We start from the raw sequence: 230,686 nt of genomic DNA on the forward strand, positions 1-230,686 counted from the left end.
GACGAATCGGCTTCTAAACCGATGATGAATGTAAAATATAAGGTAACGTGGATGCGGCTTCGTGATTCGGAGCCGTTTCTTTGTGCTTTATGAAGGAGATCAAGGTTAAATTCTTGTCAGACGGGCAGAATGGGTGTCTATGAAATGGGTTAAATACAGTTGAAGAGAAAATCGTTGGCTGTGTAAAATAAGATGGTATATGCTTGCGGGAAGGCTTAAATCCGTTACAGGCTAGGACATCTTCACATTTGATGATATGATAGAATATAAAGGCTTTGGAATCAGATGGAATTCCTTATGCATAGATATAGATATGGATGAAGATTCGGGCAGGATTAACGGACGTGGGTGATCATGTAAAATGTTCCCCGGTTGTGGACGCTCGCAAGAAGAAAGAAAATGGGGTCGTTCAGACTCATGGATAATGTGGAATAGGTGGCGTATGAGATGAAAAAGGCTCGCTTAATATATAATCCGACCTCAGGCCGGGAAGAAATGAAGAAACGTCTGGCTGATGTTTTGCAGCGTTTGGATCAAGGCGGAATTGAAGCTTCAGTACATGCAACAACGGGTGAGGGAGATGCAACCCGGGAAGCAGAGCTCGCGATTGAACGTGGGTATGACATGATTATTGCGGCTGGCGGCGACGGTACGCTGTACGAAGTCATCAACGGCATGGCCGAGCGGGAGAACCGTCCGCCGCTGGGTGTATTCCCTTTGGGAACAACGAATGATTTTGCGCGTGCACTCGGGATCCCGAGACAGTGGGAAGATTACGTGGATCTGGTCATTAAGCAGCAGACGCGTCCGCTCGATCTGGGTAAGGCGAATGATAAATATTTCATTAATATCGCTGGCGGCGGCTCGTTGACGGAGCTGACGTATGAGGTGCCAAGCCGTCTGAAAACGATGATTGGGCAGCTCGCCTATTATATGAAGGGTATTGAGAAGATGGCCAGCCTGTCTCCGCAGGAGCTGATTATCCGCGCGGCAGGCCAAGAAGAGATTCATGACGAATTCATGCTGTTCCTGATCGCCAATACGAATTCCGTCGGGGGCTTCGAGAAGCTTGCACCAGGGGCAACGATAGACGACGGAATGTTCGATGTCATCGGTGTGCGCAAATGTAATCTGGCCGACATGATCCGCCTCGTTACACTCGCACTGCGCGGGGAACATCTGAATGATAAAAAGGTGCTTCATTTCCAGACGGATTATATGGAAGTGACATCGCCGGGATACGTACAGTTGAACCTGGATGGGGAGCTTGGCGGCACATTGCCTGCGACGTTCCAGAACCTCCAGCATCACCTGCTGCTGTATCGTTAAGAGAATAGGTGGTGGCGCGGTGGCAGTGCGTTTTTCCAGTTGCCGTCCGCGTGGGGATCACGTATAATCTCAGGGTGAAATTGAAAAGATGAAGTAGAATGAACTCCCCATGCGTGGGGTGATATATAAGAAGAAAGAAGTGAATGTACGTTGTCTAATACGAACCGCAGCGGTCGTGGAAAAAACCGCCGGAATTCGGCTGCCTCTCAGGGGCAAGGGAATGCAATGGCATCCCGTCAGCCAGGTAAATCATCACGTCAGCAAGGGAAAGAGGTGCGGCCACAAGGCGCATCTCTTTCTGCCGTTCGTCCGAAGGGACGTGGACGTGAATCCGCACCAATCGAAGGACTTCCGGTCAGCAAAAACGAAGAGACCGTCATCGACATCATTGGCATGAACCATGACGGTGAAGGTGTAGGCCGTGCGAATGGATACACGCTCTTCGTACAAGGTGCGCTCCCGGGTGAAACTGTCCGCGTACGCGTGATGAAGACCAAGAAGCAGTATGGCTATGCCAAGCTGCTGGAGATCGTGAAGGCGAGCCCGGATCGTGTATCTGCGCCGTGTCCGATCTATGATCAGTGCGGCGGCTGCCAGATCCAGCATATGAGCTATGCCGGACAGCTTGCGTGGAAGCGCCAGCTGGTGGTCGATAATTTGCAGCGGATCGGGAAGCTGAACGTGATGGTGGAGGATGCAGACGCTCAGGGTGATAAAGAGAACCAGAATAGACTGGCTGAAGAGAATGTGGATCAGGCAGCTGAACCAGCTATTTCCGAAGAACAAGGGAACGGCAGCAATCGTATTCGTCTTCGGCTGGAAGGTGTCATGAACGAAGAAGCTGCTGCGCAAGGTATTCGTGTGCTGCCTACCATGGGTATGGACGAGCCGTGGCGCTACCGCAACAAGGCACAGGTGCCTATTGGCGTGACCGAAGGCGGCCTGGTGGGTGGATTTTATGCCAAAGGAAGTCATCGGATCATCGACATGGAGACCTGCCTTATTCAGCATGAGCATAACGACGAAGTGGTAGCGAAGGTGAAGGAGATCGGCAGCCATCTCGGGATCAGTGCATACAACGAAGAGACAGGCCGCGGCCTGCTGCGTCATGTGGTCGTGAAGAAGGCTTTCCGCACAGGTGAGATGATGCTTGTTCTGGTCACCAATGGCCGGGATATCCCGCATAAGGATGAATGGATTGGCAGTATTCGTGAAGCGATCCCGCATGTGGCGAGCATCTGTCAGAACGTGAACAAGAAACAGACCAACGTCATCTTCGGCGACGAAACCCGCGTCCTGTGGGGCCGTGACGTGATCTACGATTATATCGGGGATGTGCAGTTTGCCATATCTCCGCGTTCATTCTATCAGGTGAATCCGGTGCAGACGGAAGTGCTGTACGGGAAGACGGTAGAATACGCTGGGCTGAGCGGCAAAGAGACGGTTATTGATGCCTATTGCGGCATCGGAACGATCTCTCTCTTCCTCGCGCAGCATGCGGATCAGGTATACGGGGTAGAGATTGTGCCCGAAGCGATCGAAGACGCTCGCAGCAATGCGATGCTGAACGAGATGAAGAACGTGAAGTTCGAAGTCGGTGCATCGGAAGATGTCATCCCGCGTTGGAAAGAGCAAGGCATCGAAGCCGACGTTATCGTTGTCGATCCGCCGCGTAAAGGCTGTGATCCACGTTTGCTCGATACGATCCTGGAGATGAAGCCGGAGCGCGTGGTCTACGTGAGCTGTAATCCAAGCACCTTGGCACGTGATCTGCGTGTGCTGGAGGATGGCGGTTATCGGACGGTTGAGGTAACGCCGGTAGACATGTTCCCGCATACGGTGCATGTGGAGTGTTCAGTGTTACTAAAATGGAAGGGTGCGGAGTAATATCCTACCCTTTTTTTATGCTCCTTTAATCAATGGAGCGACGAAATTGTAACGTATTTGCTTAATGCTTCCATCAACACTGATCTCGATTTTATGAATTAGCGATTGAATGATAGGCTTCAAGATTCGTTCATCATCACTTTCATGCCATAAACGGTTTGAATATAACTGTCAAAGTAAGTGAAGTTTGATTCATCCCAATCCTCATCCTTATATTCATACATTCTAAAGATAAAAATTGAATAAGGTTTTACTGGGATGTATTGAGTTGGGAACCTAATACCCTGCAATAACAAATGCAATGTATTAAATCTTTCCATCGCTTCAGGACTCATAATCGTACCAGTCACCGGGTTCTTTCGATCGATATGGAGGGACAATTCTTTGAAGAACAGACCATATAGGATTTTGGCAGCCCAGTAAAATATTTTGTCCTCATCCAACTGTATAAATGAATTATAACCGCCATCTACGGCTTTCGATATTTCGATTTCAAGTTGAGATAAATGTTCATTGTTGTAAGTATATTACAACAGGAGATTTTTAGCATACGGTAGGGAATCTTCGTCCATTTAATAATGTGATGGTTGATCCCAAAGATTAAATCTGTGCTGTAGCCATTTTGGAAAGATGTGTTCATCTGTGTTTCTTGTCAATTTCTCGCCGCACAAAAAGCAATTGTTTTGGGAAAGGGCATGTCCATTTGAAATCACAACCTTTAAATTAATGTGTTATCCTTCCAACTTTACCACAAGTGGCTCTCCCCATTAACGTGTTGGCTCTATTTTATTAACATCATGGCTCTGACTCATTAACCAAGCGGCTTTGCCGCACTGAAATATTCATTGTACAGAGATCAGTTATGGAATGTAGCGAAGAATTGGTTATTTCATGAGAACATATACTCGCTGACAGGCGTTGTGTCATAGGAGTTTTATGTAATGATGGAAACAACCTGTCGAATAGAGGGATTTTCAGTTAAATTGTGGAATATGTCTTAAGGACTACTTTCAAGGGTCTTGTCATGAGGGAGGAATATTCTTGAACAAAAAGGATATGTCAGAACGCGATATATGTTCCAAATACATAACCCCAGCACTTATTCAATCAGGATGGGACTTACAGAAGCAAATTCGTGAAGAAGTCACATTTACGGATGGACGAATCATTGTTCGTAAGAAGGTAGTTACTCGCGGTGAGAAAAAACGCGCGGATTTTATCCTTTATTATAAAGCTAACATTCCGATTGCCATTATTGAAGCCAAAGACAACAAGCATTCCATTGGCGCAGGGATGCAACAAGCAATCAATTATGGAGATATATTAGATATCCCATTCGTCTATTCCTCGAATGGCGATGGGTTTCTTGAACACGACAGAACAGCAGCATCTGGGGTAGTAGAGCGGGAATTGACAATGTCCCACTTCCCATCACCAGAAGAATTGTGGCAACGTTATAAAATTGTCAAAGATATTGATACAATAACAGAGGAAACGATTATAGAGGACTATTATTTCACGCAAGACTCCAAGAGTCCCCGATATTATCAACGAATCGCAATCAATCGAACCGTTGAAGCCATTGCAAAAGGTCAAGACAGAATCCTTCTTGTCATGGCTACGGGCACTGGAAAAACATATACCGCGTTTCAGATCATCTATCGTTTGTGGAAGTCCAAGTCCAAGAAACGCATTTTATTTCTTGCAGATCGGAACATTCTTGTTGATCAGACCATGACCAACGATTTCGCTCCATTTGGCGACAAAATGACAAAGATCAAGAATCGCAAGATCGATAAGGCGCACGAAATTTATCTTGCTCTGTACCAAGGAATATCTGGCTCAGAGAATTTTCAGAATGCGTACAAGGAGTTCTCCAGAGACTTCTTTGACCTTATCATCATTGATGAGTGTCATCGCGGCAGCGCGAAAGAGGATTCAGCATGGCGGGAGATATTAGATTATTTCTCTGCTGCTACGCATGTTGGTTTAACTGCAACGCCAAAGGAAACGAAGGAAGTTTCAAATTTAAGTTACTTTGGAGAACCGCTGTATACTTATTCGTTAAAGCAAGGTATTGAAGACGGATTCTTAGCACCCTATAAAGTAATTCGAGTGTTGCTTGATAAGGATGTCGAAGGCTTCCGACCAACCAAAGGGCAGCGAGATAAATATGGTCATGAGATTGTAGATCGTGAGTACAACATTAAGGATTATGATAAAAACTTGGTCTTGGAAAAACGAACTCAAGCGGTTGCTAAGATGGTATCGGATTATCTAAAAGTGAACAAAACTCGAATGGCTAAGACGATCTTTTTCTGTGTAGATATCAACCATGCTGAACGTATGCGTCAAGCGCTGGTTAATGAGAATGCGGATTTGGTAGCCAAGAACTCCAAGTACGTGATGCGCATAACAGGCGATAACGAAGAAGGTAAAGCCGAATTGGATAATTTCATTGATCCTAATGAATCTTACCCTGTGCTTGTTACGACAAGTAAGCTCATGACCACTGGTGTTGATGCGAAGACATGCCAGTACATTGTTTTGGATTCCAATATCAATAGCATGATTGAGTTCAAGCAGATTATTGGCCGCGGCACAAGAATTCGAGAAGATTTCGGGAAGCTGTATTTTACGATCATTGATTTTCGTAATGTGACCAAGCTGTTTGCCGATCCTGACTTTGACGGTGATCCTGTTGTTATTATTGATCAGCCGGAAGGAGGAGAAATTCCTCCAGAGGACACGGACGACGGGGACGAACGAACAGGCGACGATGGCTTCGGCGGTGGTACGATTGAAGATCCTCCATTTGGGGGTGGAGAGGTCATCCATGATCCTCCAGCCAAATATTACGTGCAAAATGTGGAAGTGAAAGTGTTAAATCATCGCGTGTATTACTATGATAAGGATGGTAAACTGATCACAGAGTCTTTAATTGACTATACGAAGAAGAATGTGAAGAACGAATACAAGTCGCTCGATGATTTTCTCCAGAAGTGGAATGCAGCGGATAAGAAAGAGGCAGTGATTCATGAGCTTGAAGCCCAAGGAATCTTGCTCGATGAACTGAAAGATGAGGTAGGTAAGGAACTTGATCCATTTGACCTCATTTGTCATGTTGCTTTTGATAAGCCCCCGCTTACAAGGCGTGAGAGAGCGGAGAATGTCAAGAGACGCAATTACTTTGCGAAGTATAGCGATCAAGCAAGAATGGTGTTAGAAGCATTATTGGATAAGTATGCAGATGCAGGAATCGAGAATTTGGAAAGTATGGAAGTGCTAAAGATTCCTGAATTTCAAACTTTCGGTTCTCCAATCGAGATTGTGAAGCGATTTGGCGGGAAACAAGGTTATTTGATAGCGATTAAGGAACTTGGCCAAGTCATTTATTCAGCATAGATGCATTTTAGGAGGAGCAACAAGATGTTAGTATCAGCAATTATTAAATCAGTACAAGATACGATGCGTAAAGATGCGGGCGTTGATGGAGATGCGCAGCGTATATCACAGTTGGTGTGGATGGTTTTTTTAAAGGTATTTGACGCCAAGGAAGAAGAATGGGAATTAATGCGTGATGAGTATCAAGCGATTGTTCCTGAAGGTCTGCGCTGGCGGGATTGGGCCATCAATGATGAAGGCATGACAGGCGATGAGCTATTGGACTTCGTCAATAATAAGTTGTTCAAAGAGCTGAAAGAAATGGAACTAGACGAATATAGCGATTCCAAAGCTTTTATCGTGAAAGCTGTCTTTGAAGATTCCTATAACTACATGAAGTCCGGCACTTTGATGCGCCAGGTAATCAACAAGCTAAACGAGATTGATTTTACAACGCAACAGGATCGTCATATGTTCAATGACATTTACGAGAACATCTTAAAAGACCTTCAGAATGCCGGTAATGCAGGAGAGTATTATACCCCTCGTCCTGTCACACAATTTGTTGTGGATATGATTAGTCCGATGCTTGGCGAGAAGGTACTGGACTTCGCATGTGGTACTGGCGGTTACTTGACCAGTACAATCGAACACTTTAAGAATACAAGACAAATCAAAAGTGTAGAGGATAATCAGATTTTGCAGGAGACGATTATGGGGATTGAGAAGAAGCCGATGCCTCATATGCTTGCGGTCACTAATCTGATTTTACACGACATTGATGCACCTATGATCAAGCATGATAACTCGCTTACAAAAAATGTACGTGAATATCGCCCGATCGATCAGGTGGATGTTATCGTAACGAATCCTCCGTTTGGTGGGATTGAGGAAGACGGGGTTGAGATTAACTTTCCTGAAAAGTTCCGTACGAAAGAAACTGCCGACCTGTTCATGGTACTCCTTATGTATCTTCTTAAAGATGGAGGTCGTGCGGGGATCGTATTACCCGATGGGTTCTTATTTGGTGAAGGCGTAAAGACAGCTATTAAAGAAAAGCTTCTCGAAGAGTTTAATTTGCATACAATTGTAAGATTGCCGAAAGGCGTGTTTGCACCGTATACAGGGATTAATACAAATCTATTGTTTTTTGAGAAAGGCAAGTCAACGGAAGAAGTTTGGTATTTTGAGCATCCATTACCGGCAGTTTATAAGAATTATACCAAGACTAAGCCAATTCGATTGGAAGAATTTAATCTTGAAAAAGAGTGGTGGAGTAATCGGGTTGAAAATGAGTTTGCCTGGAAAGTAAGTGTTGATGAAATAAAAAAGCGAAACTATAACTTGGATTTCAAAAATCTAAATAGAGAAAGTAAAGACATAATTCTTGAAAAAAATGAAATCATTAATAACATGATGCAGAATCAGAAAAGAATATCTGAAATATTGGAGATGCTCATGTCATGATAGATACTAAGTTAAATTTCAATTATGTACCTTTGTCTTTTGTGTCGACGCAAGATGATTTTAAAAGGCAATTGAAGAATACGGTAATAATGAAGTATGTTCTTGATACCTATAACAATCCGAAAAAGTTATCAAAACATCTTATAGACACTAGGTACGGGTTTACAGATTCAGCTAAATCTGAAGGAACACACAAGTTCCTTAGAATATCCGATATAAAAGATGGGAACGTAGACTGGGATGCAGTTCCATATTGTATATGTGAAAATGATACTAACTACTTGTTAAAAGAAAAAGATATATTAATTGCTCGGACAGGCGGGACAACCGGTAAAAGCTTTTTAATGGATAGGATAATATTTCCATCAGTATACGCAAGCTATTTAATTAGATTGAGAGCAAGCTCTGATTTAAATCCACTCTATCTGTATTTATTTCTTAATAGTTATATTTACTGGAATCAGATAGTTGAGTTAAAACAAGGATCAGCGCAGCCTAATGTTAATGCTGAAAAATTAAAAAGCCTTGTATTTCCATATTGTGATCTTGAGATGCAAGAAAAATTAATTGCACTTGCATCGACGAACAACAGCGATCCCAGACTAACCGAAATAGAAGAAAATATTAGACAGCTCGAACTGAAATTAAAATCAATAGAGCAACTCAGTGATCTGTTTCATACCCAAGAATCATTAAGTCAAAATCTTAGGGAATCCATACTCCAAGAAGCTATTCAAGGTAAGCTTGTTCCGCAAGATCCTAATGATACACCTGCAAGTGTCTTTTTAGAGCGGATTAGGGTTGAGAAAGAACAGTTGATTAAAGAGAAGAAAATTAAGAAGGAAAAGCCGTTGCCTAAGATTACGGAAGATGAGATTCCATATGCACTTCCAATTGGCTGGGAATGGGTAAGGTTGGTTTCGATAAGTAGTAAGCTTGGGGCAGGTAGCACTCCTACCGGTGGAAAGAAAGTATACACGGATAACGGTACTATGTTTATTCGTTCACAGAATGTTTGGAATAGCGGGCTGAAAGTTGCTGATATTGCCTATATTTCAGATGAAATTAATAATAAGATGCAGGGTAGCATAGTGAAAGCCAACGATATTTTATTAAATATTACAGGAGCATCAATAGGTAGAAGTTGTGTGCTAGATAAGGATTTTGATACTGCAAATGTAAATCAACATGTCTCAATAATTCGGTTGGTAGAACCAGAAATGAATGCTTTCATACACAAATGTATTATTTCACCTTACATCCAAAAGTTGATAATGGATGTTCAAGTAGGAGTTTCAAGGGAAGGGTTAAGTATGGATAAATTGGGTAGATTCCTTATTCCTATCCCACCGCTAAATGAACAAATACGTATCATAGAAAAAATCGATCAACTTATGGCATTGTGCGATGAGCTTGATAAAAATGTTGATCAATCAAAGCGTGACAGTGAAATGCTTATGCAATCTGTACTGCAAGTAGCATTTAATCAGTCTGAAAATGAAGATAATGTGCTCGAGTTCCCTTCAGCAAACTCTTGTGAAATCGTCGGTGACTGGGAGATAGCTGCTCGTTCAGACGGAGAGATTAACACTGAAACAAAGGTTAAAATTAAAAATAGAGTGACCGAATTACTTGGCAAATCGCAGCAATGATACCCGCTGAAAAAGCACGACAGTTGCTGCGTGATTTCAGTATTACAACAACACCTGCTTTGAATTTTAATCGAATATTTGAACATTTTAATATCATCTATGATGAAATGGATTATGGCAATACAAACTATATGGGAAGCTTAATTCGTGCCGAAGGAAAGACAATCATACTCGTTAATACAGATTTAAAGAATGCCGGAAGAATTAATTTCACAAAAGCACATGAACTTGGACATTTTAGCTTGAATCACAAAGGAAAGCAGTTTGAATGTTCCAGAACCGATATGTTAGATTTTACTAGAAAGCCAATTGAAATAGAGGCGAACGAATTCGCAAAAGAATATCTTCTTCCTGAACAAAAGGTCAAACCCATATCTATGTCAGCACCATTCGATTTTGATACAATCAAAGCAATCAGTAATGAATTCATGGTTTCCAAGCTTGTAGCTGTGTTTCGGATACTCGATTTTCATTTGGGGAATTATGCTGTTATTGGTTCTAAAGATGGTATTATCGCTCATATTGGAATGTCAAAGAGTCTTATTGGAAAAATTAATTTCCTGAAATCAGGTGATTCTATTCATAACAATTCGTTTGCCAATGAATGTCTGATTTCAAGCTTTCGAATGAATGGTTACGCACCTATTGATCCAAAAACTTGGGTTACAAGAAACAAGTCAGGCTCAGCAATTTCATTGAAAGAATATTCAAGAGCAGACAAATCGTCAGGAAGTGTCTTGACTCTTCTCAAAGTGGATTTTTTGTAATCCGTGACTCGTCATAGAAGGGTAACCCGTCTTTAGCAGGAAATGATTAAGAACTCATCTTATTAAGCCGAAGACCTTGTTCTATTTAGGTCCTCGGCTTTCAACATTAAGATAAGACAATTAATTAATTTCCTCTATACAAGCCACAAAGTATGGTGGACAGACAATCATTTGATGGGGGCACATCGTATAAGATTTGTTCCCACCGAACACTCCACACACGTGGAGTCAGTGGCGATCTTGGTCAGGGAGGTTGTAGAAAAGAAATAAACCCCGGCTATTCATAATAAACCTGTGCTAATAATCGAATAAAGACGTTATAAAACTAGGGAAGGGATAGATGGGGAACTGGAAAAAAACAGATCCATCAAGTCTCTTCCCTGTGTTTATATATAACATTTTTCAGATTATAATAAAGTTGTGACAGAAAAAGTTGAGTGAATAATTGGGGAATTATTGTTCTGTAGCACATAGCTGAGATGAAGTAGTGAAATAGACGCTAAAGAATTGTAAAGTTGATGAAAGAAACGAAGTATTCGGAACATTTGCTAAATTAATTTCAAAGGATAAGACATCTACTCCGGATTTGTTGGAGCCTGAGGGGATGTCTCTTTTTGGTATAAAGGGATATAGGGTTTTTCCAAGCCTATAACCGTGAAGTAACAGGAGAGGGGGGTGAATACGATTAGGATTTCATAGGATCAGAAAGACACATAATCAATATAGGGGATCTTATAGGTGCAGGATCTGGTTTTAATGCATAGTAGGATTAAAAGACTTTTGTTTTTTTTGGAAAAGGTGATATTTACCTAAAAAGGTGCAAACGGTATAATATTACTTTAGATCGCAAATGGATTCTTGGGTGGGATGAAAGTACTCTCGGTTGTACATAATTGTAAAATAATCAGTGTGTAAGGAGAAATTGCTTTGAAACTTACTAAGATAAGATATTCATCCGATGAATGTGTTAGACGAATTAATACTATTTGCTTGTCCAATGGAATTGAAGTCGCACAAAGCCGAAAATCCGACCACATTGTATTAAAGTTATCAAGAAAAGAGGAAGATCCAGGTACAGTCCGTGTTTACGATACTAAGAAAGGCCGTACCCTCGACGGATCTTTAAACAACACCGAGATCAATGATTTGGTTCTGGAGCAATTTCAAACCGAGGTCGATGATGCGGAAGATGCTAAGATCGTGCCTAAAACGACCATTTATTATTTGAAAAAAGGTCAAGTTAATGAGGTAGGTCAAGCGATTGAAAAACTTGCACTTAAAAATGAATATAAGTTTAAGGAAAAGGACGATGTTCCGAGCCATATTTCTTATATTATTGAAGTTAAGCACCCTAAATATGATGATAAAGTTACTATTACTCAATTTAAAAAAGATGATGGAAGAAAGTTAATGCTCCAGGGCAGGGGTTGGGAAGTTTGGGATGAGGTTTGCAATTCAATTGATCAATTACTTGACATGCCTGTCGAGGAAATCACAATACGTTTTATGGGTCAAACAAAAGATGTGACCTCGATCGTTACTTCTGATCTTACGTCTCAGGGGGAGGACGCAGTAAAGGAAAGACTAGGTAATGCTCATAGCTTTTTATATGACCACGATAAGAAGCTAGTCATTTCTTCGCAAAGTATGTTGATTGCTGCCGTGGACTATGGTGATTATTACTGTTATGTTGCTCCTTGCTTGAGAGTGATTGAGGGCTATCTAAAAAAAGTGATTGTTGGCCTAGGTTTGTTCACAGAGACACAAATTCAGGCTGTTGATACAAATGGGAAGCCAACCTTCCACTTTGGACTAATTTTTAACGGTCTTCATAACGTAATTCCTACAATGAAGGCTAGGCTTTCTGCGGATCCTAACGAACAGAATAAAAAAGAGACTGCCTTGCTCTTGATTTATACTCAGTACCAAAAAACTAGAAATCCTTTGCAACATGATGGTCCACCTGTTCAAATGACTGTGGACTCTTATGATGATGCAGAAAGTCATATTGATGAAATCTTAGGAATGATCAGGCATACTTATCACGAGATTTTTAATTAGATGAGGAGCACTTATGAACCAAGTTATTAAGGTGACAAAGGAAACGGAATTAATCCTCAATGATTTTTTATCTAACCTATTACCAAGGGATGAGAGAAGTGGCAGTATCAGATGGAAAAACACCGGTGTTGCAATCACCTTGTATTCAACGGGGAAGGTCCTATTTCAAGGGAAAGATGCTACGTATTGGTATGAACAAACCATTAAATTTTTAGGAATTGAGACAATCGCCCAAGATTCTAATTCTATGAAAAAGACCAGCGAAGAAAGTGTTTCTTATTCTGGACAGAACAGAGTTGGGATAGATGAATCGGGTAAAGGGGATTTTTTCGGACCCCTAGTCACGGCAGCTTTTGTTATTAAAAATAATACCCAAGAGAAAAAATTGGAATCCCTGGGGATAAAGGATTCTAAAGTGTTGAATGACAATAAAATAACTGAACTAGCGAATGAGCTGAAAAAGATGGGGACGTATGAAATCATTATGATAAGCCCAGTGAAATACAACCAACTATGGGCTAAGATGGGTAATGTCAACAAGTTGCTGGCTTGGTCACATGCCCGTGCGTTGGAAAATATATTGCTAAAAGAGAACATAGACCTTGCAATATCTGATCAATTCGGTGATGAGTCCTTAATTAGCGATGCGTTACTTGAAAATGGGAAAAGGATCAATCTTGTGCAGATGCATAAAGCAGAATCCGATTTTGCAGTGGCAGCTGCTTCAATATTGGCCAGAGATACCTTCGTTCAAAAACTCAAAGCATTGGAAAAGAAATTGGGGGTTATTTTGCCGAAGGGCGCCTCCGAAAAGGTTATTGAACAGGGAGTACAAATTTATAAAAAGTTTGGTAAGGACAAGTTCTCTGATATTGCAAAAGTACATTTTAAGACATATGATAAGATTATTTCATTTGAATAGCAGCTATGTATCTATATAAGGGAGGGGAGTTTCATGGATAACTCTATGTTTAATATTAACGATCAGTTAAGCACTCTGGAAATGCTTACTCTGTCTTATAGGTATGCCGGGCAACTAGGAGAAGAAGGGAATGGTTTCAGAGTCTTCATGAAATTCCCTTGTCTCCCCAATTATCAAATAAATAATTTTCTCCTTATCGTTACACCAGTAGGTGGGGTGAATCCAAGATCAAAAGCTGTAGAAATATACAATACAATCTTAAACACTGCAATGCAATTTAACATTAATCCAGATAAAATAAAGGTTGTCTTGGATTTATTGGGACTAACGGGTATAGGGAAAGATCATCTATTTGAATGGAGATTTAAAGAAGTGAATGGGCAGATCGAAGAAGAAATAACCACAAAAAAAATTTTTACAGAAGATGATAAGTTGTTTTTGGAAGAATATTACGAAAATTATCTAAGTCTGTTTACCAAGTCATCCCTGAATAACAAGCAGAAGGCTGAAATTGCAGCATATGCATTATCCGAAAAATGTTACGATTCTCACTCAATTGAAAACATAACAAATAATTTTAAGTATGTCCTTAATAAGGCTGTTCACGATAAAATAAGTATAAAATCAGCATTGACAAAAAGGACATGATAAGGTAGTTCCAAAAATTGCAGAGGGACTACCTTATAATATTTCTTAAAAACTAACACTGCAAGGTGTTTTTTTATTTTTATAGAGAGTTTCTAAGAAATGAAAGACGCTGGGAAAGAATTTTCTCAGCGTCTTTTTTGTCGTGTTTGCTCCTTATTCTAAAACCGAATCTTCAGATTTATCTGCCGAGGCCTGATCATCGGACGAAGAGTATGTCCGTATCCGTATAAGACTTTGCATATATATGAAATAATCTAGGATTCACCTTTAATTTGGAGTAAGAATTCTCTTCCATGAAGTGGTATTATCTGGTGAGAAAGGAGGCTGGTTACAGTAAATTATGTAAGCGCTTTACATGGTTTATAAAAAATTTGGTATGGGGGGAAGGCTTCGAATGAGGAAATCATTTAAGCAGGTCGTTTCCGGGTTACTCGCAGTGGCTCTGCTTCTTCCGGGCGGCTTGACGGCTTCGAAAGTTAGTGCAGCAGATCCAGCAGCATCTAATTCACAGATTGTCTATCAGGAGACATTCCAGAATGGTAAGGGCAAAGCAACTCAATCCGGCGGTGCCCAGCTGGAAGCTGTCACAGGTAAGCCATTTGAGGGCAATGATGATGGAGCAGCGCTGAAAGTCAGTAACCGATCCGATAACTGGGATGGCGTGGATCTTGCATTCGCTGATCTTGGTTTGACCGATGGCCAAGAGTATTCTGTAACCGCTTCCGTTTATGTCGATATGGATGTTAATCCATCTGCAGCTGGAAAAGCTGTCTTGGAGGTTGTAACCAATAAGGGCGTTGATGGATCTGAGGCATACACTGGAATTAGCTCTGCTGACTTTATAGCCGGCCAAGGCATTACGCTAACCGCTGATATCTCCGTTAACAGTGTGGACAAGACAGCTCTGCGAATCAAGTCTGATGAAGCGGGTAAGGGTGTCTCTTTCTATATTGGAGATATTACGATTACCCAGGCAGCAGCACCTGTCGAACCCACGGTAGTCCTTAACCAAAGTTTTGAGGACGGCAGTACTGGTGGTTGGGGCAAGCTGGGTTGGGGATCGAGCGGCGATACTGCGGTCGTTGACGACGTAGCCTCCGAAGGTGTGAAGTCTCTGAAGTTCTTCAATCGGGCCGATGAGAAAGCCGTTCCTGCCCTCGTACTTACAGGCAAGATGAAATCCGACCGTAAGTACGATATCTCCCTCAAGGTTAGACTCGGTTCTGGTGAAGGCCAGTTCCATCTGGCTTCCAAGATCGATTCTGAAATCCTAGCGGATGATCAGAAGTATCCTTGGATTATAGGGAACAAACTTGTAACCGCTTCCGAATGGACTCTATTTGAAACCAAAGGCTATGAAGTGCCTTCTAAAACAAATGAGGTCATCATCTATGTTGAACCATCAAATAATACATTAACCTCTGATATTTACATTGACGAAGTCATCATCACCGATGTGACCCCTGGTGAAACCACACCAGAGATTGTGGATAAAACAGGAATCACTGCAGACTTTGAGAGCGGTCTGAATGGATTCAAAGCACGAAATGGCCGTGAAACGGTAGACCTCTCCCAAGAAGCGAATCATACACCTGACGGCAAGCAAAGCTTGCTTGTAACGACTACGGCACAATATGATGCAGCCTTGGTTGATGCTACAGGCAAAATGGCGAAGAATCATGAATATGAGCTGTCTGCATGGGTGAAAATGGCACCAGGCGAGGCGCCTACGACACTTCGTATTAGTGTTCAATATGCGGAGAGTGGCTATGCGAACGTTTCACAAAATGCAACCGTTACAGATCAAGAGTGGGTACACCTAACAGGAAAATATACACTCACGACAACTCCAAGCGTACTCAATGCGTATATTGAAACGGCAAATGACGATGGTGGGAACCGTACCTTCTTCCTGGATGATTTTGCTCTGAAATATGTGGGTCCTGTAACTGCTGCGCCTCCGATTCAAGAAGACCTTCCTGATCTGAAGGAGGTTTACAAGGATGATTTCCTGATCGGCAACATTGTTAATCCGTCGACCTTTGACGAGACCCGGCTCAAGCTGCTGACGAAGCATCACAATGTCGTCACGTTTGAGAATGATATGAAGCCGGATTATGCATACAACGCGGACAGAGAATTTGATTTCACCGCAGAAGATGCCCTTGTCCAAAGAGTACAGGATGCAGGCCTTGATCTGCACGGTCACGTGCTCGTATGGCATGCGCAGTCTCCTACATGGCTGCATACGGCAGCAAACGGCGAACCTTTGAGCCGTGAAGAAGCTCTGAAGAACCTGAGAACACATGTTAAAACAGTCGTTGAACACTTTGGTGACCAGGTTATTTCCTGGGACGTTGTCAACGAAGCCATGAACGATAACCCGGCTAATCCGCAAGACTGGAAGAATGCTTTGCGTAATTCCGGCTGGTTACAGGCCATCGGCCCCGACTTTCTTGAGGAGGCATACCTTGCAGCCAAAGAAGTCATTGACGAGAATGGCTGGGATATCAAGCTTTACTACAATGATTACAACGATGATAACCAAAATAAATCAACAGCGATCTACAGCATGGTGAAAGAGATCAATGAGAATTACGAGAAAGATCACCCTGGCGAGAAACTGATTGATGGCATCGGCATGCAAGCCCACTACAATTTGGGCACGAGATTGGACAATGTGAAGATGTCACTCGAACGTTTTATTTCCTTGGGTGTAGAAGTTAGTGTCACCGAATTGGACATTATGGCAGGCACCAACTCTGCAATCACTGAAAAAGAAGCGATGCAGCAGGCCTATCTGTATGCCTCATTGATGGATCTCTACAAGAAGAACAGCGAGCATATTCCACGTGTGACCTTCTGGGGATTGAATGACAGCACGAGCTGGAGAGCCGAGCAGAATCCAACCTTGTTTGACAAGAATTTTCAAGCCAAAGAGGCCTTCTACGGGGTCGTTGATCCGGAGAAGTATCTGGCAGAACATCCACCCGAAGAGCTTGATTACAAGAAATCAACTGCCCTCTATGGGACACCGTCGCTTGATGGTTCTGTAGACAGCATATGGAGCAAAGCTCCTGAATTGAAGCTGGATACGAAGCAAATGGCGTGGTCCGGTGCAACAGGAACGTCAAGAGTACTGTGGGATGATGACAATCTCTATGTGCTCGTTCAAGTCAGAGATGATCAACTGAACAAGGCCAATCCAAATGTATGGGAGCAGGATTCCGTCGAAGTATTCGTCGATGAAAATAACGGCAAGACGTCCAGCTTCCAGGATGATGATGGACAATACCGAGTGAACTTCGAGAATCTTGCTACCTTTAATCCTGCAGAAATCGCAGCAGGTTTCGAATCCAAAGTCTCTGTTTCCGGTACCAACTACACGGTCGAGATGAAAATTCCATTCAAAAAGGTGAAGCCTGCGAATAATGCCAAGATCGGCTTCGATGCGCAGATTAATGATGCCAAAGACGGCAACAGAATCAGCGTAAACGCATGGAATGATGCATCCGGTCAAGGTTACCAGGATACGTCTGTATTCGGTGAGTTGACGCTCACGGGCAAACCTTCTTCAGGAGGAAACGACGGTGGCGGAAACAACGGTGGAGGCAACAACAGCGGGGGGAACAATGGTGGAAGCAGTGGTGGATCAAATTCCGGGACTACTCCGCAGCCGCAACCACAGCTTCCAGGCAGCGACTCGGCAATTGTGCCAGTAGTTAAAGTCGAAAATGGAACAGCCACAGCAACCATTTCAAGCGACAGCCTGAATAAAGCGATTGAACAGGCTTCCCCAGGTGCAAATGGCAAGAAACAGGTTACCATCGAAGTACCGAAACAGGCGAATGCCCAATCCTATGTGGTGCAGCTGCCAACTTCAAATCTGCAGAGCAATAATAATGTTGAGTTTGTACTTAAGACAGACCATGCAGCACTTCAAATTCCATCCAACATGCTGTCTAACATTACGGAACAAGCGGATCAAGTCTCTATTCAGATTAGAAAGGTCTTGGCAGATCGCTTGGACGCAGAAGTCCGCGCCAAAGTGGGCAGCCGTCCGTTGATCGACCTTAGCATCAAAGCTGGGGACCGCGTGCTGGCCTGGAATAATCCAGCGGCGCCTGTAACGGTATCTGTACCGTACACACCTGCTGGCCAAGAACTTGCCAATGAACATCAACTGGTGATCCTGAATATTGACAGTCAAGGAAAGGCAGCAGTTGTACCGAACGGACGATACGATGCTAAAACCGGATCGGTTGTGTTCAAGACAACGGAATTCAGCACGTATGCCGTAGCCTACGTAACCAAGTCTTTTGCCGATGTACAGCATGTCCTGTGGGCAAAAGAAGCCATTGAAGCAATGGCAGCACGCGATATTATTAAAGGCATTTCGGATGAGAGCTTCGCTCCTGCAGCTTCCATCACGAGAGCTGACTTTATCACCCTGCTGGTGAGAGCCCTTGAATTGAAGGGACCAAGCACGAATACGGCAGCCTTCAGCGATGTACAGCCTACTGCTTATTATGCACAGGCCGTGGCCATTGCCAAGGAGCTGGGGATCGCCTCTGGATTTGAAGACAACACGTTCAAACCAGGCAGCAGCATTTCCCGTCAAGACATGATGGTTCTTACAGTGAAAGCTCTAAAAGCAGCTGGTAAGGCATCTGCCGGCAGCGGGAATCTGGCTCCTTATTCCGATACTGCAAGCATTTCCGCTTACGCGGTGGATAGTGTAACTTCCCTCGTAGAAAGCGGAATCGTTAACGGAAAAGGTGGCAAAATCGCACCAACTGAATCATTGACACGCGCTGAAGCAGCGGTGATTCTGTCCCGCATCTGGAACATGTAAGTGATTGTAAAGACATTTTGAAATAACGAGGCCACTCATTGAAGCTGCTGTCTGTACTTTACAGACGGCAGCTTTTTTCAAATCCCATGGCCCTCTCGATCATGATTGTAATATAGATCGTTAACCAACCGTTTCCATGTGCAGCTCAGCAAAAATCATTCGTTTAGGCGATTGTATGATAGGAGGGAGCCGCTACTCTATGCTGAATATTGTCGATCCAGCACATAGACATCATAAATTTTACTTTTTTCCACTTTGCAATAAAGATGGAATCTGATAGGATAAGTTTATAAATACGATGGTTTTAGTGAGGATTAAAAGGAGGCCGCCTTGCCATGCAAGAACTAACACATCTGGATCAACTTGAGGCTGAAGCGATATACATTATCAGAGAAGTAGCAGCGGAGTGCGAGAAACCGGTCATGTTATATTCCATCGGCAAGGACAGCTCGGTCATGCTGCACTTGGCCCTAAAGGCTTTCTACCCGGAGAAGCCGCCGTTCCCATTCATGCATATCGATACAACCTGGAAGTTTAAGGAAATGATCGAGTTCCGCGACCGAAAGGCGAAGGAATTTGGTATCGAGATGATCGTGCACTCTAATGAAGAGGCTATTCAACAAGGAATCAACCCCTTCGACCATGGTTCCGCATATACCGACATTATGAAAACCACAGCCCTGAAGCAGGGATTGGATAAATACGGATTCACGGTTGCGTTCGGTGGCGGAAGACGTGATGAGGAGAAGTCGCGTGCGAAGGAGCGAATTTTCTCGTTCCGGAACAAGAATCACTCGTGGGACCCGAAGAACCAACGTCCGGAGATGTGGAAGCTGTTCAACACGCGAATCAACAAGGGAGAGAGCATTCGAGTCTTCCCGCTGTCTAACTGGACTGAGAAGGATATCTGGCAATACATTCGTCGGGAGAACATCGACATCGTTCCTCTCTACTCCGCGGACGTAAGACCGATCGTTAATCGTGATGGGCATATCATCATGGTGGATGACGAGCGGATGAAGCTTGAGCCTGGCGAGAAGGTAGAGATGAAGAAGATTCGCTTCCGCACGTTGGGTTGTTACCCACTCACGGGCGGAGTCGAGTCCGATGCTGTTACGCTGGATGAGATCATTGAGGAGACATTGGGTGCGTTATCTTCCGAACGGACCAGTCGGGTTATCGATCAAGAAGCAGCGGGAAGCATGGAACGACGCAAACGGGAGGGCTATTTCTAACATGAAGAGTCTACTAAAATTCATTACCTGCGGAAGTGTGGATGACGGCAAGTCCACGCTGATCGGACATATGCTCTATGAGGCCAAGCTGCTGTTCGCCGATCAAGAACGCGCGCTTGAGCTCGATAGTCGATTGGGAAGCCGAGGCGGCAAGATCGACTACTCGTTGCTCCTCGATGGTTTGCTGGCCGAACGCGAACAAGGGATCACCATCGATGTGGCTTATCGTTATTTTACGACGTCTCATCGTTCCTTCATCGTGGCGGACACACCGGGACACGAAGAGTATACGCGCAACATGGCTGTAGGCGCTTCCTTTGCCGATCTAGCCATCATTCTGGTGGACGCAACCAAAGGCATCATTACCCAAACCAAACGCCATGCCCGGATCTGCGCCCTGATGGGGATTAAGCATCTCGTATTGGCTGTGAACAAGATGGATCTGGTCGGCTTCGATCAGGGGACATTCGAGGCGATCAAGGAAGAGTTCATCCAAACGACGGCCGAATTCCAAATCAAGAGCATTCAGGTCATTCCCGTATCCGCTACGGAAGGGGACAACATCACAACCCAGTCGCCGAATGCTCCCTGGTACGAAGGGTTAGCTTTATTGCCGTATTTGGAAAATATAGATGTTCATACTACCGATGATACAAAGCCTTTCATGATGCCGGTTCAGCGTGTAAGCAGACCGGACCATACGTTCCGTGGGTTTCAGGGCCAGATCGAAGCTGGAAAGATTTCGGTCGGAGACGAACTCATGACTCTGCCAAGTCGGGAGAAAGCAAAGGTTAAGCGGATTTTGGTGACGGACCAAGTTCAGGATTCGGCTTATGCTGGCCAACCGGTTACGATACAACTGGACCGCGAAGTTGATGTTTCGCGGGGCTGCGTGCTCACGGTGGACAATCAAGTGCAAGAAGCTGACAGCTTCGCTTCTACGATCTTGTGGATGGACGATTCCGTCCTGACTCCGGGCAAGCATTATTGGGTTAAGGTCGGAACGAAGACTCTTCCAGGCACTGTAACGGCGATTACTCATAAAATTGACATTAACACGGGCCAGACCGTTCCGGCGGATCAGATTGTTAAGAACGAATTGGCCAAGTGTGAATTCACGCTGTCGGATCAGATCGTCTTCGATTCTTTTGAACACAATAAGAGCATCGGAGGGTTCATCCTCATTGATCGTGTCACCAACATGACGTCCGCTTGCGGAGTCATCGATCAAGCGCTCAAGGGAGACAGCCGATTTGCCACGCTGGATACGGGGATCACGAGAGAGGTTCGCGCCCAGCAGAAAGGACAATCTCCGCTCACGGTCTGGTTTGCTGGCTCGGATACGGTAGCTCTCGCAAAGGAAGTGGAGAAGCGACTAGTGTCATCCGGTTACCATACCATGCTGCTTGAGAGCGTCACTGGAGAAACGCTCCGCGGCACGGCGGAGATGGCAAAGGTGTTGAACGACGCCGGTCTGATCTCACTGGTATCCCATGAGTCTATCAGTGCGGGCGAACTTGAGACAGCCAGAGAGATCATTGGGGGCAAAGGATTCATCGAAGTTAACGCGGATGAGATCGGTGGAATTTCCACCCAGGATGCCGCGAAATCTGTGGTTAAACGAGTCGTGCAATCCATTATCGATCACAGTCCTTCGAATAACTACGACATTTAATAAGCATGTCAGATGCAGCGGTTGCCGATCAGGCAGCCGCTTGTTTGTTTAAGATTAATGAGCAGTTAAAAATCTTGGGAATTCTTATGTAAGAGTCGGTGTAAAAAATATAAAGCACAAGTTTGAAAAAAGTATGATCATGAAACAAAGCAAAAACCGGATTGAGCATAGATCAATCCGGTTTTTGCTGTTTCCATCAAATTACCTATACTCCATCAAACAACGGCAAAATGCACAACGGCACTATATAACATCTTGTTGCGAAGCGGGTCGAACGTCACTTGATGCTGGACCTGCTTCACCCGGAGCAGCAGCGCCTTGTTCATTCCGATTCGGTCTTCAATCGCCCGTTCCAGTTCATTGAAGTCATAAGCCTGCAGGCATTCGACTTTGTCTTTGATCATATCCAGTGAAATTTCCATGTTTGATCCAGGCCACCTTCATGTCACGATTTGCAGGTACAAAAGCCTGCCGAGCTTTAATTGTAGAGGAGCTTGTTCGGTTCGGCAAGAGCAGACAGCGAGAATGATTAGAACGATGGAGGCGGTTTGCTTTCTATACTGGGGGAGACCAAGCGGGAGTTGAGTTAGGTTTTGAGACATGACGAATAAACTCGTGCTGAAAATCAGCTTGAGACGTGATAAAATTAGAGAAAGGACAAATGGAGGATGGGGAGACCCTGATCCAAGTTCCATTGGGTAAATAGCCAAGAGGGGCATCGCCTCTCTTTTTTATGCGAATCCATAGAAAGCAGACTTCTGTTCAGTTAGAATATATTCGTTTGGACGTAGCATTAACATATAATGCTGTTTGAACTACGTTGCGGAAACATGGTATAAGTGAAGATGGTGTAACTGAAGGAGTAGCAGTAACATTCGTACCCAATGGATGAACTAGGGAATGAACAGATATTTACTATTCTCGGGGCCATGTTGGTCCCGGTATATATAGAGGAGTTTTTTAAGATGAAAGACAATTTTTGGCGTGAATTGCCACGACCATTTTTTATATTGGCACCGATGGAAGATGTAACAGATGTTGTGTTTCGCCATGTTGTGAGTGCAGCAGCCAGACCGGATGTATTTTTTACGGAGTTTGCGAATACGGAGAGTTACTGTCACCCGGAGGGGAACAAAAGTGTACGCGGGCGTTTGACGTTTACAGAGGATGAACAGCCCATGGTAGCTCATATTTGGGGAGATAAGCCGGAATTCTTCCGGGAAATGAGTATCGGTATGGCAAAAGAAGGTTTTAAAGGTATCGACATCAACATGGGTTGTCCTGTAGCCAATGTGGCGGAGAACGGGAAGGGCAGCGGGCTGATCTGTCATCCCGAAACGGCTGCGGAAATTATCCAGGCTGCGAAAGCCGGGGGACTGCCTGTAAGTGTAAAAACAAGACTTGGTTTCACTGAAGTAGAAGAATGGCGCGACTGGTTGACCCATATCTTGAAACAAGACATCGTGAATCTCTCGATTCATCTGCGCACAAGAGAAGAAATGAGCAAGGTAGATGCTCACTGGGAACTGATTCCGGAAATTAAAAAACTTCGTGATGAGGTAGCACCTAATACACTGCTTACCATTAATGGAGATATCCCTGATCGTCAGACCGGATTGAAGCTCGCTGAGCAATATGGTGTGGATGGTATTATGATTGGGCGTGGTATCTTCCAGAACCCGTTTGCTTTTGAAAAAGAGCCGAAGGAACACACCAGCGAAGAATTGCTTGGTTTGCTGCGGCTTCATCTGGATCTCTATGATCAATATTCGGCACAGGAGCCGCGTTCGTTCAGCCCGCTGGCGCGCTTCTTCAAAATCTATGTTCGTGGATTCCGCGGGGCAAGTGAACTCAGAAACAGCTTGATGAACGCCAAATCCACAAAGGAAGTGCGCACGCTGCTTGATGAGTTTGGAAGCAAGAATCATGATGAGGTAGAGGAACACGTAAATTAAGGTGCAGGTTGGAGTAACAACAGACTAACATTGGAAAACATGGCCGGCTTGGCTGTGTTTTTTCTTTTGAAGATAACATCATAGAGGATAAGCACTTGTTATTGTATGATGGATGGTAGAGAAGCGGCCAAATGGTGGTTTTGAATATTGAACAAGGGAGAAATCAATGTCCTGGAGTAAATTGAAGCAAAATCTAGAGAGTTTCCTCTGTCCAGCGTTAGTAGGAAGGGTGGAATACCGATCAACCAGTTATCGCTATTCATCTGATCGACCAGGAAACTGTTACCTTGCCGTAGATAAGAAGAACATACTCAATATGAGTGACACAACAACCCCGATTCGGTGGTACCAGACGGAGCAGGAGATCAAGAACGATCCGAATATTGAAATTCCTGTGGATGATGAAGAGATTGAAGCGATTCGAAAAGAGAGCAAAGGAGCCATTCCGGAAGAACGCCTTCATGTTATTGCAAGAAGCAGAAAAATCTCTGTCCTGGCCAAAGAGCTTTTGTCGGCACAGTCATCATTAAGCAAATCGAATTTTACGGTTGCAGCGACTAGGTTTTTATCAAGACCTATAGAGGAAAGCCTGGAGAGTCAGGATATCTTGCTTAACATTCTGGCTTTGGTAGACAGACGCGTTGGCAAAAAGCGAATTTTGAACATGTCCGAGAAGATCAAGTTAAAGCATCCAGCCGTGCAGTATTTTTATGAAATTCGGCGTAGGACGTTGTGAATTAGTTGAGAGTATATGTTTATCGTTTTTATTCTACGCTTGTTAAGTCTTGAATTGAATTCCTCATTCGTCATGTTATAATAAGGGCATGAACAGCTTATAATGCAAAGAGAGCCGTGCGACAACACGACTCTCGGAGCAATAGCCGCTTTTAAGGGCGGTGGGCTTAACAAGAGGATATACGTCAAGTAGACCGCAACCTTTGCTCGGGGGGCGGTCTACTTGTGTTTATTGGACAGCAGCGCTACAATCAGCGAACCGAAGGTAAGCATCAGCATAATCGCTTCAAACACTGTCACAAGGCATCACCTCCCTTCCGGGAGATTAGCCGACCGCCCATATCAGCCTTCCTATTGCTATCCGATTATACCATAATCTTCATTTCTCTCGATAGGTAATCAAAGTAAACAGGTAGCAAAAGATGAATGGTTTTGCTATAGCTTTTAGCTATAACTAGTTATCTTCTTTTGGTTATTCTTCTAACTCCTTTCCGCGTGCTATGATAGCCCTATACAACGAGGGGGTTATTTACATGACTGATAAGTTCCAGATCGTAGGAAGTTTGTTGCGGCCCGAAGAGCTGCTGACATATAAAACGCAAATTGAGCATCGTGATGATATCCAGTATCCTTTCTATGAGAATTTTGAGGGATATGCCGAGTGCGAGACTGCAGCGGTGAAAGAGGTCGTACAAAAGGAAATTGAGCACAACCTGTCGGTTGTTACGGACGGCGAGTTCTCCAAGTCGATGTGGCATCTGGACTTTGTCTGGGGTTTTGATGGAATCGAACGCTATATTGCGGACCACGGTTACTTTTTCCGGGATGTGGACGGAACATCCAAATATGAAACACGCAAAGATATCGGATTGCGCATTACGGGTGAACTGAGCGGGAAGAACCATCACTTCATTCAACTGTTCAAACAGCTGCAGGATACAGCTGGCGATCAGCAAACAAAACTTTGCGTACCGTCACCTTCCCATATCTTCGGAGAGCTGTCCTGGTCGGATAACATCGGCGGTACGGATGCTGTATATCAGAACAAACAGGAGCTCAAAGCGGGTCTCGAGAAGGCATATAAAGAATTTGTAGCGGAATTCGCTGCGGCTGGCGGCAAAATTCTGCAATTCGATGACTGCCTCTGGGAGCTGTTTGCAGACGACAACCCGAACTCTCCGTTTACCGGCGAGCATATTGATCAAGCAGAAGTAGCGGGTCTCGCTACTGAATTTATTGATATTAACAATACCGTAATTGACTTCGGTCATAGCCTGGGCTTGAAAATGTGGACACATAACTGCCGCGGTAACTACGATTCCCGCAACATGGGCGGTGGATCTTATGCGAAAATCGCCAACCTGTTCCTGAAACAGCTGAAATATGACCGTTTCTTCCTGGAGTGGGATGATGATCGTGCAGGTTCAATTGAAGCATTGGAAGTGTTCAAGGACAGACCGGAAACGGAAATTGTTCTCGGCCTGCTATCTTCCAAAACAAGTACACTGGATGATGAAGCACGCGTCATCCGTCTGCTTGACGAAGCATCCAAAATCATTGATAAGGATCGTCTGCTGCTCTCCCATCAATGCGGCTTTGCCTCCTGCGATGGCGGTAACGAGCTGAGCGAGGCTCAGCAATGGGCAAAGATCGACCAAGGTCAACGCATTGCGAAGCAATACTGGAATAACTAAGAACTACGGGGGAATTAACGATACTTCATCGTAGTCTCTAAAATTCAAATACGCATCATCTGAGCTTGAAGGGATGACTCAAGGGGCCAAAATTGCCTCGTGAGTCATCCCTTTTTTGTGTGCATCATTTTTCCTGATCAAACGCAGAAGCCCCGAAAAAGGACCTGAATATGGCTTGTATCTAGCTTAGCTTTTATCAATCATTGATCATTCCGAGAAAGACAATTGCTGTGCATTAACTTCGTCTGAAATGTGGGATTAAAAAGGAGAAGTCCATGCGGATCAAGAAGTTATATTATTCCAGGAATACCCTGTGAAGTATGGTTGTGGAGATGATTTGATCGCTTATAAGAGTTCACTAGAGTTTATTAGAAGCATGAGGGGAGAGAAAATGATGACAGATAACCATGATCTGATAAATAGAGAACAATTGCTTACAGCGCTGGACTCGCTGGGGTATTCGGACAGAATGAAACGGATGGCACTTCTAGGACGCGAGCATATAGGAGATGCGAATTATTCCGCGCTACTTGTATCCTTGCTCGAAAGTGGCACCGCCTATGAGGCACATCTGGCCTTGACGGGTGCGGGTGTAGTGAATGATGCTCGTGCGGTTGTGCTGGCTCTGCAGCATCCCAAGGCAGGAGTTAGGGGCCGGGCGGCTGGACTACTGCCAGAAGTGGTGACGGACCCGAATTTTTCGATTGAAGCCGAAGTCACCCTGATGTCATACCACTGCCGGCGCCAATTGCTACGGAGCATTGTGAATACATATCGTCAGGATTGGGCGGAGCGGCTGCTGCCGATCGTGCTTAACCGCTGGGGAGCACAAGAAGCGGTCTTATTACTGGCTGCATGCAGCGAAGATACGGTACGCAGCAGGCTGCCAGAGCTGGGATATGCATTACAGAATTGGCGGCTCTTAACGAAGTACCACCCCGATCTGGTCGCAGCGTATTTTAAGAATGCCTTGCAGCATGCAACGCACCGGGAGAAGACCCATGTATGGTGGACGCTCTCCTCCGCGATTGAAATATTGAGTTTTTCAAGATCGGCGATCGTGCTGGAATGTGCGCTTACGCTTGGGCCGACCGATACGATTCATCCTGTACTCAAGCAGCAGCTTGGAATTCTAATTCAGGCCAGCGCAGAGGATGTATTCGAACTGCTGACACGTGAGGAGACAAGGGAATATCTTCTGAATCATGGCGTACCGGCAGGTGTTTTGAAAAAAAGAAAATGGTTCACCACAGCCCAGTGGACCACACTGGGTTCATTACTCGCAGATCAGCCTGTGCATCTGGCCAGGGTACTGGATACCCTTGCGCCGTCACATCGCGAAGCGATCTTTGATGCAGCTTATCCAGAAGATGAACGGAAGACGCGCATTTTCCCTACGCTGCTGCTGGATGTACTGCCACACCAGCTGCGTGACAAGGAAGCTGCCCGTATGCTGGAACTGCGTGACATTCGTGATGATCGGGACGCCATGCTCGAAACGACGGCACGCCGTGTCATTGATCATGCACGGGAGAAGCTGGAACAAGCCGTTCAGGTGTCTAATAGCGATGAGCGTGCAGCAGCCTATGCCCACCTCGTTCGAAGCACAGCACTTTCCCGGCGTGGTATGGATGAGACGCTTCGCCTCCTGACTCGAATCAAGAACGATCAGGATCCGGTACGCTTTATGGTCATGGCTCAGCTCTCCAACTGTCCGGCTCCCATGTTCAAGGAAGAGCATATTGACGATCTGACGGTACTGGTTGATAGCGTGATTGAAGCCAGAGACACGTCTTATGGGACAAGGTCCGCAGTGGAGAGACTGGCTTTTGCCATACTGCGTGAACATGCACTAGAGCCGAAAGGCGACCTGTTCAAGTTTGCTCTGAGAACGTTCGGAAGATTGACGATGCGTGACGGACAGTTTGCATTGTACTCGATGGAGTGGGATAGCATACCGAGTTCTGCACTGGAAGCGTTATTCGATGAGGTCTATGCATTTGCTGTAGAAGCGAACAAGCGCGAAAACACGAGCGTGATTCTGCGCATGGCAGACTTGTTCGGAAAAGCCGTAGAGCGGCTGCCGAAGCTCCAGCTTCTGCTGGAAGAACTGCTGCAGGCCAAGACGGTGTCTCCACAGGCAGTCCATTACTGGCTGGCACCCTATAAAACCCGGGATGCAAGGGTTAGAGAATTGCTGGACAGAGACCCATCCTTCATCTCATTCCATGACGTATTCCTGCATCTGCATCTGAAGCGTCAGGAGTGGCTGGACCCGTTTATCTCGGGGGAAATCATCAAAGGCAAGCATTTATCGGGAAAAACAATTTATGTTGTGCCTGCGCATAACGGGTTTCATCGGTGGCTGCCGCGTCAGCAAAAGGCATTCGCCTCACTGCTGGAACGAGTGGCACTCGACGCCAAACGAAGCTTCCATGAACGTGCATCTGCGATGCGCAGCTTGGCTAGCATGCCAGATTATATTTCCGATCAACTGGAAGTCCTATTGCAGGATAAGGAAGTGCATGTTGTGGAGGCGGCTCTGTATGCGTATTCGTTATGGGAAGAGCCCGAGAAGGCACTTCCTGTATTGCTAAACAACCTGGATGGAGACCGGGCCCGGGTTGCCATGTACTCGATTCCAAGATGCATGCGCAGGGTCAGTCCGGTGATGTTGGCGTCCATGCTGTCCGAACTGCTCCATCGGGAGAAATTAAAGATCACGGTCAGAAAAGAGGCCATCCGGCTGCTTGGAGCTTATAAAAGTGAAGAGAGCATGGGGCTTCTCATCCGTGAATACGAGAAACCGAATGTGCACAAGGACGTGATGATCGCCATAGGCCATGCGGCCAGACAATGGTTGGATGACGAACGCAGCTGGGCCATGCTGAGTGCCATGGCTGCTTCCCCGCAGCGTGACATCGCAAGAAGCCTGCTTAACCAGTATTCTGGCGGCATTCCCGTAGAAGCCCGGCCAAGGTATTTGCAATTGATTATCGAGATTGCCGGACATGCCGATCCGGTTGTGGCGAGAGAGGCTTTCCAGGCGATGAGTCTGTGGGTGAATGGAAGTGAAGAGAAGGTAGCAGCTTCGGCCAGCAAAACGATTCTGGATCTGGAGGACAATGCCAGGTGGAAGGCAGCGATGGATACACTCATTGCGGCTTGTCGTGAAGGAAAGGTGAATGATCAGGTCATTGGCGTAAGCACACAATTGGCGGGCACGGAGACAAGAGCCGAATGGAATGCTGCTTCGGAGAGAGACCTCCCGGAACGGCAGCGACTGGTCGCGTTGATAGACAAGCTAATCTCATTGCCTCCACAAGCGAAGCGGGGACTCGTTCCTTTATATACAGGCATGATTGCTGCTCTTCAATCCCAAGAAACCCTGAAACCAGCCGTGATCAAGTTACATTTGGCATTTGTGGAATGGAACGAGGTGAATCAGGCCGCCCTGCAATTGGACCCTGTGATTCAAATGGTGGACAAGCATCCGTATCTATCGGAGGTAGCCTATAGGCAGATTAATCGTGCAGCTAATGCCAGTGAGGCGTATTGGAAACCGGAGGCGATTCTGGATCTGGTGGACCATTTGAAAGGCAGGGAGCTGTTTGCGGCCCAATATCTTGGACTGTCTCTGCTGAAGATTGCGGGAACCGCATTACGGTGGAATCAGGCTTGTGCCGAACGTTTGAGAGCATACCGGAATCATGAGCATGAGGCCATTCGTATGACGGCATTGGATATCTGGACGGTGCTTGAATAGAAAAGTGGTCCGGGACGGATGGTTATATGGATAGATTATTAATAATGAATATCATAAATTAAAATAAATTGAGGCTAATCATTTTCCAGGAGGGGAGCGAGACAGTGCTGCATATAAGTAACTTCAAACTCTCTTCTGCCATTTCCAGCAACCCGAATATCTACCCGGATCATGTGTTTAGGCACATGGCGGGGGAGGTGCTGCTGTTTGACCGAATCACGGTACTCTACGGTAGTAATGGCTCCGGCAAATCTACCTTGCTGAATCTGATCGCGAACAAATTGGGAATGGCGGGCGCTGAGCGAATGTCCACGTATGGACACAGCATCTATGTTCAGCGGTTTATCGAGGGAAGCAGTTATGAACTCGGGCAGGATGAACAGGAGCGTCCCGTATATAAGCTGCCCGAGGGGAGCCGGTACATCAAGTCAGAGGATCTGCTATATGAAATCAAGAAAATACAGCAGGAAAGCGTGCTTCGCGAAGGGCTGCTGCATGAGCAGCTCGTTCAGGGAAAGAGCAAGTCCGAGGTCGAAGAGCTGGAACAGTCGTATGCATTTGAGAAAAAGATGGATATCATTCGCTTCTCGCAGGAGAAGTATTCGAATGGGGAAAGCTCGATGCAATTTTTTGAGGAGCATTTGCTTCCTGGGCAGCTGTATTTATTGGATGAACCGGAAACGTCGCTGTCTCCCGCGAATCAAATCAAGCTGGCTGAACAGATGAACGATCTGGCGCGTTACTTCGATAGTCAATTCATTATTGCCACACATTCTCCCTTTGTTCTGGGCACGCTTCATGCGAAGATCTACAATCTTGATGCCAGCATGCTGCAGACGGCAGAGTGGTATGAACTGGACAATGTACGATTCTTTTACGAATTTTTTCATAAGCATCAACGGCTGTTTAAATGAAGTGGGTTTAACATTCTAGTAAGAGGTATTCCTGATGTCAGGGTACCTCTTTTTGCTATACATTTTATCAGTTAGAGCCATATGGAACTCTTATGCATTCTTCTGCAATCTACTAATTCATTCCAGCTCAAATCTGTGAGGATATTGTCCCACTTGAATTTTGGCCGTATAACATTGAAATAAAAGGCTGACATAGCAATTAATTGCATTGATTTTTATGCAGATAATTGTATAATCTACTTAATTAACGTTAATTAGAATGGAGAAAAGGGGATGACCATGACCACCAGAACGAAGCTGAAGGAAGCCGCGCTGAGATTATTTGGGCAGAAGGGCTACGATGGGACGGCATTATCAGAAATTGCGAAGGAGGTCGGGGTCAAAACACCGGCAATCTACGCCTTTTTTGAGAGCAAGGAAGATCTGTTCATGACGGTCTTTGAAGAATCGATGAGCGCCTACAACGAATATATCCAAGCGATGGCGGAAACCAGCAAAGGGATGAATACGGAGAAAAAACTGCATGCGCTGCTGCTTCGCCAATACGATTTTCACCGAAACAAAACAGAGCTTGCCGTGTTTGCCTTCCGGTATTTGATTTTCCCGCCGGATTTCCTATTGGAAAGAATGCAGGAGGCATTCGGGCGTTTCGATACATTGCTGAGCAGCATTATTGGCGAGATCATGCAGGAAGGTCTGGATCGCGGCGATTTGGCTGCCGTTCCGATGGAGACGCTGGTGGATTCGTTCCTCACCTTGATGGACGGGCTGGGCATGCAATATTACTACTATAAATCGCCGGAGCTGTTCGAACGGAAACTGAAACATGCCTTTGAGATGTTCTGGAGATCCGTCGCAGCTTAGGCAATCAACAAGATTGTACAGAAAGCAGAGGGTGGAACATGAGCAACGATACGAAAATAGAAGATTACGAACGGGAACCCGTACCTCAGCATTTACGAAAATCATGGCTTTCGATGGCATTTGTCTGGATTGCGATCGGAATTGATCTATCTGCCATGTTTCTGGGAGCGCAGCTCGGCGCAGGCATGAGCATTGGTGATTCACTTACTGCAGTCATCGTTGGTTCGGTCATTTTGGGTATTATCGGGGCGTTGTGCGCCTATGTTGGGGCCAAAACAGGCTTGTCCACGGCCATGATTAGCCGGTTTCTGTTCGGGAACAAAGGAGCACTCATTGTCTCCGTCATTCTCGGAATTTCATCGCTGGGCTGGTTCGGCGTACAGGTCGGCTTCTTCGCTTCCAACTTCCAGACGGCGTTAAGCGAGCTGTGGGGTTGGCACTGGTCACTCTGGGTACTGTCGATGATTGGCGGACTGCTCATGATGTCTACGGCGATCTGGGGCTATCGGGCCATTGAGAAATTAAGTGTTTGGTCGGTACCGCTGCTCGTCGTTTTTATTATTTTCGCGCTGGTCTTGGCGCTGAACGGCGAAGGCGGAAGCACGGTCTGGTCACCGTTCGAGGGTGAGGCAGTGCCGATGGGAACGGCGATCTCGCTGGTCATCGGAATCTTTATCCTTGGGACAGCACTGTCCCCTGACATTGCTCGTTGGGCCAAGACACCCAAGCATGCGATTACGGCAGCCTTTGTCGGTTTCTTTGTCGGCAACAGCTTCATGACGATCATTGCCATCTTCTTGTCACGGTCGATGGATTCCGACGATCTGACGGGTATTTTCCTGACGCTCGGACTCGGTATTCCGGCCATTATCGTGCTGACACTGGCACAGTGGACAACCAACACGAACAATTTGTATTCCGCAGGATTGGGTTTCTCCGTCGTATTCAAACGAGTGCCCAAATCCTTCATTACGATCATTGCAGGTTTGATTGCGACAGCACTCGCTTGCTTCGGCATTTATGACCGTTTCATGACGTTCCTCACATATATCACGATGCTTGTTGCACCGCTGGGCGGTATATATACGGCAGAGTATTTGCTGGTGAACAAAAACAGATTCTCGTTTGAAGGGCTGGACAGCAACCGGAGCTGGATTCCTCGCTCCATCGTGGTATGGGTCCTTGCCACATTCTTCGGATTCATGACAACGATGGCTCCGGATGGGCTTGGTTGGTTCCAAGTGACGCAGGTTCCGGCGCTGGACAGCTTCTTGATGGCATTTATCGTACAAGCCATCATAGGCAAATGGGTAGCAAAGAAGGGATGAAAGCATGAACAAGGCAGCAAGATTAACTACACTTGATGAACAAGCTATTGAATATATTGCAATTGGCGCAGCGGTGCTGGGCACAGGCGGCGGGGGTGACCCTCATGTCGGTAAACTGATAGCCATGGAGGCCATCCGCAAGCATGGGCCGGTCCGTATCGTACAACTTGAAGAACTGGATGATGAGGGACTTGTGGTACCGGTATCGATGATTGGTGCACCTACGGTGATGCTGGAGAAAATCCCTTCGGCAGAACAGCTGACCAAGCCGCTGGATCTGATGGAAAGAGAACTGGGCCGCAAAGTGGATGCCGTCATGCCGATCGAGGTCGGTGGCGGCAACTCACTCGTTCCGGTCATTGCGGCGGCGCAGCGCGGAATTCCGCTTGTGGATGCCGATGCAATGGGGCGTGCGTTTCCCGAATCGCAGATGGTTACGTTCCATCTGGAAGGCATCCCGTGCAGTCCGGTAGCGATGGCGGACGAGCGCGGCAATAGCGCGTTGATGCATACGATTGATGGCGTATGGGAAGAGCGCATGGCGCGTGCGCTGACAGTAGAGATGGGTGGTTCTGCTTCCATCTGCGATTATCCGGTATCTGGAGCGCAGGCGAAGCAGAGCGCCATTGGGGGTACGCTAACGCTCGCTTATGAGATCGGGCGGACGCTGTTCGAAGCGAAGCAGGAGAAGCTGAATCCTGTGCATGAACTGCTCACGAAGCTGCATGGACATGCCCTGTTTCATGGCAAGGCCGTGGATATCCGCCGCCGTATGGATGGCGGTTTTACACGCGGCGAAGCGGTATTTGAAGGAACCGGGGAGAACAAGGGAAAGACGATGCGGCTGTTTTTCCAAAATGAGTTCCTGCTCGCTACCGTTGATGAACAACCACTCGCCATTACGCCTGACCTGATCACGCTTTTGGATCAAGATACAGGTATGCCGGTAACGACAGAAAATCTGAAGTATGGTGCCCGGGTGACGGTAGCAGGCTTGCCATGCGATGACAAATGGCGCACACCAAAAGGCATCGAGACGGCGGGGCCGCGGTACTTCGGATATGATTTCGACTATGTGCCGATTGAGACGTTGGTTTTGAAAGGAGGTGCGGCGCAATGACCAAGGGTACGATGACTGAACCAAACACAAACCAGGTTTACCGTATCGGTATTGATGTGGGTGGAACGAATACGGACGCTGCCCTGCTCGATTCCAACTTACACTGCGTGCACAAGGTCAAGGTCCATACGACTGTTGACGTGAACGAAGGCATTGTAGAGGCTGTTCGCCGTCTGCTGCAGGAGAGCGGTGTGAATGGCGCGGACATTCGCTACGCGATGCTTGGCACCACGCACTGCACGAATGCCATCGTGGAACGCAAGCATCTCGGCCGGGTTGGCCTGATTCGTATTGGTGCTCCGGCAACGACAGCCGTTCCCCCGCTTGCTGGCTGGGACGAATCGCTGCGCGCGGCAGTTGGGCCGCATAGCTATATTGCCTCTGGCGGTTATGAGTATGATGGCCGCAAGATCGCAAGTCTGGATGAAGCTGAGATTGCTGAACTGGCCAACCGCATGAAGGGTGAGGTTGAAGCTGTAGCAGTGTGTGGGGTCTTTGCCCCGGTGAACCGCGACCAAGAAAAGCGGGTTGGCGAGATCATCCGCGAAGTGCTGGGTGTTGACATGCCAGTTACCTATTCCAGTGAGATTGGCAGCATCGGACTCCTTGAGCGGGAGAACGCATCTGTGCTGAACGCGGCACTGCTGCAAGTCATTGAGGGTGTCGTGCGCGGCTTCGAAGAAGCGCTGAACGGCTTCGGCATCCATGCGCAGCTGTACATTTGCCAGAACGACGGTACGTTGATGAAAAGCGAATATGCACTCCGTTATCCGATTCTGACGATTGCCTGCGGACCGACGAATTCCATTCGGGGCGCTGCTCACTTGTCCGGGTTGACGGATGCGCTGGTCGTTGACATTGGCGGTACAACAACGGATATTGGTGTGCTTGTGCAAGGTTTCCCGCGCCAGTCGTCGGCTGCGGTGGATATCGGAGGTATTCGTACGAATTTCCGGATGCCGGACATTTTGTCCATTGGCCTCGGCGGTGGAACCATTGTCCGGTTGGATGACGCTGGCGGCGTAACGGTTGGCCCCGACAGCGTTGGTTATGAGCTGACGAAACGGGCCCGCATCTTCGGCGGTGATACGCTGACAACGACGGACGTGGCGGTGAAGCTGGGCCGGGCCGTATGGCCGGGCACCAACGCGGATGCGGTGGACGAAGCCGTATGCCTTAAGGTGGATGCCGTCATGCAGCAGAGCCTGGAGGACGCCATTGACCGGATGAAAACGAGTGCGGATCCAGTCGATGTCATTCTGGTTGGCGGCGGCAGCCTGCTGGTGCCGGAGACACTCGCCGGGGCGAGCCGAATCATCCGGCCAGACAACTATGATGCGGCGAATGCGATCGGGGCTGCGCTGGGAGAGGTTAGCGGCGAGTCGGAGCGCATTTACTCACTGGACGACTGGAAATATGACGACGTCATGCAGGATGCCAAGGAAAGCGCCGTGAACGAGGCGACGGCAGCTGGCGCGAACCCGGAGACGGTACAGATTGTGTCCGTCGAGGACATTCCGATTGCCTATTTGCCAGGCAACGCACTGCTCGTGAAAGTGAAAGCTGCGGGTAAGTTGTAATACCATAAACGATTGCCTTCTATGCTCGAAAGCATTATCTGCTGCATGAGAAGCGTGCCAGAAAGAACCAGAAGGCATTCATCTAACGCTTCCTGGCGCGGAATGATGCATAACAGAATAATATGAAATATGAACTGGTGGTACGGATCAAACTCCGTATCACCTTTTTATTTGAGAGGATAGTTTGCCTAATGAACCGGGATTAAGAAATGCAGGGAAACTGCCATATCAATACTCAAGTGGATAGCGTTCCTTTTTGATATTCCCATAATGCTGCAGGTTCGGGAAAAGGAAAATAAGCACAATGAAGTAAGATGTTTAATTCAAGGAAATGCCCTCGACTCGGGTATCCAAATATGCCACAATAGAGGATCAGGTGCACGGGAGAATGGACCCGCAGGCACAGTAATGCAAGCAGCAAATCGCTAACAAAATAACGCTCAATAATTTATACTAAATAAGCCAGAATATATCGAAGGAGCTGCCGAGTCCGCTATGAACAAAAAAGAAGTTGCCAACATCCGCAAGCAATTCAAGATGGATCACGATCTACTGAATATTTACGATATCCTCAATGTCTATATTACGAAGGAAACGAATGAAGTCTACCACTGGGAGCGCCATCCCTTTGAACTGGTGGACCGGGAGAAGCAGGAGTTATACATGGGGAATTTCAAAAAACTGCTGACCGGCGAACTGGATCAAAAATTGTTCGAATTGAAGTTTCAGGAAGAAGCAGAAGAGCCTGCGCAGGTACTGCTTCATCAAGCACTCGTAACGGGTGATCCGGAAGAATGGCAGGACATGATGCTGCTGCTCGTGGACCGAATGCTGGCGGATGCCAAGTATGAGCGGGACATGGTGGTCACATTTGTTCGGGGACAGTATTATTTGCCGACCAAGGCGAGAAACGATGATGCGGAAGAGAGTGAGAAGAACGAGGTGTTTGCCCATCCGTTTATCTTATGCAGTGTGAACTCCACGGAGAAACAGCGGAAAACTCTCTTGTTCGATTATGTGGAGCGGGAGTTCAAGTACAATGTCATTGTCGATCCGATTATCAAGTTAAGCACGCCGGAGCAAGGATTCCTGTACCCTAGCGTGACAGACAATTATTCCGATGTGAATCGGATTTTGTACTGTACAGGAAAATCGAATTTCCCGGATCCGCATTTTGTCGAACAGGTATTGAATGGAGAAAGATCCGTGACGGCACTGGAAGAGCGAGCGATCTTCGAAGATATCGTCAAGGAAGTGGCTGGGGAAGAGCTCGATTCAGCTACCATTGCACAGGTGTACGAAGAGATTAACCGGGTGATTGAAATCAACGAAGAGACGAAGGAGGAAGAGCCTCCGAAGCTGGATTACAAAGATCTGGAGCGTGTACTGAACGCGAGCGGCGTGGAGGATGTGACCACCGAGAAGGTGGAACGGGCATTCGAAACGATCGTGGACAATAAAAACTATGAGATGAAAGCAACCAGCGTTATGCCGAAGTTCACTTCCAAGTCCATCAAGATCGAAACCAAGGTCGCTACAATTTCGGTTAGCCCGCAGGATTTGAGATACGTCAAGCAGGTGAATTTCCAAGGGAAACGCTGCATCATGATTGAAGTGGACGAAGATGTCGCGATTGAAGGCTTTACGCTGGCGTCAGAGACCCTTATCCAATAAAAAAAAGCACTAACGCAGGCAGGAGATGACTAACGATGAACAGACTGCTTATGATCCTGATTGCGGCCGCAACGATGTTGACGGCTTGCCAATCGAACCAGACGGATGCCGGAAACCCCTCGGGCAGCAACGAACCATCCGCACAGGCCGAAACGGCGCAGCCAAATAACGAACCAACCGAAGAAAGTACAAGCCAGAGCGAGTGGTCTTCGCTTCCCGAATATGACACGATTATTCGAGAAGTTGATTCCCAGGATTATACCTTTCGAACGGTAACCGATAATGAAAATGAACGGATTCTCTTACTCACGAACCAAGATGGTGAGGAGAAATACAAGACCATTTTTATAAAAAATACAAGTCGTCTTAAAATCATTGACATTGATGGAGGCGGACAGCTCTTCAACGATGTTTTGAAAGATAGTTAGAAAATGGAACAGACCGCTATCCCATAATAGGATGGCGGTCCATTGGTTTATTGGTTTCGAGGAAACGTTCTCTGAATCAGGAATTGTAAGCACAGAAGTAGAGAACATATAAGTAAGAGCCCTTTCGTATCTCCGGAAGGGTTATTTTGCTTGAACCTCGTGTTTCCTCAGGCATGAATGGGATTTTACTTAGCAAGTAGCTGAGCGAAATCCTTCTTGAGGCTGATGCTGCAATACATCGCTTGTCGGGTGTTTCTTGTACCGTAAGGTGTAACATGGAGAATAGCGCATCACGGCCAACTGAAAATTCATTGCGAGGAGATGTAAGAGTGAGAACGTTCATCGAGTTCAAGAGGGTAACGAAAGAATACCAAGTTGGGGAAGTCCGAATCAAAGCCCTGGACGGCGCGGAATTTTCCATATCAGAGGGAGAGTTCGTCGTTATTTTGGGTGCAAGCGGTGCCGGTAAAAGTACGATTCTGAATATACTTGGCGGTATGGATACGGCGACTTCCGGACAAGTGACCGTTGGGGATCAGGACATTGCCACATGGGATGAAAAAAAGTTGACGACCTATCGTGGAGAAAAAGTTGGCTTTGTATTTCAGTTTTATAACCTGATCCCGAACTTGAACGCATTGGAAAATGTTGAGTTTGCCACAGAAGTAGGTAAGAATCAGCTGAATGCCGCAGATATTTTACATCAAGTCGGATTGAAGCATCGCATGAAAAACTTTCCTTCCCAGCTCTCTGGAGGTGAACAACAACGAGTTGCGATCGCCAGAGCTGTTGCGAAAAATCCTCTACTCCTGCTCTGCGACGAGCCAACTGGCGCATTGGATTATGTTACAGGCAAATCCGTCCTCAAGCTTCTTCAAGATGTGAACAGGCAAATGAAAAAATGCGTCGTTCTGGTCACTCATAATACGGCAATTGCTCCTATGGCCGACAAAATAATCAGAGTTAAAAGTGGGAAAATCGATAGTGTAATGATAAATGATAATAAACAAAACGTTGAAAGCATTGAATGGTGATGATGATGACGAAATTAGCAGTGAAGCTGCTCAGGGACGTTAAACAATCTTTTGTTCAATTTACAGCCTTGGCATTGGTAATCGCAGTAGGGGCTTTTTTCTATGCAGGACTGAATAGTTATAGCAAGGAGCAGCGTGCTTATGTACAAACTTATTATACAGAGCACAATTTAAGTGATTTGAATGTTTATTACGATCATATTTCCAGTGCAGATGCTGCTCGTTTAAGTGAAGTGGAAGGCATTAATAGAATCGAAGCACGGTACACGACGGATGCAACGCAACATGTTCAAGGTGGCACAACCTCACTGAAAATCCATTCCATTCCCGCAGACAACCACATCAATACATCTACGATTATCGAGGGACACATGCCGTCCAATACAAATGAGATCATCATGGATTCCCATTACGCCCAAGAGCATCATTATCAGGTCGGTGATACGATCCGTATGTTTGCGAATGAAAGAGAGCTTGCGTTTAAGATCAGCGGTTTGGTCGAAAATGTTGAATATGTGAAAAAGAATGCGACACAAGACCATAAAACCTACGGATTTGCTTATGTTGCCGAAGAGGCGATCACCGAAGTATCGAGGACAGGCAGCGTGGTCTATAATGAACTTCTCATTGATGCCACCGAAGGCTATGATGTGGATCAGCTGGGCCTAGTCATCGAAAGGCAATCCAAGGGTCTTTCTTATTTAGATCAACGAAGCAAAGAGCGGTCATTCGGTTACACTCAAATTCATCAAACCATTTATAACAACAGCATGATGAGCAGGGTGATTCCCTTGGTGCTCTTTTTGATCTCTGCCACCATCCTGTTTCTTACGATGTCCAGGACGATTGATTCGCATCGACATCAAATTGGGATTATGAAAGCTCTGGGGATCAAGGACAGAAACATCATGCTTCATTACATGGGATACCCTGTGCTAATAAGTATTGTTGGGTCGATCATGGGATGTATCATTGCAGCTTACGTATTTATTCCTTTGGTGACTGCGTCCAGTTCAACGTCATATTCATTGCCTGGCATCTCTTTTTCGCTTTCATTATTTTCGGTCATACCGCCTATTCTTTTTTCCTGTTTTTTCGGACTCCTGTCCGTTTACTTTAGCGGGAGAAGCGTACTGAAGGAACGTGCAGCTGACGCAATGCGTCCCAAACCACCTCAAAAGATGAAGAAGCTGTTTATCGAACGATTTCCGGGGATCTGGAACCGGACTTCCTACAACCATAAGCTCATTTTGAGAAACCTGTTTTTAAATAAAAGAAAAGCGCTGGCAAGCTCCATAGGCATCATTGCAAGCACCGTATTGTTGATTACTGCATTGGGGACGCAATCTGCCTTGCAAAAAATAGCCAATCAAGTCGAAGAGGTATACACCTATGACTTTAAAGTGGATTATAAGACAGATTCATCGTTGGAAGCATTACAGCTGCCTTCCGGCATCAAACAACGTTTTTTGTTGTCTGCCTTTCCTGTTGAATTCATAAAAGGGAAGGATAAAGAAAACGCAACGTTGATTGTAACAGAAAAAGAAAACCATCTCAGTCGTTTCCATGACGAGAATGGGAATGAAATATCGTTGCAGCACAATGGCGTGCTTGTGCCCCAATCTTATGCCGACCATTACAACATTGCAGAGGGAGATACCATTCAAATCAAGTTCACCAAACCAGGGCTTCACAATCAATCCGTTGATATGAAGGTTATACAAATTTCCTCTCAGTTCAACAATCCTTCCTTTTATATCACGCCAGCCTATTTGAAAAGCTTTAACATTGACTATAGTCCGACCTCGCTTTTAATTGAAGCGAATAACGATGCCGATCTCTCCGACATTCGCAGCTTTTTTGAACAGGATCAGCGTGTGGATTCCATTGCAGACAAGACGGATCTGAAGGAAAATGCCCAGTATATTTTGAAACAAAACCGCTTTATGTTCATCATGTTTGTCATTAGTGCTGTTGTGCTCTCTTTTGGAGCTGTATACACGATATCGTCCATAAATATATACGAACGTAAACGTGAACTTGCGACGCTTAAGGTATTGGGCTATCCCAAAAACAAAATAAACAGGCTCATCTTTGTTGAGAACGTTATACTAACTGCCTTTGCGGTCGTTGTAGCTCTGCCTATGGGAGTTCATTTTTATACCTTAGTCGTACAGGCATTGTCGAGTACCCACCAACAGATTCCAGGTCAGTTAAATCTTATCGTCATGTTGATTGCGGTTCTTCTAGCGTTTGTGCTGACCATTCTGTGCAACTTGCTGCTACGATTAAAAGTTACCAAGATCAATATGATTGAATCGTTAAAAAGTGTAGAATAAAATGGTGAAAAGAAGAGAATACAAGTTCTGATTTACAAGCAGTTGCATGCTCAGAAACGGAATGTGACTGCTTTGTTTATTTTTAAGATCAATATGAAGGAGCGCTGCGTAATGAATTTGGAAGAAGTGATGCAGGAGCTTGAGGCACTTGGCAAGGAGCGCACGAAAAAGATATATATGTCGAATGGTGCACATGAACCACTCTTCGGCGTGGCTACAGGAGCGATGAAGCCGATCGCTCGCAAAATCAAAAAGGATCAGGCGTTGGCCGAGCAGCTGTACGCAACCGGGAATTACGATGCGATGTATTTTGCGGGTGTTATTGCTGATCCAAAAGCAATGACGGAAGCGGATTTCGACCGTTGGATTGAGGACGCATATTTTTACATGATCTCCGATTTCATCGTTGCCGTTACACTATCCGAGACAGATATTGCACAGCAAGTCGCAGATCGGTGGATTGCTAGCGGCGAAGAACTGAAGATGTCGGCAGGCTGGAGCTGTTATTGCTGGCTGCTGGGCAATCGTCCGGACGCTGAGTTCTCCGAGGATAAGCTGAGCGGGATGCTGGAGAACGTGCAGGCCAAGATTCATCAATCTCCCGAGCGCACCCAGTATTCCATGAACAACTTCGTATATACCGTGGCCGTATCCTACGTTCCGCTGCATGATAAGGCTGTCGAAACAGCGAAGGCGATCGGTCCCGTTGAGGTTCAGAAGGACAAGCCCAAGAGCAAATTCCTGAATGCTTCCGATAATATTCAAAATGCCGTAGATAAAAATCGGATTGGTTTCAAACGCAAATATGTAAGGTGTTAAAGGAAAACAATGCACGTATTTTCATCTGGATTCCACTTTACGAAAATACATTATTTTCAAGTAGTTGTTGACAATCCAACAGGTCTAAAATATAGTAAACACATCAGATTAATGTAAATTGTGAATGTTCACATTTTAATCATTGAATGGAAGCTGACTGGTTTATCCAGAGGCTCAGAGGGCAGCGCTAGTCGTTGTCAGCTGAGCCTTTTTTGCTTAGATACCCCAATATAAATTAGAGAGGTGAAGTCAATGGCTGCTGCTGAAAAAATCAGATTTGAGAGTGTCACCAAAACGTTCACGGTCCGCGATCCCAAGCAAAAGGAAGCAACTCAGGCCTTTACAGCTGTAAAAGACCTGGACTTTTCGGTAAGAAAAGGCGAGTTTATCACCATCGTGGGTCCGAGTGGCTGCGGAAAATCAACCTTGCTTGATATGATCAGTGGACTATCCTCACCGACACAGGGCCGCATTTTAATTGATGGCCAACCCATTACTGGCCCAGGGCTTGACCGGGGCATTGTCTTTCAGCAGTACGCTTTATTTCCGTGGAAGACGGCACGTGGCAATATTGAGTTTGGTTTGGAAGCCAAGGGTATTCCGAAGCAGGAGCGTAAGGAGCAAGTGGAGCATTTTCTGTCGCTGGTGGGGCTTACTCACTTCGGAGACCGTTATCCGCATGAGCTATCCGGGGGGATGAAGCAGCGTATAGCGATTGCCAGAAGCCTTGCCTTTAATCCGGATGTCTTATTGATGGATGAGCCCTTTGCTGCATTGGATGCCCAGACGCGTGAATCCCTGCAAAGTGAACTTTTGCGTATTTGGCAGAAGACCCAGAAGACCATCATTTTTATTACGCATGGTATCGATGAGGCGGTTTATCTTGGAGAACGAGTAGTGGTATTGACGCCAGGACCCGGTATGGTGAGACAAATTGTGGATATTCCGCTTCAATCACGATTGGAAGATGCGGATATTCGCTCCCATCCCGACTTCGTGAAAGCTCGCCATGAAGTATGGAGTCTGCTGCATGAACCTGAATACCGCGGTGCTTATATCTAATTGATCAAAGGAGTGTATTCCCATCGAATCTGTAAAGACTGCTCATTCAACCCTACGGCTTGGTAAACGAAGTCCTGCTGCCTTTTCTGGTGTGCTGAAGTTGTTCAAACAGTCGATCGTGTTAATTGCCTTGGTCTTACTATGGGAGATCGCACCAAGGACGGGCTTGGTAGATGCAGCGTTTTTCCCTGCCTTTTCCGAGGTCATCCGGGCATTGTGGAGTTTGATCATTTCAGGTGAACTTTTCACTCACTTTCTGGCAAGCATCGTTCGTTCATTCAGTGGTTTCGCCTTAGCCTTACTTATTGCGATCCCGTTAGGATTACTGATTGGCTGGTATCCATTAGCCAGACAGCTGTTGAATCCCGTGCTGGAATTGTTTCGAAATACGGCTGCATTAGCACTGCTTCCGGTATTCATGCTGCTGCTGGGAATCGGTGAAACCTCCAAGATTGCGATCGTCCTCTTTGCCTGCACATGGCCCATTCTTCTGAATACGATTGCTGCTGTCGGCAGCGTTGATCCTTTGCTGATTAAGGCAGCAAGATCGATGAATATTAAGTCCTTCAGATTGTTCCTCAAGGTTATACTGCCGGCATCGGTTCCCACGATTTTTACGGGGATTCGCATGGCTGGGACAGGGGCTATCCTGGTACTTATAGCTGCCGAAATGGTAGGGGCCAAAGAAGGCTTGGGTTATCTGATTACGTATTCCCAATATAACTTCCAGATTCCTCAGATGTATGCCGGAATATTAACCATCGCCTTACTGGGGTTGTTAATTAATCAAGGCCTCAGCATGCTTGAACGTAAATTTTCCAAATGGAAACAGCAAGTGAATGAATAGTTCTGTTCTGGTATTCCCTCAATATTTTTTTATCATTAATCCTTACTAAATCAATTGAATTAATGAGTTATAAGTAATGAACAAGACATCGTTTGGAGGAGGAGAAGCGAGATGAAAAAAACATTAGGCATTCTTGTACTTGCAGGCTTGGTCAGTGGTGTCCTATCAGGCTGCTCAGATCCCAAGACCTCCGCGAAGAGCGGAGAAGAAGATCAGGTTCTGCAATATCAGTCCTCACCTGGAAGTGTTTCTTTTCCGGAGCTGGCTGCAGATTTGGGCTACTTGGGGGATTTGAAACTGGAATCCATAGGTGACAGCGTTGGGGGACCGGAGAGCATTCAATTAACGGCGACGAAACAAATCGACTTTGGATCAGCTTTTAACGGAGCCATTATCAAATCCTACTCCCAAAACGTAAAAATAAAATCGGTCGTCGGTTCATACGGCAGTGATGAACATACGTACATCGGCGCCTACACCCTTGAGGGGACGCCAATCCAATCGGCCAAAGATTTTATCGGGAAAAAGGTAGGTGTCAATATTCTCGGAGCCCATTTGGAATTTGTCCTCAAAGACTATTTACGACAAGGCAACCTGACGGAAAAAGAAATCGAACAGGTCACGTTGGTGACCGTCCCAAGTTCAAGTGCGGAACAGGTGCTGCGGAATCAACAGATCGACGTGGTGATGTTAAGCGGAATCGGTCGGGACAGGGCTCTGGCAACAGGAGGAATTACCGAAATTTTCAGGGATATCGATGTGTTTGGTAAAGAGTTTACGGCAGGCGACTATTTCTTCAGTGAGGATTACATCCGGGAGAATCCGAATACGGTGAAGCAATTTGTAGACGGGGTTGCCAAAGCCATTGACTGGGCTCAGACCACACCTAGGGAGGAAGTCATCTCGCGGTTCGAGGATATTGTTAATCAGCGGGAACGCAAGGAAACGACGGAAAACCTTAAATACTGGAAGAGTACGGGCATTTCGGAAAAGGGAGGCGTCATTACTCCATCGGAATACGGAACTTGGATCGACTGGCTTGTAGCGAATGGTGAGCTAAAAGAAGGTCAGGTGAAACCGGAAGATTTATATACCAACGAATATAATCCATTTGCTCAATAACCTTTTATATATACCCCAAAATTCAAACACACGTTAACGGAGAGGCAGTACCGGTCTGGAGAAGCGAAGCGTTCGCCTGAAAGCTTTCTGAAAGAAAGCTGCATCGGAAGCATAGGCTTATCACCGGATTTTCCCCTTAGAAAAAGGGAATCAAAAAATCTGGGGATAACAGCGATCGGAAGATGGTACTGCACTTGCAGTGGTCTTGTGTGATAGATAAGTGTGGTTTATATAAAAAGTTTTTAACCAAAATCAGATAAGGGAGTGGTTCGTATGACTAGAAAACAAATGAAACTGGGAGCTTTCATTAATCTGCCGGGACATCATGTAGCAAGCTGGCGTCATCCTTCTTCAGGTGCAGGCCGTGCATTCGATCTGGATTATTTAACGGAGATCGCACAGACTGCTGAACGAGGTAAGTTCGATATGATATTTTTTGCGGATGTCCTGGGTCAGCGGCTTTCCGGTAATGCACACTCCTCATTGAAGCTGGACCCGGTTATCATCATTTCGGCCCTCGCGGCTGTAACGAAAAATATAGGGTTAACGGCCACGCTGACCACGACCTATAACGATCCATACCATGTCGCGCGCAAATTCGCAGCGATTGATCATCTGTCCAAGGGACGGGCTGCCTGGAATGTCGTCACATCCGCCAACGAAGGAGAAGCCCTTCTGTTCGGTAAAGAAAAGCATCTGCAGCATGCACTCCGTTATGAACGTGCTGAGGAATTCGTGGACGTTGTCAAGCAGCTATGGTTGTCCATCGAGGATGAGGCGCTTATCATCGACAAGGAAAATGGCCGATATCTGGATGTAGAGAAGGTACATCCGGTTAACCATGAGGGGGCATGGTTTAAGGTGCAGGGTGCTCTTGATTCCCCAACAACACCGCAAGGGCATCCTGTGATTGTTCAGGCCGGGTCTTCGGAATCTGGCAAAGAGCTGGCAGCGAAGACGGCTGAAGTCATTTTTACAGCTTGGCAAACGCTTGAAGAGGCACAGGTCTTTTATCGGGATGTCAAAGGCCGACTGGCTAAATACGGACGCAAGCCGGATGATCTGAAGATCATGCCTGGCGTGTTCATTACGGTGGCCAAAACAGAAGCAGAAGCCCTGCTGAAGCAGCAGCAGTTAAATAGCTATATCCTGCCTGAAGTGGGATTAGCATATCTGTCTGCTTTTACGAATATTGATCTGTCCGGGTATGATGTCGATGAACCACTTCCGGAGGCAAGCTCCATCGAAGATGAGACCAATCCGCGAATCCGCTATAACATCATTCGCGAAATTGCGAAACGGGAGAACTTGCAATCGATACGTGCTATCTATGAACGAATCGCAGGAGCTCGTGGTCATCGGGAGATTGTCGGGACTCCGGGACAAATTGCGGATCAATTGGAAGAGTGGTTCCTGAACGATGGTGCAGATGGCTTTAATATTATGCCGCCTCATTTCCCGGAGGGCTTCAACGATATCATCGAACTGGTGGTTCCTGAATTGCAGCGGAGGGGATTATTCCGTACCGAATATGAGAGCAGTACCCTTCGAGGGAATCTGGGGCTGTCTGTACCTGCCGTAAAAACACCCGAAAAGGCATTAACCGGTGCGAGCACAGGTGAAATTGTGTAAGGCATTGGCATTAACATAACGCAACCATTCATGGTTGCGTTTTTTGTCGCGCTAATGGAGTGACCTCCATAGGGAGGAGGAAGGAAGCTTATTTTCTCGCCTTTCAAGCTTGGACCTAGACCCAGCCCGTAAACTCCAGTATGGATGCTTTGGCGGATTGCACTTCGGTTTGTGCACCTTTGCGCCACGCTTTGGGGGACTGTCCCATCAGTTTGGAGAAGCAGCGATTGAAGCTGGAAATGGAATGAAAACCGACTTGCTCGGAGATCGACAGAATGGAATGGTCGGTGCTTTTCAACTGCTTGCAGGCCTCTTCAATTCGTGTGCTGTTGATAAATTCGAGAGGAGTCGTTCTCATAATCTCATAAAATTTTCTGCGGAAATGCGTTGTGCTCAAGTGGCACAGATCGGCCAAAAAGTCGATGGTCATGGGGGTCATGTAGTTCTTGGTGATGTGTTCGAGTACGGGGGAGATCACAAGGTCCCCTTTCAAACTATGATCTGTACCCTGTTCTGATAGGGGACGATTCCGGGAATGAATTCGTAGGAGTTCGATATACAGGGACAGCATTAAGCCGTAGGCACTTTCCTGATAGTAGGGATTCTGCTGTCTTAACTCCTCTACGATCGATGTGGCAAGCGTGTACACTTTGGGATGCTGCTCCTTGCTTAGCACACAGTTCATTCCCTGTATTGCCCACAGATTCGGCTCGAAGTCACGGTATGTACCTTTTAATGAATGCGAAAACAGGTCCTCCGGCGAAAAGAAAATATAAGCCCACAAACTGGCTGTACCAGGCGTGCTGTACGTTGTATGAGGAAGATATCGGGGAATGAAGGTCACATCGCCGGCCTGAAAGGGGACGGATTCTCCCTTGATCTCCATAATGCCGCTATCGGAGTAGCAGATGCCAATCTCCAGATGGTTATGGAAATGAAGATGCTCGCTCTTGATATCGGATATTTTCCAGCGTTCACCGCTTAATAGCAGGACGGGAAAATGGATGGGCAGGCTGTAATGACGATATTCAATAACAGGCTTCCTTGTTTTGACCATATGCGATACCCCCATTCATAAATGGTTGAAATTGCGCAGTTTTGTTACGAATATGCTTAGATTGACACCATTTTACTGCGTAGAATGGAATAAGTAAAGCGTTTACAATACGAACGGACACCTCTCAGGGCGCACTTGGGGCGTGTGTCCAGGAGAGGGGAATACCGATGCTTCAAGTGAAATATGACAGGGAAGAGATTTTAAAGGTCATCGATAACGTCACCCAAAAAACATTATCCATGGATCTGACATGGGACTGGCCTTGCGGTGTAGCCTATTACGGTGTAACCAGAGCCTACCAGACGACAGGCAACAAGGAGATTCTGGACAGGCTGGTTCAGTGGGCGGATGAATATATTGAGCTGGGCCTGCCGAGCTGGACGGTAAACACCTGTGCCATGGGCCATATGCTGATTACGTTGTATGAAGAGACAGGGGACCAGAAATATTGGGATATCGCACTGAGCAAAGTGGATTATCTCCAGAATCATGCACTCCGCTTCGGAGACAACGTGCTGCAGCATACCGTATCCGTTGCCAATGACTTTCCGGAACAAGCATGGGCGGATACCTTGTTTATGGCTGCATTTTTCCTGCTGCGCGTAGGCAGCAAGCTGAAGGATGGAGCCATGATTCAGGATGCCCTGAATCAGTATTACTGGCATATCAAATACCTTCAGGACCCAAGCACGGGCTTCTGGTATCACGGATATAACAACGTCAATAAGGACCATATGTCCGGATTTTACTGGGGAAGAGCAAATGCCTGGGGTGCCTACACAATGTCACAGGTGAAACCTCAATTGAAGGACTGGTATTTGTATCCGCAATGCATGGACGTTGAGTGCTCGCTTCGGGACCAACTGGCAGCATTGAAGCTGGTTCAGACGGACAATGGCTTGTGGAGAACGGTGCTGGACGATGAGGAGTCCTATGAAGAAGTATCAGCGTCTTGCGGTATAGCGGCGGCCATGATCAATAACGGCAATCCGCTGCATACCAAGTATGTGCAGAAGGCATTGGACGGTGTACTGAAAAATATCACTGAAGATGGGCGTGTACTGGGCGTATCCGGCGGGACGGCTGTCATGAAGGATCGGGAAGGGTACCGCAAGATCCCCAAAGATTGGATTCAGGGCTGGGGTCAGGGCCTGGCACTCGCTTTTCTGTCCGACATGTTGAGATAGGAGGAGATCCAATTGTCCAAAAAAACAACGGGAGCCTTCACCCTGCCCGGAGAATCGGGTTATGAGGCACTGACACTGGACCTCGCTGAACGGTGGGGTGCTGATGTCATTCGTGACAGTGACGGGACGAAATTGTCGGATGAGATTATCAACGCAGGATACGGCATTTATTCGACGATCTGTATCATCCGGGATCATAATGAGTGGGCATCCCGCAATACGGATAAGCTGCAGCAATGTTTTCTCATAACGAACCCTAAGGTGGCCGTGCAGGATTACCTGTCCATCTATCTGATGGAGGATTTCTTCGCTGAACAATTTAAGGTGAACGATTCCCGGGAAGCGTTCAAGTATTGGCAGGTCTATGACCGGACGACTGGGGAAGAGGTACCGAGAGAACAGTGGAATTACGAACGGGAATCCGGGAATGTGGTCATTACCGGCATTGTTCCGTGGCATAAATACACTGTCAGCTTCATGGTTTACCGAATATGGGAAGAGATTTCGATGTACAACCACACGACGAATGACTGGGACAAAGAGCATCTGATGCAGATCGATCCGATCTATCCGGAAACACAAGCATACCTTCTGAATTGGATGGAAAATTGGTGTCAGGAGCACAAGGAAACGAACGTTGTTCGGTTTACTTCCCTGTTCTATAATTTCGCCTGGATCTGGGGTAGCAGTGAGCGAAATCGCCATCTGTTCTCGGACTGGGGTTCATATGATTTTACGGTAAGTTCAAGAGCGCTTGATCTGTTTGCCAAAAAGGCTGGCTATTCCCTGACGGCTGAGGATTTTGTGAATGGCGGTAAATACCGGGTCAGTCATATCCCTGCGAATCAGCGCAAGCTGGATTGGATGGCATTCATTCATGATTTTGTGATTGAATTCGGCAAAAAGCTGATTGATATTGTACACAAACATGGCAAGCTGGCCTATGTTTTCTACGATGATAGCTGGGTCGGCATGGAGCCTTACAATGACCGCTTCGAAGAATTTGGATTCGACGGCATGATCAAATGTGTATTCTCCGGTTATGAGGCAAGAATGTGTTCGGGTATCAACGTGGATACACATGAAATCCGGCTGCATCCATACCTGTTCCCGGTTGGTTTAGGCGGGCTTCCTACCTTCAAGGAGGGCGGCGACCCTACGTTGGATGCCAAGAAGTATTGGATTAATATCCGGCGTGCTCTGCTCAGAGAACCGATTGATCGAATCGGACTGGGCGGGTATCTTCATCTGGTGGAGCCTTATCCGGATTTTGTGGAATACATCGAGAAGATTGCCAATGAGTTCAGGGAAATGAAGGAGCTTCATCAGGCTGGCATGCCTTATCAGATCAAGACCAAGGTAGCCGTGCTTCATAGCTGGGGCAAACTGAGATCCTGGACGCTGTCCGGGCATTTCCATGAAACGTACATGCATGATCTCATTCACGTCAATGAAGCATTGTCGGGATTACCGGTTGAGGTGCGGTTCATCGATTTTGAAGACATCCGGCAGGGCGTACTGCAAGACTGTGATGTCGTGATCAATGCCGGTTCTGCCGGTTCCGCATGGAGCGGTGGGGAGCACTGGAATGACCATACGTGCGTGGACCTACTGACGAAGTGGGTGTACGAAGGGGGTACGTTTATCGGCATTAATCAACCTTCGGCGATCGAGGGATACGACAGCTTTTTCCGGATGGCGCATATTCTTGGCGTGGATGAAGATACAGGGGCAAGAGTCGTTCACGGGAAATGGTCGTATGAGGTACGAGATGAGCATGGTTTGGTACCGGATGAAGCTAGCATAACGCCGAAGAAAGGCATTTATCTTACGGATGGCACAGCTGAGGTGCTGCATGAAACGGATGGTCACATTACGTTGTCTACGCATGCTTTCGGCAAAGGGAAAGGGATCTATCTTCCCGCATTCGAATTCAACTGGGAGAATACCAGATTGCTGCTGAATCTGATTCGTTATGCAGGCGAGGAGTACGAGGAAACGAAGTATATCCCGGATAACCTGTATACCGAGTGTGCGTATTATCCTGAAAGTAACATAATGGTTGTGATCAACAATAGTGACCAGGTTCAGAAGACAACGATTGATACCAAGTTTGGAAAACAAACGCTGGAATTGGCCCCGTATGATACGGTCATCACAAAAATTAGTGCAACCAATTCGGTATCCTCATAGGATATCTTCTTTATAAAATGTAGTCTTCATAGACCGTTCCCTCAATCAGGGAGCGGTCTATTTGGGCAAAAAAGGAATTCTGCAGATGAATATTTTATAATGTAAATTATACAAGCAAGTAAACCGGATATTTTGTTCCAGAATTAAGATCGTGGGGGTGCAATCAATGATTCGTATGGCTGTCGGCGCGGTCATTCAAAAGGATGATAAACTGCTGTTAGTTCATAAGGTAAAGGGAGCACAGGGGAAAATCAAAGGAACGTGGGATTTCCCAAAAGGCGGGATGGAACCGCAGGACAAGAGCATGGAGGCGGCACTGCTCAGGGAATTAGAAGAAGAAACGGGATCAACAAAATTTACAATTACCAAACCGTTCAAGGACCGAATTGCTTTTCGTTTTGACGCTGTAACGCAGGAGAAATTGGGATTTGAGGGGCAGGAAACGACGATGTTTCTGGTCGAATACGCTGGAGATGGGACGGACCTGAAACCCCAGGATGATGAGATTGATGATATTCGGTGGTTCTCCATAGACGATGTCGCTCAACTGTTATTTCCGGAGGCCCGTGTATTCTTTGAAAGCTACGTTCTGGTGAGAGGAGAAGATTGAGTTGATTGCAGATTTTAGAGTGTTGGCCGAGTTCCTCCAAGGTCATGATGAGGCAGGGGGTTCCATTTCAGAGGAAGACATTCAGGAGCAGGAGCGCCGTCTTGGCAAGTCATTTCCAGCCGCTCTGCGTGAGTACTTTAAGAGGTTTGGGCGGTCACAATATATTACGCAGCAGTGCAATAATCAGTATGAGCCGATGCTTCTGGAGGATATCTTTGTACCAGATTCGGATTTCTTTACAACGGACAAGGCATTTTTGGTCTTTTATCAATGCGAAGAATCGGTGATCTATTGTAGCATACGTTTCAGTGATCTGACGAAGGAAGACCCGCCGGTGTATCTATGTGCCTGGAACCATCCGGATTGGGCGCTGGAGAATGAATCGCTCACCAATTTCCTGGTAAGCAAAGCATTTATTCAGATGGGGGTGGAGGACAGGCTGCCTTATTGGGTGATTTTTGATGAGAACATGTGGGGGTTATCGGATTACCGATCCTATTGGGGATTAAGCGACGGAGCATATGAAATTGCAGAAATGTCATCTCTTCAGGCTTGGCGGATATTTTGTAGGGATCATGTCATTCTTCTATTCGAACTGGCTGTTGGTGAAAACGAGGATGATGTATTAGCCGTATATCTGGCTTCTTTTGACCGGGAGCGTATAGCGAACCTGTTGCATCGTACAACGCAGGACAGACAGCTGCCCGACTACCGATCCAATCTTGGATCGTCGCGGTAATCACTGGTTTGGTCAGTAAGCATCTTGTCGGGCTTCATGATGGAGGAGTTTGCTAAGATACACTTCTTCTTCATTTTACTTCCATAGTTTACCTGCAACCTATATATTAAATGTTAGGAGTAACAGAAATTATTAAATCAAAGGAGCATTAATATGCTTAATTTTAATCAACCCATAGCATTGCGCTCTATTCTAAGCCCGAAATATTTGGAATTCGCTCTAAGAGATCAATATGATATGGGTCAATGGGAAGAATGCTTGTTTTGGCTGCGAGGATTGAATGATACATACCGGGTAAAAACGTCCACGGGCTTGCACATCCTTCGGGTATACCGTGCCGAGATCGGGGAGGAAGAAGTCATCACGGAGTTGTCCGTGCTATCTCAATTGAAAGCAATATTGAATTCTTCCGTGCATGCAGATGTTGGTGATTACATGAAGAAGAAGGATAATCGTGATTACACCGTTCTGGATGCGCCGGAAGGCAAACGCGTGGTCGTGATGTTCCGCTATATTGAAGGGGCCGAGAACAACCTGGAGGATGAGGAGTCCTGTTATGCTTTTGGTCAGTCTGCAGCTGAGCTGCATAAGGCAATGGATCAGGTGGTACTGGAACAGCCCAGATATGAGCTGGATACACGATTTCTGATTGATCAGCCGCTCGCGCGCATTCTGGCATATATCGGAGAGTCGCATGAAGCAGGACCGTTTTTGTATGCGTTTACTGAGGAGTTGAAGAAGCGTATTGCAGCATCTGCCCCTACTCTGGAGTGGGGACTGTGTCATGGCGATATGCATGGCAACAATAATGCCTTTCAGCAGGGAGGCTCGTTTACGCATTATGACCTGGAGTGGACAGCCAAAGGCTGGCGTGCCTACGATCTGGCTCAGGTAAAGGCCAGAAAGAGGCAATCCGGTGAGCAAAAAGCAGCATTATGGAATGCGCTCATGGCAGGTTATCGTTCGATACGAAGCTTCTCTCCAGAGGACGAGCAGGCTGTAGACCTGTTCATTATTGCTCGCAGATTCTGGGTCATGGGTCTGGATGTTGCTTTTATTGAAAATGATATGGGAGCACTCGATTATGGTGACGATTGGCTGAACAGTTTCATCGAGGAGTTTCGAGAAACGGGAATCATATAGTTTCGGAAGATGATGAATTGTCTACACCTATTTTGAATCATCTTAAGCCCCCTCTGATTCAATCAGAGGGGGCTTTTTCATAATATGCTGCCCTGGCGAACGTTAGCTTGAAGATGATGAAGCGGCAGCAGCAGCTGAAGCCGCGGCAGCGGAGGCCATGGCAGCCTGCTGCGCGATGATAATGTTGGTGATGCTGGTAGAGAGCGCCGTGGTCAGCACACCGCTTCGCAGATTCTCAACATGCTGAACAGCCACTAAGGCAGATGAGAATAGAAGCAGCTCCTGTTTGGTGATCGACCATGCCCCGAAGCCCTTTTGATCACGCAGCCAGTCGAACGTTTCTTGCACCTGATCCACCAGTGTGTCTTGGTGGACAGGCAGCAGGGAGAGCACTCCGAGGGAGGATAGGGTATACGTTTTATCCAAGCGGATGCTGCGTTTACGGAACGCCTCCTGTAATGCCAATACACGTGCGCTTGATTCAGGATTGTCGTCTCCAAGGACCAGTACTTGGGTCAATGCCTGCACGCTGTTGCCAGGGGAGAATTCTGGCTTCAGTTCACGATAGAGCTGCTCCATACGGGCTACACCGGATTCCACATCCAGATCGGAGAGAGCCAGCATGGCTGCGAAAATATAGTCATCCTGCCCGGTCAGGAAGCGGTGTTTTGCTTTCATCTGATCGTAAAAAGCTTTGGCACGCTCCACCGTGTACTGAAACTGGTCAGGCGCTGCCTGGGCAGCAATCTGATAGGCGGCCACGGCCAGGAAATCGGAAGGACGAAACTTGATCTGCTTCATCAGATCGTAGACATGCAGGGTATCCGCCAGCTTCGACTCCTGATCCGTGGTAAGGGAGAGCATAGCGGCAATGCTGATAGCCGAATTGCCCCTGAATACGGAAAAGAGGTTTGTATTTTGCTTCATCAGATCATGACTTTGGCGAATGGCCTCGCCATCCGCAGTTTTATTTTCGCCTGCATAGAGAAGTGCCGCCAGGCGATGTATCATCGGATTTTGCCATTTGAACGACTTCTTGATGATCTGTGCGTTGGAAACGAATAATTCGACTCGTGCTGCGTGCTGCTGTTCCATATGCAGACCTCCCGAAATGAGTAGTTGTTACCCCTAGTTTATTAGGAAAATCAAATGGATTAAAGCAAAAATTCCCATGGGGTAGATGAATGACCTTGAGAACGAATTTTTAAATTGATTGCGAGGGTGCTTCTCAAACCAGAAATGCAATATCGTATGTATGATGAAAAAGATGTCCAGTACCCAGAATGTAATCGTCTGATATGAACTGAAGAGCAGGGAGAGGATGACAGTGTATAAGGGCAGGTGCACCCATGTAAAATACCTATAAGCTTTCTCGTCTTCCATCTCTTTCAACACGATAAACAATCTCCACTCGGACCGCCTAATCGCATCCATTTCGTGCAGAAGAAATAGAGACAGGTTGAACAAAAATAAAACCAGCAGCAAGTCAGGCATGTCGTGCCTCCTCTATAAGCATTTATTGAAGATACGGATGGGTAGCGAGATTGTTCCAGTATCCTGTCTGTTAGGTCCATGTTCGATGCGGCTATATTTAAAATACAAAAATGATAAATATTCTTAATAAAAACGCTTCCTTACATTCCTTGTTGTATTTCTGCGGCACATCTCGTACAATTTGGTGAAGCAATTCTGCATTGCGTTAATGTGAACATAGAAATGTAATTCTGACAACACGAAGCTGCACACAAGAAAAGGGGAGAATCGTTTGGAATCGAAGCAACTATCTAGAGGGCTTAAGCCCCGCCACGTTGAGCTGATTGCACTCGGGGGTACAATCGGCGTTGGATTGTTCATGGGATCGGCGAGTACGATCAAATGGGCAGGTCCTTCGGTGCTGCTGGCCTATCTGCTGGCCGGGATCGTTATCTTTTTTGTCATGCGTATTATGGGAGAAATGTTGATTCAGGAGCCTGTCACCGGATCCTTTGCCACATTTGCTCATAAATATATCAGTCCGCTTGCCGGGTTCCTGACCGCCTGGAGTTACTGGTTCCTCTGGGTAACGGTGGGGATGGCGGAAGTTACGGCAATCGGTATCTATGTCGGATACTGGTTTCCGGATATTCCACAATGGCTGCCGGCACTGGCTGGTGTGCTCATTATTGCGGCGGCAAATCTGGCTGCGGTGAAATATTACGGGGAGTTTGAATTCTGGTTCGCCATGATTAAGGTAACAGCCATTGTGTTTATGATCGTGATCGGAACCGGCTTAATCTTCTTCGGTCTGGGGAACGGCGGACAGCCGATCGGATTATCGAATTTGGTGAGTCATGGTGGCTTCTTCCCGGGAGGAATAAAAGGATTCCTGTTTGCTCTATGTATCGTAACGGCTGCCTATCAAGGCGTGGAAATGGTCGGTATTACAGCCGGAGAAGCGGAGAATCCGAAGCAAACGCTGCGTAAAGCGATCAAAAATATCGTGTGGCGTATCCTTATCTTTTATGTAGGGGCTATCTTTGTCATCGTGACACTGTACCCGTGGAATGAAGTGGGGCAGACGGGCAGCCCGTTTGTACTCACATTTGCCAAGGTCGGTATCGTGGCTGCTGCGGGCATTATCAACTTCGTGGTGCTCACAGCTGCGATGTCTGGATGTAATAGCGGAATTTACAGTGCGGGACGTATGTTATATACGCTTGCTGAGAATGGACAGGCACCTGCCTTTTTCAAAAAGCTGTCCAAAGGCGGGGTTCCACGCAACAGCATCGTTATTACGATCTCCCTGCTGCTGATCGGTGTAATATTGAACTACCTGATGCCGGATTCCAAACTGTTCCTGTATATCTACAGTGCAAGTGTCCTTCCTGGGATGGTGCCGTGGTTCGCACTGGCCTTCAGCCAGTTCCGATTCAGAAAGCGTTGGGGTAATGAGATGGGGGAACACAACTTCAAGTCCAAATGGTTCCCCATCAGCAACTACATTATTATTGTGTATCTGATCCTGGTTATCATCGGGATGGCGTTTAACCCGGATACACGCTTGCCCCTGATTGTGGGTGCGACCTTTATGGCCATTGTGGTGATCGGATATTTCATATTCGGTATTGGGAAAAAGCAGCGTGTAGAGGGCGGAGAAGATCGATAGATTATGTTTTAAAACTGTGGTGTGATTTGTTCAGTGGGTGCCCAAAATGCATTTCTTGAGTACATCGAAGAATCTTTAGAGATTCGGTGTCATTCAAGGGTGCATTTTTTGTTTTTTTTGTAAAAATGAGTCGAAATAACAACTTAATTTATTGATCAGTATTAAGGCTTACCTTATAATCAAGGAGATTGAAGAATTTGTAAACATACTGGGGGAGTTTGCTAATGTTAGTAGGAAAAGGCGCAGTGCGTGAGATGTCAAATGATATCGACAAAGTCATCAGAGAAATCGATCAGATCACCCAATCCAAAATTGACCGGGTATCGGATAAAATTGACTCCGAATTGAACTCTTGTGGCCGTGAGCTTTCAAACGCTGCAACGACATTATCTCAGATCAAGCCTCTGATTGACAGATTGGTCGCACAAGTTGGACAAGATGCTCCTGATCATGTACAAGTACTCGTGACATCGATTGCACAAGAAGTAATGTCCAAAGTTATAGCTACTAGCGGCAACATTGACGAAGTTCAGAAGAACATTAAAGATGTAGATAAGTTAACCAACGAAATTGATAGTCTCACGGACGAGATTGACAAGTTGACAGATAAGATTGATGAAATTACCGATAAGTATCAGAAATAGGGAGGATAGGTCTCTATGAGCGATTATACACCACCTGTAGGTCAGCCCAATTACATATCGGGTGGCTGGGGCAACAAACAAGCAAAAGAAACGGCTTTAAAGATAGATCATATTGCAGATAAGGCCAAGTTTGGCATTGAGATGCTGGGTACAGGATTGGATGGAATAGATGCTATTGAAAAAGAATTGATTGAAATCTCCCATGCGCCGCAGCCTCCTACACAAGAGCAGATTAGATCGATGGCTCATCGCCTGGATGCACATCAAAAGCAGCTTCAACTGGCTTTGGACCGAATTAAAGACATGATGACAGATATAGAAAAAGAAACTGATGCTATTCAAAAACCACGTACATCCTGGTAAGAGTAAGTTTACGTTGTTTACTAATTAGAATATGTAGAAAGAGAGGTGGATCTCCCTCTCTTTTTTTATTTGTCTTTTGAGCAGTGTCACCCTCTGAAAAATATCTCTTGAATCTCCTGTTACTGGAGGTTTTAGGATAGGAACTAGAAGAGCTGCTGCGCGATCAATATCAATTCCATTGCGGCAGACAAGGGGATAAGCAAGCAGAGGACATTGTAAACGATCCAGAGGTTTACGCAGCAGCCTCAATTTAAATGCTGCAGCTTCCATAAGGAAATGATCAAGCCCAGTTTAAATTTCACCCATCTCGGTTACAAAGAAAAGAGTGCAACTTTTATGAAACCCAACTATAAATAAATTGAAATTTACACATTCACGAAGAGAGCAGAAATAACCTGGAGAAACGGAGTGTTCGCCTTTATCCCCGGATTTCCCCCTTAATAAAGGGGAGATAAAGAAATCTGGGGATAACAGCGATCGTAAGGTTGTTCTGTGATCGTAGTGACCACCTGTAAATTTACCCAAGGAGGAATTGAACATGGCTAATCAAGACCAGCATACTGTACAAGATCCGACGACACAATATCCGAAGGCAACATCAGAATGGAAACAGCAGCAGGAAGAGCCGGGGCTTCAGCGCGAGATGACACCTGTGCCTGATGCAGGCGAAAAGAGTTATAAAGGCAGCGGACGTCTGACTGGACGCAAAGCTGTAGTAACCGGTGCAGACAGCGGGATTGGCCGCGCGGCGGCTATTGCCTTTGCACGTGAAGGCGCGGATGTTGTGCTGTCTTATCTTCCTGAAGAAGAAGCAGATGCCAAAGAAGTGGTACAGCTGATTGAAGAAGCAGGCCGTAAGGCTGTTGCGATTCCCGGCGACCTGAAGGATGAGAACTATTGTGAGCAGCTCATTGAGTCTGCCGTTAAGGAGCTTGGCGGGATCGATATTCTTGCCAACGTGGCAGGTAAACAGCAGTTTGTGGAACAGATTGCGGATCTGACTACAGAGCAATTCGATGCGACATTCAAAACGAATGTGTACTCCATGTTCTGGCTCTGCAAAGCGGCTGTAAAACATATGAAACCAGGCAGCTCCATCATCAATACGTCGTCCATTCAGGCGTACAGCCCTTCGCCAATCCTGCTGGATTATGCAACGACGAAGGCGGCCATCAACACGTTCAGCAAAGCACTGGCCCAGCAGGTCGGCAGCAAAGGTATCCGCGTGAATGTTGTAGCTCCAGGTCCGGTATGGACACCGCTTCAGGTGGTTGGCGGACAGCCCGTCGAGAAGCTTGCTAGTTTCGGTTCCAATACGCCACTTGGCCGGGCAGGACAACCTGCCGAGATGGCACCTGCCTTTGTATTCCTGGCGAGCCAGGAATCCAGTTACGTGAGCGGTGAGACCCTGAATGCTAACGGTGGTACCGTTAGTCCTTAACAGGAGACCGTAAATTGGTCCCCAATGGATTAGCTTGTTAAGCAAAGAACTCCATTCCCGATATGGGTGATGGAGTTCTTTGTGTTTTGGTTATTATTTTTGTTCCGGATTGGTTTCCAGAATCGTGTAACTGCCCAGCGTTGCCAATTGTGCCGTGTTCAGCAGGGCTTCATCCACCGCAGCAAGTGCTTCGCCTGCCGCTGTCATTAATTCATCGGAGTCAACAGGGGAGGCCAATCTCAGAATAACCCGTTTCTCCCCATTTTTCAGTTCACTCTCCGTCTTCGTTTTATATTCATTGACCGAAGCGACTTCGAGTTCATTTTGCACATAATAGTCATTCGCATCACTTTCACCATGAAACAGTTCGAGTTCGGAATCGATCCAGTAATCTTTATCCGCTATCGTTTCCTGACTTGCAGCCGTCTCATCGTTTGCATTGTATAGGAAGTAGGGAATACCGGAGTTGGTCAGGTTGTTCGTGGCATCTACGTGGAACCATTCATTTCCGATTTTGACCTTGTTCCATGCATGAGGGACACCACTGGATGCTCCCGTTACGACAATGCTGTCCAATCCGGACAGATCGGAGAGCAGCTTGTAGACCGAAGCATAGCTGGCGCATACACCAACCCCTTTGACCAGAATACCGTAGGTGGTGAATGAGTCGTTAAACTGAGCATCCACATTTTTAAAGTTGTTTTGCTCCGCACTTTCCAGTGCCGCATCGTCATACTTCGCATTATCGTTCAGATAATCATAGATGGCTTTTCGTTTCTCATCATCCTTCATGCCATCCTTGATGATGGAAGCAACAACTTCGTTTGCTTTGGCAATAATCTCGCCTTGTTTCTTCTGGATGACATCTGCAGATTCATTGTAATGAATGGAGAGCGTCAATGTACCATAGTTGTATTCGAAACCTTCGACGCCGAGAATCAATGGATTCTGATACATTACTTTCAGGACAACATCCGAGAGTGTCGTGAAATTTTGGGCTTCGGGAAAAGCTTTCAATGAAATTTGATCTTCAGCTGCAATCATGTTTTTGGCCAGCACTTCTTCCAGTGCAGAATCCGCATTGATGAGTTTATCACCTGCAGCTGGTTCAGGAACGGTTTCCTGGTTGCCTTCTTCAACATTCTGCTGTGTGTTCGATTTCTGTTCGTCCACCAGATTGGCTTCTGCCGTTTCAGGGTTAGAGGCAGGTGCTTGTTCAGAACCTTCTTCAGTGGTCGCATCCACTTCAACTTCAGGTGCTGGAACAGCAGTCGTTGCAGACTCTTCAGGCGTAGATTCTGTTGCAGTCTCCGATGCAGGCGCATCATTATTGTTAATGATGGTTGGCACATCAGGTGCAGGCACGTAAGGAGTGTCATTTTTTGGTTCAACCAGTCCGTTACTGGACTCAGCGACCGTTTGTTGATCCAATTTGGCCAAGTCTTCTTTGGTTACAGATTCTATCCGTACGTAGCTCTTAAGAGCGGTTCCTTTGATATGAAAAGGAATGTTCGTTTCGTTGAAATCCGAGATTTCTACATTCGCAGTATCGTAGACAATTGATCCTTGGGAGAAGGAACCATCGATGTGCTCAATACTTGTTGTTTTAGGCAGTTCGTTTGTGTTCTTCAATTTCTTCATATAGAGCTGTTCTTTTAGAGCCATGGGCAACTGGTTAGAGAGAGGAGCAGTAGCCACACCGTTGCTAAAATTCGATTCCTTGTCCCCACTGACAGCAGTGACGTAGTATTCACCCTTCATGCCATGGTTCTGATAGGATGTCGTTAGTTCATTCATGATACCAAGGCCGCCTTTGCCATCCTCATTGAAATCATTGAAGGATGTCTCGGTTGTCGTCGCTACGACCAGCGGATTGCTTCCATTGTAGGCTTTCTCTGCCCCTTGCAGGGGAACATTGTTTGTTTCAAAAATAACCGTTCGATCGGCACGATTATAGATTTTGTACTCTGCTGCGCCCTCTACCTTGTCCCAGGTAAGCGTGAACCGTTTATCCTTGTCGATCTCATACTTAAGATTTGGAACAGGCAGCTCGGATTTTACTGTAAAAGGAATAATCATGGGTTGATCAAGTAGTGTCAATTTCTCAGCATCTGGATTATATTTCAGACGAATGTAATAGATGGGGGCACCACCCCATGTACTTTGTTCTTGTGCTTTCAGCTTCTCTGAGCTTAATACACCCCATCCGAGAGGTTTGATCGAAATGCTATTATCATTGATTTCCGGTATGGCATAGACTTTACTTGCTTCCAGGGCTTTAATATCCGTATGTACACTAATCATGTCACTTGCTTGTAGACGACTGGTTTTTAGGTCAGCCTTAAATGTAAACTGGAATTCTTCGTCTTGAGCTACGTTATACATGGGCATAATCGATGGGCTTGATTCGGAGCCGTATTTTTGCTTCAAACTCAATATGGTAGAGCCTTCTAAAGTTTCTGTGGGATTATTTTCGCTCGGACTGCTCTCCTTGTCATTGCTTTGGCATCCGGCCAGCAGTAGAGTGAGGGCAAACAACATTACGAATAGACGTTTCATGATACACCACTTTCTGGTTTTTCTAGTTCATACACCTGACATTATCATTTATGGTAAAAATCAATCTGAATCCTCTTATCAGCAAAACCTCCTATTAATTACCTAAAGTCTTTTGCTAGTTTATGGTTATATAGTCTCATTGTCAAGGCATGGTAACAGGGATAATAGTCCCGTAGAACAGTAGAACAGATTGATCTCCGACCATGGAATGGATGTTAGAATAAGGGAAGATATAGAACGCTGCGTTTTAGATGTGACAGAAAATCCAATGTAAATGGAGTGGCTTGCAATGACCCCAGAACAGATTGTCAGAGCCTTTTTCGAGGAGGTTCGGTCAGGTCTTAACCTTGATTATGCTGATACATTGATGGCAGAGCAGGTACTAGCACATCAGGTGGTATCCGAAGAGGAAGTGACCGTAAACAGGACACCTTCCGAATATGCGGATCATGTACGAGAGATGATTCAGGCGTACGGTGAATTCTCACTTGAGATACAGGAACTGATCGCACAGGGCGATAAGGTGTATGTGCGCTGGAGACAAGAGGGAATACATATTGGAGAAGTGGACGGATATGCACCAACCCATCGGCCGGTTATTGAAATTGCCAGTGCCGTATATCGCGTGGAAAATGAGCGGATTGCAGAATATTGGATTCAGATTGATAGGCTGGGCATCGAAAAACAATTGGAGCGCAATAAGAGCTGAGAATTCAGCTCTTTTTTGTTAATCGGAGCACCTAATCAGAAGATTTATTTTTAATAGAATGTTTTGCGATATTTATGTGCTGAGCAGATTAATTCACATGAATTTTTGAACATTTATCCGTGACTGTAAGCGTTCCCGTGTTATAATGAATGAAGTTGTATACAAGTTACTAAAACGTTTTCTGTCATTCCAATTTCATAACCGAAAGAGAGGTTCAGTGATGATCAGAGCAACGAACGACAATGAATATTACGAGCTGACCAGTCCGACAAGTATGCCTAAGGCATCCGGATTCCTATGGAACGAAAAGATGATGATCCATATGAATTGCCGCGGATATGCTGTGGCGCAATTCATGCAGCCGGAGCCTGCCAAGTACTCGCATGCACCCAATTTGGAAGCGAAAACCTTTATGCAGCCGGAGCAGCCGTATTATGCGCATCATCCGGGGAGATTTGTCTACATCAAGGATGAAGTAGGCGGAAACATTTTCTCGGCTCCATATGAGCCGGTGCGAAAACAGGCGGACAGCTATACGTTCGCCGTGGGTAAACACGATATTCGCTGGAATGTTGTAAGCGATGGCATTTCCATTGAGATGAGCCTGCGTCTGCCCAAAGCGGATGCCATGGAGCTGTGGCAAGTGAAGGTGAAGAACCTTTCCTCTCATAAACGCAAGCTAAGCATGTATCCGTATTTCACGGTTGGTTATATGTCATGGATGAATCAGTCCGGTGAATATGTGGATGATTTGCAGGGAATCGTCTGCTCGTCCATTACGCCGTATCAGAAGTATCAGGATTATGCCAAAGTCAAAAATTACAGCGACAAGACCTACCTGCTTGCGGATCGCAAGCCTGCTTCATGGGAAGTGAATCATGAGCGTTTCGAGGGCGAGGGCGGCCTTCATGCCCCATCGGCATTGCAGCTGGACACCTTAGAGGGCGGGGATGCAAGGTATGAGACACCTGTCGCTGTCCTTCAGTACAGGTTGGAGCTCGAAGCAGGAGCTGAGCGGGAATACCGGTTTATCTTTGGCCCGGCTCATGATGAGGCAGAGATCGAACGCATCCGGCAGCAGTATTTTATCAAACGGGATCATGAAGGATTGGATGGCTTTGCCTTGGCTGAACAGGAATATGCCGCTTACGTTGCAGAAGGACAGGGAAATATCCAGATCCAGACCCCGGATGACGGATTGAATAATTTTGTAAACCACTGGCTGCCACGCCAAATGTATTACCACGGCAAAACGAACCGTCTGACGACTGATCCGCAGACCCGAAACTATCTGCAGGATAACATGGGCATGAGTTACATTCAGCCTGGGATCGCACGAGATGCCTTCCTGACAGCCCTGGCTCAGCAGCATGCAAGCGGCGCGATGCCGGATGGAATCATTTTGCACCCGGATGCTGAGCTCAAATACATCAACCAGGTTCCTCATACGGACCACTGTATCTGGCTTCCGGTCTGTATGCGTACGTATCTGGATGAGACGAATGATTACAGCATTTTGGAGGAGCAGGTTGCATTTGCCGACAGTGAAGAGAAGGCCTCTGTGCTGGAGCATATGAATCTGGCCATGCGCTGGCTGATTCAGGATCGTGACCATCGCGGCCTCAACTTCATTAATCAGGGCGACTGGTGTGATCCGATGAACATGGTGGGTTATAAGGGTAAAGGGGTATCCGGCTGGCTCACCATTGCAACGGCGTATGCGTTCAAGGTATGGGCGGATATTTCGGAGCAGGCCGGGCATACCGAAACAGCGAAGCAATTCCGTGAGGAAGCAGACCGGACCAATGCTGTAGCGAATGAGTATCTGTGGGATGGCGAATGGTATGCACGCGGAATAACGGATGATAATGTCGTTTTTGGCATCAGCAAGGATCAGGAAGGACGCATCTATATTAATCCTCAGGGTTGGGCGCTGATGAGCGGCGCGGCCGATGAGGAGAAGCGGAAGAAGCTGATCCGGGCAGTGGAGGAGCAGTTAGAGACCCCATATGGTGTGGAGAAGTTAGCACCGTCCTTCACCGCCATGCGGGAAGATGTGGGCCGGGTTACGCAAAAACATCCGGGCAGTGCCGAGAATGGGGCGGTCTACAACCATGCGGCTGCGTTCTACATCTATGCACTGTATTTGGTTGAGGAAAAGGAGAACGCCTATCGGCTCCTTCGCAAAATGATTCCTGGTCCCGATACCGAAGATATCCTCCAGCGGGGGCAGTTACCTGTATTCATCCCCAATTATTATCGCGGAGCCTACAGACAATTTCCACGTACAGCCGGACGTTCCAGCCATCTCTTCAACACGGGTACGGTACCTTGGGTGTATCGCTGCCTGATCGATGGACTGTTCGGATTGCAGGGTCACGCCGAAGGGCTGCTCGTACGCCCGCAATTACCTGCGAATTGGGATAAGGCTTCGGTGACCAGGTTGTTCCGTGGTGCCGAGCTGCAGGTAGAGATGAAACGGGATGCGGCTGTCCGAAAGACCGAAGTGTATGTTAACGGTCAATTGATCGAAGGAGACATGATTAAGGATATCCAGGCTGGCAAGTCATATGAAGTACTGGTCAAGCTTCCTATATCATAAGGAATAGAAAATATGAAATGCCTTTCTTGTTATTTAAGAAAGGCATTTTTTTATTCAAATATTTCAAAGGCTAGATTAAACCGTATGTTGATATTCGATAATTGTGAACCAATGTTCTATAACAATGAAGGTGGCAATTCCATTCGGAGATGATTTGCGGGCAGGATTGCTAAATGGACCTGTTGAATACTCTCCATTGCAAGGGTTTATAGTTATGGAGGGGGTTATGGAGTTGTACGGAGTAGTTGCTCATTTTGACCAGGATACAGAGCTCTATATAAAACAGATTTGGAAAGAATTAAGTGATCATGCAGTTTCCAGGTACGCAGAAGAAGTACAAGATAGACGACCTCATATTACCATAGCAGGTTATGACTCTGACGTAGATATCGACAAATTCATAAGCGATTTTGACTGTTTTTATGAATCTGAAAAACAACTTTCGATCACTCTGAACTCAATAGGGACTTTTTTGAACACAGGAATTGTATTCCTTGCCCCTGTTCCTTCCCAAGAATTTTTAACTTTTCATGCTAAGCATCACCATTTCTTTGAAAAATACCAAATGAATGCTGAGCCTCATTATCTCCCCAATCATTGGATACCTCACTGTACAATAGCAAACCGATTAAATGATGAGAATTTAAAAGAAGCGATGGTTTATTGCACCAAAAGAATTGAAAGACTACGTGCTACTATTAATGAAATATCAGTAATCAAAGCTACATACGAGAATGGCATATGTATAAAATCACCGTCTATACATACGAAATCTCTGCATCTTGTCTAAGTCGCCTCTCAAGACAGCCGCCTTACTCACCAAGGCGGTTGTCTTAGCTCAAAAATCACCATTAGATTGAGGATCAAGTTTCGTGGAATGCCTTAACTCTATACCAATACGAGTAGATTTTCGTATAGCCCAGTTTGGCGTAGAGCTTTATAGCGGGAGCGTTACTGGCTACAACCTGCAGATAGCTCGATGTGGCGCCTTGCTTTTTCCCCCAATGCAAGAGATGTAATATCATCTGTTCAGCGAACCCGCGATTCCGGTATGCGGCATCCGTAATGATATCATACAAGCCGATATAGCCACGCTCGACAACGCCCAGCCCACAGGCAACGACTTGTCCATCGACCGACAGGGAAATGAAACCCGTGCTTGTACGGATGTTGGACAGCATCTGTGTCATTGTTTCCCGCTTCCCTTCCTGTACCTGATTCAATCGGCAAAAGTGATCCAGCCACTCCTGGGTCAACTGCTCATCAATTTGTACCAAAGGGTACTCCGGTTCCTTCAGTGCTTCCAGACTACGCACCTGCATGTTGGTGTGATCTACAATGGAATAACCTCTGTCCTGCAGAAGCTGATCCAAGTGATCCGGCTGGATAAACGGTGTGATTTTGAAAATGGTACTCAACTGGTTGGCAGCATAGATTCGCTCGCACTCATCAATCTTGGCAAATACATCGTGGGTAGAATCATAGATGGGTTGTATGGAGTTGGCACGCTTCGTGTATCCGTTGGCAAAACGTAAAATCCATCCATCATAGAACAAGGTAGACAAGGACTGCCAGTGATTGAGGGATAATTCCTCAATGATTTTTTGTCCATTCTCAGTGATTTGCTTCATACGGTATCCTCCTTTTATATGAGACTGAATTCAATATGTTTTAAATAATAATACATAATAATGAATAATAATACAGTTTTATTTAACAAATATTTATGTGTTGTTTGTGCAGATTACCTTAGGATGATATACAATCGTAATGAATGGATTAAAAAAAGAAGCGGAGCACAACATGCTAACGATTAAACTAAACGAACACATCATTCAATGCCATGTGGTATATGGCAAAGGCAAGAAGGTTTCCATCACAATGGACCTGCCCTACATGGTAACGATTAAGACACCTAATGGCACGAGCAATGAGATGATTCAGCAGCTTGTAGAGCAGCATGGTGAAATCATATTGAAGAAATCGGCGCTAATGCAGCAGGCCCTGGAAGGACCGCAGGCCAAAGACTACGAGGAAGAAGGTAGCGGGAAGTTTTTGTTTCTGGGCAAGGAATATGCACTGCATGAGTTAATTAAGGTTGAAGGGTTGTCCGAGGATGAGCTGCGGGCGAATCTGAAGAAATTTTATTTTGCCGAGTGTAAGAGAGTCATTGGTGAACGCATTGGTCCTTATCAACAGGAGCTGAAGGTCAAGCCAAAGTCCATAGACATTGTGGAATCCCCCACCAAGTGGGGCAGCTGCAGCTGGGACAAAAAACTCACATTTAACTATCGTCTGGCCATGGCACCACCGGAAGTCATTGATTATGTCATTATCCATGAGCTGTGCCATATTCATCATATGAATCATGATCGCTCGTTCTGGCGCCGCGTTGGCAGTATCATGCCGGACTACAAGACGAAGGAAGATTATTTGATGCGCAATGGCCGGGCCATGACGTTGTGAAAAATAAATCCATATCACGAGTCCATGAATCGTGGTGGAAGGAGTTCAGGATGGCTGAGGGTAACCATTATTCTGCACTGGTCGATGAATATATTTCGGGGTTCGCTCCGGATGTACAGGTCAGACTGCAGGTATTAAGACAAATTATTCGTGAAGCTGCTCCGAATGCGGAGGAGAAGATTAGCTATCAGATGCCAACGTATGCGCAGCACGGGAATCTGGTCCATTTTGCCGCATATAAGAATCATATCGGATTCTATCCTGCTCCCAGCGGAATCGAGGCATTCCGGGATGAACTCTCTGTCTACAAAGGCGCTAAAGGGTCGGTGCAGTTCCCCCTGAATCAACCCTTGCCTGAAGAGCTTATCCGCCGGATTGTGGAATTTCGGGTGAAGGAAAATGTGGAGAAGGCCGCGGAGAAGAAACGAAAGAAGTAGCTTATATTAGAGGAATAGATAGACCGCTATCTCTGATGAAGAGGGCGGTCTTTTTTGTGTTTAAAATCATGTTCGTGGGGTCAACGATAGCCGACAGTTCGAATTCAGCGATTTTTCAGTTAGAGCCATTATACTGTTTTCGAATCCTGTACTCGAAAAGGAGTTTTGGCATGTCTAAGGTGATCCATAAGACGCTTTATCTCATTCTTATTTTCTTTGTTGGTTTGTTTATTGTGTCGTCTTTATTCGTTCGGGCGCAGTATAATTATGGCCTTTATGGAGACAATCCGATCCTGGGAACCCAGCAATGGGGCATTTTCCTTCCGGTCATTATCCTGCTTCTGTTAACGGGTATCGGGCTATACCGTTTCTGCCTGAGATTGAACAAGTACAGTCCAAAGGTCGTCATCCCAGTGGTTTTGCTGTGTTCCATGGCGATTCAGATCGCGATTATCTTCGTGTTTCCGAGAGTGCCGACGGATGATTCCCAGACGGTCGTTTCTCTGGCAATGAGCATGCTCTACGATCAGGATTATTCTTCGTTTGAAACGGGTGGATATCTTCACATGTTCCCGTTTAACTTTTCCATCGTGCTCTATTTAAAAACACTGCTGTACCTGTTCCCGGATAACTATCTGGTGATCAAGCTGTTTAATATCCTTTTTTCAACGTTGACCACCTTCATGATTTATCTTATTTATAAGCAGCTGAACCCCAAATCTACGGAACGGGATTACGGCGTTTTGATTTTTGCAGCGACGTACCTGCCTTCCTTATTCTTGAACAACCTGATTTATAACGATGTTATTGCGACGGCATTTCTGACATCCTGTTTATATTTTTTGCTTCGGTTTGTACGCGAAAAATCATGGAAGGCCATCATCTTTGCTGCAATTCTTCTCGCCATCGGAAACTACTTCCGCAGTATCGGCGCCATTGTGCTGATTGCTGCTATCTTGTACATCCTGCTGAACATGCGGAGTATCGGGTTTAAGAAGGTGCTGGGCTCCATCGCCGTACTGGCTGTTTTGTTTAACGTCCCAGGTTGGACCCAGAATGCCGTGCTGCAGTCCACAGGTACGGTAAAAGAACCGGTCGACGAGAATTCGGCCCCCGTCTATATGTGGCTGAACATGGGGATTAACCTCGAACGATTCGGATTCTGGGACAATATGGAGAGCTACCAAATCTATCAGAGACAGGCCAATTACAATAAGGCCGACAGCACAGCACTATTTAAGCAGAAGATTGAATCGAAGCTGTCGGAAGCGAATGCCAGTGAACTGATTCAGATGTATTACAAAAAGATCATATGGACCTGGACTGAAGGGACCTACCAGATGGATCGATACGGAATCGGCAATGAAAGTGCCTCAGGCATGGGAAGAGGAAGAGCAGGCGGAATTGCTGGCTCCTATAGTTACACCAATGGGGTAACGGACCTGTTCCAGGGGGATTCAGTCTATCGAACGGGTGTGCTTTGGGTCGTATATGTGATGAACTTCCTGATGTACTGTTTTATTTTCGTTCGGTTGGTCGGGGGGATTCGTCTTAAACGATATGATGAAGTCTCTCTGATTCTGGTGGTTCTCGGATTTATCGGATTCTATATCCTGTGGGAGATCAAATCGCGCTATATCTATCCGGTATATCCGCTGCTTATCGTGTTGTCCTATTTGGGATTTAAAGACACGTATGAATTGATGTTCCAAAGAAAACTCGGCTGGGGACGGCCATCCCTGGGAAAAAGGTGATCTTATGCGAAAAAATTATTATTTCACATCTGTTCTAATCCTACTGGCAGGCTGTGCTGTTCTGCTTGCCGCCTGTGATGTGATTACAGCCCAAAACATTACGAATACCGGTACTGCACAAGGCATGAATGGCGGGGGAATGATGAATGGTGGCCCAGGCATGAACGGAGGAATGCAGAAAGGCGGAGGCATGAATGACCGAACAGGTGGACCTGATGATATGCGTGGCGCAATGAATGCTGATCTCACAGGCAGGATTGTCTCCACAGACGGAGATACCGTTACTGTAGCATTACTTGAGTTTCAAGGCTTCTCTTCACAGAACTCCAATAATCAAGGTCAGCAGGACGGTGCCCCTGGCAGCGGAAGCAGGGGGATGAATGAAACTGGCGTTGAAATGAAATTAAAGCTGAATGTGGATGTTAGCATCACTCAAGGTATGGAGATGGGAGGACGTGGTAACACCAGTTCAGATGCCAACGGAGCAATTCAGGTATCTGATCTGAAAGAGGGAGATGTCGTCATGGCATGGTATAAGGATAACACGGAGACAGTGGAACGAATGGCAGTTGTCCAGTCTGAATAACGCTTACTTCTATTGCTGCATTGGTATAATGCGGTAATAACTGTTCATGATTGAAATGAAGCTCAACACCAAAAAAACCAGCCGGGATTCGCAAATGGACCCCGTCTGGTTTTGTTTTTGTTATTATTCACTATAATTGCTAACGGCAGTATGCCCGGACTCGACACTGATCCAATACGAATAGTCCTCTCGCACATCGACGTACAGATTCAATGCCTTGGCTTCAAGTTGACCTACAGTCAGAGTGAAATTGCCGTTACGATCTGTCGTGACCTGAGCGGTCTGTATATAATTGACGGATGGCGAAGGGCCGTGAATTTTAATGGGGATGGTTTGGTTGGCATAGGCCTTAAAAGTCCCACGGAGTATCAGTGTTTGATTCGTGGAGTAATCCGCCTGAATGGTTCGATCAGGCAAACCTCCGTTCTTTTCATTCTCGGATGCTTCCGTGATTTTCTGAGGTCTGTGCCATAACTCCAAGCCTTTATCTTTCAGATTCTGCAGGAAAACAACGGCCTCCGCACGAGTCAATGATGTATCTCCTTCGTATCCTTCCACGGTAGGAGCTGTTTTGCCGGACGAGTAGCCCATGTTGAGTAAAAATTGGATGGCCTCATCGTCGCTGGCATAGTTCTTTCCACCAAGACCAGCTACGATCTGTGCAACTTCAGACCGGGTTAGGACATGGTTTCGCAGCTTCGGATTGTTCAGGCTTGCATCAAGACCCAGGTTAAGGGAAGCTGCGTAGGCATAGTAATGATCACTCCAGACACTTCCCTTGATAGCTTGTCCTCTCGCTGCATCGATTTGCTTGATGATATTGGAGTCTGAATACAGCTTGAATAGCATGGACAGGAATTCAGCTTCAGTGACCTGAAGATTGGGTTTGAACGTACCATCATCATATCCGCTGACCATATCCTGCTGAACGGCCCATAGAATCGCATCCTTCGCCCAGTGTGAGCTGATATCCTTAAGTTCGGGGATACCGGTCACAGTGATCGGAACGACGATTTCCTTGCCTTCAAACCGGATGCGAATCTCGTCTTTCCCTGCCTGTACACCATGGATCTTCCCGTCCTTTATGGCCACATGGCCTGAGTTGGTCGAATACGTAACGTTCGACTGTGGAACGAAGGATATCCCATTATCATAAATGGCGGAGATGGAGGGGAGATCCATCCACTCCCCAGTACGAATATGAAGATCCTTTTGCTCCGATGTAATTTGGACGAGCTGAGCTTCCTGTCCAGCTTCGATATGGAAAAAACGCGTCTGATATGAAATCTCTGCTGTGGTTCCATCCTGCTTTTTCAATCCGGTAATCCGAATGTTGAAGGTATCGCCGTCCTTTAACAGCTGTACGTCATCCGGCCGGAAAATGATGGCGTAACCATAGCCATATCCGCTTGTTTCTACATTGAAGTAAGCCTGGTTAAACCAGGTCTTATTCGTGGGATCGACGTTATAATACCCGGAAGGGAAGCCTGTATTTTGGTTCTGTTCGTTAAAGGTCCACGTTCGTTGGTCGGATAATCGGGTCATCTCAACCTGAACTTCAGACTGTGTGGGTTTGGCGAACACATCCCTATTCAGCTGGACCGACCAAGCTTGTGTGCTGCCAAAAGCCTCGATTGGAAAAGCACCCTGATTCGGAAACAGACTGTAATTGAAAGAGGTCCCACCGGTTCTGCTCTGATCAAATACCTGCATGGCACTATAGTAGTTCTCATATGTACTTTCTTCCTGGCGATTGGCGGCGATACCGAAGCCGACACGCTGCAGTTGTGGACTCAAAATCCAGCGCCGGTGACCCACTCGATCGATATTGGAGACATCGGAATCGTTCATATAGGCTTGGATACTCTTGGTAATGATATTGCCTTCGGCACTGCTGGTCATATACAGATTGGAACTGCTGGCAGAGGTATAACCCATTTTATAAAAATCGGTTAGCATATCTGCTGGTTGTTTGGGATAGTGAGTCAGGTATCCCCCAGTGGAAACCACGACAGCACCGTGTTGTGCCTGGCGATTCAAAGCTGGATCAAGAACCAGATCGCCCTGCATGCCCGCAATAAAGCGATAGAAGTTGGCCGCATTCAGACCTTGTGCGAGATACGCATCACTCACCGCACCGGCAGAGTAGGGTGCCTTTACCGAGGGGGCCTCCGTGAACAGCGTAGAATTAGGATCATTCTTCATCCACTCGTTCCACTTCTGAATGATCTCCTGTTCACTTCGTTCCGGGAGCAAGCTGTCGATCTGCTCTGCATGTGCCGCCTGGGCATTCCACATGAGAAACAACAGACACGTTAAAGGTACGGTCAATAATGTGTGCAATAATTTTTTGTGGTGAACCATGCTTTAAAACTCCTTCTGATATCAAATAGGAAGTAAAATACACTCTTGTATATCATCGACATTGTGTACGAATTTGGTTAGATGGACTAGAGAGAATAGAGAAGATTGGAAAAATCAACACAGAAACAACTCAAAAAGCACAGCCACTTCCTATGAAAGAGATGGCTGTGCTTTTTGCATTTTATATATATGGTCAGATCTACTCCAGACTCAGGTCAAAATCAGGTTCACACATGTAATCGATCGGATAGAGATCCTCTCTGGCTGAAATTAATGCACGAAGGTGAAGATAAACATGGTTGGGCTGTACGACCACACCATCCATACGGTAGGGAGCAAGTTCAGCAACGACGAACACGTCTTCCGCGGCGTTACATTTGAAAATGACGTTATTCGGGTTACATACTTCCTCCATGTAGCTGTAAGTCATCACGTGATAGTCTTGCCCGCGCCATTTGGTTTTAATGACTTTATAGGATTGTGTTGCGACAAGATCAATATAGCGTTCCAAGGGAAACGTATGTTCAAATTGCGTGATGTACCCTTTTTTATCGACATCAATTGTGAATTCTACATCGTAGCTTACGTGAAATTCTTCCTTATAGGTTCCCTTCATGATTGTCATAGCATCTAAATGCGATCCAAAGTTAGTGTCTTCTATGTAGGGAATTGCAATGCGTTCAGGATCAACATGATCGGTAATTTGGCTGGTGCTTGAGATCCCTTTTATAAATTTCGATGGCTGAAGATTAATAGAACCAATCATTTTCCCAGCGTATGCAGGGCTGCAGGTTATTCGCATAGTCATCTCCTTTGTTGTTTATTAGTAATTAGACGAAAGGCAGTAGAGAAAGTTTCAACAGAATAAGGAATTCAACTTGAGGACAATTTGAATAAAAAAGTAGCTGCATTTAGTTGGTGCATCCAACTTGTTAATTTCCAAATAAATGAATTAAACATTTTTGATCTTTTATGAGCAAGTTATCGTTAATTGAATTGAGGGGGTGAGGGAGCGTTGGATGATGAAGAGTTGATTCATGAGATTCGCAAAGGCAGCCGGGCTGCAATGGAAGTATTGGTGAAGCGGCATTATCATTCGATATTTACTTATGTGTACCGGAAAACGGGAGACTATCATACCGCTTACGATCTGACCCAAGAGGTATTTGTAAAAATGATGAAGTCACTCGGCAGTTACCGTGATAACGGAAAATTCAGTCACTGGCTGCTGAAAATTGCAGTGAATCATTGCATGGATTATTTTCGCGGACGCGAATTCAAACAGCAAAACAGGGAAAGCGAGTTAACCGAAGAGGCGCTCCCTGCCAGTGAGCATCAGAACGTGTGGAATATCTTCTACAAACGGCTTCAGAATGATCAAGTTAGGCAGGCAGTGTTACGTTTGCCTGAGCAGCAGCGGGACGCGGTTATTTTGAATTATTACAACGGGCTGAAGATCAGGGAAGTCGCCGAGCTGACGGGAACCAACGAATCGACGGTGAAATCACGTATACGCTTGGGGATAGCCAAGTTGAAGGAGATCATTGTGGGAGGTGAGCGGGATGAAACGTACCGAAAACCAAGATAAAAAGAAGCACACCACTGAATTCGAGATGGAAGAATTCAACGAGATTGCCCCTTATCTGGATCAATATGCGGTTGAATTTCCTTCCGAGATGGAGATTGATCAGACGATCCGGACACTGGAGGCATATATGCCTGGACAGGTGGACCAAATGAACGAACATTTACAACCCTCACCAGGGAGGGCGTTTATAGAATTGCTCCAGGTTGTTCGAGGAGAGGTCGCGATTTTTCACAGATCCTACTGGGTAATATGTGCGCTGCTCCTGATCATTGGCTTCTGGTTAGGGGGGCACAGCAAGATCGATCCCTACATGAGCGGGATTGTTATGGTACCTGTTCCTTTTATTCTGGGGCTGCTGGAAGTGTTTAAAGGCCGTGATCAGGGACTGATGGAAATGGAACTCACCTGCAAAATAACATCGCAGCAGCTAATGCTAACCCGCTTGATCGTTGTACTCTCAGCAAATATGGCGTTTGTACTGCTGCTTATGCTAGCCATATCCGGGGGGACTGGTGGTTCCATTTCATGGAGTGTCATTGCTCTCTGGTACGCCCAACTGATGGTTGCTGCAGGAGCTAGTTTGTGGCTGGCCATGCGTGTCCGGGGTGGTACAGCCGTTAGCCTTTTTTTGGTCGGATGGTTCGGACTCATCTGGCTAATATTGAGCGATCCACGATTCATCAGTCTAGTGCATTCGATTCAAACGCCAGTGCTTATCGTGCTTGCCATATGCGGAATCCTGCTGTTGATCAGCCAAATACGCCAGATGTCGCGTAAATATACATCACAAACAGAAAGAGGTTATTCCTTTGATATTGACCATGGATAACGTATCCAAGAAATACAGGAACAAGTGGGCTGTGAAATCATTCTCGCTGGAGCTGTCCAGCGGTGGTGTTTACGGTCTGCTCGGACCGAATGGAGCGGGCAAAACAACGCTGCTTCGCATGCTTGTCGATATCGCCAAGCCAACATCCGGCCAGATTTTGCTGGATGGACAACCGATTGAGCGGATGGGAGATCGCTATCGAAGTCTACTGGGATATATGCCGCAGCGATTCGGATTTTATAACCGTTTCACTGCTCATCGATTTCTCATGTACATGTGTTCGCTCAAAGGGCTGAGTGTACCTCAGGCCGCTGTTCGCGTGCAGGAGACATTACGGATGGTGGATCTGGAACAGCAGGCCCAGCATAAAATCCGTACGTTCTCTGGGGGCATGAGGCAGAGATTGGGTATTGCTCAAGCCTTGCTGAATGATCCGCATATTCTGGTTCTCGACGAACCGACGGCTGGCCTGGATCCCAAGGAGCGTATTCGGTTCCGTAACATTATCGGCGAGCTGGGAAGAGACCGGATTGTTCTGTTATCGACGCATATTATTTCTGACCTGGAGTTTTCGTGTAAGGAAATGATTCTGATGAATAATGGTCAACTGATCACTCGGAACACACCTGAGGAGATCATGAACAGGATACAGGGCAGTGTGTGGAAGGCAACGTTAACGCAGCAGCAGCTTGCTGAGCTGACCTCGCATTTTAAGGTAAGTGGCTTGTCCTATCAGTCAGATGGCATCGTAGCCAGAATCTTGGCCAAAGAGCAGCCTGTACCGCAAGCTGTACCGGAAACTCCTCGTCTCGAAGACGTATACATGCACTATTTTGACGAGGAGGCGACATCGTGATTCGTTTAACCCAATTTGAATTTGTTAAAATCATTACGCGTAAAAGCGTTTATCTGGCACTCGCCGGACTGCTTGTGCTTCTTGCATTATATGCCTGTTTCGGGCATCCCGGGCCGTTGAACGGTACATCATACTATAAGCCCTATGAAGGAGCCATTACGGAGGAGAAGGTTCAGACCGCACGGGATCAGATGCTAGCCGAGGGTTACAGTGACGAAAAGAACCAGACTCGATATGGCGTATTTTATGAAATATCAATGTTCTCCCCGGAATCCACCAAAAACTTCACCCGATATGATGACAGCGGAAATGCCATAGAACGAACCGTAACCGTCTCCGAGATTCATTACAATAAGCCATGGGGCTATCTGTTGGAATACATTGATCAATTTGGAGTGCTCTTCATGATGATCATCATTCTGCTCGGACTGGCACCTGTATTTGCAGAGGAATATGCACGAGGAACCGCAGCATTACTGCGCAGCAGCAAACGGGGGAGAAGCCAAGTTGTATCGGCTAAATTGATGGCCTCCATGCTTTATGTCGTGCTATGCGTCATATTGTTTACAGGAGTCAACCTGTTGATCTACTGGTTAAGATTTGGAAATTTGGCTGGAGCAGATACACCTCTCCAGAGTGTGGGGATGTATTTTCAGGGCTTTTACTATGATTTCTCTCCTTATCGGCTATCTGCGGTTCAGTATTATGGAGTCCAGCTGGTCACTCACTTGGCAGGCAGTCTGGTCTTTGCTTTTGTTGTGTTATGCGTCTCTACGCTCAGTTCAACGTCGTTTGTTGCCATGGTCATTAATGTTGCGATTGTAGGTGTGCCTTATCTGGCATTCGATGTGCTCAACTTCAACCCGGGATGGGCCAAGTGGATTGAGGAGTTTTCATTCAGTACCATGATGCGGGTAACGAGGTTATTTCAAGCACCAGCGAGCTACTCCGTATTTGGATTGGAACTGTCCTATTTGACTATATATATGATTATTATGGCTGTTATTACGATTGGCGTTGTATTTGGCATGTATCGTGCATTCCGTACCCGCGAGGTGTTTTCCTGATCGAAGCCTTCTAGGTGAGATGAATAGATATTCAATTGGGGTCCGCAGACATGCGGGCTTCTTTTATATGAAGGAACAGGATGTGATATTTCCAAACATTGTTCAATTTTGATACATTGGTTATAAACGTTTCGGAGGTATAAGTCATATGGAACATTCGCTCCAGGAGCTCATGCGCAACGCGCGGGCGGAAGAGAATACCTTTTTATACATGCTTCATGAGGAAGCGCGTTTTGATCAGTTGTTATTCTTGAGATATGTGAATAGTATTATGGAACTGACCCGTCTCACTGCGGACCAACCGCTGAATCGGGAAGCAGCGGGGGCCGTCAGCTTCACCTATTCCAAAATCATGGAGTACCTGCAGTGGCATCACTCGGACTCCGATGTCTACGAAATTGAACATTTCCCTTACGTTAATGCCCATCACATCGTGAGCCTTCTCGGCGAGGTGGTTAACGGTTTTTATCAGGGAAATGTCCCGGATGAATCCCATTTCGATGAGCAATTTCCGAACCCGGCCTTCGCCGGCTTGGTGGCGAACGAACAACCAGCGATATTGCAGCTCGGATATTATAAACAAGAAACGAATGTGCACGCCCTCGGCTTCCGTGAGGAGGATGGGACGTACCGGATTGTGTTGAATGAAGAAGACGACAGAGACCTGGTTGATTCCAAATTGAGCCGCCGGGAGGTGGAAGGAACCTATCTCTTCCATGCGCCGGATGCCAGCAGTGCTCACCAATTATTTCATGAATGGGTAATGAGTACTTATGCACCCTACCGTTCTGCACTGAATCGATCATAATCATAATTGCGCCATTAGTTGATTAGGAGGATGAATATGTTATCTAGTAAAGTTATTGAGTTTTGCCAAGGCAAGGGGTGGTGGCATGAAGATGTACCGAATGAGTATGAGGAAGCACTGAAGAAGCTGAATATTGATCTTCAGTCGGATTTTGCGCAGTTTTATCTGCATGCAGATGATGGCCCGACCTTCTATAGCAGACATCAGGAGATCTATCAGATCTGCTGGGTGATGGAGAATACTGTGTATTTGGAAGACATGACGGTGGCCCAGCTCACCCTCGGATTGCCTGAAGCTTACATACCGCTGGATAGCTTTGAAGGGGAGGGAGGATTTTTCTATAATCGGCAAACCGGTGAAGTGGTGCTTGTAGAGCTTGGTGAGTCGATTGAACTTTTCTTGAACGGGGAGAGCCGCCCCGAGTGGCCTGATTTTAATACATTTCTGGAGTGGTACTTCGAACTGAAGGAGGAGAAGGCGATATGAAGGAATTGACATCGGAACATCCCGAACTGGAGAGACAGATTATTGAAACCGTTGAAGCAGGCAATGTGCTGGACGACACGCAGCAGCATGAACAGGCACTGATCTATTATGATCAGGCCTGGGGGATGCTGCCTGAGCCGAAGACCGAATGGGAAATAGCGAGCTGGATTGCATCCTGTCATGCGAATGCACATATGGACTTGGGACAGTATGCGCTGGCGAAGCCCTGGGCGGAATTATCGCTGCAAACGCGAGGATCGGATATTAATACGGGTCCGCTCATTGAGCTGGGCACCGTCTGCATGAGACTGGAACAGCATGACGAGGCGTATTCTTATCTGCATCAGGCCTATGAGTACGGCAAAGAACGCGTATTTCAAGGCAGCTCAAGCGATGTATTGGAGTATTACAAGCAAGAACGTGCTAACCGCCAATAGAACGGATTCTAAATTTTACAAAAAGAAAAGGGTAACCCAAAGTTTGGGTTACCCTTCTTTTATTTTTCAAGATCATACTGGAACGGAGGGGGTAGAAATAATCTGAAGAAGCGAAGCGCTCACCTTTATCACCGGATTTCTTGCTTTAATAAAATTCAAGGAAATCGGGGGATAACAGTGATCGGAAGATTGTTCTACAACTGTAGTGGCATCGTATGATCGTTCACTGACTTAATTGTTCGCCCCGTAAGGGAAGAATTCTTCCACCAGATCCTGTGGCGAGATCGATACAAAGACATGATCCAGTTCCGTCTTGCTGGCAAAATCCATAATGTCCTCGGTGTAATACCTCGGATCGATGACGTAGATTTCGGACACAACCGTGGACAGGAAAGAGATCATCGGCACGGCGAGCGAGTCCTTGATGAACATGACTTTTAGCCCTTTCGGGTTGTCCTTGTTCACCACATGAACGATCCCCTGATTTCCGTACAGATACGTGAAATACTTGTCCGCAGTCAGATCGTACGTGGCTCCCTGCACATTAAGGGGATACGTGGTGAGCAGCGCATCCTCGAAGCGTCCATTAAGTGCAGCTTCGGTCTCACCTGTCTTGAAGTAGAAGGAATAGTTTGTCTTGAACTTCGGATAGATCAGGTCGAAGTCATCTGCACCTGCGAAGTATTTACCAGCCTTGCGGCCCTGCGATCCGATAAAGATGTCTTCGTATGGAATCACATTGTAGTTATGAATGTCTGTGAAATAATGATCCGGGTCCAGCGACTTCGTGTACATGCCGTCCATATGATTCACGAGCTGGCCGAAGGCCCAGAACGCCGTCCTGATTTTCCAGTGATGGTCGGTTGTAAAGAACAGATCCTCCGGCGGAATGCCGCTCTCCAGTAAACCCTCCCGCAGATCAAGGGTATCAATTCCGTCCTGTTTCAGATTGGCTAGGAAGCCGTCTGCAGTCTCATTGTTATAGTTGTACGGAATGCCTTCCGGGAACGTAGTATAGCCACGCACGTATTTGTCCGGGGTCATGACATAGGTCAGCTTCGTTTGTGGATCCAAATGCGCTTCAAGCGCAGCAACCCGGTCGGACAGATTCTTCGTGTACGTTGGCCCGGTGGCAAAATAGGTATAGTGCAGCTTGCCCTCCATGTCTTTGACAACCTCGAAATTGTTCTCCTCTTTTTTCCACATCAGTGATTGCAAGTATCCGTAGGCTTCCACGAATCCAAACTTCTCGAAGACATGATCATTGATGTCCGCATCCAGCTGGTGGATCAGTCCTTTGGTTTCAGAGATATCGTAGTCTCCGGAGGCCAGTGTTTGTTTGATCGGGCCGAAGGACTGAATGATATTGAGAACAGAGAGCGTCACCAGCACAAGAACGAAGAGGAAAGCGGTGATTCTCTTTTTGGCAAGAAAGTTATGCATGCTTGTGTGCCTTCTCTCAGAAATTAAAATAGATAAATGGATTATATGTACCCTTGACCAGATACGATACGCAGACCAGGAACAATAGAATAATCGTCAGCGGATAGACCAGCTCCAGCGGTTTGCGGAAGCGTGCGCCATCAACCATGAGTTTGTTCATCCGAGTGGCAATCGGCATACAGAACAGGATACCCAGAATGAAGAAGAATGCATATTCCTTGAGGAACATCCCTGTTGTATCGCTCCAGAACCCATTGCCGTACAGTCCAAACATATTGCCCAGATAATGACCTGCCTGCAGCAGATCCGGCGACCGGAAGATAACCCACCCAATCACGACAATAAACATGGCGTAGAGATGCCGCAGCGGGATGAAGCGTGTTCCTTTGTCAAAGCTGAAGATTTTCTCCAGCGCGATGAACGCGAAGTTAATTAACCCCCACACGACGAATGTCCACTCCGCACCATGCCATACACCGGTAAGTCCCCAGACAATCAGCAGATTGCGTATCATTTTATCCTTATTGGTAACGCGGGAACCGCCCAGCGGGAAGTATACATATTCCTTGAACCAGGTACCGAGCGAGATATGCCAGCGGCGCCAGAATTCAGTAATGGATCTGGAGATGTACGGATATCGGAAGTTCTCCTCGAACTTGAAGCCGAACATCAATGCGAGACCAATGGCCATGTCGGAATACCCGGAGAAGTCGAAATAAATCTGCAGCGTATAGGCAATCGCCCCAAGCCACGCCAAACTGGAGGACACTTCGGATGTGCCTCCCATGCTGAAGATGTGATCGGCGACAATAGCCATGCTGTTCGATAACAGCACCTTTTTACCCAAGCCCACAATGAACCTGCAGCAGCCTACCGCGAACTTGTCCCAGCTCTCTTTCCGGTTTACCATCTGATCCGCAATCGTGTTATACCGCAGAATCGGTCCGGCAACAAGCTGAGGGAAGAAGGAGATGTACAATGCGACGTAAAAGAGATTTTTCTGTACAGCGCCGTGTCCACGATAGACATCAATGACGTAAGAGATACCGTGGAAGGTGAAGAAGGAGATACCCAGCGGCAGTGCAATGTTCGGAATGCTGAGTCCGAAGCTCGTATTTTCATTCACAATGCGCAGCGCAAAAGCCAGGTATTTGAACACAAACAGCATGCCAAGGTTAACGATCAGCATCATAGTAATAATGCTATAGGCTGCATTGCGCCTTTCCCTGAACTTGTCCACGAGCAGAGCGAAGACATAGTTGAAACAGATGGAGGCGAGCATGATCAGGACGAACCAGGGTTCACCCCAAGCATAGAAGAATAAACTCGCGACAAGCAGCAGCATATTTTTTAGCGTGACCGAGAATCTCAGTACGTAATAGAGCCCCAGTACAAGCGGCAGAAAATAAAATAAAAAAACGACACTGGAAAAGAGCACTGCCTTTCCTCCTTGAGGATCATATAAGAATACAGTGTGCATTCACGCAAAGTAGAGACAGACTATGCCGCATCCAGGATATGGCATAGTCTGCCTTCGTTCAGCTACATGCTGAATGGACGCCTTGACCGGCGCTGCTCGCGGCGGGAACGCCTTTTTTGGGCGCGAGCTGTGTTTTTGCCTTTAAGCCAGAATCCGTAGGCAGCAAGCGTGAGGATGCCGGCTGCCGACAGGATGATGCGGATGAGCCATTCCATCCACGGTTTCATCAGCGGATCGGTGGGGTTTACCACCTTTGTAACCTGATCAGGAGACGGAATGGCGCGCTTCGTCCCATCCTTCTCCTGTACATTCATGGCTGTCGATTGGTCCATCATAACGGTATAGGTAAGGTTCCATTTTCCGTTCACGAGTGCGCGTATGGTGAGACTTTTAGGTTGAACGGCAGTCTGGAGTGTAAGCAGGCCATCCGGTGTAATGGATGCCCCTTGCACAGGACTGTCCAGTTGAAAGGATGTCTTTGAAATTCCTTTGCTGGAAGAAGAGTGAACTTCATATTGTGCAATCGATTCACCAGCCTCCGGCTTCACCATTCGTTCTTCTCCCGTGATCTGCAGCGTAGTTAGCTCATTCTCAGCAGCGGCTTGCTTCCGGGATACCGGCTTGATGTTTCCGACCCGTAAGTTTAGCTTGGCATTCTCGGTGGTGGTCGTCGTAATGCCCCAGCCGATGATTTTGCCCAGCTTGACCAGGCCTACCGTCTTAGCCTTGTCCTGAACCATCAGACTGGAGAAAGGGATGCGGATCTGTCCGACAAAGCCAGGCTTCAGTTTAATCAGACCTGCTGTAGGGTGAACCAACGTGGCTTCCTTGGTTGCCTTCGGAACGACGATGACATTTCGGTTATCCGCTACGGTAAGGGAGCTCTGATCTGCCCGGGTGATAACGACATTGAAGGGTAATGTCTGCTCCGATTCATTACGAATGGAGAAGGTCAACGCACCGTAGCTTGACCAGTCCCTGTTCCGCAGTTCATAGATGTAAGCGGAATAATAGCCTTTTTTGAGTCCCTCGGTAGAGGTTTGAATCTGTATACTGCCGTTATTATCCATTTGGGTATCTACTTCGGTCCCGTTATTCCATTCACGAAGCGTACTTCCGCTCAGCTTAAGCTGTTCTGCTTGAACAGCCTGGACGGGAAGCAGGCTCCATAATGCAGCGAAAACGGCGGCAAGTATAAGTTGTTTCCACTTCTTGATCATGTGTACCTTGCCTCCGCTCTATAAATAAGCCATCTCGTTGAGTTCATCATTCGAGACGTTTTTGTCTTTGGATATGACATTTGGCCGACCTGTTTGCCGTTGCTCCCTATTCCACTGCGTAAACAAAGCCTCGAGGGTGTGCATCTGCCGATTACGAACAATGTCCTGGATGTTGGTCACCCGGTACAGGTTACCTCGCTTCTTCCGCAGGGATTGTACCCATACACACTCCAGTGCCAGGTCGTCGCCCATGGGCAGATCGATCTCATAGCTCAACTCTTGGCGTGATGTCTCCAGCAGAACATATTCATAGTTGAAATCAAGCAAGGTAACAGCTCCATGCGTTGGCGTGTCCACTGTACGGTTAACTGCAATACGTGCCAGCTTCCGGTTGGACATAAACTCACTCTGCCCCCGGCGCACAAAGTTCAGGCGAATGTCCTCGAACGTACTGATGTCCTTGTCCAGCTTCTGAGGGAGCGTAGGTTCGCGGTCATAGATCATGTGCAGGAGCTGTCGCTGCTGCTCTTCTGTAATTTCCTTGACGATAAAAGCATATTTCCAGCGATCGCCGATGGATGCAACGTGAGCGACCTTGCCTGTAAATTCACTTGCATATCGATCGTTAACCAGCTTGATGCCGACCTCCATATCACTCGGGATATATTTCGGCATATCGAGCATCACGGATATTCCACCTTCCGACAGATCATGAGTCAAGCAGGAGATCGTCTCGCCTTCGGTTGTAATCGTGCAGTCCACAGAAGCGAGTGACCGCTCATGGTTTCGAAACACTTTACGTCCGGCCAGGAAGAAGATGGACATCATGATGTTATAGAAGTTGATCAGTAGCCAGTACAGCACGACCAGGAAACCGATGGTACCCTGACTGAACGTCCAGTGAATGCAGTTCACGATACCGATGATGGATAGGACAGCCAGAATCAGATGGGGAATCATTTGTTTTATCTGATAGTTCCGATCATCATTTTGCGCACCGTCCTTGCGGGTAACGACGAATTTGTTCATCGTAATGCCAAGCGTCTCCAGAATGACAGCAGGCAGCAGGGACGGGAACAGGATGGTTTCATAGACATTGGTCCATTTGGTTGTTCGAATATTGCCCGACAGCATGCGCAGACAGGTATTGGTCAGGAGATACATCGGCAGCCAAAATATTAAAATTTCAAGTATTGTGCACTTCACAACAAGAATGCCGAAGACGGCAAACAGAATCGGCGACATGATATACAGCAATCTCTTCAGCCCGGAATACCAGTAGGTTATGGAAGAGATATAATTTAATTTTTGGGCAAAACTCAAACCTTTCTTGAACAGCAGATTCATCTTCTTGCCTGTCTGGATACAACCGCGTGCCCAGCGCTGACGCTGCTTGATCAGGCTCTTTAGATCGCCCGGGGCAAGCCCGGATGCCAGTACCTTATTGGTTGCGAAGCAGCGGTACCCTTTGCTCTGCATCTCGATGCCTGTTGCAAAATCCTCCGTAATGGAACCGGTGTAGAATCCACCTACGTCTTCCAATGCCTGTCTGGAGAGCACCGTATTGGTTCCACCGTAGATCACGGAATTGGATTTGTTGCGTCCGACCTGCACGTCACGGTAGAAATAATCCTGCTCATTCGGAATCCGGTTCTCGGAGTACAGATTGTACTGGAATTGATCGGGATTGTAGAAGCTTTGCGGTGTCTGCACGAAACCGATCTTTTCTCCTGTCAGAAAATACGGCACACAGGACGTCAGAAAATCATGCTTCGGAATCATGTCGGCATCAAAGGTGACGATCAGGGGGGAAGAAGTATGTTTCATGGCGTTGTTGAGATTACCAGCCTTGGCGTGTTTGTGCTCGGTCCGGGTCAGGTAGTTGATGCCCAGATGGGCGGCAAGTTCCCGCATCTCGGGACGATTGGAATCGTCACACAGATGGATATGTACTTTGGAACGGTCCGGATAATCCATATTGAGACAGCCGTTAATCGTTTTGAAGAGAAGGGAAGTGGGTTCATTGTAGGTCGCAATAAAGACATCCACATCCGGATATAACGCCTCATCTACTACGGGAAGCTCAGGGTATTCAAGCCGGGTCATATTGTAAAAGTGGACGGCCAGTTCGAACATGCCGATGAGTTCGACAATAAGGAGGGCAAGACCAGCGGTCACGGCGAGAGGGCCATGGCCGAAAGGAATGGTGAAGAACGTACGCCAAATGACGTAAATACAAGACATGATCACCGTAGCTGTGACCAGAATCTTGTTGCGTGTACTTAAATAATTCAATGGAATACCTCTCTCTGATGTTTCTGAAATGGAGCTGAACTGAAAAGGACGTGCTTATTGTACTAAAGCATTCTGAACAAATTCTGAAAAAAACACTAGGACCCTCGCAGTGTAATGTTAAAATAACGCGATTTATCTCCTTGAATATGTCGTATGGTGATAATTATTGTAGTTTTTTGTCGAATAATGCGCAATATGTTTGTTGTATTCGGATACTAAAATAGCTTGAGAACGAAGTGACAGAAGAGATGATGAGGAAGAAATAGGAAGGTTTGGAGCAACAAAAAAAGCGAGCGGGGGCGCTCGCCTTTTTTACATCTGTCTGCAGGGAAAACTGCAGGTGGCATTCATTACTTTAATCAGAAATATTGCGCGTGTAATATTCAATAATATCCTTGCGCCGGATAATGCCAAGAAAGACGCGGTCCACGTCCACGACAGGCACGAAATTCTGGTCCGCTGCCAGCGTCAGCATATCCTCCATTTCTGCTTGGATGAAGACGCATTCATTATATACCCGGTTGCTGATCTCATGCACCTGAACCTGATCCATGTTATCAAATGTCAGTCCGGGGGTGCTCCGCATTTTCCATAACAAATCGCCTTCGGACAGGGTCGCAACATATTTTCCGTCCTGATCAATCACGGGAATGGCGGTATAATGCTGTGCTTCAAGCTGTTCGAGTGCTTCCTTCATGGAAGCGGAGGACTTGATATAAGCCACTTCGTCTTTGGGGAGTAAAAAATAGCTGATTTCCATCATCGGGCTCCTTTGCCTGTAGTTTCACTCTCCTTATTTAAACATATTATGTGAGCATTCGGCTATTTTTAATGATAAATTCGTCAGATTTGTTCCATTGTTTCAGGGGCTCTGGAAATCTATAGTATATAGTTAGAGGTGATCTGACTATGAAAAAATCAAAACGAAAAATCATATATGGCTTGCTCCCCCTTCTGTTTGCTGGCGGAATAGGAGCGTATTTATACATGCAAAGCAGCAAGGCAGAGGAAGCGAAACCGGAGGCAACCGTAGACCAATACATACAGCATCTGCAGAAGCAGGAATTTGATCAGCTATATACATTAATGACGCCAGCGTCGCTGGATGAGTCCGGGATGAACCGGGAACAGTTTGTAGAGAAGTACAATGCCATCTATTCGGGAATGGAGGTCTCAGCCGTGAAGGCGGAAGTGAAGCCCAAGGTAACGGACACAGCGGAAAGTGGCGGTGCATCAGAGGATCAGGACAAAGGGGAGCAGAACACGGGCAAACCGGAGCAGAATCCGGATGACTATGAAGTGGATTATCACTTGCAGCTAACAACCTTCCTTGGGGAAGTGAACGAGACACAGACGCTCAAGCTTGTCCGGCAGGAAACCGAGGACGGCAGTAAAGTATGGCGGATTAACTGGCAGCCTTCCATGATCCTGAGCGACATGATTAAAGGAAGCAAAGTCAGGGTGAGGACACTCTTGCCGGAACGCGGTGATATCGTGGACCGGGACGGTTTGCCTCTTGCTACCAAGGGAACGGTGAACGAGTGGGGCATCGTGCCGGAGAAGCTGGGTGACAACCCGGATGCGATGATTGCCCAGATCGCCAAGCATTACAAGGTGTCCGAGGATGTGATTAACAACGCCCTGTCCCAAAAGTGGGTGAAGCCGGAGTATTTTGTCCCCATCGGTTCAACTGAGGATTACAATATTCCTGAACAATTAAGTGGGGTGAAGCTGCAGTCCAAGGAAATCCGCTATTATCCGCTTGGTGCATCGGCTGCGCATCTGATTGGTTATGTGCGTAAGGTCACTCAGGAAGATCTGGAGAAGGATACGGAAGGATATTACCATGCCGAGGATTGGATCGGAAGAGCCGGACTGGAGCAGTCCATGGAGAAGCAGCTCCGTGGCGAGCGCGGGGGCGTAATCGAAATCACGGACGAAGCCGGCAAAGTCCTCTCGGAGCTTATTCGCAAAGACGCGGCAAACGGACAAAAGGTGCAGTTGACCATCAGCGCGGAAACACAGTCGGAGCTGTATAAGGCGTTATCGAATGACGGAGATGCCGGAGCGGCCGTGCTTATGAATTCGGTCGATGGGCACCTGCTCGCCCTGGCCAGTGCACCCGCCTACAATCCGAACAAAATGGTCACAGGACTCACTCAGGCGGAGTGGGACGCGTATTCAGCAGATGAACGGCTTCCTTTTATCAATCGATTCACCAATCGATATGCACCAGGTTCAACCTTCAAAGCAATTACGGCGGCAGCGGGATTAATGGAAAAGGTCACAACGGCGGATAAAACCCATGAGATCTCCGGTCTGCAATGGCGCAAGGATGAGAGTTGGGGCGGATATTATGTCAAGCGGGTGAAAAGTTTAACTCCGGTAAATATGGTTGATGCACTGGTCTATTCGGATAATATTTACTTTGCTCAAGAGGCGCTGGAGATGGGCAGCAAACGGTTTATAGAGGGAATACAGAAATTCGGTTTTGGAGATAACTTCGGCCTGGATGAACTATATTTGAAGCCGAGCCAGTATGCGAATGAAGCGAATCTGGATTTGGCTTCCGAAGTATTGCTTGCCGACACGTCCTATGGACAGGGCGAAATGCTGATGTCGCCGATTCATCTGGCGTCGTCCTTCACTCCCTTTATTAATGAAGGAAAAATGGTGAAGCCTGTTCTGATCGAAGGGAAAGAAACCTCTGAACCCGAGGTGATTATTACTCCTGAGGCTGCGAACACGGTCAAGGATGCTTTGGTTCAGGTGGTGTCTCGTTCGGGAGGAACGGCTCATTCACTAAACTCGCTTTCAGGAGAGCTTGCGGCCAAGACCGGAACGGCTGAGCTGAAGGCGAAGAAGGGCGAAAATGGCCTAGAGAACGGATTCGTTGTCGTGTTTGACACGCAATCCCCCAGCTTCCTGATCTCGGCGGTTATCGAAGGCGTGAATGGCCGGGGCGGCAGTCACTATGTGGTGGATAAGCTCAAGCCTTTCCTGGAAAAGCTGGAATCGACTCACTAAAACCTTGGCGTTGACAGGCACTATCCGAAATGTTATTTTGTGGTAGAATCTACTCTATTGGATTGAGGTGGTCGATGGTGGCTGTTCGCGCCAAGCAGATTTTTGTCAATTTACCTGTCAAGGATTTGAAGAAATCGGTTGAGTTTTTTACCAACGTAGGATTTGAGTTTGATGCGAATTTTACAGATGAATCTGCTACCTGCATGATCATTGGGGACAACATTTATGCCATGCTGCTGGTGGAGGAACGGTTCCAATCCTTTATTTCGAAAGACATCTCGAATGCGGCGAGTACGGCAGAAGTCATTGTAGCCTTATCGGTAGATAGCCGCGAAGAGGTGGATACCATCGTCCAAGCTGCTCTGGATGCTGGCGGCAAGCCATATAATGATCCCCAGGATCATGGATTCATGTACGGATGGAGTTTTCAGGATCCGGATGATCACCTCTGGGAAGTTACCTATATGGACCTTAGCGCATTTCCAACACAAGAGTAGAGTAGAACATACATGGATAGATCACGCCTTCCTACGATATAGTAGGGAGGTTTTTTGTCTATTTCTATAAAACTACACATTCACACATCCAGATTGATATGGACATGAATACGATAACGCAGGTTTGAAAAACGATTGACAGGGAGATGGCCATGACTCGTTCAAACGTGAAAAGTTATCGTTACCGTGTGGGGAAAAGGCAGTATATTGTCATTCAGATCCACCAAACCGCCAAAGGGTATGCCGAGACAGGCAATGTGCTTGCAAGTAACGCCGTAAATATACAGATCAAGAAGCAGAAGGGCCGGCGTTCTTCGAGCAAAAGATAAACGGGTCGCTCGGGGGTATTGATGAGCAGATCTGGAGCAGCGTAACTTTACGGGATATATCATCATAGGGGGATGGTACGATGAGCACAAGAAAGAGACAGAAGTATGCGAAACAGGTTAACCGGGTAGAGGTGGACAAAAGCCGTTTAAAATTCCAGGCTCGTCAGTCTGCCAAAGCTTCTGTTGGACAGGGCGGAAATGCATTTGCCATCAATGCGAATGAACTGGGCAACATTCGGGTACGTGCAGGACAACAGGGGTGAATTGCAAAGGGATACCGTGAGGCGGTATCTCTTTTTTTATGTCCATGGCAAGGCACCATTTACATTGGAATAACATATGGTGTATTTTACCTTTTTGCTATATGATAAGTGTCGATTCATGTAAAAACAGCAAACATACATACGTTCTTTTTGATGGAGGGATCAGGGTGTATTGTCACGTATGTGGGACCAAAAGCAGTCCGGGGGATAGCACGTGCAGAAAGTGTAGAACAAAATTATTAGATCCAAGCTCTACAGAGGAACAGATTTGGGCCGAAACCGCAGTAGGTCTGGAGACCGGAACGGGAAACACCGTTCATTCGTTATCGAGACAACAGCAGCCTGCACCCCAGCAGAGCCCTAAAGGTCCGGGGCGAGCATTCAGCTGGATCATCCCATTGCTGTTGGCAGCGTTAATGGGAGCCCTGCTGACGTATTATTACAACCAGGAAAGCGGTGTGAATGCAGAGGTACAATCACTGCACCAACAAGCGGAAAAAGCTGCGCTTGACGGGAAATATGCAGAAGCTCTGCAGCTGCTGGACACAGCCATCGCCAAACGTCCGAACTACAATGCGCTGATTCAGGATCGCCAGATTACGGCGAAAGCCTCGAATCTGATGAATCAGTTAGATGAAGCAGCGGTGAGTTTGAAGACGGGCAAACTGTCCGCAGGGGATAAAACCATTCAGGCTGTAACCAAGGAACTGAAAGAGCGGGAGGAACCCGTTTTTGGCAAGGTAAGAGCAGCATTGAACAACAGAAAGGTCACACTTTCCGTATTGAAGGTGAAGAAGGAAATCGATGGTTTGACCACTGTAGAGGCTCTTGCGGAGAAGCTGGATACGGTGTCGAAGCTGAAAGGCAATGAAGCCCAGGCCGTGCAGAAACAAATTATCGACAAGCTGGCGGGGATTAGTTATAAGCAAGCTGAACAGCAAGTGAAGAAAAAGGATTTTACCGCTGCCCTGCAGACCGTGGATCAAGGACTGTCCTATGCACCGGAGGATGACAAACTTACCGCATACCGTGAGCGGGTGCTGAGTGAGAAAAGGGCCTTTGAGAAAGCGGAAGCGGAACGGATTCAGTTGGCTGAGCAGCAGGCTGCCGAAGAAGATTTGAAAAATCGGACAGCTGCCGTAAGCGTCGTAAACGTGGATGCGACACTGGATAACTATGGAGACCTGTACATTAGCGGTTCAATCATAAACAATGCGACAAGACCGATCTCGTCCGTTACGATTATGGTTGATATCTATGGAACGGATGGCACCTATCTGGGTCAGACTTATGTCGATGTGTATCCAAGCTGGCTGGAAGTCGGCGAAGAAGGTTTCTTCGAAACCTACTATTATGGTGTGTACGAGGAAGCGCAAGTCTCTGTTGTGAATGCAACGTGGTATCTGGAATAGGAGGACAGGTTGGAATGGCCAAACGAACATGGAGTACGATCATATCCTGTGCCATCGTTATTGGTGCCGGAGCAGGAGGCGTGTTCTGGATACATCAGCATTCGGAGAAGCAGCTGCAGGGTGGGCCCAGACTGGCTGTCGTCGCAGCGCAGGAAGCAGAAACAAAGACAGCGAAGACAGCTTCCGATTCCAAGGTGAAGAAGACACGCAAACAGATCATTGAAGATAGCCAGAAGAAGGTAGTCACGATTGAGAGCGGCATCGGGCTGGGCTCCGGCTTTCTCTACAACGACAAAGGCGATGTAATAACCAACGCGCATGTGGTGGAAGGCTCCAAAGAGGTAACGGTCCGCACACTTAACCATGAGGAATATCAAGGAACGGTGATTGGAATTGGGGAAGAGACGGATGTGGCTGTTGTTCGAGTGCCGGGTTTACAAAAGCTTACACCGCTAACCATTGCCAAATCCAAAGCCGAGACCGGAGATGAGGTATTGGCACTGGGGAGTCCCCTGGGGCTTGAAAATACGGTGACTACTGGCATTATTAGCGGTGTGGGCCGGAGCTTCGAAATTCAACCTTACATTTATAGTAACCTGTATCAGATCTCGGCTCCCATTACGCATGGTAACAGCGGGGGACCGTTGATCCACGCAGAGACAGGTGAAGTACTCGGCATTAATTCGGCTGTTGTGGAGCAGGAGGGTGGCATTGGTTTCAGCATTCCGATCACCAGTGTACTGAAACAGGTGCAGGCCTGGTCCGAAAAGCCCAACACGACAACGGTGGTACAGACGAATGGTGGAGGTAACAAGGCAGCATCAGGAACCTCTGCCGAAGCAGAGGGATTGGTGACCAGCTTCTATCTGAGTCTGAACGAGAGTGATTACGTTACCGCATATGCACTGCTGGGCAGTGAATGGCAGAGCGGTACGAGTTATGCCAAGTTCCGCGAAGGATACCTGAATACAAGCTATGTAACGATTAGCGGAATTTCTTCCTCCAATAATGGGAATGATGAGATAGAAGTTACGGCTACCATTACGGCGGATGAACGCAGGGACGGCGAATATGTGACCTCGAAGTACAAGGTTACGTATCAACTCGGTTACGAGAATGGTCAGTTGAAAATATTGCATGGTCAGGGAAAAAAGATTAAATAAATCAAGCACAGGAGAATCGGCACCTCGGGCCATTCTCCTTTTGTATTGCTAAATTTCCAGCGATCTGTTAAAATACAGAACGAATGTTCAGTATGTAAGAGAGAGAGTGATGGGATGAACAAAAAGCAACTTCAAACCGAGCAGACCAAGAAAAAACTTGCGGATGCCTCAAGAGCTCTTTTTGTACAAAAAGGCTATAAAGCGACATCCATTGAAGATATTGTGGCTGCGACTGGCAGCAGCAAAGGAAATATTTATTACCATTTTAAAAGCAAAGAAGGCCTCTTTCTCTATCTGATTGATGAATGGGATCGGGAGTGGGAAGAGAACTGGGCTTCCAAGGAACATCTCTACAAGACATCTACGGAGAAAATCCATGGACTGATGGAGCAGCTTGTTCTGGATGACATGAATCACCCGCTGACGAAGGCAGCCGATGAGTTTTTCACGGGGGAAAAGAAAGAGAACGATATCGAGGAACGCATTGCCTTGATGTTCGAGCGGCATATCCAGTTCAACAGACAACTGGTTCAGCAGGGCATTGAGAACGGTGAGTTTAAGGAAGACAATGTCAATCATCTGGCGCTGATTCTGGAAAGTACCATTATCGGACTCAGTCAGTTATCTCGCGGAATGAAGCCGGAAGAGGCTGTGGCTTTATATCGCCAAGCAGCAAATGTATTCTTACATGGAATCTCCATAAGCAAGGCTTAAGGTGGATTGAACACACCCACGAAACCCATGAAACAATACGTTTGCTCATCTATATAAAAAGCAACATTTTGACAATTTACGGAGGATACAATCATGGCATTACTGACAAGAAACAGGGGCGCACTCCTGCTGTTGATGTTTAATATTTTTCTCGTATTTACAGGTATTGGCTTGGTCGTACCGATCATGCCTGCGTACATGGATCTGCTGCATATCACTGGGTTCACGGTTGGTTTGCTGGTCGCGGCATTTTCCTTTACCCAGTTTCTATTTTCCCCAGTAGCGGGCAGGTGGTCCGATTCATTCGGACGTAAAAAGATCATTGTCGGCGGTATGCTAATTTTTGCCGTATCGGAATTCATGTTTGGTGCGGTCAATGCCCCCGTGCTGCTCTTCGCAGCCCGGATGCTCGGCGGGGTTGGTGCAGCGATGATTTTCCCTTCCATTATGGCCTACACCGCAGATATTACGACGGAAGAAGAGCGCGGCAAGGGGATGGGATTGATCAATGCAGCCATTACGACCGGATTCATCATTGGGCCGGGAATCGGTGGATATATCGCAGATTTTGGCATTCGGATTCCATTTTATGCGGCAGGGGTTGCCGGATTGCTGGCAGCGATTATTACCCTGATTATCCTGCCGGAATCTGCACGGAGCACTGGAGAAGCAGGTAAACCCGCTGCAGGTGCAGCAAAAGCCAAAACGCCGGGAATGGTATCCCAGCTGCTGAATTCCTACCGGGAACCCTACTTCTTCAGTCTAATTATCGTATTTGTCATGGCGTTTGGCCTGGCTAACTATGAGACCGTATTTTCTCTGTTTGTGGATCACAAATTCGGCTTCACGACCAAGGATATTGCATTTATCATTACATTTGGCTCGATCGCGGGTGCTGTAGTACAGGTATCTCTGATCGGGTGGCTGCTAAACAAGTTTGGGGAGAAGAAAGTGATTTCGGTATGTCTCTTCTTCGTGGCGGTGTTTGTACTGCTAACCCTGTTTGTGCACACGTACTGGCTCATCCTGGTGGTCACCTTTATTGTATTCCTAGGTATGGATATTTTGCGTCCTGCCATCAGCACGCAGATGTCCAAACTGGCAGAGGAACAGCAAGGTTTCGTGGCTGGATTGAACTCCGCGTACACAAGCTTGGGCAATATCGCAGGTCCGATTGTGGCTGGTGCCCTGTTCGATGTAAATATCAACTATCCGTATGTTTCAGCTGCTGCTGTTCTGGCAATCTGTTTCCTGTTATCTCTCCGGGTTCTCAGAGGGGTTAGACCCGCAGGGCAAGCGAAGACGGAGATGTAGTCGCAATTCATAACAATACGATGTAAAGCTTAAAAAAACCAGTCGGTTACACATGATACGTTGTGTAATCGACTGGTTTTATTTTTTGGATTTGTATGATTAACGGACTTCACCGTTTGTCTCAATTAGCTTTTGATACCAATAGAAGCTCTGTTTACGGATACGTCTTAACTCCTTAATATCAAATTCCTCGCGGTCCACATAGATAAATCCATATCGTTTGCTGGACCCCTGATGTGTACTCACCAGATCGATCGCAGACCAAGGACAGAAACCAAATACATCCACACCATCCGTAATGGCCAGTTGAATCTGTTCAATATGTTTATTGAAAAATTCAATGCGGTAAGGGTCGTTGACCACGTCGCCTTCTTCCAGCTTGTCAAAAGCGCCCAGACCATTCTCTGTAACGATTAATGGCAGGTTATAACGGGAATAAATCTGGCGAAGAGTAGAACGGAAGCCCACTGGATCAATCTCCCATCCAAACTCGGTTTTCTGCAGATTTGGATTCACAGATCCTCGGTATGCACCAGGTTCACCCACAATTTCGTGCTGATCTCCTGTGTGGGAGAAATCATTGCCATCATTCAGACTTTCGCCGACGGTCTGTGAAGTGTAGTAATTAAAAGCAATAAAATCAGGGTTTCCCTGAGCCAGAATATCCATGTCGCCGTCCTCAATGACCGGAGTATACCCTTTCTCTTCAAGATAACTCCAGGCAATGTGATTGTAGCGACCGTATACGGCCATATCAAGATAGAGCCAGTTGCGGATTGCTGCATAGTTATCGGCTGCGAGGGTATCTTCCGGTCTGGAGCTTGCCGGATAGATCACGCCAATATTGGGAGCCGGACCGATCTTGGCACCTGGAAGCATCTCATGGCATAGGACCATTGCTTTGGCTTGCGCGACGAGCATGTGATGATTTTGCTGATACAGTGTTTTTTGCGGATCAATCATCGTGGTATCCAGTGTGCCTAAAGAGCCAGGATGCAGGATGAGCATATTTTGTTCATTAATGGTCAGCCAATATTTGACCCGGTCCCCGTAGTTCTCGTACAGGGTTCTGGCGTATTGCTCAAAGGCATCGATTGTTGCCCGATTGGACCAGCCACCTTGCTCTTCCAGTGCATAAGGAAGATCAAAGTGATACATGGTCACAATTGGTTCAATACCGTGTTTGATCAGTTCATTAATTAATGAGTCATAGAAGGCAAGGCCTTTGGGATTAACCTCGCCTGCGCCTTGCGGATAGATCCGCGTCCAGGCGATGGAGAAGCGATAGGCTTTGAAACCCATCTCCGCAAGCAGGGCCACATCCTCCTTATACATATGATAGTGATTGCTGGTCACCTTGAAGTCGGTTACGCCTTCCACATGGTTTCCCATGTCAATAACGGAAGGACCTTTGCCATCTTCATTCCAGGCACCTTCGATTTGATAGGCTGACGTTGAACCTCCCCAGAAGAAGTCTTTGGGAAATGGTTTGAGTTGAGTATGATTCATTGTTCGTTCCTCCTAGTTGAGTTTGGAATAAGCAAGCTGATCAGACAACAAGAGTGAGCAGGACATCATTTTTCTCTACATGTTCCTGGGATGTTTCGAATACATCCACTTCGTGTTGTGTGAGGGTAACAATGACTGGAGTGACAGTTTCGTACCCAGCTTGCTTAATTTGTTCAATGTCAAATTGAATGAGCAGATCGCCCTGTCTGACGATGTCACCTTCCTGCACGACAGGCGTGAAATGTTTACCTTTTAGCGCAACGGTATTGATCCCGATGTGAATCAGAATCTCGGTGCCGGCGCCAGTCGTTAACCCGATGGCATGTCCCGTTGGGAAGAGTGAAGTGACTACGCCATCCACGGGAGAAACAACTTCGCCAATCTCGGGTACGATCGCTAGTCCCTTGCCCATAGCACCAGTGGAAAAGGCAGGATCGTTGATCGTACTCAAAGCAACAGCTTTGCCCGTAAGTGGGCTATGAATTTGTTCTTTTTTGACCTCGGCAGTTTTTACCTCTGGAGCAGCAGGAACTTCTTTCGTTTTACTTTCGGACATTGCACCTGTGTTCGTATCATTCGCATCCTTGACTTCTGCAACCGTTGCCTTGGTTTTGCTCTCGTATCCGAACATGACGGTTAATACCGCAGCAATGGCAAAGGAACACACAATTGCAATGACGTAAACTACGGTTGGTGTGTACACCGGTATGGCAAAAATATTATGGAATACATATGCCGTCATTTTAACGCCAAAATGACCATTAATGGCACCACCGATTGCACCTGCGATGACAACGATTGGAATGACGCGTTTATAACGCAGGACCAACCCGTATACGATAGGTTCCGTCACACCTGCGAGCAATCCCGTAAGGCTCGTTGAGCCTGCAAGCGTGCGGAGCGTTTTATCTTTTTTGGCTTTCAGGAAAATACCGAATGCAACACCGATTTGGGCAAATACGGCTGCAGCAGCCATCGCTTCGATTGGATCTCCGCCAACCCCAATATTTTGGATCGTGATCGGAGTGAATCCCCAGTGGAGACCGAAGATGACCATGAAGGTCATGAATCCGCCCAGGACAATCCCTGATAATATCCCGCTGACGTCAATGAGCCATGTTACACCAGAGGAAATCCAGTCTCCTACGTTGGTGCCAAATGGACCAAAGGCCATCGCAGACAGAGGAACCATAATTATGAGGGAAATCATTGGAACCAGGAACAATTGCAGATCCTTCAGAATGATTTTCTTCAGCAGCCTATCGAGAAGGGCATAGATGCTGATGGAGATGAATATCGGAAATACACTGGCTGAGTAGTTCATCATGACGACAGGTATTCCCAGGAACGATACATCGGAACCCTTGTCCATCAATCCGGTAAAGTTCGGTTCCAGCAGGGCAGCACCGATGACCCCGGCGACATAAGGATTGGCTTTCAGCTTCATGCCCAGCGTAATGCCGAGGAAGATAGGCAGAAAGTAAAATACGGCATTGCCGGCTGCGGATAAAATAAGATAGGTGTCACTGGTGTCTGACATCCAGCCAAGCATGGTTAGAACGGTCAGCAGTGCTTTCAACATGCCTGATCCCGCCATGGCTGGAATTAACGGAGAGAAGCTTCCAGAGATAATTTCAAAAACTTTGGATAAGATCGAGGTTTTTTCACCTGTTGTCTCTGCGGTGGTGGAGGATTCTCCTCCAATATCCCGATTCTTCATAATCTCTGCATATACATGAGCAACATGACTCCCGATCACAACTTGAAATTGCCCACCGCTTTCCACAACGGTAATTACGCCATCATGTTTTTCAAGCGTTTCACGCTCGGCTTTTTTGGAATCCTTGAGGTTAAACCTCAGCCGGGTCGCACAGTGGACAAGTCCGTTGATATTGGCTTCACCGCCGACGAGGCGTACGATGTCATCTCCCATTTTTTTATGATCCATGTTCATTCTCCTTTGTGGTCGAACTGCCCCTGAAAACAAAAAAATACCTAAACGGAGGGCAGTGGCCATCCAAAATGGATGGGGTGCCAATCGTTTAGGTATCGCCTGCTTGACCAGTAACAATCCTTGTCGTTAAGTTGTGAGACCTACTATAAATGACAGCGAAATCGTTTGCAAGCTTTTTTTATTTCGTGTCCTGCATTTCATTTCGGGAAGTAACGCGGTGAATATGGATCGTCAAATACACCTTTTCATCAATGGACATCGCACTTTCGAACTTGTCCTCAAGGTAATGGTTAATCAATTGGGTACACTGAAAAGCCTTGCCGTATTTGTCTTTGACCTGATCATACAGAAAGTTATCACTAGACGCCGTCTGTTCCTGTTCATTGCTCACCATGCGCTGGACGAAATATTGCAAATGGGTAATAAACCTGGAGTAATTAAATGAATTTTCATCCAGGGTTATGCCATATTGATTGGTCACGATGTTGAATATGTCATCGATCACTTCGGTAATTTCAACCGTTTGCTGCATGCCCTGACCATCCTGTCTGGCGTTGACAAAATGCATGGCGATAAAACTGGCCTCATGTTCGTCCATCTGAATGCCGAATTGTGAATCGATCAACTCCAGCGCATTCATGCCGATCATGAATTCCCTTTTATAAAACTTTTTGATCTGCCATAACAGCGAATTCTTCAGCCCGACGGACTTCCTGTACCGTGAGATGGCAAATTGGATATGGTCAATGAGGGAAATATAGATATTGTCACTGAAAATATCGCCCATTTCCCGTTTGGCATAGCCTACAATCTTGTCAGCCAATGTTAGATACTCCACGGAGGTTTCGCCCATCAGGTCGATCAGTTTCTGGGGGATCTTGTCCGATTTGAGAACAAAGGTTTTCTCGATCTTATCCTCATCAACAGGCTGCCCATTTTTCTTCTTGAAGCCCAGACCATTTCCAATGACAACAAATTCATGACCCACCTGGTTCTCTGCCCGGATGACGTTATTGTTGAAAATCTGTCGAATGATCATCGTTGTTCACCTCTATTGCCGTTATAATAACAAAAAACCCAAACAAAGGCTTATCACACAGCCTTTATTTGGGTATCGCCTGCTTACCAGTAACAATCCCGAAGAAGACGCGGCTTCTTCTTTCAATTATGTACACTATACCGCTTTCATAACAGAATAACAATAGAATCATTTTTGGAAATGGACGTAAAGACGTCTATTTTTGTTATAATAAGAAATGCTGGAAGTGAATACGATGGGCTGGGTTACGATAAAAGGTACCGGGGACAGTCATTTTTAAGCATACACCGGATTATTGGAGTGATAACATGAGCAAAGCAAAGGGTAAAGGCGGCACGGGCCGCGGTACCGGTAAAAAAGGCTGGAATCGCTGGCAAGCCAGTGCCAATCGGGCGAAAAGTGCCCCAAAGCCTTATAAAAGCAAAGGTACGAAGAAGAAAGACGATGCCGAAACTTCAAGTGACAAGTCCCAGTGAATGGGTACAAGATAAGATAGAAAAAGAGATCTCCCGTGAGAAAGGGAAGATCTCTTTTTTTGTGAATGACATCGTATATTCGATTAATTTGCTTGCTTAACTTTGAAGAATGAAATCAGCTCCTGCAGCTGCTTGGACACGGCAGAGAGTTCATCCGAAGCGCTGACAATGGACGCCATGGAAGCTTCCTGTTCAGCGATCGATTGTTCAATCTGCTTGCTGCTGTTAGCTGCCTTGCTAACACTTGCGGACAGCTCATCTGCTGTTGCAGACATCTCTTGTGTACTGGCGGAGATTTCCTCTGTAGAACTGGAGATATCCTGGATCTGATTCGCAACTTTGTTCGTGGCTGTCAGGATATCGCCGAAGAATTCACCTGTCTCCCGGGTAACCTGAGAACCTTTCTCTACTTCACGTGAACCAAGCTGCATAGCTTCAGCGGACTGCGCGATGTCTCGCTGAATCTCGTCGATTAACGAGCGGATCTGATCGGCGGACTGCTGCGATTGTTCTGCCAGTTTGCGTACTTCTCCTGCCACGACAGCAAATCCTTTTCCTTCTTCACCTACACGTGCTGCTTCGATGGAAGCATTCAGGGCAAGCAGATTGGTTTGTCCTGCAATGTCAGTGATGAGATTGACAATACCGCTAATTTCATTGGAACGGTTTTCCAAAGACCGGATGGACTCGGATGTGTGTTGTACGGCTCCCGAGATCAGATCCATCTGCTCAATGACTTGCTGCATAATCTCATGGCCCGAATGGGACCGCTGTTCCATGCTCTGTGCTTCATCGGCAACCTCCGAAGAGCTGCTTGCGATGGTTTGGATAACGGTGGACATTTCCATCATGGCACGTGCATTTTCTACAGAGGCCTGGTCCTGAGAGCGAAGGCCAAGTGAGATATCCCGAATATTCGTACTGATCATTTGAATATTGCCATTGTTATTTTCCGAGATCTCCAACATTTTCTTGGAGGAGTTGGACAAGTGATGGGAAGTCAGTTGGACTTTGGACATCGTATCGTTGAAGCGTTCAATCATCGTATTGAATTTCTGATTAATGATCCCCAGATCATCTCGGCCTGTCTGGATGGATACATCCAGATTCCCCGAGCTGGCAACATCGATGCCCTTCATCAGGTTACGGATCGGAGTTAACGTTTTCTTCAACAGGACATATTGCAGAATCATGAACAGAAGCAGGAAACCTATAAGGAACATGCTGCTGTATGTAATAAGTTTATGAAGACCACTTGGGATTGCATTGGCGTCGACATCGAAGTAAATGGCGGCGTACATTTCACCCGCAGCATTCTTGATTGGATACATAATGGTTGTCCAGGTTCCATATTCATCTGTATAAAAGCTGCTTAGTGCAGGTTGCCCGTCCTTCTTCATGCCTTCCAGTGCTTCCACGTTTTCCTGTGGAAGAGGGTACATGGAGCCTACAGCCAGATTCAATTCTTCAAAAGGCTGTACCAGGTTGGTCGGAACGGCGATGATGGACGTTTGGTTGCCTTCCGCCAGTTCGGTTCCAAAAATATAGGTCTGGGCAATGTTGGGATACAGTTCATGGATGGAATCCAGATAGTCCCGCAGTTCTTTTTGCACCGGACCGTCATAGCTTTTTTCATTAATGGCTTCAAGCACTTTGGCTGTGTCCAGGTCGTCCGACCACTTCTGGGTGGTCACTTTGGCCTGATCATAGAGCTGCTGGCTGAGTACGTTTTTCTGCAGCTGATATCCAGCTGTAATCAGGATGATTCCAATCAACATGATACTACCGAAAGATATAACGAGGTTTTTGGCAAAGAAAGGCATGGTACTCCATCGAATCTTAGCTAACAACTTGTTTCTCTCCTTTTTTCTGGTTAATTTGATCTATTCGTATATGTGAATCATTCCAGACTCTTCTAGGACCTCCAGACATATCGTATTCATGGAATATATCGTAATAAAGTCATATGAATGTTAGTAATGAAAATAAAATGATGCTTTAGCACTAAAACTTTCAGCGTTTTTTCGCATTTTTCAGAAAGGTTGAAGAGGAATAGGAGCAAGAAAAGTGTTTAATATGCAGGCAGTCCTCTTCATCGTATGTGTAATCAGACCATTCGCGGGAGGGCCATTTAATAGAGAATAACTTTACATAAAATACTGGCCTTCGACGCTACGGGCTGTGATACAATAGGTGAGGTCTGTACAGAAACGGAAACACGCATGAGGTCGAGGAGGAGCAGGAACACAATGAATTCAGCCCCGTTTATTGCGGTGGAAGGTGCGATTGGAGCGGGGAAAACCACCCTGGCAACGATGCTTTCCAAGGAATTAAACCTTCCGCTGGTGAAGGAAATAGTAGAAGAGAATCCCTTTCTGGCTTCCTTCTATCAAAATATTGATGAGTGGAGCTTCCAGCTTGAAATGTTTTTTCTATGTAACCGGTTCAAGCAATTGGAAGACACAGGTCTGCACTACATTGAACAAAATACTCCCGTCATATCGGATTATCATATCTACAAAAATATGATCTTTGCCGAACGTACCTTGAAAGGGACCAAACGGGACAAGTACCGTCAAATCTATCACTTGTTAACCGATGATCTGCCTAAACCCAATCTGGTGTTGTACATTGAAGCAGAGCTGGACACATTGATGTATCGCATTAACAAGCGTGGACGTTCCTTTGAGCAGGATATGGATCCGGCCTATATGGAACAATTGATCGCAGATTATAAAACAGGCATGGCCTATCTGGCAGGAAGCGCTAATCCGCCAACCATTATTAAGGTAAATGCGGAGCAGCTGGATTTCGTGGAGCATCCAGAACATTTCAGGCAGATTGTTAACCAGGTAAAGGAGTATATCACATGAATAACTATGGCATTCCGGCGAATGCGTTAATTACGGTAGCAGGTACAGTTGGGGTGGGCAAGTCCACGTTAACGGCAGCACTTGCACAGCGTTTGAATTTCAAGACATCTCTGGAGCAGGTCGATCATAATCCGTATCTGGAGAAGTTTTATCACGATTTCGAGCGTTGGAGCTTCCATCTTCAAATCTACTTCCTAGCGGAGCGTTTCAAGGAACAAAAGAAAATTTTTGAGCTGGGCGGGGGATTTGTGCAGGATCGCTCCATCTATGAAGATACGGGCATCTTTGCGCAAATGCATGCGGATCAGGGCACGATGTCAGCCACAGATTTCGAAACGTACAGCAGTTTATTTGAAGCGATGGTGATGACACCTTATTTCCCTCATCCCGATGTGTTGATCTATCTGGAAGGAAGTCTGCCGTCCATTCTGAACCGGATTACGGAACGCGGACGTGAAATGGAAATTCAGACCGACCGATCGTATTGGGAACATATGCATGAGCGTTATTCGGTATGGATCGATCAGTTTACCGCTTGTCCGGTACTCCGTCTGAACATTGATCAATATGATGTGCATGATCCGGCTTCGGTAGATGCCATTCTGGCACAGATTGCTGCAGTCATCCAGCCTTCCAAAGAAGTGCAAGCTTAGGATATCAGCAGAGTTAAGATTATAAATGATACGGAATAAAGACCCCTTCTGTCAGCTTATGGCTGGTGGAAGGGGTCTTTGCGTTGCTGAAATATATAATGCGAATCGCCATGCTTTCTTTCTATTAATTTTCAGAAACAAATAGAAATTTGTTGAAAGAAGGCACATTTTGTGGTTTCATAAGAAAGGTGAATTCTGGAAAATAAGCATAAGCATGACTCAGGAGGGAAAAGCACGTGGAAGAGAAACAAGGAATCCGAATTGGCTTGCCGATCATCGGCGGGTTGATTGCAGCTATTGTAGGGGGAGCCGTGTGGGCAGCAATTGCAGCATCGACCGAATATGAGGTGGGGCTTATCGCCATCTTGATTGGGGCACTTACGGGGTATGCGGTCGTGTTGTTCTCCAACAAACGTATTGCAACGGTACATAAAATCATTGCGGTCATTTTCGCACTTCTCGGTATTTTGCTGGGTAAATATCTTACGGTAGTCTATTTCACATCCCAGTTGTTCGGGGATATCGGAATGATGGAACTCGCGTTTGACGTTGAGATTATCCGTGAGTTTTTCGCTACCATTACAGATTACTTCAGTGAGCCGATCGATCTGTTGTTCATCGTGCTGGCTATTGTATCAGCATGGCAGATTCCGGGACGCATGGCGAAGACAAGCCTGGCATCGACAGCTTCGTCATCCGATCAAGCACCAAGAGCTTAATAGGGGAACACTGCCTCGGTAATCAGAACGGTGCAATGTAGTCACTGGTTATATCATGTAAAAAGTACTCAGAGTGAAGGGCCGGAAGGGGCCAATCACATTGCGGCTGAGATACAGGGAAAGGGACGTAACGCCTATGGCGTACGTCCCTTTTTTACACTTGGCGTAGATCGGATTTCAAGAGAAAAGCATATAGCATTAGCTCTTACGGTCAGCAAAGACTGCCATCGCATCCCTCATGAACAGGGCCAATCCTTCGCCAAATTGATCGATATTACGAGTGAAGCGTTCATCATCCACATACATCTGTCCGAGTCCTCTGAAAGCCTCCGGGGAATAGTTCCCCATGTTGTTCAGATAGGCATACCATTCGGCGATTCCTGCTTGAGCCTCGTTCGAGGCAGGGTCCGTGTGACGAAGTGCTGCCAGCCGGGTATAAATTTCATTCATTTCATCGGACAGGGCTTTCTGTTCTTGGGCAGATTTGCCCTGAAGTTTCTGATTAGCTTTTTCTACAGCTTCGTCTCCCCAACGCTCTCTGGCTTCCTGTTCATACGGATTTTTGCTGAAGTCGAATCCTTCGAACTGTTCTTTCGTTGTCATGTGTATCTCTCCTCTCATATGCAAAACGCTTCGATCAATGGTGGAAATCATTTGATCAAGTCGCTGACGCTTTTCCAGCAAAATACGGCGGTGCATCTGCAGTGCTTCTTCCCGGTCAAAGGAAGGGTTGGTGATAATGCTTTTGATCTCTTTGAGGGAGAAATCAAGCTCTCTGAAAAATAAAATTTGCTGCAGCGTTTCCAGATTGGCATCCGAGTACAACCGATATCCGGCTGAAGTGACTTCGTCCGGGGTCAATAATCCGATCTCATCATAATGATGCAGTGTGCGCACACTGATCGAGGCAAGCTCGGCAACTTCTTTGACTTTCATGGCCATGATCAACACCTCCTTACACCACCGATTGTATAGCGTCACGTAACGTGAGAGTCAACAGGCAAAAAAAGATGCGAGCCAGGAGGCCGCATCCGGAACAGCAGGAATAATGATGTTGGTAAACGGTGAGGCAGTCACGCTGGAAGGAGCAGCCTGGCCCCAGCGTGTTGGGAGGGGAGGCGGTGCAGGGATGCACGGCTATGCCTGCATCCCGCGCACCGCCGCAGCGAACTGCGCAGCCGCTGCGCGCACATCGGCCGCGCCCGCGATGGCGGAGATGACGGCTACGCCGTCGGCTCCTGCCGCCATCACGGCGGCCGTGGTATCGGGCGTAATGCCGCCGATACCCACCACCGGAACTGCGATGCCTGCGGCGCGCAGTTCCGCCACCCCGGCGGGGCCCAGCACAGCGTGGGCATCCGCCTTGGACCGCGTCGGGTACATGGGCCCGACGCCAAGGTAGTCGGCGCCCGCCTGCACGGCACGGCGCGCCTCAGCCACGGAGTGGGCGGATACGCCAAGCATCCGCCCGGCTCCGATGCGGGCGCGTACTAGCGCCGCGTCCGCATCGTCCTGGCCGACATGCATGCCGTCGGCCTCCACTGCAACAGCCAGCTCCACATCATCGTTCACGATGAACGGAATCCCGTGCTGGCTGCACACCTCGCGAAGCCGCATCGCAAGCGTGATGCGGGCTTCGCCAGCAAGGGCGCCAGTTCCCTTCTCGCGGAACTGGAACAGCGTGATGCCGCCGGCGATGGCTTGGCGCAGCACATCCACAGGGTCCAGCGTTGTATTCACGCTGCCCATCACCAGGTACACCTGCATGGCCTGGCGTACCGCCTCTGCATCCCATCTGCGCATCATTGCTCACCCCGCTGTCTGCGCTGATACGCAAAATGATTCGTTGGCCCGTGTCCGGCCCCAATCCCCAGTTCATCCTCAATGGCTGCTTGAATGAACGCTCGCGCAGTTGTTACGGCAGCCAGGACAGACGAGCCCTTGGCCAGTTCGGCCGTAATGGCGGCAGAGTACGTACATCCGGTCCCATGGGTGTGGCGTGTCACAATGCGTACGTTCTCCAGATAGTGAAAGGACGTGCCGTCATAGAGCACATCAACAATCATCCCGTTACCATCAGCATGTCCGCCTTTGACCAGAGCATACGCAGAGCCCATGTGCACGATTCGTCTGGCGGCTTCTTCACGATCCGCCAGATTGCGGATGATCATTCCGGTGATCAGTTCAGCTTCCGGAATATTCGGCGTTGTGATTAATGCATGCGGAAGCAGATCCGTGATCAGGGCGTGCACCGCCTCCTGCTGAAGCAACGGGGCACCACCTTTCGCTACCATGACCGGATCAATGACCAGATTGGTCCAGCCGAATTGCCGCCATTTCTCGGAAACCATCCGAATGGTTTCTGCACTGAAGAGCATGCCTGTTTTTACCGCTCCGGGCTGGAAATCTTCACCTGTGGAATCGAGCTGCTGGGCAATACCTTCCAAAGGAACCGGATAGACTCCCTGAACGCCTAGTGTATTCTGTGCGGTAACGGCTGTAATGACAGACAAGCCGTAAGCGCCCAGCTCCTGAAAGGTTTTCAGATCCGCCTGAATGCCGGCCCCGCCGCCATTATCCGACCCGGCAATCGTGAGTGCCTGCGCCATACTCATTGGGTATCACCACCAAGCTGTCGAACCCGAGCCTGCTGAGCGACCCCGTCCGGAGTTACCAGCGCAAGCTGGTTTAACAGCTCGATCTGGAAACTGCCTGGCCCGAGATGGGCTGTGCGCGCTGCCGCGATCTCGGCTGCAACGCCATAGAAGGTAAGTGCTTCAACAACACTGCTTAGCAATTCTTCTCCTGAAGGTGCAATCGCAGCAAAGGCACCTATGATGGAGCTAAGCAAACATCCTGCGCCAGTGACCTGGGTGAGCAGGGCATGTCCATTTTGCGTCAGGAATGTGGTCTGCCCATCCGTAATGATATCCTCGCGTCCAGTGATAACGACAATGCAGCCGAGCTTCTGCGCTGCCCGCTCGGCGATCCCGGTGCGGTCACCTTCGCCTTGGCCTGCATCGACACCCTTGATGCTCCAGTTCTCGCCTATGACATTGGCGATTTCTGCCACATTACCCCGCAGTACGGTAAGTCGAAGCTCGCGCACGAGCATCTGAACCGTATCCGTGCGATAGGCCGTAGCGCCAGCTCCCACCGGGTCGAGTACAACTGGCACATGATGGGCATTGGCTGATTGTCCGGCGAGGCGTATGGCCTGGACAACCTGGTCATCGAGTGTGCCAATGTTGAGCACAACCGCTCCGGCCATTTTAGCGACATCGGCTACCTCTTCATGCGCATAGGCCATGAAGGGAGAGGCGCCCAGTGCGAGCAGACCGTTGGCCGTAAAGGGAGCAACCACGAGGTTGGTGATATTGTGAACCAGTGGATTTTGAGTACGAACTCGTGCTAGATATGACATTTGAAATTCCCTTCTGATAAGCCATTATTTTTTAGCAGCAACTGTACTTTTTACTTATCCTGCAAGTTGATAAACGCATCCTCGGCCTGTACCGAATCCGGAATCAATTCACGTTGTACCAGCCACTTCCGCACGTTATCCCAGGAGGAAGGTTCCTGCCAGCCGAACGGGATACCTTCTTCAGTCATGAGCGGAAACAGAATGTCCAGGCTCTTTGTTTCAATTTCCCGATCCAGTGGGGACGTCTCATTTTCGTGTGCGAGCAGGATGTTCAACGCTTCATCGGGATGCTCGGTCACATAGTTCTGACCTTCCTGGATCGCTTTGACGAAGCGGGTGAGCTGATCCTTCTTCGTCTCAATTCCCTCGTCGCTTGCCGTGAGAACGAGTTCGTAATAATCCGGCACGCCGTAATCGACGGGGTTAATTGACTTAACGGGATGACCTTCTTTCTCGAGAATCAACTGTTCATGATTGATAAAACCACCCATGATCGCATCGGCCTGACCGGAGGCCAGTGAAGGGATCAGATCGAAACCGACATCCACCAAATTCATGCGATCCGGATCACCGCCATCCTGACTCATCATCGTACGCACCATGGCTTCATATAGGGGAACGGAGGAATACCCTACCGTCAGTCCTTCAAGATCCTTGGGTGAGTTCACCTTCCCGTCCGTTTCTGTCAGCAGATGAACGAGTGGATGCCGAACGACAGCGGCAATGGATCGTACGGGGATGCCTTCTCCACGGGCTAGCAGAATTTGCGGCTGATAGCTCAGCGCCAGATCCACTTTGCCAGCGGCTACAAGTTTGAGCGCATCATTCGTATCGGCAGGCATCTGAATGTCCACATCGAGCCCTTGGTCTGCGAAGTATCCCTTTTCCTGTGCTGCGTATATAAAGGAATGGACTGCGTTCGGATACCAGTCGAGCATGATGGACAATGAATCATGGTCACCAGACGACGATCCGGTTGCTGTTGAATCTGTGCCCTGTACCTGGGGATTGGAATCGGACGATGATGGGTTCGCACCCGTATTGCCACAACCGCTGACGATCAGCAATAAACAGATGAGGGCAGGAAGCAGGATGTGAATGATTTTCTTTTTTCTCATGGATAAATGGGCCTCGTTTCGTTCATTTTTGTTTGGTTCCAATCGCTGATATGTTTCAAAGAGATCTACAGGAAGGAGCACGTGTTATCTCATTGCGATTGCCTTTTCATCGACTTTCCTCTGCCTGCATGGTCTGCATTCCGCTTCAATCCGAGGGTTCGCTCCAGCCAGGCTATAAACACGAACAGTCCGATGCCCAGCAAGGATAACAGCAGAATGGAGGCAAACATGGCATCGGTATTCATGCTGCTGGACATTCTGCGGCTGAAATAACCAAGTCCTTTGCTGCCTCCGAGCCATTCGCCAATGGTTGCGCCGACCACGCAGTACACCACCGACATCTTCAATCCTGAAAAGAAAGAGGGCAGCGCAAGAGGTACCTGAAGCTTGCGAAACAGATCCCACTTGCTTGCTCCCATGGTCATCAGCAGTTCGCGCTGTTCCGGGTCGCCTTGACGGAGACCATCATAGGTGCTGACCACAATCGGGAAGAATGCGATCAGAAATACCACAGCAACTTTGCTCCAGAGTGTGTAGCCAAACCACAGAATGAATACAGGAGACAGGGCAATCAGTGGAATGGTCTGGCTGATTACGATGAAGGGATACAGCGCCTTTTCAATCGAAGGGCTGAGGTGCATGCCCGCTGCCAGAGCGCTTCCGGCCACGATGGACAAGCCGAAGCCAACCGCAACCTCCACCAATGTGGCAGGCAGATGGGTTCCGAGGAGCAGACGCCGATGCTCAACTAGAGAACTCACTATCGATGTAGGTGCAGGGATAATGAAAGAAGGAACCCAGCCTAATCGAACGATGCATTCCCAGCTGGCAAGCATCAGGAGGAGAAGCGCAGCGAACAGGCCATAGCGGGCAAACCATCTGCTGACGTTAAAGCTTCGCATGTAATTGTTCCTCCAACCGTTGTCGCATCCGTATAAGATCCGGATCGTAGACCATGCCCGAATGTCTCGGACGGGGCAGAGGCACCGTCATGTCCAGCAGCTGCCGACCGCCAGGAGTGAGAAGGATAATCCGGTCACTTAATAACAGGGCTTCTTCGATATCATGCGTGATAAACAGCACCGTTTGGCGGAGGCTTTCCCACAATTCAAGCAGCCAGCGATGCATCTCCCGCTTGGTCATGGCATCGAGCGCGCCGAAGGGCTCGTCCAGCAGCATCAGCTGTCCTCCCGTCAGCAAGGTACGCAGCAGGGCGACCCGCTGCCTCATGCCGCCGGACAGTTCGTCCGGGTAGGCATGCTCATAGCCGGATAAGCCGAATCTGTCGAGTCCGGCCATAATGTCAGCTCGCAGCTTCACCTTGTCCTGCTTCCTCGGGGCAAGCTCCGAGGGAAGCAGACAGTTCTCCATAACCGTCCGCCAGGATAACAGCAAATCCTTCTGCGGCATGTAGGCAACCCGCCCGAGTCGCTGTCCTGGCGGCACCCCAGCAATTTCGATCGTGCCTTGCGTCGGTTCAAGCAAGCCTGCCAGCAGCTTGAAGAGTGTGCTCTTGCCCGACCCGCTGGAGCCGATCAGCGAGACGAATTCTCCCTTTTTTACACACATCGACACATTGGAGAGCACGGGGGAATGTCTCTGATCCGGAAAAGTGAAGGTCATGTTGTCAATCTGTACATCGTTGCTCATCTGGTTCCTTGACCCCCTTGGAATAAAAACTGCCTGAACGGAAATGCACGTTGTTTGCGATCTGTTGTAAGTAAACGCGAAAAAGCCCGCCCATTTCCGGAGAAATGAGTGGGCCTGTTAAGTTCAACCGACATTCATGTACATATGAATATGAAGAAAATCCGTTAACTGAAAGTCCGCTCCACTTCCCTCCGCTGGTATGATCCAGATCAGGTTCAAAGGGTCCGAATACATTCATTCGTCTCAGCCGCAAGGCTCCCCTAGTGCAATCGTTCAAAATATGCAGTTGTGTACACAGCATATATCACGTGCCCGCGAGATGTAAAGAGGGCGGCTTAAAAGAAGTATGCGTAAAGAAGTTAGGAAAGTGACCTATTCTAATTGTTTGAGTGTAACAGTGAATCAAGCTCACCGATCAGACGGGCAATCTGTTCAGGTGTGCCAATCGTAATCCGAAGCCAGGTAGGCATGGCGAATTCGGCACCGCCGCGGACAGAGATGCCTCTGTTTAACAATTCTTTGGTAATCGGGCCACTATCCTGCAACAGATCCACCATGATGAAATTCGTTTCGGAAGGGATGTAGGGTAACTTCCAATGATCAAAAGACTGCATTAACGTTTCCCGTCCCTGACGATTGTAGTGCAGGCAATGAGAAACAAATTCATGATCATCCAGGCTGGCTGAAGCAGCGGCTTGGGAGGTGGCTGTCAAACTGATGGGCAGCTTGACCCGGTTAATGCCTTCAATGATGCTTTCATTCCCGATGCCATATCCAATTCGCAGGCCGGCAAGTCCATATATTTTGGAGAAGGTTCGCAAAATAATCAGATTATTATACTGCTCCAGCAGCTTAACCGTATCAGGATAATCTTCACTTTCCGCAAATTCATAATACGCTTCGTCCAGGACAACCACGACATGGGAGGGCACATGTTCGAGTAAACCAAGCAGGGCATCTGCCGTGAAAATGGTTCCGGTTGGATTATTCGGATTGCACAGCCAGATGATTCGGGTAGAAGCATTGATCCGCTGCCGGAATTGCTCCAGGTCCAGTGAATGGTTGACCAAAGGCACTTCATGAATAACCCCGCCTGCCAGTAGCGTAGCACCCTTATACCAGTTAAAGGAGGGGACAGGAATGAGTGATTCCTCGCCCGGATTAAGATAGGCTTGGGCGGTAAGGGTTAGGAGCTCGAATGATCCACTGCCAAATACCAGTTGGGAGGTACGCACACCCAGACGTTCCGCAAGTTTGTCATGCAGCAGTTGGCTGGAACCGTCGGGGTATTGAGCCAGAAGATCGGAGCTCAGCGATCTGACTGCTTCCGCTGCCAGGGGAGAAGAGCCAAACGGATTCTCGTTCGCTGCAAGTCGATCTACACTTTCCAGTCCCAATTCCCGCCGGATCTGTTCCATGGATTTGGCAGGTGTATAAGCCGGAATTTGATTTAACAGATCTTTAACAGGAGGAGAGGGAACGGTTGAGAGGGATTGCATAATCATACCTTCTTTCCAGTGGAATTAGATCGAGAATGATATCTGTTTCTGGGCTATCCGCTGTGGTGTCTCTTGTGGAGGAGTCAACAAGCGATTTAGAATAAGATTTTCAAAATGAGCAAACCCGCTGTCCCGAACACGTGGACGCTCCAGCGTAATTCGGGTATCCATCGTTATATGACCATCCTCGATTAACAGCACCCTGTCAGCCAGCGCAACCGCCTCACTGACATCATGAGTGACCAGAATGACAGTCAGATCTTCTTCTACCCACAAGCGTTCGATTAATTGCTGCATCTCAATTCGGGTCAATGCATCCAATGCACCCAGCGGTTCATCCAGCAGCAGCAAACGCGGATGACTTGCGAGTGCCCGTGCCAAGGCAACACGTTGTTTTTGTCCGCCAGATAATACCCCCGGCCAGTCACCTTCACGCTCTCCAAGTCCTACATTGCGAAGCGACTGGCGTGCATCTTCCTTGTTCTTGTCGGGGATTCCCAGCCGTACATTGTCGAGCACGGATTTCCAAGGCAGCAGTCGGGCTTCCTGAAACAGAAACCGTGTCTCTGGTGCTGTACTGCCAAGCTTTCTGTTGCCCAGCATAACGCTTCCGGAAGAGGGGGATTCCAGCCCGGCGATCAGACGCAGCAAAGTGCTTTTGCCACAACCACTTCGTCCAACGATGGCTACAAATTCCCCTTGTCTTACATTGACATTGATGTCGGATAGAATTGTCCGCTGATCATACGATTTCTGAACCCTATCTACTTGAAGAAAAGGACTGATCTGACTTGTGCTCATGGATCAATTCACGCTCCTTTGGCTTTACTTGCGGGATAGAGCCGGGTTCCAGCGCAGCCAGCGCCGTTCCAGCCATTTGGCGATGGTATCGGACAGCTTGCCCAGCAGGGCATATAGCAGAATGCTTAAGACGATTACATCCATCTGCATGAATTCCCGCGCATTCATCGCCATGTAGCCAATCCCCGCATCCGCCGCAACCGTCTCGGCTACGATAAGGGTCAGCCACATAATGCCAAGTGCATAACGAATACCCACGAGAATGGAAGGCAGTGCACCAGGTAGGATAATGTCTTTATAAAGGGACCAACGGCTGAGGCCATATACTTTGCCCATTTCAATCAGACCGGGATCGACCGATCGTATGCCGTGGAACGTATTCAGATATACCGGAAAGAATACACCCAGGGAAACGAGAAATAATTTTGCTTCTTCACCGATCCCGAACCACACAATAACGAGGGGGATCAAGGACAGATGCGGAATGTTACGGATCATCTGTACCGAGGAGTCGGCGATCTTTTCCGCAAGGGAGGAGATGCCGTTCAGCACTCCCAGCAGAAAACCCAGACCCCCACCAATGAGGAATCCTCCCAAAGCTCGTCTGGCGCTAATACTGATATTGTTCAGTAGTTCACCGTTACCAAGCAGACGAATGAAGGCCTCCAGTACTTGAGCGGGACGGGGCAAAATATTGGCTGCAACAACTCCGGATGCAGTCAGCCATTGCCACAGAGCCAGAATGAGTAGTGGTACAACAAAAGGAATGAACTGGTTAAACCATGCCCGGTTAAAGGTTTTGGACCGCACGTTATGCCTACCTCCTTGCTTCCTTCGTTATTGACTACCTGGAGCTGGAAGTTGATCTTGAAGTGCATCACTCCAGAATGTGCTCACATCGACTGCCTGCCCAAAAATTCCCGCTTGCTGAAACGTATCTGCTACGTCCTGTTCGGACTTGATGGCCTCATCAGAAATGGCAACAATACGTGATGGGCGTTGTGCTTCTCCATCCGTGTAGGTTTTAAGGGCTTGTTCCACCGGCTGGTGGGTATTGTCTGCTGTAATTTGAGCCCACGCATCCTTATTGGCACGAGCCCAATCATTGAATTTGTTGATTCGCTCCAGATAATCGGCTAGGGCCTCTTTCTGTTCCGCATTTGCAATAGCCTGATCGGACGCGGCTACAAGGAAGCTGCCTGACAGGATATCTTTGGCGCTGGCGAGCGTTGTTGCTTCATTCTGATGTGCGGAGATGATGGCATTGCCGTAACTGGCAAGGGCATCCACTTTCCCGCTAATCAGGGCGCTGAGTCCGTCGGCTGTTGAAAGTTCGACCGGACTGATGTCACTCCAGGTTAGCCCGGCTTCCTCCAGCATTTTGAGCAGGAAATAGTGGGCTGTTGTATTTTTTACGAAAGCAACTTTCTTGCCTTTCAGGTCAGCAACTGATTTGATAGAAGAACCTTTGGGAACAACGACCTCCTGATTTAAGGTGCTGCCTTGTTGTACCGCAATAATTTTGAAGTTTCCACCATTGGCAGCCTGAGATGCAAAAATGGGCGGAATTTCACTGGTCACACCAAAGTCCAATTGATTTGCAGCCATCGCTTCGAGGATCAGGTTACCTCCCTGAAAAACGTTATAAGTGACTTTATAGGGGGTGTCATCGAGTCCGGCGGCTTTTAGCCCCAATTCGAGATTGCCCCATCCGGTCTGACCAACCCGAATAGTAACGTCTTTATTCGAAGCAGCTGATGCTACTGTCGGTGTTGTGCCTGTACCGGTGGCCTGATTATCAGTTCCGGGAGAGCAGCCGGAAATCAGCAACAACAGAAGCGCACTCAGAAAGGCAGTTAAGGGAAGAGTGTACTGGCGGTTTGGACGGATCATAGGGAGGAAACCTCCTTGGTGTATGTACTGCTTTCACTAGACTGACTGGATTCTATGAATGTTTGGCCGATGCGGTCTGCCTGAAGGATGGCTTCGGTTACCTGCGCCGTGCTAACTCCGAAGGAGAGATGTGCCGCACTGCCTTCCCGCAGCTGTAGTCCTGCTGCAATGTGCGCAGCAGCTTCCCGAGGCTGTTGTTGTATGCCGAGTTGGGCAAGAGTGATAGGCAGATTCAGCTTATGTAACAGAGTGGTCAGCTCCTGAAGCTCATCCCCTGCTTTGCCTTCAAGAATCCACTGGGTGAAAAGTCCAAAGGCTACCTTTTCTCCATGTAGCGAAGCGTGTGTCTCAGGTAATTTGGTGAGGCTATCATGCAGCCCATGAGCAATCGCGGCATGAAGTGATCCATCGCTAATGCTGCCTACAAGGCCAGCGAGCACAATGATGGCATCGGCAACATCATGGAACTGAGGTGTACTACCGGTTGTATCGGTGGATTCATAGACATCGATGGCGTGCGCTTCAAGAATATCGAGCGCAAGCTTGGCAGTGCTGACACTGTTTCGGAGAGTGAGGCTGGTGGCGTTGCCACTTAGATTAACGACGAACTCATGCCATTTTACGAGCGTGTCACCGATTCCAGCGGCCAAATATCGTCTTGGTGCACTCGCCAGAATATGAGGATCAGCCAGAACGAGATCAGGCGAACGGAGCAGGGGACGATAGCCTGCAGATTGGCCCTGTTCATCATAGAGCACGGTTAAGGCGGACCAGGCAGCGCAGGTTGCGGCAATCGTTGGGACCGTTACGATGGGCAATTGGGCTTGCTCGGCCACCGCTTTGGACAGATCGAGCACTTTACCGCCACCGACACCAATAATCAGATCAACATCCAGATCGAAAGCTTGCTGCGTAAAAGCATCAATCTGACCTGTTGTAACCTCGCCATGAAACAATTGCACATGGAACTTGATCTGATGCTCCTCTAGTGAAGGCAAAAGGTTGGGCTGTACAGCTTTCAACGCAGACTCACCGGCGATGATGAGAACATGCTGCCCAAGCCGTGCAATCCGCGATCCGCTTTGCTCAAGTATGTTAGCCTCGTGTACATATACTGCGGGTGCTTTAACCGTAATCATCGATACACTCCCTTTATAACTTATTATTCTTACGTTTTAACTTGGTTTTTAATTTGTTTTGATTCTAGCATTGTGATCCTGCAACCACAATAACCTGAACAATCAATACATCCTATACTTCGATTGAAAGAATCTATAGGTAACAATAGAACTGGGAAGTGAGAAATATTCGACTCGCTACTCCTCTTACTGGGGTGGGTTTATTTAATGAAATAGATACGATACAATATCTACTGAATTTCTATATACTGCTTTCGGGATGTATTAAATGGAAGGGGGAGTGTATATGAAAACGATTGGCCTTATTGGTGGAATGAGCTGGGAGTCATCGTTAGAATATTATCGAATTATTAATGAAGAAGTGAAAAATAAATTGGGAGGATTGCATTCAGCCAAATGCATCTTATATAGCGTGGATTTTGAAGAAATCGAGCGTTATCAAGCTGAAGGTGATTGGGAAAGTGCTGGTGAATTATTAGGGAATGCTGCTCAGTCTTTGGAAAAGGCAGGAGCAGAAATGATTGTAATATGTACAAATACGATGCATAAAGTGATTAAACATATTGAAGAAAAAGTGACATTACCCATCGTACATATTGCGGATTCAACAGCAAATCGAATTCATAAGTCCCAAATAAGTACGGTTGGTTTACTCGGTACAAAATATACGATGGAACAAGACTTTTATAAAAAACGAATTGAATTTAATGGTATTAAGGTTTTGATACCGAATGAAGAGGATAGAAAAGTTATCAATAAAATAATATATGAGGAATTATGTTTAGGGAAAATTGAGCCCTTATCAAGAGATTATTATAAAAAGGTGATCCAAAGGCTAGTTGATGATGGAGCTAAGGGAATAATATTAGGTTGCACCGAAATTGGATTATTAGTAAAAGCAGAGGATTCTGAAGTTCCATTATTTGATACAACACGTATTCATGCGATTGAATCTGTTCATTTGGCACTAGCCAAATCATTTTGACACAACCAGATATACCCGTTCTCTGATTTACCTCGGCTCACGAACCCGATATAATGGGGATGGCACATATGGGCCGGATTACAAATGAGGGTGGGACTGTTCTCCCTCCTAAGCAGAATGGGGACCCCGAGTTGAAAACGTTCAAGAAAGTATATATTGAAATTACAAGCATATGTAACCTGGCATGCAGCTTCTGTCCGCAGACCAAGCGTGCCAAAGGATTCATTGACCCTGAAGTCTTCAACAATATATTGGATCAGATTAAACCACATACCAAACACATTTATTTGCATGTCAAAGGGGAACCGTTACTTCACCCCAAAATTGATTTGTTGCTGGATTCCGCGCACGAGAAGGGATTCAAGGTAAACATAACAACGAACGGAACATTGCTGCCCAAGACCCAGCATAAGCTGCTTGGCAAACCGGCGTTGCGACAAATGAACTTCTCGCTGCACAGCTTCGACGGGCACGAGGGATCGACGGACCGTGAGGGATACCTCAGCAACATTCTATCTTTTGCCCGGGAAGCTGTGAAACATAATGTGATCATCTCGTTCCGGCTCTGGAATCTGACGCAGGATAACTTCACGAATGCCCAGATGAATCGGAACCGGGAAACACTGGAGGTCCTGGAGCGCGAGTTCAACCTGGATTTCCGCATTGAGGAAAAGGTGGTTCCAGGCAGCGGCGTCAAAATTGCGCCGAATGTCTATCTCAATCAGGACCACGAGTTCCAGTGGCCAAGTCTGGATGCACCAGAGGATGATGGCAAAGGCTTCTGCCACGCGCTGCGCAGTCAGGCGGCCGTACTGGTGGATGGAACGGTTGTTCCGTGCTGCCTCGATGGCGAAGGTGTCATTAATCTCGGTAACGTCCATGAGAAGTCATTCTCGGAGATTGTCGAAGGTGAGCGGGCGAACAATCTGGTTTATGGTTTTTCCAAGCGGGAAGCCGTGGAAGAACTATGCCGGAAGTGCGGATATCGTCAGCGGTTCGGAGCCTAGTCAAATAAGTTGGAAAATGAATTGTTCTTGCCCAAGATCATGTTGTCTGGAATCAGATAACGTGGTCTTTTTCTATTTTCGGCTAGAATTCTGCAGTCTTCACAGACTGTAAATGAAGCATACCGATAGTTAAGATCAGCACATTCCATGCGGAATGGATCGACAAAGAATGCGAAGAAAGCAGGTATTATGCCGACAATTGGATACCTAATCTAATGATTATTATCATTTCACTCCTGTTTTGGTAGGATCAGGGTAGGGTCCAGGAAAGAGGTGCACCTCTTAAGGGATCCGGGAAGACAAGCTGGCTTGAACACCAATATATTCGTATAAGGGAGGATTTACGTATGAGAAAAATGTTATCGCTGCTGCTCTCCGCAGGTCTGGTCGCTTCTGTATTTGGTGCATTACCCGTGTCTGCTGCTCCCGAAATTGTGAAGACAACGATCATTGTCAAAGCAGGTGAGACTTATGATGGCAAAGGAAAAAGTGTAGCCGCTGATCCAAACACATTGGGAGATGGCAGTCAGGCCGAGAATCAAAAACCCATTTTTCGACTTGAGGCAGGAGCTACACTGAAAAATGTAGTGATCGAGGCACCGGCAGCCGATGGCGTCCATTGTTATGGAAACTGTAATATTCAAAATGTAACCTGGAATGATGTCGGTGAAGATGCACTCACGCTTAAATCCGCGGGTACGGTAAATATTACGGGTGGTGCAGCTTACAAAGCATATGATAAAGTGTTCCAGATGAACGCTTCGGGGACAATTAACATCAAAAACTTCAGAGCTGATGATATCGGCAAGCTGGTACGACAAAATGGGGGAACCTCTTACGCGGTTACCATGAACGTGGACAGCTCCAACATTTCCAATGTGAAGGATTCCATTCTGCGCACAGACAGCAGCTCTACGGTCGGCAAAATAACGAATACCCGCTATTCCAAAGTGCCTACCCTGTTCAAGGGATTCGCATCGGGTAAAACAAGTCAATCGGGGAATACGCAATATTGAGGATAGCTGTGTCAACGAAAAGATAGAGCGGGGACAATTGCATAGTTCAGACCCTTTTATATATCATTACGCAAAAAGGCACCCTCAAGGATGCCTTTTTGCGTTTGCGATAAAACTAGATGAAGAGATTTTGAATAATGCTGCATGTCTCTGATATTTCTCAGTAGTCATTCGTTTTCTTCTGGAACGGCAACGATGATTTTGTCTTTTTGCGGGGCAGAGGAACCCGAATTAATGGAGCCAGACTTATTTATGACCTCATAGGAAGTCTCTTCGAGCATGCGAGAGTATTGGAACGATACGAGAGTTTGACCTGCTACGGATGGTCGCTTCCCTGCTTCTGCTACAGCTTTGGTTTGGATGAAGAACAGATCTCCGATTGTTCCGGCTGCACTGCTCACGTTGGCCTGCCATTTTAGCAGGGCAGTTCCATTTTTGATTTCGTAGTAACTGATGAGATCATTATCTTCGTTGACGAAAAAGCGGTCCTTCTGTCCTTTTTCAAAAATGTAAGTCATCGATGAGTCGACAGGACCCAGTGGATTATGGATGTCCAGGCGTGCCTGTTTTAAATCCGAAAAACGTGGAAGACGAAGCGCAGCCTCACGTGCGATGGTCAGGTCAGAACTGTTGTACTCCTCAATAATCGATACATCTGGCGTATAGATATAAGCTTCTTTGGCCGCCTGATTCCATCGAACTTCTGCACCGAAGGTTTCACCGATTGCACGAAGCGGCAGCATCGCTTTGCCATTAACCAGAATCGGAGCAGAGGACAGCGCCGCATCCTGGCCGTTTTTCTTAATGGTTTTACTGTTAGGAGTAAGTATATACTTGTCGCTTCCTGTACTAATGCTAATTTGTTTCGTTTTGTTGTTGTACCCGAAAGTATAGTCACCCAGAAATTTCAGTTCAGTGAGCGCCACATACGTAACTCCCTGACGAATAACCACATCATATTCGGCAGGAATATTGTTAATATAGGCTGCAGGCTGGTGTATTGCTGCCGCTTCCACTACATGGGATGACATTAGTGCAGGTGCCGTTCCTGCGGTAACGATCGAAGCGGCAAGGATCCATTTCCACTTTTTTTGCTGCCAGGTTGTGTTGGTTGTATTCATATCTTCAATCTCCTTTCCCGTATATAGACGGCGAATATCTCCTAAATGTTTCATATTAATGGAATTGACATCCTTTCTTTAAACGGATTTCTCCAGTGAGAAACTTTGTCCGACTTATATGTTATTGCCACAAATACCCATGTGGTGTACATTAGTAGCAATGAAATAAAGTGAACCGGGAGCTCAATGAAGTTGGGCTGAGATTGGGGCCTTATGCCGCTGACCGTATATCTGATCTGGGTAATGCCAGCGTAGAGAACATGAATTCATGATAAGTAACTTGGGGGATGAAAATGGGAACGGTTGATCTCGGAATGCGAGCGGAAGCAGGCTTGCCTCGTGAATTGAACCGGATTCCATTTTTATTCTGAGTTACTTCAATCATGATATGTGACACTGTGCGTAAGGCTTTCCCGGAACCGGGGAGGCTTTTTTTATTTTCATTTCATAACCTTATGGGGAGCAGAGAAAGGAAGTAGAGAACATGTCAACAACAGTGCGCAGCAACAAATTGAAGTTAACCGATATTTTGGTGACGATCGTGATCGCGGTCGTATTCGGGGTCATCTACAAGATATGGGGGCCGACGTATGATCTGATGAAGCCTTTCGGCGTGCATGCGGAACAGATGATCTATGGCATGTGGTTTATGGCGGGCACGTTCGCCTATATTATCATTCGCAAGCCGGGAGTGGCTATTTTGGCTGAAGTTGCAGCCTCAACCGTCAGTGCTTTTCTCGGGAGTGAATGGGGGATGTCCACCTTGGTATACGGTCTGTTACAGGGGCTGGGCGCAGAGATTTTCTTCGCCGCATTCCTGTACCGCAAAACGAATCTGTTCGTCACCTGCCTTGCAGCCATTGGGGCAGCAGCGGCTTCGCTTTTGCTCGATTACCAGTACGGTTATATTGACTCGTTATCAGCGTGGAATTACACATTGTTTATCGGCTTCCGCTTCATTGGAAGCATTCTGATTGCTGGTGTATTTGCGTATTATCTTGCGAAAGCACTTGAACTCACAGGCGTGACCCGGTCATTGAGACCGGTCTCCAAACAGGATTATGAGGCACTGGACTAAATGAACGGAGAAGGGAATACGCAGGCGGTAGGCGTTACCAATCTAAGGTGCAAGTTCCCGGGAGAGCAGGACCTGGTATTCCAGGGCTTGTCTCTCTCCGTGCGTAAAGGGGAAAAAGTGCTGCTGCTCGGTCCAAGTGGTTCAGGCAAGTCCACCCTGCTGCAAATATTGAGCGGTCTTATTCCGCGTTCCGTGGAGATCCCCATGAAATGCGATGAGATTCAGGTGCCGATTCAGCCAGGCATTGTATTCCAGGACCCGGATACCCAATTTTGCATGTCCTATACGGATGAAGAGATTGCGTTTGTGCTTGAAAATCGGAATATCCCAAGGGACCGGATGCCTGAGCTGATTCAACATTATATGGAGCTTGTTGGCCTTTCTTTTGAACAAAATCGTGCATGGATTCAATCGATGTCCCAGGGGATGAAGCAGCGCCTTGCGATTGCCTCTATTCTTGCCATGGAGCCGGATGTCCTGTTTCTGGATGAACCAACTGCACTGCTTGATGATGAGGGAACCACGCAGGTGTGGGATACGGTGAAGCAGGTCGCACAAGATAAGACGCTCATTATCGTGGAACACAAAATTAATGAGGTTGTGGACGTGGTTGACCGAATCATCGTGCTATCACCCGAAGGGAAGATTGTGGCCGACGGACAGGCGGAACAGGTCTTTGCGAACGAGAGGGATATGCTTAAGGAGTATGGCATCTGGTATCCGGGAGTATGGGAGGAACGTGGTGCCCGGAAGCTGGAAGCGAAACCGCAGGATTCTCAAGATGCCTTTAAGCATATGACGTCCGGATCCGGCAGTCGCGCAGAAGTCGAAGAAGATGATTCCAGGGACTCGGGTGTATACCATCCAGCACTCGAATTGAGGCAATTCACAGGGCTGCGAGGGAAGAATCCGGTTGTACAGATCGATCACGCTGACGTATTTCACGGGGATTGGGTAGGAATCGTTGGAGCTAATGGCGCTGGAAAAAGTTCATTATTGCTTTCCCTGATGAATATCCTGAAAACGACGGGTCATTATCGTGTTGAAGGACAACCGCCCGGCAGGACCAGAGAGCTGGCTGACCGCATTGCATTCGTGTTTCAGAATCCGGAATTTCAATTCGTTACGAATTCGGTTCTGGATGAGGTGGAGTTTTCCTTACTCGGTGGAGAACTTCCTGCGGAAGAGCGACGGGCCAGAAGCATCGATATGCTGGAGCAATTTGGACTAAGGGAGCTGTCTGGGAGGCATCCGTATCAATTGTCGATGGGACAGAAACGCCGTCTGAGTGTAGCTTCTGCTATGATTCGCAGACAGCGGATATTGCTGCTGGATGAGCCCACATTCGGACAGGATGCACGTAATACGTTTGCCATGCTGGGACAACTGGAGCGCCTGCGTCGCGCGGGAACGGCCGTTGTCATGGTGACACATGATCAGGAGATCGTGAACAGATATTGTACGAAAGTGTGGACTGTAGAAGAGGGGAGGGTTACGCATGCAGCTGTCGTTTCCCCATCGTGAAACCTGGCTGCACGTCGTGAATCCGGGCCTTAAAGTTATTTTCCTGACGCTGATGTTTATCCTGGTTATCCTTATTCACAATCTGAACGTCATGATCAATGTAGCGATTGTAATGCTCCTGTTACTATGCTGGACGGGTCATCCTTGGCATCGGCTGCTGCTCTATGCGTCGCCTTTTATATTGATCTTCATCTCCACCTCCACAGGCATGATGATGTTTGGTAAAGGCGAGACGACGTGGTATAAATATGGACTGATCCATATCACGGAAGAGAGCTTCTATCGCGGGCTGCACCTGGGGTTTCGTTCCCTGAGCATGGCGGCTGCTGGATTGTTGTTTGGCCTGACCACACGTCCGGTTCGTCTATTCTACTCGCTGATGCAGGAGTGGCGTCTGCCACCCAAGTATGCCTATAGCTTTTTGGCCGCCATGCGCATGATTCCCATTCTGCTGGACGAATTCCAGACGCTGCGTTATGCCATTCGCATCCGTGGTACGCAGCAGCGTGTATCATACTGGAACGTCTATGGAACCTTGAAGCGGTATGCGATTCCCCTGCTGGCGCAGAGCATCCGGCGGGCAGAGCGCATGGCCATCGCCATGGAGGCAAAAGGATTCGCAGATGGCGCGAGCCGGACGTATTACATCCAGACCGGGTATTCCCGTGCAGATCTGTATTTTGTGTTTTATTTTATAACAACCCTTATTATGGCTTACACGCTGGGCTGGGAATTCCCTTATTACCCGGCAATGCTGGATGTCAGGTGAAGAACAGGGACAGACATTTTATTATGATAATACAGTAACTTTTTCTTGTTCAAAACGTCTTTAATGGAAATAACTTCAAATGGATGGAGTGAACCAACGTGAAGACAGGCGGGAACTGGCGAAAAAGGGGCTACAGGTGGATCACCATTACCGGAGTAGCTGCCGTGATCGTTACAGGATACATGCTGCTGGATCTGAATGTGGCTGCCCGTGAAGGCCAAGCCCCAGAATCAGTTACACAAGCCTTATCAGCATCCATAACCTATAAAGCTGGAGAAACTGTCACATTGGGAAAAGGCCTGCCTATGTATGACCAAACTGTTGATCACAAGGTTCCCATTGATCTGATGAGAATATCTACATATACCTCCGGCGGGGAAAAGCTGAAAGTACAGGTTGTTCGCGGAGAATGGATCCGATTGAATCATAGCGAGTTCGCGAGTTTCTGGGTACCGGGATGGTACGCATCCAAGGAAAGCCAGACGATGAAAAGGTCCACTCCGCAGAACTTTACACTCCGGGCGGGAAGTAAACTGTATCTGTATCCTGGAAGCCAGACAAACTGGCCTTCTGCCAGTTCTCTAACGGATCATGCGCTAATTGTTGCATCGACGAAGGATTGGTATGGTGTCTCCGTTCCTCCGCGGACCTGGTACAAAGAGTCGAACGTATACCGTCCAGCCATAATCTGGGTTAGGGCGAAGGACGTACAGCAGCGCGTGAACGTAACGGACGGCTGGTTCGGGAATCAGGCCTCCATGTCTACAACGGATGTTCGTCATCTGACGGATATTTTATTAAATAAAAGCACGACTTCAAAACAAGCTGCCCAGTGGCTCGGGGAGCCGGATTGGAAAGAGCATTCCCAGAATCTGAATGAAACCAATGTTTCCATGAGTATTGGACAGACCTGGCGATATGAGCGGGAAGATGCACAGTTTCTGGTAACGTTCAACAAGACGGGAAAGTTGGTGCAGACACGCTGGAACATCCCGGTGGATGATCGTAATAATGTGGTCCCTTCGGATTGGAATTTTAGTCGTTCGGACGACTATCAGTTCACAACCAAAATTCTTGGCCAAACACTCCCTGCAACGTTACCCTGGAAATCCACATGGACCAATCAGGGCAAGCTGAATTATCCCTTTTTGCATGCAGCAACAGCGGATGTGCTTCTGATGAAAGGAGACGACGGTGGATTTAGCGGCATGCATTATGATAAATCCGTGTACGCCCTCGATCGATATACCGGAAAAAATGTGTGGGGGATCCATGCAGGCTACGGCGCACTCCAAGCGCAGGTGGATACGAAACGCGAGGGTGTGACAATCTATACGTCTTATGCTCCGGGAGATAAAGAGTACAAGGATCGCATACGCCACATTAAACTATCGGATGGGAAAGTGCAGTGGGAGTACAAAACCGGCTCCAAACTTTCACTTCGTGGTATTACAGCTGCGGAGAATGTTGTGGTGGTAGATAGCCCGGTTAAGGAAGGCTCCAGTCAGGGACGAATCACCGTGCTGAACAGTTCTAATGGCAAAACCCTATGGACAAGGAAGCTAAGTGCCGGATATCAATTGTTTAACCAGACGGCAGCTGACCCGTATGTGATGTATTGGGAGAAAAATCAACTGGTTGCAGCCGACCCGCTATCAGGTCGTACGGTATGGAGTATCAAAACCGGTAAGCCTACTGTGGATCATATCGAGAATGATCCGTACTTCGACGGAATAACCCGTCTTGATCCATTCACAGAGGCAAAGCCTGAACGTTGGATGCTGCTCGGGGATCAGTGGGTGTTGGTCGATCTGAATTCAGGCAAGCAACTTGCTCACTTTCAAGCCCGGAACGGACAACGCTTCGAGGTGCTGAATGATGGCATGCTGTTGATCCGCGAAAATAAGCAAGGTGAGCATTACGGGGATTATTCGGATTTTACAACGATGCTGTATGATGCCAAGAACGATAAAAAACGATGGACGTTAAATGACAAGGTTGAGCGAGGGCTTGTGGAAGGTGATCAAATATTTGTGATCAAGAACGGTTACCCGGCTGCACTGGATTATCATACGGGAAAAACGCGCTGGGACGCACAATATACGATCTCTTCCTTGAGATACCCTACCAACCAGGGAAGTTACCTGGTTATCGATGATCAACTTCTGTTACCCATGGGTGAGGATCTTCTGATCATGAATAAAGAGGATGGTACGCTGGTCGGCCGAGTGCATGACGTGGTCATGGGATCGCCGGAACACCGCGATCGGGATGCCAAGAATGGCACAATAAATCGGGTAGGGGATGAAATCTACATCGGTTCTTCGAACGGCAGATTTAGCTTGTATCATGTAAACGATTTAAAAACAGATATCTCTCGTTAAGGCTTGTTTCACACAGAATGTTGCTTTATTATAAATGAACAGGATTGCTCGCGCTCCGGTTATCGGCTGTGCGGGCTTTCTTCATGTGTTCTCGAAGGACCATGCATGATTAATCGCAGGAGGAATCTCCATGATTTCATTATACGGCGTAAGCAAGCGTTATAACGAACGCGGGTCCCGGGCTGATCAGGGATTCGAGGCGTTAAGCTCTGTCTCGCTTGAAGTGGGACAGGGAGAGATTCACGGTATCATTGGTTCCAGCGGTGCGGGCAAATCAACGCTTCTCCGCATGCTGAACGGGCTTGAAAAGCCGGACTCCGGTGAAGTAACCGTAGGCGGACAGCAGCTGACCCGGATGAGCGAAAGAGCCCTTCGTCAGGCGCGTCGTTCCATCGGCATGATTTTTCAGCACTTTAATCTGGTGAGCAACCGAACGGTGATTGGCAATGTATGCATGCCTCTTGAACTGGCGGGTGTTTCTCAGAGAGAAAGGGAAGAACGTGGACTTGAGGTGTTGAGATTCGTGGGTCTCGAGGATAAGGCGAAACAATATCCCGCCCAGTTAAGCGGAGGACAGAAGCAGCGTGTGGCTATTGCGAGGGCTCTTGCGAGCCGGCCTGATGTATTGCTCTGCGATGAACCAACGTCCTCGCTCGATCCTCAGACAACGAACGGTATTCTGGATGTGCTGCGCCATGTGAATGAAACACTGGGTGTGACCATCGTGCTGGTTACGCATGAGATGGAGGTTGCGCGCAGACTCTGCCACCAAATTTCCGTGATGAAGGAAGGGCGCATTGTCCGAACGCTAACGGAAGCGGAAGTTCGCAGTATTCCCGCACCACAGCGGGATTTGCTGACGTCCTTGCTTACGGGTGAAGAGGCGGCACCATGGGAAACGGAGGACGAGGAACGATGATACCTGAATCCATATTGAAGTACCAGGATGAGATATGGAAGGCGATCGGAGAGACCTTTGTCATGGTTGGCATCTCGATTGGAGCAGCTGTCCTGATTGGGCTTCCACTCGGCACGCTGCTGTATTTGTTCCGAAGAGGACAACGTTATGAGAACAGGCCGCTGTTCACGATTCTGGGCAGCCTGGTCAATATCATTCGTTCGTTCCCGTTTCTGCTGCTGGTCGTATTCATGATTCCGTTCACGCGGATGATTGTGGGAACGGCGATGGGGACATTGGCAGCGGCGGTGCCGCTTTCCGTTATTGCGATTGCCTACTATGCCCGCCTAGTAGAACAGGCACTGCTCGATGTGCCCAAAGGTGTGGTTGAGGCGGCATCGTCGATGGGTGCATCAACCATGCAGCTTGTGCTGAAATTTTTGTATGTGGAAGCACGTTCAGGTCTCGTACTCGGACTGACCACGGCAACGATCAGTTTTATCTCCTATTCCACGGTGATGGGCATTGTCGGCGGTGGAGGTGTTGGCGATTTTGCCATTCGTTACGGATATCAGCGGTTCGAGACGGAGATCATGGTATTTACGATCATTATTATGATCATTCTGGTGCAGATGATCCAGTTTACCGGAAGCAGATTGTCCCGCTGGCTTGATCGCAGATCATGAGGTACACAAGGTTAACAGACGAGAAGAATTTAGGATGACATTACAGATTACACGATGAAGGGGTTAGAATGAAAATGAAATCAAAAATGATCCTTATGCTGCTCGCAGTCATGCTGGTTGTATCCGCATGCGGCAAAAAAGAAGAGACACCCGCTGCGGAGGGGAATAATGAAGGCAGCCAAGCGACTCAGGAAGTGACGTTGAAAGTGGCTACATTGATTCCACCAATGACGGATGTACTGGATATTGTGAAGCCGCTGCTTAAGGAAGATGGTGTGAATTTGGAAGTTGTCGTTCTATCCGATAACGTTCAACCGAATACGGCATTGAAAGACAAGGAAGTAGACGCTAACTTCTTCCAGCATGTGCCTTACATGACTCAATTTAACGAAGCCAATAATGGGAATCTGGTTGCCGTACAGCCGATCTACAACGCGATCTACGGTGCGTATTCCAAAAAGTACAAAACCACTGAAGAACTGCCTGAAGGGGCAACGGTTGCTATTGCCAATGACCCTTCTAACATTGGACGTTCACTCGTGATGATGGAACAAAACGGTCTGATCAAGCTGAAAGAAGGCGCAGGATTCAACGCAACACAGGCGGATATTATTGAGAATCCGAAGAACTTCAAGTTCCAGGAAGTAGACCTGCTTATGCTGGCCCGCATGCTGGATGATGCAGATCTGGTTGCCATGACCCCGGCGTATGCAAGCCCGCTGGGACTTACACCGAAGAAGGATGCGCTGTTCACGGAAAAGGATGACTCCCATTTTGCCATCACTTTGGTTGCACGTGAGGACAACAAGGATTCCGAAGCCATTCAGAAGCTCGCCAAACGCATGGCAGGCCCTGAAGTGAAGGCTTTCTTCGAAGAGAAGTATGCAGACATCGCCATTCCGGCGTTCGAATAACATTTGCTATGCGTAGATTGATCTGATCCATATCCGATGAAAAGGGCTGGATGATCACCAAAAAAGATCCGAGCGAAACCGCTCGGATCATTTTTCGTTTGGTTGCATTGGAATGCCGTTTAAACGTTAGGTCTGGCTTGACGCTCCTTCTCACGTTCCATAAGGCGCACCAATTTCCGCTCGGTGGCCGTATCCTGTGCAGGAGTGTATATACTGCATCGCAGATCGGTATTACCCTGAACCTGCAACGAGGTCAGATTGAACAACATTTTGCCGGCTCTGGAATGTCTGAATTCAATCAGTACGTCTGGTGCACTGCTCACGCTGCTTTGTTTCCACAGGGACTGGAATTCCGGATATCGGTCCATCATTTCATTCAGAAACAGATTGTACCATTCATCGTCGACATATTGGCCGTAATAGGCACGGAAGATCGCAAGGTATCCGAGGACAAAATCCTCCCAGTTGACTGCAAGTCTCCGAAATTCCTTTCGTTCAAATAATAGACTAATCATGTTTCGCTGTTCGGCAGGAATCTGCTCAAAATCAATGAAGACATGACTGGCTGCTTCATTCCAGCCAACAATGTAGCAGCGGCGATCAGAAATAATGGTGGGACAATTCTGGAGCTCCTGCAGTATTTTTTGCAGGGAAGGATGGAGCTGGTAAGGTTCTTCCTCACGGATATGCAGTTCGGAGTAATGCTCCATGGCAAGGGAGAACAAGTACTTGCGTTCATCAGGGGTCAGTTTGAGTGCAGAAGCAATGTTATCCAGCACCGAATGGGAAACCTGAATATCTCTTCCTTGTTCAAGCCAGGTGTACCAAGTTGTGCTTACGCCCGCCAATTGGGCTACCTCTTCTCTTCTAAGACCCGGTGTTCTGCGACGGGTGCCTTCCGGCAAACCGACTTCTGCGGGAGCTATTTTGGCACGTTGAGTTTTCAAAAATAAGGATAATGCCTGAAGCCTGACATCCTGGTTCATCTTATTCCACCCCAACCTTTATCATGGTAGTCATTATACTATTATAATTCACAACTTGTAATAGGATACTGCACGTGCCAATATAAATGCAGAAGTTCAGTCGGATAGCCTGAATGGCTAGGGAGGATGAGTTAGATATGGAACGCGAACGTGTTGTGATTACCGGTATGGGAATTGTCTCGCCGCTGGGCAATGATGTAGATACATTTTGGAACGGACTTGTGAAAGGGCAGTCAGGAATATCATTAATTGAAAGCTTCGATACCACTTCATATAAAACCAAAATGGCTGGTGTTGTCCGAGATTTTGACGGAGAGGGGCGATTCGGACGCAAGGAAGCCCGCCGTATGGATCGATTTTGCCAATTTGCTGTAGCGGCAGCTGACGATGCTCTTGTGCATTCGGGACTGGATATGGAGAAAGTGGACAGGGAACGGGTTGGTGTATACATTGGTTCCGGCATCGGCGGCATTCAAACACTGATGGAGCAAGGAAAACTGTTATCCGAACGTGGTCCCGGAAGGGTTAGTCCGACCCTTGTGCCGATGATGATTTCCAATATGGCAGCTGCCATGGTGAGCATGAAATTCGGATGTTGGGGACCGACTCTTTCACCTGTGACTGCCTGCTCCATTGGAAATACAGCCATAGGTGAGGCCTTCCGGCTGATTCGTGACGGAGGTGCAGATGTCATTATTGCCGGGGGAACCGAAGCAGCCATCACGGAAGTTTCGCTGGCCAGCTTCGGTAATGCTACCGCGTTATCCACAAGAAACGAAGCCTATGAAACGGCGAGTCGCCCCTTTGACGCTGGAAGAGATGGGTTTGTGATGGCTGAAGGTGCTGGGATTGTGGTGGTAGAGTCTTTATCACATGCCCTGGCTAGAAACGCAAATATCCTCGCTGAAATTGTTGGATATGGTGCCAGTTCAGACGCATATCATATGGTAGCAACCCATCCGGAAGGACGCGGAGCATTCCTGGCCATGAGAGCTGCGCTTGCTGACGCGAAGCTTCAGCCGGATGACGTGGATGTGATTAACGCCCACGCAACAAGTACCGAAGCGGGAGATCTCTCAGAGACCCGAGCGATTAAACAACTCTTCGGTGAAGCTGCCTATCGTATTCCCGTGACGGCCAATAAATCGATGACTGGGCACATGTTAGGAGCCGCCGGTGGAGCGGAAGCTATCTCACTGATTCAAACCTTGCAGCATGGCATCATTCCACCAACGATTAACCAGGAGCAGCAGGACCCGGACTGTGATTTGGATTATGTACCTAATGAAGCCAGAGAGGCAGAGATGCAGATCGGAATGTCCAATTCTTTTGGTTTTGGCGGGCATAATGCCGTCGTTGTTTTTCGCAAATATTCATCCTGACAACAAGAGAACAGCAGCAGCCGAAGGGCTGTGCTGTTCTCTTTTTAGATGCGATTAGTCACCTGTATTCTTTATGAAGAGAGGGATGTGGATTCCGTTTTGCTGGTAAAAGATTTCTTCAGCCATTGGCCGCGCCATTTGGACTGCATAACCAGTACGAGCAGCATGGATGCGGCTGCGATCAGACTAAGGATGACGAATCCCGGCGTATAGGACTGGTAGGAGCTGTACAGTTGACCAAGAATCAGCGGGAGTGCGTATCCGCCCAGGCCACCTGCCGCGCCGACAATGCCTGTCATCAGACCGATTTCATTGCCGAAACGTTGTGGAACCAATTGGAACACGGAACCATTACCAGCCCCAAGGCACATCATGCCCAGGAATAACATGACGACGACCACAGGAAGTGGAGGGAGGAAAGATACACCTACAAGCATGACACAGGCACCAGTATATAGGAATGTCAGCATCCGCGTACCACCGATCTTGTCTGCCAAGTAACCGCCAACAGGTCGGAAGAAGCTTCCGGCAATAACGCAAAAGGTTGTGATATCAGCGGCTCGGACAGGAGATAAGCCATATTGGGTGTTGAAGAAGATGGTCAGATAGTTACACAATCCCACGAAACCCCCAAAGGTAACACAATAAAATGCACAGAATACCCAGGCATCCCTTTGTTTCAGCAAGGTGCCGTACTCAGAGAGCTTCTTCGGTGCTGGCCGATTGGGACTGTTACGGGCGAAGATGGAGAAAAGGATGAAAACGACCACGATTGGTATGATGGCGAGTCCAAAAACGACTTCCCAGCTGCCGAAATGAGTAGCCAGCCGATTGGCAAACAGAGTAGCGAGTACAGTACCGCTATTCCCTGCGCCGGCAATCCCCATGGCAAGTCCCTGATGTTCCTTGGGATACCATTGCCCTGCGAGTGGAAGAGCAGCGGCAAATGAGGCACCTGCAACGCCAAGCAGGAGGGCAACAACGTATAACTGGCTTAGCGAGTCTACCCACAGCCAGCCCAGCAATAGAGGTATGAGCGTGACGCCCATGCCGATCTGAGCCGTGAGCTTTGGACCGATATAATCGGACATAAAACCAAGTACAAGTCTAAGAATGGAGCCGCCAAGGATGGGCAGTGCCACCAGGTTGGCTTTTTCAAGAGGGGTCATCGGGTAATCCATGGCAATAACAACCGCGAGGGGGCCAAGCATGCCCCAGATCATAAAACTGATATCAAAATACAGAAATGCCCCGAACAGGCTGGGCTTATGCCCGCTCTTCCAAAAACTTTTGCTCTCCACCATTCAGCATCGCTCCTCATCCAATTGAATAATCTTACCCTGTCTTTGTGCAGTTCAGGCAGAAAAAGGCCGCAATTCGTCCAGATGATGAACGATTTGCGGCCTCATTGCCGGCAGGCAGGACACGTCATTGTGTTCCTGCACCTGATTTGATCACAGCACGGTGATTTTGATTCAAATTATAAAAAGAGAATTTGTGTATGTCAAGAAAAATAACATTAAATTTTTAAATAAATCATTTTGAAAGTTAATTCAGAATTATGTGTTAATTTTGTTGACATACATTATGGTTTGCCGTAATCTGAATCTAATATGAAATCACACAATGGCGTGTGAATTCCGGAGGCAACGGTGCCCTTTTCCGATCCATGGAGAAGGGATTTTTCTGTTTATTTTTAACTCAATATGTCACAGAGACAGGGGGCAGCCCATGAGCAAGAAGAGACTGGTCGTTATCGGAAACGGGATGGCAGGTGTTAGGTGTGTGGAAGAGATTATAGCCGTATCTCCGGATACATATGAGATTGTCATCTACGGAAGTGAACCACGTCCCAACTATAATCGGATCATGTTATCCAAAGTGCTGCAGGGTGAACACGATCTGCAGGACATTATCATTAACGACTGGAGCTGGTATGAGGATCACGGCATCCGGCTGTGTGCGGGAGAGACGGTCCACAAGATTGATACTCCGTCCAAAACGATTGAAACGTTATCCGGAATGAGGGAGTCCTACGATATTCTAATCCTTGCGACAGGGTCTGCTCCATTTATTCCACCCATTCCTGGTGTGGATAAAGAGAGGGTGATGTCTTTTCGCACCATAGATGACTGCACACGTATGTCCGCGTATTCCAAAGTACATCGTAAGGCGGCCGTTATTGGTGGCGGATTGCTTGGGCTTGAAGCTGCCCGCGGACTCCTGCATTTGGGGATGGAAGCCGTTGTGGTACATAACGCACCTTACATTATGAATCGGCAGTTGGATCTGCAGGCAGCGACCATGCTTCAGCATGAGTTGGAAGCTCAGGGGATGACTTTCCTATTAAACAAAAACACACAAAAAATTGTGGGTCGGTCCCAGGCTCAGGGGCTTCAATTTACAGATGGAACCAAGCTTGAAGCACAGGTAGTCGTTGTGGCCGTGGGCATTCGTCCCAATGTTGATGTGGCCAGACGGAGCGGAATCAGGACCCATCGGGCGATTGTGGTCGACGATTACATGCGTACCAGCGTACCTGATGTGTATGCTGTCGGTGAATGTGCCGAACATCGGGGTATCAGTTATGGTCTGGTAGCCCCCTTATATGAGCAGGGTAAGGTACTCGCACGTTTTTTATGTGGGCAGGAGACAGCAGAGTATAGGGGTTCTATTCCCTATTCCCAACTGAAGGTCTCTGGCGTTGACGTGTTCTCGGCCGGAAACATTAGCGGAGAAGAAATGCGGACGGCTGTACAGATGCTTGATGGTATTCGCGGTACGTATAAGAAAGTATTGATGAAGGAAGGGCATGTAAGTGGAGCGATCCTGTTCGGGGATACGACGGAGAGTGCCAGCCTATTGGGACTTGTTCAGCGTGGGGCTGGCATCGAAGAACTCGCTCCCCGCGAGGAAGAGACGAATCCAGCCGAGAAGGCGGCAGCAGCATTGCCTGATCAGGAGACGGTGTGCGCCTGTAACAATGTGAGCAAGTTGATGATCATGAGGGCCATACAGGATAAGGGGCTGCAGACTGCTGAACAGGTTAAGGAGCATACCAAAGCCTCCGGTTCCTGCGGCGGATGTCGTCCAATGGTTACGGCACTGGTGAAGCACACGCTGCATCTCCAGAAAAACGGCGGTGGTGCAAGCGAAGCAGCAGCTGCGGCGAAAACGACAGAATGGCCCGTTTGCAGTTGTACGGATCTGGGTCATGCCTCACTGAAAGAAGCGCTCAATCGGTTGTCGGATGGTAATTCCTCTGAGCTTGCAGCTTCGACAGACCATCACCATCTGTATGCCATTCAAGAGGGTGATGGAATGAGAAGAATAATGCAGCAGCTGGACTGGAGAACAGAAGAAGGCTGCGATATCTGCCAAACTGCACTTCGTTACTATTTGAAGATAACCGGAAAGTGGATAAGTGTACAGCAGCCTGATCGGGCTGGAAATCGGAACGATATCCTGCGGGGCGCGGTTACGGGTATCGAGGTCCATGCAGGCCATCTGAAGTTCGAAGCCATGGCAGAGGACCTTCAATTCAGGTGGGTTAATGCAGATATGCCTGCTCCCGTGAGAGTCGTCTTGTCGGGAGGAGCGAGCTCATGGGTAAGCCCGATTGTGCAGGATATCGGATTGCAGGAATCTCCCGCCGGCTGGGAAATTTACGCGGGTGGTCATGCGGCCCACCCCGTAAAAGAAGGGGGACTCCTCGGACTTGGCGAGACGGAAAAAGATGCAGTGCGGCTGATCTCGGCATGCGTGGAGTGGTATCGCCGAACCGCCTGGTACGATGAACCCATCTGGGCATGGGTAGAGCGATTGGGGTTCATATCGATCCGCGAGAATCTGCTGGATCAACAATTCCAGAACGAGCTGGCGGGCAGAACGGTAAGCGAATTGAGTTTTACTTGATCCAAAAGGTAGGGAAGGGAGTGAAGATGGGAATGAAGACATCAATGGAAGACAGTTCGTTTGTTTCAAAACTGCATGTACGGGAGACACAATGCCCCTATTGCAGCGTACAGTGCAAAATGACCGTCGAGGAAGTGGCTGGGCCCATCGCTGGTGAGCGCCGTGCCGCGTACATCGTTGAAGGCGTACCGAATGAAGCTTCACAGGGAAGATTGTGTGTCAAAGGCATGAATGCACATCAGCATGCACTGAGTGGACAGCGACTTCTGCAGCCTCTCATCCGCCGGGATGGTGAACTGATACCTTCTTCATGGCCTGAAGTCACAGCATATATCGCAGGACGTTTTACAAGTCTTCAGAATCAATACGGTGCCGATGCAATCGGTGTGTATGGAGGGGGTTCCCTCACCAATGAAACAGCCTATTTGCTAGGGAAATTCGCAAGGGTTGCTCTAGGGACACGATATATTGATTATAACGGTCGTTTCTGTATGTCTGCCGCTGCCTCAGCAGGAAGTAAGGTGTTTGGCATGGATCGGGGGCTGACATTCCGCTTGTCCGACATCCCGCTGGCCCAGTGCATTGTACTTGCAGGGACCAACGTTGCAGAGTGCCAGCCCACTCTGCTGCCTTATTTCAACCAGGCGAAGGAAAATGGAGCGTACATCATCGTTATTGATCCGCGGAAGACAGCTACTGCAGCCATTGCTGACCTTCATTTGCAGATCAAACCGGGTATGGATGCACTGCTTGCGAACATCATGCTGAAGGTCATTATGGAAGCGGGACTTGTGAATGAGCATTTTATTGATGCAAGAACCCAAGGCTATGAGAGTTTGCAGAATGCACTGAGCGAGATAGACCTGGAAGAATCCGCAGTGCAATGCGGGGTGGACTTAACCCTGATCCGTCAGGCCGCAATGGCCTATGGTCAGGCGGAGACAGGCATGATCATGACTGCGCGCGGAGTGGAACAGCAAACGGATGGACATCTTGCGGTCCGTCATTTTCTTAACTTGGTACTGGCGACTGGGAAAATTGGCAGACCAGGCTGTGGTTATGGTGCGATCACTGGACAGGGAAACGGACAGGGCGGAAGAGAGCATGGGCAGAAGGCCGATCAATTGCCGGGATATCGTTCCATAGAAAATGCACAGGACCGCGCACATGTAGCATCCGTCTGGGGAGTTGCACCTGAGACCTTGCCGGGAAAAGGTGTATCTGCCTATGAAATGATGGAACGGGTTCACGAGCAGGAGATTCGAGCCCTGCTTGTGATGGGCTCCAACCCGGTTGTATCCAATCCCAATGTGCGTTTGGTGGAAGAAGGGCTTCGTAAGCTGGATTTTCTGGTCGTGGCAGATATGTTTCTGTCCGAGACAGCGAAGATGGCTGATGTGGTGCTTCCAGTCACGGCTTATCTGGAGAACGAAGGTACGCTGACCAATCTGGAAGGCCGGGTGCTGTTACGAGAACAGGGCAGACCGGCACCGGGAGGGACCCGCCACGATTGGGATATTCTATGCTCCATTGCCAGCGGACTCGGCAAAGCGTCTTATTTTCAATATGCATGTGCCGAGGATATCTTCAATGAACTCAGACTGGCCAGCCAGGGCGGGGTTGCAGATTACTATGGAATGACCTACGAACGTCTACGGAGGGAGAAAGGTATCTACTGGCCCTGCGTTTCTCTGGAGGATGAGGGTGAAGGGCTGCTGTTCAGTGAGCGGTTTGCTCATGAGGACGGCAGGGCTACATTTACAAGTGAATTAAGTGCTGGTTGGCATGATGTCTCGCGGGAATTCCCTCTGATTCTGACCAATGGCCGCGTCCTTCCTCACTATCTGACTGGCGTACAGACCCATCGGAGCCCAACACTGGAAGCCCGTGAACTGGAGAATTTTGTGGAACTTCATCCGGGTACAGCTGCACGTCATCGAATTATGGATGGGGAGTGGGTCGAGATACAATCTGTGCATGGGAGCTTCACCGTACGTGCTCGTATTAAGGAACATATTCGCGAAGACACGCTGTTTGTACCGATGCATTGGGGCGGCATTCAGAACGTCAATCGGGCGACAAGGCCCGATCTGGACCCTTATTGCCGTATGCCAGGCTTCAAAACGGCGGCTGTAACGATTCGCCCTATGCGATTGGCCAGATGAATCCAAAGCTGTTCATTGTCTCATAACACAAATCAGGTCTGCATGAATGCTGATGTGGCTGGGAGTTCCAAGGTTATTGGAACAACCCGGCTTTTTTTGCGTAAGTACGTTGGGGTCCAGTAGTTCGCAGGTTTCAGGTAAACGTGAGGAATGGCTCATGATTGTGGCGGAAATATTGGTTATGATGCTAATAAGGGGTACATGTGTACGTATTTTTAGTTTTTACTAGACTGGTGAGACGTAGCTAGTCAGTTCATATAGAAGAAGGAGGGGGCGTTGTGAACGTATGGGTCACGGTGAAAAGCCTGGGCAAACGCAAGCCTGCACTTGCCAAGCAAGCCACAGAACTTCCGGAAACAACCGGAACGTTACGAGAGCTAATCAAACATATGGTACACGTGCAGGTGAACGCTCTTCAGGAGAAGAAAAACAGTGCGGCATTACTCACCTATCTTATGCCTGAGGAGATTCAACTTAAGGGATCAACGGGAAAAGTCGGTTTTGGTGAAGTGTACAATGAGGAGATTCAAGACCTGGAGCATGCGGTTCAAACGGCTATGATCGCTTATGAAGATGGACTGTACAAAGTCTTCCTCAATGATGAAGAATTGTCCGAATTGGATGCACCACTGGAGTTCCAGGAAGGTGACGAATTGGTGTTTATCCGGTTTACCATGCTTGCCGGCCGCTTGTGGTAATTAAACGATAAGGAGGAGATTGGATGAATCAGAAAGATAATGAACAGGTGTATATCAACGGAATGCAAGAGAAGGCAGAATCATTGAACGGGACCTGGCAGGAGCTTGCAGGATATGTGGTGGAGATGGCTGGTTCCATGTATTTGCGCGGAGATGAAAAATTATATTTGAATACAGAGGAATTGCTGCAAAAGCAGGCAGCTGAAACGGGAAAGCCCTTATTCGAACCCTTGCTGAACGTGCTTGAGCAGCTGACGAATGAATGGTTGGTCGAACGATTCCGTTATATTGCTGACCGTGCCACAAAATACCCGTACAGCATCATGTACGAACGCCGTCCGTTTCGAACTGCCGATCCTGCGCAGCATGTTGGACAGGTAATCCGCAAACTCATTGGATTGCTGCGCATGGAGATTCGCCAGTTCTCCCTGGACGAGTATGTATCGGTTCGTGAATACAAGTTCGATCATTTGTACGAGGTTCGATCCGTGCTTCCGGATTGCATCTCCTATGAACTGGACCATGACAACGGAGATATGAAGCAGGCCTTACACGAGATTATATATGGCGATAATCAGTCGGCGTTGCTTACTGGTGAGATGATCAAAGGTATATTCATGAGTGACCAGCCAGATGCGTACCATATGGTGGGTGAACTGCTTGTGGCAGCAAGGCTGCAGGAAGGATTGCGCCAGAGTATCGTTGAACGGATGGATGAAGGAACCATTGGAGCATTTATATACATATTAAAAGTAATCATCGATCACAATCTGATTCGTTACAGTTCAGTGGTTCGAGCATTAGCCGTATGGACAGGGCTCGGAATTGAAGCGGCCAATTCGCGCGTTGCATCACAGTTGATTGAGCAAGCCTATGAAGCGCTGACCGATGCAGCTGTTCGTGAAGATTGGGAGCAGGATTCCAATGCCAATAAGATATTCATCAGTCTGTGGGCAACGGCTGTTATTGAAGAGGACCATCTTAATGAAAAATTGATCCGTATTATGGATCACGGCCAACTGTATCAGAAAATCGTTGCGCAATATGTGCTTGCGAACAGTCAGAATCGTGACCTGCGGCTAAGTATTGCCCGTCGATATCTGGACGTACAGGATGTGGAGTTGATGCACTGGATTATCCAAAACTATGATGCCATGTACATGCATAACTGGCACTTCGAGGATGGAGAGAATCAGCGCAGCATTCACATTTCGCCCCTGCCTGTCTTTGAAGACAAGGTAATTCGGCGTCAGGACTTCGATCAATTTAAGCAGCTGCTGGACCGCATTCCTCTGGGAGGGGAAGGTGGACCATCTGGCGTTCTTGAATATGTCCATTACCGGATTGAACGGAATGATGTGGTCAAAAAAATGCTCTACCTGGCTGCGTATGATATGGACCCCGATTGGATCGGAGAAGTCATTGCAATCAAGGACATGCTGAGCCCGGAACTTCGAGGTGAGCTGTTATCCCAGTTCGTTCAGCAGCCCGATAACGAGGTGCAAAGACAGTTTGTGTTTGAGAGCCTGTCCGACAAAAGCATGAGTAACCGGGAGATGGCCCTAGTCAAAGTGAGGAAGCTTGTGCTGACTACTGACGAGATGAAACAGATGGAGGCCTTGCTCAAACTCAAGACCGGTTCACTTCGGCAGAAGGTCATTCAGGTTCTTTTGCTGCAACCTGCGGATCAGCTGGCAGTATCACTGGAACGTTTGCTAAAAGCGAAGAATGAATTGCAGCGTCTTGGTGCACTTGAGCTGTTGACCGAAATTTCGGCGGATCCGGAACGTGCAGATCAGCATGAGCAATTACAGCCGTTAGCCGGACTGATCCAGGAGCCTACCGCGAAGGAGCAAAAGCTGCTGGACAAGCTGACGAAGGAGGGCAGCCGGTATACTTCTTCGAATGGTTTTGGATTGTTCGATCCATCCCGGGTGGAGCCGCTGCTGCAGGAGAAGCGTGATCTTAGTGATTTTAATGCCAAGGAAATCTTTACGCTTTCGCTGGAGAAGGCCAAACCATTTATGGAAGGATTAGATGCTCTGGTTCATCAACACAGGGATCATGAGTATGAGGTGGAGTATTATGCGGGCTACCGTGAGACCCTCTTGATTGGAGCCAGCCTGCGCTCCATGTTCTCCTATGCGGAACGAAATGAGATGAAACAGATGGAGCAATATCCTCTCCACGACGTTTGGGAGGCGTATGTTGCGCAGAGTGATCTGAATAGTCTTGAACTCATGCAGCTCTATTTTATTTTGCAATTCAGCACACTGAGCGGCAACTTGGATGAACATTACAGCTATTATCACGATCAATATGATTATAACGAATTAAGCAAAATCCCGTTGTTGGAAGGCTGGCGCAAGTCCTTTGCCGAACAGACCTATCCTCTCTCCTATATGGAAGAAATGAAGCGGATGGCGGCTTCGCTGATCTATACGGATCAGGTTGCCGAATTGATTGCAGCAGCGTTCAGGGACAGCAACCCTGCAGATACATTTGAGATCGCGGAGAAGACATGGGCTTCCATTATCGCCAGCATGCCTGACGATCAACTGGAGAAGGAAGCCGGCATGCTTCATATCCTGACAGAACGGTGGAACTACCTGGTAAGAAGCAGAATATATGATGATGCCAGTTTCCAACGCTTCTTCCAAACGGCGTATCAGTTCATCAACCTTGTGGGAAATACACAGCGTTTCTCCCTGTTATCATTCGATGATTACGTGCGGGCATTCAAACTGCGTTTGATTGATAAACAGACAATGTACCGCCAGTTGCTGACGGGCGGGGAGCGTTTTGCATTCATTCGTGAGCTGACGTCGACACGCACCGAAGGCATCACGGATGATCCGGAACTTATAGAGCTGCGGAATACTGTCGTTGAACGAATTCTGGAGATTGAACTGACACGAGGTGAGCTTTCCACCGAAGTCAGCACACTGGCCATGAAGTTTGAACGAATTGAAGGCATGGAACATTGGGTGCATCTGGTCTCAGCCATGGATAAGGATACATTTGTACGAGGCTACATCTACAGCTACGGAGATAACACAACACGCAAGGAAACGTTCAGTCACCTGATTCAAGTTTGCCATCCACGTGAGGGTGAGGATGATACTCTCCTGGGCCAATTACTTGAGCAATATCCGATTCAAGAGAAAAAGCTGTTGGAAGCGGCCATGTACGCACCGCAGTGGATGGAGATTGTATCGAAGCATCTGGGATGGGATGGACTTCGCAGTGCGGCATGGTACTTCCATGCCCACATTAATGAACGATTTACGGCTGAAAAGGAAACCATCGTCGCTCACTATTCACCGATATCGCCGCAGGAATTCAACGACGGGGCATTTGATATTGCCTGGTTCGAGGAAGCTTATGCTGCTGTCGGCGAGGAACGGTTCAATCTGTTATATGATTGTGCCAAATACATTTCCGGTGGAGCAAACCACCGCAGATCCCAGTTGTTCGCGGATGCAGCGTTAGGGAAGCTTCGTCTGGAGGACATGCGTCAATCTGTACAGGAGAAGCGGAATAAGGACCATCTACTCACATACAGTTTGATTCCATTTCAGGCGGAGCAGGAACGGGATCTGCGAGAACGTTATGATTTTATTCAGAAATTCCTGCTGGAGAGCAAGCAATTTGGAGCCCAGCGTCGTGCCAGTGAAGGTGCAGCCGCACAGATTGCTCTTGGCAACTTGGCCCGTAATGCTGGGTATACGGATGTGACCCGGCTGATCTGGAACATGGAAGCGAGCAAGCTGGATGAGATGAAATCCTACTTTGAACCAAAGGCCCTGGATGAGACAACGACAGCTCAATTGGTCATTGATGAGGATGGTCAGTCTGAGTTGGTTCTTGTAAGCAAAGGGAAGACGCTCAAATCGGTACCTGCACGATTCAAGAAAGACAGATATATTACGGAGTTGAAGGAATTAAAAGGGGATCTGGTACAGCAGTATCGCCGGGCAAAACATGAGCTGGAGCGTTCCATGACGGCAGAGACTGCCTTTACCGTCCAGGAAGTGACCAGCCTGATACAAAATCCGGTCATTCGTCCGCTGATTCGCACGTTGGTGTTCCAGTCTGGTGACCGATTGGGGTATTTCGATGCGGAATCTTCCTGCCTGACTGTGCCTGGGGAACAAAGTAGCACACATGCATTGCAGGAACAGGATACACTGGTGATTACACATCCTCTGCAATTATTCCGCAGCGGGACATGGAGCGAATTCCAGCGGGATCTGTTCACCCGTCAGGAACGTCAGCCGTTCAAACAGGTCTTCCGTGAGCTGTACCTTGCAAATGAGGATGAGCTTGCGAATGGAACCGTATCCCGCCGGTATGCCGGGTATCAGATTCAACCGAAGAAGACGGTTGCCCTGCTCAAAGGTCGCCAGTGGACCGTCAGTTATGAGGAAGGCTTACAGAAAGTCAGCTATGAGCATAACCTGATTGCCAATCTGTATGCCATGGCAGACTGGTTCTCACCGGCGGATACGGAAGCACCTACGCTGGAGACAGTACAATTTTATGATCGCAAAACGTATAAGCCTGTAGCCTTGAAAGATGTACCGAAGGTCTTCTTCTCGGAGGTCATGCGTGATGTTGATCTGGTAGTCAGTGTTGCGCATGTGGGCGGGGTGGATCCGGAAGCCAGCCTGACAACCATTGAAATGCGTCATGTTATCGTGAATGAATCCCTGCGTCTACTCAAGATAGACAATGTACGACTGGATGGCAATTATGCACGGATCGAAGGTGACCTCGGCGAATATGCCGTTCATCTTGGCAGTGGCAACGTGTTTAGACAGGCAACTGGTGCGCTATATATCGTACCTGTGCATAGTCAGCATCGGGGGAGAATCTTCCTGCCATTCCTGGATGAAGATCCAAGAACAGCTGAGATTTTATCCAAAATCATGCTGCTCGCAGAAGATAAGAAGATCAAGGATCCACAAATCCTGGCGCAGCTGAAGAGCTAGAAATAACTCGAGATCGCAGGCAAGATTAGGACAGAGCAGGTGACATGGTTAGTAAGAATGGATGTAAGATTTAAGGAAGTTTGACTAGAGAAATGCGACTCTATTAGAGGTCAGTTATGAAGAAATAGCAGCCGGGGTACCTGTTAAAAGGGACTTCGGTTGCTTTTTATTTTCCGTGTGGAACGAAGAAATTCATTGCATCCGTTTACAAATAGACTTTGGGCCCAGGTGTTTAATTTAATTTCCTGAATATAATAATTAATTGAATAAATTGTTAATTTAGAAATGGGACATAACGACTGTTTTCAAAAGTAAATGTTTTGTATGATTTGAGTTACAAAAATGTAATTAACTCGTTTTCATATGATGTTATACGAATTATATCTGACATCATACCTAAGAACTAATTCACTCTTTTCGGCTCCATTTCCATATTTAAGGGGATGTAATTGATCCGCAGGTCGGCTATCGTAAGAAAGCGAAATTGCTCGCTCGCTTGTCGAGCTGCACTTTTCGTAGCGATGTGCAGGGCTGCCTGAATGCTTGAAGGGCTGGGACAAGCCAGTTTGCATTCCCTTGTACACATGTATCCAACCATGTGTGCAAGAAAAATGATCAAGAGAGAAGGAGAGCTTACAAACATGAACAGAAGACTCAACCTGATTTTCCTCAAACGATGGTTTATGCTATTAATCATCGTGGCGGTTGCGGCAATGCCGTTACACGCCTTTGCCGCAGAAGCGGATTCCGGGGCAGATCGCCCTTGGATGAACAAATCCTTATCTGCGAAGGAACGCACCGAACTGCTGCTCAAGGCGATGACGCTGGAGGAGAAAGTCGGATTCGTTACCGGTAAAGTAAATAACTATTATGGTTTCTATAATGATGGATTGGAGCGGCTTGGCATTCCGGCATTGCAGATGGCGGATGGACCAGCAGGCGTACGTGTCGCGAATCCGGATGTGCAGGACAAAAAGTCCACGGCACTGCCTGCACCGATTGCCCTGGCAGCATCCTGGGATACCGATCTGGCCAAACAATATGGTGACCTGATCGGACAGGAAGCTCATGATACAACACATAACGTTGTTCTTGGTCCTGGTCTGGACATTGCACGTACACCATGGGGATCACGTAACTTCGAATCCTTGGGTGAGGATCCGCTGCTGGCTTCCGGCATGGGTGCAGCGTATGTCAACGGAATTCAGAGCAACCCGGTGATTGCAACGGCGAAGCACTACATCCTGAACAATCAGGAAACGGAGCGTTTTACAACGAATGCAACAGCCAGTGAGCGTGCCATTCAGGAAGTCTATGCACGTCCGTTCCAGGCTATGGTTGAAAAAGCGGATCTCGGTTCCGCCATGTGTTCATTTAACCAGGTGAACGGTACATATGCTTGTGAGAACAAGGAGATGCTGACCGATCTGCTCAAGGACCAGTTTGGCTTCGAAGGGTTCATCATGAGTGACTATGGTGCCAATTTCAGTACAGCCAAATCGGCTAACGCGGGTCTGGATCTGGAGACACCAGGGGAGCCTTATGGCAAATGGGGAACGCATCTGCTGGAAGCCGTGAACAAAGGTGAAGTCAGCGAGCAGACCATTGATGAGAAGGTTCGCCGCATTTTGCTCCAAATGTTCGAGAAAGGGCTGTTCGACAACCCTGTAACCAATACGCAAATTAATGCGAAGGCAGACGGTAAGCAAGCACGGGAAATTGCTGAGCAGAGCATGGTGCTGTTGCAAAATAACAATGACGTTCTGCCGCTTTCCAAGAAAGAACTGAATTCCATTGCAGTAATTGGACCAGATGCAGACACGGCTTCTGCAGCAGGTGGAGGCAGCAGCCTCGTTAACCCGACATACACCGTGAGTCCGCTTGAAGGGATTCGTAACCGTGCAGGCAATGGCGTCGAAGTGAATTATGCAGCCGGAACGGATCCTATCTCCGCCGGGGATGCATTTAACGGTCCTTCCGCAGTACCGTCCACCCTCTTGTCTCCGGCAGATGCCGAGAAGAGCGAGCAGAATGTTGGTACGGACAAAGCGGAGTATGGTCTTCGTGCTGAATACTGGACCAATACGAACATGGAAGGTGACCCTTCACTGGTTCGTACAGACAATCAGGTCAACATGAATCTTGGATTTTATAACTATGAAGGGTTCAACGCCCAGTCATCCAAGCTTCCGGTTACACCAACGGAATTCAACAGTAAAATGTCCGCACGTTGGACAGGTTCCATTACAGCACCCAAAACGGGTGATTACAAATTGTCTCTGACCAGCCTGGGATCTGCGAAATTGTACGTGGATGATCAGCTGCTCGTAGAAAATCAAGGTGAAACGCTGAGCACAACGAAGAAAGCAATTACGTTAAAAGAAGGCGAATCCCACAACATCAAGATTGAATACCGTACTGACTTCCCGGTACAGTCAAGCCATGACATGGGTGCCCAAATGCGTTTCGGCTGGGAAGCACCTGAAGATGCCGTGGATGCCAAAATGCAAAAAGCAGTTGATCTGGCCAAAAAATCCGATGTTGCCGTTGTCGTAACACGTACGTATGACAGCGAAGGTTATGTGGACCGTTCCGATCTGGAACTGCCGAACAACCAAGAGCAATTGATTCGTAAGGTCGCAGCAGCAAATCCGAAGACGATTGTTGTTCAAATGAGCGGCCGTGCTGTGGAAATGGATTCCTGGCAAAAAGAAGTTCCATCCATTGTTCAAGCCTGGTACGCAGGTCAGGAACAAGGTAACGCTGTAGCTCGCGTTCTGTTCGGTGATGTGAACCCTTCTGGTAAATTGCCAGTGACGTTCCCGTCGGACGATTCACAAACGCCGATCTCCACCGCGGAACAATTCCCGGGTGTGAATGGCGTGGGCACGTACTCTGAAGGCATCTTTGTAGGCTATAAAGGGTATGACAAAGAAGGCATGACACCAGCGTTCGCATTTGGACACGGATTGTCTTATACCGATTTTGACTACCGCAACCTGCATGTGAAAAACACAGGTAAAGGGGACGATGCTACCGTAGAAGTGTCCCTGAACCTACGGAACACCGGTAAAGTTTCTGGTGCAGAAGTTGTACAAGTCTATGTAGGCAATCTGCCAACGAGTGTGGAAACACCGGAAAAACAACTTGCTGGCTGGGCCAAAGTCGATCTGAAGGCAGGCAAACAGCAGCGCGTTAAAATCAAATTGGATCGCAGCGCACTGTCCTATTGGGATGAAAAGTCGCATGAGTGGGTAATGCCTAAGGGTAAAGTATCTGTTTATGTCGGCAGTGCATCAGACGATGTCCGTCTGACAGGCAGCGTGAATATCGGAAGTCCATCCGGTAAATAAGAGGAAGAAGCTAAGAGTCGTGGCCGAATGGCCGCGGCTTTTTCCACACTTGGAGAGGGGGACGAGATGAACGCGCGATGGAGCAAGAAGAAAACAGGATGGATGATCCTGCTGATCGCGGTATGTATTGGGGCTGGTTTCGGCGCTTGGTGGATGGCAGACCACAGTGAAGAAGATGGCATCCCGCCACCACCTATAGGGAAGAGCCCAGCAACAGTTGAAGCATGGCTGACAACAGGAGATCAGCAGCATCTACTGGAACCGCAGCAGCCAATTCAATGGACCAAAACAACAACCGAAGCGAACCATTCTGAAGCAGATCACACCATCACCATTGATCCATCCCAAACGTATCAAACGATGGATGGATTTGGTGCCGCCATGACAGGCTCGACCACCTATTTACTCGATCAGCTTCCGCAGGAACAGCGGGAACGATTACTCAAGGAGCTGTTTACAAGTGAAGGATTGAATCTGGATATGGTGCGTCATACGATTGGTGCTTCTGATTATTCGGTGGATGCATCTGGTGGACCATCAAGTTATACGTATAATGATATCGAGTCCGGCACGGATTATAATATGGATCACTTCTCAATCGACAAAGACCAGGAAGTGGTAAATATGCTGAGACAGGTCGCTGTGCTGAAACCAGACATCAAAGTGTTGGGCACACCCTGGACCGCCCCGGCCTGGATGAAATACGGTGAAAAAACAATGAATGGCTGGTATCTGGATTACAATAATCCTCAAGTTTATGAAGCCTATGCACGTTATTTCGTAAAATATATCAAGGCTTATCAGGCACAGGGGATACCAATCTATGGAATGACCTTGCAAAATGAACCGGAGTTTACTACGGCTAATTATCCGAGCATGAGTATGGGGGCCGAAGAACAGGCCATGTTTATTCGTGATTACCTTGGGCCTGCAATACAGGATGCAGGACTGGACACACGAATTATCACGTATGACCACAACTGGGATCAGGCGGTAGAATACACGGGCAGTGTGCTTGGGGACGAAGCGGCTGCATCATATATTGATGGTTCGGCATTCCATTGTTATAAAGGGGACCCGTCCTCCATGACGGAAGTGCATGATCGCTTCCCGGATAAACATATCTATTTTACTGAGTGCAGCGGAGGGGATTGGAGTTCTGATTTTGGTGAAAATTTAGGCTGGCAGATGTCCAATCTAATGATCGGTGCTCCGCGAAACTGGGCTCAAAGCGTACTGCTCTGGAATATTGCACTGGATCCGCAAGGTGGACCCACCAATGGCGGCTGTGCGAATTGCCGTGGGGTAGTGACCATTGATCCGGAAACGGGTGAAGTGACACGCAATGTCGAATATTATGCACTGGCACATCTTAGCCGTTACGTTCGTGCAGGAGCTGTAAGAGTGGAATCTACGGAGGAACGGGACGATTTGAAGAATGTGGCCTTCCGCAACCCGTATGGAACCATGGTACTGGTTGCAGCTAACACAGGTAACGAAGATGTTGCTTTCCGTGTCGTCATGGAGGGGGAATCGTTTCAATACACACTTCCGTCTCAATCGGCTGTCACGTTTCGCTGGAAGCCGGAGGATACCTCGAATAGCTGAGTCGGGTTCTTTTTCAGCCATCAGCCGCATTCGATTTCTCCCACTCCTTGGATTTATGCAATATAATTAACACTACATAGGAGGGGAGGAATTAAAAATGATGGTTACATCATACAGGGCACTGGATCATGCCAAGCTGGTTGCCATTTGGGAACGGGCTGTACGGGCTACTCATACATTTCTGGCCGAAGAGGATATTGTCTTCTATAAAAGTGTGGTGAGTGAAGCTCTGTCAGGCATGGAAGTATGGGAAGCGGTGGACTCGGCGGGAGAGCCCGTTGGTTTTATGGGGCTGGATGGTAAAAACATGGAGATGTTATTCGTAGATGCGGATCAGCATGGGAAAGGGGTCGGACGGATGCTTGTCATGCATGCCATTGACCTTAAGGGTAACGATCTCAAAGTGGATGTGAATGAACAAAACGAGGGAGCTGCCCAATTTTATAACCGAATGGGATTTGTGCAGACAGGCAGATCGGAGCTGGATGGCTCAGGTAATCCTTTTCCCATATTACATCTGGAATTAAAATAGAAGTCCCCCGTAACCAACATCTTGAGATGGATGGTCGCGGGGGATTTTTCATACGTTAGTGAGTCTCATCATCGAGAAATGGTTTGTTCACCGCATAATACATGAAGCCCATCAGCAGTACGCCTCCCACCAGATTGCCGAGGGTTACCGGAACGAGATTATGAATGACCCCGCCAAACGAGATCGTTCCCGGATGATTCAGTACCAGCGCGATGGCGAACGTGCACATATTGGCTACGCTGTGTTCATATCCCGAGATGAAAAAACAGAAGACAAACAGCATCATGGCGAACATTTTGGCGCCATTCTCCTTCATGAACATCGGCACGAAAAATGCCAGACATACGAGCCAGTTACACAGGATTCCCCGGAAAAAGAGCTGCATCGCCGGTGCCTCCATCTTGTGCTCCACCACACTTAGCAGAAATCCATTGACCTGGGACGAATCGAATAACCCCGTCAGATAGATTAATAGAGCGAAGACGGCCGCGCCCATCAGGTTCCCGCTGTAACTGGCAATCCACAGCTTCACCACTTCGAACCAACGCAGCTTCTTCCTGAGTGCAGCGTACGTGTAATAAAATGTATTCCCAGTAAAGAGGTCACCCCCGCCATACGCAATCAGAATAATAGCCGCTCCAAACGTGAGTGCTGCCATGGGGTATGTAAATGGGGACTGCTCCATGTAAAAGAAGTTACCTGTCTTAAACGCTACGATTACGCCAAATCCGATAAACATGCTGGCTAGCATGGAGCGTGCAAGGTACCGGATCAAACTTTGTTTGTAAATCTTGTGCTTCTTCAAGGCTAGTTGTTCAACATTGCGTAAACCTTCGGTTTCCATAATTCGCCTCCCATCTCTCGGTGTAATGCTTACATTATAACGAAAATTTGGAAGAAGTGTGGTATAAGTTTAAACTACCACGGCAGCAGTTCAGCTAAACAATCACTATCTAATCATACAGATACCCAGACATACTGAATGCTATTTCACTGGAAAAGGGTACATGCAGGCGCCTAGAATTTCAGCCAGTTGTTCTGCTGTTCGTTCACGTGGGGCTAATTCTTCTGCGTAGGAACGCTCCAGTTTGGCTCTCATAAAACGTTCGGCATATTCATTGGGACGAGAGTGAAAGTCTTTGGTGTACTCAGCATAGTCATGCGCATCCCGTACCTTTTCCAGCACACTGTTCAGCAGAGGACTGCCTGCGTAGAGGAGGGAGTCGGTTTCCTCGCATTCAAATTTCAGGAACATGATCGCCTTCTGCAAAGCGTTGATCTCACCCTGGGTCAGGTAGACAGGCTTCACGTCATGTTCTCCCGATGCAGCTTTGGTCTGATCCATATTTTTATACGCTTCATGTTCATGAGAGGAAGATGGGTCATGTTTGTTCATGGGTTGTCACTTCCTTGGTTCGATTGTAGTACCCGCTTCGCAGAAGAGCCAAAATCGGCATCGGATTGAAGTGACTCTAGCGCAGACCTGGCACCGGAAACGTGTTAATGTGCAGCAAGAACAGTAAAGGCAGCTCCCTTGACCAGGATGTAGGCATTCCCCTGCAAAACCTCCAGAGCCAATTGAATCTCGGCTTCGGTGATGGGCAGTAGGGCTAAAGTCTGCAAAGCGTAGTTTTGTACATCCTCATCTTCGTCCGGGTCACGAACAAGCTGCGCAGCAGCATGCAGGACTTCATCCAGGGGATCAGAGGAGCTTGCGATACCAAGTGCACGCCAGGCTTCGATGCGCACCAGATCTTCTTCTTGAGAATTCATTCCAATAGCAAGAACTTGCTGCATGAGATGATGGTCTGTTAGCTCGGTCAGATTACGAAGAGCCTGCCGCTTTTCTTCTTCACTTAGTGCGTCGAAATCTGGCTGTTCAAAGTTACTATAATTCACATCAGACATAGTAGATCATTCACCTCCTGAATGAGAAGCTAGGATTGGGGCGGAAGCTGAATAGGACGGGCAGCCAGTGCTTCTTCCACAATCTGCTCGGGGGTCAGGTCTCGATCATCCCAGAAAATCAGATTACTGATCTCCGCATAGGGCAGCTGCTGCTGCAGCTCAGTCAGCATATCATCCAGTTCCGCTTCGGTTCCTTCGGCATTCATCAGCTTGCGAACCCGTTCTACCAATTGTGCATGGTCAGATATATAAAACCTCCTGAATAATTCATATGATTAGTTACTTAACTAGTCTTTCACAGATGAACTCCTGCGTACAACTTCGTTTTCCAGAATCCGAGTTCCAGTTCCCGGCGGAACATTGTTTAATCTACCAATCTCTCCTAGTTAGCTTCATTATAACGAAATTTCAAGACAGAGACGCAGTACTTTTCTGAAGGAAAACAAGTTGATTTCAAATGTGTACGCATATATATGGGGGAATATTATTTGTGTTTTTTCGTTACATATTTATATTTATTTCACTTCGAATTTCAAGCTATATTGCATGCGTTGACATGAATCCATGTTATGGGAAGTGCCTCCAGATCAACATTAATAACCTCCTTTTTAGTGGATAATATGTTAATCATTTTGTTCAGAATTGGTTCAGAGCACCTTGCTATAATATGGGCCGAAACGAAGTATTTTTGGGAGGAACGGACTATGAATCAGGACTGGAAAAAGCTGCTGCTTACTGTCAGTGTAATTGGCATGCTGTGGGGGAATCAAAGCGTTAGTGCAGCAGAAGAACAAACAGGAGGCGCTAACCCGATATCATCGGTTTTTACAGACGAAATTGATATTCGTTCAACTTCCCTGCAAGCCGTACAAGAGGCTGTGAAGCAAGGATTAATTTCAGGCTACCCGGATGGATCATTTCATCCACGTCAGTATCTGACCCGGAGAGAAATGGCTGTATTGCTGGCCAAAGCTTCTCAATTACCCCTGGAGGAACAATCGGGTGCTGGCCTTAAAAACAAAGACTGGGCAGCTCCATATATAGATGCTATTCGCAAGGCAGGCTGGATGACAGGGGATGTTTCGGGGGATTTTCGTGCAAATGATCCAATCCGCCGGGAAGAGCTTGCTTCCATATTGGTAAGAGTTACAGGGGTACAACAAATAAAAGGAGGTCTTCCGCAAGCGATCTCGGATGAGTCTACGGTGAGCGGCTGGGCTAAAGAACAGGTACAAACGGCTTTGAAGCTTGGATTATTGGAATCAAGTGAGGGTAAATTCGAATCCAAAGCTTTGGTTGAGCGGCAAGATATTGCAGCAATTCTGGTGGATGTGTTCCATACAGGGGAGCGAACGGCTTCCTTAACCGAATTGGACGGAGATATTGCTTATATAGATGGGCGTCCTTTTGTGATTGGGAAGGAACTGCAAAGCATTTTGAATGAAGGAAACAAGGAAGCATTACAGGATGCGGTAATTACCTATGATGCAAGAACACGCAATCTGTCCTCCTTGTCGGAAATTCAGATTACACAGCCGGGTACGGCTGCTAAGCCAATTACATTGAATCTAAAAGATACATCCTATCAGGGTGCAATTGTAGTCTCTACAGATCATGTCATTTTGAGAGCAGATACATTATCCAAAGTTATTTTAAAATCCGGGTCCAGCACACTCACTATCGAAAGTGATATTGATGAAGTAACGGTTGATACCACCGACAACATTATTGTTCGGGGAAGCGGCACATGGAAACAGGTTGTACTGAAAAGTACGAAATCCATCGTTCAATTGCCTACCAGTGTGAAAACAGAGAAAGTGATCCTTGCAGAGGGCGGGGCATTATCACAGATCATTCGTAATACGCCTTCGACGACGCCATCCGCTTCTACGGGAACAAGTAGTTCAAGTTCGGGCTCAGGTTCATCTGGACCATCAACACCAACACCAGAACCAACACCAGAACCAACACCAGAACCAACACCAGAACCAACACCAGAACCAACACCAGAACCAACACCGGACCCAACACCAACGCCGGAACCAGAGCCAGAACTGCCTGTTGTTGTGCCACCTTCTCCTGTAAATCATCAACCGATTGTTCAAGCGATTATTCCCAACAAGACCGTTTTTTTGGGAGAAGGTGCACAAGAGATTGAACTGAGCACTGTATTTACGGATGCGGACGAGGATGAACTGAGTTATGAAATTTCAGAAATGGATCAAAGTATCGCTTCTGGCGAAATTCAGGGTTCCAAATTAAAAATACAGCCCATTTCCATAGGGAATACAAAGGTAACGGTGAAAGCTGAAGACGGAAAGGGAGGAAGTGAAATAACGTCATTCCTCTATGTAGTCCAACCTTTCTTTATTCCGCCGATGCCACCGATTGTGATCCCGCCAATCATCCTGCCTCAACCGCCAGTAAACCATGCTCCCGAAGTGATTGAAGCATTGCAAGCAGTTGAAGTTGAATTGGGGGCTGCAAATGGTCCAACAGACTTGAAGACCATTTTCTCTGACCCCGACGGAGATGAACTGACCTTCGTTGCAACCTCTTCGAATCAGCAAGTTGCGGATGCTGATATTACAGGCAGTATGCTGACGTTGAACACCTACTCTCCTGGTAGCGCTGAAATTACGGTAACTGCCAAGGATAGTAATGGTGGGGAAGTGGAGAGCAAGTTTAATGTTGTGGTCAAAGCACCCGCCGCTGTTAATCATAAGCCCACAGTAGCAAGACAGATTACTAAAATGAATGTAACGCTGGGAAAGGTTAGCGATACAGTCAATCTGGCCGGAGTATTCGAAGATGCAGATGGAGACAATCTGACGTACACGGCTGAATCTTCGGACCCTAATGTAGCAGAAGCGATGGTACAGGAAGACGCGTTAACACTAACCTTCAAGGACGTTATAGGTTCAGCGACAATTACTGTCAAGGCTTCTGATCCGGATGGTGAGGAGACAGTGACAACATTTGTTGTAGATGTTCAAGACCCTGATGCAGGAAAGGGACTGTTTATTTCCGAGTTGGTCTGGGGCGAGAGTTTTAATCAAGCTATTGAACTGTATAATCCGACATCCAAATCACTTAATGGAGGGGATATTACGATTGTTCGGAGCGACTCAGATACCCCGATTACGCTAGACTCGGGTACTATCATTCCTTCCACAAGTACGCTAGTTCTTGCAGAAGGGTTTAGTGATTTTACAGAGGATGAGTATTATTATCTGACTTTAGATTTGTTTAAAAATACCGAACCGGTTACATTGACGCTTTATTACAAAGGGGAAGTCATGGATAGGGCAGTTATTGTACCGGCTCAATCTTTGACAAGGAAATGGGATACTGTTCTAGGTGATAAGGTTTCTTATGAACCAGCTGAATGGAGCAATATTGGAGAAAACAATTATGGCAACTTGGGCAAATTTGATCCTTTAATTAATCCTTAACTTCATTCGTTTTATAACAGATACAGAAGGGGAATCATGATGCGGAAAATGAAAAGGATAGCACAATTAGCCATAGTTGCATTGCTCCTAAGCAATGCTGTTCCAGTTGCTGCACAGAGTCGGAATTCAGTAGAGCAGGTACTACCTTCATATAATACATCTTCGGATATTAATGTTACTAACCCACTAAATGATTCCATGAATAAAGCTGTGACCATGGGCTTCATCAAGGGAGATCCGGATGGAAACCTTCGGACAACCCATCCAATTACCCGTCAGGAACTGGCGGTTGTTCTTGCAAAGGCTCTGGGACTGACAACGAGTAAGACCATTTCTTCTCCTTTTGCAGATGTGAAATCGGATAGCTGGTCAGCTCCTTATATTCAAGCAGTGAAACATGCCGGCCTTATACAGGGAGATGCAGCAGGACGCTTCAGACCACAAGCGCAGATCACCGGGCAAGAACTGGTAGCTGTTTTGGTGCGAGCCACAGCCTTTGCCAAACAGGAAACGGAGGAAGACTCTGTTCCACAAGAGTGGAACGGAACAAGTTCTTGGGCTGCACCTTACGTCCAGACGGCTGTAAAAGCAGATCTGTTCAGTGAGTATCCAGGAGAAACCAAAGTTAAACAAGGACTCATCCGTGGCGAAGCGGTGAGCATGATTCTGTCGGCTATGTTCCCGGAAAATCGCCTATCTGTTATTCAGCAACTCCAAGGCAATCAGGTCCAGATCAACGGAGTAAAGTATCATATCTCTGACAACGTGGCGGGACTTTTGAATGATCGTAACAGGACTGTACTGGATCAAGCTGGAATACAGTTCAAGAGCCAAGATCAATATCTTACCGAAATCAATGCTTTGGAAATTAGAAAAGGCGGAGAAGCTGCACATACAGATGAGGCAGAATTCAGCCGTAATCTGTTATTGAATGGCGGGGACACCACACTTGATGGTAATCTGACGATTAAAGCAGACTTCACCTCGGTGCAAGGAATTACAATTAAAGGTAAGCTGACAATAGCTCCGGAGATGGAGCATGATTTTCACGCCAAAAATGTAAAATTGGAAGATTCTGTTTGGGTACAGGGAGGGGACAGTAATACTGTTGTATTTGAAGACTCAGCTCTAGAAAACGTGAATGTGGATAAAAGTGATGTGCATGTGTCTCTGGCAGGAAGTACCCATGCTCAAGAGATTAGCGTCCGGTCAGACAGTAGAATTGATATTGAGCAGACAGCTACTCTTCCGCTGTTGAATATCATTGAAGGTGCAAGCAGAGTGGAACTTCAAGGAACTGTTGATACAGTTTCTCTAAATACGTCTAAGTCCATGCAGCTTAACGGGAATGTGACTGTGCAGCAGCTCACGGTAGATGGGACAGGACCGATCAGTATTAATGCTGCAGGCACCATCCAGCAACTCCAGGTAAATAATCCCGCTGCACAGATCAATGTATCGGGAAATGTGAAGGTGGCTGAGGTCAATTTGGCAGCTGGAGTACCAACTTCCGCGGTTAGTGGAGGTACAGGGATGGCTTCTTCCAACACTGCATCGCCATCATCATCAGGTGGAACAGGGGGAAGTGAGACTCCTGTTGCTGCCAATCGTGCACCTGAACTGCTGAAAGCATTTGAAACCCGCAAGTTCACGGCGAACGGACAAGGTGCCACTTTAAATCTAAATGGCTATGTAACTGATCCGGATGGTGACCCGTTAACGTATACCGTTGCTTCATCCAAGTCTTCCGTCGCTAAGGTAGTGCTTAGTGGGTCCAATCTCGAGATCACACCAATAGAACATGGAACAGCTACAATAACCGTATCCTCTAATGATGGGCGAGGCAAAAGGTTAAGATCTACATTCGAGGTCAACGTGAATGCACCTCCTCTTGCATCTCCTATCCCTGATCAGGAGTTTGTTGCCGAGTCAGGCACCAAGGATGTGGATCTCATGGTTTATTTTATGGATGATGAGAAATATGAATCGGAGCTGCTCTACAGTGTGACGAATAATGCCTCGGAAATCGTAGGCTCCGAAATCGTCGGAAGCAATTATGCAGAATCCGTACTGAGGTTAACGCCTAAGAAGGCAGGAGAAGTCTTTCTTAAAATAAGAGTTGATGATGGGCAAATTGCTGATGATGGAAGTACGGGTGCTACGGAGGTTGAGATGCGGGTTGTCGTTCTCCCACCGCTTAACCGTGCGCCTGTGGGGGAAGCTCCCTCGAATATGGACGTATACCTGGGCAATAACATCCCTATAGTAAAATTGAATGAGCTATATACTGATCCAGACGGTGACCCTCTGACGTATACGGCGACTTCATCCAATTCCGATGGGGTTACTGTGGAGGAAGATGCAGGTAAGTTGAAGTTCACTGCTCTTCAACTAGGGACTTATACGATTTCATATTCCGTTAATGACGCTAAAGGCGGAATAACAAGTGGAACATTTGATATCAATGTAGATCCTATCCCGAATTTGAATCCGGTAGGACAGTCACCTGGTTGGGTTACCGCATACTTAGGTTTCCTATCAGAGTCTATTCCTACTGTTAATTTAAATGATTATTATACAGATCCTGACGGTGACCCACTTACATTCAGCGCCACTTCATCTGATCCTGATGGGTTGATCGTTGAGGAGAATTCAGGGATACTTCGTTTCACTGCTCTGAAATTTGGAGAATACACCCTTCATTTTTCGGTGGAGGATGGCAAAGGCGGTTTCATTTCATCGGCATTTCAAGTAAGAGTTAATCCTAAGCCTAATGCTTCTCCAGTTCTAACTAGTAACCTACCTGCTCAAACGTTGTTTCTGGGTAAGGAGGATATTGTCATTGATCTCTCACAATATTTTAGTGATCCAGACGGAGATGCGTTAGAGTTTCAAACGCCACTTGACTTCAATAATTTCCTCATCGCTGAGCTGAATATACAGGAAAACAAGCTGATTATTCATCCCAAGCAAGTTGGTAAGTTTCAAGCTACCATTCAAGCAAAAGATGTCTATGGAAAAGAGGCGACAGCCTCTATTGATATTCAGGTTATTGAATCCGGAAGTTTCGGTACCATCCCTGATCAAACAATAGCATGGCCCTGGTCAACTTTGGATATAGACCTTGCTCCGTATTTGCTGAATTTTGACATCAGTACTTTAACGGTGGATGCTGCTTCTACAGACGTAAATATTGCGACAGTGTCGGCGAATGGAGCACAGGTTTCGGTTAATCCAGTAACAGAAGGACAAGCAACGGTAACACTAACCGTATATGATCTTGCAGGACGAAAAGAACAGACCTCTTTTAACGTAACTGTACAAGCCGAGCCGTCAGTCAATAACTCTGTACCTGAGGTAGTAAGTAGTATTTACGAACAAGTATTAACGCCGAATGTAACGAATGCACGCACCTATGACCTGAGTCAATTGTTCAGTGATCCGGATGGAGATGTGCTGCAATATACAATTAGCAGCAGCTCAGCCGAAGCAGTGGATGCGAGCATTAACGGCAATCAACTAACAATTAAGCCTGGAACAGGGAATACAGTAGCTCCTTTAACCATAACAGCGAAAGATGGAAAAGGTGGGCAGGTTGAATACTCCTTCAATGTCCGGACTGCTTCTCTGGTGAACGGTGGGGTCATACAGATTAATACAAAATCCGGAGTTCAGGATGCTTTGACCTATTCAACCTCAAGTTTGTTCCCGGGTCAAACAAGTTTCAAAGTCTACAGTGGTACGCCAGATTCAACGTTCACAGGGCCGGATACCATGAATACGAATCGAATTCCAATAACAGTATCTCCGTTGAACTACTGGATTATTGGAAATGACGGTAGAGCTGTGGTAGTTCAAGTAAATTCGCAGCCTCAAGGAACGCCAGAGCTATTTTTCTCTCAATACCTTGATGCAGGAGATGGGCGCGGCGTTGTGCAACTTTATTACACAGGTGATGGAGATCCATCACATAAAGCAACCGGATATCAAGTGGAAGTTTATAAGTGGATGAAAAAAACATCAACGATGCAAGTGACGCCTTACGGTGTATTGGATGTGATTCCAGGCGTACCTTATATCTATATCGATACTATATTCTATGACTTCTTTGATATTACCAATGCTTCTTACTATAACGATGAATTAGCTCTCTATAATCCGAATGAATATAACGTCGTAGCTCTCGTTCTCAAAAAGGACGGCCGAATTGTAGATGTATTGGGTGATCCAGCTTCTCATGATCAGTTCATGCCTGCCGGCGGGACATTTATCCGCAAACGTGGGATATACACGGGTTCACAGCAGTTTTCATTGACAGGGGAGTGGAATGAGTTTCCGAAAGGAACCCTTCAATTTGTTCCTTTTCACACTCCATAGGTTAATGAACTAAAGGCATCTTTTGATATGAAACCTTGTAATAAAGTAGGCCGACCTCCATGCTCTTGAAATGAGTATGGAGGTCTTATTTATTTCTTAGGAAAAGGATCATGCCGGAGTTGAAGTTTATCTTGGGTCAGGAATTCGTATAGCAAGATTGCCAAACTGCTCTCCCTTTTCCATTCGTTCGAATGCTTTCGCTGTATCCTGTAGCGCATACACTCTATCAACTACAGGATGTATATCATGATGTTCCACCCATTGCAGCATCTGGACAAACTCTTCATGGCTTCCCATGGAAGTACCGATCAGGCTAACTTGAGGGAAGAAGATGGATCGGATCGGAATATTCAGATCATCTCCGGAGCTTGCGCCATACATTACGATTCGGCCACCGGGTCGGATAATATCGAAATATTGGGGGAAAAGGGCTTGTCCGATGCTATCCAAAATCAGATCCACAGGGTCAAGTTCGTTATGCTGACTCCAATCCTCGTGACTGCCAAATGCTTGTAAAGCTCCCAATCGAATGGCTTCCTTTCGCTTCCTTTCGCTCCTTGAGGTTACGGTTACCTTGGCTCCGGCTGATACTGCCATGAGAAGAGCATGGGTGGCTACACCACCTCCAATGCCGGGAATCAGAATATGTTCTCCCTGCTGAAGACCACCACGGGTGAATAACGCACGGTAGGCCGTCAATGCCGATAGGGATAATACCCCTGCTTCCTCCCAAGTTAGATGAGATGGTTTTGGTAATGCATTTTCGGCAGGGACAGTAATATACTGTGCAAGTGTTCCATCCGTTGGTCCACCTACGATCTCAGGTACAATCGGCACATCTGCTGCACACTTCCAACCGAGAGTTGGATGAATAATGACTTCTTCACCTACAGAAGGGTGTACAACTCCTTCGCCAGTTTCTACTATTATACCAGCCCCATCGGAGCCTAGAATGAGCGGAGCGTCATGGGTTGTGCGACCTGCCATAATGAAGAGGTCGCGATGGTTAAGGCCGGCGGATTTTAACTGGATTTTGACTTCGCCGAACCCTGGTGCTCGACTTGTGAATGATGTATATTGGAGCCCCATGAGGCCACTTCGGCCTGAATGTATAATAGCTTTCATAATGTTATTCCTCCCGTTGATGTAATTAAAGGTCATGATTGAACCTCATTGTACAGTTGGGGTGGTTTCACGTAAAATGAACAAAATTGAATGTGGGTATCAATAAAAACAATAGATAGCAAGCAGGTGATTATCGTGGATGCAGGAGATTTGAAAATATTTCGGACAGTTGCTCGGGAGGGAAGTATTAGTAAAGCAGCATTGGCACTGAATTATGTGCAGTCCAATGTTACAACGCGGATCAGGCAGCTGGAAAGTCAACTTCAAGTTCCCCTTTTTCATCGCACGAACCGGGGAATGGTACTTACGCCTGCTGGAGACCATTTGCTCGAGTATGCGGATAAAATACTGGATTTGCTGCATGAAGCAGAATTGTCGACTCAGACAGGAAGTAAACCTGCAGGAAAGCTTCGTTTAGGTTCCATTGAGACAGCGGCCTCCAGTTTTCTTGCTCCATTCCTGGCTAAATACCATTCCTGTTATCCAGAGGTACAGACTTCACTTGTCACAGGAGGGACCCATGAGCTGAATCAGAGAGTCATGCAGCATGATCTGCAAGGCGCCTTAGTCTATGGGCCAGTCGATCACCCTGAACTGAACTATATCAAGGTGTTTGATGAAGAACTGGTTCTGATTGCGGAACCCGGCTTGCATCAGATGGCCGAAGTATTAGGTAAACCGATGTTGTTCTTTGAGATCGGCTGTACGCACAGAACTCAAGCTGAAGCTTTTCTACATAGCCGTGGGGTCCATACGCTCAATGTAATGGAATTTGGTACATTGAACACGATCCTAAGTGGTGTATCTTCCGGAATAGGGGTATCTTTACTCCCGCGATCTTCGGTTGTTCAAGCCGAATTGAGAGGAGAGGTTTCAGTGATATCTTTGCCAGAGCCATACTGCAGGTTGGAAGTCGGACTTGTACATGCCCGAAGTGAACATCTATCGGCCGCATTACGTGGCTTGCTGGAGATGATGACAACCAGGCCAGAAACAAAGAAGGAAAATGAGATTTAATTTAGCAAACTAAATTGAACTGAGCACTGTTATTAATAGTGAGAGAAGAAACTCAAATTTTTATGAATAGTAAAGTGAGGTTCAACGATGAGCTTGTTGATCATACCCAAACTAATCTGTGCAGCAATCATTGCTCTACCGGGTTATCTTCCTGTTCCCAATCAAGAACGAACTGTATTGGCAGAGATCAAAGAAAATCAACAAGACATTACATTACGCGCAGCAACCAAATCTGTTCAAGGGATGTACTCCGGAATTACAGTCACGTGGAATAACCAAACGGAATTATTTCCATGGGAAAACATCAGCGAACCAGCTTATTACCCGGAAGTGGTTACCGCCAATATAGATGGCGAAGGTCAGGACGAAGTAATCATTATACTTACGACTGGAAAAGGTACCGGGGCGCGGGGCTCAGCCATTCATGTGTTACAAGAGGATTGGACCGAAATCCCTATCGGGGACCCGATAGCGAAAGCTCAGAATTCGTTGTCTTCGATGTACAAGGAACACCAGGCAACGGTTGAATACACGATGAACATTGCTGGTAAAGAGTATGCCTATTCTTATCCTGTTGAAGATGCGGAAATGTGGTTTGAAGAGGCAAGCATTGGTCGTATTCTGAGGTACCGGGTTCAGGACAACAAACTGATTGCTGAAATACCGGTGCAAGTTTCTCCGGGGACGTATACAGGTACGATTGAAGTTGATTCAGGGCGTACAATGGCAAATTGATTCCCTCTGAAGTCAGTTACATTGAAGACCTTTAGTCAGTAACTATGCTCATATCGAGATCATTTGGATAACTTTATCTAAATTACAGAGGAGAGGATGTTTCGTGGAATCTAAGGCTCTTGAACCGATCCGAACTCTTTTGGATCAGGCGTATCAGACTGTAATGGGGAAGAGCTGTACGCCGGAATTGGAGCAGGCAATAGCTGACTTTGAGAAAAAGCACAACGTTCATCTTCCCGAAGCATACAGGGAGCTTTTGCTCTATTATGGCGCCTGTAACTTCGGCGATCCTGCTCTTTATTCCGTACAAGAATTGGACTGGGCATACCCCGCATTTGTGGAAGCGTACCAAGAATATAAGAGAGAGTATGACCTGTCTGAGGATCTGAATCCGTTTCCGATCGGCGGTTTTGGAGAAGGAAGCATTGCTATTCTGGAACGGAATTCGGGTAAAATTCTCATGCTTATCCACGACTATGCAGGAGACTATCCATTTCAGGAGGTCGCGCCTAACTTTAACGGATTAATGGAGATGCTGGCTGAGTCTGCGATCTGGGTTCAGGAACAGATGAAATAGTCAGACTAGGTGACAGATTGCTCTTGAATGTATTTGCGATAAAGGGCAGGCGTTATCTCTTCGAATTTTTTGAAAATTTTGATAAAGTACCCGGATTCGTTAAACCCCAGCTCATCACTGATCTGTGAGATCGGCATGTCGGTGACCTCCAGCAATTGCTTGGCCCATTTGATTTTGAGCTTGGCCAGGTAGGTTGTAAAATTCTCCCCTGTCTCCTTGGCGAACAGTCTGCTGAAATAGCTTGGACTAAGGTGGCATAGATCTGCCATGTGTTTCAATGTCACCTGCTCACTCTTGTGACTGTGAATATATTCAAATGCAGGCTGTAACGCAGGGCTGGTACATGCATTATCGCTTGGACTGTTTTTGAGATAGGCATCCGCAATTGCATTGGTCATTTCCTTTTTGATGGATTCAATATTGCGAATGGAATACCCGGGCAAAATCGTGGATAGATTAACGGATTCCTGTGAGCCGGAAGCCTTCTCGAACATCTCCACCAGCAAATTTTTATTAAGAGCTTCCTCTACAATATAGTTGCACAGCAGGGACAGCATGTTGGAGATTTTTACAATCTCTTCATAGGTCATGACAGGCAGTTGATCATAATCGTCCTGCAGTTCCTGCAGCTTCGCTTCATGCATGGGCACGTTTTTGGAAGAGACGATCTGTTCCAGATCGGTGCCTTTGTCCGGATCTGCAAGCTTAACTTGCCCTGCCATCACGGCTCCAATGTATTTTCCATCGATGGTGATGGGAATGGCGATATCAATAATATTGAAATGACATAAGTATACATAAGGTTCATTCAACCGAACCGCTTCCAGCCCGCCACGTGAATCGCATTTTTGGCAGTAGGGAAGAAGCTCGGGATCTTTGCGTACATTTTGGCAGAACGTTTGGCAGCTGCTGTGGCTGGTCACTGGAATACCTTTGTAGTCGACGGTCAGAATGGCCAGTTTGGTTACATTTGCCAGTGAATCCTGTAGGCGCTTCCATTTATTTAGGTCGAGGATTTTATTAATGTGCAAGTATTCTTTAATCATTGTGTGAACCTCCATAGCTAACCTGATTAAGGGCCCTTAAGCGCTAAAAAGTTAGCAAGTTGTACATATTAGAATAGGATGCAAACGGGTAATGTAAGATGATGTCAACATTCAACCATCCAATGACAATAACATACCATGAATTCAGAAAAAAGCAAAAAATTACGATTGGAAGTTATAATAATTTGTTATCAAAGTCCAATGTGTCTCTCGCATTCATGAGATATATTTAGGTTAATTGTGAACCATTCAAATTTGATGCATTAACACGACCACTCTATTAACTATCTTTAGGAGGCATACCATTATGAGAAAAGCATTTATCAGCCCAACCAAATATGTGCAAGGCGAAGATGAACTGTTGAACCTTGGTTACTTTGTAAAATCCTTCGGAGATTCCGCTTTATTGATCGCACATCCGGATGATGTACAGCGTGTAAAGGCAAAGCTTGATGCAACAGCAGAAAAGTTCAATATTACTTTTGTTGAAAGCGGTTTTAGAGGGGAGTGCTCCCGTCAGGAAGTGGCTCGTCTGCAGGAAATTGCGAAGGAAAAAGGATGCACCTGCACCATCGGTCTTGGAGGCGGTAAAGCCATTGATGCAGCCAAATGTGTAGCGGAAGGCGAAGCATTGATCATTTGCCCAACTATCGCTGCTACCGATGCACCAACAAGTCACTCGGCAGTATTGTATACACCAGAAGGATCTTTTGATGACTATGCATATTTCAAACAAAGTCCAAGCGTAGTGCTGGTGGATACAACCGTAATCGCTAACGCACCAACACGCTTCCTGGTATCCGGTATGGGAGATGCGCTCTCTACGTACTTCGAAGCAAGAGCAACAGCGAAATCATATTCCCGTGTAAATGCAAGTCTGCCAATGGGATCCCGCGAAGGATATACTCCATCTGCTGTAGGTACGAATGCAGCACTGGCGCTGGCAAAATTGTGCTATGAAATGCTGCTGACGGACGGAGCAAAAGCAAAAGTAGCCAGTGACAGCAACGTTGTAACGCAAGCGCTGGAAAATATCGTTGAGACCAACATTCTGCTATCAGGTCTTGGATTCGAAAGTGGCGGTCTGGCCGCAGCACATGCTATCCACAACGGATTGACGGTTCTGGAGGGTACACATCACTTCTTCCATGGTGAAAAAGTATCCTTCGGTACGATTGCACAGCTTGTCCTTGAAAATGCACCAACCGAAGAGCTGCATGAAGTCATGGACTTCTGCCTCGAGGTGGGACTGCCTGTAAGCTTGGCAGATATCGGTGTAGATACCATTACTCAAGAAGAGCTGCTGAAAGTGGCAGAGATCGCATGCATTCCGGAAGAATCCATTCACGCTATGCCGTTCCCGATCACCGTTCCTGAAGTAGCTGCTGCCATTGCAGCGGCGGACCGTATGGGACGGGAATACAAAGCTCGCCGGGAGGCTAAGTAATGAAGAAAATTATTAATCAGGCTGAAAATGTCGTGATGGAAATGTGCAACGGGATTGCGCTGGCACACCCGGAGCTTGAATTTTTGAAAAAGTATAAGGTCATCAAACGCAGAGAGATTAATGCAGACAAAGTCAGCCTCATTAGTGGCGGCGGTAGTGGCCATGAACCGGCTCACGCTGGCTATGTGGGGAAAGGCATGCTGGATGCTGCGGTATGTGGAGATGTATTCGCATCTCCTTCCCAGATTCAGGTATACCAGGCAATCAAGGCAACGGCCAGCAGCAAGGGCACACTCTTGATCATCAAGAACTACAGCGGTGACATGATGAATTTCAAGAATGCAGCACATTTGGCGGAGGAAGACGGTATCGATGTACAGTATGTGCGTGTTGAAGACGATATTGCTGTGCAGGACAGTCTGTATACCGTAGGGCGGCGCGGCGTTGCCGGAACGGTTCTTGTGCATAAAATTGCCGGAGCTGCAGCTGAAGAAGGGCGTAGTTTGGCAGAAGTGAAGTTGGTTGCCGAGAAGGCAGCCCAGAACGTACGCAGTATTGGTTTTGGATTTACGTCCTGTACCGTACCTGCCAAAGGGACACCAACGTTCGAAATTGCCGACGATGAAATGGAGTTCGGTGTAGGAATCCATGGTGAACCTGGTATTCGCCGTGAGAAAATTGTATCTGCTGATGAGCTGGCAGGCCGGATGGTTGAAGCCCTGCTGGCAGACATGAAGCTGGATGGCGGCACATCCGCTGAGATTGCCGTGCTCGTGAACGGTTTTGGTGCAACGCCGCTGCAGGAATTGTACCTGCTTAACAATTCTGTTCAGCGTGAGCTGGCAAGCCATTCGGGTCTCCAAGTAGCTACCACCTTTGTTGGCAATTATATGACCAGCATCGATATGGCTGGCGCATCGCTGACGATCCTGAAGCTGGATGATGAACTCAAGTCGTTGTTGTTTAAGGAAAGTGACACACCTGCATTCAAGGTTTCCGGTCCTCCGGCTGCACAAGCAGCCTACTCCGAAGCACTTGAAGCAGTTGTAGGTGAAGACGCTCCGGTTTCCTATGAAGTGGAGACAGCTGCATCCGCTGCAGTCATTAACAACAACCAATTTTCCCTGGACAATATCGTGTACCTGATCGATAAGATGGGTGAGATCATTATCAAGAACGAGGTGCCGTTCTGTGAGCTCGATTCCCATGCAGGGGACGGCGACTTCGGGATGAGCGTGGCGAAGGGATTCCGTCAGCTAAAACGCGAATGGAATCATATTATCAGCGAAGAGAAGAAGGATATCGGTTCGTTCCTGGATGCCTGCTCGCTCGTTATTATGGAGTATTGCGGCGGGGCATCCGGTCCAATCTGGGGTTCGGCATTCCGCGCAGCGGGCAAAGCTGTAGGAGATAAACAGCAGCTGACGGTATCTGACTTTGCTGAAATGATGCAAGCAGCCGTGCAAGGCATTCAATCCACGGGTGAGCGGTCCTTCGGGCGCGGCGCAGTTGTAGGTGACAAGACGCTGATTGATGCACTCGTGCCTTGTGCCGATTCCTGGGCACAAAGTGCAAATGCTGGTGATGACTTCAAAACAGCATTTGCCAAAGGGGCACAAGCGGCAGTCGAAGGTGCGAAGAAAACTGAAGACATCGTGGCACGCATGGGCCGCGCAGGTACGGTTGGAGATCGCAGTCTGGGGTATCCGGATGCCGGTGCATACGCACTGGGAGTTATTTTCACAGAGCTCTCCGAGTCAATGAAATAAATAGGGAATGCCAGTGGTCGTTTGACCACTCCGATGGCAGGCCATACTTTTGGTAGCTGTTTAGTTAGCATCTACGTTCCAGTGTAATCATGTTTCACAACCTTTCCAACGTTTTGTCCAATGGAGGTAAGGAAGAAAGACCACTCTGTAGTTTGGTTACAGAGTGGTCTTTTTGGTTTAAGAAGCTATAGCAGCAGGGCAGAAATTTGGTGTCCTCATGCCAAATAGTGTAATCTGGAGAACAGATACTTAGGAATGTGTATGGATCAGCACTCAAATTGAACGAGAAGGGATCAGGATCAGTTAATGACACAAAAGTTATATTACGACTCCGCATACACGCGGGATTGGCATACACAAATTACGGGTAGAGCGGACAAGGAAGACGGTACATATATCACGCTTGCGGAGACGGCATTTTATCCGCATGGGGGTGGACAACCCTGTGACCTGGGCCGAATCGGAGGTATCGCTGTTCTTGATGTAAACATCGAAGATGGCGAGGTATGGCATAAAGTCGATCAGGCGCCTGAGCAGAAGGAGGTTCACTGCGAGATTGACTGGGAGCGCAGATTCGATCACATGCAGCATCACACAGGGCAGCATCTGTTGTCAGCGATCACGCTGAAGCTGGCTGATGCGATGACGCTCAGTTTCCATCTGGGGACCGAATATGCAACGATTGATGTAGCCGCAGAACTGGGAGCGGATCAATTGACAGCCATTGAGCAAGAAGTGAACCGCCAGATTTACCGCAATGCCCGCATTAGCAGCTCCTGGGTTACTGCGGAGGAAGCAGCGCGTCTGCCGCTCGTGAAGCAGCCTACTGTGACAGAGGACATCCGTATTGTCGAGATGGAGGGTGTGGAATACAACGCTTGTGGCGGCACACATGTGGCGGCAACAGGCGAGATCGGCATCCTTAAGGTGCTGAAAACGGAGAAGGTTAAAGGTGGCACGCGCATCTATTTCAAATGTGGATTCAGAGCATTAAACGAATTCACGGCAGCACAGCAGGTGTTAAACGGCATTTCGGTGAAATTAAAAACCAGCAGGGAAGAGCTACTTGATCGTATCGACAAAATGGAAACAGACCAGAAACAGCTTTTGTCCGAGCTGAGTACAGTCAAGTCGACCAATGATACGTATTATGCTCAGGAACTCCTATCTGCACGGGAAGGTTTGGTGATTGCCCAGATATTTGAGGACAAATCCCTCAAGGACATGCAGAGCCTGGCGACCAAGCTGACGGAAGATCATGAGGGCATCGTGCTCTTTGCCAGCATTTCGGAGGCCAAGGTCGTTCTGGCCCAGAACGGGCAGCCGCCGGAGTGGTCTTGCGGTCCATTCTTCAAGGGCAATCTCGGAGCTTACCAGGGCAAGGGCGGGGGCAGTGACAGAATGGCTCAGGCAGGCTTTGCCAGCAGTGAAGATGCCTTAGCCTTTTATGAATTTACCAAGGACCAACTGGGACATCACTAAGGTGAATTGTGGTTTCGGGATGAAGCGATATCAGTAAGGAGCAGCACGTCACCTTGTGGCGTGCTTTTTCACATGAGGCGAAGATCCGTCTGAGAAGAGCCAGTACATCCCATGATTTTCCTATGATATACTCGGGGGTATATCGATCAGACGGCAAGGAGGTACAAAGGAATGACAGAACGCATTCCGTGTATCCGTGAAGGATGCACCAATACGATTTTACCGGCAACCGCGGCAAAGACAGGTGGGTACTGCATGCCCTGCAAGCAGGAGATGGAGCGGGAGGAACGCCGGAAATACATTGAAGCGAATCGACGGGACGTGAATTTGTATGAAGGAGTGCATGACCCGGTGGAGATTCTGAAAATCATGCATAAACCTCATGTACGCGATCCATTAATTCACTATGTGCCATATGAACTTTCCCAAGAGCAAGTCTACCTGTCACTGTCTGCGGAGCAGCAGGAAGCGATGGCAGACTATGCGATGGAGTTGATTCGTACCGATGATACGGATACCGGCAAAGACATTCTGCTGTATCTGGTCTGTTACCATGATATCTCGCTCGCTGCACAGATTCCCGAGTTGTTGGAGCAGGAGATCTACTATCCTGCGATTCTATATAAAAGTGCTTCAGCGAACGTGCGGGATCAGCTCTTGAAGCAGGTGCACAACGATGACGAGAATCGAAACCATATCCTGATTATGTTAGCCTATATCGGCGATGAGGTAGTTGTTGAGCAGTTCTGGCAATGGAAGCAGTCTCCGCCGGCCTGGGCAGATCAATTATATGTAAAACCAGAGCAATACACCTTCCAAGCCGGGTGGGAACTCACCAAGGACGGGAAGCGGAGAGAATTGTTCACCACCCCAAGTTATTCATTATATAAAAGTAAGGATGAGGATGGAACGATTGCGCCTTCAAGCGGCGTGCCCATTCAAATGCTTCAAACAAGTTCCAGCAGCTGTCCATGGTGTGGAACCGCTTTAACGAACTTGGTTGCTCTGGATGTGAGACATCCAGCCTTGCAGAATGTTTCCTGGCAAGCCGAAAAGCTGCAGATTCGAACTTGCATCAACTGCAGCTGCTACGGTGTGGTCTATATGGAGACAAGCTCAGCAGGGGAGCCCTTCTGGAGTTCCCACAATGTCATGCCAGTAGGAATGGATGACATTGATCCGGATAACTCGTTTGAAACTGCCCCGGATGTTTGTGATTCATTCTACATTGCGAAAGAACCCCGTCAGGCCTTCCATGGCAGTGAGTGGGCCATGGAACCGTCACTATCCCAGATTGGCGGTCATCCCGGATGGGTTCAGGATGCAGCGTATCCGGTCTGTCCCTGCTGCTCCACAACCATGAAGGCGGTTGGGCAGGTAGACTGGGCGCAGATCGAGGAGTATGGCGAGGGCATGTATTATATGTTTGTATGTGAACCGTGTCAGATGACTGCGGTGACGTATCAGCAATCTTAACTAGATTGCCGAATGATCGGAACTTATTTATTTGAGCAGGACTCAGAATAGGTTCCAAGTAGTATTATGTTTTGGAGATAATTAGGGAAAAGTGGACTATGTAAATACATCGTGAGTAGCTACCTACTTACGGTGTACCTCATTTATAATAATATTTCATACTACGGGTTGCCGAATTCTTGTGCCAATGTAGTGAGGATGAAAGATTCGTTTAACAACGTATACTTATTATATGAGGTACGCTATGACTACTATAAAAGTAACACCAGAGCAACTTCTGGCTGTATCCAGACAGTTCGAAGCTGCTCAGAACCAGATTTATCAGATGAATAACAACCTGAAACAACGAATGTTTGAGATTGAGAGAGTATGGGATGGGAGTACAAAAGAAAACTTTTATGCTGATTTTACTCATGCACAGCGGGTTATGGATAACTTTGTGACCTTATCCATGTCAATATCGAAAGAGCTTAGAAGTCATTCCGAAAAGTTTCGGATGGCCGATAGTCAAACGGTACAATCCTATGATCCAAGATGTGCTCCACCTCCACCGGATGAATGTAGGGCTCCCGCAGCCGATCCACGTAATGCTTTCCAGAAGTCTGCTGATAGTTTGGTCGAATTGGGACAAGCCTTTATGCAATCTGCAGATGATCGGTATCAGAAGCGTTACGATAGTGTAGGTGGATTTTTGAATTATTGGACGTTCGGCATCCCTAGTGGTCTTGTTCAGGGGTATGTGGATCGAGCGAATAAGGCGTTCGACTCTCCGAATGATACAGCGAATTGGCTTACATTCGGTATTCATGGTACGATCCGTGAAGCTACGTTTCCAACGAATGCTTGGTCTAGTGAGCACTGGGCTAACATTTTTGGCGTAGGTGGATTGATGCTAGGTGGCGGGTATGCTTCTACGATTAAGCCCCACAATCTATTTACGTCTACAGGAGGGGGAGCGAAAATCAATTCGTTTTCCCGTCCTGGAACAGGAAATATGACGGGTGGCTTTCATGGTTTTCAGGATCAACGCTTGCGAATTACTGAAAACATTGCCGAAAGCAAAAAGGCGAGAGAGTCCTCGAAATTTTCTGAATTCGTGGAGAAGGAAAAGGAGATTGGTAGGGGAACGGGTAATGTTCAAACTGGAGGTCGTAATAACTTCTCAGTAGATGAATATTTCCGACAAGAAGCTGAAGCGTCAAAAATGTATGATAGTATAAGAGCATCAACTTCAGATGTTCAGGCCATTTCAAAAAACACAGGATTTGCAGAGAGTCGGATTCAACGTATCAAAGACCATGTATTTAATAATGAACATATCAAGTCAAGTGGAAATGGAAGGTTTGACCCCGATTATGAAATTGCCGAAGCATGGACTAGATTACAGCAAGGAACTTACAATCCTAAAGACATTGATTTATTGAATCATGAATTGTTTGAATCAAGGTTTGAAGGTATATTTAAAACAAATTATGAAACTGCTCACGACGCTGCTGTCAGGTCAGGTCGTCCGTGGGAAATAGATTAGAGGTGATTATAAATGGGAGCTTTTGTTTTACTCTTGAAAGACTATGAGGATGAATCAGTTGTGATTTATCGATTCGGCCCAAAAGAAGAGATAATGGGTAAGATTGAATTAAACAAAGGAACTAGAATGTTTTCCGAATTAGAATCAATTAATAACCCCAATCATTCAAATCAATTTTACTTTGATAGAGCCGCTCAAAGAATGGCCAGATGTCTAGTTAAGGAGGGCGGTGTATTTCCTGAGAAAATGACATTTGAATCCTAAGGAGTCTAACACTGATTGGCTTCTTGCTATCAAGGTTTTTCTACAGTAGGGCTACCCAGTGCATGATGAACTCATTATTAAACCAATACACATATTACTCATAGTATTACCCTTATAATGATTTCGTCATTTCGGTTGTATGTACGTAAAGGCTTTAATTTTATACCCTAAATAATGCTATTCCGTTACATAGAACAGGTCGATTATGGTCAGATATCACCATGATTGACCTGTTTTTTTTGTTATCTTCGTTTTCTTACGTTTTTTCAAATTAAAGAAAGAATCAAGCTGACGCTCACGTCAGGCATTAGATCTGGCCCACTCACTAGATCTGATCAATTACAGCCCCCAATTGTACCTCTCTCTACAATTCTGCAGATGCCTGCGTCAGGAGACCAGCGAGCCATTCGTAATCCGGTGTATCCTTTTCCTTGATCTTGATCGTTTTGCGTTCCGCTGGGCCTTCAAATACTCCATCGGGCAGATCAAGAGCAGCCGCATTAAAAATGGTGAAGGACACCGCCTGTTTGGAAGGGGAGATGACGGCGGCATATTTGCCGTTCTTCAGGAAGTGAGGCTTCTTGTATTGTATGCGCTCTTGCGCGTCCGGAATGGAATCATGCACCAGCTGGCGTAATTGTCCTGCTACGGTGATTTGCCAGGGGGTTGAGATCTGTTCGATAAACTCCGTGACTTCTGTATTCAATGCCATTATTGTTCTTCCTCCATTTGTATTGGATTAAGAGCTTCCCACTCCGGCTTCAGAATCCCCATCATCAGGCGGTCATAACGCCGTCCATCCCGGTATACCGCGGATCGTGCTCGCCCCTCCAACTGAAAACCGGCCTTCTCATAGGCACGAATCCCTTTTGCGTTATACGAAATGACGTCCAGCCCCACACGATCGAGGTTCATCTCATGGAAGGCATATCGCAAAATCAGATTCAACGCTTCTGTTCCATACCCTTTGTTGCGATGTTCGGTAAGTCCAATGCCGATGGCGAGCTGTCCGCAGCGGTTGTTCCATTCAATGCTGTGAATGACAACAAAACCGATTAGCGTATCTTCCTCATGTGTTCGAAGCCTGAAGTACACTTCTTTGTTTTTCGTTTCCCCCTCATCTTCCAGTTGTTTCTCCGAATAGGGAATGGCAATATCGGTATCCACATTACGAAGATACTCCGGATCTTCATTCCATTGCAGCATTGTCTGCACGTCTTCCTCACGTGGAGGTGTCATTTTCAATCGTTTGCTATAAAACAGGTTGTCCGTTGTCAGTGTCATGTTGGTCTCCTTTGAAGATAAATGAAGCTCGCTTCACCTCAGTACGAAAATGAACTGTATGGTTGGCTCAATATCTTCGCCCCTTTGGAAAATCAGATAGCCCCATCATACTGGAAATTTTAGGGGATCACAATACACTTTTCAGTGGGTTTTCTTAATCTCTTGTCAGTAAACCTGCCACGGTAGTAAGATGAAATCATAAAGTTTAAAAACAGCGATGGAATACACCAAAATTGTTGGCAGGAGTGGTTGTTATGGAGATCAGAGTGGATGATTTGAGTGGGGATCAGGTTAAGGGGTTAATCGCAGAACATTTGCTTGGCATGGCCGAAGATTCGCCGCCGGAAAGCATTCATGCATTGGATCTGGATGGGTTGAAGAAACCTGAGATTACATTCTGGTGCGCATGGGAAGGTGAAGAATTGCTGGGATGTGGGGCCATGAAGGAATTGAGCGCCGAGCATGCCGAACTGAAATCGATGCGTACAGCCAAGGCCCATCTTCGAAAAGGCGTAGCGAGACAAATCCTGACTCACATCATTGAGGTTGCCAGAAGTCGGGGATACAAACGCATTAGCCTGGAGACCGGATCGATGGATTCGTTTATCCCGGCACGCCGGATGTATGAAGACTTTGGATTCGAATACTGCGAGCCTTTTGCAGATTATATATTGGACCCGAATAGTGTATTTATGACGAAGGAGTTATCACCGCTCGAATAGTCCTCCTCGTTGTTTCAATTTCATTTACAAAAGGGTAATCAACCAGGATTCTGCCTTCGCAGGGTTCTGGTTTTTTGGCGTGGCCGTATGAATTGAATGAATTTGCCATAACGAATCTCTGTGCTGAGGCATGAACAATAGGGTATACTGGAAATTATGTTATAAAAGCTTGAGAGAAGATTACAGACGTTGTTGACATCAGGAGGACTTGAATTGGCTCAGACAGAAGGAACATTACAGAAAAAGCTTAAACCAAGACACATCAGCTTCATGGCCATGGGCGGTGTCATTGGAACCGGAATTTTTAAAGGCAGTGCCGAAACGATTGGACTCGCAGGTCCGGGTGTTATTTTAACGTACATTTTTGCTGGACTATTACTGCTGGTTGTAATGGCAGCGATGGCGGAGATGGCTACCGTCTATAAAAACAAAAACATGAAAGACTTCGTGCAAGAAGCCTTTGGCAGCAGGGTATCCTTTGTAATGGGGTGGATGTACTGCTTCCTATGGTTATCCGTGTGTGTCATTGAGGTGATCGCTGCGGGGAGCTTCTTGCAATATTGGTTCGCGGAAGTGCCGTTATGGATGCTGAGTCTGGCGTGCGCGGTATTTATTATACTCGTCAATCTGCTGAGTGTTGGGGTGTTCGGGGAGTTTGAATTTTGGCTGGCAGGCATCAAGATAGCCATGATCATTATTTTTATCATCCTGGGTGCCGCATTGATCTTTGGCATTATTCCAAGTGATAACACACCTTATCTGCAAAATTACACACATGCCGGAGGTTTCCTCCCGAATGGTTGGTCATCGATCTTCTCCGCGCTGCTTGTCGTCATGTTCTCGTATGGAGGCTCAGAACTCATTGGTCTGACACTGACGGAGACGGAAAATGCGGACAAGGTCATGCCGAAAATTGTGGGCAATTTCATGCTCCGAATTATTTTGTTCTTCACGCTGCCGATTCTCATCATCTGTGGTCTGATTCCATGGAATGAGATCGGGCCGGAAAGCAGCCCGTTTGTACAAGTGCTGGCTTCCACAGGTTTACCTGGTGCAGCGCATATTATGAACTTTATTCTGGTGACTGCCGTTCTATCGGCTGCCAATTCCGGCATCTACGGCGCATCCCGGATGCTACATTCCATGGCGGTGGGTGGTGAGGCTCCAAAAGCACTGTCCAAAACCAATCGGAGCGGCAGTCCGGTGAATACGCTCTTGGTCTGTTCCGTCATTTTGCTCGGAGGCTCGATGCTTGGACTGTTCGCTCAGGATCAATTGTTCCGCGTATTGCTCGCAGTGCCTGGGTTTGTCGTGATGCTTGTATGGATCTGCATTGCCACTTCCCAGTTAAAATTACGGAAGAGATATCCGATCACACCGACATTCAAAGTCTGGGGATTCCCTTACGTAACCGGATTGGCCGTACTGGCGCTTGGAGTAATTGCGGTGATGTTCATATTCGATGAGGGTAATCGATTCAGTATCAGTATCTGCCTCGGTGTCCTTGCCGTATTGATTATCTGGTCCCTGATCCGGTTCAGGAAGTCGAATGGGCAGGAAGTTTAAGGCTTGCAGAAGTAATATTGAAGAGCAGAGGTATGTACCTCGAAATGGATCAAACATCTCGGCATGTATGCCGAGGTGTTTTTTTTATGTGCAAAGGAATGGGCTCAGAGAGTTGAGACCAGGCGGCAACGTGGACTTGCTCTTTTAAGTCTTTTCCATGTTGAAAAGTGAGGCGGAGATCCTTGGTCAGCAAGAAGTCTTAGAGATCATTGAAACCAGATATGAAAATAGAAGTATATAATTAGAAGAATTAAATATTTTAGTTAACGATTAGGAGAAGGGAGAGACGGATGAAATAACATTTTTTAATAAAGTTTGGTTACGAAGGATTAGCAGGGGGAGAGTTTAAGCAGAAGTGTAATTCTAAATGTGTGAGCTGCTACGTGATGATGAAGTTTGTGTTGAATACAACCATAGAGGGAGGACGAGTATGCCATTCATTGGGGGAATGATTTTAGTCTTTATCTTAGCTTTTATTCTATGGTCATTAATGTTCCCGCTATTCAATATGGTAGGTAGAAGAGTGTTGAAAAGATACAACAAATTCAAACAAGAGGAGAATGTAAATGAAGAATCTAAAGACGTTTAAGGTAGGAGCCATTTCAGTAGCTTTAGTGATTATTGTGGGGGTAGTATTGGTAAGCTTTTTTGTGACACGAATTCCTAACGGTTATGTTGGCGTTGTCTATTCACCAAATGGGGGCGTAAAAGATAATACGCTGAGTCAGGGATGGAAGTTGGTTGGTGCTTTTGATAAGGTAACCAAATATCCAATTAGAATTCAAACCGTTGAATACAAGGATATCCAGATTGCTACGTCTGACGGAAAAAACATCACAATCGATTTTGCTTACAACTATCAAGTAGAACCAAGCCAAGTGTCTTCGATCTTCAATACCTTTGGACCCATTAGCATTCAAGAAATTGAAGATACATATCTGAAAACACGTTTTCGTGATGCTGCCCGGAAAGGTATTTCTAAATTTACTGTAATTGATGTATATGGCGAAAAATCATCTGAGGCTGGCGTAGACGTTCAACAACGTTTCGCAGACGATGTCAAAGAGCTAGGATTCATTGTATCCAATGTAACCGTTGGTGTTCCTCAACCAGATGCGAAAACCCAAGAAGCCATAGATAAACGGGTTGAGGCATCCCAAGAGTTGGAACGTAAAACGACTGAGCTTGAAATTGCGAAGAAAGAGGCAGAACGGAAACGTGTGGAAGCACAAGGTAACGCAGACAAACTATTGATTGAAGCAGAAGGTCAAGCCAAAGCAAATAAAGAGCTTCAACAATCACTTACAAGCCAACTTGTTCAATACGAAACGATTAAGAAGTGGGATGGTGTGCTGCCATATGTCAGTGGATCCAATACACCAATGATTCAGTTACCAACTGCAGCTGCAAAGACAGAAGAGGTAAAATAAATGAAGGGGAGTTTTTCTCCCCTACTGAGGTACAGATATGCAGGATCGGAAGAAGCTTCTGCTGGAGCAGCATACCAATGAGATGAGCGAAGCCGTGAGAAAAGTAAAAGTGTAGGCATCACAAAGAAAAGGTACCCATGCTGCTGGAGGAGTTGAAGTGGATCATCCCCAGTGTGTGGTGTACCTTTTTGTTTGGTTTGGCCCTGAGTAATGATGCGAATTCTTATTAAAATTAAAAGAACTTAACTATTCAAATAATCCAGCTCGATCGCCTGTCTGAACTTCTGGGCAAATCGTTCTGCGGCAACGGCAACCTCCTTGGACTCGGTCTGTACGAAGCCGATTTGCATCTTGGGCTGGTCGATGGAGGCAATCTCAACCATCTTCACAAGGCCTTCTTTCCATAACGTGTTTTGATAGAAAGAGAAGTCATGGCCGATGCTGGCTGCTATATTGTTTCTAAGCACCGTGTTGATCGCTTCCGAATTGTTGGTCTTGAAGAGGATGGACAATGCTCCATAATCGTATGTGAAATCCTTAATGAAATCTTCTATGAAGCCATCGCGGTACAGCGCAAGGGAATGCTCCTTCAGTTGATCTGGCGTCACCCGACTGAGCTTGGCAAGATCAGACTGGTGATGGGTGCCTACAACCAGTTTGCCGGAATACATTGGGCTGAAATGCAGTCCGTCGAATTCACGCAGCTGTTTCGTGTAGATCGCGATGAAGCCAAGGTGTGCCTTGTTGTTCCGGATATCTTCAATAATCTCCATGGAACCTTTCTCTTCAATGGAAATGTTCAGTAGAGGATGCTCCCGTTTCATATCGGCAGTGGTCTGGACAAGATAGTGCATGACACTGGGAAAAGTCGCTACATGCAGGTCGCCTGTGAGGCAGGATGCTTCCACATTCAGCGATTTCAATTCATCAACCCGCTGCAAAATGTCCAGTGCCTTGGCAATAAACTGTTTGCCCTCCGGTGTAGGGTAGGTCCCTTGACGGGAACGTTCGAACAGGATCAGGCCAAGCTCCTTTTCCAGACGATGGATAGACTGACTGATGGCCGATTGGGTAACGTGAAGGTGCTCCGAAGCGGCGGAGAACGATTGGGTTTTGGCAATTTCAACGACATATTCAAGCTGTTCCAGATTCATGGGCTCATCTCCGTTTTAACATTACTTCTACTAATATTAACATTAGTATCTATAAATATGAATAATAAGTGAACGGCGATATAATACATAGACAAGCTATTTATAAGCTCAATAAAAGGGGATGGATTTTCATGAAAGCAGCAGTATGGTACGGCCATAAAGATGTTCGAGTGGAAGAACGTGAAGTTCCGGTTGCTGGATCCGGACAAGTCAAAATTAAAGTGGAATATGCGGGGATCTGCGGCAGTGACTTGCATGCTTATCACCATGGTGTAGGGATTCAAGAAGGTGAAAATCATCCGCTCTCCGGTCAGAAGGCACCATTGACATTGGGACATGAGTTCGCCGGAACGGTCAGTGAATTGGGAAGTGATGTAAGCGGTATCAGCGTAGGAGACCGTGTTGTGGTGGAGCCATTGTATCATTGTGGCAAATGCGAATACTGTATCCAGGGACGCTATAATCAGTGTACTGAATTTGGTTTCGTAGGTTTGAATGGGGATGGTGGTTTTGCGGAGTATGTTGTTGTTGAGGCTTATATGGTACATCCATTGCCAGACAATGTTTCCTTTGAAGAAGGAGCACTTGTTGAGCCTACAGCGGTAGCCTTCCATGCCGTTCGCCACAGCAAGCTGAAAGTGGGACAGAAGGTAGCTGTGTATGGTGCAGGCCCAATTGGACTGCTGACCATTCTATCTGCAAAAGCGGCAGGAGCTTCCACGATCTATGCAGTTGACGTGTTCGAGGAACGCCTGAACCTGGCAGCTAAACTGGGAGCAATTCCAGTGAACAGTGCCAAAGTGAATGCAACGGAAGTCATCCTGGAGCAATCTGGTGGAATTGATGTCGCCTATGAAGCAGCAGGTGTGCAACCTACGATGGATAGCGCTGTAGCGGTTGTCAAAAAAGGCGGAGAAGTGGTTGTCATTGCAGCCATCCCTAACCCACTGCAGGTGAACTTCTTTGATCTTCTGGTGAAGGAAGCGAATCTGACGGCCACACTGGCATATCGCCACATTTTCCCTGAAGTCATCTCCCTCATAGCTGAAGGAGCTCTCGATGTGAAACAGGTTATTACGAAGAAAATCAAACTGGATAACATCGTGGAAGAAGGACTGGAGCTGCTGATGAGCGACAAGAGCCATGCGAAAATTTTGGTGGAGATCGGCGGTTAATAAGCAGTATTACATTGCTGCATCTTCCAATAGTAAAGGCCACTCGGATGAGTGGCCTTTTTTTCATCTTTATCACTTCAATTGAACTGAAGTTTATAGCTTGCGCTTAATAGCATGTGTTCTCATATGAATCATGAATCGTAACGATAACAGATGGCGTTTCCCCCACTGCTGCGTGTACTGAATTCTTCATCCTCCACAAAGCCAAAACGTTCATATAAACGGATGGCATTCGTCATCTGCCCGCCCGTGAACAGATACACCGTATTTTTGCCCATGTCCTTGGCGGATGCAACACACTGACGAAGGAGCTCCCGGGCAATACCGTGACCCCGCCACGCAGGATCCACGCCAAGCAGGCGAATGAACGGATAATCAATCGGGAGTTCAAAATTGGGATAGGCATTATGTGCAGTTTCGAACAATTGCACGGTCCCTACAATCTGGTCGTCCACTTTGGCGACCCACAATTGTGTGAGGTAGGGATTGTCCAGTGACTCCTCGATGTCTTTCACATAGGCTTCCCAACGTTGTTGATCCTGAAAGGTATCCTTGTACTCTGCATAACTTGCAATGAGGATATCTACAATCCCTTTATGATCAGCTTCTGAAGCGGGTTGAATCGTGACTGCCGTTGTCGTCATTGCAATTTCTCCTTCTTAAATGGGGTGGATGAAATACAGTTATTCCACATCTTAACACAACTAAATTTATCGGAATAATCAAAATTTTCTATAGAATACGCATGAATTTCTATGAGTCAGTCTATGCGACAATCTTATGATTTCGTACTAATCCATTGATTATAAACGATTGAGCTGAGTGGAATACAGGTTATTGCGATATTCTGTTGGCGTACTGCCTTCGTACTGCTTGAACATGCGCAGGAACAGTTTGTAATCCGAGAATCCGCATTGCCCGGCTATTTCCTTAACACTGGCATTGGTATTGAGCAGCAGCTGTTTGGCCCGGTTAATTCGCTCGGTAAGGATGTAGGTTTTCAGCCCAATGCCCTTCTCGCGTTTTACCATTTTGGAGATATAATCCTTGTTAAAATTAAAGTGCTCCGCAATCTTGCCTACTGTTATATCGGTATGGAGATGAATACCAACCCACTTGCAGATATGGTCAACAACCGCGTTATGAGGGCGATAACCAGCCTCTGTGTTGCGTTCCAATTCTTTTAACAGCAGGAGAAGTGCGGCATCGGCCTCTTCGGTGGAGAAGGATGAGACATGCAGCAGCTGCTTGAACAGCTGATTGGCCGTGGAGGGTACCGGGATAGTCGCATGTGTAGGATAACGATCGAACCCTTCAGCCAAGGTGTCATAGTGAACCCAGTAAAAGCTGACAGGAGCATCGCTGACTTGATATCCGTAATGGGTATGGCCGGCTCTCAGAAACAGCAGATCATTGGCGCGAACCACGTAATGCCGCTCCTCCTCCGCAATGTACATTTCTCCCTCCAGCATCAGAATGATCTCATGCACAGGCATGATCCGTTTCATGTGTGTCCAATTGCCTTCCGTGATGAACTTACCGCACAGATAAAATTCGAGTGGCTTCTGCATAAGACGGATTTATCCACCTTTTCTTGGATTATGAGTCTGATGTAGTTGTATTTTATTTGATAATATGTGGATATTCAAGGGTTTGTATGAATTTGGGGTTATGAAGCAATTGGTGGGTAGAACGGATTTTACCCTCTCGTATGATGCCGGAAAGATATCAGGAACTATAACATTCTGTACATAATGAGGAGGAGCATAGGTCATGATCGAAACGAAACGGGGATTTTTGGGTCCGGAGCACGTGCAGCTATTAAACGGGGTTTTCCAAACGTCTCAGGAGGTCGGGGAACGTTACCTGTTATCGCTGGATATTGATCGGTTTCTGGCTCCGTGTTATGAAGCACACGGGTTAACGGCGAAGAAGGAGCGGTATGCCGGCTGGGAAGCACGGACGATCAGTGGACATTCCCTGGGGCACTATATGTCTGCTCTGGCAGTGACTTATCAAGCCACAGGTAATGAGACGCTCAAACAAACATTGGATTATGCCGTGAACGAACTCGCGGGAATTCAGAAGACTACGGGAAGCGGCTATATTGGCGGTTTGACGGAAGAAGCATTCCATATCGCATTCCGGGCCGAACATATCGGCGGATTCAATATCGGTGAATACTGGGTTCCTTGGTACAGTGTGCACAAAATCTATCGTGGTCTGATTGACGCCTATACACGGACAGGCAGCGGACTGGCACTTGAAGTTGTCACTCGATTTGCAGACTGGGCGGTAGAAGGATTGCTCCCGATGACAGAAGAACAGATGCAGACGATGCTTCAAAGTGAGCACGGAGGCATGAATGAGGTATTTGCACAATTATATGGGATCACTGGCAAAGCCGTATACCTTGAGATTGCTAACAAGTTTACCCATCAGTTGATCCTTGGACCCTTGGAACACAAACAGGACGACCTTCAAGGCAAACACGCCAATACTCAGATTCCCAAAGTGATTGGTGCTGCCGAAATCTACAACCAGGATCAATCTCGAGAAAGTTATCGGACGGCAGCCGAGTTCTTCTGGGACACAACGATTCATCACCGTTCCTATGTATTTGGTGCCACGAGCATATCGGAACATTATGAAGCGAAGGGCATGGAAAGTCTTGGCATCAAAACCGGGGAGAGCTGCTGTACCCACAACATGATGCATCTGACGAAGCAGCTGTTTGCCTGGAACCCGGACAGTGCCTACATGGACTATTATGAGAACGCTATCTACAATCACATTCTGGGCACACAGGACCCTGACACAGGGAACAAAACGTATTTTGCCTCAACCCTTCAAGGCCATTACAAAATCTATGGTACACACGATACCGCATGGTGGTGCTGCACAGGCTCAGGCATGGAGAACCCAGGCAAATATGCCGAGGCCATCTATTTCGAAGATGAACAGGACCTGTATGTGAACCTCTATATCGCATCCGGGCTGGACTGGACGTCACAAGGGCTATCCCTGAAGCTTGAAACCGACTTTCCTTATTCGGAAAAGGTAACCCTGACGATTACCGGAGGACGTGCCCCGGCCAATCTAAGACTACGCGTGCCCTCTTGGCTGCAGGAGCCAATGACGGCAACCGTCAATGGGGATACGGCTCATCCGTATACACGGATGGAAGCCGGCTATCTCTCCATCCAGCGCACTTGGTCTGCCGGGGATGTCGTGACCATCACCCTGCCAATGTCGCTGAGCCGATACACGTCCAGGGATGATACCCACAAAGTCGCCTTCCTGTATGGACCCATTGTGCTCGCGGGCGCACTGGGAAGCGAAGGGCTGCCGGAGGATACCATCGTGGATGAGACAGCTCTGAATCCGAAGACAGCACCCGTGCCTGTGATTTGGACGGAGCAGGAAGATGTCCGGGAATGGATCAAGGTGGTGGATAAGGGGACGTTAACCTTTGAGCTTAGCAAGGATGTGACGTCTACGGGTGAAGCCGTGAAGCTGGTTCCGTTCTACGATGTGCATCATGAGTTTTATACGGTCTATTGGCCGTTCAACGATGAAGGCGATGCACTGGAGAAGGAACTGAATGCGATTACGATCGACAGGGTGCAGCCAGACGGTCAGCAGGACGAGATCGGGCATCATCTGGATAGCAACTGCCGAGCAGAACATCACAATGGTTCATACACGGATAGCCGTAATAGGCTACATATGTGGCGCGAAGCTTTTGGTGTCAGCGAAGCCTATTTCAGTTACCGGCTGGCCGTGGATGGTTCCGGTACCAATGTCTTGTGCGTCGGCTACTGGGGCGGGGATCATTCACCATTTGAACGGGAAGGGACGAGGTATGACAGAACATTCAACCTACTGGTGGATGGAACCGTAGTTGGCGAACAGCGAATTCATCTGAACAAGATTGGTGAAGTGTTCTATGCGACCTATGATATTCCTCAGGCTGTTACCTCTGGTAAGGAGAGTGTGACAGTTACGTTCCAGGCCATTGGTGATCATGGGTGCGCAGGGAAAGTCGTAGAGGTGCGGACGACCCGGAGCAAGCCAAACTTTGTGATCTCATAAACAGGCAGAGCATGGAAATCAGCTAACACAATGGTATAATGAGGACAAAGTCGTACCCTTTCATCAGCTGTTCAGGCTGGAATAGAATTAAATTTAAGATACTCCGGTGCCCTGTGCCCGGAGTATTTTTGGTTGCTTTTTCGGCTCGTCCTATATAAAAAATGACACGTAACCTCTGGATTCCACGTATTACCTGTAAATCTTTCTTTTTCCGTTAACGGATATTTTCGTTTGTCTCCTCCGTCGTAAATCGGTTCAATAGTGAGCTCGTCAAAAATCTGTCCACATGTCCCTGTATCGGTGAAATGGGATAAGCTGGCGTCACGTATATTAGGAATATCCATATTCTTCGACCGAATCAGGGCTGCATCATGTACAATGAGTGATATACGCTAGTGGGAAATATCGACAATTGATCCGTCATATAGCGAGAAAGGAGGTCAGTGGATTACGATGACCAAATACATAAAATGGCTGGGCCTGATCTTCGGCGTAGTTGTCCTCAATATTTTGTTATTTTCACCAGGCTTCATCGGGCTTGGCTTCGGTGGTGGAGCCTTCTCCACTGCACTGTCCGTCACCATGCTGTTCGGAAGTGTGATGGCCCTGTGTTACGGAAGTTATACCCTGCTGTTCAAACAGCCTGTAGTCTTGCCGGTTAAGCAGATCGAGACACATGAAGATTATGTAGAAGCTTTATCCTTTTACAGACGAATTAAAGTGCTGGAGGAAGATATTACGTTGGGATTGTCCCAATTGAGCCGGATGAAAAAAAAGAAAGAGACGCTCCTGAACGTGCTGAACCAGCGGTTCGATCCGGGGGAGCTGAGTTATAAGAAATTTGCCTCCGTCACGCTTGAAGTGGAGAAGCTGCTGTATCTCAACATTCGAAGCGTGCTGAACAGACTCCATGTGTTCGATGAAGCCGAATACGCCGCCTTAATGAAATCCAAATCCTCTAAGATTCCACCCAAATTAGTTCAGGAAAAAACCAAAGTGTATAACGACTATCTATCCTATGTAAAAGACTCGCTCCATACGAATGAAGAAATACTGCTCAAACTTGACCAGCTGCTGCTGGAAATATCACGCCTGGACAGCTTTGAAGCCGGGGATATTGAACAGATGCCCTGTATGCAGGACATTGATCAGTTAATCAAGCACACCAAATTATACAGACAGTGAGGGGTTGCATTTATGGCGAAGAAGGGGAAGTTTTTTCTCATATCGATTGTGATGTTGGTGCTCGTGTTCGGATTGGTCTATGCAGGAATTACATTAACATCGAATTTCGGAAAATCCAGTACACAGGTGACAACAGAGAATGCAGGCAAAGAATTAGGCAAGTTGTATGCGGACATTGCGCCAGCAACGGCTGAACCCGTGAAGGGACAGATTGATCTGGATCCGGTTGATGTGGCAGATTCCCTCCCAGATATCTCGAAGTTCCCGATTACCGTTGAGAATACCACGAACGAGTATGTCGAGATTTTCTCTTCCATTGAGAAGTCGGGCACCGGAGCAGACGGCTGGTTGACCGAGGTTAGTGAAGAATTCAACAAGGCTAACATTACGGTGGGCGGTCAACCTGTATCGGTAAAAATCCGGAATATTGCTTCCGGTACGGCAGCCGATTACATCAAGTCTGGCAAATACGTGCCTGATGCATACACGCCTTCCAACGAACTGTGGGGCGAGATGGTTGCCGCAAGTGGTGTGAAGACCGAGAAGGTGTCTGATAGACTCGTGGGCAACGTTCCCGGAATCGTAATCTCCAAAGCCAAATATGATTCGCTCGTTGACACGTACGGCTCCGTCAATGTCAAAACGGTCACCGAAGCGATTGCCAACAATGAACTCGCAATGGGGTATACCGACCCGTTTGCCAGCTCCACAGGACTTAACTTTCTTGTGACGGCACTGAATACGTACGATAGCTCCAATCCGCTGGGGGAGAAAGCGATTGAAGGTTTCGAGAAGTTCCAGGCTAATGTGCCATTTACGGCTTCCACAACCATTCAGATGCGTGAAGCCGCGAAGTCGGGCCGATTGGATGCCTTTGTGCTTGAATACCAGACATACGTTAACACCGCAGACCTGAAGAGTGGATATGTCTTCACCCCGTTTGGCGTAAGACATGACAGTCCGCTGTATGCACTGGGGCAGCTGCCGCAGAACAAACAGGAAATCATTCAGAAATTCGCTGAATTCGTCACTCAGGATAAGTACCAGAAGTCGGCAGAAGAGTTCGGATTTAACGGTTTGCAGGATTACAAGTCCGAGCTGGCAACCGTCGATGGGGGGACTCTATTATCCGCACAGAAAGTATGGAAAGAGAAAAAGAACGGAAGTAAACCGATCGCTGCCGTATTCGTAACGGACGTATCCGGAAGCATGGATGGAGAACCACTGAACCGGTTGAAGGAATCTCTTCGCAAAGGTCAGAAATATCTCGGTACCGACAATAGCATTGGCCTTGTTTCTTATTCCAGTGGCGTAACCGTTAATCTGCCGATTGCCAAGTATGATACCAACCAGCAGTCCATGTTCGTCGGGTCTGTGGATAGCTTGCAAGCAGGGGGCGGTACAGCGACCTTTGACGGTATCGTGGTAGCCATGAAGATGCTGGAGGACTATATGGCGGCTGACCCGAACGTGAAACCGCTGATTTTTGTCCTGAGTGATGGAGAGACCAATGAAGGACATACACTGAAAGATATACGTGAACTGGTCGAGACATATCAAGTGCCGATCTATACGATCGGATACAACGCTGACATCAAAGCACTGGAGAGCATCTCCAGCATTAACGAAGCGGCGAGTATCAATGCCGATACCGATGATGTCGTATACAAGATCGGAAACCTGTTTAACGTCCAGATGTAAATAAGTAATTTATATAGTTAATGTATTTCAAATTCACACGAAAACGGAGAGTGCAGAACCAATCTGAAGAAGCATAGCGTTCGCCTTTATCCCCGGATTACTACCCTGAAAAAGGGAGATCAAGAAATCTGGGGATAACAGCGATCGGAAGATGGTACTGCATTCGTAGTGGGCGAGTGTAATCATCATTAGTTCATTTATATAGCTTGTAATTTAAGGGGGAGTTCGGATGTCGTTTTCGATGGAAATACCCAGCCAGAAGGAGATTCAGAAGGTTATCGAGGAAGAGGTGAAGCCTGTTCCAGCCGAGGTGGCAGAGCTGCAGCAGGTGGCGAACGCCAATGTGGAGATGATCATGTCACTGGATCTGGAATCACTGGATAAGCGCAAGGAGATTTTACAGTCCATTGAAGGCTTTGGCATGAACACGATGAGATCCTCTTCGGAGAAAAACGCGCTGCTTCAAGTCTCTGTTGGACATCTGTCCAAGACGGGAGACGAGGGCGGTCAGGTCGCCAAAGGCTTGACCGAGCTGCACATGCAGCTCAAGGATCTCGACCCCAGCGTGGTCGATTTCGCCAAGACCGGATTCCTCGGCAAATTGTTCAATCCGCTGCGGGCGTATTTTCTCAAATACCAGAAGGCCGATGCAGTCATCGCCGATATCGTGACCTCGCTGGACAAAGGCAGGGCAACATTGCGCAATGATAATACGACACTGGAGATCGAGCAGCATACGCTTAGGGAATTGACCAAACGATTGCAAAAGGAAATTCAGCTCGGCGTGCTCATGGATGAGTCGATTGACGGACAGATTGAAGCCGCGAAGCTTCGGAATGAGGACCCGGAGAAAGTCCGGTTTATTACGGAAGAAGTGCTGTTCCCGCTGCGTCAGCGGGTCATGGATCTGCAGCAGATGCTGGTCGTGAACCAGCAGGGCATCATGGCGATTGAGGTGGTGATCCGCAACAACAAGGAATTGATCCGTGGAGTCGACCGGGCCAAGAATGTGACGATCTCGGCATTGAAAATTGCCGTTACCGTTGCCAGTGCGCTGTACAATCAGAAGATTGTTTTGCAGAAGATCGAGCTGCTCAATCAGACGACCAACGACCTGATCGCAGGCACCTCCAAGATGCTGAAGGACCAGGGTATCGCCATTCAGAAGCAGGCGTATGATGCCAGCATATCAGTCGATACGATGAAGCAGGCCTTCACGGATGTGCTGTCCGCACTGGATTCCATCAGTGTATATAAGCAGGAGGCACTACCGCGGATGCGGGAGACGATCAACCAGTTCCGTGAACTCGCGGATACCGGTGAGCAGCAGATTCAGCGCTTGGAGAAGGGGCAGAAGCTGGGGCTGTGATGAGAATAAATACGTATTAGATTTTATCTTTATATTAAATTTAAAAAAGCGGCCATTCTCCATTATGCATGGGGAATGGTCGCTTTTCTGGGTTTCTATGAAGATTGGTACTAGCTGCCATAGCCCAAACTTCTTGCATAAGCGTATAACTGCTCTTCGCATTGGCTCATAAGAACATCAGCGGTGTTTACTTTAGCATTACCCTGTTTTAGTAACGTGTAATTTACTTTTTTCTTGGATACTGCCTTTTGGTACAATAAGTACCCTTCAAGCTGAGTGTAGCTTGCCTTGATAAATGTGGCGTGGATTTTCTTGAGTTGTGGGTTGGTAGGCTTGATTTGTTTTGCCTTGGATACCAATTTCGTATAATTGGGGATTACCGTATTTGTAAGTTTAAGATACATGGACTTGCGATTCGTTGAAGTTACCTGGGTGTCGATGCTTTCCAAAGCGGTAAAGGCTTTGGACTCATAAGTTTCAAGAGCAAATAACTGAGTAGTGTACTCTTTAAATTCTTCATAACTCTGATCTGAATATGTAGATGTTGCTTCTTTGGCTGCATTGGCAGAAGTGGCTGGAGAGAGAAGCGCTTCGCCAAGCAAAACCAAACTGGTAATCAATGATATAATCCATGACTTCTTCAAATGTAATGTCATCCTCCTTTTGTTTGTATTCCATTGGATAACCTAACATATAAATACCAGAAATTACAGGAATGTATTTACATCATTTTGGTTGTGAAGTTTCCTCGAAATTCTTCTCGATCCCCATACTATAGGGAAGTATAGCAATATAAATTTTTAGTCTTTCAACACGACATTGTCAGGCCTGTAATGAATGATCTTGAACAACTCCTCGGCCATGTAGGCGGGGGTGTGCTTGAAATCCTGTCTGATCCACTCCAAGATCATGCCGAAAATCGCATGTGACTGATAGCTTGCCAGCAGTTCAGGGTTGATGTGCTGCGGGAAGATCTGATTCAGATCCTTTAAGGAGAGATCCCGAAGAACATCACAGATCATGCGCTGAAAGTTGGAAGAAGCCTCGGATTTCACAACCAGCGTGTAGAATTGTGCGTGCTGGTGCACATGCTCAAATATGGTGATTGCCGAAGAGGGCATCAGACCAACCTCGAATTTTTTCATACCTTGATAGGGTTTGCGAAAAGAAGTCACCAGATCCTGTATCACATCATCAATAATTTCATCAAACAGATCTTCCTTGTATTGATAATGTCTGTAGAAAGTACCCCGATTCAGATCAGCTCGCTGCACAATATCCGTAATAGATATTTCTTTAAAGGGATATTTCTGCATCAAATGGATGAGTGCATCCTTCAGTGCAGCTTTTGATTTCTTGATTCTTCTATCCATTGAATTGGAAATATCAGACATGTGGAATCCTCCTGAGAAAGGCCTATTTAAAGTAAAAGTACATTTAGGCTCTATAGTGTTCATTAACGTACAATTGGGCAAGCTTTTACTGATTGAACCAGAATGCTATGACTTATTATACTAAGGATAAGAGTTAATGAACATTTGTTTGTTAACTTATTGTAAACGAATACACAAAGGAGGATACATCAGATGAAACTTCAAGATAAAGTAGCAGTAGTTACAGGCGCAGGTTCAGGTATGGGGAAAGCGATCGCAACGCTCTATGCACAAGAGGGGGCCAAAGTGGTTGTGTCCGATATCAACGAGGAGTCCGCACAGACGGTTGTCAATGAGATCAAAGCCCAAGGCGGGGAAGCCATCGTCGTGCTAGCCAATGTGGCCAAAGAAGAGGATGTGCAAAACCTGATCGATACGACAGTTAGCACGTACGGTACAGTAGATATTCTGGTGAACAATGCAGGAATTATGGATGGCATGGAGCCGGCTGCAGAAGTAACGGATGAGAAGTGGGAACGACTCTTTGCGGTGAATACCACGAGTGTAATGCGTACAACGCGCAAAGTGCTGCCGATCTTCCAGGAGAAGCAAAACGGCGTCATCGTTAACGTTGCATCGGCAGGCGGATTGCATGGTGGACGTGCAGGAGCGGCATATACGGCATCGAAGCATGCTGTAGTCGGCCTTACCAAAAATACAGGGTTCATGTATGCAGAGCAAGGTATTCGCTGCAACGCCATCGCTCCGGGAGGGGTAGCAACCAATATTGGTTCCTCCATGGCAGGAATCAGCCAATTTGGCGCATCGAGACAACAACTGGGCATGGCGATTAACCCGCGCATAGGAACAAGTGAAGAGATTGCCAAGGTAGCCCTGTTCCTCGGCTCGGACGAGTCCAGCTTCGTGAACGGAACTGTGATTGAAGCGGACTCAGGCTGGAATTCCTATTAATCCATGCATAGATTGAAAAAACCGAATAATGATATGTAAACGAGAAGCCGCATGCTGCGGCTTCTTTTTTTCTGCTACCCATTGTTACTAACCGAAGGTATTTCAAGAAATAGGACAAACGTTTGCATTGCTGCATGGAATTTCGAAAATCGTTTAAATGGAGGCCGGTTTAGACTTCGAAAAGAGAGAAGATTCGCGCACAATTAAACGATGCGGAATAATGACCGGATTCTGAGGCAGCGTTTCCCTGTTCAGAATTTTCAACAATACTTGAACGGCAGTATAACCAAGCTGGTAGGTTCCAATATCGATGGAGCTTAGGGGCGGAGAAGCCAGTTCCGATAAGGCAATGTTGTTAAAGCTGACCACACTGATATCTTCAGGTACACGGTAACCTAGTTCGGCAAGAGCTCTCAGTACGCCAAAAGCAACATTGTCATCAATCACAACGATGGCGGTAGGTCTGTCCGGCAGGGCCATGAACAATGACATCGCTCGGAATCCGCTCTCTTGTAGAAATTCACCTTCCACAATCCAGTCGTTATTGGTATGAAGTCCCGCTTCGGCAAGTGCCTTTTGGTATCCTTGCATGCGGTCATGCGATAACGTAATGTCCGGCGGGCCGCTGACGAATCCAATCCGTGTATGCCCTTGAGCAATTAAATGCTGGGTCGCATCATAAGCGGTCTGTACGTTATCGTTATCGACCATGGGTGCGTCCGGGTGAGCCTCGCTGCGTCCGATCAGTACGAAAGGGAACTTTTCCTCTTCCAAAAAGGAGATGATTGGATCGTCCCGTTTGGAGCCTAACAGCAGAATGCCATCCACTCTTCGTCCATGAACCAGGCGGGAAATGGCGTGCAGTTCATTGTCTGATGACGTTTCGGTGGTCAGCAGCAGTTCATAATTCATGCGGGTGGCATGCGTAATAATTCCTCGCAGCAGCTCTCCGAAAAAGTAGTTCTGAAACAGCTCTTCTGCAGGACGTGGAAGCATAATGCCGAGAGTTTGGGTTGTTTTGGATACAAGGCTCTTGGCCATGATATTGGGATGGTAATTCAGTTCTTTCATAATTTGCTTTACTTTGAGAGACGTCTCGGTGCTGATTCTGGGATGGTTGGAAATCACCCGTGAAACTGTAGAAGGGGAGACACCCGCCATTTTGGCAATATCTTTGATCGTAATCATGTAAAAAATCCCTTCTGATCCATCATTTCAACATTCTCCTATGGTAATGCAACAGATTCGATAAATCAATTGCAAACTGCAGCATGCAGGATACAGGGGAAGTATAAATAAGGAAGAAGAAGACAGATCAAGCAAACAGGAAATTACTGGCGTTAGAACAAGAAATATGGATGAAATTGAACAAATATGGCTTGTGCAAACGTTTGTGCAAAGAAAGCCTGATATTGTATGATTTGATTGTTGTTGTAGCGCTTACATAAGTGGATTTAGCCTGCATCTTAGAATATTTCTCCCTGAATACATACTTAGAAGTATCCTTGTCTTCCATTTGAGCAAACGTTTGTGCAAAAGCGAACATGGATTGCAAAACCTGCATCATTCGTACCAATCAAGGGTGGAAAGCGCGAGACTGGTTGAACCAAACAGAGGGAAGGGGACATTTACATGAGAAAATGGCAAGGGGCAACATTGTCTGTCATCATGGCCTTTACATTGGCCGCATGCTCGGCTGGAGGTGGAACGACCTCTCCGGCAGCGGGGGGAAGCGAGAATCCAGAGGAAGTTGTGGAGCTGACGGCAGAGAATCTTCAGCCGGAGGAAGGCGCAACTTTGGTCATCTGGGAAGATAAGAACCAACAGAGTTTTGTAGAGGAGAGAGCCAGGCTGTTTGAGGAAAAGTATGGTGTAACCGTGAAGATGGAGGAGCTGCCTCCTACCGATCAGGTAACCAAGCTGACAACGGACGGTCCAGCAGGACTCGCAGCAGATGTGGTCGTATTCCCACATGACAAGATTGGAAGCGCTTCAGAGGCGGGTCTCATTTTACCGAATGATATTTTTGAAGCAGAGACCGTAGCGAACACCAGCGAAAATGCGCTGAAGGCCGTAACGTTTAAGGACATTTTATATGGATATCCGTACAGCGTGGAAACGTATGCTCTCTTCTATAACAAGGCACTGTATCCGGAAGCACCGAAGAATTTTGAGGATATTGTCAGCTTCGCCAAAACCTTTAATGACGTGAAATCCAACCAATATGCCCTCATGTGGGAGCTGCAGCAGTTCTATTACAATTATGCGTTCCTGGCTTCCCAAGGCGGCTATATTTTCGGGGATAACGGAATGAACAGCGAAGATCTTGGCCTGAATAATGAAGGAGCCCAGAAGGGTGGGGAGTTCCTGAAGACACTGAAGTCGGAAGTGCTGCCGCTCAAGATGGGTGACGTGAACTATGATATCAAAAAAGGATTGTTCTCCAGTGGGAAGCTGGCTATGGACATTAACGGTCCTTGGACGATTGCCGACTATCGCAATGCAGGTATTGATTTCGGTGTTGCACCACTCCCAGCAATCGATGGCAAACCAATGACATCCTTTTCTGGCGTGAAAGCCTATTACGTCAATGCATTTACGCAATATCCGAATGCAGCCAAACTCTTCGCGGCTTTCCTCTCCAATGAAGAAGCACAGATGACCAACTTTGAAATGAACGGCACGCTTCCTGCCAACGCCAACGTGGCAGCCGATCCGAAGGTGCAGGAGGATCCGATCAACAAGGCATTCCTTGAGCAGTTCAACAATTCAACGCCGATGCCTTCGCTTCCAGCAATGGATAGCGTCTGGGGTCCGATTACATCAGCCATGACGGATATCTGGGATGGCGGCAAGGATGTGAAGGCGTCGCTGGATAACGCCGTGAAGCAGATCCAGGAGAGCCTTGCAACGGTTCAATAATCGGATGAAGCACCTGGTTTGGAGAAGGTGGGGAGGAGAGAGCGAATGAAACAGCAGCATGTCCCGGTGTCTGCTCCGCCCAGCAGGGAAAAGCAGCACCGGATGACAGCGGCCATATTATCGATCATACTGCAAGGTCTAGGACAGCTGTACAATCGGCAATGGATCAAGGGAATTTGCCTATTGTTACTGGAGGGGGCAGGTCTTGCTTACCTGCTTCCCCGCCTGTCGCAGGCCGTATGGGGAATATGGACACTGGGGGAAAATACGCAGCGTTTTGTCAAAGTGAATGGGTCTACGGTGCTTCAGCGGGGCGACCATTCCATCTTTTTACTGTTAGAGGGAATTATTGTGCTGCTCGTGTTTTTTGTGTTTATCATTGTCTACATCCTGAACATCCGTGATGCGTACCTTACGGGACTTGCGAGGGAGGAAGGAAAGAAAACACTGGGAGCGGCAACTTCACTCCGTAATATGATGGACAAAAATTTTCCGTATCTGTTTTTGTCCATTCCGGCTCTGGGGGTACTGTTCTTCACGATCATGCCGATCCTGTTTACAATCACCTTGGCGTTTACCAACTACTCGGCACCGGATCATATTCCGCCTGCCAAGCTCGTGGATTGGGTAGGGTTCAAGACATTTAGCGACCTGATTCAGCTCAAATCATGGAGTCATACCTTTTATGGCGTATTAACATGGACGGTTATATGGGCGATACTCGCAACCGTGACCACTTATTTTGGCGGGGTACTTGTAGCGCTGCTGATTGAGCAGCGGGGCATCCGGTTCAAAAAGCTGTGGCGGACGATCTTCATTCTCCCTTATGCCATACCACAGATCATTTCCTTGCTGCTCATGCGGAACCTGTTCAATGGTCAATTCGGTCCAATCAATACGTATATGAGAGCTTTTGGTCTGGAGGGACTGCCCTGGCTGACCGATCCGTTCTGGGCCAAGGTCACGGTCATTGTTGTTAACATGTGGATTGGTATTCCGGTCAGCATGGTGCTCATCCTTGGCGTTCTGACGGCGATTCCACGTGATCTGTATGAGGCCGCTGAAGTGGATGGAGCATCCGCATTCCAGAAATTCCGGATCATCACCATGCCATTCATCCTTTTTGCAACAACTCCGGTGCTTATCATGCAATTTGCCGGAAACTTCAACAATTTCAATGTCATCTTCCTGCTGACCAACGGTAATCCGTTACGAGGCGACTACCAGTATGCAGGGGCAACAGACCTGCTGGTGACCTGGCTCTACAAGCTTACGCTGGACAACAACAAATACAACATGGCTTCAGCGGTGGGCATCATCATCTTCATTATTATCGCGTCGTTTTCCATCTGGAATTTCCGTCGCTCCAAATCGTTTAAGGAGGAGGACATGATTCAATGAAGAAACGCAATAATCCGCTGCGGCTAACGCTTAGTTATGTGCTGCTGATCATCATTGCCGTGGTCTCTGTCTATCCGGTGTTGTGGATCTTTCTCTCTTCCCTGCGACCTGGTGCGGCACTGTTCAGCGAGCGCTTGTGGCCTGAAGCTTTTACCTTGTCCCACTACGGCGAATTGTTCAACAATCCGTCCTTCATGTATGGCAGGTGGTATCTGAACACGCTGAAAATTGCCTTTTTCACCATGATCTTCTCCACGCTCATGGTGACACTTGGGATGTACGCCCTATCCCGTTTCCGGTTTCGCGGGCGGCAGACGATTCTCTCCACCATGCTGATTCTCGGCATGTTCCCGAGTTTTATGAGTATGATCGCGATCTATATCATTTTGCTGCAGATCAAACTGCTCGATACGCATGCAGCGTTAATTCTGGTGTATTCTTCCGGAGCGGTACTCGGCGGATTTATCGTCAAAGGATTCTTCGATACGATCCCGCGCAGTCTGGATGAGGCAGCGCGCATTGATGGTGCGAGTCATCTGAAGGTGTTCACCAGCATCATCCTGCCGTTATCCAAACCTATGCTGACCTATGTGGCGCTAACCAGCTTCACTGGCGCATGGATGGATTTCATCTTCGCCCGGCTTGTTCTGCGGACGAAGGAAAACTGGACGCTTGCGGTAGGTATGTGGGACCTGGTCAACCGGTACCAGGACAGTAACTTTACCATGTTTGCCGCAGGGGCTGTGCTGATCGCAATTCCAATTACGCTGCTGTTCGTGTTCCTCCAGCGCTTTCTGGTCCAGGGGCTCACAACAGGTGCTTCCAAAGGATAATGCCGTGACAGTAACAGCATAGATGGCCGCCTCTACGCGGCCGTACATTCAGGCACTTCCGCCATGTCATGTCTCTTTTCGACGGACATGACAACGGAAGTGCCTGATTTTGCATAGGGCTCCATCATAATTAGGGGAGGAAAGGGATGTATGGGAATAATACCGTCCACTGAGCCCGAGGCGATTGGATATCAAGATGGACAAGCCTTGCTGGGCGAAGAAAACAAGGTTCCTCCAAAGCTCTGGCAGCATGTCACCTTCCGCAGGATTTTATATGGTTACGGCATCTCAGTGTTCGGAGATTGCTTTAACGGTATTGCCATCAGTCTATGGGTGCTCCAGACAACTGGAAGTGCCAAGAGCATGGCTGCCGTTCAAATCTGCAACATGGCGGTCAGTTTTTTGTTTGGATCACTGGCAGGTACGGTTGCTGATCGGTTGGATCGCCGGAAGCTGATGCTGACCTCGGATGTATTTCGGGGCGTGATGGCTATATGTATCGCGGTTAGTTTGTTTGGGCTGCATGTACCATTTCCTGTGCTGCTGCTGATGCTCTCGCTTTCCATGTTCTCCAGCCTGTTTCAGGCGCCTGCATTCCACGCGTCTGTAGCAAGCATGGTGGGCAGGGAGCATATTCAGCAAGCTACGGGGGCCATTCATCTGGTGGATAACCTGGCCCGAATCAGCGGACTCGCGGCAGCCGGAGTCGCCGTTGCCGCCTTTGGCGGGTTTGTCGCCATATTGATTACAGGAGCCACCTTTCTTCTGTCGGCGGTATGTGTGCTGATGGCCGGCCGTTTCCCGGAGGTAAAGCGATCGGGCGATAAGCAGACTACTTTCGTTCAGGAATGGCGGGGATCATTCTCCTATATCTATCGCAGTCCTCTAATTCGGTCGATTGTATTGCTTAATCCACTGCTGATTTTATTTTTCATGTCGGCCATGATGCTTGTTCAGGTGATGGCAGTCAAGGTATGGGAGGCAGACCCCGTGCAGTTTGGATTGATTGAAACCTGTATTCCGCTTGGTTATATGATTGGATCGGGAGTGTTGATCGCATCGGGGAAACGAATGAAGCGAAGAGGGCGATGGGTATTCATCGGTCTGCTGGTACTGGGGCCGCTCTATATTCTCCTGTCCCGGGTAACTTCGCCCATGATGGCACTTCCGCTCATCATGGGCGGGGGAGCGATGTTTGCCTGCTGCACGATGCTCACCCAGATCATGCTAAGAACAGCGGTACCCGATGAGCTGCAGGGGAGAATCTATGGTGTTGTCGGTACAATTACAAGCACGGCGCCCATCATGGGATTGACAGTTGTCTCGGTGATGGCTGATCAGTGGGGTGCAGCGGCGGTGCTGGAGGGACTCGGCATGCTGCTGCTCGCAACCGGAATCCTTGCGGCAACCACATTTAAGTCGGTTCGAGCTTATCGATAAACCAGAAACAGATTAAACGTCAAAACCCGGAGCGTGCGCTGCATAAGCGCTGCTCCGGGCTTCCTTAATGGATCCTGGCTAGTTATTGCCAGTTTACCGTTACAGTGGCAGTACCACTGGTCGGTGTTGTAAAGGTGTGATTGGATCCACCTTCCCACGTAATGGTAGCGCCGTTTTTCTTAAAGAACTTGAATTCCAGCTGTTTCCCGGCTGGAACACTTACGTCATAGTACCAAGTCGGGTAGGCGTGGATGACCTGATTGAAAGCCGGTCCAATGGAAGCTGTGCCTGTGGTCCAGTTACCCAGTTCGGACACGTTGCCTGTCAGGTAGATATTCTCACCCAGTGCAGTTGTGGCATTATTGATGACGAACCGAACCGAGACCTGATCGCCGCTTAGAATGGTGAAATCGTTATAGGCATTGCTGTTCACACCATTGGCAGCGACCTTCACTGCATAGTCACCGCCTGCTACTGGTGGAATGGTGACTTTGATCTGAGTGTCTTCCCATGAAGTGATGGCTGAGCCTGTAACGGCTGTTGTACCGAAGTAGACGGTACCTTTGGCGGATCCAAACCCGCGTCCGTCGATGGTAACGATGTTACCTGGTTTACCCATTACAGGGCCAACGTGACCGATGGTTGGCGTCGTTTCACTTGCCGTATACTGCCACACAGCGGTAGCTCCGGCTGCGAGCGTGAAGGAAGAAATATTGCCTCCACTGGAGGTGATGTTGTTTCCGTTCAGCACGCCGCCCAGCACATCGGTGTATGTTCCTGATGGAAGCGACGTATTCAGGTTGGTGATACTGGTTGGCGTCGTGAGATTGCGGTTAACGGCAACGACGGCAACGCTTTTGCCAAACTTGCGCTCATAGATATATACATCATTGTTGATCCAGCGCTGCTGTGTGGAACCGTAGGCAATTGCCGGGTTGGATTTGCGCAGAGGTGCCAGCTTGCTGATCACGCTGAACGCTGTAGTCGATTTGGAGAAGGAAGGCATTTTGCCCCGGTTATCCGGATCGCCGTTCCCGGTCAGATACTGCTCGGTACCATAATAGATGGCAGGTACGCCGCGTGAGGTCAGCGTGAAGGCCAGAGCCTGTTCCAGACGGCGGTTGTTCACAGCACTTGTTTTGAAACGGTCCATATCATGGTTGTCAATGAAAGTGACTTGGTCACTCACTTGATTGTAATCTGCTGCCGTAGCCGTAAGCATGGAATCCAGCGCGTACATGTTGGATGTGTTATCCCGGAACACGTTGCGCACAGCCGAATTGAAACGGAAATCAAGCAAACTCATGCCGGATTCGTTGGCAAAATCTGTGTTATCCGCATCGGGTGCAGCAGATCCCAGGAACCATTCTCCGAAGGTAAATACCGGCTGGTGTGCATAGATGGATGACATCCAGTTCTTCTGCCAGCCCTGAGGCATGTGCTTCACCGCATCGACACGGATGCCGTCCACGCCCATATCCAGCCACAGCTTGATGGCGTCTTTGAAATATGTATCGATCGTGCTGTTATTGTGATTCAGATCGGCCAGATCGTAGAGGTTTTTGTAAATGCCATTCTCAAGAGTGGAGAAATCGGAGCCGCCATTGTGGTGGAAATATCCGTTTGTATCATTGGTGTACCCGCCAACCAGGTTGCCGTTATCGTACAGCTTGCCGTTCTCAGCGAAGGAGGTATCAGTTTCCATGGCAGGGGACGTATGGTTTGGCGCGAAATCAATAATGATTTTGATGCCTTTAGCATGGGCGGTGGTTACCAGATTCTGAAAATCGGTCATGGTTCCGAAATATGGATTGGTCTTCTTGAAATCCCGTGCCCAATAGCCGTGATAGGCTGTATTGGTTACGCCGCTGTAGTTGATGGTAGCGAAAATATTTTCGACAGGCTGGGAGATCCAGAGGGCTGTGACACCCAGGTCACTGAAATAGTTGTCATTGATTTTGTTAATCAGCCCCTGCCAGTCACCGCCGCAGTACAGCTTCAGGTTGCTGCATGTGCCATCAAAGGCAGCCCCGGTAGGGTTGTTCGATGGGTTACCATCCAGAAACCGGTCCGTAAAAACTTGATAGATGACATCGGTACTGAAATTCTGCTTGTTGGTGACAGCCGTATCCGCATCGGCATAAATCGCGGAAGCAGGCAGGAAAGGCAATGCACTGCCGGCAAGCAGGCTGAACGTTAGCGTGGTACTAAGGAGAACGCGTTTGGCCATTTGAAACATGGTAATCCACCCTTCATGAATGTAGTAGTTTTCAACAAAAACAACTAACCTGGCTCTTAAATAATAGCGCTTACAATTGTACGAGGAGACATTCTTGTGGCTTAAAGACTTCCCTCCTTCGACACGCCAACAACCCCGGTATCTCCTGGGGAGTTACCGGGGTTGTCCTAAACCGCTTGGGTTTAAAAGCATGGCCCTCGAGTTATGATCACATCGTTATCGTAAGAAATAATTACAGTTATGTCAATAACTTTTTTAGAAGCATTTTTTTTCTATTTTCATATTTACAAATGACGATCCGGGACTTAAACTATTCGCAGATCCACCAATATGAGGGCCATGTATTTTAGGACATTGATGTGTCTTGAAACAACCCCGTCTCTACTGAGGCGGGGTTGTTTGTGCATGCAGCCATGGCGGGGATGGAATGAGGGGAACGTAGGGTACCTGAATCATGTATGATTCAGAGCAATTCGGAGATGAGAGGCGGTTGATGATCCATTGAGCACGCATTCGGTCATTGAATGTCTGGAAGGTATTCGTGCGTCACAGCTGGGCAATGTCCGCAATATTTATGTTTACCTCCCGCCAGGTTATCAGGAGCAGACGGATCGCCATTATCCTGTTCTGTATGTTCATGCTGGTCAGCGGGCTTTTGGTCCATCTGGACCCGGTAATGAAACGTGGCATATGGATCGAGCGGTGGACGAGCTAATTACCGCCGGGCGGATCGAGCCACTGATTATGGTTGGCATTGCACATGTTCGCCCGGTTACGCACAACGAGTTATATCACTTCATTGCACCCGAGAGGGAAGCCATAAGTGTGGGTTGTTCAGGGATCGCATACGAGCATTTCATCATTCATGAATTGAAGCCACTGATCGACCATCGATACCGTACGCTTCCGGACAAGTCCAATACAGGGCTGCTTGGTTCATCAGCAGCGGCACTATGTACACTTCATATGGGCATGCGGAATCCGGAGGTATTCGGCAAACTGATAATGATGTCGCCGTTTTTGGTAGATGTGCAGCTGGATGAATGGTCGGACAGCGGTCTGTTGAAGGAAGCCATGTATCGCTTGCCGGATAAGGTGCCAGACGTCCAAATGTGGATGGACATTGGGGATGCAGAAGGACTCTTTCTGCCCTCCCAGGTAAGAAAGGTTGCTCATGAATTACTTGAGAGAGGGATCGGAACTCGGGATCGCATGGCTTTTCTGGAGCAACCGGAAGCCTGCCATCAGGAATCCGATTGGGGCGCACGCGTCTACCTTCCGTTACTGTACATGTTCGGCGAAATAGGCCAACCTATGGCATTGGAAATGCAAGGCAGAGAGATCATTGGTTTATCCGGTGGAATGAACACGTGCATTAATGCACGACTCCACTATGATAGCGGATGGGTACAGAGCCTGCTCAAAGGGAGCTATACAACAAGTCATCCGCATGTACTTCAATTACGTCCGAATGGTGAATTGGTGCCTGTCGGCCCAGGCAGTGCGCTCATCACCCTGACCGTAGGAGAATTATCGACGACCCGTCAGTATACCGTTGTTCCTGAACTCTCTGCTCGCGTTGAGGTATGTATTTGTGCCGAAGTGGAAAATGAAGAAGAGCCTGCTGAATCCATATATGGAGGGATGGGCATGAAGCTGGTTCGCACGGGAACGGGGCGTTATGAAGGCTGTTACCTTGTCCCACGCGATAGTGGTTTTTCCTTCCGGTTCACACGCGGTTTCCGGCGCTTTGAGACGGACATGAATGGCATGCCAGTAGCCAATCGGGTCATTCGGGCAACAGATAACATGTCAGTGCATTATCACATCCAGTCTTGGGGCAGTTCGACTGCCAAAGCGGGAACAGGAGGCCAATGATCATGATGATCCAATCGTTCGCTCCAGTAATGGACATCCCGTACTACTATCCCTGCAACTTTCCTCTGATTCATGAGGTGCTTCTGCGGCAAGGGTCGATCAGCAGCCTGGCTCTGCTCGCCGCAAGCCGACTGTACTGCCTTCCTTCGTGCGCGGATAACGGACTGGTGAAGCCTTATTTTCACAAGCTGGACTATGAGGAACCGATCTGGGAGATGTATGGCCAGCGGGAGCTGGGCAGCTTCGAGGAGGGGAAGGTGCATATGCGGCAGCATATAGGCGAAGGCGGACTTTTTCTCGCTACGGGAACTAGTTATCACCTGCCTTATTGCGAAGATTATCAGAACCCCGAGTACATCCGCAAACATGTCAAACCAGGCTCTCGTCTGCATCTGGTAGATCACTGGATTGCAGTGTATGGCATCGATGATGAGCATTTTCACGTCTATGATCCGGTTCCCTCGAAATATATCGGAAAGGTCTCCCAAGAAGCCTTTCATGAATTCTGGAAAGGAAACCAAAGCATACCCGAGCTAGCTCCTGCGAAGCGCAAGGAGGAGCTGCGTACCTATGGCACCATGGACGTCCGTGCAACCGGAAAGCTTGATTCCTCCGGTTATCGTGAGATGTTGAGCCAGGCGCTGGGGACACAGATCAGTGAATTTATGACGGGTAGGACTATTACCCAAGGGGAGCGCAGCTATCATTTTGGACAGGGCGTGTCCCTTCATTTGATGAAGGCACTACAGGAGTGGGAGGAAGGGAATTTAGGGAATCCAGGGAATCAACCTAATGACACGCTGATAGCGGGTCTGCTGTTCGATATGCGCTGGAGCCGCTATTTTCTCCGGGATCTGCTTCAAGAAGCCGCACTATGGCTTGGTTCTCCACTGGATCAGTATTCCGTAGCGTTTGATGCAATCATTGAACGGTGGGAAAAAGCAAACCAATTGCTTCAGGTCAGTCGGATCAAGCAGCGGGCGGATTGGCGGGTACAGCTAACAAGCGTAATACACCAGTTGATCGCCGATGAATGGCGCTGGTACGAAGCTCTCCGAAGTGCTGTTCCGCAGGAGGCATGCTTCAATCGGCAGATGGCCCCGCGAACCGAAAATGGCTACAGAGATGCCCTGCTCCGCATTGTGCTGGATAGCTGCCGGGAACTGAATGCGTACCATAATACGACCATACCCCTCGACAAGGGTGGGAATGCACCGCTATATGGCCGGGATGGACAACTGGATTCACTGGAGCTGGTGTCCTTGCTTGCTGTCGTCCAACAGGGGCTTGAAGACGAATGGGGAACGGGAGCAGGAGCCGCACTTTCCGAGATGGCCGCTGCCTCATTGCCGGAGAGCCCGTATCAAACGGTTGGTTCGCTGGTGGACTATCTTGAACGGCAATGGCTGCCTGATCAGGAGGAGGATGCGGGATGAGCATTCAATTCCTGCTGGAGCGATTCGCAGAACAGGGGGAGCGTCCCGCATTCATCTGGGAAGATAGGGAGTATAGCTACGCATGGCTGCTCGAGCAGATCGTGATGATGGATGAATGGATTGCGGCAGAAGGACTGCATGGGCAGCTCGTAACGCTGGAGGAAGACTACTCTCCCTATGCGGCCGCAGCGTTCATTGCGCTTCTTGGAAAGGGATGCATTGTGCTGCCCATGGACCTTCATCTGGTTGAAGCCAAGCGGCAGGAATATATTCGGCTGGCACAGGTGAAGTGGCGTCTTGGTATTGAAAATGGCAGGTTATCGATCCGGGATGAGTCTGATGCCTGTTCACGTCCTGCTTTACTGGCTGCGCTTGAGCAGGAAGGTGTGGGTGGACTCGTGCTCTTCTCATCCGGATCGACCGGTGTGAGCAAGGCCACGGTTCATCGTGCAGATCGGCTCTTACAGCGTTTCCGGCGGCAGGTGCGGCCATTGCGAACGATTCCGTTTATGATGTTTGACCATATCGGCGGGGTAAATACAATGCTGCAATCGCTGTCCAGTGGAGGCTGCTTGTGCATTATTGCGGATCGTTCCCCCGAGGAAGTATGCCGGACGATTGAGAAGCATCGAGTTCAGGCTCTCCCGGTTTCTCCAACATTCATGAATCTGCTGCTGCTCGGCCGAAATGATGAGGCATACGATCTATCGAGTCTTGAAGCTGTCTCCTACGGGTCAGAGGTCATGCCCGAAACGGTACTGGCCGCCTGGAATCGACGGTTCCCTGGGATACGAACGATACAGGCTTATGGTATGTCTGAACTCGGTATTCTGCCGACACGTTCCAAGGAGCCAGGGTCGCTGCTGTTTGCCATTCATGATGATCACGTCAAGTTCAGGGTAGTTGAAGGGGAACTTCAGATCCGGACAGAAACAGCCATGATCGGTTATCTGAACGCCCCGTCCCCATTTACCGACGACGGATGGCTGCGCACAGGGGATGAAGCGGTACTGGAACAGGAGTATATCCGTATCCTCGGCCGCCGCTCCGAGATCATTAATGTAGGCGGGCGTAAGGTGTATCCGGCCGAAGTGGAGAGCATTCTGGAACAGATGGACTGCATCCAGGCAGCAGTGATTACAGGAGAACCGAGCAGCATCACAGGGCAGAAGGTGAAGGCCACCGTTAAGCTCGCGACAGACTGCACGCTTGCCGAGCTGCGACGATTGATCTGGTCGTACTGCCAGGACAAGCTGCCCCCGTACAAGATTCCACAGAAAATTGTCATTACGGAAGAGGGGCTTGTGAGCTCGAGAATGAAGAAAGTTAGAAAACCTGCAACAGCTGGTTCGCCCATGGATGAAGTTGCGGCAGCGAGGGAAGAGACTTCATCAGATCTGGACTTGGAGTAGTTGTAAGCTTATATCATAATAAGAGGTATGTTAATGTTTAATATTCATTAGGCTATTGGAACACTTAATGGTGACGCGTAAGAGAAAGGGCTGGACGTTATTCAACGTTCAGCCCTTTTTATGCCCGAAAGTATAAGGTGATTAATGAATTTCAATGCATTTTTTTTATGAATTGATATATTGCGGTAATGGCATGTCGTCCTGTTCTTTCATTTATCAAGAAAAAAGGTGCACGGATGGTGAAAATGTCTGAGTCTTAGACTGCTGGTCAGGTGATCAGGCTTCTGCAGGTTGTTTCACTTCGAGCTGCAGCAGGGAGAAGCCGTAAGCTTCCAGTTTCAGAGACAGTTTATTTTGTTTCGCTTCTATAGAAGTGGTCGTAAACAGGTCTCGCCAGACGCTTCGATCTGTCAGCGGCAAGTCTACACTGCAAGCTTCGTCACCAGCGTTCAGCACGATGAGGAAACGTTTGCCCGTCGCTGAATCCACTCGTTCCATTGCAATAACCGGATCTCCAGCTTCGGCAAGGAGAATTTTCAACTCGGTGCTGCGCAGTGCAGGGTGCGCTTTGCGCAGGGCAATCGTCTGCTTAAAGAAGTCGAGAAGCTCAAGATTCTGCTTGGTTTCATCCCACTCCATACATTTGCGGCAGCCGGGATCATATCCGCCATCCAGACCCACTTCGTCTCCGTAATAGATGCAGGGTACCCCTGGGTACGTGAGAAGCATTGTAACGGCAAGCTTCATCTTGCGGATATCCCCGTCGCACAGGGTAAGCAGTCTGGGTGTATCATGGCTGCCCAGCAGATTGAAGGCAGCTTCGGTCACAGGCTGGGAGTAGGCTGCGAGCAGCTTGCCGATCTCATTCGCGAAGCCGAGTCCATCCAGCTTGCCGTGAACTGCATAGTCCAGCACCGAGTTGGTGAATGGGTAGTTCATCACCGCATCGAACTGATCTCCCTGCAGCCACATCAGCGAATCATGCCAGATCTCGCCGAGCAAATAGGCGTCAGGCTTGATGGCCTTTACTGTTTGACGGAATTCACGCCAGAACTGATGATCCACCTCGTTGGCAACGTCCAGTCTCCATCCATCGATGTCCATTTCCTCAATCCAGTACCGCGCGACCTCCAGCAGATAGGCCTTAACCTCGGGATGCTCCGTATTCAGCTTCGGCATAAGCGGTTCGAAGGCAAAGGTATCGTAGGTCGGTATGCCATCTTCAATGCGTGGCGGCCAATCCCTGATGTAGAACCAGTCCGCATAGGGGGAAGCTGCCCCGTTCGCCAATACGTCAGCAAAAGGCGGGAACTCTCGGCCCGAATGGTTGAAGACTGCATCAAGCACAACCCGAATGCCACGCTGATGACAGGCATCCACCAGCTCTTTCAGTTGTTCATTGGTCCCGAAATGAGGGTCCACCTTCATATAGTCAGCCGTATTGTACTTGTGATTGGTTGTAGCCTCGAACAGCGGGCAGAAGTAGATTGCATTCACGCCAAGCTGACTCAGATGATCCAGATGATCAAGCACACCCTGCAGATCCCCCCCGAAGAAATTCACTGGTGTAGGCTCCCCTCCCCAAGGCTCGGCGTTCTTCGGACTAATGGAAGGATCACCATTCGCATAGCGTTCAGGGAAAATCTGATAAAATACAGCGTCCTTGACCCAGGCAGGCGGTTCAAAAATGTCGACCGGATTCATAAACGGGAAATCGAAGAATTCCAGCGGATGTTCCGGCAGAGCTTCCTCGAATCCGCGTTCGGTCATCCAGACGCTTTTCTCGCCCTCGACCAGCTGGAAGCCGTAACGTAGTCTCCGGTAAGGAGGCTGGGTTTCGACTTCCCAATAATCGAACAGCTCATCCCTTGCGAAGATCCGCATGGGTGTGTGGGTGATGGTCTGCTCCCAGGCATATTTATCCCCGGTAATGGCGATAACGGCATCCAGATCTCCGCGCTTGGAACGCAGCCTCAGGTGCATGGTGGACCGGTCGTAGGCATAGGACCAGTTTAATTTGGGACGATGGTAAATGGCTTCAAGAATCATGTTGAATCACTCCTTATACGATGAAATTCAGATGATATTTGGCCATGAAAACGCAAAAAAGGCACAACCTCCATTGTTCACGAGGTTGTACCTTTCGGCAGCATAGCCTTTTGATTATACGGCTATTATACGAATTATCTTGGCAAAAGAAAACACTTTTTTTTCCTGAAATCTCATTTTATTTAAATGAGGAGGCGAGTGAATGTGCATGCTTCCGCTTGGGCTGTTCGTCTAAAGTTTAATTCATTAAAAATCGTAACCCAGTTCTTGGGCGTAGGCTTGGATTTCTTTTTTGTACTGCTCCAGAATTTTAATGCCTGTGTCAATTTTGGCATTGCCTTGTTTCAGAAGTGCGCTGTTTACTTTGGTTTTGGATACGGATTTCTTGAACAGCAGATAGCCTTCAAGCTGTGCATAGCTTCCTTTGATCAGTTTGTTATGGATTTTTTGCAGCTCCGCGTTCTCTGGCTTGATCTGCTTCAGCATGGACACATACTTAGTGTAATTGGGAACCGCAGTATTGTTCAATTTCAGGAAGATGGATTTGCGGTTGGCGGATGTAACATACGTGCTGCCAATGGAATCCAGGGCTTTCTTTTCATAAACCGTTGTCAGATCAAGTGCATCCAGGTAGTTCAGGAAATCTTCCTCTTCAGCGCTAGGAATCGGCTCTTGTTCCGACGTGTCCACTTCCGTGTAGTTATCTTCCGAATATGTAGTGGTGGTGTCTTCCGCTGCAGCCGCATAGGAACCAGCAGGAGCGAATACCCCGCCCAGCAATACAAAACTCATAATAATGGATAATACCCAAGACCTCTTTTTCACGTTACATGTCCCCTATCTATAGATGTGATTTTATTCCAAGGGATAATCTAACATAGGATTACAAGAAATTACAGGAATAGTTTTACAAATATTTGGAGATCGGCGTTGTTTCCTTAAATATGAATCGTTAGACTGATACTTCATATAGGTATAAAGGAATATCCATATGTTCAAATATGAACGCTCAGCTGAACATGAGTAGAGGCCATCAGGCACCCATAAAATTCTAATGTGGATTGTTCATATAATCTCATCAAAAAATGCATGAAATTAACGTACATCGAAACCATCAGATGATATAATCGGTTGGAGTATTCATGTCACGTCGAACCGTTTTTCGAAAAGGTTATCGGCGAAAGTCGTCATTTTTTTGTAAACGCAAACATAAATCACACAGAAAGTGAGAATAGCGATGAACCAGAAAAAGCTTTTTAACGATGGGTGGCAATTTGCGAAAACCAAACTGGATGTTACGGACCCTGCGGGACTGGCATTCGAGCCTGTGGAGCTTCCCCATGACTGGCTGATCTACAATACGCTCGACCTGTACGAAGACAGCATTGGGTGGTACCGCAAAACATTCCCGTACACGAAGGATGATCAGCAGCATCTGCTTTGTTTTGATGGCGTTTACATGGATTCTTCCGTGTATGTGAACGGCCAGCTGGTTGGGGAGTGGAAATACGGTTATTCCGCGTTTGAACATGAGATCACGGATGCGCTGGTGGAAGGCGATAATGAAATCATCGTAAAAGTGGTGCATCAGAGTCCGAACAGCAGATGGTATTCCGGGGCCGGAATTTACCGCAATGTATGGCTCAAAACGAGAGATCGCAATCATATCGTGACGGATGGCATCTACGTATCCATTAAGCAGCAGCCAGAGGGTTGGCAGGTTGAACTGGACACGGAGCTGAATATCGATCAGAACGCACAGCTTGTGCATACGATCCGATATGCGGGTCAGGTTATTGCGACTAATACAGCGGCGGTTACGGCTGCTGCAGGTGGAGATACAGAAGTAACGGACCGTCAGCAGATTGTGGTGGAGAACCCGAAACTGTGGAGCACCGATGAACCGAATCTGTACGAACTGGTGACTGAACTGCAAGTGACGGATGCGGACCAGCATGTACAGACAATTGAGTCGGTATCGCAGCGAATTGGCTTCAGGGACGTCCAGCTGGATCCGAACGAAGGCTTCCATCTGAATGGGGTCAAAATGAAAATGAATGGTGTGTGCGAGCACCATGATCTGGGCGCACTCGGGGCGGCTTTCAACCTGACGGCACTTCGCAGAAGGTTCAATCTGCTGCGGGAGATGGGCGTCAATGCGATCCGGACCGCGCACAATATGCCTGCCAAGGAGTTCATGGAGCTCGCAGATGAGATGGGGATGCTGATCGTCTCGGAAGCCTTCGACATGTGGGAACGATCCAAAACGCCTTATGACTACGCAAGATTTTTCCCGGAATGGGCGCACACGGACGTGAAGAGCTGGGTGAAGCGGGACCGCAACCATCCAAGTCTGGTCATGTGGAGTATCGGGAATGAAATCTATGATACCCATGCGGATGAGCGGGGCCAGGAAGTAACGCGAATGCTGATGGAGTATGTACTGGAATTTGATCCAAAAGGCAACGCAGGCATAACCATTGGTTCCAACTACATGCCTTGGGAAAATGCGCAAAAATGCGCGGATATCGTGAAGCTGGCAGGCTACAACTATGCGGAGAAATATTACGACAAACATCACGAAGAGCACCCAGACTGGATCATCTACGGTAGTGAAACATCATCTGTGGTGCAGAGCCGTGGGATCTATCACTTCCCGTTCGAGCAATCCATCCTGGCAGATGATGACGAGCAGTGCTCCGCACTGGGCAACAGTACAACAAGCTGGGGCGCGAAGTCTGCAGAATACTGCATTCTGGCTGAACGGGATCGGCCATATTCACTGGGGCAATTCCTGTGGACCGGGTTCGATTATATCGGAGAGCCAACCCCATATCATACGAAGAATTCATACTTTGGACAGCTGGACACGGCGACGTTCCCGAAAGATTCCTACTATATCTATCAAGCAGCTTGGACCGATTACAAAACAAGCCCAATGGTGCATCTGTTCCCTTACTGGGATTTCAGCCCTGGTCAGCTGATTGATGTACGCGTGTGCAGTAATGCGCCGAAGATCGAATTGCAGCTGAACGGCAAGATGATCGGGACATATGATATTGATCATGCGAACGGAACCCAGCTGGTTGGCTGGTGGAAAGTGCCGTATGAAGAGGGCGAACTGAAAGCGATCGCTTATGATGAGACCGGGGAGATTATCGCAACGGATGTACAGCGATCCTATACCGATGCACAGAAGGTTCGTTTGCAATCGGATAAAGAGCAGCTGCAAGCGAATGGAACTGATCTTATTTTCGTGGAGATTCAAGTGGAAGATGAAGCGGGCAATCCCGTGCAAAATGCAAACAACCGTGTACAAGTTAAGGTGACAGGTGCAGGACGACTACTTGGTTTGGATAACGGGGACAGCACGGACTATGATCCGTACAAAGGTCTGAGCAGAAGATTGTTCAGCGGCAAGCTGATGGCGATCATAGGAGCAACACATGAACCGGGCAGCATCCGGATCGAAGTGACCTCCGAAGGACTCCAGGGTGCAGCAGCCGAGTTTGAATCGAAGGCAGTGGAAGGCGAAGTCATGAGTACGTCCGCATCCGTTGCTACTCAGGTACAAACCGTGTTAACCGAGAACGAAGAACGTCCAGTCCTCACCGGACGTGCGCAGGAAATTCCTTTGCGGAAAATTGAGATTATCAGTGAAGCCGGACAAGCCTTCGATCCGTCGATTCAGGAGATGGTGGTTACCGCCAAGCTGTATCCTGAGAACACGTCGTACCGTGACATTGAGTGGGCTGTTGTCAACGATGCTGGTATTGAGTCCAACATTGCGAAGGTCGAAGCGAACGGTCTAGAAGTACGCGTGTCAGCGTTGGGCGATGGTGAATTCCGCCTTCGTGCAACGAGCAGCAATGGTACGGATAAAACAAAGCTGATCTCGCAGCTTGAATTCAAAGCAACGGGTCTGGGTACAGCCTACAAAGATCCGTACGGCTTCATTACTGGTGGATTGTACGATTACACCAAAGGCGATGTCGGTAACGGCAACGAACGCGGCGTAGCGACAAGTCGTGATGGGGAGACGCATGTCGGATTCCGCAATATTGACTTCGGACCTTACGGCTCCGATACCATTACGATTCCAATCTTTGCACTGTCGAGTGAAGATTATTTCCTGCAAATCTGGGAGGGTATGCCGGATGAAGAGGGCAGTACGCTTCTGGCTGACGTGGTCTACCAGAAGGAATCCAGATGGAATGTGTATCAGGAAGAGACGTACCAGCTGTCCAAGCGGCTGAGCGGCATTACGTCGATCTGTTTTGTACTGAAGCAGAAGATTCATATCAAGGGCTTCTCGTTCGAGCGTCAGAGTCGTGCATTTGAGCAAAACACGGCGGCTTCATGCGATCATCTCTACGGTGATACGTTCTCGATTCAGGATGAGTATGTAGAGGGGATCGGTAACAACGTATCACTGGAATTTGAAAACATGGACTTTACGACAGAAGGCACGTCGAAGCTCGTCATCTATGGCCGTTCGCCGATTGATAAAAACACGATCCATATCCGCTTCGCAGGCGAAGATGGACAGAGCAATCAGCTGGTTGAGTTCACGCACTCGGAAGGGTATGAGGAGCGGGTGTTTGAGCTTGAACAGGTATCAGGCGTGCAAAAAGTGACCTTTATCTTCCTACCGGGAAGTCAGTTTGACTTTGGCTGGTTCCGGTTTGAGAAGTAAGTGATTTTAAGAGATACACGGCCTTATAGTAGAGTAATGAATTTAACTAAAGTAAAGTAAAATAAAATTTAAATAAATCCCCTTCAAGCTGTGTGGTTTAAGGTCCAATGAACCTAAACTGCACGCGTGAAGGGGACTTTGGTATGTAATCTATTCGCGTGCGAATGTTTAACGGAATTGTTCCGCACGTATAGAGAGATCCATGTCATGCCCTATTCTGCTGTAGATGTATACTTTGACATCAGTGTCCTGTAAGGCAAGCAGATTCACGGTCTTTTCACTGTTTTTGCTGATCGTGGTCTCCATAGGTTCACTGTAGTCGTCGACATACAGGTTCATATACATGGGATGATTACTATGATTTTCAATGATGATGTCTGCAAGTGTTCCATTGTCAGCAACCATCGTGAAGCTGCCAGTGTATGCTGCACGGCCTTGATGATGAGTCTCAAGGATGAGAAGGGCATTCGGATCCGCCTTTACTGAATCTTCTGCAGTATTGACTGCCTTGTATGACGGTTCAGTGGGGACTTTCCCTTCCGCATCCAATGTACTAACGGGCATGAGCAGGACAGAGAAAACGATACCTGCACCCATGATCTTTTTTAACCACATTGTAATAATCCTCCTGTACATAATGAATATTCTCGTTGCTACGTATCACTTTGGATCGTCAGCTTGCTTGTCTCTTCATCCCAGTTCACAGCAAGCCCCAAGGCCTCGAATACTTCACAGGGGACGGTCGTCGCACCCGAATAATTGCTTATCGGTTCTGGTAATGAAATGGATTGAGCTGTAGAGGAAGAGACTGATTTCACGGTTGCCTCCGTCTCGTTGGGACGGATTGTGACGGTACGATCTTCATATTGCAATGAATAAGATTCGACTATTCCGTTTGCCTTGTTCATTTCAAATGTTGCCCCAATCGCTGCGGCTACGGCTCGGACTGGAAGTTGAACGGTATGTTGGGTTTGGACTGCCGAATACGTGGACTGAAACAGTTCATCGTTGATATACACATCGATGCCAAGCTTGGCCTGAACGGGTTGGTAAACCATGCCTCCAGATGATGTTGCAGGTGCGCCAGCCTCCTGATACTTGTCACTTCCCCAACCCCAGACAGTTCCATCGGAGGATAAGGCAAGACTGTGGTGATACCCTGCCGAAATATCGGTAATACCCGACAGATGCTTAACTCTGCCTTCTTTGCCTGTAACCGTCCTTCCGTAGCTGTACACCTCACCCGAAGTGGTTAACAGCAGGATATATTGCGAATTCCCGTCCATCTGCTTCACCTTGAGGTCGTCATGCAGAAGAACTGGTTTGCCCTTTTCCCCCAGGCCCCACACTTTCCCGTTCTGGTCTAGTACAAGCAGGGAGGTATCTGTGCTTGTGATCGATGATATGTTGGACAGACCCTTTAACTTGGCTGGTTTGGAAGGGGTTTCATCTGGTTGGTTTGGTTCATTCCATGTCCACAGGGAGCCATCTTTCTTCAAGGCATAGCCTTGTTGGCCGGATGATCCTACCTGAATGATGTCTTTCAATCCGTTTACTGCGTGTGGACGGTGTATGACTTCTGAATCGTTTCCTTGAGTCCCATGGCGCTGCCATGACATAACTGTACCGTTCCGAAGAAGGGCGGTATTGAAAGAACCAGTAACCACATCCTTCGCAGAGGAGATGCCTTCGACTTGGTAGGGGAGTGTACCAGCGCCCCATTCCCACACGGTTCCATCTGCCTGAACGGCTGCGTTAATCCCACCTCCTGCGGCTGAAATGGCTATGACATTCGAAATTCCCGGAATGCGAATGGGACTGGACGTATGGCGATAGCGGATGTCTTCACTGACACCAAGCTCTCCGAACATATTGCGACCCCAAGCCCAGACGGAACCGTCATTTCGCAGTGCGATCGTATAATAATGAGCCCCCTCCACAGCGGTATAGTGTAGTTTGTTTTCTGTGGTTGCTGCGGTGGTATGGAACGCAGATGTACTGCTGGGTGGCAGCGTAGTTGTTGCTGCGTATGATATGGAGCCATGATCCAGCCCCATTAATAGGGTTGTGGTTAACCAAGTAGAAGCGACCGCCAGGCGCCAACTACGAGCTGGTTTACCTTTTACAGGGGGATCGGGTGGTATGAAGGAATTTTGTTCTGGGTTAGTTCTATGATCAGATGGCTCCGGCCAGCTCATTAAATCGCCTCTTTTTCGAGTGGGTTAGGGGACTGCAAATTTCCTATATTTCTAAACGCTCTTGGGAGTGGAGAAGTTACAGAGAAATGATAAAATGCCTATATATTGAAAATATTTTAGATCTAACTATGTGAATTAATGGACAATTCTGGTAAGGGAGAAAAGGAGGATGAAAGGTGAAGTTTAGTGAAGATGTACTATGGAATCAACTGCAGGATGTGAGGCAATTTACGCTAGGCGTGTGCGACTCTGTGGATGAAGGAAAGGTTCATGATGTACCGAAGGGATTCAATAACTCCATCCTGTGGAATGTGGGACACATTATTTTGGACCAGGATATGTGGTTTCATTATCTCATTGCTGATGACTCGGAAGTTCCTGCGGACTATGGGAAGTTCTTCGGTTATGGGACAAGCCCGGCAACGTGGGATTCCGCACCCCCATCCTGGACCGAATTGATGGAGCGTCTAAGGGCACAACCGGACCAATTGAAAAACAAATTTGCAGGTCGTCTGGAAGAACCACTGCTCAGGGAGAGCGAGTTAGGCATGAGTACAATCGGCGAAGTGATTCCGCGTACGCTCTATCATGAGTGGTACCATCTGGGATACATTCAATCTATTCGTAGATGTCTGAGTGTATCATCAGTGGGTTGAGGCCTATATATATTAAAGTTGTGTTGGATGGAGAAATCCTGTGGAGCAGAGTAGACAACAAGAAAGAGTTAACTCATGGTGATCATGAATTAACTCTTTTTCAGTTCAAGTGTATATGGAGAGTAAGTGTTATGTTCCGGCGGTGCTGATTCGTCAGACACTTCAACTGCAAAGTAAAGTATGATGGGGAGAATGAGCACAATAAGGCCGATGATTATAGCTATGATGATACTTCTTTTGTTCAAGTAGACAAGCTCCTTTCTGGTAATAAGGTTTTAGCTTTTTTGGAACTGTAACATATATTAACCAGTTTAAAAGTGTGGAGGGTTTTAATTTTGATAAGAAGGTATGGGAAATTTCAAGAAGGTTGGTTGAGAAATGAATACAGAGTTCCTTTATACCAAGCCATATGTTTCTGGGATTATAGATGATACTGTAGTGGAGTTGGAGTCTTGGTTTCTAGATGATTCAAGAGATAGGATGGAACAGGAATTAAGAAGCATTTCTCTAAGTGATCTAATTATTAAGTTGATTAATATATTTAAAGTCGGCGAACCGAATTATCAAGTTCTCTTAAGCTTATTAGGTAGGAAAATGGATAAGGAAGTTCAAGAAAATAAAAATGTCTATAGTTTAAGAGAGATTTTGCGTTCTGACGAAGACATAAAAAGGATTGAGATAGAGATTGATAATGAGAGCCTAAATATTAAACAAGTGAGGATTTATGTTGATTTAATTTCCTTTGTTGCATTTGAAAAGGAGGAAATAATAACAAACGTCGCTCTTCGCACTGAAAAAACAAGCGATACTCTCTCCTTGTTTATCCAAGGTAAGTCAATCACTCTAGTTGGAGTGTAATTATAGCTGGAATTTGAAAAATTCTGACACTGTGCGTGAATTAACCAATCGAAAGATAAAATTAATCATATGAAGTACGTGCAAATATTTATGATGTAAAAACACTCTATCCAGATATGCATCGTTAGTAAGGGAGGAAGAACTTTGGATAGTAAGATGACAGATGTAGAGATATTAAATCGAGTAATAAAAGGAGAGGTAGTGCGTTGTCCTCTTTGTGGAGAAATATTATTTTATCAAACAGTAGAGCAGGGACTACCTCCGGCAGTGATTTGTCCCAAAGGTGACTATCGTCTGAAAATAAATATTACCAGTGGAAATCTGCTAGATAGACTAGGTTTAAATAGCAAGGAAAAATAGTATCGGTGAGCGATTGCAGGGTGGTGCTCAGAACAGAAGATATCTACAAGAGAAATGGAGAAGGAACATGTCATTTATATTAATTGAAAGAGAAGATAAGCCTGTTCGATTGCGTGGAAACCGAGTGATCCCGTCAACAATAACGGTTCATAACAAAGATGGTCTTATTTTAGGAGACTATGTGGGCTTTAGAAGTAGACTTCAAGTTAAACTGATTAACTATGGAGGAATGATCTTGGCTGCACCTGAAGCTAAATATGCGTATAAACTTGGAAATTTGATCCCTGCTACATTGAGTGAGGAAGTAGTTCATTGCCATACCTCCGAGTTGTTTGTGAGGGAGGAAGAGTTGCTTACAGTGCGAGAGTATTCTTTTTCAGTCATACATACGGAACATATGAACCAAACGTACGACGAGATAACAACATCAATGTGGATACCAGGGAATATTTACGTGGGACAAGAACAGGAGTTGTTATCTTGGATAAAAATATCAACTCAAGAGATGGTGGTCATTGGCATGATAATATCAGGTGAAGACCATGATGGGGCTGTCGCCTTTGTTCCCACCATGGATTCGTCCAAGATCATTTCAATTCGAGGAATTCAATGTATGCACTAATGCGAAAATTACATTTTATAGAATGTTGCTCAACTACTGTATAACCTTAGAGAAAATGAATCCCTCGTTTGATTCCAATCCTCCTTCTGACTTGTTAAAATTTAGGTATATACACTACGGTCAGGTTGGCGGTGAAGAGGAATGCAGCGAATTGAGGTTCATCCCGATGTATTAGATGAAAAGGCGAGGTTCGTTCAGCAAAAGAAACAGGAACTGGAGCGGATGGTCTGGGAACTTGAAAAGTCGATCTATCTCTTACAATCTGATTGGTCAGGTGTAACAGGAGAACGATTCTTTTGGGACTTCATGCAAGTAAAAGAAGTTTTCCCTACGACATTGGGAATCTTGGATAAAATCCAGAATGAGTTTACCTTTGTAGCCAAAAATTTCAGGACAACAGATGGCTCAGGTGAGGTTGCCCTTTATATTCCTGAGGAACTTAAACCAACTTTTGCTAAGGGGCTTGCGGATGGTTCAGTTGGAGAAACGGTAACAGGATTTGGGCAGACGCTGGAAGCTTTTATCTATAGTCCGTTAAGTACGGCGGGAAGTCTGGCTTATGCCTTCACTCTAGGTAGGGCGGTTGATGCAGGGCGAGGCATTAAGTTCGCTTGGGATGCATATTGGGGAAATGGAACAGCAAGATCTGATGTAGAGCAATTTGTAGAAGATCAGAAAAAACAGATTGACCAGGATGGACTTGGTTATTACAGCGGATCTATGGCGGGTCAGGTACTGGCCTATGCTTTCTTTGGCAAAGCGTTTCGGGCTGTTGAGAACAAGCATAGCGATCTGGGCGGATCGGGTGGAAATAAGCCGGAGTCAGGGAAGGGAAATGGAAGTTCAGGTTTAAACGGGGTTAAATTAACTGAACCAAGTAATTCTCCAAACTCGGACGCAGTACCGAAAGGGAATCCAGCAAGAATTCGACCACAAGATGATAAAGAAACAGTGCGTGGACGTGAACGTGAGAATGAGGCAGCAAAAACATTAGCTGAAAACGGATATGATATTACACAAAGCCCTCAAATACCTGGACAAACTAAAAAGCCAGATTATTTAATAGAAGGCCACGTGTTTGATTGTTTTTCACCAAAAGGTGAGAAATCACCTAGGAACATATGGTCGAAATTGATTAATGAAAAATTAGCAGAAGGACAGGCAAATCGATTTGTTTTAAATTTGGATGATTGGTCTGGAGATATGGGCACGTTAAAGAAACAATTTACTGAATGGCCTGCTGATGGATTAGAAGAAATAATAGCGATAAAAAATGGGGAAATCGTAAAAATATATCCATGACTTTGAGGAGGAATCATATTGGCGATTGACTGTTCTTTAAAATGTGAAGAAGTATTTTTGACAAAAGAAATAGTTATCAAGCAACTAGCAAACATAGACATTACTTGTGATGAAGTAACTTATTTAGAAAAAGGCTTTCGAATTGACGAAACAATAAATAAACTAGGTTTTTCAATATCTTTAATTGATACGTCAAGTAGTCCATTTGGATACGAATCAGAGTTCCTTATGGACGATTTTAACTATAAGCAAAGCTTGAATTTTCGAATAGATAATGATTGGGATAGCGTTAGTGCAATAACTAACATTCTTAAACTGGTCTTCGGAATTATTGACACGACGAGAGGTAACGTTTTGTTTCTATTAAATGATAATGAATGTATGTATCAAATCAATGGCACTTTAAAAATAAACAATGAAGATGGGTTCTGGGATCGGGAAGTCTATAGACGATTTATTGAAAAAAGGGTTTATCAAGAAATGTAAGGGTGGTTTTGAGGGGATGAGTTCTTTAATTTTTTTGAAAAAAATAGATAACTATTCCCCTCAATCAGCGATAGATTCATTCAAGCAGGCAGCTCAGAGAGCAGGTATGTTCTGTATTCTAATAAAAACAAAATATAGTAGCGATCGAATTATATCTGCCGAAGGGACACTTTCAGAAGTGGATGAATCTACTTTTAAAAGTATAGAGGATAAGGAGAACCTGAAGTACTTTACTTTTAACGTTAATCAGATTGAAGAAGACTCATATGACAGTTTTACGTGGTTAACACAACATGAAAACTATTTTTGGGCGATGGACATTGAAAATATTAATCACGAGTACGAATTCATTTATAAATTTGTAATCGAATATTTTAAGGTTAATGTCGACGATTTGCTATGGTTTGATGATGCTGATTGGTATTACAATGCTGACGATATATTGAAATTAAGCCAAATGCCTTATGACCCTAGATGGTGCAGTGAAAAGATTGTCTGAAATATGTTATCTTCCTTACTACAGAAGTTCAGAGAATTAAGTAAGCACTTCTACCAAAAAAAATGTAGAGGTGCTTTTGCTATAGATTCAAAACAACTAATGAAATCTTCCACACGTTGGACGATAATATAGTAGAAACATTATGTAGTTCTAACCTGTACATACAGAATATCCACAACCATCCTACACCCACACGAGGTATATTCATGAAACAAGGCATATATGAACAGCTTATCAACACAATCACCAGACAGGAGATTTCGGCACTAGATCCGGATGTGTATAACATTGGGACTGAGAAGCTGGATGCAGAGGAAGCGCGAAAACTACTATCTACGTATTTGGCTGCGGTGACCCGCCGAGCTCTGAAGATTGTGAGAGAACAGACCGAAGATAACACAGCAGTACTTGCACAGATCCGTACAAGTAATGAAATTATCGCTACGTTAAAAGAGACGCTGGGGGAAGAAGAGTATAGTGAATTACAGCTGGATGAGCAAGGGGAAGTGCTGACCCATGTATATTCCAAGCTAAACAATATTCGGGCCGTACGGAATTCTAAAATCATTCGCCCAGATACGCCTATCGCTCAAAGCTCATTATTCACTGGGGCTAAGTCTGAGCCGAGTATGCTTCTGGAATTGCAAAAAGAGATCGTGACAGCAGACCGGATCGACTGGCTCGTGTCTTTTATCAAATTTAGTGGGCTTCGCCTACTCTTGGAACAACTTCAGCAATTTACATCTGGTGGCGGGAAGCTGCGCATCATCACGACCACCTATATGGAAGCGACGGACCTTAAAGCCATTGTCGAACTCAGCAAACTGCCCAACACCGAAATACAGATTTCATATGATACGAAGGTTACACGATTACACGCCAAAACGTACATTTTCCACCGTGAGACCGGATTTACGACTGCCTATGTAGGCTCTTCCAATCTGTCCAACCCTGCACTGACCAGTGGTATGGAGTGGAACCTCAAGGTGACGGAGAAGGATTCACTCGATGTGCTGCGCAAGATTGAAGCGACTTTCGAGAGTTACTGGAACGACCGTGAATTTACAAGGTATGTGGCTGAGAATGAGAGACATGAAGCACAGCTGAAGGCGGCATTGAATCGAAAAAAAGATAACCTAAATGCATTCCACCTCGACATCCAGCCCTACGATTATCAAAAAGAAGTGCTGGAGCAGTTGCACGCGGAGCGTACACTGTATGGGCGAACCCGTAACCTGATCGTCGCTGCCACAGGTGTGGGCAAAACGGTTATCTCTGCTTTCGACTATAAGCGGTTTCTGGCAAGCTGCGCGGGAGCCAAAATTCTTTTTGTCGCACATCGAGAAGAAATCTTGAAGCAAAGCCGTGATACGTTCCGGTATATCCTGAAGGATATGAACTTTGGTGAGCTGCATGTGGGGAATCATCAGGCACAGGGGCTTGACCATCTATTTATTAGCATTCAGAGCCTTAACTCCATGAAGTTGACAGAGATCACAAGTCGGGAGTTTTACGATTACATTATTGTGGATGAATTCCATCACGCTGCAGCACCTTCGTACCAGAAGTTGTTGTCTCACTACGAGCCGAAGATTTTATTAGGCTTGACTGCTACCCCTGAACGGATGGATGGCAAAGATATTACCGCCTATTTCGATCATACGATTGCCGCTGAGATTCGTCTGACCGATGCAATTGATCGGAAGCTGTTGAGTCCGTTTCAATATTTTGGAGTAACCGATACCGTCGATCTGTCCCAAGTAAAGTGGTCACGTAAAGGGTATGACCTTAATGAACTGGAGAAGCTGTATACTCACAACAAAATCCGTGCCACTCAGATCATCCATAGCCTGAACAAATACGTGACTGATCTTGAAGAGGTCAAGGGACTCGGATTTTGCGTAGGGGTGGATCATGCGCTGTATATGGCAAAAATCTTTAACGAAGCAGGCATTCCATCCATGGCCCTGCATGGCGGGTCGAACGAACAGGAGCGTCATTCTGCGAAAGGGCAACTGGTAAGCGGGGAACTGCGAATGATCTTTGTGGTAGACCTATACAATGAGGGCGTGGATATTCCGGAAGTGAACACCATTCTGTTCCTACGTCCTACCGAGAGTCTGACCGTATTCCTGCAACAGTTGGGCCGTGGGCTGCGGATGGCGGAGGGCAAAGAGTGCCTGACCGTGCTCGACTTCATCGGGCAAGCGCATCAGGAGTACAATTTTCAGGACAAATTCCGGGCCCTGATCGGGGCCACTAAACATTCCATCTCGTACTACGTTGAGAATGGCTTCTCGAACTTGCCTCGCGGCACGTTTATTCAGTTGGAAAAGCAGGCGAAAGACTATGTCATGCGCAACCTCAAGCAGATGAGTCGTAATCGCAAAGCGTTGATCCAGAAGCTTCAAACGTTCCAGCAAGACACGGGATTACCACTGACGCTGGCTCATTTTGTGGAACATCACGGAATGACACTTTATGAATTTTATGGCGGGCGTTCGGGAAGAAGGTATTTCCGCGGTATGTTGGCCGAAGCTGGATTGACAGAGCCCATCGAGAATGAGCAAGAGGAATATATCCGCAGAATTCCATCTGTGCTGACGATCAACTCCCGAAGCTGGCTGACGTTCCTGATCGAATATATCGAAAAAGGGAAAGAACCCACGACCGCTGATGAACGTCGCATGTTGATCATGTTCTATTACACCTTCCATCGGGCTGCACCTGAGAAGCTGGGACTGAACAGTATCGAAGACGGTGTGCAGCGTGTGCTGTCTTGTGAGGCATTCCGGGCAGAGCTTGTGGATATTTTTAAATATAATCTGGCACATCTGAGATTTGTGGATAAAGCAAATTTGTTCCCATACACTTGTCCACTGGATATCCACTGTATGTACTCCATCGACCAAGTGCTCGCCGCTTTTGGTTACTGGAATGCTGAGCAATCGCCCGCCTTCCGTGAAGGCGTGAAATATTTTGCAGATGAACAGACTGATATCTTCTTCATTACGTTGAACAAATCGGATAAGGATTTCTCACCATCCACATTGTATGAGGATTATGCGATTAATGAGGTTCTCTTTCACTGGCAGACTCAGAGCCGGGTGTCAGAACATACGGCTACGGCGCAACGGTATATTCATCATCGGGAGACGGGCAACCGGATCGCGTTGTTCGTGCGGGAGTATAAGGAGGAGCATGGTTATACGTCTCCATTTGTTTTCTTGGGCGAAGCGGATTATGTGAGTCATGAAGGGAACAAACCGATGAGTTTTGTGTGGCGTCTAAGGGAAGAGATGCCTGCGAAGATGGTGGCGGTGGCGAATAAGTGTATTGTTTGAAAACTAGCCTAGCAGTATTAGAATCTGTAGGGAGGCGGAGGCAAGGTCATGTGGGATAGAATGTTGGATGGACAATTTTTATCTAAATTAGGTGGAGTGGGCGGAATTGTTGCTCTTCTTAGCTTCATGTTAACTTTTTTTAAGAAAAATCAGGTAATAACTTCGTTAACTTCATCCAAGATCGAAAGATTGATTTCATCAAAAGAAAAGAGGACTTTGATAAAAATATCTAATTACATTGTATATGTGATATTAGGCTTCATTGTTTCTGTTTTCCTTACACTGTTGTACTTTAATCTTGGTATGAACGAATATGTTACACTAGTTATCTCAATCATTGGAACTTGTTTATATTTTATTATTGTATATATTAGCCTAACAAAAAATAGCGTTTTTGATAAAAGGTTTTCAAGATTGAAGAATTTCAAATTATCATTAATCATACTTATGGTACAAATATTATGCTTTTTTTCTGTGCTTCCAAGTTTTCTTGCCAATAGTATAGCAGAAGGTAGTTTAGAGCTTACTTTAGACAAACCAGAAGTATTATTAGTTAATCTAACTTTAACTCTATTTTCATTATTATTTACGAGTTCAATGTTTGTACTACTGATAATAATGACATTTTCTCAACTCCGTGAAAAATTTAGTAAGTACGATTATGAGTGTTTTTACGTTTTAGATCAGGAATATGAAGACATGAAATGGTTTATTTATCATCTTATTGATAAAGAGCATTTTTTACTTGGGAATAGTGAGTATATACATGATGCAACAATCTTTCGTACAGAAGAACGTTCAAAGATACTTTCTGAGAAGATACATCTTTTAAAAATACTAAAAAACAAAGAAGAACTAATAGAGTACTACATTTAAAAGTGACACTGAAAAACTAATATAATTCAGGCGGTGCATCATGATTATCTACAGCAGTAACGCATTAGCTTTCCGGGAATCAGTTGATAAAAACCAAATTACAGTTCAGATTGAAGAAGCATTCATTAAAGGGATGGGGAAAAGACCTAATCAAGGGGAAGTACGAGCCTGGAACAACTCTATGCAGTTTATGGAGAAAATTATTCGTAATTCGAAGGTAGCAGATGACTGCGGGATATTAATTGAGTACAACATTCCTTCTACAAGTAAACGAATAGATTTTATCATTGCAGGTCAGGATGAACAAAAGAATGATAACTTTGTGATCGTTGAGTTAAAACAATGGGATGCAGTAGAGGCTATGGATCGCGAGGATGTTGTAAGGGCCTTTATTGGAGGTAGAACAAGAGAGACACCGCATCCTTCATATCAAGCATGGTCATACAAACAGTATTTGAGTGATATGAATGAGACCGTATATTCCAAAGATATTAACGGATACTCATGTGCATATCTACATAACTACAGGACAGTACAGCCGGACCCCCTTCAATATAATCAATATCAGGATATCATCCGTGAAGCTCCTTTGTTTCTAGCTGATGATGCTTCTAAACTTCAAGATTTTCTAAAAAGGCATGTAGGTGAAGGGAATGGAGTTAATTTACTTTATTTAATTGAGAATGGTAAGATTCGCCCTTCTAAGAAACTAATTGATCATATCGATGGATTATTTCAAGGGAACTCTGATTTTGTTTTACTTGATGAGCAGAAGGTTGCATACGAGGGCATTATGAGCCTTGCTAAACAAACAGATGTAAAACGCACAATCATTGTGCAAGGTGGGCCTGGAACAGGTAAATCAGTGATATCTATGAATGCACTTGGCGGGTTACTTAAAAATAAGTTGAATGTTAAATTCATTGCCCCGAATGCTTCATTTCGGACGGTTATGGTAGAGACCTTGACTCAGCGACAAGCTAGAAACAAGACTAGGACAAAGATGTTATTTACGGGATCAAGTCAGTTTTACAAAGAGCCAGCTGATATGTACGACGTACTTGTTGTGGATGAGGCGCATCGATTAAAAGGTAAAGGAGCATATCAATATCTTGGGGAGAATCAGATCGAAGATATCATAAAGGCATCTAAAGTGAATGTGTTTTTCATAGATGATTTTCAACGTATTCGTCCTGAAGATATAGGTTCGATAGACGAGATTAAACGTTTAGCTGCCCTATATGATTCGGAAGTGCATGAATATTCACTAGCAGCACAGTTCCGTTGTTCTGGAGCAGAAGGATTTTTGAATTGGGTTGATGATGCTTTACAGATTCGTCCCACCGCTAATTTTGATGGTTGGGATCAGGATTCTTTTGAATTTAAATTAGTAGATACGCCTAACGAAGTATACGATCTAATCAAAAGTAAAAACGATCAGGGGTATAAGGCGAGGATGTTGGCAGGTTTTGCTTGGAATTGGACAGCTGATAAAGAAGGTAATCGCAATGGGGAGATTCCGGATGTAACTATTGAAGAACATCGTTTTGCTATGCCTTGGAATGCTCGTTCAATATCAAGTACTTGGGCTATCCAAGAGAGTGGTATAGACCAGATTGGATGTGTTCATACGTCTCAAGGTCTTGAGTTTGATTATGTAGGCGTAATTATAGGGAATGATCTAAAATATGATTCGGATAAAATGGAACTTTATTCAGATTATGATGAGTACAAAGATAGAATGGGAAAACGAGGGCTTAAATTTAAGAATGAGGAACTAACAAAACTTATCAAAAATATTTATAAAATCTTGATGTCTCGGGGTATGAAAGGTTGTTATGTTTACTGTCGGGATCAAGAATTGATGGACTATTTATCTAGCAGAGAAAATTCCAAATGATGTGCAGCATAAACTGCGCAAAGTAGAGAGAGACCCTATCTATCCATAAATGGACGGATAGGGTTCGCTGTTTTCACATTAATATTCCTTTAATAACATTTTTGGCTACTCGAATATTATCAGGAGAAGATTCTCTTAGCAGTTGTACAATTTCTTTGATTTGATTCTCATCTTCAGTTACCTCAAACTCTTCTTCTATATAAGCAAATAGTTGAATCAAATTAACATCCAGTGACTCAGCGATCTTTGCCAAGTTCACCAAAGAAACATTCTTTTCTCCACGTTCGATCTGTCCTATGTATGAAAAATGAAATCCACCTTTTTCTCCGAGGGACTCCTGTGAATACCCTCTTTCTTTGCGTAGCGCACGAATTCTGGCACCTACCAACTTCAAAACTTCTCTGTTCTCGTTCACGGTATTCACCTCTCTATGTTCAAAAGTGTAGACAAGTTTCCTCAAGGTAAACACCAAACGAAGAATACAAATAATTAATTTGATTACTATAAGTATTATTTTATTGTATAATATTGGTATTAACTCTTTGGAGGGATGACAATGGCAAGAAATTGGTCCATAACCGGAGCACATTGTAATCACCAAGTAGATTTTACCCCACGTTTGCAAGATCACGATATCTATACACAACCTAGATCCAAACATATTTCTGCTCACCACATGCTACATACTACAATAATGACCCATCACCAACATGCTAAGTATCATCTCAAACTTGCCGCCATCATGCGTAATCACAATCAGTTTAGAGCCTGCCTGATTCTATGTGATTGGACTCTAGCCTCCATGATTAAGGCGCTTTATATCCATAAGTATCATTCAGTTCACCCACCGAAGGAACTCACCATGAACGAAATCTTGCCTTTAGTTCATACGGACACTGAACCCGGATTGGATATCGCTTTGTTCATCGGCACGATACAACATATTTCTTCCCTAGTAGATTACACGTATGACCAGCCAATAGAACTGGACAACATCGAAAAGCTTCTTCAACGAACAGAAGAGATATTGGATGAGTTAGCGGCTCGATTGAAGGATGATTCATCAGAGTAAGATGTTTTTTTAATTAATTATTTGGGTTAAATGTTTGATTTATCTGTGTTACGCTTACAAGATGACATCATTCAAATAAAGGGGATATGATACAGAGATTACAAAAGGATGCTCTTTCCTTTGCATCTGGAAAGTAGGTGTACATTTTGAAAAGAGTAATTGCTATCGCGCTTTTCATATTATCAATAATGGAATCGGTTACATTAATCCTAATCGGTAAAAGCTTGATGAATGGGTATATGGAACCGAGTACGTTTAGAGGGATAATTATATTCCCACTATATGCTTTGTATCTCTCGATCTGGATGTTCTTTTCACGGCAAGAGTTTACCGGAGGACGAGTGGCGGGACAGATCAGTTTGACAGCGGCACTGTTGACTTTGTGCCCGTTGGTGTGTTTATGGATTGTTTTCTATTAAATCCACCCAACCCTCCCCATAGCAAATGGTATAATGGCAAAAAGGGAGATTCTGGCGCGAGGCCCGAAGGCTCTCATAGCAGAAAGGATGTTATACCACATGCCTACATACAACAAATTGGTGCGGGACAAGATTCCGCATATTATCACATCCAGTGGGAAGGAATGCCGCACACGCATTCTGGACCCGGAGGAATATAAGCAAGAACTAAGAACGAAGCTGCAAGAAGAATCGGAAGAATACATGAGTGCAGGAAGTGATCAGGAAGCGCTGGAAGAACTAGCCGACATGCTGGAGGTCATCCGGGCGCTGGCGGAGGTGCATGGTGCGAATGCGGCACAGCTGGATAAGCTTCGGGCAGACAAAGCCGAGGCACGCGGCGGGTTCCAGGAACGGGTGTATCTGATCGATGTCGACGAAGCTTAACGTTAAACTCATTACAGATAACTTGGCAGACGAACTCATTTCCCGGATGCAGCATGCGTCCGGGATTTATATTATGACTTCCTTTATTATGCAGTCTGGTGTGAAGCTGCTTGCTCCGCATTTGAAACGGGCAGCAGAACGTGGAGCCGAGGTGCGAATGCTTGCGGGAGATTATCTGTATATCACGCAACCGGAAGGACTGCGGGCGCTGTGTGAGGTAGATCCACGAATTGAGGCAAGACTGTGGCGAAGTATGGGAACTTCTTTTCACCCGAAAGCCTATCTGTTCGATCATGACAACGGGGAAGGACTGCTGATTGTCGGATCGTCGAACTTTTCGTTCACGGCGCTGAAGACGGGGTATGAATGGAATCTCGCAATGAATGCAGAGGCAGAACCATATACGTTCCAGATGGCTTTGGACAAGTTCATGCAGAGCTTCTATCATGAGACGACATTGCCGGTGAACCCGGATTCAATTGCGCTTTATGAAGAAGAGTACCGAAAGTACCACCAGAAGAACCCGGAGATGATCCAGAGGATCACGGAAATGGAAGAAGCGGAGTTTGGCACCGGACTGCCAGAAGAAACAGAGGAAGAAGCCGCCGAGCTGTCGCTTATACCGATCCAGCCGCGGTTTGCGCAGCTCGATGCACTTGAAGCGTTGGAAGGCACGATGGAAGAGCAGTATGACAAGGCGATGGTCGTCATGGCGACCGGGCTTGGCAAAACGTATCTGGCGGGCTTCTTCGCCCAGCGATTCCAAAGGATACTGTTTGTGGCACACCGGGAAGAGATTTTGTTCCAGGCGAAGAAGTCTTTTCAGCGGATTATGCCGGAGCGCAGTCATGGTATCTACAACGGGCAGCATAAGGATGGAGCAGCGGATTGTGTGTATGCTTCGATCTTTACGCTGAGTATGCAGAAGCACCGGGATGGGTTTGCGGCGGATGCTTTTGATCTGATCGTGGTAGATGAATTTCATCATGCGGCAGCGAAGACGTATATGTCGGTCATTGAGCATTTTCAACCTAAATTTCTGCTGGGCATTACGGCTACTCCGGATCGGCTAGATGGCAAAGACGTATATGCGCTCTGTGATGGGAACGTGGCCTACCAGATACATTTTATTGATGCGATCCGGCGAGGATGGCTTGCTCCATTCCAATATTACGGTGTATTCGATGACACGGATTATTCGCAAATTCGCTGGATTGGTACGAAGTATGATGAAGAACAGCTTATGGCGGCTCAGCTACATGAGGAACATGTGGAGAACATCTATTCAGCCTGGACGCGGCATAAGCAGACAAGAACGATTGGCTTTTGCTCGTCGATCCGTCAGGCAGACTATTTGGCTGCGTATTTACGTAGTCAGGGGGTGAGGGTGCTCAGTCTGCATTCGCGCACATCGGAGATGTCACGGGAAGAAGCGATCCGACAGCTTGATGCGGGCGAGCTGGATATTGTGCTGACGGTGGATCTGTTCAACGAAGGTACGGATATACCACGTGTGGACACGTTGTTGTTCGTTCGTCCAACCGAATCGCTTACGGTGTTTACCCAGCAGGTGGGGCGCGGTCTGCGGCTGGCGGAAGGCAAATCGCATTGTGTCATCATTGACCTGATCGGAAATTACCGGAATGCGGATGTGAAGCTGAGTCTGCTGGATGTGCGCGGAGACGAGGAACGAAGCGGGAAAGGAATGGATTCGGCTGTGCCGGAAGTTCCAGCCAACTGTGGAATTCATCTGGATACTCGAGTGGTGAATCTGCTTCAGGAGCTAAGCCGTAAGCGGTTGCCGCGTCGCGAGAAGCTGCAACAAGATTTTCTGGATGTGAAGCGGGAACTCGGGCGTATTCCGACATATCTGGAGCTGCATCTTATGGGACGTTCCAAAAGCATCGGGTATCGGAGTGAATTTGGCTCATATGTTGGGTTTCTTTATTTGGCGGAGATGCTGTCCTCGGTTGAGGAGGAAGTATATGTCCACCATGAAGCATGGCTTAGGGATGTAGAGAAGACGGTTATGAACAAAAGCTACAAGATGATCGTGCTGCTATACATGTTGGAGCGAGGTAAGGAGCACTGGATGGACCCGGTGACACCGGGGGAGATGGCGAGATTTTTCCATACGTATCTAACAGAGAAGGAGTACCGGAAACGGAAGGACTTTTCGGACAAGGACAAGCTTGCGCTCTGGGAATGGAACGAGAAGACGGCAACTGAGATTGAGAAGTTAATTGTTAAAATGCCGATGTCCATGTGGAGTAAGGCGAAAGGGAGTATGGCGAGTTTTGAGGATGGGATATTCTCACTAAACGTACATGTGCAAAATGTGGAGGAACGGGCATTATTATACCGTTGGACAAAGGAGATTTGTCTATATCGATTGCATGCGTATTTCGAGCGTGGAAAAATAAATTGATATAAAAAAGCTGCTTTTGGAATCAGTTAGACTGAATTTTAAAAGCAGCTTTTTAATCATAAATATGTACGAATTAGAAAAATTCACTGCGAGTTAACCTCTGCCTCACTTTTTCGTTTCTTTATGAAATCTTCAGGTCCACTTTCTGACTTAATTTCGAGAGATGGGAAGTAGTAATATAGTGAAACTTTAGTAATAGGATCCTGTTTAAGGTGACCTTTTAAGACCATAGTTGAGGACATCGGTACATTGATATAAAATTCAGTGAATTCAACTTCAGCGTCATAATATTTTCTAAAGTAGTCTTGACCGATAGGGATTGCTTTTTGATAATACTCCTGTGCTTCTTTATCAGGCAGTCCCTCACAAGCAGTTAGTAGAGTGACTAAAACAATAAAAATCAAGCCGTTACGGATATAAGTAAGCAATTGGATTCACTCCCGCATTTATCATTGGAAAATATTTTAATCTATGGGACTTGGGTAGTAAAGAAATGATGATTACCCATTCTTACAAAGGTTAAATCAGGAATTTGGAAGGATGTCTACACAATAAAACTTCTGCTAACATGGTGAAATCCTATTATAAATGACGGAGAATAATATGAGTAGAATTAAAGTTACACCGGAGCAGCTGTTGCATGTGTCCAGACAGATTGAGCAGGGGAGACAGCAGTTGGAAGGTATACGAAATGACCTGACTGCTCGAATTGGATTCATCCAGTCTCAGTGGACGGGAGCAACACAAGAACGGTTTTTCTATGATTTTCAGCAGTCACGTTCTGTACTGGATCGAGCGCTGGAGAGTATGGTGAAATCATCACAAGATCTCATGGCGATAGCTGAGAGATTCGAACAAGCGGATCAGGAACAGGTGAGCCTGGGAGCTGTTACTGGAAAAATTGCTTCAAATATGATGGCAAATCATGCAGCAGGTGACACAGTGGATAAACAGAAAATGGTGTATAATCCGCTGTTGAGAGTTTATGTCCCTGCAAGTGAAGCCGAAAATGGTATGACAGGACAAAAAGAATTTACTGAGTACTGGAATAATGGTGGTACTTATAAGGGAATGAGAGGTGGGCCACAGCAACCTGAATCCACTGGTAGGGATATTTATGATGAACAGATCAGCTCTTTTAGAGAAGGGATACATCCGGCAACCGGAGAATCTGTGCCAGCATGGCAAGCAGCTGTTTCTATAGGTGGTCTGCAACTCGGTAAAGTCGCGATGGCTTTCACTGGAATGTATAATAGGGGCTATAAGGTTCCAAAAGAGGGATTTAGATTACCAAAAGATACGGCTGTAAAGGCTGGTCAAATTCAGAACCGACTATCTCAAGATAACCCAATGCTCAGCAAAACGAATAAAGGATTAGAAGTTCAATATACCAACGGTACTGGAAACAAAATCTTTTGGGTAGAGCAGAATCCCAAAAATATACCTAATGCGATAGAAGCTGCAAAAAACAGCCGAGACACAGGGAAAGTTGTGGAAGGAAAAGTTGGTGAATTTGTAGATCGCCATGTCGGAGTAACTGGGTTTGGAGTGGAAGTTAAAAATATAGATAATAAATTAAGAGTTACGGATTTGGATGTTGTTACGAACTCGCAAATTATTGAAGTGAAAAAGTCAGCGGGAGCAGTGAAAACAGACCAAATCGATAGACTAGTAGATACAAATAATAAAGAATTTTTTAATTATAATAAGAAGGAAGTTGTTTTATATATTGATGCACCGTTAGAAAACGCGGGTCGAATTGCATCTGAGAAAATAGATTATATCAGGAGCAAGGGCGTCAAAGTGGTTAACTCGTTGGAAGAATTAAGGGAGGTACTGAAGTAATGGCATCTGCTTTTGTGCTGGTAGAAGAGAACAGTAATATCCCCATAGACCGTTTGGTTCGAGATATACAACAAACTTGTTTGGAAGCAAAGTTAAATTTAGTTTTTGGGATTCAAGATATAGATTCGGAAGAGAACATGAAACATTGCGCCTTAGGCATTTCACTCCCAGACCAACAAGTGTCAGATCATGGTGAGATAAATAATACGATCAGAGTTGATGTATATGATGAACCTGCTCCACATCAATACAGAGAATTAGAATGGAGAGATACTGGGCAGATATATTTTAACACGCTCATTATCGATGAAGTATATCAACATGAAGAGGTCGCGCTAACCTTTCTGTATCATTTTCTAATGAGGTACCCACAGATGGTGGTATGGATGGAGGAAGACTGGGTCTATACATTATCTGACCTGGAGAAAGCTCTGAAAACTTCAAATCAATCTGATTGGTGTTATGTGAATCCGAATTCTATATAAGTAACAAAAAAATCTCTGAGTAGATTTCAAAGATCCTGGAGGACTAGGTAACATCTCACTAAAAGGCCATTTTTCTTAACGCCAAGCAGGAGCCGCTTAATCTTGCTCAACAAAATGCGGTTATAGAGAATTTGAAAAAGCATATCAAACACATTACGGCAGTGGATGTTCATATTGTCGACATTTTAGGGCTAAACAAAGAGCAAGCAAGAAGGGGATTTGTCTAGATCGACTGTATTGACATCGAGTCTAAGACAAAAGATTTTCGCAAAAAAAGGCTGCTCAAATTCAGTTTATCTGAATTCATAGCAGCTTTTTAGATTCTTTTAAGAATGAAGTACCATATGATCGGGAGCTAGATTTTTTCATTTTAGGGCTCCCCATCTTTAATAAAAACCATAATAGTCTCATACAAAAACCCCAAGAAATCCTCATCGCCAAACTGAGTAAAATAACCAGCATATCGGCGATCTGTTACATAGACCTCTGCAATACATGTCAAAATCTCAGCATCACACACCATAAATGTTTCGAGGCAGCTTTTCCATTCACGAATGTACTTTTGCACTTCAACAGAAGCGGGAGACTGATCCTGGTGTTGAGCCAGCTTACGAAATACCTTCTCCATGTTTACCGAGAACTGCTGGTAGGCTAGTTGTTGCTCCTCTGCAGAGAGCCGGTTCACATTGGTTTCAAATTCCTGATACTTTTTCGTACCCCCATAAACGAGCTTCGCCTCGGAGTCGTATTGCTCTTGAATGGACTGGATGGGGGAGTCGTCGAACATATTGAGATGAACGATATCCGTGCCATCCACATATTCATCCAATTGATCGATGATGGTTTCGAGCTTTTGCTTTCGTTGCACGAGTGTACTGCGGTGCTCTCTTAAGATCTCTTTCTGTTCATCCTTGGAGAGCTTCATCATGGCTGCAATATCCTTCAATGAAAAATTCATTTCCTTGAACAACAGAATCATTTGCAGATTCCCCAGTGCCTCTTGATCGTAATACCGATAGCCATTATCCTCGACTTTGGTCGGTTTCAATAGATTGGTCTTATCATAATAATGTAAGGCGCGTTTGGTAACGCCAGTAATCTGAATGATGTCTTTAACGGTGAAATAGGGTGTCTTCATTCCAAAAGTCCTTTGTTTCAGCAAGGATCTCACTTGCCGAAGTGATGGTTGCTTCGGTGATATGTTTGCCTGTTTTGTTCAAATAATATTGAATCAAATGATAGCCACAGGCATAGCCAGCAGCATAGGGCATCCCAACGGGAGTAAAGTTCTGCGTTCTTGCAAGATCATCCCCGTATAGATAGGGATTAATCTGCTCGAAGCCTGTAACATGCAGTTGGTCCTTCATTTTCGGTTTAATGATTGTATTTAGGGTTTCCAAATTCGTTTTGGCCACCCAGGGTCCTAATAACTCTTTACCATACAGAGATGTTGCGAAGCTTTCTGCGAGTCCCTCACTAACAATCATTTCTCCTAGCGTAACATACGGATCCCACTGAATAAATTGATATCTCACGTTATGATTGCACTCATGAGCTAATACGGATTGAACGCGAGGTAACGTATATGCATTCGGGATCAGGTTCGCGATAATATAGCCGGGGATTCCACCATCTCCGCAGATTCCTTCATTCATTTGCATTACCTGACTGTTCTGATCTCCTAATAAAACGGTGTATAGATATTTCGATACCGGAAGATCGATGCGATTGTTCGTAAATGTGGTTAGGCCTGCCCTAACAGCTTGATCGCATTGCTGCCAAAATGTTTCAGATGAAATAGCTGCGAGTGGTTCGTTAATTTCAGGCGTAATGCCTGCAGGTGAGATATTCATCAAATTATTCATCGTGATAACGTCAAAGCCATGAGGATCACTGGATCGAAAGGGGATCTGTTGAATGTTCCACTTCGGCATAAAAGGCCCCATCATCTCCTGCCGGTATAACTCCAATTTCTGATCGGGTGACGCATGAATGATCTTCTCGTAAATTTTATCTGAACGTAACGCGGTAATCTTCATTGTAATCTCTCCTTCTTGTAAGCTTGAGATCATTATCAAGTATCACCTTACGTAACAGTCAAGGAGCTAGAAGAAGAAAGTTGTATTCGAATTAGCTGCTTCAAAAATCAGTTGAGCAGACTGAACAGCGGACAGTTTGCCTGTTTTTAGACTGGCTGCATGTAGAGGCTGTTTAAGTGTATGTAGTGTTTTGTTTAAGTTGTAGTTCACCTTAGTTTCTGAAGAAATGACAATCTCCTTTTATGACAATATGGATACCGATTCGAAACCAAAAATGGATATCTTTGTAGTATAATCCATTTGGCCTCGGTACTGAACCCTGTGTCAAAAGATGAAAGGAGATTTAATCGGTGAAAAAGAGAATGGCAGTATGGTTACTGATGGGTGCAGTTTTGCTTGCAGGATGTGACGCAAACTCTACAGGATCTAATCCGCAAAAACAGGTTGAGCCCACCACCAAGCAAGCAACAATTGAGCCAAAGCAAGAAATGAATCCAACATTACATTGGCTCGGATCGTCAGAGGGTGGACAAGTAAAACTCTATGATAACAGGGAAGCAAAAGATTCACACCATATATTCACTCTTGAGACAAATGGAAATACCAAAGACTTTGATTGGTACTATCTTGGAGATATGGGAACGGACCCGCAGGTGCACTATACGGATCTTACGGGGGACGGTAAGGAAGAAGCTGTAGTAATCATCCAGACTGGGAGAGGGACAGGCTTAAATAATTACGATATCCATGTCGTGAACGCCGATGATTTCTCCGAAATTAGAGTACAGAGTTACGAAGACATTGTAGCGAATTACATTGAATCGCATGTTAAGAAGAACGGGGATGGTACGTTAGCGATTGCAGCAGAAGTACAAGGACAAGTCTATAACTTCGATTATGATTTCGATCCAGCTCCGGATCACGATCAAGATGAGCTTGGTTTTGGCGGTGTAACAATCTACAGGCTGGAGAATCAGGAGATTAAATTAAATCTTCCCGGATCTGTTGGCATATCTCCGACATATGTATGTGATTTTAATGTGACCTACGCATACGACAAGGCCAAGAACGAGTTCATCTTTGATCAGATTGAAGTTGAACCTATTGAAAATGGAAAAGGTTAACCCTATTGCATGGCACATCCAATACATTTCATAAAACGTTTACAAACTTTCAATTCTACCCTACCTTTTCAGGTGCGAAGCTGAGATAATGGGAGAGGAATATGGCTAAGAAACCAAAGGCAAAACAGTCTTCACCCACAGCATAAATAAACGCTACATACCCATAGGAGGAGTAGAGATGACGACACAACCATTACAACTGATCCAGTCCGCAGAAGGCCAAGCATTGCTTGCTCAAATGTACGGACAGCAGCAGGTCGAGGAACAGACTGCACGTTACACGAAGCTGAACGCTTCTTTTGAAGAGTACTTTGGTGTACAAGAGGGCAGCAAATTGTTTAGCGCCGCAGGACGCAGTGAGATTGGTGGTAACCATACGGACCATAACCATGGCAAGGTACTGGCAGGCAGCATTACGCTGGATA

General features: G+C 47.0%; 186 protein-coding genes and 1 riboswitch (2 of these 187 cut by a window edge). Of the genes, 129 read left to right on the forward strand and 57 right to left on the reverse strand.

All coding sequences use genetic code 11. The features are described from left to right. From MHB82_RS03640 to rlmD, 3 genes are all read left to right on the forward strand, one after another. On the forward strand, positions 1-17 hold the 3' end of the coding sequence (locus tag MHB82_RS03640) for a DUF4395 domain-containing protein (protein ID WP_095360950.1). It extends 400 nt beyond the left edge of the window; 17 of the gene's 417 nt are visible here — the last part of the coding sequence; the start codon falls outside the window, past its left edge; its stop codon occupies positions 15-17. 430 nt (positions 18-447) lie between these two features. Beyond that, positions 448-1,329 (forward strand): diacylglycerol kinase, encoded by an 882-nt coding sequence (locus tag MHB82_RS03645; RefSeq protein ID WP_110755551.1) that lies wholly within the window; start codon positions 448-450, stop codon positions 1,327-1,329. A 150-nt stretch (positions 1,330-1,479) separates the two neighbouring features. Beyond that, entirely contained in the window at positions 1,480-3,216 is a 1,737-nt protein-coding gene (gene rlmD / locus MHB82_RS03650) for a 23S rRNA (uracil(1939)-C(5))-methyltransferase RlmD (RefSeq protein ID WP_341173831.1), read from the forward strand. A gap of 119 nt (positions 3,217-3,335) precedes the next feature. Here the strand turns inward: rlmD and MHB82_RS03655 are convergent, their stop codons facing one another. Further along, positions 3,336-3,659 carry a hypothetical protein gene (locus MHB82_RS03655; protein WP_341173832.1) on the reverse strand — a complete coding sequence of 108 codons (324 nt, stop codon included), beginning with the start codon at positions 3,657-3,659 and terminating at the stop codon, positions 3,336-3,338. Positions 3,660-4,257: 598 nt separating this feature from the next. Here MHB82_RS03655 and hsdR point away from each other — a divergent pair. From hsdR to MHB82_RS03705, 10 genes are all read left to right on the forward strand, one after another. Beyond that, the gene (gene hsdR / locus MHB82_RS03660) at positions 4,258-6,621 is read left to right on the forward strand and encodes an EcoAI/FtnUII family type I restriction enzme subunit R (protein ID WP_341173833.1); all 2,364 of its coding nucleotides are present in this window, start codon (positions 4,258-4,260) and stop codon (positions 6,619-6,621) included. Between the two features lie 24 nt (positions 6,622-6,645). After that, entirely contained in the window at positions 6,646-8,067 is a 1,422-nt protein-coding gene (locus tag MHB82_RS03665; RefSeq protein WP_341173834.1) for a class I SAM-dependent DNA methyltransferase, read from the forward strand. Then, positions 8,064-9,719 (forward strand): restriction endonuclease subunit S, encoded by a 1,656-nt coding sequence (locus tag MHB82_RS03670; RefSeq protein WP_341173835.1) that lies wholly within the window; start codon positions 8,064-8,066, stop codon positions 9,717-9,719. The genes MHB82_RS03665 and MHB82_RS03670 overlap by 4 nt, the downstream gene beginning before the upstream one ends. Beyond that, on the forward strand, positions 9,716-10,486 hold the full coding sequence (locus tag MHB82_RS03675; protein WP_341173836.1) for an ImmA/IrrE family metallo-endopeptidase: 771 nt from the start codon (positions 9,716-9,718) through the stop codon (positions 10,484-10,486). Before MHB82_RS03670 ends, MHB82_RS03675 begins: the two co-directional genes overlap by 4 nt. 927 nt (positions 10,487-11,413) lie before the next feature. Beyond that, complete coding sequence (locus MHB82_RS03680) at positions 11,414-12,547, forward strand: hypothetical protein (protein ID WP_341173837.1); 1,134 nt, start codon at positions 11,414-11,416, stop codon at positions 12,545-12,547. A 13-nt stretch (positions 12,548-12,560) separates the two neighbouring features. Further along, positions 12,561-13,469, forward strand: coding sequence for a ribonuclease HIII (gene rnhC, locus MHB82_RS03685; RefSeq protein WP_341173838.1), 909 nt, complete (start codon positions 12,561-12,563; stop codon positions 13,467-13,469). Between the two features lie 33 nt (positions 13,470-13,502). Continuing rightward, a complete protein-coding gene (locus MHB82_RS03690) occupies positions 13,503-14,117 on the forward strand; it encodes a hypothetical protein (RefSeq protein WP_341173839.1) in 615 nt (204 codons plus the stop codon). Between the two features lie 394 nt (positions 14,118-14,511). Further along, entirely contained in the window at positions 14,512-18,972 is a 4,461-nt protein-coding gene (locus MHB82_RS03695) for an endo-1,4-beta-xylanase (protein ID WP_341173840.1), read from the forward strand. A gap of 335 nt (positions 18,973-19,307) precedes the next feature. Then, complete coding sequence (gene cysD / locus MHB82_RS03700) at positions 19,308-20,207, forward strand: sulfate adenylyltransferase subunit CysD (protein WP_110755561.1); 900 nt, start codon at positions 19,308-19,310, stop codon at positions 20,205-20,207. A 1-nt stretch (position 20,208) separates the two neighbouring features. Next, positions 20,209-21,882: a GTP-binding protein gene (locus MHB82_RS03705; protein ID WP_341173841.1), complete on the forward strand. Its 1,674-nt coding sequence runs from the start codon at positions 20,209-20,211 to the stop codon at positions 21,880-21,882. Positions 21,883-22,097: 215 nt separating this feature from the next. Here MHB82_RS03705 and MHB82_RS03710 read toward each other — a convergent pair whose 3' ends face one another. After that, positions 22,098-22,304 (reverse strand): DUF2536 family protein, encoded by a 207-nt coding sequence (locus MHB82_RS03710; RefSeq protein WP_341173842.1) that lies wholly within the window; start codon positions 22,302-22,304, stop codon positions 22,098-22,100. A 543-nt stretch (positions 22,305-22,847) separates the two neighbouring features. On the opposite strand from MHB82_RS03710, the gene MHB82_RS03715 reads away from it, so the two are divergent. Together MHB82_RS03715 and MHB82_RS03720 are read left to right on the forward strand one after the other, a co-directional pair. Next, the gene (locus tag MHB82_RS03715) at positions 22,848-23,837 is read left to right on the forward strand and encodes a tRNA dihydrouridine synthase (protein WP_341173843.1); all 990 of its coding nucleotides are present in this window, start codon (positions 22,848-22,850) and stop codon (positions 23,835-23,837) included. A gap of 166 nt (positions 23,838-24,003) precedes the next feature. After that, complete coding sequence (locus MHB82_RS03720; RefSeq protein WP_341173844.1) at positions 24,004-24,573, forward strand: SF0329 family protein; 570 nt, start codon at positions 24,004-24,006, stop codon at positions 24,571-24,573. 218 nt (positions 24,574-24,791) lie between these two features. On the opposite strand, the gene MHB82_RS32075 is transcribed toward MHB82_RS03720, so the two are convergent. Then, a complete protein-coding gene (locus MHB82_RS32075) occupies positions 24,792-24,872 on the reverse strand; it encodes a putative holin-like toxin (protein ID WP_353057537.1) in 81 nt (26 codons plus the stop codon). Positions 24,873-25,105: 233 nt separating this feature from the next. Between MHB82_RS32075 and MHB82_RS03725 the strand changes: the two genes are divergently transcribed. The 16 genes from MHB82_RS03725 (at position 25,106) to MHB82_RS03800 (ending at position 46,795) form a co-directional block, all read left to right on the forward strand. Then, positions 25,106-26,266, forward strand: coding sequence for a cobalamin-independent methionine synthase II family protein (locus tag MHB82_RS03725; protein ID WP_341173845.1), 1,161 nt, complete (start codon positions 25,106-25,108; stop codon positions 26,264-26,266). A gap of 394 nt (positions 26,267-26,660) precedes the next feature. Next, complete coding sequence (locus MHB82_RS03730; RefSeq protein WP_341173846.1) at positions 26,661-30,032, forward strand: HEAT repeat domain-containing protein; 3,372 nt, start codon at positions 26,661-26,663, stop codon at positions 30,030-30,032. 104 nt (positions 30,033-30,136) lie between these two features. After that, positions 30,137-30,946, forward strand: a complete 810-nt coding sequence (locus MHB82_RS03735) for an AAA family ATPase (RefSeq protein ID WP_341173847.1) — start codon at positions 30,137-30,139, stop codon at positions 30,944-30,946. 273 nt (positions 30,947-31,219) lie between these two features. Then, the gene (locus tag MHB82_RS03740; RefSeq protein WP_095360961.1) at positions 31,220-31,810 is read left to right on the forward strand and encodes a TetR/AcrR family transcriptional regulator; all 591 of its coding nucleotides are present in this window, start codon (positions 31,220-31,222) and stop codon (positions 31,808-31,810) included. Positions 31,811-31,848: 38 nt separating this feature from the next. After that, positions 31,849-33,138 (forward strand): cytosine permease, encoded by a 1,290-nt coding sequence (locus MHB82_RS03745; RefSeq protein ID WP_341173848.1) that lies wholly within the window; start codon positions 31,849-31,851, stop codon positions 33,136-33,138. Between the two features lie 4 nt (positions 33,139-33,142). Then, on the forward strand, positions 33,143-34,258 hold the full coding sequence (locus MHB82_RS03750; RefSeq protein WP_239302308.1) for a DUF917 domain-containing protein: 1,116 nt from the start codon (positions 33,143-33,145) through the stop codon (positions 34,256-34,258). Next, complete coding sequence (locus MHB82_RS03755; RefSeq protein WP_341173849.1) at positions 34,255-35,838, forward strand: hydantoinase/oxoprolinase family protein; 1,584 nt, start codon at positions 34,255-34,257, stop codon at positions 35,836-35,838. The genes MHB82_RS03750 and MHB82_RS03755 overlap by 4 nt, the downstream gene beginning before the upstream one ends. A 495-nt stretch (positions 35,839-36,333) precedes the next feature. Then, complete coding sequence (locus MHB82_RS03760; RefSeq protein WP_110755584.1) at positions 36,334-37,512, forward strand: DUF4317 domain-containing protein; 1,179 nt, start codon at positions 36,334-36,336, stop codon at positions 37,510-37,512. A 35-nt stretch (positions 37,513-37,547) separates the two neighbouring features. Beyond that, positions 37,548-37,940 carry a hypothetical protein gene (locus MHB82_RS03765; RefSeq protein WP_341173850.1) on the forward strand — a complete coding sequence of 131 codons (393 nt, stop codon included), beginning with the start codon at positions 37,548-37,550 and terminating at the stop codon, positions 37,938-37,940. A 329-nt stretch (positions 37,941-38,269) separates the two neighbouring features. Continuing rightward, positions 38,270-38,974 carry an ABC transporter ATP-binding protein gene (locus MHB82_RS03770; protein ID WP_341176575.1) on the forward strand — a complete coding sequence of 235 codons (705 nt, stop codon included), beginning with the start codon at positions 38,270-38,272 and terminating at the stop codon, positions 38,972-38,974. Continuing rightward, positions 38,974-41,313, forward strand: a complete 2,340-nt coding sequence (locus MHB82_RS03775; protein WP_341176576.1) for an ABC transporter permease — start codon at positions 38,974-38,976, stop codon at positions 41,311-41,313. The genes MHB82_RS03770 and MHB82_RS03775 overlap by 1 nt, the downstream gene beginning before the upstream one ends. A 111-nt stretch (positions 41,314-41,424) precedes the next feature. Continuing rightward, positions 41,425-42,132, forward strand: coding sequence for a DNA alkylation repair protein (locus MHB82_RS03780; RefSeq protein ID WP_341173851.1), 708 nt, complete (start codon positions 41,425-41,427; stop codon positions 42,130-42,132). A gap of 252 nt (positions 42,133-42,384) precedes the next feature. After that, positions 42,385-43,194 (forward strand): ABC transporter ATP-binding protein, encoded by an 810-nt coding sequence (locus MHB82_RS03785; protein WP_095360968.1) that lies wholly within the window; start codon positions 42,385-42,387, stop codon positions 43,192-43,194. A gap of 91 nt (positions 43,195-43,285) precedes the next feature. Then, positions 43,286-44,041, forward strand: a complete 756-nt coding sequence (locus MHB82_RS03790; protein WP_258377515.1) for an ABC transporter permease — start codon at positions 43,286-43,288, stop codon at positions 44,039-44,041. A 111-nt stretch (positions 44,042-44,152) separates the two neighbouring features. Further along, positions 44,153-45,163 carry an ABC transporter substrate-binding protein gene (locus tag MHB82_RS03795; RefSeq protein ID WP_341173852.1) on the forward strand — a complete coding sequence of 337 codons (1,011 nt, stop codon included), beginning with the start codon at positions 44,153-44,155 and terminating at the stop codon, positions 45,161-45,163. A 273-nt stretch (positions 45,164-45,436) separates the two neighbouring features. Continuing rightward, complete coding sequence (locus MHB82_RS03800; RefSeq protein WP_341173853.1) at positions 45,437-46,795, forward strand: LLM class flavin-dependent oxidoreductase; 1,359 nt, start codon at positions 45,437-45,439, stop codon at positions 46,793-46,795. Positions 46,796-46,910: 115 nt separating this feature from the next. Here MHB82_RS03800 and MHB82_RS03805 read toward each other — a convergent pair whose 3' ends face one another. Then, positions 46,911-47,852: an AraC family transcriptional regulator gene (locus tag MHB82_RS03805; RefSeq protein ID WP_341173854.1), complete on the reverse strand. Its 942-nt coding sequence runs from the start codon at positions 47,850-47,852 to the stop codon at positions 46,911-46,913. 167 nt (positions 47,853-48,019) lie between these two features. Between MHB82_RS03805 and MHB82_RS03810 the strand changes: the two genes are divergently transcribed. The 5 genes from MHB82_RS03810 to MHB82_RS03830 all read left to right on the forward strand — a co-directional run bounded on the left by MHB82_RS03810 (position 48,020) and on the right by MHB82_RS03830 (position 53,724). Continuing rightward, a complete protein-coding gene (locus MHB82_RS03810) occupies positions 48,020-49,039 on the forward strand; it encodes a glycoside hydrolase family 88/105 protein (RefSeq protein WP_341173855.1) in 1,020 nt (339 codons plus the stop codon). Between the two features lie 12 nt (positions 49,040-49,051). Further along, complete coding sequence (gene gnpA, locus MHB82_RS03815) at positions 49,052-51,232, forward strand: 1,3-beta-galactosyl-N-acetylhexosamine phosphorylase (protein WP_341173856.1); 2,181 nt, start codon at positions 49,052-49,054, stop codon at positions 51,230-51,232. A gap of 166 nt (positions 51,233-51,398) precedes the next feature. Continuing rightward, the gene (locus MHB82_RS03820; RefSeq protein ID WP_341173857.1) at positions 51,399-51,842 is read left to right on the forward strand and encodes an NUDIX hydrolase; all 444 of its coding nucleotides are present in this window, start codon (positions 51,399-51,401) and stop codon (positions 51,840-51,842) included. A gap of 1 nt (position 51,843) precedes the next feature. Beyond that, entirely contained in the window at positions 51,844-52,581 is a 738-nt protein-coding gene (locus tag MHB82_RS03825; RefSeq protein WP_341173858.1) for an SMI1/KNR4 family protein, read from the forward strand. A gap of 153 nt (positions 52,582-52,734) precedes the next feature. After that, complete coding sequence (locus tag MHB82_RS03830; protein WP_341173859.1) at positions 52,735-53,724, forward strand: phosphotransferase; 990 nt, start codon at positions 52,735-52,737, stop codon at positions 53,722-53,724. A 102-nt stretch (positions 53,725-53,826) separates the two neighbouring features. Here MHB82_RS03830 and MHB82_RS03835 read toward each other — a convergent pair whose 3' ends face one another. Both MHB82_RS03835 and MHB82_RS03840 read right to left on the reverse strand, forming a co-directional pair. Beyond that, complete coding sequence (locus MHB82_RS03835; protein WP_341173860.1) at positions 53,827-54,819, reverse strand: DUF4003 family protein; 993 nt, start codon at positions 54,817-54,819, stop codon at positions 53,827-53,829. 33 nt (positions 54,820-54,852) lie between these two features. Continuing rightward, positions 54,853-55,218 (reverse strand): DUF6713 family protein, encoded by a 366-nt coding sequence (locus tag MHB82_RS03840; RefSeq protein ID WP_110755616.1) that lies wholly within the window; start codon positions 55,216-55,218, stop codon positions 54,853-54,855. Positions 55,219-55,489: 271 nt separating this feature from the next. On the opposite strand from MHB82_RS03840, the gene MHB82_RS03845 reads away from it, so the two are divergent. The 4 genes from MHB82_RS03845 to MHB82_RS03860 all read left to right on the forward strand — a co-directional run bounded on the left by MHB82_RS03845 (position 55,490) and on the right by MHB82_RS03860 (position 59,317). Continuing rightward, complete coding sequence (locus MHB82_RS03845) at positions 55,490-56,869, forward strand: amino acid permease (RefSeq protein WP_341173861.1); 1,380 nt, start codon at positions 55,490-55,492, stop codon at positions 56,867-56,869. A 254-nt stretch (positions 56,870-57,123) separates the two neighbouring features. Next, on the forward strand, positions 57,124-57,513 hold the full coding sequence (locus MHB82_RS03850) for a hypothetical protein (RefSeq protein ID WP_258377527.1): 390 nt from the start codon (positions 57,124-57,126) through the stop codon (positions 57,511-57,513). A 15-nt stretch (positions 57,514-57,528) separates the two neighbouring features. Beyond that, positions 57,529-57,876 carry a hypothetical protein gene (locus MHB82_RS03855; RefSeq protein WP_095288571.1) on the forward strand — a complete coding sequence of 116 codons (348 nt, stop codon included), beginning with the start codon at positions 57,529-57,531 and terminating at the stop codon, positions 57,874-57,876. Positions 57,877-58,414: 538 nt separating this feature from the next. Next, positions 58,415-59,317 carry an SDR family oxidoreductase gene (locus MHB82_RS03860; protein WP_095360984.1) on the forward strand — a complete coding sequence of 301 codons (903 nt, stop codon included), beginning with the start codon at positions 58,415-58,417 and terminating at the stop codon, positions 59,315-59,317. Between the two features lie 93 nt (positions 59,318-59,410). Here MHB82_RS03860 and MHB82_RS03865 read toward each other — a convergent pair whose 3' ends face one another. Beyond that, positions 59,411-61,876 (reverse strand): transglutaminase domain-containing protein, encoded by a 2,466-nt coding sequence (locus tag MHB82_RS03865; protein WP_341173862.1) that lies wholly within the window; start codon positions 61,874-61,876, stop codon positions 59,411-59,413. Positions 61,877-62,165: 289 nt separating this feature from the next. On the opposite strand from MHB82_RS03865, the gene MHB82_RS03870 reads away from it, so the two are divergent. The 3 genes from MHB82_RS03870 to MHB82_RS03880 all read left to right on the forward strand — a co-directional run bounded on the left by MHB82_RS03870 (position 62,166) and on the right by MHB82_RS03880 (position 65,977). Then, a complete protein-coding gene (locus MHB82_RS03870) occupies positions 62,166-62,585 on the forward strand; it encodes an ester cyclase (protein WP_341173863.1) in 420 nt (139 codons plus the stop codon). A 220-nt stretch (positions 62,586-62,805) separates the two neighbouring features. Next, entirely contained in the window at positions 62,806-65,187 is a 2,382-nt protein-coding gene (locus MHB82_RS03875; protein ID WP_341173864.1) for a GH36-type glycosyl hydrolase domain-containing protein, read from the forward strand. Positions 65,188-65,311: 124 nt separating this feature from the next. After that, entirely contained in the window at positions 65,312-65,977 is a 666-nt protein-coding gene (locus tag MHB82_RS03880) for a 2'-5' RNA ligase family protein (RefSeq protein WP_341173865.1), read from the forward strand. Between the two features lie 73 nt (positions 65,978-66,050). Here the strand turns inward: MHB82_RS03880 and MHB82_RS03885 are convergent, their stop codons facing one another. Further along, on the reverse strand, positions 66,051-66,818 hold the full coding sequence (locus tag MHB82_RS03885; RefSeq protein ID WP_341173866.1) for a GNAT family N-acetyltransferase: 768 nt from the start codon (positions 66,816-66,818) through the stop codon (positions 66,051-66,053). A 139-nt stretch (positions 66,819-66,957) separates the two neighbouring features. On the opposite strand from MHB82_RS03885, the gene MHB82_RS03890 reads away from it, so the two are divergent. From MHB82_RS03890 to MHB82_RS03905, 4 genes are all read left to right on the forward strand, one after another. After that, positions 66,958-67,653 carry a M48 family metallopeptidase gene (locus MHB82_RS03890; RefSeq protein ID WP_341173867.1) on the forward strand — a complete coding sequence of 232 codons (696 nt, stop codon included), beginning with the start codon at positions 66,958-66,960 and terminating at the stop codon, positions 67,651-67,653. A gap of 50 nt (positions 67,654-67,703) precedes the next feature. Next, positions 67,704-68,090 carry an iron chaperone gene (locus MHB82_RS03895; protein ID WP_110755630.1) on the forward strand — a complete coding sequence of 129 codons (387 nt, stop codon included), beginning with the start codon at positions 67,704-67,706 and terminating at the stop codon, positions 68,088-68,090. A gap of 170 nt (positions 68,091-68,260) precedes the next feature. Beyond that, the gene (locus MHB82_RS03900; RefSeq protein WP_341173868.1) at positions 68,261-69,844 is read left to right on the forward strand and encodes a glycosyltransferase family 39 protein; all 1,584 of its coding nucleotides are present in this window, start codon (positions 68,261-68,263) and stop codon (positions 69,842-69,844) included. 4 nt (positions 69,845-69,848) lie between these two features. Further along, positions 69,849-70,430 carry a hypothetical protein gene (locus MHB82_RS03905; protein ID WP_341173869.1) on the forward strand — a complete coding sequence of 194 codons (582 nt, stop codon included), beginning with the start codon at positions 69,849-69,851 and terminating at the stop codon, positions 70,428-70,430. A 123-nt stretch (positions 70,431-70,553) separates the two neighbouring features. Here MHB82_RS03905 and MHB82_RS03910 read toward each other — a convergent pair whose 3' ends face one another. Together MHB82_RS03910 and MHB82_RS03915 are read right to left on the reverse strand one after the other, a co-directional pair. Further along, positions 70,554-72,794, reverse strand: a complete 2,241-nt coding sequence (locus tag MHB82_RS03910) for an S-layer homology domain-containing protein (protein ID WP_341173870.1) — start codon at positions 72,792-72,794, stop codon at positions 70,554-70,556. Between the two features lie 199 nt (positions 72,795-72,993). Continuing rightward, positions 72,994-73,410 carry a hypothetical protein gene (locus MHB82_RS03915; RefSeq protein ID WP_341173871.1) on the reverse strand — a complete coding sequence of 139 codons (417 nt, stop codon included), beginning with the start codon at positions 73,408-73,410 and terminating at the stop codon, positions 72,994-72,996. A 399-nt stretch (positions 73,411-73,809) separates the two neighbouring features. Here MHB82_RS03915 and MHB82_RS03920 point away from each other — a divergent pair, with 399 nt between their 5' ends. The 7 genes from MHB82_RS03920 (at position 73,810) to MHB82_RS03950 (ending at position 78,865) form a co-directional block, all read left to right on the forward strand. Further along, positions 73,810-74,382 (forward strand): RNA polymerase sigma factor, encoded by a 573-nt coding sequence (locus tag MHB82_RS03920; RefSeq protein WP_258377517.1) that lies wholly within the window; start codon positions 73,810-73,812, stop codon positions 74,380-74,382. Then, positions 74,357-75,211, forward strand: coding sequence for a hypothetical protein (locus MHB82_RS03925; protein ID WP_341173872.1), 855 nt, complete (start codon positions 74,357-74,359; stop codon positions 75,209-75,211). The genes MHB82_RS03920 and MHB82_RS03925 overlap by 26 nt, the downstream gene beginning before the upstream one ends. Beyond that, positions 75,192-76,067 carry an ABC transporter ATP-binding protein gene (locus tag MHB82_RS03930; RefSeq protein WP_341173873.1) on the forward strand — a complete coding sequence of 292 codons (876 nt, stop codon included), beginning with the start codon at positions 75,192-75,194 and terminating at the stop codon, positions 76,065-76,067. The genes MHB82_RS03925 and MHB82_RS03930 overlap by 20 nt, the downstream gene beginning before the upstream one ends. Further along, the gene (locus MHB82_RS03935; RefSeq protein WP_341173874.1) at positions 76,064-77,134 is read left to right on the forward strand and encodes a hypothetical protein; all 1,071 of its coding nucleotides are present in this window, start codon (positions 76,064-76,066) and stop codon (positions 77,132-77,134) included. The genes MHB82_RS03930 and MHB82_RS03935 overlap by 4 nt, the downstream gene beginning before the upstream one ends. A 148-nt stretch (positions 77,135-77,282) precedes the next feature. Then, entirely contained in the window at positions 77,283-77,942 is a 660-nt protein-coding gene (locus MHB82_RS03940) for an Imm41 family immunity protein (RefSeq protein WP_341173875.1), read from the forward strand. Between the two features lie 36 nt (positions 77,943-77,978). Then, positions 77,979-78,428: an SMI1/KNR4 family protein gene (locus MHB82_RS03945; protein ID WP_095360998.1), complete on the forward strand. Its 450-nt coding sequence runs from the start codon at positions 77,979-77,981 to the stop codon at positions 78,426-78,428. After that, a complete protein-coding gene (locus MHB82_RS03950) occupies positions 78,425-78,865 on the forward strand; it encodes a hypothetical protein (protein WP_341173876.1) in 441 nt (146 codons plus the stop codon). The genes MHB82_RS03945 and MHB82_RS03950 overlap by 4 nt, the downstream gene beginning before the upstream one ends. 231 nt (positions 78,866-79,096) lie before the next feature. On the opposite strand, the gene MHB82_RS03955 is transcribed toward MHB82_RS03950, so the two are convergent. From MHB82_RS03955 to MHB82_RS03975, 5 genes are all read right to left on the reverse strand, one after another. After that, the gene (locus MHB82_RS03955; protein WP_341173877.1) at positions 79,097-80,308 is read right to left on the reverse strand and encodes an alginate O-acetyltransferase AlgX-related protein; all 1,212 of its coding nucleotides are present in this window, start codon (positions 80,306-80,308) and stop codon (positions 79,097-79,099) included. 16 nt (positions 80,309-80,324) lie between these two features. Beyond that, positions 80,325-81,746 carry an MBOAT family O-acyltransferase gene (locus tag MHB82_RS03960; RefSeq protein ID WP_110755654.1) on the reverse strand — a complete coding sequence of 474 codons (1,422 nt, stop codon included), beginning with the start codon at positions 81,744-81,746 and terminating at the stop codon, positions 80,325-80,327. A gap of 104 nt (positions 81,747-81,850) precedes the next feature. After that, the gene (locus tag MHB82_RS03965; protein WP_341173878.1) at positions 81,851-83,008 is read right to left on the reverse strand and encodes a hypothetical protein; all 1,158 of its coding nucleotides are present in this window, start codon (positions 83,006-83,008) and stop codon (positions 81,851-81,853) included. An 18-nt stretch (positions 83,009-83,026) separates the two neighbouring features. After that, positions 83,027-85,303, reverse strand: coding sequence for a glycosyltransferase (locus MHB82_RS03970; RefSeq protein WP_341173879.1), 2,277 nt, complete (start codon positions 85,301-85,303; stop codon positions 83,027-83,029). 355 nt (positions 85,304-85,658) lie between these two features. Then, positions 85,659-86,063, reverse strand: coding sequence for a CBS domain-containing protein (locus MHB82_RS03975; RefSeq protein WP_341173880.1), 405 nt, complete (start codon positions 86,061-86,063; stop codon positions 85,659-85,661). A 149-nt stretch (positions 86,064-86,212) separates the two neighbouring features. Between MHB82_RS03975 and pbp4 the strand changes: the two genes are divergently transcribed. The 8 genes from pbp4 (at position 86,213) to MHB82_RS04015 (ending at position 94,022) form a co-directional block, all read left to right on the forward strand. Continuing rightward, positions 86,213-88,330, forward strand: coding sequence for a penicillin-binding protein PBP4(5) (pbp4, locus tag MHB82_RS03980; protein WP_341173881.1), 2,118 nt, complete (start codon positions 86,213-86,215; stop codon positions 88,328-88,330). 77 nt (positions 88,331-88,407) lie between these two features. Then, positions 88,408-88,827, forward strand: coding sequence for a VOC family protein (locus MHB82_RS03985; RefSeq protein ID WP_337034195.1), 420 nt, complete (start codon positions 88,408-88,410; stop codon positions 88,825-88,827). 152 nt (positions 88,828-88,979) lie between these two features. Beyond that, positions 88,980-89,156: a hypothetical protein gene (locus tag MHB82_RS03990; protein ID WP_164764254.1), complete on the forward strand. Its 177-nt coding sequence runs from the start codon at positions 88,980-88,982 to the stop codon at positions 89,154-89,156. 80 nt (positions 89,157-89,236) lie between these two features. Further along, positions 89,237-89,419 carry a hypothetical protein gene (locus tag MHB82_RS03995; RefSeq protein WP_341173882.1) on the forward strand — a complete coding sequence of 61 codons (183 nt, stop codon included), beginning with the start codon at positions 89,237-89,239 and terminating at the stop codon, positions 89,417-89,419. Between the two features lie 167 nt (positions 89,420-89,586). After that, the gene (locus tag MHB82_RS04000) at positions 89,587-90,831 is read left to right on the forward strand and encodes an FxLYD domain-containing protein (RefSeq protein ID WP_341173883.1); all 1,245 of its coding nucleotides are present in this window, start codon (positions 89,587-89,589) and stop codon (positions 90,829-90,831) included. Positions 90,832-90,845: 14 nt separating this feature from the next. Beyond that, entirely contained in the window at positions 90,846-91,994 is a 1,149-nt protein-coding gene (locus tag MHB82_RS04005; RefSeq protein WP_341173884.1) for a trypsin-like peptidase domain-containing protein, read from the forward strand. Between the two features lie 114 nt (positions 91,995-92,108). Continuing rightward, positions 92,109-92,708, forward strand: coding sequence for a TetR/AcrR family transcriptional regulator (locus MHB82_RS04010; RefSeq protein ID WP_341173885.1), 600 nt, complete (start codon positions 92,109-92,111; stop codon positions 92,706-92,708). Between the two features lie 93 nt (positions 92,709-92,801). Further along, positions 92,802-94,022: an MFS transporter gene (locus MHB82_RS04015; protein WP_341173886.1), complete on the forward strand. Its 1,221-nt coding sequence runs from the start codon at positions 92,802-92,804 to the stop codon at positions 94,020-94,022. 99 nt (positions 94,023-94,121) lie between these two features. On the opposite strand, the gene MHB82_RS04020 is transcribed toward MHB82_RS04015, so the two are convergent. From MHB82_RS04020 to licT, 3 genes are all read right to left on the reverse strand, one after another. Then, positions 94,122-95,531, reverse strand: coding sequence for a glycoside hydrolase family 1 protein (locus MHB82_RS04020; RefSeq protein WP_110755671.1), 1,410 nt, complete (start codon positions 95,529-95,531; stop codon positions 94,122-94,124). Positions 95,532-95,571: 40 nt separating this feature from the next. Further along, positions 95,572-97,479 (reverse strand): beta-glucoside-specific PTS transporter subunit IIABC, encoded by a 1,908-nt coding sequence (locus tag MHB82_RS04025; protein WP_341173887.1) that lies wholly within the window; start codon positions 97,477-97,479, stop codon positions 95,572-95,574. 184 nt (positions 97,480-97,663) lie between these two features. Then, positions 97,664-98,524: a BglG family transcription antiterminator LicT gene (gene licT / locus MHB82_RS04030; protein ID WP_341173888.1), complete on the reverse strand. Its 861-nt coding sequence runs from the start codon at positions 98,522-98,524 to the stop codon at positions 97,664-97,666. A gap of 308 nt (positions 98,525-98,832) precedes the next feature. Between licT and MHB82_RS04035 the strand changes: the two genes are divergently transcribed. Further along, complete coding sequence (locus MHB82_RS04035; RefSeq protein WP_095288604.1) at positions 98,833-99,000, forward strand: DUF3934 family protein; 168 nt, start codon at positions 98,833-98,835, stop codon at positions 98,998-99,000. Positions 99,001-99,083: 83 nt separating this feature from the next. On the opposite strand, the gene MHB82_RS04040 is transcribed toward MHB82_RS04035, so the two are convergent. Further along, complete coding sequence (locus tag MHB82_RS04040; RefSeq protein ID WP_110756015.1) at positions 99,084-100,823, reverse strand: methyl-accepting chemotaxis protein; 1,740 nt, start codon at positions 100,821-100,823, stop codon at positions 99,084-99,086. 426 nt (positions 100,824-101,249) lie between these two features. On the opposite strand from MHB82_RS04040, the gene MHB82_RS04045 reads away from it, so the two are divergent. The 3 genes from MHB82_RS04045 (at position 101,250) to MHB82_RS04055 (ending at position 103,245) form a co-directional block, all read left to right on the forward strand. After that, positions 101,250-101,873 (forward strand): deoxynucleoside kinase, encoded by a 624-nt coding sequence (locus MHB82_RS04045; RefSeq protein WP_110755676.1) that lies wholly within the window; start codon positions 101,250-101,252, stop codon positions 101,871-101,873. Further along, the gene (locus MHB82_RS04050) at positions 101,870-102,526 is read left to right on the forward strand and encodes a deoxynucleoside kinase (RefSeq protein WP_341173889.1); all 657 of its coding nucleotides are present in this window, start codon (positions 101,870-101,872) and stop codon (positions 102,524-102,526) included. The genes MHB82_RS04045 and MHB82_RS04050 overlap by 4 nt, the downstream gene beginning before the upstream one ends. 236 nt (positions 102,527-102,762) lie before the next feature. Next, entirely contained in the window at positions 102,763-103,245 is a 483-nt protein-coding gene (locus tag MHB82_RS04055; RefSeq protein WP_251641164.1) for a hypothetical protein, read from the forward strand. Between the two features lie 198 nt (positions 103,246-103,443). Here MHB82_RS04055 and MHB82_RS04060 read toward each other — a convergent pair whose 3' ends face one another. The 12 genes from MHB82_RS04060 to MHB82_RS04115 all read right to left on the reverse strand — a co-directional run bounded on the left by MHB82_RS04060 (position 103,444) and on the right by MHB82_RS04115 (position 114,769). Further along, the gene (locus MHB82_RS04060) at positions 103,444-104,187 is read right to left on the reverse strand and encodes a MerR family transcriptional regulator (RefSeq protein ID WP_095361014.1); all 744 of its coding nucleotides are present in this window, start codon (positions 104,185-104,187) and stop codon (positions 103,444-103,446) included. 195 nt (positions 104,188-104,382) lie between these two features. After that, complete coding sequence (gene thiE, locus MHB82_RS04065) at positions 104,383-105,048, reverse strand: thiamine phosphate synthase (RefSeq protein ID WP_110755687.1); 666 nt, start codon at positions 105,046-105,048, stop codon at positions 104,383-104,385. Further along, positions 105,048-105,860, reverse strand: a complete 813-nt coding sequence (thiD, locus tag MHB82_RS04070; RefSeq protein WP_341173890.1) for a bifunctional hydroxymethylpyrimidine kinase/phosphomethylpyrimidine kinase — start codon at positions 105,858-105,860, stop codon at positions 105,048-105,050. Before thiD ends, thiE begins: the two co-directional genes overlap by 1 nt. After that, positions 105,857-106,669 carry a hydroxyethylthiazole kinase gene (gene thiM, locus MHB82_RS04075; RefSeq protein WP_341173891.1) on the reverse strand — a complete coding sequence of 271 codons (813 nt, stop codon included), beginning with the start codon at positions 106,667-106,669 and terminating at the stop codon, positions 105,857-105,859. Before thiM ends, thiD begins: the two co-directional genes overlap by 4 nt. 50 nt (positions 106,670-106,719) lie before the next feature. Continuing rightward, entirely contained in the window at positions 106,720-107,787 is a 1,068-nt protein-coding gene (locus MHB82_RS04080) for an ABC transporter substrate-binding protein (protein ID WP_341173892.1), read from the reverse strand. An 89-nt stretch (positions 107,788-107,876) separates the two neighbouring features. Further along, a complete protein-coding gene (locus MHB82_RS04085) occupies positions 107,877-108,689 on the reverse strand; it encodes an ABC transporter permease (RefSeq protein ID WP_341173893.1) in 813 nt (270 codons plus the stop codon). After that, a complete protein-coding gene (locus MHB82_RS04090) occupies positions 108,676-109,437 on the reverse strand; it encodes an ABC transporter ATP-binding protein (protein ID WP_341173894.1) in 762 nt (253 codons plus the stop codon). The genes MHB82_RS04085 and MHB82_RS04090 overlap by 14 nt, the downstream gene beginning before the upstream one ends. Positions 109,438-109,606: 169 nt before the next feature. Next, a riboswitch (TPP riboswitch) is annotated at positions 109,607-109,709 on the reverse strand. A 105-nt stretch (positions 109,710-109,814) separates the two neighbouring features. Beyond that, on the reverse strand, positions 109,815-110,936 hold the full coding sequence (gene hisC / locus MHB82_RS04095; protein WP_341173895.1) for a histidinol-phosphate transaminase: 1,122 nt from the start codon (positions 110,934-110,936) through the stop codon (positions 109,815-109,817). Positions 110,937-110,960: 24 nt separating this feature from the next. Continuing rightward, positions 110,961-111,737: an ATP-binding cassette domain-containing protein gene (locus MHB82_RS04100; protein WP_341173896.1), complete on the reverse strand. Its 777-nt coding sequence runs from the start codon at positions 111,735-111,737 to the stop codon at positions 110,961-110,963. Positions 111,738-111,761: 24 nt separating this feature from the next. Then, the gene (locus MHB82_RS04105; RefSeq protein ID WP_113056161.1) at positions 111,762-112,547 is read right to left on the reverse strand and encodes an ABC transporter permease subunit; all 786 of its coding nucleotides are present in this window, start codon (positions 112,545-112,547) and stop codon (positions 111,762-111,764) included. Positions 112,548-112,574: 27 nt separating this feature from the next. Then, positions 112,575-113,630, reverse strand: a complete 1,056-nt coding sequence (locus MHB82_RS04110) for an ABC transporter substrate-binding protein (protein ID WP_341173897.1) — start codon at positions 113,628-113,630, stop codon at positions 112,575-112,577. Continuing rightward, complete coding sequence (locus MHB82_RS04115; RefSeq protein WP_341173898.1) at positions 113,627-114,769, reverse strand: iron-containing alcohol dehydrogenase family protein; 1,143 nt, start codon at positions 114,767-114,769, stop codon at positions 113,627-113,629. Before MHB82_RS04115 ends, MHB82_RS04110 begins: the two co-directional genes overlap by 4 nt. A 286-nt stretch (positions 114,770-115,055) precedes the next feature. On the opposite strand from MHB82_RS04115, the gene MHB82_RS04120 reads away from it, so the two are divergent. From MHB82_RS04120 to MHB82_RS04130, 3 genes are all read left to right on the forward strand, one after another. Next, a complete protein-coding gene (locus MHB82_RS04120; protein ID WP_341173899.1) occupies positions 115,056-115,754 on the forward strand; it encodes an aspartate/glutamate racemase family protein in 699 nt (232 codons plus the stop codon). 131 nt (positions 115,755-115,885) lie between these two features. Beyond that, positions 115,886-116,761, forward strand: a complete 876-nt coding sequence (locus MHB82_RS04125) for a radical SAM/SPASM domain-containing protein (protein ID WP_095288619.1) — start codon at positions 115,886-115,888, stop codon at positions 116,759-116,761. A gap of 347 nt (positions 116,762-117,108) precedes the next feature. Next, entirely contained in the window at positions 117,109-117,777 is a 669-nt protein-coding gene (locus MHB82_RS04130; RefSeq protein WP_127538421.1) for a pectate lyase, read from the forward strand. Between the two features lie 167 nt (positions 117,778-117,944). On the opposite strand, the gene MHB82_RS04135 is transcribed toward MHB82_RS04130, so the two are convergent. Further along, complete coding sequence (locus tag MHB82_RS04135; RefSeq protein WP_341173900.1) at positions 117,945-118,898, reverse strand: copper amine oxidase N-terminal domain-containing protein; 954 nt, start codon at positions 118,896-118,898, stop codon at positions 117,945-117,947. A 484-nt stretch (positions 118,899-119,382) separates the two neighbouring features. Here MHB82_RS04135 and MHB82_RS04140 point away from each other — a divergent pair, with 484 nt between their 5' ends. The 7 genes from MHB82_RS04140 (at position 119,383) to MHB82_RS04170 (ending at position 127,151) form a co-directional block, all read left to right on the forward strand. Then, positions 119,383-119,976, forward strand: coding sequence for an ECF transporter S component (locus MHB82_RS04140; RefSeq protein WP_095361033.1), 594 nt, complete (start codon positions 119,383-119,385; stop codon positions 119,974-119,976). After that, complete coding sequence (locus tag MHB82_RS04145; RefSeq protein WP_341173901.1) at positions 119,977-121,500, forward strand: ABC transporter ATP-binding protein; 1,524 nt, start codon at positions 119,977-119,979, stop codon at positions 121,498-121,500. It begins immediately after the preceding gene. After that, on the forward strand, positions 121,475-122,269 hold the full coding sequence (locus tag MHB82_RS04150; protein ID WP_341173902.1) for an energy-coupling factor transporter transmembrane component T family protein: 795 nt from the start codon (positions 121,475-121,477) through the stop codon (positions 122,267-122,269). The genes MHB82_RS04145 and MHB82_RS04150 overlap by 26 nt, the downstream gene beginning before the upstream one ends. A gap of 98 nt (positions 122,270-122,367) precedes the next feature. Further along, positions 122,368-124,653, forward strand: coding sequence for an outer membrane protein assembly factor BamB family protein (locus MHB82_RS04155; protein WP_341173903.1), 2,286 nt, complete (start codon positions 122,368-122,370; stop codon positions 124,651-124,653). A 130-nt stretch (positions 124,654-124,783) separates the two neighbouring features. Continuing rightward, entirely contained in the window at positions 124,784-125,572 is a 789-nt protein-coding gene (locus MHB82_RS04160) for a methionine ABC transporter ATP-binding protein (RefSeq protein WP_341173904.1), read from the forward strand. After that, the gene (locus tag MHB82_RS04165; RefSeq protein ID WP_227779605.1) at positions 125,545-126,237 is read left to right on the forward strand and encodes a methionine ABC transporter permease; all 693 of its coding nucleotides are present in this window, start codon (positions 125,545-125,547) and stop codon (positions 126,235-126,237) included. The genes MHB82_RS04160 and MHB82_RS04165 overlap by 28 nt, the downstream gene beginning before the upstream one ends. Positions 126,238-126,311: 74 nt before the next feature. Further along, a complete protein-coding gene (locus MHB82_RS04170) occupies positions 126,312-127,151 on the forward strand; it encodes a MetQ/NlpA family ABC transporter substrate-binding protein (RefSeq protein WP_095361194.1) in 840 nt (279 codons plus the stop codon). Between the two features lie 119 nt (positions 127,152-127,270). Here the strand turns inward: MHB82_RS04170 and MHB82_RS04175 are convergent, their stop codons facing one another. Next, on the reverse strand, positions 127,271-128,137 hold the full coding sequence (locus tag MHB82_RS04175) for a helix-turn-helix transcriptional regulator (protein WP_341173905.1): 867 nt from the start codon (positions 128,135-128,137) through the stop codon (positions 127,271-127,273). A gap of 137 nt (positions 128,138-128,274) precedes the next feature. Between MHB82_RS04175 and fabF the strand changes: the two genes are divergently transcribed. Further along, positions 128,275-129,519: a beta-ketoacyl-ACP synthase II gene (gene fabF / locus MHB82_RS04180; protein WP_110755714.1), complete on the forward strand. Its 1,245-nt coding sequence runs from the start codon at positions 128,275-128,277 to the stop codon at positions 129,517-129,519. A gap of 71 nt (positions 129,520-129,590) precedes the next feature. Here fabF and MHB82_RS04185 read toward each other — a convergent pair whose 3' ends face one another. Then, positions 129,591-130,820 (reverse strand): nitrate/nitrite transporter, encoded by a 1,230-nt coding sequence (locus MHB82_RS04185; protein WP_095361195.1) that lies wholly within the window; start codon positions 130,818-130,820, stop codon positions 129,591-129,593. A gap of 430 nt (positions 130,821-131,250) precedes the next feature. On the opposite strand from MHB82_RS04185, the gene nirB reads away from it, so the two are divergent. From nirB to MHB82_RS04220, 7 genes are all read left to right on the forward strand, one after another. Then, complete coding sequence (nirB, locus tag MHB82_RS04190; RefSeq protein ID WP_341173906.1) at positions 131,251-133,434, forward strand: nitrite reductase large subunit NirB; 2,184 nt, start codon at positions 131,251-131,253, stop codon at positions 133,432-133,434. Between the two features lie 32 nt (positions 133,435-133,466). After that, complete coding sequence (gene nasC / locus MHB82_RS04195) at positions 133,467-135,599, forward strand: assimilatory nitrate reductase catalytic subunit NasC (protein WP_341173907.1); 2,133 nt, start codon at positions 133,467-133,469, stop codon at positions 135,597-135,599. A gap of 278 nt (positions 135,600-135,877) precedes the next feature. Beyond that, a complete protein-coding gene (locus MHB82_RS04200; protein WP_337034223.1) occupies positions 135,878-136,297 on the forward strand; it encodes a hypothetical protein in 420 nt (139 codons plus the stop codon). A 23-nt stretch (positions 136,298-136,320) separates the two neighbouring features. Further along, positions 136,321-141,291: a DUF4132 domain-containing protein gene (locus tag MHB82_RS04205; RefSeq protein WP_341173908.1), complete on the forward strand. Its 4,971-nt coding sequence runs from the start codon at positions 136,321-136,323 to the stop codon at positions 141,289-141,291. Between the two features lie 641 nt (positions 141,292-141,932). Further along, positions 141,933-144,644 (forward strand): beta-glucosidase, encoded by a 2,712-nt coding sequence (locus MHB82_RS04210; protein WP_341173909.1) that lies wholly within the window; start codon positions 141,933-141,935, stop codon positions 144,642-144,644. Positions 144,645-144,710: 66 nt separating this feature from the next. After that, positions 144,711-146,252 carry a glycoside hydrolase family 30 protein gene (locus tag MHB82_RS04215; RefSeq protein WP_341173910.1) on the forward strand — a complete coding sequence of 514 codons (1,542 nt, stop codon included), beginning with the start codon at positions 144,711-144,713 and terminating at the stop codon, positions 146,250-146,252. A gap of 97 nt (positions 146,253-146,349) precedes the next feature. Then, complete coding sequence (locus MHB82_RS04220; RefSeq protein ID WP_095361043.1) at positions 146,350-146,784, forward strand: acetyltransferase; 435 nt, start codon at positions 146,350-146,352, stop codon at positions 146,782-146,784. Positions 146,785-146,839: 55 nt separating this feature from the next. Here the strand turns inward: MHB82_RS04220 and MHB82_RS04225 are convergent, their stop codons facing one another. The 4 genes from MHB82_RS04225 to MHB82_RS04240 form a co-directional block, all read right to left on the reverse strand. Then, positions 146,840-147,628: a formate/nitrite transporter family protein gene (locus MHB82_RS04225; RefSeq protein ID WP_095361044.1), complete on the reverse strand. Its 789-nt coding sequence runs from the start codon at positions 147,626-147,628 to the stop codon at positions 146,840-146,842. 141 nt (positions 147,629-147,769) lie between these two features. Beyond that, a complete protein-coding gene (locus MHB82_RS04230) occupies positions 147,770-148,180 on the reverse strand; it encodes a hypothetical protein (RefSeq protein ID WP_341173911.1) in 411 nt (136 codons plus the stop codon). Positions 148,181-148,284: 104 nt separating this feature from the next. Beyond that, complete coding sequence (locus tag MHB82_RS04235) at positions 148,285-148,692, reverse strand: HEAT repeat domain-containing protein (protein WP_341173912.1); 408 nt, start codon at positions 148,690-148,692, stop codon at positions 148,285-148,287. Between the two features lie 29 nt (positions 148,693-148,721). Continuing rightward, positions 148,722-148,922 (reverse strand): hypothetical protein, encoded by a 201-nt coding sequence (locus tag MHB82_RS04240; RefSeq protein WP_341173913.1) that lies wholly within the window; start codon positions 148,920-148,922, stop codon positions 148,722-148,724. Between the two features lie 474 nt (positions 148,923-149,396). Between MHB82_RS04240 and MHB82_RS04245 the strand changes: the two genes are divergently transcribed. Continuing rightward, positions 149,397-152,147: an S-layer homology domain-containing protein gene (locus MHB82_RS04245; RefSeq protein WP_341173914.1), complete on the forward strand. Its 2,751-nt coding sequence runs from the start codon at positions 149,397-149,399 to the stop codon at positions 152,145-152,147. Positions 152,148-152,186: 39 nt separating this feature from the next. Next, positions 152,187-156,524: an Ig-like domain-containing protein gene (locus tag MHB82_RS04250; RefSeq protein WP_341173915.1), complete on the forward strand. Its 4,338-nt coding sequence runs from the start codon at positions 152,187-152,189 to the stop codon at positions 156,522-156,524. A 126-nt stretch (positions 156,525-156,650) separates the two neighbouring features. Here MHB82_RS04250 and MHB82_RS04255 read toward each other — a convergent pair whose 3' ends face one another. Continuing rightward, positions 156,651-157,649: a zinc-binding dehydrogenase gene (locus tag MHB82_RS04255; RefSeq protein WP_341173916.1), complete on the reverse strand. Its 999-nt coding sequence runs from the start codon at positions 157,647-157,649 to the stop codon at positions 156,651-156,653. A gap of 90 nt (positions 157,650-157,739) precedes the next feature. Here MHB82_RS04255 and MHB82_RS04260 point away from each other — a divergent pair, with 90 nt between their 5' ends. The 3 genes from MHB82_RS04260 to MHB82_RS04270 all read left to right on the forward strand — a co-directional run bounded on the left by MHB82_RS04260 (position 157,740) and on the right by MHB82_RS04270 (position 159,978). Next, positions 157,740-158,666 carry a LysR family transcriptional regulator gene (locus tag MHB82_RS04260; RefSeq protein ID WP_341173917.1) on the forward strand — a complete coding sequence of 309 codons (927 nt, stop codon included), beginning with the start codon at positions 157,740-157,742 and terminating at the stop codon, positions 158,664-158,666. Between the two features lie 87 nt (positions 158,667-158,753). After that, on the forward strand, positions 158,754-159,401 hold the full coding sequence (locus tag MHB82_RS04265) for a hypothetical protein (protein WP_341173918.1): 648 nt from the start codon (positions 158,754-158,756) through the stop codon (positions 159,399-159,401). A gap of 103 nt (positions 159,402-159,504) precedes the next feature. After that, positions 159,505-159,978 carry an SMI1/KNR4 family protein gene (locus tag MHB82_RS04270; protein WP_341173919.1) on the forward strand — a complete coding sequence of 158 codons (474 nt, stop codon included), beginning with the start codon at positions 159,505-159,507 and terminating at the stop codon, positions 159,976-159,978. A 5-nt stretch (positions 159,979-159,983) separates the two neighbouring features. On the opposite strand, the gene MHB82_RS04275 is transcribed toward MHB82_RS04270, so the two are convergent. Beyond that, positions 159,984-161,024 carry a PocR ligand-binding domain-containing protein gene (locus tag MHB82_RS04275; protein ID WP_341173920.1) on the reverse strand — a complete coding sequence of 347 codons (1,041 nt, stop codon included), beginning with the start codon at positions 161,022-161,024 and terminating at the stop codon, positions 159,984-159,986. A 307-nt stretch (positions 161,025-161,331) separates the two neighbouring features. On the opposite strand from MHB82_RS04275, the gene MHB82_RS04280 reads away from it, so the two are divergent. From MHB82_RS04280 to MHB82_RS04305, 6 genes are all read left to right on the forward strand, one after another. Further along, positions 161,332-162,471, forward strand: a complete 1,140-nt coding sequence (locus MHB82_RS04280) for a glycerol dehydrogenase (RefSeq protein WP_095361055.1) — start codon at positions 161,332-161,334, stop codon at positions 162,469-162,471. Continuing rightward, positions 162,471-164,240: a dihydroxyacetone kinase subunit DhaK gene (gene dhaK, locus MHB82_RS04285; RefSeq protein WP_095361056.1), complete on the forward strand. Its 1,770-nt coding sequence runs from the start codon at positions 162,471-162,473 to the stop codon at positions 164,238-164,240. The genes MHB82_RS04280 and dhaK overlap by 1 nt, the downstream gene beginning before the upstream one ends. Before the next feature lie 306 nt (positions 164,241-164,546). Then, positions 164,547-165,722 (forward strand): alanyl-tRNA editing protein, encoded by a 1,176-nt coding sequence (locus MHB82_RS04290; protein WP_095361057.1) that lies wholly within the window; start codon positions 164,547-164,549, stop codon positions 165,720-165,722. A gap of 171 nt (positions 165,723-165,893) precedes the next feature. Continuing rightward, positions 165,894-167,198, forward strand: a complete 1,305-nt coding sequence (locus MHB82_RS04295; RefSeq protein WP_341173921.1) for a DUF1963 domain-containing protein — start codon at positions 165,894-165,896, stop codon at positions 167,196-167,198. 244 nt (positions 167,199-167,442) lie between these two features. Continuing rightward, positions 167,443-168,726 (forward strand): WXG100 family type VII secretion target, encoded by a 1,284-nt coding sequence (locus tag MHB82_RS04300; protein ID WP_341173922.1) that lies wholly within the window; start codon positions 167,443-167,445, stop codon positions 168,724-168,726. Between the two features lie 12 nt (positions 168,727-168,738). Continuing rightward, on the forward strand, positions 168,739-168,990 hold the full coding sequence (locus MHB82_RS04305) for a hypothetical protein (RefSeq protein ID WP_239302429.1): 252 nt from the start codon (positions 168,739-168,741) through the stop codon (positions 168,988-168,990). Positions 168,991-169,354: 364 nt separating this feature from the next. Here MHB82_RS04305 and MHB82_RS04310 read toward each other — a convergent pair whose 3' ends face one another. Next, complete coding sequence (locus tag MHB82_RS04310) at positions 169,355-169,696, reverse strand: DUF1801 domain-containing protein (RefSeq protein WP_341176577.1); 342 nt, start codon at positions 169,694-169,696, stop codon at positions 169,355-169,357. Between the two features lie 5 nt (positions 169,697-169,701). Next, the gene (locus MHB82_RS04315; protein WP_341173923.1) at positions 169,702-170,274 is read right to left on the reverse strand and encodes a GNAT family N-acetyltransferase; all 573 of its coding nucleotides are present in this window, start codon (positions 170,272-170,274) and stop codon (positions 169,702-169,704) included. Positions 170,275-170,528: 254 nt separating this feature from the next. On the opposite strand from MHB82_RS04315, the gene MHB82_RS04320 reads away from it, so the two are divergent. From MHB82_RS04320 to MHB82_RS04330, 3 genes are all read left to right on the forward strand, one after another. Further along, positions 170,529-170,996, forward strand: a complete 468-nt coding sequence (locus MHB82_RS04320) for a GNAT family N-acetyltransferase (RefSeq protein WP_341173924.1) — start codon at positions 170,529-170,531, stop codon at positions 170,994-170,996. A 213-nt stretch (positions 170,997-171,209) separates the two neighbouring features. After that, on the forward strand, positions 171,210-172,562 hold the full coding sequence (locus MHB82_RS04325) for an amino acid permease (protein ID WP_341173925.1): 1,353 nt from the start codon (positions 171,210-171,212) through the stop codon (positions 172,560-172,562). 566 nt (positions 172,563-173,128) lie between these two features. Continuing rightward, positions 173,129-173,992: a prohibitin family protein gene (locus tag MHB82_RS04330; protein WP_095361063.1), complete on the forward strand. Its 864-nt coding sequence runs from the start codon at positions 173,129-173,131 to the stop codon at positions 173,990-173,992. A 242-nt stretch (positions 173,993-174,234) separates the two neighbouring features. Here the strand turns inward: MHB82_RS04330 and MHB82_RS04335 are convergent, their stop codons facing one another. Beyond that, the gene (locus tag MHB82_RS04335; protein ID WP_341173926.1) at positions 174,235-175,146 is read right to left on the reverse strand and encodes a LysR family transcriptional regulator; all 912 of its coding nucleotides are present in this window, start codon (positions 175,144-175,146) and stop codon (positions 174,235-174,237) included. Between the two features lie 131 nt (positions 175,147-175,277). On the opposite strand from MHB82_RS04335, the gene MHB82_RS04340 reads away from it, so the two are divergent. Continuing rightward, positions 175,278-176,321, forward strand: a complete 1,044-nt coding sequence (locus tag MHB82_RS04340) for a 2,3-butanediol dehydrogenase (RefSeq protein ID WP_341173927.1) — start codon at positions 175,278-175,280, stop codon at positions 176,319-176,321. 131 nt (positions 176,322-176,452) lie between these two features. Here the strand turns inward: MHB82_RS04340 and MHB82_RS04345 are convergent, their stop codons facing one another. Together MHB82_RS04345 and MHB82_RS04350 are read right to left on the reverse strand one after the other, a co-directional pair. Further along, positions 176,453-176,965, reverse strand: a complete 513-nt coding sequence (locus MHB82_RS04345; protein WP_110755765.1) for a GNAT family N-acetyltransferase — start codon at positions 176,963-176,965, stop codon at positions 176,453-176,455. Between the two features lie 159 nt (positions 176,966-177,124). Next, entirely contained in the window at positions 177,125-177,892 is a 768-nt protein-coding gene (locus MHB82_RS04350) for a helix-turn-helix transcriptional regulator (protein WP_341173928.1), read from the reverse strand. 202 nt (positions 177,893-178,094) lie between these two features. Here MHB82_RS04350 and MHB82_RS04355 point away from each other — a divergent pair, with 202 nt between their 5' ends. The 4 genes from MHB82_RS04355 to MHB82_RS04370 all read left to right on the forward strand — a co-directional run bounded on the left by MHB82_RS04355 (position 178,095) and on the right by MHB82_RS04370 (position 184,671). After that, positions 178,095-180,416 carry a beta-L-arabinofuranosidase domain-containing protein gene (locus MHB82_RS04355; RefSeq protein WP_341173929.1) on the forward strand — a complete coding sequence of 774 codons (2,322 nt, stop codon included), beginning with the start codon at positions 178,095-178,097 and terminating at the stop codon, positions 180,414-180,416. A gap of 447 nt (positions 180,417-180,863) precedes the next feature. Next, positions 180,864-181,601: a hypothetical protein gene (locus MHB82_RS04360; RefSeq protein WP_095361069.1), complete on the forward strand. Its 738-nt coding sequence runs from the start codon at positions 180,864-180,866 to the stop codon at positions 181,599-181,601. 12 nt (positions 181,602-181,613) lie between these two features. Continuing rightward, positions 181,614-183,302, forward strand: a complete 1,689-nt coding sequence (locus tag MHB82_RS04365; protein WP_183522402.1) for a VWA domain-containing protein — start codon at positions 181,614-181,616, stop codon at positions 183,300-183,302. Between the two features lie 229 nt (positions 183,303-183,531). Beyond that, positions 183,532-184,671 carry a toxic anion resistance protein gene (locus MHB82_RS04370; RefSeq protein WP_341173931.1) on the forward strand — a complete coding sequence of 380 codons (1,140 nt, stop codon included), beginning with the start codon at positions 183,532-183,534 and terminating at the stop codon, positions 184,669-184,671. Between the two features lie 110 nt (positions 184,672-184,781). On the opposite strand, the gene MHB82_RS04375 is transcribed toward MHB82_RS04370, so the two are convergent. Both MHB82_RS04375 and MHB82_RS04380 read right to left on the reverse strand, forming a co-directional pair. Then, the gene (locus tag MHB82_RS04375) at positions 184,782-185,315 is read right to left on the reverse strand and encodes a hypothetical protein (RefSeq protein WP_341173932.1); all 534 of its coding nucleotides are present in this window, start codon (positions 185,313-185,315) and stop codon (positions 184,782-184,784) included. Between the two features lie 156 nt (positions 185,316-185,471). Continuing rightward, positions 185,472-186,065: a TetR/AcrR family transcriptional regulator gene (locus tag MHB82_RS04380; RefSeq protein WP_095361072.1), complete on the reverse strand. Its 594-nt coding sequence runs from the start codon at positions 186,063-186,065 to the stop codon at positions 185,472-185,474. Between the two features lie 192 nt (positions 186,066-186,257). Between MHB82_RS04380 and MHB82_RS04385 the strand changes: the two genes are divergently transcribed. Beyond that, on the forward strand, positions 186,258-187,016 hold the full coding sequence (locus MHB82_RS04385) for an SDR family oxidoreductase (protein ID WP_110755782.1): 759 nt from the start codon (positions 186,258-186,260) through the stop codon (positions 187,014-187,016). A 153-nt stretch (positions 187,017-187,169) separates the two neighbouring features. Here the strand turns inward: MHB82_RS04385 and MHB82_RS04390 are convergent, their stop codons facing one another. Further along, positions 187,170-188,204, reverse strand: coding sequence for a LacI family DNA-binding transcriptional regulator (locus MHB82_RS04390; protein ID WP_095361074.1), 1,035 nt, complete (start codon positions 188,202-188,204; stop codon positions 187,170-187,172). Positions 188,205-188,648: 444 nt separating this feature from the next. Here MHB82_RS04390 and MHB82_RS04395 point away from each other — a divergent pair, with 444 nt between their 5' ends. The 4 genes from MHB82_RS04395 (at position 188,649) to MHB82_RS04410 (ending at position 193,612) form a co-directional block, all read left to right on the forward strand. Beyond that, positions 188,649-189,938 carry a sugar ABC transporter substrate-binding protein gene (locus MHB82_RS04395; RefSeq protein ID WP_110755786.1) on the forward strand — a complete coding sequence of 430 codons (1,290 nt, stop codon included), beginning with the start codon at positions 188,649-188,651 and terminating at the stop codon, positions 189,936-189,938. A gap of 45 nt (positions 189,939-189,983) precedes the next feature. After that, positions 189,984-191,339 (forward strand): sugar ABC transporter permease, encoded by a 1,356-nt coding sequence (locus MHB82_RS04400; protein ID WP_341173933.1) that lies wholly within the window; start codon positions 189,984-189,986, stop codon positions 191,337-191,339. Beyond that, positions 191,336-192,172: a sugar ABC transporter permease gene (locus tag MHB82_RS04405; protein ID WP_341173934.1), complete on the forward strand. Its 837-nt coding sequence runs from the start codon at positions 191,336-191,338 to the stop codon at positions 192,170-192,172. Before MHB82_RS04400 ends, MHB82_RS04405 begins: the two co-directional genes overlap by 4 nt. 150 nt (positions 192,173-192,322) lie before the next feature. Next, positions 192,323-193,612, forward strand: coding sequence for an MFS transporter (locus tag MHB82_RS04410; protein ID WP_341173935.1), 1,290 nt, complete (start codon positions 192,323-192,325; stop codon positions 193,610-193,612). A gap of 82 nt (positions 193,613-193,694) precedes the next feature. Here MHB82_RS04410 and MHB82_RS04415 read toward each other — a convergent pair whose 3' ends face one another. Beyond that, the gene (locus MHB82_RS04415) at positions 193,695-195,851 is read right to left on the reverse strand and encodes an alpha-amylase family glycosyl hydrolase (protein ID WP_445671214.1); all 2,157 of its coding nucleotides are present in this window, start codon (positions 195,849-195,851) and stop codon (positions 193,695-193,697) included. A gap of 501 nt (positions 195,852-196,352) precedes the next feature. Between MHB82_RS04415 and MHB82_RS04420 the strand changes: the two genes are divergently transcribed. The 3 genes from MHB82_RS04420 to MHB82_RS04430 are packed head-to-tail and all read left to right on the forward strand — an operon-like array spanning position 196,353 to position 200,577. Then, entirely contained in the window at positions 196,353-197,729 is a 1,377-nt protein-coding gene (locus tag MHB82_RS04420) for an alpha/beta hydrolase (RefSeq protein WP_341173936.1), read from the forward strand. A gap of 2 nt (positions 197,730-197,731) precedes the next feature. Then, positions 197,732-199,165 carry a hypothetical protein gene (locus MHB82_RS04425; protein ID WP_341173937.1) on the forward strand — a complete coding sequence of 478 codons (1,434 nt, stop codon included), beginning with the start codon at positions 197,732-197,734 and terminating at the stop codon, positions 199,163-199,165. Beyond that, positions 199,162-200,577: a class I adenylate-forming enzyme family protein gene (locus MHB82_RS04430; protein WP_341173938.1), complete on the forward strand. Its 1,416-nt coding sequence runs from the start codon at positions 199,162-199,164 to the stop codon at positions 200,575-200,577. The genes MHB82_RS04425 and MHB82_RS04430 overlap by 4 nt, the downstream gene beginning before the upstream one ends. 276 nt (positions 200,578-200,853) lie before the next feature. Here the strand turns inward: MHB82_RS04430 and MHB82_RS04435 are convergent, their stop codons facing one another. Both MHB82_RS04435 and MHB82_RS04440 read right to left on the reverse strand, forming a co-directional pair. Then, positions 200,854-202,626 (reverse strand): alpha-glycosidase, encoded by a 1,773-nt coding sequence (locus tag MHB82_RS04435; protein WP_341173939.1) that lies wholly within the window; start codon positions 202,624-202,626, stop codon positions 200,854-200,856. Between the two features lie 246 nt (positions 202,627-202,872). Next, the gene (locus tag MHB82_RS04440) at positions 202,873-203,451 is read right to left on the reverse strand and encodes a hypothetical protein (RefSeq protein ID WP_341173940.1); all 579 of its coding nucleotides are present in this window, start codon (positions 203,449-203,451) and stop codon (positions 202,873-202,875) included. Positions 203,452-203,863: 412 nt separating this feature from the next. Here MHB82_RS04440 and MHB82_RS04445 point away from each other — a divergent pair, with 412 nt between their 5' ends. Then, positions 203,864-207,322 carry a glycoside hydrolase family 2 TIM barrel-domain containing protein gene (locus MHB82_RS04445; protein WP_341173941.1) on the forward strand — a complete coding sequence of 1,153 codons (3,459 nt, stop codon included), beginning with the start codon at positions 203,864-203,866 and terminating at the stop codon, positions 207,320-207,322. A 168-nt stretch (positions 207,323-207,490) separates the two neighbouring features. Here MHB82_RS04445 and MHB82_RS04450 read toward each other — a convergent pair whose 3' ends face one another. Both MHB82_RS04450 and MHB82_RS04455 read right to left on the reverse strand, forming a co-directional pair. Further along, positions 207,491-207,937: a hypothetical protein gene (locus tag MHB82_RS04450; protein WP_341173942.1), complete on the reverse strand. Its 447-nt coding sequence runs from the start codon at positions 207,935-207,937 to the stop codon at positions 207,491-207,493. Between the two features lie 38 nt (positions 207,938-207,975). Beyond that, entirely contained in the window at positions 207,976-209,379 is a 1,404-nt protein-coding gene (locus MHB82_RS04455) for a stalk domain-containing protein (protein WP_341173943.1), read from the reverse strand. A 317-nt stretch (positions 209,380-209,696) separates the two neighbouring features. On the opposite strand from MHB82_RS04455, the gene MHB82_RS04460 reads away from it, so the two are divergent. The 10 genes from MHB82_RS04460 (at position 209,697) to MHB82_RS04505 (ending at position 220,423) form a co-directional block, all read left to right on the forward strand. Further along, positions 209,697-210,176 carry a DinB family protein gene (locus MHB82_RS04460; RefSeq protein WP_341173944.1) on the forward strand — a complete coding sequence of 160 codons (480 nt, stop codon included), beginning with the start codon at positions 209,697-209,699 and terminating at the stop codon, positions 210,174-210,176. Between the two features lie 378 nt (positions 210,177-210,554). Continuing rightward, positions 210,555-211,034 carry a hypothetical protein gene (locus MHB82_RS04465; RefSeq protein ID WP_341173945.1) on the forward strand — a complete coding sequence of 160 codons (480 nt, stop codon included), beginning with the start codon at positions 210,555-210,557 and terminating at the stop codon, positions 211,032-211,034. A 144-nt stretch (positions 211,035-211,178) separates the two neighbouring features. Next, complete coding sequence (locus tag MHB82_RS04470; protein WP_341173946.1) at positions 211,179-211,394, forward strand: hypothetical protein; 216 nt, start codon at positions 211,179-211,181, stop codon at positions 211,392-211,394. Between the two features lie 67 nt (positions 211,395-211,461). Further along, entirely contained in the window at positions 211,462-212,016 is a 555-nt protein-coding gene (locus MHB82_RS04475; protein WP_341173947.1) for a hypothetical protein, read from the forward strand. A 141-nt stretch (positions 212,017-212,157) separates the two neighbouring features. Beyond that, the gene (locus MHB82_RS04480) at positions 212,158-213,318 is read left to right on the forward strand and encodes a CdiA C-terminal domain-containing protein (RefSeq protein WP_341173948.1); all 1,161 of its coding nucleotides are present in this window, start codon (positions 212,158-212,160) and stop codon (positions 213,316-213,318) included. Between the two features lie 18 nt (positions 213,319-213,336). Next, the gene (locus tag MHB82_RS04485) at positions 213,337-213,804 is read left to right on the forward strand and encodes a SitI3 family protein (RefSeq protein ID WP_341173949.1); all 468 of its coding nucleotides are present in this window, start codon (positions 213,337-213,339) and stop codon (positions 213,802-213,804) included. A 16-nt stretch (positions 213,805-213,820) separates the two neighbouring features. After that, positions 213,821-214,303 carry a hypothetical protein gene (locus MHB82_RS04490; protein ID WP_341173950.1) on the forward strand — a complete coding sequence of 161 codons (483 nt, stop codon included), beginning with the start codon at positions 213,821-213,823 and terminating at the stop codon, positions 214,301-214,303. Positions 214,304-214,509: 206 nt separating this feature from the next. Further along, positions 214,510-217,647, forward strand: coding sequence for a DUF3427 domain-containing protein (locus MHB82_RS04495; RefSeq protein ID WP_341173951.1), 3,138 nt, complete (start codon positions 214,510-214,512; stop codon positions 217,645-217,647). Between the two features lie 48 nt (positions 217,648-217,695). Continuing rightward, positions 217,696-218,523, forward strand: coding sequence for a SoxR reducing system RseC family protein (locus MHB82_RS04500; RefSeq protein ID WP_341173952.1), 828 nt, complete (start codon positions 217,696-217,698; stop codon positions 218,521-218,523). Between the two features lie 40 nt (positions 218,524-218,563). After that, positions 218,564-220,423, forward strand: a complete 1,860-nt coding sequence (locus MHB82_RS04505; RefSeq protein ID WP_341173953.1) for a DUF2075 domain-containing protein — start codon at positions 218,564-218,566, stop codon at positions 220,421-220,423. Positions 220,424-220,496: 73 nt separating this feature from the next. Here the strand turns inward: MHB82_RS04505 and MHB82_RS04510 are convergent, their stop codons facing one another. Continuing rightward, positions 220,497-220,838, reverse strand: coding sequence for a helix-turn-helix domain-containing protein (locus tag MHB82_RS04510; protein WP_341173954.1), 342 nt, complete (start codon positions 220,836-220,838; stop codon positions 220,497-220,499). Between the two features lie 141 nt (positions 220,839-220,979). Here MHB82_RS04510 and MHB82_RS04515 point away from each other — a divergent pair, with 141 nt between their 5' ends. The 3 genes from MHB82_RS04515 (at position 220,980) to MHB82_RS04525 (ending at position 224,768) form a co-directional block, all read left to right on the forward strand. After that, positions 220,980-221,495, forward strand: a complete 516-nt coding sequence (locus MHB82_RS04515; protein WP_341173955.1) for a hypothetical protein — start codon at positions 220,980-220,982, stop codon at positions 221,493-221,495. 518 nt (positions 221,496-222,013) lie between these two features. After that, positions 222,014-222,340: a nucleoside triphosphate pyrophosphohydrolase gene (locus tag MHB82_RS04520; RefSeq protein ID WP_105405575.1), complete on the forward strand. Its 327-nt coding sequence runs from the start codon at positions 222,014-222,016 to the stop codon at positions 222,338-222,340. Next, positions 222,324-224,768, forward strand: coding sequence for a DEAD/DEAH box helicase family protein (locus MHB82_RS04525; RefSeq protein ID WP_341173956.1), 2,445 nt, complete (start codon positions 222,324-222,326; stop codon positions 224,766-224,768). Before MHB82_RS04520 ends, MHB82_RS04525 begins: the two co-directional genes overlap by 17 nt. An 83-nt stretch (positions 224,769-224,851) precedes the next feature. Here MHB82_RS04525 and MHB82_RS04530 read toward each other — a convergent pair whose 3' ends face one another. Continuing rightward, the gene (locus tag MHB82_RS04530) at positions 224,852-225,196 is read right to left on the reverse strand and encodes a hypothetical protein (RefSeq protein WP_341173957.1); all 345 of its coding nucleotides are present in this window, start codon (positions 225,194-225,196) and stop codon (positions 224,852-224,854) included. Positions 225,197-225,371: 175 nt separating this feature from the next. Between MHB82_RS04530 and MHB82_RS04535 the strand changes: the two genes are divergently transcribed. Beyond that, positions 225,372-226,613, forward strand: a complete 1,242-nt coding sequence (locus MHB82_RS04535; RefSeq protein WP_341173958.1) for a WXG100 family type VII secretion target — start codon at positions 225,372-225,374, stop codon at positions 226,611-226,613. Continuing rightward, positions 226,613-227,098, forward strand: a complete 486-nt coding sequence (locus tag MHB82_RS04540; protein WP_341173959.1) for a hypothetical protein — start codon at positions 226,613-226,615, stop codon at positions 227,096-227,098. The genes MHB82_RS04535 and MHB82_RS04540 overlap by 1 nt, the downstream gene beginning before the upstream one ends. 370 nt (positions 227,099-227,468) lie before the next feature. Here the strand turns inward: MHB82_RS04540 and MHB82_RS04545 are convergent, their stop codons facing one another. Together MHB82_RS04545 and MHB82_RS04550 are read right to left on the reverse strand one after the other, a co-directional pair. Further along, the gene (locus MHB82_RS04545) at positions 227,469-228,236 is read right to left on the reverse strand and encodes a MerR family transcriptional regulator (RefSeq protein WP_341173960.1); all 768 of its coding nucleotides are present in this window, start codon (positions 228,234-228,236) and stop codon (positions 227,469-227,471) included. Continuing rightward, entirely contained in the window at positions 228,211-229,137 is a 927-nt protein-coding gene (locus MHB82_RS04550; protein WP_341173961.1) for a DUF2268 domain-containing protein, read from the reverse strand. Before MHB82_RS04550 ends, MHB82_RS04545 begins: the two co-directional genes overlap by 26 nt. 362 nt (positions 229,138-229,499) lie before the next feature. Here MHB82_RS04550 and MHB82_RS04555 point away from each other — a divergent pair, with 362 nt between their 5' ends. Together MHB82_RS04555 and MHB82_RS04560 are read left to right on the forward strand one after the other, a co-directional pair. After that, positions 229,500-230,261, forward strand: a complete 762-nt coding sequence (locus tag MHB82_RS04555; RefSeq protein ID WP_341173962.1) for a hypothetical protein — start codon at positions 229,500-229,502, stop codon at positions 230,259-230,261. Positions 230,262-230,439: 178 nt separating this feature from the next. Further along, a protein-coding gene (locus tag MHB82_RS04560; RefSeq protein WP_341173963.1) for a galactokinase crosses the window boundary here: on the forward strand, positions 230,440-230,686 show its start. Its footprint extends 1,043 nt past the window's final position; the window shows 247 of its 1,290 coding nt (coding positions 1-247); it begins with the start codon at positions 230,440-230,442; its stop codon lies beyond the right edge, outside the window.

This window comes from Paenibacillus sp. FSL K6-2862 (assembly GCF_038005125.1).
GTDB lineage: Bacteria > Bacillota > Bacilli > Paenibacillales > Paenibacillaceae > Paenibacillus > Paenibacillus illinoisensis_A.

Coding starts and splice junctions, on each gene's coding strand:
- MHB82_RS03645 (WP_110755551.1), top strand. CDS start 448: ATGAAAAAGGCTCGCTTAATATATAATCCGACCTCAGGCCGGGAAGAA.
- MHB82_RS03665 (WP_341173834.1), top strand. CDS start 6,646: ATGTTAGTATCAGCAATTATTAAATCAGTACAAGATACGATGCGTAAA.
- MHB82_RS03670 (WP_341173835.1), top strand. CDS start 8,064: ATGATAGATACTAAGTTAAATTTCAATTATGTACCTTTGTCTTTTGTG.
- MHB82_RS03675 (WP_341173836.1), top strand. CDS start 9,716: ATGATACCCGCTGAAAAAGCACGACAGTTGCTGCGTGATTTCAGTATT.
- rnhC (WP_341173838.1), top strand. CDS start 12,561: ATGAACCAAGTTATTAAGGTGACAAAGGAAACGGAATTAATCCTCAAT.
- MHB82_RS03690 (WP_341173839.1), top strand. CDS start 13,503: ATGGATAACTCTATGTTTAATATTAACGATCAGTTAAGCACTCTGGAA.
- MHB82_RS03695 (WP_341173840.1), top strand. CDS start 14,512: ATGAGGAAATCATTTAAGCAGGTCGTTTCCGGGTTACTCGCAGTGGCT.
- cysD (WP_110755561.1), top strand. CDS start 19,308: ATGCAAGAACTAACACATCTGGATCAACTTGAGGCTGAAGCGATATAC.
- MHB82_RS03705 (WP_341173841.1), top strand. CDS start 20,209: ATGAAGAGTCTACTAAAATTCATTACCTGCGGAAGTGTGGATGACGGC.
- MHB82_RS03710 (WP_341173842.1), bottom strand. CDS start 22,304: ATGGAAATTTCACTGGATATGATCAAAGACAAAGTCGAATGCCTGCAG.
- MHB82_RS03715 (WP_341173843.1), top strand. CDS start 22,848: ATGAAAGACAATTTTTGGCGTGAATTGCCACGACCATTTTTTATATTG.
- MHB82_RS03720 (WP_341173844.1), top strand. CDS start 24,004: ATGTCCTGGAGTAAATTGAAGCAAAATCTAGAGAGTTTCCTCTGTCCA.
- MHB82_RS03725 (WP_341173845.1), top strand. CDS start 25,106: ATGACTGATAAGTTCCAGATCGTAGGAAGTTTGTTGCGGCCCGAAGAG.
- MHB82_RS03730 (WP_341173846.1), top strand. CDS start 26,661: ATGACAGATAACCATGATCTGATAAATAGAGAACAATTGCTTACAGCG.
- MHB82_RS03740 (WP_095360961.1), top strand. CDS start 31,220: ATGACCATGACCACCAGAACGAAGCTGAAGGAAGCCGCGCTGAGATTA.
- MHB82_RS03745 (WP_341173848.1), top strand. CDS start 31,849: ATGAGCAACGATACGAAAATAGAAGATTACGAACGGGAACCCGTACCT.
- MHB82_RS03750 (WP_239302308.1), top strand. CDS start 33,143: ATGAACAAGGCAGCAAGATTAACTACACTTGATGAACAAGCTATTGAA.
- MHB82_RS03755 (WP_341173849.1), top strand. CDS start 34,255: ATGACCAAGGGTACGATGACTGAACCAAACACAAACCAGGTTTACCGT.
- MHB82_RS03760 (WP_110755584.1), top strand. CDS start 36,334: ATGAACAAAAAAGAAGTTGCCAACATCCGCAAGCAATTCAAGATGGAT.
- MHB82_RS03765 (WP_341173850.1), top strand. CDS start 37,548: ATGAACAGACTGCTTATGATCCTGATTGCGGCCGCAACGATGTTGACG.
- MHB82_RS03775 (WP_341176576.1), top strand. CDS start 38,974: ATGATGATGACGAAATTAGCAGTGAAGCTGCTCAGGGACGTTAAACAA.
- MHB82_RS03780 (WP_341173851.1), top strand. CDS start 41,425: ATGAATTTGGAAGAAGTGATGCAGGAGCTTGAGGCACTTGGCAAGGAG.
- MHB82_RS03785 (WP_095360968.1), top strand. CDS start 42,385: ATGGCTGCTGCTGAAAAAATCAGATTTGAGAGTGTCACCAAAACGTTC.
- MHB82_RS03795 (WP_341173852.1), top strand. CDS start 44,153: ATGAAAAAAACATTAGGCATTCTTGTACTTGCAGGCTTGGTCAGTGGT.
- MHB82_RS03800 (WP_341173853.1), top strand. CDS start 45,437: ATGACTAGAAAACAAATGAAACTGGGAGCTTTCATTAATCTGCCGGGA.
- MHB82_RS03805 (WP_341173854.1), bottom strand. CDS start 47,852: ATGGTCAAAACAAGGAAGCCTGTTATTGAATATCGTCATTACAGCCTG.
- MHB82_RS03810 (WP_341173855.1), top strand. CDS start 48,020: ATGCTTCAAGTGAAATATGACAGGGAAGAGATTTTAAAGGTCATCGAT.
- MHB82_RS03820 (WP_341173857.1), top strand. CDS start 51,399: ATGATTCGTATGGCTGTCGGCGCGGTCATTCAAAAGGATGATAAACTG.
- MHB82_RS03830 (WP_341173859.1), top strand. CDS start 52,735: ATGCTTAATTTTAATCAACCCATAGCATTGCGCTCTATTCTAAGCCCG.
- MHB82_RS03835 (WP_341173860.1), bottom strand. CDS start 54,819: ATGGAACAGCAGCACGCAGCACGAGTCGAATTATTCGTTTCCAACGCA.
- MHB82_RS03840 (WP_110755616.1), bottom strand. CDS start 55,218: ATGCCTGACTTGCTGCTGGTTTTATTTTTGTTCAACCTGTCTCTATTT.
- MHB82_RS03850 (WP_258377527.1), top strand. CDS start 57,124: ATGTCAAATGATATCGACAAAGTCATCAGAGAAATCGATCAGATCACC.
- MHB82_RS03855 (WP_095288571.1), top strand. CDS start 57,529: ATGAGCGATTATACACCACCTGTAGGTCAGCCCAATTACATATCGGGT.
- MHB82_RS03860 (WP_095360984.1), top strand. CDS start 58,415: ATGGCTAATCAAGACCAGCATACTGTACAAGATCCGACGACACAATAT.
- MHB82_RS03865 (WP_341173862.1), bottom strand. CDS start 61,876: ATGAAACGTCTATTCGTAATGTTGTTTGCCCTCACTCTACTGCTGGCC.
- MHB82_RS03870 (WP_341173863.1), top strand. CDS start 62,166: ATGACCCCAGAACAGATTGTCAGAGCCTTTTTCGAGGAGGTTCGGTCA.
- MHB82_RS03875 (WP_341173864.1), top strand. CDS start 62,806: ATGATCAGAGCAACGAACGACAATGAATATTACGAGCTGACCAGTCCG.
- MHB82_RS03880 (WP_341173865.1), top strand. CDS start 65,312: ATGAAGGTGGCAATTCCATTCGGAGATGATTTGCGGGCAGGATTGCTA.
- MHB82_RS03885 (WP_341173866.1), bottom strand. CDS start 66,818: ATGAAGCAAATCACTGAGAATGGACAAAAAATCATTGAGGAATTATCC.
- MHB82_RS03890 (WP_341173867.1), top strand. CDS start 66,958: ATGAATGGATTAAAAAAAGAAGCGGAGCACAACATGCTAACGATTAAA.
- MHB82_RS03895 (WP_110755630.1), top strand. CDS start 67,704: ATGGCTGAGGGTAACCATTATTCTGCACTGGTCGATGAATATATTTCG.
- MHB82_RS03900 (WP_341173868.1), top strand. CDS start 68,261: ATGTCTAAGGTGATCCATAAGACGCTTTATCTCATTCTTATTTTCTTT.
- MHB82_RS03905 (WP_341173869.1), top strand. CDS start 69,849: ATGCGAAAAAATTATTATTTCACATCTGTTCTAATCCTACTGGCAGGC.
- MHB82_RS03910 (WP_341173870.1), bottom strand. CDS start 72,794: ATGGTTCACCACAAAAAATTATTGCACACATTATTGACCGTACCTTTA.
- MHB82_RS03915 (WP_341173871.1), bottom strand. CDS start 73,410: ATGAAGGGAACCTATAAGGAAGAATTTCACGTAAGCTACGATGTAGAA.
- MHB82_RS03925 (WP_341173872.1), top strand. CDS start 74,357: ATGAAACGTACCGAAAACCAAGATAAAAAGAAGCACACCACTGAATTC.
- MHB82_RS03940 (WP_341173875.1), top strand. CDS start 77,283: ATGGAACATTCGCTCCAGGAGCTCATGCGCAACGCGCGGGCGGAAGAG.
- MHB82_RS03945 (WP_095360998.1), top strand. CDS start 77,979: ATGTTATCTAGTAAAGTTATTGAGTTTTGCCAAGGCAAGGGGTGGTGG.
- MHB82_RS03950 (WP_341173876.1), top strand. CDS start 78,425: ATGAAGGAATTGACATCGGAACATCCCGAACTGGAGAGACAGATTATT.
- MHB82_RS03955 (WP_341173877.1), bottom strand. CDS start 80,308: ATGCATAACTTTCTTGCCAAAAAGAGAATCACCGCTTTCCTCTTCGTT.
- MHB82_RS03965 (WP_341173878.1), bottom strand. CDS start 83,008: ATGATCAAGAAGTGGAAACAACTTATACTTGCCGCCGTTTTCGCTGCA.
- MHB82_RS03975 (WP_341173880.1), bottom strand. CDS start 86,063: ATGGAAATCAGCTATTTTTTACTCCCCAAAGACGAAGTGGCTTATATC.
- pbp4 (WP_341173881.1), top strand. CDS start 86,213: ATGAAAAAATCAAAACGAAAAATCATATATGGCTTGCTCCCCCTTCTG.
- MHB82_RS03990 (WP_164764254.1), top strand. CDS start 88,980: ATGACTCGTTCAAACGTGAAAAGTTATCGTTACCGTGTGGGGAAAAGG.
- MHB82_RS03995 (WP_341173882.1), top strand. CDS start 89,237: ATGAGCACAAGAAAGAGACAGAAGTATGCGAAACAGGTTAACCGGGTA.
- MHB82_RS04005 (WP_341173884.1), top strand. CDS start 90,846: ATGGCCAAACGAACATGGAGTACGATCATATCCTGTGCCATCGTTATT.
- MHB82_RS04010 (WP_341173885.1), top strand. CDS start 92,109: ATGAACAAAAAGCAACTTCAAACCGAGCAGACCAAGAAAAAACTTGCG.
- MHB82_RS04015 (WP_341173886.1), top strand. CDS start 92,802: ATGGCATTACTGACAAGAAACAGGGGCGCACTCCTGCTGTTGATGTTT.
- MHB82_RS04020 (WP_110755671.1), bottom strand. CDS start 95,531: ATGAATCATACTCAACTCAAACCATTTCCCAAAGACTTCTTCTGGGGA.
- MHB82_RS04025 (WP_341173887.1), bottom strand. CDS start 97,479: ATGGATCATAAAAAAATGGGAGATGACATCGTACGCCTCGTCGGCGGT.
- licT (WP_341173888.1), bottom strand. CDS start 98,524: ATGATCATTCGACAGATTTTCAACAATAACGTCATCCGGGCAGAGAAC.
- MHB82_RS04035 (WP_095288604.1), top strand. CDS start 98,833: ATGAGCAAAGCAAAGGGTAAAGGCGGCACGGGCCGCGGTACCGGTAAA.
- MHB82_RS04040 (WP_110756015.1), bottom strand. CDS start 100,823: ATGCCTTTCTTTGCCAAAAACCTCGTTATATCTTTCGGTAGTATCATG.
- MHB82_RS04045 (WP_110755676.1), top strand. CDS start 101,250: ATGAATTCAGCCCCGTTTATTGCGGTGGAAGGTGCGATTGGAGCGGGG.
- MHB82_RS04050 (WP_341173889.1), top strand. CDS start 101,870: ATGAATAACTATGGCATTCCGGCGAATGCGTTAATTACGGTAGCAGGT.
- MHB82_RS04060 (WP_095361014.1), bottom strand. CDS start 104,187: ATGGCCATGAAAGTCAAAGAAGTTGCCGAGCTTGCCTCGATCAGTGTG.
- thiE (WP_110755687.1), bottom strand. CDS start 105,048: ATGCGCAGATGGGATGCAGAGGCGGTACGCCAGGCCATGCAGGTGTAC.
- thiD (WP_341173890.1), bottom strand. CDS start 105,860: ATGAGTATGGCGCAGGCACTCACGATTGCCGGGTCGGATAATGGCGGC.
- thiM (WP_341173891.1), bottom strand. CDS start 106,669: ATGTCATATCTAGCACGAGTTCGTACTCAAAATCCACTGGTTCACAAT.
- MHB82_RS04080 (WP_341173892.1), bottom strand. CDS start 107,787: ATGAGAAAAAAGAAAATCATTCACATCCTGCTTCCTGCCCTCATCTGT.
- MHB82_RS04085 (WP_341173893.1), bottom strand. CDS start 108,689: ATGCGAAGCTTTAACGTCAGCAGATGGTTTGCCCGCTATGGCCTGTTC.
- MHB82_RS04090 (WP_341173894.1), bottom strand. CDS start 109,437: ATGAGCAACGATGTACAGATTGACAACATGACCTTCACTTTTCCGGAT.
- hisC (WP_341173895.1), bottom strand. CDS start 110,936: ATGCAATCCCTCTCAACCGTTCCCTCTCCTCCTGTTAAAGATCTGTTA.
- MHB82_RS04100 (WP_341173896.1), bottom strand. CDS start 111,737: ATGAGCACAAGTCAGATCAGTCCTTTTCTTCAAGTAGATAGGGTTCAG.
- MHB82_RS04110 (WP_341173897.1), bottom strand. CDS start 113,630: ATGATCCGTCCAAACCGCCAGTACACTCTTCCCTTAACTGCCTTTCTG.
- MHB82_RS04115 (WP_341173898.1), bottom strand. CDS start 114,769: ATGATTACGGTTAAAGCACCCGCAGTATATGTACACGAGGCTAACATA.
- MHB82_RS04120 (WP_341173899.1), top strand. CDS start 115,056: ATGAAAACGATTGGCCTTATTGGTGGAATGAGCTGGGAGTCATCGTTA.
- MHB82_RS04130 (WP_127538421.1), top strand. CDS start 117,109: ATGAGAAAAATGTTATCGCTGCTGCTCTCCGCAGGTCTGGTCGCTTCT.
- MHB82_RS04135 (WP_341173900.1), bottom strand. CDS start 118,898: ATGAATACAACCAACACAACCTGGCAGCAAAAAAAGTGGAAATGGATC.
- MHB82_RS04140 (WP_095361033.1), top strand. CDS start 119,383: ATGTCAACAACAGTGCGCAGCAACAAATTGAAGTTAACCGATATTTTG.
- MHB82_RS04145 (WP_341173901.1), top strand. CDS start 119,977: ATGAACGGAGAAGGGAATACGCAGGCGGTAGGCGTTACCAATCTAAGG.
- MHB82_RS04150 (WP_341173902.1), top strand. CDS start 121,475: ATGCAGCTGTCGTTTCCCCATCGTGAAACCTGGCTGCACGTCGTGAAT.
- MHB82_RS04160 (WP_341173904.1), top strand. CDS start 124,784: ATGATTTCATTATACGGCGTAAGCAAGCGTTATAACGAACGCGGGTCC.
- MHB82_RS04165 (WP_227779605.1), top strand. CDS start 125,545: ATGGGAAACGGAGGACGAGGAACGATGATACCTGAATCCATATTGAAG.
- MHB82_RS04170 (WP_095361194.1), top strand. CDS start 126,312: ATGAAATCAAAAATGATCCTTATGCTGCTCGCAGTCATGCTGGTTGTA.
- MHB82_RS04175 (WP_341173905.1), bottom strand. CDS start 128,137: ATGAACCAGGATGTCAGGCTTCAGGCATTATCCTTATTTTTGAAAACT.
- fabF (WP_110755714.1), top strand. CDS start 128,275: ATGGAACGCGAACGTGTTGTGATTACCGGTATGGGAATTGTCTCGCCG.
- nirB (WP_341173906.1), top strand. CDS start 131,251: ATGAGCAAGAAGAGACTGGTCGTTATCGGAAACGGGATGGCAGGTGTT.
- nasC (WP_341173907.1), top strand. CDS start 133,467: ATGAAGACATCAATGGAAGACAGTTCGTTTGTTTCAAAACTGCATGTA.
- MHB82_RS04205 (WP_341173908.1), top strand. CDS start 136,321: ATGAATCAGAAAGATAATGAACAGGTGTATATCAACGGAATGCAAGAG.
- MHB82_RS04210 (WP_341173909.1), top strand. CDS start 141,933: ATGAACAGAAGACTCAACCTGATTTTCCTCAAACGATGGTTTATGCTA.
- MHB82_RS04215 (WP_341173910.1), top strand. CDS start 144,711: ATGAACGCGCGATGGAGCAAGAAGAAAACAGGATGGATGATCCTGCTG.
- MHB82_RS04220 (WP_095361043.1), top strand. CDS start 146,350: ATGATGGTTACATCATACAGGGCACTGGATCATGCCAAGCTGGTTGCC.
- MHB82_RS04225 (WP_095361044.1), bottom strand. CDS start 147,628: ATGGAAACCGAAGGTTTACGCAATGTTGAACAACTAGCCTTGAAGAAG.
- MHB82_RS04230 (WP_341173911.1), bottom strand. CDS start 148,180: ATGAACAAACATGACCCATCTTCCTCTCATGAACATGAAGCGTATAAA.
- MHB82_RS04235 (WP_341173912.1), bottom strand. CDS start 148,692: ATGTCTGATGTGAATTATAGTAACTTTGAACAGCCAGATTTCGACGCA.
- MHB82_RS04245 (WP_341173914.1), top strand. CDS start 149,397: ATGAATCAGGACTGGAAAAAGCTGCTGCTTACTGTCAGTGTAATTGGC.
- MHB82_RS04250 (WP_341173915.1), top strand. CDS start 152,187: ATGCGGAAAATGAAAAGGATAGCACAATTAGCCATAGTTGCATTGCTC.
- MHB82_RS04255 (WP_341173916.1), bottom strand. CDS start 157,649: ATGAAAGCTATTATACATTCAGGCCGAAGTGGCCTCATGGGGCTCCAA.
- MHB82_RS04260 (WP_341173917.1), top strand. CDS start 157,740: ATGTGGGTATCAATAAAAACAATAGATAGCAAGCAGGTGATTATCGTG.
- MHB82_RS04265 (WP_341173918.1), top strand. CDS start 158,754: ATGAGCTTGTTGATCATACCCAAACTAATCTGTGCAGCAATCATTGCT.
- MHB82_RS04275 (WP_341173920.1), bottom strand. CDS start 161,024: ATGATTAAAGAATACTTGCACATTAATAAAATCCTCGACCTAAATAAA.
- MHB82_RS04280 (WP_095361055.1), top strand. CDS start 161,332: ATGAGAAAAGCATTTATCAGCCCAACCAAATATGTGCAAGGCGAAGAT.
- dhaK (WP_095361056.1), top strand. CDS start 162,471: ATGAAGAAAATTATTAATCAGGCTGAAAATGTCGTGATGGAAATGTGC.
- MHB82_RS04290 (WP_095361057.1), top strand. CDS start 164,547: ATGACACAAAAGTTATATTACGACTCCGCATACACGCGGGATTGGCAT.
- MHB82_RS04295 (WP_341173921.1), top strand. CDS start 165,894: ATGACAGAACGCATTCCGTGTATCCGTGAAGGATGCACCAATACGATT.
- MHB82_RS04300 (WP_341173922.1), top strand. CDS start 167,443: ATGACTACTATAAAAGTAACACCAGAGCAACTTCTGGCTGTATCCAGA.
- MHB82_RS04305 (WP_239302429.1), top strand. CDS start 168,739: ATGGGAGCTTTTGTTTTACTCTTGAAAGACTATGAGGATGAATCAGTT.
- MHB82_RS04315 (WP_341173923.1), bottom strand. CDS start 170,274: ATGACACTGACAACGGACAACCTGTTTTATAGCAAACGATTGAAAATG.
- MHB82_RS04320 (WP_341173924.1), top strand. CDS start 170,529: ATGGAGATCAGAGTGGATGATTTGAGTGGGGATCAGGTTAAGGGGTTA.
- MHB82_RS04330 (WP_095361063.1), top strand. CDS start 173,129: ATGAAGAATCTAAAGACGTTTAAGGTAGGAGCCATTTCAGTAGCTTTA.
- MHB82_RS04335 (WP_341173926.1), bottom strand. CDS start 175,146: ATGAATCTGGAACAGCTTGAATATGTCGTTGAAATTGCCAAAACCCAA.
- MHB82_RS04340 (WP_341173927.1), top strand. CDS start 175,278: ATGAAAGCAGCAGTATGGTACGGCCATAAAGATGTTCGAGTGGAAGAA.
- MHB82_RS04345 (WP_110755765.1), bottom strand. CDS start 176,965: ATGACGACAACGGCAGTCACGATTCAACCCGCTTCAGAAGCTGATCAT.
- MHB82_RS04350 (WP_341173928.1), bottom strand. CDS start 177,892: ATGCAGAAGCCACTCGAATTTTATCTGTGCGGTAAGTTCATCACGGAA.
- MHB82_RS04355 (WP_341173929.1), top strand. CDS start 178,095: ATGATCGAAACGAAACGGGGATTTTTGGGTCCGGAGCACGTGCAGCTA.
- MHB82_RS04365 (WP_183522402.1), top strand. CDS start 181,614: ATGGCGAAGAAGGGGAAGTTTTTTCTCATATCGATTGTGATGTTGGTG.
- MHB82_RS04370 (WP_341173931.1), top strand. CDS start 183,532: ATGTCGTTTTCGATGGAAATACCCAGCCAGAAGGAGATTCAGAAGGTT.
- MHB82_RS04380 (WP_095361072.1), bottom strand. CDS start 186,065: ATGTCTGATATTTCCAATTCAATGGATAGAAGAATCAAGAAATCAAAA.
- MHB82_RS04385 (WP_110755782.1), top strand. CDS start 186,258: ATGAAACTTCAAGATAAAGTAGCAGTAGTTACAGGCGCAGGTTCAGGT.
- MHB82_RS04390 (WP_095361074.1), bottom strand. CDS start 188,204: ATGATTACGATCAAAGATATTGCCAAAATGGCGGGTGTCTCCCCTTCT.
- MHB82_RS04395 (WP_110755786.1), top strand. CDS start 188,649: ATGAGAAAATGGCAAGGGGCAACATTGTCTGTCATCATGGCCTTTACA.
- MHB82_RS04400 (WP_341173933.1), top strand. CDS start 189,984: ATGAAACAGCAGCATGTCCCGGTGTCTGCTCCGCCCAGCAGGGAAAAG.
- MHB82_RS04405 (WP_341173934.1), top strand. CDS start 191,336: ATGAAGAAACGCAATAATCCGCTGCGGCTAACGCTTAGTTATGTGCTG.
- MHB82_RS04410 (WP_341173935.1), top strand. CDS start 192,323: ATGGGAATAATACCGTCCACTGAGCCCGAGGCGATTGGATATCAAGAT.
- MHB82_RS04415 (WP_445671214.1), bottom strand. CDS start 195,851: ATGTTTCAAATGGCCAAACGCGTTCTCCTTAGTACCACGCTAACGTTC.
- MHB82_RS04425 (WP_341173937.1), top strand. CDS start 197,732: ATGATGATCCAATCGTTCGCTCCAGTAATGGACATCCCGTACTACTAT.
- MHB82_RS04430 (WP_341173938.1), top strand. CDS start 199,162: ATGAGCATTCAATTCCTGCTGGAGCGATTCGCAGAACAGGGGGAGCGT.
- MHB82_RS04435 (WP_341173939.1), bottom strand. CDS start 202,626: ATGATTCTTGAAGCCATTTACCATCGTCCCAAATTAAACTGGTCCTAT.
- MHB82_RS04445 (WP_341173941.1), top strand. CDS start 203,864: ATGAACCAGAAAAAGCTTTTTAACGATGGGTGGCAATTTGCGAAAACC.
- MHB82_RS04450 (WP_341173942.1), bottom strand. CDS start 207,937: ATGTGGTTAAAAAAGATCATGGGTGCAGGTATCGTTTTCTCTGTCCTG.
- MHB82_RS04455 (WP_341173943.1), bottom strand. CDS start 209,379: ATGGGGCTGGATCATGGCTCCATATCATACGCAGCAACAACTACGCTG.
- MHB82_RS04465 (WP_341173945.1), top strand. CDS start 210,555: ATGAATACAGAGTTCCTTTATACCAAGCCATATGTTTCTGGGATTATA.
- MHB82_RS04475 (WP_341173947.1), top strand. CDS start 211,462: ATGTCATTTATATTAATTGAAAGAGAAGATAAGCCTGTTCGATTGCGT.
- MHB82_RS04480 (WP_341173948.1), top strand. CDS start 212,158: ATGCAGCGAATTGAGGTTCATCCCGATGTATTAGATGAAAAGGCGAGG.
- MHB82_RS04490 (WP_341173950.1), top strand. CDS start 213,821: ATGAGTTCTTTAATTTTTTTGAAAAAAATAGATAACTATTCCCCTCAA.
- MHB82_RS04495 (WP_341173951.1), top strand. CDS start 214,510: ATGAAACAAGGCATATATGAACAGCTTATCAACACAATCACCAGACAG.
- MHB82_RS04500 (WP_341173952.1), top strand. CDS start 217,696: ATGTGGGATAGAATGTTGGATGGACAATTTTTATCTAAATTAGGTGGA.
- MHB82_RS04505 (WP_341173953.1), top strand. CDS start 218,564: ATGATTATCTACAGCAGTAACGCATTAGCTTTCCGGGAATCAGTTGAT.
- MHB82_RS04515 (WP_341173955.1), top strand. CDS start 220,980: ATGGCAAGAAATTGGTCCATAACCGGAGCACATTGTAATCACCAAGTA.
- MHB82_RS04520 (WP_105405575.1), top strand. CDS start 222,014: ATGCCTACATACAACAAATTGGTGCGGGACAAGATTCCGCATATTATC.
- MHB82_RS04525 (WP_341173956.1), top strand. CDS start 222,324: ATGTCGACGAAGCTTAACGTTAAACTCATTACAGATAACTTGGCAGAC.
- MHB82_RS04535 (WP_341173958.1), top strand. CDS start 225,372: ATGAGTAGAATTAAAGTTACACCGGAGCAGCTGTTGCATGTGTCCAGA.
- MHB82_RS04540 (WP_341173959.1), top strand. CDS start 226,613: ATGGCATCTGCTTTTGTGCTGGTAGAAGAGAACAGTAATATCCCCATA.
- MHB82_RS04545 (WP_341173960.1), bottom strand. CDS start 228,236: ATGAAGACACCCTATTTCACCGTTAAAGACATCATTCAGATTACTGGC.
- MHB82_RS04550 (WP_341173961.1), bottom strand. CDS start 229,137: ATGAAGATTACCGCGTTACGTTCAGATAAAATTTACGAGAAGATCATT.
- MHB82_RS04555 (WP_341173962.1), top strand. CDS start 229,500: ATGGCAGTATGGTTACTGATGGGTGCAGTTTTGCTTGCAGGATGTGAC.